The organism is Bacillus sp. VA15 (genome assembly GCF_055721145.1).
On the sequence record NZ_JBVQPQ010000005.1, the window covers coordinates 1 to 230,686 of the forward strand.

General features: G+C 45.4%; 208 protein-coding genes, 1 rRNA gene and 7 pseudogenes (1 of these 216 cut by a window edge). 60 read left to right on the plus strand and 156 right to left on the minus strand.

Translation table 11 applies throughout. The annotated features are described in order from the left end of the window. Both AC0DBE_RS13780 and AC0DBE_RS13785 read right to left on the minus strand, forming a co-directional pair. A 16S ribosomal RNA gene (locus tag AC0DBE_RS13780) occupies positions 1-124 on the minus strand; the annotation flags it as partial. 293 nt (positions 125-417) lie between these two features. Continuing rightward, positions 418-1,302: a nucleotidyltransferase-like protein gene (locus AC0DBE_RS13785; RefSeq protein WP_072182519.1), complete on the minus strand. Its 885-nt coding sequence runs from the start codon at positions 1,300-1,302 to the stop codon at positions 418-420. Between the two features lie 208 nt (positions 1,303-1,510). Between AC0DBE_RS13785 and AC0DBE_RS13790 the strand changes: the two genes are divergently transcribed. Continuing rightward, on the plus strand, positions 1,511-1,864 hold the full coding sequence (locus tag AC0DBE_RS13790; RefSeq protein WP_014113119.1) for a YgzB family protein: 354 nt from the start codon (positions 1,511-1,513) through the stop codon (positions 1,862-1,864). A 34-nt stretch (positions 1,865-1,898) separates the two neighbouring features. Here AC0DBE_RS13790 and perR read toward each other — a convergent pair whose 3' ends face one another. Further along, a complete protein-coding gene (gene perR / locus AC0DBE_RS13795; protein WP_003223285.1) occupies positions 1,899-2,336 on the minus strand; it encodes a peroxide-responsive transcriptional repressor PerR in 438 nt (145 codons plus the stop codon). 132 nt (positions 2,337-2,468) lie between these two features. Further along, on the minus strand, positions 2,469-2,942 hold the full coding sequence (gene bcp / locus AC0DBE_RS13800) for a thioredoxin-dependent thiol peroxidase (RefSeq protein ID WP_472962532.1): 474 nt from the start codon (positions 2,940-2,942) through the stop codon (positions 2,469-2,471). Positions 2,943-3,095: 153 nt separating this feature from the next. Here bcp and AC0DBE_RS13805 point away from each other — a divergent pair, with 153 nt between their 5' ends. Further along, a complete protein-coding gene (locus AC0DBE_RS13805; RefSeq protein WP_072182518.1) occupies positions 3,096-4,385 on the plus strand; it encodes a glutamate-1-semialdehyde 2,1-aminomutase in 1,290 nt (429 codons plus the stop codon). Positions 4,386-4,603: 218 nt separating this feature from the next. Next, positions 4,604-5,665, plus strand: a complete 1,062-nt coding sequence (locus AC0DBE_RS13810) for an aromatic acid exporter family protein (RefSeq protein WP_014113117.1) — start codon at positions 4,604-4,606, stop codon at positions 5,663-5,665. A 74-nt stretch (positions 5,666-5,739) separates the two neighbouring features. Here AC0DBE_RS13810 and AC0DBE_RS13815 read toward each other — a convergent pair whose 3' ends face one another. The 5 genes from AC0DBE_RS13815 to fabL all read right to left on the minus strand — a co-directional run bounded on the left by AC0DBE_RS13815 (position 5,740) and on the right by fabL (position 9,755). After that, positions 5,740-7,482 (minus strand): ABC transporter ATP-binding protein, encoded by a 1,743-nt coding sequence (locus AC0DBE_RS13815; protein WP_109491774.1) that lies wholly within the window; start codon positions 7,480-7,482, stop codon positions 5,740-5,742. 86 nt (positions 7,483-7,568) lie between these two features. Continuing rightward, a complete protein-coding gene (ntdP, locus tag AC0DBE_RS13820; protein WP_003223272.1) occupies positions 7,569-8,099 on the minus strand; it encodes a nucleoside tri-diphosphate phosphatase in 531 nt (176 codons plus the stop codon). 143 nt (positions 8,100-8,242) lie between these two features. Then, the gene (locus AC0DBE_RS13825) at positions 8,243-8,503 is read right to left on the minus strand and encodes a YgaB family protein (RefSeq protein ID WP_014113115.1); all 261 of its coding nucleotides are present in this window, start codon (positions 8,501-8,503) and stop codon (positions 8,243-8,245) included. Positions 8,504-8,676: 173 nt separating this feature from the next. Further along, the gene (sspE, locus tag AC0DBE_RS13830) at positions 8,677-8,934 is read right to left on the minus strand and encodes a gamma type acid-soluble spore protein SspE (RefSeq protein WP_014113114.1); all 258 of its coding nucleotides are present in this window, start codon (positions 8,932-8,934) and stop codon (positions 8,677-8,679) included. Between the two features lie 68 nt (positions 8,935-9,002). Continuing rightward, entirely contained in the window at positions 9,003-9,755 is a 753-nt protein-coding gene (fabL, locus tag AC0DBE_RS13835) for an enoyl-[acyl-carrier-protein] reductase FabL (protein WP_014113113.1), read from the minus strand. 81 nt (positions 9,756-9,836) lie between these two features. Here fabL and AC0DBE_RS13840 point away from each other — a divergent pair, with 81 nt between their 5' ends. Then, a complete protein-coding gene (locus AC0DBE_RS13840; protein ID WP_003223257.1) occupies positions 9,837-10,061 on the plus strand; it encodes a hypothetical protein in 225 nt (74 codons plus the stop codon). 7 nt (positions 10,062-10,068) lie between these two features. Here the strand turns inward: AC0DBE_RS13840 and mutY are convergent, their stop codons facing one another. Next, a complete protein-coding gene (mutY, locus tag AC0DBE_RS13845) occupies positions 10,069-11,178 on the minus strand; it encodes an A/G-specific adenine glycosylase (protein ID WP_041520895.1) in 1,110 nt (369 codons plus the stop codon). Between the two features lie 215 nt (positions 11,179-11,393). Between mutY and AC0DBE_RS13850 the strand changes: the two genes are divergently transcribed. Beyond that, positions 11,394-12,377: a metal-dependent hydrolase gene (locus AC0DBE_RS13850; protein ID WP_472962537.1), complete on the plus strand. Its 984-nt coding sequence runs from the start codon at positions 11,394-11,396 to the stop codon at positions 12,375-12,377. Here AC0DBE_RS13850 and AC0DBE_RS13855 read toward each other — a convergent pair. The 6 genes from AC0DBE_RS13855 to AC0DBE_RS13880 all read right to left on the minus strand — a co-directional run bounded on the left by AC0DBE_RS13855 (position 12,370) and on the right by AC0DBE_RS13880 (position 18,445). Continuing rightward, positions 12,370-14,955, minus strand: coding sequence for a YfhO family protein (locus AC0DBE_RS13855; protein WP_472962539.1), 2,586 nt, complete (start codon positions 14,953-14,955; stop codon positions 12,370-12,372). The genes AC0DBE_RS13850 and AC0DBE_RS13855 overlap by 8 nt on opposite strands. Before the next feature lie 71 nt (positions 14,956-15,026). Beyond that, positions 15,027-16,016 carry a glycosyltransferase family 2 protein gene (locus tag AC0DBE_RS13860; protein WP_472962542.1) on the minus strand — a complete coding sequence of 330 codons (990 nt, stop codon included), beginning with the start codon at positions 16,014-16,016 and terminating at the stop codon, positions 15,027-15,029. A gap of 224 nt (positions 16,017-16,240) precedes the next feature. Next, on the minus strand, positions 16,241-17,107 hold the full coding sequence (locus AC0DBE_RS13865; protein WP_472962544.1) for an alpha/beta fold hydrolase: 867 nt from the start codon (positions 17,105-17,107) through the stop codon (positions 16,241-16,243). Further along, on the minus strand, positions 17,094-17,426 hold the full coding sequence (locus AC0DBE_RS13870) for an SdpI family protein (protein WP_472962546.1): 333 nt from the start codon (positions 17,424-17,426) through the stop codon (positions 17,094-17,096). Before AC0DBE_RS13870 ends, AC0DBE_RS13865 begins: the two co-directional genes overlap by 14 nt. An 85-nt stretch (positions 17,427-17,511) precedes the next feature. Further along, positions 17,512-18,030, minus strand: coding sequence for an SH3 domain-containing protein (locus AC0DBE_RS13875; protein WP_326247546.1), 519 nt, complete (start codon positions 18,028-18,030; stop codon positions 17,512-17,514). Between the two features lie 145 nt (positions 18,031-18,175). Continuing rightward, complete coding sequence (locus AC0DBE_RS13880; protein WP_014113107.1) at positions 18,176-18,445, minus strand: YfhJ family protein; 270 nt, start codon at positions 18,443-18,445, stop codon at positions 18,176-18,178. Between the two features lie 124 nt (positions 18,446-18,569). On the opposite strand from AC0DBE_RS13880, the gene AC0DBE_RS13885 reads away from it, so the two are divergent. After that, positions 18,570-18,722 (plus strand): small, acid-soluble spore protein K, encoded by a 153-nt coding sequence (locus AC0DBE_RS13885; protein ID WP_003223241.1) that lies wholly within the window; start codon positions 18,570-18,572, stop codon positions 18,720-18,722. Positions 18,723-18,754: 32 nt separating this feature from the next. Here the strand turns inward: AC0DBE_RS13885 and AC0DBE_RS13890 are convergent, their stop codons facing one another. From AC0DBE_RS13890 to recX, 3 genes are all read right to left on the minus strand, one after another. After that, on the minus strand, positions 18,755-19,948 hold the full coding sequence (locus AC0DBE_RS13890; RefSeq protein WP_014113106.1) for an MFS transporter: 1,194 nt from the start codon (positions 19,946-19,948) through the stop codon (positions 18,755-18,757). 142 nt (positions 19,949-20,090) lie between these two features. Beyond that, positions 20,091-20,405, minus strand: coding sequence for a YfhH family protein (locus AC0DBE_RS13895; protein WP_072182506.1), 315 nt, complete (start codon positions 20,403-20,405; stop codon positions 20,091-20,093). Between the two features lie 9 nt (positions 20,406-20,414). Beyond that, complete coding sequence (gene recX, locus AC0DBE_RS13900; protein WP_472962549.1) at positions 20,415-21,206, minus strand: recombination regulator RecX; 792 nt, start codon at positions 21,204-21,206, stop codon at positions 20,415-20,417. Between the two features lie 88 nt (positions 21,207-21,294). On the opposite strand from recX, the gene AC0DBE_RS13905 reads away from it, so the two are divergent. The 3 genes from AC0DBE_RS13905 to AC0DBE_RS13915 all read left to right on the plus strand — a co-directional run bounded on the left by AC0DBE_RS13905 (position 21,295) and on the right by AC0DBE_RS13915 (position 22,630). After that, entirely contained in the window at positions 21,295-22,206 is a 912-nt protein-coding gene (locus AC0DBE_RS13905; protein ID WP_457895766.1) for a TIGR01777 family oxidoreductase, read from the plus strand. A 55-nt stretch (positions 22,207-22,261) separates the two neighbouring features. Then, positions 22,262-22,372, plus strand: a complete 111-nt coding sequence (locus tag AC0DBE_RS13910; RefSeq protein ID WP_003223230.1) for a YfhE family protein — start codon at positions 22,262-22,264, stop codon at positions 22,370-22,372. Between the two features lie 66 nt (positions 22,373-22,438). After that, entirely contained in the window at positions 22,439-22,630 is a 192-nt protein-coding gene (locus AC0DBE_RS13915; protein WP_014113102.1) for a YfhD family protein, read from the plus strand. A gap of 39 nt (positions 22,631-22,669) precedes the next feature. On the opposite strand, the gene AC0DBE_RS13920 is transcribed toward AC0DBE_RS13915, so the two are convergent. From AC0DBE_RS13920 to AC0DBE_RS13935, 4 genes are all read right to left on the minus strand, one after another. After that, entirely contained in the window at positions 22,670-23,254 is a 585-nt protein-coding gene (locus AC0DBE_RS13920; RefSeq protein WP_014113101.1) for a nitroreductase family protein, read from the minus strand. A gap of 86 nt (positions 23,255-23,340) precedes the next feature. Then, positions 23,341-24,222, minus strand: a complete 882-nt coding sequence (locus tag AC0DBE_RS13925) for a PhzF family phenazine biosynthesis isomerase (protein ID WP_472962552.1) — start codon at positions 24,220-24,222, stop codon at positions 23,341-23,343. Positions 24,223-24,334: 112 nt separating this feature from the next. Beyond that, positions 24,335-25,366 (minus strand): FecCD family ABC transporter permease, encoded by a 1,032-nt coding sequence (locus AC0DBE_RS13930; protein WP_061188212.1) that lies wholly within the window; start codon positions 25,364-25,366, stop codon positions 24,335-24,337. Next, positions 25,363-26,364 carry a FecCD family ABC transporter permease gene (locus AC0DBE_RS13935; protein ID WP_472962554.1) on the minus strand — a complete coding sequence of 334 codons (1,002 nt, stop codon included), beginning with the start codon at positions 26,362-26,364 and terminating at the stop codon, positions 25,363-25,365. Before AC0DBE_RS13935 ends, AC0DBE_RS13930 begins: the two co-directional genes overlap by 4 nt. Before the next feature lie 130 nt (positions 26,365-26,494). Between AC0DBE_RS13935 and AC0DBE_RS13940 the strand changes: the two genes are divergently transcribed. Further along, positions 26,495-27,472, plus strand: a complete 978-nt coding sequence (locus AC0DBE_RS13940; RefSeq protein WP_072182500.1) for an ABC transporter substrate-binding protein — start codon at positions 26,495-26,497, stop codon at positions 27,470-27,472. Positions 27,473-27,489: 17 nt separating this feature from the next. On the opposite strand, the gene mprF is transcribed toward AC0DBE_RS13940, so the two are convergent. Continuing rightward, positions 27,490-30,060 carry a bifunctional lysylphosphatidylglycerol flippase/synthetase MprF gene (gene mprF, locus AC0DBE_RS13945; RefSeq protein WP_472962556.1) on the minus strand — a complete coding sequence of 857 codons (2,571 nt, stop codon included), beginning with the start codon at positions 30,058-30,060 and terminating at the stop codon, positions 27,490-27,492. Positions 30,061-30,231: 171 nt separating this feature from the next. On the opposite strand from mprF, the gene AC0DBE_RS13950 reads away from it, so the two are divergent. Together AC0DBE_RS13950 and AC0DBE_RS13955 are read left to right on the plus strand one after the other, a co-directional pair. After that, positions 30,232-30,714 (plus strand): MarR family transcriptional regulator, encoded by a 483-nt coding sequence (locus AC0DBE_RS13950; RefSeq protein ID WP_014113095.1) that lies wholly within the window; start codon positions 30,232-30,234, stop codon positions 30,712-30,714. 112 nt (positions 30,715-30,826) lie between these two features. Beyond that, positions 30,827-32,383, plus strand: a complete 1,557-nt coding sequence (locus AC0DBE_RS13955; RefSeq protein ID WP_472962558.1) for an MFS transporter — start codon at positions 30,827-30,829, stop codon at positions 32,381-32,383. Here AC0DBE_RS13955 and bstA read toward each other — a convergent pair. The 3 genes from bstA to estB form a co-directional block, all read right to left on the minus strand. Beyond that, the gene (gene bstA / locus AC0DBE_RS13960) at positions 32,380-32,916 is read right to left on the minus strand and encodes a bacillithiol transferase BstA (protein ID WP_326200902.1); all 537 of its coding nucleotides are present in this window, start codon (positions 32,914-32,916) and stop codon (positions 32,380-32,382) included. The genes AC0DBE_RS13955 and bstA overlap by 4 nt on opposite strands. A 133-nt stretch (positions 32,917-33,049) precedes the next feature. Continuing rightward, on the minus strand, positions 33,050-34,138 hold the full coding sequence (locus AC0DBE_RS13965; RefSeq protein ID WP_472962560.1) for an acyltransferase family protein: 1,089 nt from the start codon (positions 34,136-34,138) through the stop codon (positions 33,050-33,052). Between the two features lie 218 nt (positions 34,139-34,356). Next, complete coding sequence (gene estB / locus AC0DBE_RS13970; RefSeq protein WP_472962562.1) at positions 34,357-34,989, minus strand: esterase EstB; 633 nt, start codon at positions 34,987-34,989, stop codon at positions 34,357-34,359. A gap of 272 nt (positions 34,990-35,261) precedes the next feature. Between estB and padR the strand changes: the two genes are divergently transcribed. Next, positions 35,262-35,810, plus strand: a complete 549-nt coding sequence (gene padR / locus AC0DBE_RS13975) for a transcriptional regulator PadR (RefSeq protein ID WP_242734675.1) — start codon at positions 35,262-35,264, stop codon at positions 35,808-35,810. Between the two features lie 50 nt (positions 35,811-35,860). Then, positions 35,861-36,460, plus strand: coding sequence for a GNAT family N-acetyltransferase (locus tag AC0DBE_RS13980; protein WP_079288902.1), 600 nt, complete (start codon positions 35,861-35,863; stop codon positions 36,458-36,460). Between the two features lie 35 nt (positions 36,461-36,495). Here the strand turns inward: AC0DBE_RS13980 and AC0DBE_RS13985 are convergent, their stop codons facing one another. The 12 genes from AC0DBE_RS13985 to glvA form a co-directional block, all read right to left on the minus strand. Further along, positions 36,496-37,647 carry an ABC transporter permease gene (locus AC0DBE_RS13985; RefSeq protein WP_472962564.1) on the minus strand — a complete coding sequence of 384 codons (1,152 nt, stop codon included), beginning with the start codon at positions 37,645-37,647 and terminating at the stop codon, positions 36,496-36,498. A 14-nt stretch (positions 37,648-37,661) separates the two neighbouring features. Further along, the gene (locus AC0DBE_RS13990; RefSeq protein ID WP_472962566.1) at positions 37,662-38,852 is read right to left on the minus strand and encodes an ABC transporter permease; all 1,191 of its coding nucleotides are present in this window, start codon (positions 38,850-38,852) and stop codon (positions 37,662-37,664) included. A 12-nt stretch (positions 38,853-38,864) separates the two neighbouring features. Continuing rightward, positions 38,865-39,800, minus strand: coding sequence for a linearmycin resistance ATP-binding protein LnrL (gene lnrL / locus AC0DBE_RS13995; RefSeq protein WP_061188202.1), 936 nt, complete (start codon positions 39,798-39,800; stop codon positions 38,865-38,867). Between the two features lie 143 nt (positions 39,801-39,943). Next, entirely contained in the window at positions 39,944-40,606 is a 663-nt protein-coding gene (lnrK, locus tag AC0DBE_RS14000; protein WP_014113083.1) for a two-component system response regulator LnrK, read from the minus strand. Continuing rightward, positions 40,603-41,805, minus strand: a complete 1,203-nt coding sequence (locus AC0DBE_RS14005; protein WP_072566820.1) for a sensor histidine kinase — start codon at positions 41,803-41,805, stop codon at positions 40,603-40,605. Before AC0DBE_RS14005 ends, lnrK begins: the two co-directional genes overlap by 4 nt. Positions 41,806-41,922: 117 nt before the next feature. Next, a complete protein-coding gene (catE, locus tag AC0DBE_RS14010; RefSeq protein WP_061188198.1) occupies positions 41,923-42,780 on the minus strand; it encodes a catechol 2,3-dioxygenase in 858 nt (285 codons plus the stop codon). A gap of 17 nt (positions 42,781-42,797) precedes the next feature. After that, positions 42,798-43,202, minus strand: coding sequence for a DoxX family oxidoreductase CatD (gene catD, locus AC0DBE_RS14015; RefSeq protein WP_003239773.1), 405 nt, complete (start codon positions 43,200-43,202; stop codon positions 42,798-42,800). A 153-nt stretch (positions 43,203-43,355) separates the two neighbouring features. Continuing rightward, positions 43,356-45,170: an ABC transporter ATP-binding protein gene (locus AC0DBE_RS14020; protein ID WP_472962569.1), complete on the minus strand. Its 1,815-nt coding sequence runs from the start codon at positions 45,168-45,170 to the stop codon at positions 43,356-43,358. After that, the gene (locus AC0DBE_RS14025; protein ID WP_072565958.1) at positions 45,164-46,885 is read right to left on the minus strand and encodes an ABC transporter ATP-binding protein; all 1,722 of its coding nucleotides are present in this window, start codon (positions 46,883-46,885) and stop codon (positions 45,164-45,166) included. The genes AC0DBE_RS14020 and AC0DBE_RS14025 overlap by 7 nt, the downstream gene beginning before the upstream one ends. Positions 46,886-46,990: 105 nt before the next feature. Beyond that, positions 46,991-48,574, minus strand: a complete 1,584-nt coding sequence (gene malP, locus AC0DBE_RS14030; protein ID WP_326229753.1) for a PTS maltose transporter subunit IIBC — start codon at positions 48,572-48,574, stop codon at positions 46,991-46,993. Positions 48,575-48,588: 14 nt separating this feature from the next. Continuing rightward, positions 48,589-49,353, minus strand: coding sequence for a MurR/RpiR family transcriptional regulator GlvR (glvR, locus tag AC0DBE_RS14035; protein WP_072182484.1), 765 nt, complete (start codon positions 49,351-49,353; stop codon positions 48,589-48,591). Positions 49,354-49,417: 64 nt separating this feature from the next. Further along, a complete protein-coding gene (gene glvA / locus AC0DBE_RS14040) occupies positions 49,418-50,767 on the minus strand; it encodes a maltose-6'-phosphate glucosidase (protein ID WP_472962572.1) in 1,350 nt (449 codons plus the stop codon). A gap of 335 nt (positions 50,768-51,102) precedes the next feature. Here glvA and AC0DBE_RS14045 point away from each other — a divergent pair, with 335 nt between their 5' ends. The 5 genes from AC0DBE_RS14045 to AC0DBE_RS14065 are packed head-to-tail and all read left to right on the plus strand — an operon-like array spanning position 51,103 to position 54,385. Beyond that, positions 51,103-51,417, plus strand: coding sequence for a WXG100 family type VII secretion target (locus AC0DBE_RS14045; RefSeq protein ID WP_061188192.1), 315 nt, complete (start codon positions 51,103-51,105; stop codon positions 51,415-51,417). A gap of 5 nt (positions 51,418-51,422) precedes the next feature. After that, on the plus strand, positions 51,423-52,646 hold the full coding sequence (locus AC0DBE_RS14050) for a hypothetical protein (protein WP_014113069.1): 1,224 nt from the start codon (positions 51,423-51,425) through the stop codon (positions 52,644-52,646). Between the two features lie 11 nt (positions 52,647-52,657). Next, positions 52,658-53,425 (plus strand): hypothetical protein, encoded by a 768-nt coding sequence (locus AC0DBE_RS14055; RefSeq protein ID WP_072182480.1) that lies wholly within the window; start codon positions 52,658-52,660, stop codon positions 53,423-53,425. A 23-nt stretch (positions 53,426-53,448) separates the two neighbouring features. After that, positions 53,449-54,006: a YfjD family protein gene (locus AC0DBE_RS14060; protein ID WP_161490084.1), complete on the plus strand. Its 558-nt coding sequence runs from the start codon at positions 53,449-53,451 to the stop codon at positions 54,004-54,006. 49 nt (positions 54,007-54,055) lie between these two features. Further along, positions 54,056-54,385 carry a YnfA family protein gene (locus tag AC0DBE_RS14065; RefSeq protein WP_072182479.1) on the plus strand — a complete coding sequence of 110 codons (330 nt, stop codon included), beginning with the start codon at positions 54,056-54,058 and terminating at the stop codon, positions 54,383-54,385. A gap of 35 nt (positions 54,386-54,420) precedes the next feature. On the opposite strand, the gene AC0DBE_RS14070 is transcribed toward AC0DBE_RS14065, so the two are convergent. The 15 genes from AC0DBE_RS14070 to AC0DBE_RS14140 all read right to left on the minus strand — a co-directional run bounded on the left by AC0DBE_RS14070 (position 54,421) and on the right by AC0DBE_RS14140 (position 70,433). Beyond that, positions 54,421-54,600: a small acid-soluble spore protein H gene (locus AC0DBE_RS14070; protein ID WP_003239795.1), complete on the minus strand. Its 180-nt coding sequence runs from the start codon at positions 54,598-54,600 to the stop codon at positions 54,421-54,423. A gap of 52 nt (positions 54,601-54,652) precedes the next feature. Then, on the minus strand, positions 54,653-56,470 hold the full coding sequence (locus AC0DBE_RS14075) for a sigma-54-dependent Fis family transcriptional regulator (RefSeq protein WP_072565955.1): 1,818 nt from the start codon (positions 56,468-56,470) through the stop codon (positions 54,653-54,655). Positions 56,471-56,587: 117 nt separating this feature from the next. Then, positions 56,588-57,964 carry an acetoin dehydrogenase complex dihydrolipoyl dehydrogenase gene (gene acoL, locus AC0DBE_RS14080; RefSeq protein ID WP_072565954.1) on the minus strand — a complete coding sequence of 459 codons (1,377 nt, stop codon included), beginning with the start codon at positions 57,962-57,964 and terminating at the stop codon, positions 56,588-56,590. A 20-nt stretch (positions 57,965-57,984) separates the two neighbouring features. Continuing rightward, complete coding sequence (gene acoC / locus AC0DBE_RS14085) at positions 57,985-59,181, minus strand: acetoin dehydrogenase complex dihydrolipoyllysine-residue acetyltransferase (RefSeq protein WP_072565953.1); 1,197 nt, start codon at positions 59,179-59,181, stop codon at positions 57,985-57,987. 13 nt (positions 59,182-59,194) lie between these two features. Further along, a complete protein-coding gene (acoB, locus tag AC0DBE_RS14090) occupies positions 59,195-60,223 on the minus strand; it encodes an acetoin:2,6-dichlorophenolindophenol oxidoreductase subunit beta (protein ID WP_087987735.1) in 1,029 nt (342 codons plus the stop codon). Position 60,224: 1 nt separating this feature from the next. Next, on the minus strand, positions 60,225-61,226 hold the full coding sequence (gene acoA / locus AC0DBE_RS14095; protein WP_461845952.1) for an acetoin:2,6-dichlorophenolindophenol oxidoreductase subunit alpha: 1,002 nt from the start codon (positions 61,224-61,226) through the stop codon (positions 60,225-60,227). 227 nt (positions 61,227-61,453) lie between these two features. Then, positions 61,454-62,143: a YfjL-like protein gene (locus tag AC0DBE_RS14100; protein ID WP_472962576.1), complete on the minus strand. Its 690-nt coding sequence runs from the start codon at positions 62,141-62,143 to the stop codon at positions 61,454-61,456. Positions 62,144-62,171: 28 nt separating this feature from the next. Next, on the minus strand, positions 62,172-62,624 hold the full coding sequence (locus tag AC0DBE_RS14105) for a DUF6884 domain-containing protein (protein WP_079288919.1): 453 nt from the start codon (positions 62,622-62,624) through the stop codon (positions 62,172-62,174). A gap of 146 nt (positions 62,625-62,770) precedes the next feature. Further along, a complete protein-coding gene (locus AC0DBE_RS14110) occupies positions 62,771-63,343 on the minus strand; it encodes a GNAT family N-acetyltransferase (protein WP_014113058.1) in 573 nt (190 codons plus the stop codon). A 129-nt stretch (positions 63,344-63,472) separates the two neighbouring features. After that, on the minus strand, positions 63,473-63,703 hold the full coding sequence (locus AC0DBE_RS14115) for a hypothetical protein (RefSeq protein ID WP_236827550.1): 231 nt from the start codon (positions 63,701-63,703) through the stop codon (positions 63,473-63,475). 7 nt (positions 63,704-63,710) lie between these two features. Continuing rightward, positions 63,711-63,884: a hypothetical protein gene (locus AC0DBE_RS14120; RefSeq protein ID WP_326200864.1), complete on the minus strand. Its 174-nt coding sequence runs from the start codon at positions 63,882-63,884 to the stop codon at positions 63,711-63,713. Positions 63,885-64,091: 207 nt separating this feature from the next. Then, complete coding sequence (locus tag AC0DBE_RS14125) at positions 64,092-65,870, minus strand: ABC transporter ATP-binding protein (RefSeq protein WP_461719790.1); 1,779 nt, start codon at positions 65,868-65,870, stop codon at positions 64,092-64,094. Between the two features lie 833 nt (positions 65,871-66,703). Further along, a complete protein-coding gene (locus tag AC0DBE_RS14130) occupies positions 66,704-67,681 on the minus strand; it encodes a tRNA dihydrouridine synthase (protein WP_326200928.1) in 978 nt (325 codons plus the stop codon). Positions 67,682-68,055: 374 nt separating this feature from the next. Further along, positions 68,056-69,456, minus strand: coding sequence for a 23S rRNA (uracil(1939)-C(5))-methyltransferase RlmD (rlmD, locus tag AC0DBE_RS14135; protein ID WP_472962578.1), 1,401 nt, complete (start codon positions 69,454-69,456; stop codon positions 68,056-68,058). A gap of 113 nt (positions 69,457-69,569) precedes the next feature. Next, positions 69,570-70,433 (minus strand): DNA-3-methyladenine glycosylase family protein, encoded by an 864-nt coding sequence (locus AC0DBE_RS14140; RefSeq protein ID WP_472962580.1) that lies wholly within the window; start codon positions 70,431-70,433, stop codon positions 69,570-69,572. Between the two features lie 116 nt (positions 70,434-70,549). Between AC0DBE_RS14140 and corA the strand changes: the two genes are divergently transcribed. After that, positions 70,550-71,509 carry a magnesium/cobalt transporter CorA gene (gene corA / locus AC0DBE_RS14145; RefSeq protein WP_014113054.1) on the plus strand — a complete coding sequence of 320 codons (960 nt, stop codon included), beginning with the start codon at positions 70,550-70,552 and terminating at the stop codon, positions 71,507-71,509. A 100-nt stretch (positions 71,510-71,609) separates the two neighbouring features. Then, positions 71,610-72,470 (plus strand): NAD(P)-dependent oxidoreductase, encoded by an 861-nt coding sequence (locus AC0DBE_RS14150; RefSeq protein ID WP_472962582.1) that lies wholly within the window; start codon positions 71,610-71,612, stop codon positions 72,468-72,470. Between the two features lie 36 nt (positions 72,471-72,506). Here AC0DBE_RS14150 and pdaA read toward each other — a convergent pair whose 3' ends face one another. Both pdaA and AC0DBE_RS14160 read right to left on the minus strand, forming a co-directional pair. Next, positions 72,507-73,298: a delta-lactam-biosynthetic de-N-acetylase gene (gene pdaA / locus AC0DBE_RS14155; RefSeq protein WP_003223134.1), complete on the minus strand. Its 792-nt coding sequence runs from the start codon at positions 73,296-73,298 to the stop codon at positions 72,507-72,509. A 100-nt stretch (positions 73,299-73,398) separates the two neighbouring features. After that, the gene (locus tag AC0DBE_RS14160) at positions 73,399-73,584 is read right to left on the minus strand and encodes an SE1561 family protein (RefSeq protein WP_003223132.1); all 186 of its coding nucleotides are present in this window, start codon (positions 73,582-73,584) and stop codon (positions 73,399-73,401) included. Positions 73,585-73,729: 145 nt separating this feature from the next. Here AC0DBE_RS14160 and yfkAB point away from each other — a divergent pair, with 145 nt between their 5' ends. Next, positions 73,730-74,851, plus strand: a complete 1,122-nt coding sequence (gene yfkAB, locus AC0DBE_RS14165; RefSeq protein ID WP_327816294.1) for a radical SAM/CxCxxxxC motif protein YfkAB — start codon at positions 73,730-73,732, stop codon at positions 74,849-74,851. Beyond that, positions 74,852-75,694, plus strand: coding sequence for a mechanosensitive ion channel protein MscC (gene mscC, locus AC0DBE_RS14170; protein WP_472962585.1), 843 nt, complete (start codon positions 74,852-74,854; stop codon positions 75,692-75,694). It abuts the gene before it with no gap. Positions 75,695-75,732: 38 nt separating this feature from the next. On the opposite strand, the gene AC0DBE_RS14175 is transcribed toward mscC, so the two are convergent. After that, positions 75,733-76,527, minus strand: a complete 795-nt coding sequence (locus tag AC0DBE_RS14175; protein WP_014113050.1) for a YfkD famly protein — start codon at positions 76,525-76,527, stop codon at positions 75,733-75,735. A gap of 70 nt (positions 76,528-76,597) precedes the next feature. After that, positions 76,598-77,653: a calcium/proton exchanger gene (cax, locus tag AC0DBE_RS14180; protein ID WP_014113049.1), complete on the minus strand. Its 1,056-nt coding sequence runs from the start codon at positions 77,651-77,653 to the stop codon at positions 76,598-76,600. Between the two features lie 168 nt (positions 77,654-77,821). Here cax and AC0DBE_RS14185 point away from each other — a divergent pair, with 168 nt between their 5' ends. Next, positions 77,822-78,997 (plus strand): MFS transporter, encoded by a 1,176-nt coding sequence (locus tag AC0DBE_RS14185; protein WP_072182795.1) that lies wholly within the window; start codon positions 77,822-77,824, stop codon positions 78,995-78,997. A gap of 199 nt (positions 78,998-79,196) precedes the next feature. Here AC0DBE_RS14185 and AC0DBE_RS14190 read toward each other — a convergent pair whose 3' ends face one another. The 3 genes from AC0DBE_RS14190 to yfkJ are packed head-to-tail and all read right to left on the minus strand — an operon-like array spanning position 79,197 to position 80,856. Further along, entirely contained in the window at positions 79,197-80,024 is an 828-nt protein-coding gene (locus AC0DBE_RS14190) for a YihY family inner membrane protein (RefSeq protein WP_014113047.1), read from the minus strand. A gap of 23 nt (positions 80,025-80,047) precedes the next feature. Further along, positions 80,048-80,368, minus strand: a complete 321-nt coding sequence (locus AC0DBE_RS14195; protein ID WP_061188176.1) for a hypothetical protein — start codon at positions 80,366-80,368, stop codon at positions 80,048-80,050. A 17-nt stretch (positions 80,369-80,385) separates the two neighbouring features. After that, positions 80,386-80,856, minus strand: a complete 471-nt coding sequence (gene yfkJ, locus AC0DBE_RS14200; RefSeq protein WP_072565942.1) for a protein-tyrosine-phosphatase — start codon at positions 80,854-80,856, stop codon at positions 80,386-80,388. 203 nt (positions 80,857-81,059) lie between these two features. On the opposite strand from yfkJ, the gene AC0DBE_RS14205 reads away from it, so the two are divergent. Further along, positions 81,060-81,275, plus strand: coding sequence for a DUF1128 domain-containing protein (locus tag AC0DBE_RS14205; protein WP_003223104.1), 216 nt, complete (start codon positions 81,060-81,062; stop codon positions 81,273-81,275). A 213-nt stretch (positions 81,276-81,488) separates the two neighbouring features. Beyond that, positions 81,489-82,676: an MFS transporter gene (locus tag AC0DBE_RS14210; protein WP_088679813.1), complete on the plus strand. Its 1,188-nt coding sequence runs from the start codon at positions 81,489-81,491 to the stop codon at positions 82,674-82,676. Between the two features lie 36 nt (positions 82,677-82,712). Here AC0DBE_RS14210 and yfkM read toward each other — a convergent pair whose 3' ends face one another. Continuing rightward, positions 82,713-83,237 carry a general stress protein 18 gene (yfkM, locus tag AC0DBE_RS14215; protein WP_472962588.1) on the minus strand — a complete coding sequence of 175 codons (525 nt, stop codon included), beginning with the start codon at positions 83,235-83,237 and terminating at the stop codon, positions 82,713-82,715. A gap of 243 nt (positions 83,238-83,480) precedes the next feature. Between yfkM and AC0DBE_RS14220 the strand changes: the two genes are divergently transcribed. Next, entirely contained in the window at positions 83,481-87,869 is a 4,389-nt protein-coding gene (locus AC0DBE_RS14220) for a multifunctional 2',3'-cyclic-nucleotide 2'-phosphodiesterase/3'-nucleotidase/5'-nucleotidase (RefSeq protein WP_472962590.1), read from the plus strand. Positions 87,870-87,906: 37 nt separating this feature from the next. Here the strand turns inward: AC0DBE_RS14220 and AC0DBE_RS14225 are convergent, their stop codons facing one another. The 4 genes from AC0DBE_RS14225 to treP all read right to left on the minus strand — a co-directional run bounded on the left by AC0DBE_RS14225 (position 87,907) and on the right by treP (position 92,624). Then, positions 87,907-88,572 carry an NAD(P)H-dependent oxidoreductase gene (locus tag AC0DBE_RS14225; protein WP_003223097.1) on the minus strand — a complete coding sequence of 222 codons (666 nt, stop codon included), beginning with the start codon at positions 88,570-88,572 and terminating at the stop codon, positions 87,907-87,909. 140 nt (positions 88,573-88,712) lie between these two features. After that, on the minus strand, positions 88,713-89,429 hold the full coding sequence (gene treR / locus AC0DBE_RS14230; protein ID WP_014113038.1) for a trehalose operon repressor: 717 nt from the start codon (positions 89,427-89,429) through the stop codon (positions 88,713-88,715). A 20-nt stretch (positions 89,430-89,449) separates the two neighbouring features. Next, the gene (gene treC, locus AC0DBE_RS14235; RefSeq protein ID WP_472962593.1) at positions 89,450-91,138 is read right to left on the minus strand and encodes an alpha,alpha-phosphotrehalase; all 1,689 of its coding nucleotides are present in this window, start codon (positions 91,136-91,138) and stop codon (positions 89,450-89,452) included. Positions 91,139-91,211: 73 nt separating this feature from the next. After that, entirely contained in the window at positions 91,212-92,624 is a 1,413-nt protein-coding gene (treP, locus tag AC0DBE_RS14240) for a PTS system trehalose-specific EIIBC component (protein WP_014113036.1), read from the minus strand. A gap of 175 nt (positions 92,625-92,799) precedes the next feature. Here treP and AC0DBE_RS14245 point away from each other — a divergent pair. Next, positions 92,800-93,497, plus strand: a pseudogene (locus AC0DBE_RS14245) (spore germination protein); the annotation flags it as partial. After that, positions 93,497-93,808, plus strand: a pseudogene (locus AC0DBE_RS14250) (endospore germination permease); the annotation flags it as partial. The pseudogenes AC0DBE_RS14245 and AC0DBE_RS14250, both read left to right, overlap by 1 nt. Here the strand turns inward: AC0DBE_RS14250 and AC0DBE_RS14255 are convergent. The 3 genes and pseudogenes from AC0DBE_RS14255 to AC0DBE_RS14265 all read right to left on the minus strand — a co-directional run bounded on the left by AC0DBE_RS14255 (position 93,805) and on the right by AC0DBE_RS14265 (position 95,886). Beyond that, positions 93,805-95,220: an alanine/glycine:cation symporter family protein gene (locus AC0DBE_RS14255; protein WP_014113032.1), complete on the minus strand. Its 1,416-nt coding sequence runs from the start codon at positions 95,218-95,220 to the stop codon at positions 93,805-93,807. The pseudogene AC0DBE_RS14250 and the gene AC0DBE_RS14255 sit on opposite strands and share 4 nt — an antisense overlap. A gap of 127 nt (positions 95,221-95,347) precedes the next feature. Further along, positions 95,348-95,740, minus strand: a complete 393-nt coding sequence (locus AC0DBE_RS14260; protein WP_061187068.1) for a DnaJ family domain-containing protein — start codon at positions 95,738-95,740, stop codon at positions 95,348-95,350. Positions 95,741-95,744: 4 nt separating this feature from the next. After that, a pseudogene (locus AC0DBE_RS14265) lies at positions 95,745-95,886 on the minus strand (hypothetical protein). Positions 95,887-95,999: 113 nt separating this feature from the next. Between AC0DBE_RS14265 and ltaS the strand changes: the two are divergent. Further along, the gene (ltaS, locus tag AC0DBE_RS14270; RefSeq protein ID WP_014113030.1) at positions 96,000-97,949 is read left to right on the plus strand and encodes a lipoteichoic acid synthase; all 1,950 of its coding nucleotides are present in this window, start codon (positions 96,000-96,002) and stop codon (positions 97,947-97,949) included. Positions 97,950-97,983: 34 nt separating this feature from the next. Here the strand turns inward: ltaS and nagE are convergent, their stop codons facing one another. Further along, positions 97,984-99,342: an N-acetylglucosamine-specific PTS transporter subunit IIBC gene (gene nagE, locus AC0DBE_RS14275; RefSeq protein ID WP_014113029.1), complete on the minus strand. Its 1,359-nt coding sequence runs from the start codon at positions 99,340-99,342 to the stop codon at positions 97,984-97,986. A gap of 170 nt (positions 99,343-99,512) precedes the next feature. On the opposite strand from nagE, the gene map reads away from it, so the two are divergent. From map to AC0DBE_RS14295, 4 genes are all read left to right on the plus strand, one after another. After that, entirely contained in the window at positions 99,513-100,262 is a 750-nt protein-coding gene (gene map / locus AC0DBE_RS14280; RefSeq protein ID WP_003223067.1) for a type I methionyl aminopeptidase, read from the plus strand. Between the two features lie 80 nt (positions 100,263-100,342). Beyond that, positions 100,343-100,657, plus strand: coding sequence for a DUF3243 domain-containing protein (locus tag AC0DBE_RS14285; RefSeq protein WP_014113028.1), 315 nt, complete (start codon positions 100,343-100,345; stop codon positions 100,655-100,657). A 109-nt stretch (positions 100,658-100,766) separates the two neighbouring features. Further along, on the plus strand, positions 100,767-100,922 hold the full coding sequence (locus AC0DBE_RS14290; protein ID WP_014113027.1) for a hypothetical protein: 156 nt from the start codon (positions 100,767-100,769) through the stop codon (positions 100,920-100,922). A gap of 172 nt (positions 100,923-101,094) precedes the next feature. Continuing rightward, a complete protein-coding gene (locus tag AC0DBE_RS14295; protein ID WP_014113026.1) occupies positions 101,095-101,226 on the plus strand; it encodes a YflJ family protein in 132 nt (43 codons plus the stop codon). Between the two features lie 47 nt (positions 101,227-101,273). Here the strand turns inward: AC0DBE_RS14295 and AC0DBE_RS14300 are convergent. After that, a pseudogene (locus AC0DBE_RS14300) lies at positions 101,274-101,939 on the minus strand (MOSC domain-containing protein). A gap of 67 nt (positions 101,940-102,006) precedes the next feature. On the opposite strand from AC0DBE_RS14300, the gene AC0DBE_RS14305 reads away from it, so the two are divergent. Further along, complete coding sequence (locus tag AC0DBE_RS14305; protein ID WP_013307940.1) at positions 102,007-102,282, plus strand: acylphosphatase; 276 nt, start codon at positions 102,007-102,009, stop codon at positions 102,280-102,282. Here AC0DBE_RS14305 and nosA read toward each other — a convergent pair. The 9 genes from nosA to AC0DBE_RS14350 all read right to left on the minus strand — a co-directional run bounded on the left by nosA (position 102,273) and on the right by AC0DBE_RS14350 (position 112,613). After that, positions 102,273-103,364 carry a nitric oxide synthase gene (nosA, locus tag AC0DBE_RS14310; RefSeq protein WP_472962597.1) on the minus strand — a complete coding sequence of 364 codons (1,092 nt, stop codon included), beginning with the start codon at positions 103,362-103,364 and terminating at the stop codon, positions 102,273-102,275. The genes AC0DBE_RS14305 and nosA overlap by 10 nt on opposite strands. Before the next feature lie 120 nt (positions 103,365-103,484). Then, complete coding sequence (locus AC0DBE_RS14315) at positions 103,485-104,279, minus strand: MBL fold metallo-hydrolase (protein ID WP_014113022.1); 795 nt, start codon at positions 104,277-104,279, stop codon at positions 103,485-103,487. A gap of 53 nt (positions 104,280-104,332) precedes the next feature. Then, positions 104,333-105,634, minus strand: a complete 1,302-nt coding sequence (gene citM / locus AC0DBE_RS14320) for a citrate transporter CitM (protein WP_003242978.1) — start codon at positions 105,632-105,634, stop codon at positions 104,333-104,335. A 189-nt stretch (positions 105,635-105,823) separates the two neighbouring features. Next, complete coding sequence (locus AC0DBE_RS14325) at positions 105,824-106,783, minus strand: tripartite tricarboxylate transporter substrate binding protein (RefSeq protein WP_072565933.1); 960 nt, start codon at positions 106,781-106,783, stop codon at positions 105,824-105,826. Between the two features lie 2 nt (positions 106,784-106,785). Then, the gene (locus tag AC0DBE_RS14330) at positions 106,786-107,466 is read right to left on the minus strand and encodes a response regulator (protein WP_014113019.1); all 681 of its coding nucleotides are present in this window, start codon (positions 107,464-107,466) and stop codon (positions 106,786-106,788) included. A gap of 13 nt (positions 107,467-107,479) precedes the next feature. Further along, positions 107,480-109,066 (minus strand): two-component sensor histidine kinase CitS, encoded by a 1,587-nt coding sequence (gene yflR, locus AC0DBE_RS14335; RefSeq protein ID WP_014113018.1) that lies wholly within the window; start codon positions 109,064-109,066, stop codon positions 107,480-107,482. 179 nt (positions 109,067-109,245) lie between these two features. After that, positions 109,246-110,682 carry an anion permease gene (locus AC0DBE_RS14340; RefSeq protein WP_014113016.1) on the minus strand — a complete coding sequence of 479 codons (1,437 nt, stop codon included), beginning with the start codon at positions 110,680-110,682 and terminating at the stop codon, positions 109,246-109,248. Between the two features lie 127 nt (positions 110,683-110,809). Beyond that, complete coding sequence (locus AC0DBE_RS14345; protein ID WP_014113015.1) at positions 110,810-112,072, minus strand: pectate lyase; 1,263 nt, start codon at positions 112,070-112,072, stop codon at positions 110,810-110,812. Positions 112,073-112,265: 193 nt separating this feature from the next. Continuing rightward, on the minus strand, positions 112,266-112,613 hold the full coding sequence (locus AC0DBE_RS14350; protein WP_003223026.1) for a YflT domain-containing protein: 348 nt from the start codon (positions 112,611-112,613) through the stop codon (positions 112,266-112,268). Between the two features lie 240 nt (positions 112,614-112,853). On the opposite strand from AC0DBE_RS14350, the gene AC0DBE_RS14355 reads away from it, so the two are divergent. The 6 genes from AC0DBE_RS14355 (at position 112,854) to AC0DBE_RS14380 (ending at position 118,287) form a co-directional block, all read left to right on the plus strand. Next, a complete protein-coding gene (locus AC0DBE_RS14355) occupies positions 112,854-113,222 on the plus strand; it encodes a YfmB family protein (RefSeq protein WP_014113014.1) in 369 nt (122 codons plus the stop codon). Between the two features lie 109 nt (positions 113,223-113,331). After that, positions 113,332-114,279: a Fe(3+)-citrate ABC transporter substrate-binding protein YfmC gene (gene yfmC, locus AC0DBE_RS14360; RefSeq protein ID WP_472962602.1), complete on the plus strand. Its 948-nt coding sequence runs from the start codon at positions 113,332-113,334 to the stop codon at positions 114,277-114,279. 72 nt (positions 114,280-114,351) lie between these two features. Then, a complete protein-coding gene (fecD, locus tag AC0DBE_RS14365; protein ID WP_472962604.1) occupies positions 114,352-115,353 on the plus strand; it encodes a Fe(3+) dicitrate ABC transporter permease FecD in 1,002 nt (333 codons plus the stop codon). Beyond that, positions 115,350-116,351 (plus strand): Fe(3+)-citrate ABC transporter permease YfmE, encoded by a 1,002-nt coding sequence (yfmE, locus tag AC0DBE_RS14370; RefSeq protein ID WP_014113011.1) that lies wholly within the window; start codon positions 115,350-115,352, stop codon positions 116,349-116,351. Before fecD ends, yfmE begins: the two co-directional genes overlap by 4 nt. A 12-nt stretch (positions 116,352-116,363) precedes the next feature. After that, a complete protein-coding gene (gene yfmF / locus AC0DBE_RS14375) occupies positions 116,364-117,164 on the plus strand; it encodes a Fe(3+)-citrate ABC transporter ATP-binding protein YfmF (protein ID WP_072182765.1) in 801 nt (266 codons plus the stop codon). 103 nt (positions 117,165-117,267) lie between these two features. Then, positions 117,268-118,287, plus strand: a complete 1,020-nt coding sequence (locus AC0DBE_RS14380) for an NADP-dependent oxidoreductase (RefSeq protein ID WP_072182915.1) — start codon at positions 117,268-117,270, stop codon at positions 118,285-118,287. A 52-nt stretch (positions 118,288-118,339) separates the two neighbouring features. On the opposite strand, the gene AC0DBE_RS14385 is transcribed toward AC0DBE_RS14380, so the two are convergent. Further along, the gene (locus AC0DBE_RS14385; protein WP_014113006.1) at positions 118,340-118,780 is read right to left on the minus strand and encodes a GNAT family N-acetyltransferase; all 441 of its coding nucleotides are present in this window, start codon (positions 118,778-118,780) and stop codon (positions 118,340-118,342) included. A 67-nt stretch (positions 118,781-118,847) separates the two neighbouring features. Then, the gene (locus AC0DBE_RS14390; RefSeq protein ID WP_472962607.1) at positions 118,848-119,978 is read right to left on the minus strand and encodes a DEAD/DEAH box helicase; all 1,131 of its coding nucleotides are present in this window, start codon (positions 119,976-119,978) and stop codon (positions 118,848-118,850) included. Between the two features lie 171 nt (positions 119,979-120,149). Between AC0DBE_RS14390 and AC0DBE_RS14395 the strand changes: the two genes are divergently transcribed. Beyond that, entirely contained in the window at positions 120,150-121,706 is a 1,557-nt protein-coding gene (locus tag AC0DBE_RS14395) for an ABC-F family ATP-binding cassette domain-containing protein (protein ID WP_472962609.1), read from the plus strand. Between the two features lie 111 nt (positions 121,707-121,817). Here AC0DBE_RS14395 and AC0DBE_RS14400 read toward each other — a convergent pair whose 3' ends face one another. Continuing rightward, a complete protein-coding gene (locus AC0DBE_RS14400) occupies positions 121,818-121,955 on the minus strand; it encodes a hypothetical protein (protein WP_014113002.1) in 138 nt (45 codons plus the stop codon). Positions 121,956-122,147: 192 nt separating this feature from the next. Here AC0DBE_RS14400 and AC0DBE_RS14405 point away from each other — a divergent pair, with 192 nt between their 5' ends. After that, the gene (locus tag AC0DBE_RS14405; RefSeq protein ID WP_072182913.1) at positions 122,148-122,693 is read left to right on the plus strand and encodes a GNAT family N-acetyltransferase; all 546 of its coding nucleotides are present in this window, start codon (positions 122,148-122,150) and stop codon (positions 122,691-122,693) included. Positions 122,694-122,727: 34 nt separating this feature from the next. Here the strand turns inward: AC0DBE_RS14405 and AC0DBE_RS14410 are convergent, their stop codons facing one another. From AC0DBE_RS14410 to yfmT, 6 genes are all read right to left on the minus strand, one after another. Beyond that, on the minus strand, positions 122,728-123,918 hold the full coding sequence (locus tag AC0DBE_RS14410) for an MFS transporter (RefSeq protein WP_014113000.1): 1,191 nt from the start codon (positions 123,916-123,918) through the stop codon (positions 122,728-122,730). A 64-nt stretch (positions 123,919-123,982) separates the two neighbouring features. Then, the gene (locus AC0DBE_RS14415; RefSeq protein ID WP_003223002.1) at positions 123,983-124,405 is read right to left on the minus strand and encodes a MerR family transcriptional regulator; all 423 of its coding nucleotides are present in this window, start codon (positions 124,403-124,405) and stop codon (positions 123,983-123,985) included. Between the two features lie 123 nt (positions 124,406-124,528). Beyond that, positions 124,529-124,975, minus strand: coding sequence for a YfmQ family protein (locus tag AC0DBE_RS14420; protein ID WP_072565922.1), 447 nt, complete (start codon positions 124,973-124,975; stop codon positions 124,529-124,531). A gap of 123 nt (positions 124,976-125,098) precedes the next feature. After that, complete coding sequence (locus AC0DBE_RS14425; RefSeq protein WP_472962611.1) at positions 125,099-126,988, minus strand: ABC-F family ATP-binding cassette domain-containing protein; 1,890 nt, start codon at positions 126,986-126,988, stop codon at positions 125,099-125,101. A 134-nt stretch (positions 126,989-127,122) separates the two neighbouring features. After that, a complete protein-coding gene (locus tag AC0DBE_RS14430; protein ID WP_072182910.1) occupies positions 127,123-127,983 on the minus strand; it encodes a methyl-accepting chemotaxis protein in 861 nt (286 codons plus the stop codon). A gap of 13 nt (positions 127,984-127,996) precedes the next feature. Then, on the minus strand, positions 127,997-129,454 hold the full coding sequence (yfmT, locus tag AC0DBE_RS14435; RefSeq protein WP_014112996.1) for a benzaldehyde dehydrogenase: 1,458 nt from the start codon (positions 129,452-129,454) through the stop codon (positions 127,997-127,999). Between the two features lie 248 nt (positions 129,455-129,702). Here yfmT and AC0DBE_RS14440 point away from each other — a divergent pair, with 248 nt between their 5' ends. The 3 genes from AC0DBE_RS14440 (at position 129,703) to AC0DBE_RS14450 (ending at position 133,229) form a co-directional block, all read left to right on the plus strand. After that, positions 129,703-131,088 (plus strand): amino acid permease, encoded by a 1,386-nt coding sequence (locus AC0DBE_RS14440; RefSeq protein ID WP_114150817.1) that lies wholly within the window; start codon positions 129,703-129,705, stop codon positions 131,086-131,088. 92 nt (positions 131,089-131,180) lie between these two features. Next, positions 131,181-131,888: a YjjG family noncanonical pyrimidine nucleotidase gene (locus tag AC0DBE_RS14445; protein ID WP_072565920.1), complete on the plus strand. Its 708-nt coding sequence runs from the start codon at positions 131,181-131,183 to the stop codon at positions 131,886-131,888. A gap of 111 nt (positions 131,889-131,999) precedes the next feature. Further along, a complete protein-coding gene (locus AC0DBE_RS14450; RefSeq protein ID WP_061187087.1) occupies positions 132,000-133,229 on the plus strand; it encodes an MFS transporter in 1,230 nt (409 codons plus the stop codon). Between the two features lie 30 nt (positions 133,230-133,259). On the opposite strand, the gene AC0DBE_RS14455 is transcribed toward AC0DBE_RS14450, so the two are convergent. The 7 genes from AC0DBE_RS14455 to cypD form a co-directional block, all read right to left on the minus strand. Further along, the gene (locus tag AC0DBE_RS14455) at positions 133,260-134,195 is read right to left on the minus strand and encodes a putative nucleotide-diphospho-sugar transferase (RefSeq protein WP_041520886.1); all 936 of its coding nucleotides are present in this window, start codon (positions 134,193-134,195) and stop codon (positions 133,260-133,262) included. A 14-nt stretch (positions 134,196-134,209) separates the two neighbouring features. Further along, positions 134,210-135,373 carry a glycosyltransferase family 2 protein gene (locus AC0DBE_RS14460; protein ID WP_041520885.1) on the minus strand — a complete coding sequence of 388 codons (1,164 nt, stop codon included), beginning with the start codon at positions 135,371-135,373 and terminating at the stop codon, positions 134,210-134,212. A 28-nt stretch (positions 135,374-135,401) separates the two neighbouring features. Continuing rightward, positions 135,402-136,313 (minus strand): putative nucleotide-diphospho-sugar transferase, encoded by a 912-nt coding sequence (locus AC0DBE_RS14465; RefSeq protein ID WP_041906756.1) that lies wholly within the window; start codon positions 136,311-136,313, stop codon positions 135,402-135,404. Positions 136,314-136,336: 23 nt separating this feature from the next. Next, the gene (locus AC0DBE_RS14470; protein WP_472962615.1) at positions 136,337-137,305 is read right to left on the minus strand and encodes a GDP-mannose 4,6-dehydratase; all 969 of its coding nucleotides are present in this window, start codon (positions 137,303-137,305) and stop codon (positions 136,337-136,339) included. Between the two features lie 6 nt (positions 137,306-137,311). Continuing rightward, on the minus strand, positions 137,312-138,076 hold the full coding sequence (locus tag AC0DBE_RS14475) for a glucose-1-phosphate cytidylyltransferase (RefSeq protein ID WP_472962617.1): 765 nt from the start codon (positions 138,074-138,076) through the stop codon (positions 137,312-137,314). A gap of 236 nt (positions 138,077-138,312) precedes the next feature. Further along, a complete protein-coding gene (gene ltaS1, locus AC0DBE_RS14480) occupies positions 138,313-140,232 on the minus strand; it encodes a lipoteichoic acid synthase LtaS1 (protein ID WP_472962619.1) in 1,920 nt (639 codons plus the stop codon). 435 nt (positions 140,233-140,667) lie between these two features. Continuing rightward, on the minus strand, positions 140,668-143,853 hold the full coding sequence (cypD, locus tag AC0DBE_RS14485; protein WP_472962621.1) for a bifunctional P-450/NADPH--P450 reductase: 3,186 nt from the start codon (positions 143,851-143,853) through the stop codon (positions 140,668-140,670). A 148-nt stretch (positions 143,854-144,001) separates the two neighbouring features. On the opposite strand from cypD, the gene AC0DBE_RS14490 reads away from it, so the two are divergent. After that, positions 144,002-145,072, plus strand: a complete 1,071-nt coding sequence (locus tag AC0DBE_RS14490) for a DUF3900 domain-containing protein (RefSeq protein ID WP_472962623.1) — start codon at positions 144,002-144,004, stop codon at positions 145,070-145,072. Positions 145,073-145,107: 35 nt separating this feature from the next. Here the strand turns inward: AC0DBE_RS14490 and AC0DBE_RS14495 are convergent, their stop codons facing one another. Further along, a complete protein-coding gene (locus AC0DBE_RS14495) occupies positions 145,108-146,217 on the minus strand; it encodes an FAD-dependent oxidoreductase (protein WP_472962625.1) in 1,110 nt (369 codons plus the stop codon). Positions 146,218-146,376: 159 nt separating this feature from the next. Here AC0DBE_RS14495 and yetL point away from each other — a divergent pair, with 159 nt between their 5' ends. Beyond that, positions 146,377-146,880 carry a transcriptional regulator YetL gene (yetL, locus tag AC0DBE_RS14500; protein ID WP_114150823.1) on the plus strand — a complete coding sequence of 168 codons (504 nt, stop codon included), beginning with the start codon at positions 146,377-146,379 and terminating at the stop codon, positions 146,878-146,880. Positions 146,881-146,903: 23 nt separating this feature from the next. Here the strand turns inward: yetL and AC0DBE_RS14505 are convergent, their stop codons facing one another. The 4 genes from AC0DBE_RS14505 to AC0DBE_RS14520 form a co-directional block, all read right to left on the minus strand. Beyond that, positions 146,904-147,896 carry a DMT family transporter gene (locus AC0DBE_RS14505; RefSeq protein WP_472962735.1) on the minus strand — a complete coding sequence of 331 codons (993 nt, stop codon included), beginning with the start codon at positions 147,894-147,896 and terminating at the stop codon, positions 146,904-146,906. Continuing rightward, positions 147,896-148,540 (minus strand): Bax inhibitor-1/YccA family protein, encoded by a 645-nt coding sequence (locus tag AC0DBE_RS14510; RefSeq protein WP_014112981.1) that lies wholly within the window; start codon positions 148,538-148,540, stop codon positions 147,896-147,898. Before AC0DBE_RS14510 ends, AC0DBE_RS14505 begins: the two co-directional genes overlap by 1 nt. A 108-nt stretch (positions 148,541-148,648) precedes the next feature. After that, positions 148,649-148,816 carry a YezD family protein gene (locus tag AC0DBE_RS14515; RefSeq protein ID WP_061187094.1) on the minus strand — a complete coding sequence of 56 codons (168 nt, stop codon included), beginning with the start codon at positions 148,814-148,816 and terminating at the stop codon, positions 148,649-148,651. A gap of 156 nt (positions 148,817-148,972) precedes the next feature. After that, positions 148,973-149,845, minus strand: coding sequence for an STAS domain-containing protein (locus tag AC0DBE_RS14520; RefSeq protein ID WP_014112979.1), 873 nt, complete (start codon positions 149,843-149,845; stop codon positions 148,973-148,975). A 196-nt stretch (positions 149,846-150,041) separates the two neighbouring features. Between AC0DBE_RS14520 and AC0DBE_RS14525 the strand changes: the two genes are divergently transcribed. The 3 genes from AC0DBE_RS14525 (at position 150,042) to hmoA (ending at position 151,502) form a co-directional block, all read left to right on the plus strand. Beyond that, the gene (locus AC0DBE_RS14525) at positions 150,042-150,620 is read left to right on the plus strand and encodes a hypothetical protein (RefSeq protein WP_114150824.1); all 579 of its coding nucleotides are present in this window, start codon (positions 150,042-150,044) and stop codon (positions 150,618-150,620) included. Between the two features lie 95 nt (positions 150,621-150,715). Further along, complete coding sequence (locus tag AC0DBE_RS14530; protein WP_014112977.1) at positions 150,716-151,078, plus strand: VOC family protein; 363 nt, start codon at positions 150,716-150,718, stop codon at positions 151,076-151,078. 100 nt (positions 151,079-151,178) lie between these two features. Continuing rightward, positions 151,179-151,502, plus strand: a complete 324-nt coding sequence (gene hmoA, locus AC0DBE_RS14535) for a heme-degrading oxygenase HmoA (protein ID WP_003239990.1) — start codon at positions 151,179-151,181, stop codon at positions 151,500-151,502. Between the two features lie 38 nt (positions 151,503-151,540). Here the strand turns inward: hmoA and AC0DBE_RS14540 are convergent, their stop codons facing one another. The 33 genes and pseudogenes from AC0DBE_RS14540 to AC0DBE_RS14700 form a co-directional block, all read right to left on the minus strand. Continuing rightward, the gene (locus AC0DBE_RS14540) at positions 151,541-152,236 is read right to left on the minus strand and encodes a DUF421 domain-containing protein (RefSeq protein WP_472962629.1); all 696 of its coding nucleotides are present in this window, start codon (positions 152,234-152,236) and stop codon (positions 151,541-151,543) included. A gap of 76 nt (positions 152,237-152,312) precedes the next feature. Continuing rightward, the gene (lplD, locus tag AC0DBE_RS14545; RefSeq protein WP_472962630.1) at positions 152,313-153,653 is read right to left on the minus strand and encodes an alpha-galacturonidase LplD; all 1,341 of its coding nucleotides are present in this window, start codon (positions 153,651-153,653) and stop codon (positions 152,313-152,315) included. Positions 153,654-153,661: 8 nt separating this feature from the next. Then, positions 153,662-154,549, minus strand: coding sequence for a carbohydrate ABC transporter permease (locus AC0DBE_RS14550; RefSeq protein ID WP_014112974.1), 888 nt, complete (start codon positions 154,547-154,549; stop codon positions 153,662-153,664). Between the two features lie 13 nt (positions 154,550-154,562). Beyond that, positions 154,563-155,519: an ABC transporter permease gene (locus tag AC0DBE_RS14555; protein ID WP_014112973.1), complete on the minus strand. Its 957-nt coding sequence runs from the start codon at positions 155,517-155,519 to the stop codon at positions 154,563-154,565. Positions 155,520-155,573: 54 nt separating this feature from the next. After that, positions 155,574-157,082 carry an extracellular solute-binding protein gene (locus AC0DBE_RS14560; RefSeq protein WP_242734615.1) on the minus strand — a complete coding sequence of 503 codons (1,509 nt, stop codon included), beginning with the start codon at positions 157,080-157,082 and terminating at the stop codon, positions 155,574-155,576. Between the two features lie 122 nt (positions 157,083-157,204). Beyond that, positions 157,205-159,778, minus strand: coding sequence for an exo-rhamnogalacturonan lyase family protein (locus tag AC0DBE_RS14565; RefSeq protein WP_087987761.1), 2,574 nt, complete (start codon positions 159,776-159,778; stop codon positions 157,205-157,207). Positions 159,779-159,822: 44 nt separating this feature from the next. Next, positions 159,823-161,817 (minus strand): beta-galactosidase, encoded by a 1,995-nt coding sequence (locus AC0DBE_RS14570; RefSeq protein WP_472962633.1) that lies wholly within the window; start codon positions 161,815-161,817, stop codon positions 159,823-159,825. 5 nt (positions 161,818-161,822) lie between these two features. Next, the gene (locus tag AC0DBE_RS14575) at positions 161,823-162,476 is read right to left on the minus strand and encodes a rhamnogalacturonan acetylesterase (protein ID WP_014112969.1); all 654 of its coding nucleotides are present in this window, start codon (positions 162,474-162,476) and stop codon (positions 161,823-161,825) included. Between the two features lie 154 nt (positions 162,477-162,630). Continuing rightward, positions 162,631-164,469: a rhamnogalacturonan exolyase gene (gene rhgX / locus AC0DBE_RS14580; protein WP_472962635.1), complete on the minus strand. Its 1,839-nt coding sequence runs from the start codon at positions 164,467-164,469 to the stop codon at positions 162,631-162,633. A 46-nt stretch (positions 164,470-164,515) separates the two neighbouring features. Beyond that, complete coding sequence (gene rhgW / locus AC0DBE_RS14585; protein WP_472962637.1) at positions 164,516-166,360, minus strand: rhamnogalacturonan lyase; 1,845 nt, start codon at positions 166,358-166,360, stop codon at positions 164,516-164,518. Between the two features lie 138 nt (positions 166,361-166,498). Next, positions 166,499-167,125: a YesL family protein gene (locus tag AC0DBE_RS14590; RefSeq protein ID WP_072182251.1), complete on the minus strand. Its 627-nt coding sequence runs from the start codon at positions 167,123-167,125 to the stop codon at positions 166,499-166,501. After that, positions 167,122-167,784 carry a YesU family protein gene (locus AC0DBE_RS14595; protein ID WP_472962639.1) on the minus strand — a complete coding sequence of 221 codons (663 nt, stop codon included), beginning with the start codon at positions 167,782-167,784 and terminating at the stop codon, positions 167,122-167,124. Before AC0DBE_RS14595 ends, AC0DBE_RS14590 begins: the two co-directional genes overlap by 4 nt. Next, entirely contained in the window at positions 167,777-168,475 is a 699-nt protein-coding gene (gene rhgT / locus AC0DBE_RS14600) for a rhamnogalacturonan acetylesterase (protein WP_472962640.1), read from the minus strand. The genes AC0DBE_RS14595 and rhgT overlap by 8 nt, the downstream gene beginning before the upstream one ends. Positions 168,476-168,488: 13 nt before the next feature. Continuing rightward, positions 168,489-170,774 carry a transcriptional regulator YesS gene (gene yesS, locus AC0DBE_RS14605; RefSeq protein WP_472962642.1) on the minus strand — a complete coding sequence of 762 codons (2,286 nt, stop codon included), beginning with the start codon at positions 170,772-170,774 and terminating at the stop codon, positions 168,489-168,491. Positions 170,775-170,796: 22 nt separating this feature from the next. Next, a complete protein-coding gene (gene yesR, locus AC0DBE_RS14610) occupies positions 170,797-171,831 on the minus strand; it encodes a rhamnogalacturonyl hydrolase YesR (protein ID WP_061186159.1) in 1,035 nt (344 codons plus the stop codon). 16 nt (positions 171,832-171,847) lie between these two features. Beyond that, entirely contained in the window at positions 171,848-172,738 is an 891-nt protein-coding gene (locus AC0DBE_RS14615) for a carbohydrate ABC transporter permease (protein ID WP_072565899.1), read from the minus strand. A gap of 3 nt (positions 172,739-172,741) precedes the next feature. Next, positions 172,742-173,671: a carbohydrate ABC transporter permease gene (locus tag AC0DBE_RS14620; RefSeq protein ID WP_088884194.1), complete on the minus strand. Its 930-nt coding sequence runs from the start codon at positions 173,669-173,671 to the stop codon at positions 172,742-172,744. Next, complete coding sequence (locus AC0DBE_RS14625) at positions 173,668-174,951, minus strand: ABC transporter substrate-binding protein (RefSeq protein ID WP_014112959.1); 1,284 nt, start codon at positions 174,949-174,951, stop codon at positions 173,668-173,670. The genes AC0DBE_RS14620 and AC0DBE_RS14625 overlap by 4 nt, the downstream gene beginning before the upstream one ends. A gap of 103 nt (positions 174,952-175,054) precedes the next feature. Then, positions 175,055-176,161: a two-component system response regulator YesN gene (gene yesN, locus AC0DBE_RS14630; protein ID WP_472962645.1), complete on the minus strand. Its 1,107-nt coding sequence runs from the start codon at positions 176,159-176,161 to the stop codon at positions 175,055-175,057. Continuing rightward, entirely contained in the window at positions 176,161-177,894 is a 1,734-nt protein-coding gene (gene yesM, locus AC0DBE_RS14635) for a two-component system sensor histidine kinase YesM (RefSeq protein ID WP_088679846.1), read from the minus strand. Before yesM ends, yesN begins: the two co-directional genes overlap by 1 nt. Further along, on the minus strand, positions 177,891-178,520 hold the full coding sequence (locus AC0DBE_RS14640) for a YesL family protein (protein WP_472962647.1): 630 nt from the start codon (positions 178,518-178,520) through the stop codon (positions 177,891-177,893). Before AC0DBE_RS14640 ends, yesM begins: the two co-directional genes overlap by 4 nt. 213 nt (positions 178,521-178,733) lie before the next feature. Continuing rightward, a complete protein-coding gene (locus tag AC0DBE_RS14645) occupies positions 178,734-179,276 on the minus strand; it encodes a GNAT family N-acetyltransferase (protein ID WP_472962649.1) in 543 nt (180 codons plus the stop codon). A gap of 124 nt (positions 179,277-179,400) precedes the next feature. Beyond that, entirely contained in the window at positions 179,401-179,970 is a 570-nt protein-coding gene (gene cotJC / locus AC0DBE_RS14650; protein WP_003219494.1) for a spore coat protein CotJC, read from the minus strand. 14 nt (positions 179,971-179,984) lie between these two features. Beyond that, positions 179,985-180,248 carry a spore coat protein CotJB gene (gene cotJB, locus AC0DBE_RS14655; protein WP_041520881.1) on the minus strand — a complete coding sequence of 88 codons (264 nt, stop codon included), beginning with the start codon at positions 180,246-180,248 and terminating at the stop codon, positions 179,985-179,987. Further along, complete coding sequence (gene cotJA, locus AC0DBE_RS14660) at positions 180,232-180,480, minus strand: spore coat-associated protein CotJA (protein WP_014112953.1); 249 nt, start codon at positions 180,478-180,480, stop codon at positions 180,232-180,234. The genes cotJB and cotJA overlap by 17 nt, the downstream gene beginning before the upstream one ends. Positions 180,481-180,618: 138 nt before the next feature. Continuing rightward, positions 180,619-181,487 (minus strand): annotated as a pseudogene (locus AC0DBE_RS14665) (NmrA family NAD(P)-binding protein). Then, positions 181,484-181,927, minus strand: a complete 444-nt coding sequence (locus AC0DBE_RS14670) for a nuclear transport factor 2 family protein (protein ID WP_014112951.1) — start codon at positions 181,925-181,927, stop codon at positions 181,484-181,486. The pseudogene AC0DBE_RS14665 and the gene AC0DBE_RS14670 overlap by 4 nt, the downstream one beginning before the upstream one ends. A 77-nt stretch (positions 181,928-182,004) precedes the next feature. Then, positions 182,005-182,589 carry a TetR/AcrR family transcriptional regulator gene (locus AC0DBE_RS14675; protein ID WP_472962652.1) on the minus strand — a complete coding sequence of 195 codons (585 nt, stop codon included), beginning with the start codon at positions 182,587-182,589 and terminating at the stop codon, positions 182,005-182,007. Between the two features lie 112 nt (positions 182,590-182,701). Then, on the minus strand, positions 182,702-183,121 hold the full coding sequence (locus AC0DBE_RS14680) for a spore coat protein (protein WP_472962654.1): 420 nt from the start codon (positions 183,119-183,121) through the stop codon (positions 182,702-182,704). A 135-nt stretch (positions 183,122-183,256) separates the two neighbouring features. Beyond that, positions 183,257-183,976, minus strand: coding sequence for a YebC/PmpR family DNA-binding transcriptional regulator (locus AC0DBE_RS14685; RefSeq protein ID WP_003219465.1), 720 nt, complete (start codon positions 183,974-183,976; stop codon positions 183,257-183,259). Positions 183,977-184,136: 160 nt separating this feature from the next. Next, positions 184,137-184,316 (minus strand): phosphatase RapH inhibitor PhrH, encoded by a 180-nt coding sequence (gene phrH / locus AC0DBE_RS14690; protein WP_472962656.1) that lies wholly within the window; start codon positions 184,314-184,316, stop codon positions 184,137-184,139. Then, positions 184,306-185,448, minus strand: a complete 1,143-nt coding sequence (gene rapH / locus AC0DBE_RS14695; RefSeq protein WP_472962658.1) for a response regulator aspartate phosphatase RapH — start codon at positions 185,446-185,448, stop codon at positions 184,306-184,308. The genes phrH and rapH overlap by 11 nt, the downstream gene beginning before the upstream one ends. Before the next feature lie 143 nt (positions 185,449-185,591). Next, a complete protein-coding gene (locus AC0DBE_RS14700) occupies positions 185,592-186,614 on the minus strand; it encodes a hypothetical protein (protein ID WP_472962660.1) in 1,023 nt (340 codons plus the stop codon). Between the two features lie 212 nt (positions 186,615-186,826). On the opposite strand from AC0DBE_RS14700, the gene AC0DBE_RS14705 reads away from it, so the two are divergent. The 3 genes and pseudogenes from AC0DBE_RS14705 to AC0DBE_RS14715 form a co-directional block, all read left to right on the plus strand. Continuing rightward, a complete protein-coding gene (locus tag AC0DBE_RS14705; RefSeq protein ID WP_472962662.1) occupies positions 186,827-188,836 on the plus strand; it encodes a T7SS effector LXG polymorphic toxin in 2,010 nt (669 codons plus the stop codon). Between the two features lie 4 nt (positions 188,837-188,840). Next, positions 188,841-189,320 (plus strand): antitoxin YezG family protein, encoded by a 480-nt coding sequence (locus tag AC0DBE_RS14710; protein ID WP_472962664.1) that lies wholly within the window; start codon positions 188,841-188,843, stop codon positions 189,318-189,320. A gap of 82 nt (positions 189,321-189,402) precedes the next feature. Next, positions 189,403-189,621 (plus strand): annotated as a pseudogene (locus AC0DBE_RS14715) (TIGR01741 family protein); the annotation flags it as partial. Between the two features lie 407 nt (positions 189,622-190,028). Here the strand turns inward: AC0DBE_RS14715 and brxL are convergent. The 7 genes from brxL to AC0DBE_RS14750 all read right to left on the minus strand — a co-directional run bounded on the left by brxL (position 190,029) and on the right by AC0DBE_RS14750 (position 203,280). Continuing rightward, positions 190,029-192,086 carry a protease Lon-related BREX system protein BrxL gene (gene brxL / locus AC0DBE_RS14720; protein ID WP_472962666.1) on the minus strand — a complete coding sequence of 686 codons (2,058 nt, stop codon included), beginning with the start codon at positions 192,084-192,086 and terminating at the stop codon, positions 190,029-190,031. A gap of 18 nt (positions 192,087-192,104) precedes the next feature. After that, positions 192,105-194,663, minus strand: a complete 2,559-nt coding sequence (pglZ, locus tag AC0DBE_RS14725; protein WP_472962668.1) for a BREX-1 system phosphatase PglZ type A — start codon at positions 194,661-194,663, stop codon at positions 192,105-192,107. 78 nt (positions 194,664-194,741) lie between these two features. Beyond that, positions 194,742-198,218 (minus strand): BREX-1 system adenine-specific DNA-methyltransferase PglX, encoded by a 3,477-nt coding sequence (gene pglX / locus AC0DBE_RS14730; RefSeq protein ID WP_472962670.1) that lies wholly within the window; start codon positions 198,216-198,218, stop codon positions 194,742-194,744. Between the two features lie 14 nt (positions 198,219-198,232). Next, a complete protein-coding gene (gene brxC / locus AC0DBE_RS14735; RefSeq protein WP_472962672.1) occupies positions 198,233-201,817 on the minus strand; it encodes a BREX system P-loop protein BrxC in 3,585 nt (1,194 codons plus the stop codon). Positions 201,818-201,837: 20 nt separating this feature from the next. Further along, positions 201,838-202,404, minus strand: a complete 567-nt coding sequence (locus tag AC0DBE_RS14740; protein WP_472962674.1) for a DUF1788 domain-containing protein — start codon at positions 202,402-202,404, stop codon at positions 201,838-201,840. Positions 202,405-202,415: 11 nt separating this feature from the next. Further along, positions 202,416-203,012 carry a DUF1819 family protein gene (locus tag AC0DBE_RS14745; protein ID WP_472962676.1) on the minus strand — a complete coding sequence of 199 codons (597 nt, stop codon included), beginning with the start codon at positions 203,010-203,012 and terminating at the stop codon, positions 202,416-202,418. 31 nt (positions 203,013-203,043) lie between these two features. After that, a complete protein-coding gene (locus AC0DBE_RS14750) occupies positions 203,044-203,280 on the minus strand; it encodes a TIGR04540 family protein (RefSeq protein WP_276736563.1) in 237 nt (78 codons plus the stop codon). Between the two features lie 235 nt (positions 203,281-203,515). Here AC0DBE_RS14750 and AC0DBE_RS14755 point away from each other — a divergent pair, with 235 nt between their 5' ends. Then, positions 203,516-203,596, plus strand: a complete 81-nt coding sequence (locus AC0DBE_RS14755; protein ID WP_472962738.1) for a hypothetical protein — start codon at positions 203,516-203,518, stop codon at positions 203,594-203,596. 776 nt (positions 203,597-204,372) lie between these two features. Here AC0DBE_RS14755 and rlmD (AC0DBE_RS14760) read toward each other — a convergent pair. The 3 genes from rlmD (AC0DBE_RS14760) to srfP form a co-directional block, all read right to left on the minus strand. Then, positions 204,373-205,752, minus strand: coding sequence for a 23S rRNA (uracil(1939)-C(5))-methyltransferase RlmD (gene rlmD, locus AC0DBE_RS14760; protein ID WP_472962678.1), 1,380 nt, complete (start codon positions 205,750-205,752; stop codon positions 204,373-204,375). Positions 205,753-206,008: 256 nt separating this feature from the next. Continuing rightward, positions 206,009-206,920 carry a diacylglycerol kinase gene (locus AC0DBE_RS14765; RefSeq protein WP_472962680.1) on the minus strand — a complete coding sequence of 304 codons (912 nt, stop codon included), beginning with the start codon at positions 206,918-206,920 and terminating at the stop codon, positions 206,009-206,011. 151 nt (positions 206,921-207,071) lie between these two features. Beyond that, entirely contained in the window at positions 207,072-210,212 is a 3,141-nt protein-coding gene (gene srfP, locus AC0DBE_RS14770; protein WP_472962682.1) for a surfactin resistance protein SrfP, read from the minus strand. Positions 210,213-210,343: 131 nt separating this feature from the next. Here srfP and AC0DBE_RS14775 point away from each other — a divergent pair. Then, a pseudogene (locus tag AC0DBE_RS14775) lies at positions 210,344-211,211 on the plus strand (TetR/AcrR family transcriptional regulator); the annotation flags it as partial. Positions 211,212-211,229: 18 nt separating this feature from the next. Here AC0DBE_RS14775 and gatB read toward each other — a convergent pair. The 3 genes from gatB to gatC are packed head-to-tail and all read right to left on the minus strand — an operon-like array spanning position 211,230 to position 214,437. Further along, complete coding sequence (gene gatB / locus AC0DBE_RS14780) at positions 211,230-212,660, minus strand: Asp-tRNA(Asn)/Glu-tRNA(Gln) amidotransferase subunit GatB (protein ID WP_003219444.1); 1,431 nt, start codon at positions 212,658-212,660, stop codon at positions 211,230-211,232. Between the two features lie 13 nt (positions 212,661-212,673). Then, the gene (gene gatA / locus AC0DBE_RS14785; RefSeq protein ID WP_003242878.1) at positions 212,674-214,131 is read right to left on the minus strand and encodes an Asp-tRNA(Asn)/Glu-tRNA(Gln) amidotransferase subunit GatA; all 1,458 of its coding nucleotides are present in this window, start codon (positions 214,129-214,131) and stop codon (positions 212,674-212,676) included. Between the two features lie 15 nt (positions 214,132-214,146). After that, positions 214,147-214,437, minus strand: coding sequence for an Asp-tRNA(Asn)/Glu-tRNA(Gln) amidotransferase subunit GatC (gene gatC, locus AC0DBE_RS14790; protein ID WP_003219442.1), 291 nt, complete (start codon positions 214,435-214,437; stop codon positions 214,147-214,149). Between the two features lie 414 nt (positions 214,438-214,851). Between gatC and putP the strand changes: the two genes are divergently transcribed. Beyond that, positions 214,852-216,330, plus strand: a complete 1,479-nt coding sequence (putP, locus tag AC0DBE_RS14795; protein ID WP_472962686.1) for a sodium/proline symporter PutP — start codon at positions 214,852-214,854, stop codon at positions 216,328-216,330. A gap of 105 nt (positions 216,331-216,435) precedes the next feature. Then, positions 216,436-217,134, plus strand: a complete 699-nt coding sequence (locus tag AC0DBE_RS14800) for an MgtC/SapB family protein (RefSeq protein WP_072181537.1) — start codon at positions 216,436-216,438, stop codon at positions 217,132-217,134. Between the two features lie 37 nt (positions 217,135-217,171). On the opposite strand, the gene AC0DBE_RS14805 is transcribed toward AC0DBE_RS14800, so the two are convergent. From AC0DBE_RS14805 to pcrB, 5 genes are all read right to left on the minus strand, one after another. Next, positions 217,172-218,173: a phosphotransferase enzyme family protein gene (locus AC0DBE_RS14805; RefSeq protein WP_472962688.1), complete on the minus strand. Its 1,002-nt coding sequence runs from the start codon at positions 218,171-218,173 to the stop codon at positions 217,172-217,174. Between the two features lie 184 nt (positions 218,174-218,357). Then, entirely contained in the window at positions 218,358-219,548 is a 1,191-nt protein-coding gene (locus AC0DBE_RS14810) for a CamS family sex pheromone protein (RefSeq protein ID WP_014112934.1), read from the minus strand. 15 nt (positions 219,549-219,563) lie between these two features. Further along, positions 219,564-221,570 carry an NAD-dependent DNA ligase LigA gene (gene ligA, locus AC0DBE_RS14815; RefSeq protein ID WP_461719730.1) on the minus strand — a complete coding sequence of 669 codons (2,007 nt, stop codon included), beginning with the start codon at positions 221,568-221,570 and terminating at the stop codon, positions 219,564-219,566. A gap of 23 nt (positions 221,571-221,593) precedes the next feature. Beyond that, entirely contained in the window at positions 221,594-223,813 is a 2,220-nt protein-coding gene (pcrA, locus tag AC0DBE_RS14820; protein ID WP_472962691.1) for a DNA helicase PcrA, read from the minus strand. A gap of 61 nt (positions 223,814-223,874) precedes the next feature. Beyond that, the gene (gene pcrB / locus AC0DBE_RS14825; protein WP_072565878.1) at positions 223,875-224,561 is read right to left on the minus strand and encodes a heptaprenylglyceryl phosphate synthase; all 687 of its coding nucleotides are present in this window, start codon (positions 224,559-224,561) and stop codon (positions 223,875-223,877) included. Positions 224,562-224,806: 245 nt separating this feature from the next. On the opposite strand from pcrB, the gene AC0DBE_RS14830 reads away from it, so the two are divergent. After that, on the plus strand, positions 224,807-226,384 hold the full coding sequence (locus AC0DBE_RS14830) for an FMN-binding glutamate synthase family protein (protein WP_461845904.1): 1,578 nt from the start codon (positions 224,807-224,809) through the stop codon (positions 226,382-226,384). A 37-nt stretch (positions 226,385-226,421) separates the two neighbouring features. Here the strand turns inward: AC0DBE_RS14830 and AC0DBE_RS14835 are convergent, their stop codons facing one another. Genes AC0DBE_RS14835 through AC0DBE_RS14845 form a run of 3 tightly spaced genes read right to left on the minus strand, consistent with a single transcriptional unit; the run spans position 226,422 to position 229,503 of the window. After that, on the minus strand, positions 226,422-226,736 hold the full coding sequence (locus tag AC0DBE_RS14835) for a YerC/YecD family TrpR-related protein (RefSeq protein WP_003219429.1): 315 nt from the start codon (positions 226,734-226,736) through the stop codon (positions 226,422-226,424). Between the two features lie 2 nt (positions 226,737-226,738). Continuing rightward, entirely contained in the window at positions 226,739-227,734 is a 996-nt protein-coding gene (locus AC0DBE_RS14840) for a DUF3048 domain-containing protein (RefSeq protein WP_014112928.1), read from the minus strand. A 26-nt stretch (positions 227,735-227,760) separates the two neighbouring features. After that, entirely contained in the window at positions 227,761-229,503 is a 1,743-nt protein-coding gene (locus tag AC0DBE_RS14845) for an adenine deaminase (protein ID WP_472962694.1), read from the minus strand. A 129-nt stretch (positions 229,504-229,632) separates the two neighbouring features. Here AC0DBE_RS14845 and AC0DBE_RS14850 point away from each other — a divergent pair, with 129 nt between their 5' ends. Then, complete coding sequence (locus AC0DBE_RS14850) at positions 229,633-229,866, plus strand: YgaP family membrane protein (protein ID WP_014112926.1); 234 nt, start codon at positions 229,633-229,635, stop codon at positions 229,864-229,866. Between the two features lie 14 nt (positions 229,867-229,880). On the opposite strand, the gene AC0DBE_RS14855 is transcribed toward AC0DBE_RS14850, so the two are convergent. Further along, positions 229,881-230,686, minus strand: partial view of an APC family permease gene (locus AC0DBE_RS14855; protein ID WP_472962695.1) — the 3' portion only. It continues 469 nt past the right edge of the window; the window shows 806 of its 1,275 coding nt (coding positions 470-1,275); the start codon falls outside the window, past its right edge; its stop codon occupies positions 229,881-229,883.

Sequence of the window (230,686 nt, forward strand, 5' to 3'; positions counted from 1 at the left end):
CCCACGTGTTACTCACCCGTCCGCCGCTAACATCAGGGAGCAAGCTCCCATCTGTCCGCTCGACTTGCATGTATTAGGCACGCCGCCAGCGTTCGTCCTGAGCCAGGATCAAACTCTCCGATAAAGTGGATCACAGGTTAAGTTCACCGCATCCTGCGGTGACACCTGTGTGACCTGCGTCGTGCAGGCCTTAGTTTGACTGACTACGCACATCGCTGTGCGATTTTATAAAAAATGAATTAACAGGTACGTTTTGTCTTGTTTAGTTTTCAAAGATCATTTTCACTTCTTGTCGAAGCGACTTTATTAATATAACATTTTGACTTTCTTATGTCAAATGTTTTTTTAATTTATTTCTCCGCCGCTGTGAGCTTGTTTTTCAGAAGCGCATCAGCGACGTTTAATAATATAACACGGTCAAGAATCAGAGTCAATATCTTTTTTAAAAGAATATCCTCGATGATAAACAGCCTGCCCTTTTGTTTCTATCTGGCAGACGTTGATAAGTCCCTTGTCCGTCAGGTAATCAAGCATAACGCCAAGGTCTTGGGTGAAGTGCTTTAAGTCAGGATGCTGAAGAAGCTCACCGAATTGCCAAATGTCTTTTTCATTCATTACTTCGAAAAGATGAGCCGAACCGATCTCAGCTTTGGAATGGATGAGAAAATCATTTGCTAAGAATAATAATTCGAGTCTTTTTTCCAAGCTCTCGTGGCTTTCGATCAACTCGGAATATAATTTATACACTTGAGGCTCCATCTGGCGCACTTGGCTCCATACCGTGGTTTCCGGATGGAATCCCCTGTCGATTACTTCAATACGCGCTAAATGGTGCAGCGCATGAACAACCGCGTTGTAGGCATCTAAAAATTGATTGGCTTCAAAAAAAGCTTTGCCTTCAACATATCTTCTGATTAATTTGCCGTATTCGAGCCCGATCTTCAGTTTGCGTTCGGCAAACGGAAATGTATTGAGCCTATCAATCAGCTCGACAATGTATTCGTTACGATCAAACAAGACTCTGCCATTGACAATCCAATCTATGATTCTTCTATTTGTCCCGAGCAAAATCCATTCTTGAATCTGAGAATCTGTTACGACATGCAAAGAAGCTGTTTTTTGATCAAATTCATAATGCTTTATAAAAACAGGCTCGTCAGCCTCCTTTACAATCACCAGCAAAGCAGCATCAAAGTTATCTGTTAAGGAAGATGTTTTGTTTCTTCTCTCAATCATAATGACAGCCAATGTATTGGGATGACTTGCTCTTTCTTGGTAAATTGGACGGAGAAGATTATCCATCACTATTCCTCCAATGCAATTGTTCAAAATTTTTTATTCTCTATTTGATTCAATTCTATGGTCAAAACGAAATCCCTCTTTTTCTAAACACATTGAACTATTATAAACAAATTCACAGTAAGTCTCCATATATAAATTCCAGTTCAACCGAAAACATGAAGAAAATCCCATTGGGTTTGTGCTATAGTTAAATCAGAGGGGGATGGACATGGCGAAATACTCCAGCAAAATTAATAAAATCAGAACATTTGCGTTAAGTTTGGTTTTCGTTGGGTTTATCATTATGTACATCGGTATCTTTTTCAAAGAGTCAGTTTTGCTATCTAGTTTGTTTATGATACTTGGGCTTTTATCCATCGGTCTCAGCACGGTTGTTTACTTTTGGATCGGAATGCTTTCGACCAAAGCGGTTCGCGTCATATGTCCGGGCTGTGAAAAAGAGACAAAGGTTTTGGGAAGAGTAGATATGTGCATGCATTGCAGAGAGCCGCTGACTTTAGATAAAGGCTTAGAAGGAAAAGAATTTGATGAATCTTATAATAAAAAGAAAATGTCCAAATAAAATAAGCTGACCGTTTCATGCGGTCAGCTTATTTTTAATGGTTTTCTTTTTTCGAACACTCTTGGCAGACGCCGTAAATTTCTAAACGATGGTGGCTTACTTTAAAGCCCGTGACATGGGCAGCGAGCTGCTCCACTTCGTCAAGGCCCGGGTAATGGAAGTCCACAATTTTACCGCAGTTTTCACAAATCGCGTGATAGTGATCGGATGTGACAAAATCGAATCTGCTGGAAGCATCACCGTATGTGAGCTCTTTTACCAAACCGGATTCCCGGAACACACGCAAATTGTTATATACCGTCGCTACGCTCATGTTAGGAAATTTCCCTTCCAGAGCTTTATATATATCGTCCGCTGTTGGATGAGCCATAGAGTTAACGAGATATTCCAGAATCGCATGACGTTGAGGAGTAATGCGAACTCCGGTTTCCTTCAACGTTTCTAAGGCTTCTTTTAGTTCATGTGCAGCCATCCGTCATGCACCTCTCTTCTAAAAAAAATTCTTACATTGTAATGTTTATAATTAGTGTAACTCTTTCTACGATAATTTGTCAATTGATATCAGGGTAAAAGTAAGCATATCATTTGAGGCTGATAGACGCATTTACTTTTCCGACATATCTTTGAGCGATTGAAGCGCTTCGGCTACATGGTCTTTCACTTTTACCTTTCTCCATTCTTTAACGAGCCGGCCTTCTTTATCAATTAAAAAAGTGGAGCGCTCAATCCCCATATATTCTTTCCCGAAGTTTTTCTTCAGCTTCCATACATCAAACGCTTCCGCCAGCTTATGTTCGTCATCAACAAGAAGCAGAAAAGGAAGGTTATGCTTCTCTTTAAATTTTCCGTGTTTTTCCTGGCTGTCGGGGCTGACGCCGATAATAACGGCATCCAGTTCAGCGAAGCTTTCATGGCTGTCCCGAAAATCGCATGCTTCAGTTGTGCATCCCGGTGTCATGTCTTTTGGATAAAAGTAAAGCACGATATACTTTCCTTTATAATCCGATAAAGTTACTGTTTCCCCATGATCGCCTTTTAACTCAAGATCAGGTGCTTTTTGTCCGATTTCTATAGTCATTACGTTACCTCCGGATGTTTTTTTATTAAGCGTATCCAATTCTTGTCCAGATTACAACCGTCGTCCCTTGCATCTTAAGACCGAATCCATTGTTCTTGTTCGGAAGCATGCTACAATAGAAAGGACGCATGGAGATATAGGAGGTTTTTATTCTTGCATACAAAATCAATTGAACTTCACAATGAGGCATTAGAACACATTGTCGGCGGTGTAAACAGCCCGTCTAGATCATATAAAGCAGTCGGCGGCGGTTCTCCCGTCGCAATGGAAAAAGCAAACGGCGCTTATTTTTGGGATGTGGACGGCAACAAATACATCGATTATTTAGCGGCTTACGGTCCGATCATTACCGGACATGCCCACCCGCATATTACAGAAGCGATTAAAAATGCAGCAGAGAACGGCGTATTGTATGGAACACCGACAAAACATGAGGTTACATTTGCAAAGATGCTTAAAGAAGCCATTCCTGCTATGGACAAAGTAAGATTCGTCAATTCGGGAACAGAAGCTGTTATGACGACTATCCGCGTGGCTCGCGCATATACAGGCCGGACAAAAATCATTAAATTTGCAGGCTGTTACCACGGACATTCGGATCTTGTGCTTGTCGCCGCCGGTTCCGGCCCATCTACTCTTGGCACACCAGACTCAGCCGGTGTACCAAAAAGCATTGCAAACGAAGTGATCACAGTTCCATTTAATGATATTGAAAGCTATAAAGCGGCCCTTGATAAATGGGGCAGTGAAATCGCGGCGGTTCTCGTCGAGCCGATTGTCGGCAACTTCGGAATTGTTGAGCCGAAAGAGGGCTTCTTGGAAAAAGTAAATGAACTGACACACGATGCGGGCGCTCTCGTTATTTACGATGAAGTCATTACGGCTTTCCGCTTTATGTATGGCGGCGCGCAGGATCTGTTACAGGTGAAACCGGATTTAACAGCACTCGGAAAAATTATCGGCGGCGGACTTCCGATTGGCGCCTATGGCGGCAAAAAAGAAATCATGGAGCAGGTAGCCCCGCTTGGACCGGCTTATCAGGCCGGAACAATGGCCGGGAACCCCGCTTCCATCCTATCAGGCATTGCTTGCCTGGAAGTGCTCAAAGAGGAAGGCGTGTATGAAAAGCTTGATCACCTTGGCGCTATGCTGGAGGAAGGCATTTTACAGCACGCAGAAACACACGGCATCACGATTACTGTCAACCGCTTAAAAGGCGCACTCACGGTTTATTTCTCTGATGAGAAAGTCGAAAATTACGAGCAGGCTGAACGCAGTGACGGAGAAACATTCGCTACGTTTTTCAAGTTGATGCTGGAACGCGGAATTAATTTAGCACCTTCTAAATATGAAGCCTGGTTTATTACAACAGCACATACAGAGCAAGATATTAAAGACACGCTTGCAGCGGTCGAGGATGCTTTTAAACATCTTAAAAACTAGAATTTGACACCTTGGACAGGAGCATTGAGCTCCTGTTTTTTTATGGATTCAAATAACGTGTAAGATTTTGGTCTTTTTCTAGAAAAATAGCTTGAATATTTGTATTGATCCCTGTATATTACTTAATTGTTTAGCAAATAAACTAACCGGGAATTTTAAGGATTAGCCATTTGCTATGTCACACAATTTACTATAGAAAGGAATGCACGCACAAACCAATGAAACTTGGTGCCCGCATTTTCAAAACCGGGATTGCGATTACACTTGCCCTTTATTTGGCTTCGTGGATCGGGCTTCCCGCGCCGATTTTCGCTGGAATTGCAGCGATATTTGCGATCCAGCCGTCGATTTACCGCTCTTTTCTCATTATTATTGACCAGGTTCAGGCAAATATCATCGGAGCTGTGATTGCCACAGTGTTCGGCCTTATTTTCGGACCCAGCCCGATTATGATCGGGTTAACAGCAGTTATTGTCATTACAATCATGCTGAAACTTAAAATTGAACATACAATTTCAATTGCTCTTGTAACAGTCATTGCGATATTAGAATCTGCCGGTGACGACTTTTTAATGTTCGCGCTGATCAGAACAAGCACAGTCATCTTAGGGGTGCTTTCTTCCTTTATCGTCAACCTTGTGTTTTTGCCTCCTAAGTACGAAACAAAGCTGATTCATAATACCGTCGAAAACACCGAAGAAATTATGAAGTGGATCAGATTGTCCATGCGGCAGTCAACAGAGCATTCGATTTTGAAAGAGGATATTGAAAAACTGAAAGAAAAAATGATCAAGCTTGATCAGACATATCTTCTATATAAAGAAGAAAGAAGTTACTTTAAGAAAACGACTTATGTGAAATCAAGAAAGCTTGTCCTGTTCAGACAGGCCATTATTACTGCAAATCGGGCGCTTGATACATTGAAGAAGCTGCATCGTCTGGAAAACGAGATCTATCATATGCCGGAAGAGTTTCAGGAAACACTGACTGAAGAGCTTGATTACCTGCTTTACTGGCATGAACTGATTTTGATGAGGTTTGTCGGCAAAATCAAGCCGCATGATGACGCGGATGAAGAAGGCATTCGATATAAGCAGCTTTTAACAAAGTCATTTTTAAAAAATCAGCAAAACACGGATGATGAGCTTATTGATTACAACATGCTCAATATTATGGCAAGTGCCGTAGAATACCGCGAGCAGCTCGAACATTTAGAAACACTCATCACAAGTTTTCAAACGTATCATCCGAAAGACTGCGAAATAGAAACAGAAGAGTAACCCGGTTAACCAGCCGGGTTTTTTATATACAAAAAAATCTTATATCCTTCGTTAAAAGGATATAAGATTGATGTTCAGCTCAAATTTTGAATGGTAAATAAGTGCTTGTATTGACTGTCATAGTCCATGAGTTCATCATGAGTTCCGATTTCGATGATTGTACCGTTTTCCATGACGACAATCTTATCCGCATGTGTGATCGTCGATAAACGGTGGGCGACAACAAAAGTTGTTCTGTCCTTCGCCAGTTTGTCCATCGCTTCTTGAATATAATGCTCACTTTCCAGATCAAGAGCTGATGTCGCTTCATCTAAAATAAGGAGCGGCGGATTTTTCAGAAATACCCGCGCGATTGAGATCCGCTGCTTTTGTCCGCCTGACAGCTTAACGCCTCTTTCTCCCACCCGGGTCTCATACCCTTCTGGAAAACTCATAATAAATTCATGGGCATTGGCAGCTTTGGCCGCTTTAATAATCTCTTCAAGGGTTGCATCAGGTTTGCCGATTGCGATATTTTCCCGAATCGTCTCACTGAATAAAAAGGTATCCTGAAGCACCATGCCAACCTGGTTGCGAAGGCTTCTCGCCTCATAATCGCGAATATCAGTTCCGTCAATCAGCAGTCTGCCGCTAGTCACATCATAAAATCTCGGGATCAGGCTGACGAGCGTTGATTTACCTCCTCCGCTCATGCCGACAAGAGCTACGGTTTCTCCTCTATTTACTTTTAAAGAGACATCATGGAGAATGTTTTCTTTTTCCTTTTCATATTGAAACGAAACGTTTTGAAATTCCACTCCTCCGCGGATCTGGTCAGCTTTAATGGCATTTGGTTTGTCAGTGAGTTCATATGGCTCGTCAATAAATTCAAACACCCTGTCCATTGATGCGATTGATTGTGTCAATGTTGTAGAGGAATTGATCAGCCTTCTCACAGGGTTGTACATTCTGTCAATATATCCGACAAACGCGACCATTGTTCCGACTGTCAGCGGTCCATTAATGACAAAATAGCCGGCACACGCAATGACGATGAGCGGCGCCAAATCTGTAATGGTATTAACGACCGCAAAGGTTTTGGCATTCCAATTCGTGTGGCTGATGGCTTTATCTAAGAAATGGCTGTTTTTCTCATTAAAATTAGCCTGTTCATGATCTTCTATCGCAAAGCTTCTGATGACCGGCATGCCTTGAATGCGCTCGTGCAAATGTCCCTGCACTTGAGCTAGCGCCTGCGATCGCTCCCTTGTCAGCTTTCTTAAACGGCCGTAAAAATACTTCACTGATATGCCGTATAATGGGAATAAAACGATAGAGATCAGCGTTAATTTAATGTCCAGTGTCAGCATGATAGAGATCACAATCAAAATCGTCAGCATATCAAGCCAAATATTCATCAGGCCTGTGATGACAAAATCCTTTGTTTGTTCCACATCATTGATCACTCGGGAAATGACTTCCCCTGTTCTTGTATTCGCATAAAAACGAAGGCTCAATTTCTGTATATGGTCAAACAGCTTGGCTCTTATATCGTAGAGTACCTTGCTGGCTGTCCACTGGGCAAAATATTGCCTATAGTATTCAACAGGCGGGCGTAAAATTAAAAATAAGGCGAACATAATCGCCATAATGGTGAACAATGACGTTGTTTTGTCACTGGCTGTGCCGCCTCCTTGAATAATGTCGTCCACTACGTACTTCAGAAGCAATGGGAGAGCAAGCGGAATGGAGAATTTTACGATCCCAATTAACACTGTAACGAAAATTTGCTTCTTATAAGGTTTGACGAATTGCATGTAGCGTTTCATAACCCCCACGTTGATTCCCCCTCTCTCTTTACCATGATGTGTGTGAGCCCATGTGAAAAACCTGTTGTACCCCGCAACAGGTTTTTACGTAACCATTATTTTGTATAGCGCAAATACCGTTCATACCACATATCGACAAACTCGGGCGCAAACGGTCCCTGACGCTGGTGAATCCAATGGAGCAGCGTGTTTAAGTAGTCTCTTAAAATACTGTCGATTTCTTTTGGATAATTCATGGCTTTCCGATGATCATCATATTCGTCTTCATCGAGAATATTGTAGGTCATGTCAGGAAAAACCTTAACATCTAGGTCATAATCAATATATTTAATTGCTTCGCCATCATAGGCAAACGGAGAACTGATGTTGCAATAGTAATGAACCCCGTCTTCCCTCAGCATCCCGATGACATTAAACCATTGTCTTGCGTGAAAATAACAGATTGCGGGCTCTCTGGTTATCCATGTCCGGCCGTCTGATTCGGTTACCATCGTCCGGTCATTGGCCCCGATGACACACATTTCTGTACTTTTTAAGATTGTTGTCTCATTCCAAATTCTATGAATCAGCCCGTTATGCTTATAGCTGTGAATTTGAATGGTTTCTCCTTCCTTGGGATAACCCATATTTCTCCCCTACTTTCTATAAAGCCCTACAGTTAGTATGTCCAAATTTGCTTACCGACAACGTCTTTTACCTATTATAACGTTACAAATTGAAAAATGAAAATAAAAGAGCCATTCCGGCCGGGGAATGGCACATTCCTGCTCTACACAAAGGAAGACGGCTTTTCTGAGCTGCGATAAGAACGAATCACCTGCTCTGTCTGCTTTTGAAACATATCCTGTATATCGGCAAGATGTTTCCGTTTTACCGCAATTTCATCCTGAATACCGCGCAGCCTTGCATCCCTTTCCAAATGCCGGAGTTCTGCTTCAATTTGTTTGCAGCGGTCGAGCTCTGATTGGAGATCGAGAAGCTTATCCATCGTTTTCATCTGTTCGCTTACCAGCTTTTCAAATTCCGTCATCGGTTCCTCCTTCAGCCTGGTGAAAGTATAAACGTTTCCTCCTTTTATCATTTCGATCCCAATACAGCAAACCCTTTGACTCATTCTGTAGACCTTTCACAAGTTTTGTCGTTTTACAAACAAAAAAAAAGCACTTCCACCCGAAGATGAAGTGCTTTTTTCTGTTTCAGTGATTAGCTGTTTTGTTGTTTGTTTTGTTCAGCAGATTGGTTTTGCTGTCTTACCTGCTGTGCGTCAGTTTCACTAGCGAATTCAGTGCCGAATTGACCTTGTTGGCCAGCAGCTGATTGCTGGTTTTGTTTTCTGACTTGCTGAGCGTTTGTTTCGCTAGCAAATTCAGTGCCGAATTGACCTTGACCAGCAGCTGATTGTTGGTTTTGTTTTCTAACTTGTTGTGCGTTTGTTTTGCTGAAATTGTTTGAGTTAGCCATTGTTATCACCTCCACGGTCATTAGAATGTGCAGGTGATCGTATAGCTATTCCTCTTTTTTAAAAATTTTTAAACGAGCAGTGAGCGTCCGCCGTCAACGATTATTGTCTGTCCGCGGATCATGTCAGCCTTGGAAGAGACTAGAAATTCAACAGTATCAACCATGTCTTTAATTTCGACCATGCGTCCTGCAGGCGTGTTTTGACGCGCATCCTCAAGCAGATCCTCTCTGTTCGGGAAGTGTTTGAGCGCATCTGTGTCAATCGCTCCGCCTGATACGGCATTGACGATAATTTGTTTTGATGAGAGCTCAACCGCAAGATAACGGGTTAAAGCCTCTAACGCCGCTTTTGATACACCAACCGTGGTGTAGTTTTCAAGGTAGCGGATCGAACCTAAAGAACTGATGCTGACGATATGCCCGCCTCCGTTCTTTTCCATTAGCTTGGCCGCTTCCTGAGCACAGAAAAGCAATGCTTTCGCATTAATGTTCATCGTCCAGTCCCAGTGAGTTTCTTCTAGTTCCATGACAGGTCTCAGAACGCCTGAAGCGGCATTATTAACAAAAACATCAAGTCTGCCGAACGTTTCATCAATTTGCTGAAACATTTCTTTGATTTTTGCCGGCTGTCCTACGTTTGCTTTTACAACAAGCACTTTGACGCCAAGCTTTTCGATTTCCTCCGCTGTTTCTAAAGCGGCTTTTTTGCTGCGTGCATAGTTAATAACAATGTTATAGCCGTTCTCCGCAAGTCTGATCGCGGCCGCTTTTCCGACACCGCGGCTGCTCCCTGTTACGAGTGCGCATTTATTTTGTTCCATTTTTCCTCATCTCCTTGTAGCGTATAGTTCTTTTATTTCCACAAACAATAATGGCAAGAACTTAAAAGGGGGTCTTCTGTTATGTATGTCGGACGTGATATGAGCGAATTAAACATGGTTTCCAAAGAAGATTGGAAAAACAGTGAACTCGCCTATTTTCATCATGCCTTTCAGCAAATTATGCCTTATTTGAACGAAGAAGGCCAATCAAAATACCGTGAATTAACGCAAGAAATTGAAGCGCGCGGCGGAATGAAGCGCAATGAAGCGGACTACAGCCACGGCACGCGCGTCTCCTACGATTAACAATTGTTTACGGAGCAGCCGAGTATGCGGCTGCTTCCACTGCCATCTTCCAGATTTTTTGATGTGATACCGGGAACGCAAATTGTTCGAGTTCTTCCTTCGTTACTTTTTTCAGCTCTGAGGTATCCGACACTTGTTTTACTTTACCGAAAAACACAGAAATATTCCATACCAGGTGGGTGAAAACGTGCTCAACTACACCTTGCAGATCACTGATATCAGCTTGTATCCCGCATTCGTTTTCTAAAAATGCAGTGAGCTGTTCACGCTCGGTTTTGATCCCTTTTTGTGTTTCAAGATTAGGGAATTCCCACAGGTTGGCGAGCAAACCTTTTGACGGCCGTTTGTGTATATACACTTGTCCATCTTCATCAGTCAGTACGATCGCGGCCATTGTTTTGATCCCGGGCTTTTTCTTTTTGCTTTTTACCGGAAGCTCCCGTTCAGTGCCTTCTTCAAATGCTGAGCAATGCTTCTGAACAGGGCATAGCAGGCATGAAGGTGATTTTGGCGTACAGATCAAGGCTCCAAGCTCCATCAGGCCTTGATTGAACTCTGAAGGTTTTTCTTTGGAAATAAATGCACGGACTGCGTCTTCAAAGATCGTTCTTGCTTTCGGTTTGGCGATATCATCCCAAATGGAAAGAATTCTGGACATGACACGCATTACATTTCCGTCAACCGCGGGAATCGGTTTATTATAGGCAATGCTCAGCACAGCTCCCTTTGTATAAGGGCCGACACCTTTTAAGCCGCCAAACTCTTTCTCTTCTGAAGGGACAATGCCGCCGTACTCCTGTTTCACTTCTTTTACCGCGCTTTGCAGGTTTCTGACTCGCGAATAATAGCCGAGCCCCTCCCATGCTTTCAGCACTTTTTCTTCATCAGCATCAGCGAGCGCTTCCACTGTCGGGAATTGTTCCACAAACCGCAGAAAGTAAGGAATCACTGTCTCTACTCTCGTTTGCTGCAGCATCACTTCCGATACCCACACTTTATATGGATCTTGGTCCTCTCTCCACGGCAGAACGCGCTGCTCCCGTTCGAACCATGAAATTAAATCATCGCGAAATCGCTGTATGTCTTTTTGTTTTAATTTGTCTTCAAGTACATTCATATGTGTTTCTCCCCAGTCTTTCGCGCCCCGCTTTTCTTTAGACTGTTTTTTGTTGTACACTAAGGGCACAGTACGATAATATGTTACATTAAATAGAAGTAAAGAAAAACGGAAACATATGAGAACGATTGAATCGGGTTAAAAATTGGGTATATGAAAATGGGGAATATCTTACAAAAGTGAATGTGCAGGACAATCCTGCAAGGAGGTCACCTATGGATACGGGCACACATGTCGTCATGGGCATCGCACTTGGCGGTATTGCGACGCTTGACCCTGTTGTCGGATCAGATCCGGCAATGGCTCACGCTGTTATGATCGCAACGCTTGCGGGCTCTCAGGCTCCGGATATTGATACTGTGTTAAAGCTTAAAAATAATGCTGTTTATATAAGAAATCACAGAGGATTTACCCATTCAATTCCCGCCGTTTTGTTTTGGTCTATCATCATTCCGGCGATTCTGTATTTATTTAATCCGCAGGCCGATTTTCTGCACCTGTGGCTGTGGACACTGCTGGCAGTCGTGCTGCATGTCTTTGTTGATATATTCAACGCGTACGGAACACAGGCCATACGTCCGTTTTCGAAAAAATGGGTTGCGCTCGGGCTGATTAATACGTTTGATCCGTTTATTTTCATCAGCCATCTGGCGGCTATCGCGATTTGGTATGCGGGCGGCAGTCCCGGCATCACGTTTCTTAGCTTATATATCATATTGGCAGGCTATTATTTGGTGCGCCTGATCATGCAGCTGAGAATTAAACGGAAGCTTCATGAGATGATTCATGATGAGATCGAAAGCATTATTATTTCTCCGACGATGAAATTCAGGCAATGGCGGATCGCAGTTACGACAGCCCATGCTTTCTATGTAGGAAGAAGCATGGAAGGGCATGTAGTGATTCTGGATACGTTTAATCGGGTGCCTGTTCCTGAAACCGAAGTGATGCATGCAGCAAAGCAGGATGATAACATCGCGGCGTTTTTGTCATTTTCTCCGGTTTACCGGTGGGAAGTCGATACGTTTAAAGATCATTATGAGGTGAGATTTATTGACCTGCGTTATCGGAGCAAAGGCCATTATCCGTTTGTGGCCATCGTTCATATCGGCCATGATCTCACGATTCGCTCGTCCTATACGGGATGGATATTCAGCGAAGAAAAGCTTCAGAAAAAATTAAAGCTCGGCTCTATTTAGAGCCGGGCTTTTTTCGTCTTATATATAAAACAGCAAGCAGCAGACTGATGAGAGATATGAGCGCCGATATTTTGAAGTATGGCGGATAGTAGGCCAGCTCAATGTGATTGTCTCCCTTTTGCGCCTTGAAGCCTATGAATGCATAATCCGCTTTTTCGATCGTCTGTGTTTTCCCGTTAATCTTCAACTCCCAGCCTTTTTCATAGGGGATCGGAAGCATGATGTATTGATTTTTTGGAAGACGATACGCGAACGTCAGCTTATTTTTATCCCATTTCAGATTGTCATCTTTGTCTGTTTTATTTTGCAGCACAGCGCTCTTCAGCGTTTGGTAATTTTCTTCATAGAGCGCTATATTTTTAAGCTCATACGTTCCTTTCGGAAGCTTGATTGAAATATGGTCTGATTTAGGCACTCTGACTGTGATATCATTTACTCCGGTTTTGTAAATCGATTGGTTCGATTTCCTTGTTGTGACATAATCATTGACTCTTAACGTAAATCCTTTGTCTTTTGCTTTGCTTTTCAAATAAAAGCTGACATAGTAGTCTCCAGGAGAGGATGACGCCTGTTTCGGAGTGATGATTAGTTCTCCTCCGTTTTCTCCAGTTACGGTAAGCAGTCCGTTTTCATACTGGGCATGTTTTGCGGTGATGTCGGACTTGGGAATCAGATTGGCCAGTTTTGGCGCCTTCTCCGTTTTCCCCGTTGGATCTGCTAGTACAATTCCTTTCAGCATTGCCTGTTCTTTCGCAAGAGCGGGCAATTTGTTCAGCTCGCTTTCGCTGTATATGGCATCGGCTGTTTTGACGAAAGGAAGCATGTATTGATTTTCATAAACCACGTAATGCTCTGATTCCAAATGCTTCTTGAAACCGTACGGGACGCTGGCTTCGTTTGTTTTTTCCGTCATATAATATTTGCCGTAAAGCAGGCTGTATAAATTCGCCCTGTCTCCCAATGACGCATAACGGCTGACGCTTTCTCTCCCCATATCGATGCTCAAATCATTCCAATAGAAAGTTAGCAGATGTTTGTTTAAAATGCTGGAATAAGCGCTGAATCCATTAAACCCGTAAATAATTGGCGTATTATTGCGAACCCCGTTCATCCAATCGATTCTCATGAGCGGATCATCGTCTTCCTTCTGCAAACGCCTGATGAGCTCAGATGATTCTTGCCCTTTGTATTCCTCACCCGTAAGATATGCTTTTGTCACACTGTCCAGCCCGCCGCCTTCTGAGAGTGCGTATTTTTGATAGGTGTTGGCAACAAACAGCGAAGAAAGAATAATCACACCGTACACAGCCACCTTTGCCCTTTTTTTCGCAAAAGCTGCAGCAAACAAGGCTGCGATTGTCAGGAATAAGAGCAATAGAATGCTTTCATTCGCAGGTTTCCATATATCCAGCTTATACCTTTGGATATGATACAAGTAAAGAATCAGGGCAACAGCTATGGCCGGGAGCAGTTCTTTCCATTTCAGTTCAGACAGCTGTGACAGGCCTGCCGCAGCTGTTCCCGCAATGGTAAAGGCCAGAACATATTCAAACCGGTTTTGCGGGGCGGAAAAACCGTTAAATACGCTTGCCGCATACGGGCTGAAATGAAAAAGAATAAACAGCAGGCTCAATCCGGCAAAGAGACGAAACACGCGGTTTTTGTAAAAAGAAACAATAAATAAAAACAACAGAAAGGCTGCCGGCACAATAATGATCCGGCTCGAAAATAAGATATTATCATCGAAATTAAGCCACTCTATTTTCTGACTGTATGGTGGGCGCAGGTTGTTTAAATAACCGTATACCACTGGCACAAACGCCGCCGCACTGATGCCAAAAGAAATGAGGCCTGAAATCAAAAACATTCTGCATTGAATCCATTTTTTCTCTTCATGCTTTTCCAGTCGGATCAGCCATCTGAACAGCACGTAGATCCCGATGAATATGAGGTTTATGTATGCAAAGTAAAAGTTGTTGATTAACGTCAGCGAGCACGCAATGATAAACCATGCCGGACGCCGCTCTCTGATGATGTTTTCTGCTCCGAGAACAAGCAGCGGAAGCCAAATCATTGTATCGGTAAAGAATTCCCAATACGCTTCGTGGCGGAAATAAATGATTGAGGCACCGTATAATACGGCCCCCGTAAACGACGCCGCTCTGTGTTTGAGAAGATAGTGAAAAACAGATGCGGCTGTAAAAATGATCAGACTCAGTTTGAAAATACTGATAAAAACAGCTGAATCCGCCCAAAAAAGCGTATCCGCTTCTCCGATCAGCTGGACGGCTTGAAGAAGCCAGACGGCGGCGGATACCACAAGAAAAAGAAAGGAAGCAGAAAAATAATAGCCGAGCTGACTGAACGTGCCGCCGCCGAGTCCGAATGAATAATTATAGAAAAAATTCCCGTGTGTATATTGGTCAAATAATAATTTTTTAAATACGATCATTTGCGCAAGTCCGTCACCCGGACCTGTCATATATCTGCCGTCTGTCCATTCTTTCACAAAAAAAGCGTGTGCCAGAACGGAAACCAGCAGACTGGCCGCATAGATCATGACATATTTTCTTTTCATATAATTTCTCCAGTCTTGCTTTTAAGATGGTAGACAAGCAAAAAAAGCACTGCCAATGGCGCTTGGTGATTTCAGTGCATTTTTGTCAGACGCCGCATGCTTTTCAATTCGTTCGTTTCAGGCAGGTCTTTGTTCGGGATATTCGCTTCTTTAATTAAATAATGCGGGCGTTTTTTTGTTTCATAATAGATTCGGCCGATATATTCGCCTATGATTCCGAGACTTAACAGCTGGACCCCGCCGAGAAATAACACTGCTGAAATAATTGTGAAATATCCGGGTACAGAAATGCCGTTAGTCAGAATTTTAACGAATGTGGCAATGATATAAATGATGGAAAGCATCAAGATGAAAATGCCGGTATAAAAGCATATTCTCAGCGGCTTATGGTTAAATGAAACGACGCCGTCCATTCCGTAGTTAAACAGACTGCTGAACGACCATTTGGATGTGCCGTTTTTTCGTTCGACATTTTCATAAAACACAATTTTCTGATCGAAGCCGATCCAGCAAAACAGACCTTTGGAGAAGCGGTTGCCTTCGCTCAGCTTCAAAAGAGCGTTCACAGCTTGGCGGCTTAACAGCCGAAAGTCTCCGACACCGTCACGCAAATCAACCTCCACCGCTTTATTGATGAACTTGTAATAAAGAGATGACAGGAGGGAGCGGACAGGGCTGTCTCCTTTTCTGTTCCTTTGGGCAATGACTTGATCATAGCCTTCTTCATAGCCTTTGATAAATTCCTTCAGCAAATAGGTCGGATGCTGCAGATCGGCGTCCATTACAATAACCGCCTCGCCTTGAACATGTTCAAAGCCCGCAAGAATTGCGGCTTCTTTTCCGAAGTTCCGAGAAAAAGATATGTATTTTACCCGGCTGCATACGGTTGCCAAGTCTTTGATCTGCTGAAGCGTGTCATCAACACTTCCGTCGTTTATGAAGAAAATTTCATAGTCATAATGAATGGTCTTGAATTCCTTTTTCAAAGATTCATGAATGAGTTTGACATTATACCCTTCATTGTAAGACGGGATAATAATCGAGATTAATCCTTGCTTCATTAAGGCACCTTCTTTTTTTATTCTATTTAAGTATTGCCTTAGGGGGAGTTGTAGACAAATCTTCAGTAAGGCTATTCCTTTTTTAAAAGTCGTTTAAACCTGTTTTTTGTTACATTTTATGGTGACATTCATCATTTTTATTTTGTCATGTTTAAAACGGACTATGAAAAAAACGCACAGAAAAAGTCTGCCATTATGACAGACGGATGAAGAGAAATTCTGACTTATTGTTTTTTAAGGTAAAGGTATTCCAGAATAAGCTGATTGACGATGGCCGGTTTTTCGTGGTTAATCCAATGGGAAGCTTCATCAACAAAAATGAGATGCCCATTCGGGCAATGCCTTTCCGTCTCTTTCGCAAGCTTTCTGCTTAAAAAGCGGTCTTCCATTCCCCAGATCATCCGGTAAGGTGCTGTTTCGTAAGCGGTTTTCTCTGAAAGGCTTCCTTTTCTGAGGGCTCTATACCAGTTCAGCATAGCTGTCAGCGCACCGGGCTGTTTCCACGCTTCTTTGTACTTGCTGACATCCTCTGACGTAAAAAGCTCAGGACGGGTCGATAATCCAATCGCTTTGTCTAATGTTTCGTAATCATTTTCCTTTAGTGATGCCTCCGGTATGTCGGGTAGCTGGAAGAAGGCGATATACGAGCTTTTCAGCCATTGCGGCGGATAAATCGGCGTTACGGTTTTCATGATGTGTGGGTGCGGGATATTGATGGCAATTAACTTTTCTAGATATTCCGGGCGCGTGGTAGCCAGATGCCATGCGACAGCTCCTCCCCAGTCATGCCCGATGACAATTGCTTTTTCATCTGTGAATTGGGAAATAAGCCCGATGATATCATCTCTTAATGTGTCAATCCGATATGAATCAATTCCGTCCGGTTTGTCACTGAGATTGTAGCCCCGCTGATCGGGAGCAATGACCCGGTAACCCGCATCGGCGAGCGGTTTGATTTGATTTTTCCAGCCGTACCAAAACTCTGGAAATCCATGGAGCAGGACAATTAACTGGCCGTCCTCCGGCCCTGCGGCCGCAACGTGGAGCGTAATTCCGTTTGTTTTGACAAACTGGCATTTAACTCCGTCCACTTATATCTCCTCCTTGACTGTACATCATGTTTTTCAGCCTTTTCTCCGTTAGCATAAACGTAATGACACAGGCGGCAAGCAGCAGGATAAGCTGAAGAATGATCAAGTTTGATCTCAGCAGCAACCCCATTCCCGCAATCACCAGGCCTGACAGGATCATCAATGATGCACTGTAACGGTTCGCTTCATCCCATAATCTTTGACCTGACATTGAACGTCTCGTTCTGTATCCGTACACACTGTTGATGGATTCGGGAGGAAACAGTTTGATCAGTATACCCGCAATGATCATAAGCCCTCCGCCGACTAAACCAGCCATATCATCATCTCCTTTCTCATTGTTACGTGCAGAAAGAAGAAATGTTTCATACATAGGCAAAAAGACAAGCCTCAGCCTGCCTTATTTATCGTATTTGTAAGTCCTTTGACTGAATATATCCCTTGACTCCGCCATAATCAACGAAAGCCCATGTGAAGTCAAATCCGCCGTTTTCACTGAATCCCCATCCAAGTAATGTCACCTCTGTTCCGGATGAGAGCTGTTTTGCTTTTCCGTTTTCGGGTGTCGGTGCATAGAAGGCTGTCTGTTTCGCTGTTTTCGTTTGGCTTGCGGTTTTCATTAAGAAGTGTGTTGAAATATATGCTTTTTTTCCTTTGAATTGAATTTGAGCCCAATCGGCATTTGCGAAACCATTGACTGTGACTTTTTGTTCTGATGATAAAGTGCCAAGAATTTTGCCTTTATGATTTGGCTCGGTCCGGACATTCAGCTTTCCTGCTTTTATGATGTAAGAATCGGATGATGGCATGCTGACAGATATGTCGTGAAGGGGCGCAGCTTGTGCTGCGGGAGCGGAATAAAGTGCTGTCAAACTCAGTCCTGCGGCAGCTGTTAAAGCGAGCATTACTTGTTTCTTTTTCATATAAAGCTCCTCCTCGCATTTGACAAGATATAAGTGGTATTCCCTGATTGACCGGCGGGCGAAACACGTTTTGTTTATTTTTTCTGCCTGTTAAGGTAATTTTAAGGAAATGAAAAAACCTGCCGGATGATAACGGCAGGTTTTTTTAATGCAAAAGGCCTCTGCTTTGGTTTAAGTAATCATTTACGTCGTCACGGGAGCTTTGGAAAAGGTGGAGCTGGCCGCCATAGTTTTCGATCCATTGTGTGACGATTTTCTCTGTCATTTTTTCACCCTGATAGGCGTGTCCGGCTTTTGCATAAGTTGCTTCGAAATCGCTCCATAACAATTCCACCCATGATTTTGCCTGTATATAGCTAATCATATCGTTCTTTTCCAGAAGCAGATTTGTCAGTTTCTCAATATACGTATCCATGTGTGCAGTCTCCTTTCTTCAGGAAATAAATGACGCTTTAAAACGTGCTGTTCTCCATATACTAACCTTACGTCTTCATTTGGAAAGACGCAACTTTTTGATCTCGAACCTAGGGGGAAATGACATGGTCCGGAATAAAGAAAAAGGATTTCCTTACGAAAACGAAAATAAATTTCAGGGTGAACCGAGAGCAAAGGATGACTATGCTTCAAAGCGTGCTGACGGATCAATCAATCAGCATCCTCAAGAAAGAATGAGAGCCTCCGGCAAACGGTAAAGAAGAACAGCTGCATGCGCTGCAGCTGTTTTTTACCCTTTATTGACTTGATACTCATAGACGCTCTTCTTTTCAGATAAATGTGCGAAGGTAGAAAGCACGAGCCCGCATGCCGTCATAAGCGCTCCTCCAGCGAACAGCCAGGAATAAGAGCCTGTTCCGCTTAAAATCATTCCGCCGATCCACGCACCTAGCGCATTAGCAAGGTTAAATGCTGATACGCTGACAGCGGCGGCAATAGTTGTGCCGCTCTCAGATGAGGAAATGACCTTCGTTTGCAGCAGAGGCGGTGTGCCAAATGCACATGCTCCAAATAAGAACGTTGCAACAATGGCTGCAGCCGGGTAAATGGAGATGTAAGGAAATACGGCCAGCACACCGATCAAACCGATCATCACGCCGATCATCGTTCGAGTCAGCAAAGGAAGCGGCACTTTTCCCGCAAAGAAATTCCCTGCAACGCCTCCCAATCCGTACGCAAAGAGAGCGCCTGTAATACCGACCGTGCCGAATCCGGCTGAATGTCTCAAAATCGGTTCGATAAAGGTGTAGGCGATAAAGACGCCGGAATAGCCTAAAATCGTAATCGCGAAGGAGTACAGCACTTGTTTGTGTTTAAATACCCCCCACTCATTCATAAGCTTTGGGATCACTTTTGGTTTTCTGTTCGGCACAGCAGCCATGAGGCCTAAGAATCCGATGACACCAAGGGCCGTAATGATGGAAAACACAGCTCTCCAATTCAGGACATCTCCTAGAAAAGAACCGAATGGAACACCAAGCATTAGAGCTACTGTCAGCCCGCCGTTCATAGACGCTGCCGCAGCCGCTCGTTTCTCTGGCGGAACCATTTCACTGGCAAATACCATGGCGATCGCAAAGAAAGCGCCGTGAATGGATGCAGATAAAATTCTTGAGACAGCCAATACTGCAAAATTCGGCGCCAGCGCGCTCATCAGGTTGGAAAGGATAAAAATCGCCATCAGCCCAAGCAGCACAGGCTTTCTCGGGAGCTTGACGGAAATGATGGTGACAATCGGGCCAGTCAAACAGACGCTTGCCGCATAGGCCGTGACAAGAAGCCCCGCAGATGAAACCTGTATATGAAAGTCATTGGCAATCGACGTCAAAATACCCATCACTGCGTATTCTGTGTATCCGATTGAAAATGTACAAATCATAAGAACAAATATAATAAATTTTACAGATGGGTTTTTGATACTCAACGTCATCGCCTCCTTCGATTTTAAAAAACAACGAGTTTCATCTTAAAAGATTTTTGGAGTGAATTCAATGATTTTTTCTTTAAGATTTCGTGTAAATGTGCTGCACATAAAAAGAGGCTGATATCCAGCCTCCTTGTTACGCTTATTTCTTTTCTTGCAATACTGAGATTGGCAGCGCTTCCTCTTGTTGTGGGGACGAAGTTCTGTATCCCCATGCGAAAACGCCATTTAAATAGCTGATGGTAAACTCGTCTTCAGAGTCTTCCACACGATACGTTTCTCCCGTTGTGAAATCTTCCGGGTTCAGCAAATATGCTTTTGCCATCGTAATTTTCCGTTCGAGCACTGCCAGTTCGTTTATGATTCCATGCTGTTCGGCTTTTCTTGCTTTTTCTGAAAGTGATGCGATTTCGGTATTGAGTTCGTGCGGTGTCATTTGACTGTATCGTTTCTCCATTTTTTTCAGCTACTCCTCTTCCTGCAGAAATTGCTCGATTAAATCGAGTGAGAATCCTTTACGGAATAAAAATTGTTTGACCTTCATGGCGCTTTCATATGAGCCGTCATAGCGGTATTTTCTAAACGCTTTTTCCGCGTGAAGGCGCAGCGCTTCTTTCTCTGTGTCTTCATCATTTTCATATTCAATCTGCTCCAGCGCCGCTCTGATGACATCAAATGAGAAGCCCTTGCGCTGTAGCTGCATTTGGGCGCGCTGTTTGAGTTCTTTTGTTGAAAGTTTTTTATCCTTTTTGAGAAGCTTTTCAACATGCTTGACCGCTTCTCTCGTCTGATCTTCAAAGGAAAAGGAACTCAGCGCCTCCTTAATTGTATCGTCGCCGATTCCCTTCGCTCTCAGCTCTCTGAACAAAACGTCAGGACCTTTTCCATTCGTTTTTTTGTGGGTGCTGACATAGGCTACGGCAAATTCCTGGTCGTTTAAGTATTTATAGTCGTTCAGCTTATGGATGACTTCCGCTATGACAGGGGCCGGGGTTTCTTTTTTCTTTAAATAGTCCTCTACCTCTTTCGTTGACCTCATTCGGTAGGATAAAAATTCAAGCGCACGGTTGAAGCCTTTTTTCACTTCATCACCGTATTGAATCTCAATGATGTCAAGGTCATCAAGTTCTTTTCCCTTTTTAAGCTCAAATTTCACGAGTACGTCCGCGTCTACACTGAAGGCGTATTTTTCATCGAGAAAGATATTGAAGCGTTCCGTATTCTTTTTTTGCGTTGAAATTTTTGTGATAAATGGCATCTTAATCTCCCTTCTCAGGCCTGAAACGCGTTTTCTTTTATTAAAATGAGGTACAGTATATTTATTAGAACGATGAGGAGAGATGTTCATGAATATAGCAATGACGGGCGGAACCGGTTTTCTCGGCCAGCATCTGACGGGCGTTCTTACCCGGCAGGGACACCATGTTTATATTTTATCAAGAAACGCAAGGGAAACTGAACAAAAAAATATCACATATGTCCAATGGCTGACAGAGGGAGCTGCGCCGGAGCAGGAACTTCCTCATATTGATGTCTGGGTAAATCTTGCAGGAAAATCGATTTTTGGCCGCTGGACAGAAAAAACGAAGCAGCACATTCTCTCCAGCCGTATCAATGCGACGCGTGAAGTCCAGCGGCTTATTGATAAACAGAAGGAAAAACCGAAGACGATGATCCAAGCCAGTGCCGTGGGCATTTACGGCACTAGTCTTGAGAAAACCTTCACAGAGGATTCTGCAACGTCAGATGAGGATTTTCTCAGCCATACTGCACATTTGTGGGAAAAGGAAGGACAGAAAATTGAGGCGATGGGCATCCGGACAGTTTATGCGAGATTTGGCGTGATGCTTGGAGAAAAAGGCGCTCTCCCGCTCATCGTTCTTCCCTATAAGCTTCTGGCCGGCGGAACGATCGGAACGGGCAGACAGTGGCTGTCATGGATTCACGTCGAGGACGCGGCCCAGCTGATCTTATATGCGATTGAAAACACCGGCATCTCAGGACCCATGAATGTCACTGCGCCCAACCCCGTGGAAATGAAACAATTCGGAAAAACGATTGCACGGGTGAAGCATCGCCCGCACTGGCTCCCTGTCCCGGAATTCTTTTTATCAAAAGCATTGGGTGAAATGAGTCTTCTGATTGTGAAAGGACAGCGCGCTCTGCCTAAAAAAGCGATGATCTCTGGATTTCGTTTTACATATTCGGACCTTGAATTTGCACTCTCACAGCTGATAACGGTCCGAAAGACTGTATAAAAACAGAAGGAAGCGTCAACCTTAAGAATAACATGGTTGAAGGAGGTCCTTTTTTATGGAAAAGAAGAGGGAGAAGCATCAGCAAGGCGCCAACCTGAAGAAAATGCAAGAAGTTCTTTATTCAGGCGAATTTAAAAAAGCGGAAAAAGCTGCTAAGCGGAAATAGGAATACATAGCCCCTTTATGCCAGATACTATGTTTGTTTGATATCACTTTTTAGGGGGAATTTGATATGGGCAGAAATCATATCCACAAAAACCGTGATAAAAACAAACAAAAACTTCCTCAAGTTCCCGACGCATTAAAAAGGGAAACTGACGGCGTTTACGAAGAATATTCAAGCGAGCTTGCTGATGCGGATGACCGCGAAGCGCAAGAGCGTGCAAAAGCAGCAGACAACAGAGCGAAAAAGAAAAATCGTTAATGAAAAACCCCCTTGTCTCCGTTTGAGACAGGGGGTTTTTTACATGTCGGTGAACCGTTCACGGATCGGCGTGCGTTTTTTCACTTCTGGTGCTTCGTCAGGATAGCCCGTTTGTATGATGGCGGCGAATCGTTCATTATCCTGTAAACCAAAGGCCTGATGCACTTCTTTGTCGTAAAGGATTTTTCCGCTTTTCCAAACCATGCCGATTCCTTTTTCCCAGGCAAGAAGCTGAAGATTTTGGATCAATGAGCTGGTTGCCGCAAAATCATCGTCTCGCGCTCTTTCGTTTTCATCTTCTTGAAACACGACGAGCAGAAATCCGGGGACGCGTCCAAGTGTGTTTTTGAAATTTTGAAGCTTTTCCTCTGTCATATCCGGCTTGGATTTCTTAGAGAATGCTGCAAATGTGTTGATCAGGTTTGTTTTTCCTGTTTCACTGGAAACGTAAATAAATCTCCATGGCTCTGTCACTCTGTGATTTGGCGCATATTTTGCCGTTTCAAGCATGTCAAGAATGACTGCTGAAGGCACGGGCTCTTGTTTAAATTTTCGAATCGATCTTCTGCTGCGTATGATGTCCCGCAGTGCTGAATGTTGATCTATCTGTTCGGATTGAGGCATACCATCTCACCTTCCTAAGCAATTGAAAATGATTATCATTCATAATGATAACGGAAAGTGTATCTTTTTGTAAACCATCATCTGTATTAGATTTTAAGAATACGGGTTTCTGAGTATACAGCCGTTCCTGTCATGTTCACTTTCACATGATCGCCTTCTTCGTTAATTTCGATTTCCACTTTTCCGTCTTTCCCGATTTCCTGCCCTTGTTCAATGATAAATTCACGCTGCTCGGTATTGCCGTACTGTTTCATATAAGCCCCCATCACACCGGATGCTGTGCCCGTCACAGGGTCTTCTATCGTTCCTGAATATGGGGATGAAAAGTGGCGCCCATGCAGGTCGCTGTCAGGATGAACGGTTTCAAAGGTAAACGGGTGGACTGAAGCCTTTGGCAGATCTACTAACACTTCCGGAAATTGTTTGTTATCGGGCACCATTTTTTTGGAGACCTCTAATGATGCAAGCGGAATGATGGCTGTCCATATGCCAGTGCTGCCAAATACAATCGGAAGGTCCTCATGAAAATCCTCTTCCGTGATTCCCAATGCGGCCGCAAGTTTTTTCCGATCGCCTGTAAATGGTTTGAATTGCGGTGAAGCCTGTTCAAGCGTGATATGAATGCGGCCGTCTTTTTCAGAAATCTTCACAGGCAGGATACCGGCTTTTGTCTGGATGCTGTACGTTTTATCGCTCTCCAGCATTCCTTTTTCACATAATGCGTAAAGAGAAGCAACTGTTGCATGACCGCACAAATTCATTTCGTGTCCAGGGGTAAAGTAACGGAGTTCAAGATCAGCCGACTCGCTTTTCCGGATAAAGGAGGTTTCTGAATATCCAGCACGCTCAGCTATGATCTGCATCTCTTCTTCAGTATAATCGTCTCCATGCAATACGACACCTGCGGGGTTTCCTTTGTCGGGACTGCTTGTAAATGCTTCATATTTTAATACCTCTATTTCTTTCACTTGTCTGCCGCCCTTTCTTTATCAATGTCTCTGTCAGTATAGCAAAAATGATTATGAATTTTCAGTTATTAACAAAAAACCCATTTTCTTTTTTAGAAAATGGGAGTAACAATTAAGAGTTTCTCGTTTTATAGAGCAAATAAATAAAATAAGGTGCGCCGATAGCTGCTGTAAAGACGCCAGCGGGCACTTCCACCGGAGCAAATAAGGTTCTGCCGACGATGTCAGCTGTTAAGACGAGCAATGCACCGATGAGCGCCGACGCTGGGAGCAGCGCTCCATAAGACGAGCCGACGAGGCGCCTTGCAATGTGGGGCGCCATCAGCCCGACAAAACCGATTGTGCCGGCAACCGAAACCGCACAGCCCGTAAGAGCCGTACTCAAAAGGAGCAAGAAAAAACGATTTCGCTGCACGGCACTTCCCGCCCCAGCCGCAATATCTTCGCCCAGTACCTGTATATTCATATTTTTTAGCGCGATAAAACAAGTAAATAAGAGAATGACAGATAAGATAATAGCTATTTTTACATGCTGCCAGTTTGACCCATAAACTGACCCTGTAATATACACATTGGCTTGTGACGCTCTGTAAATTGGGCCTTTAATCATCAGCAGGGTAGTCAGCGCCTGCGCCGACATTGAAAATCCGATCCCGATAAGCACCAGCCGAAATGTGGAGGCGCCATTTTTGTATGCCAGTAAATAGACGATGAGTCCAACAGCTGAGGCGCCGATAAATGCGGCCGCCGGAAGCCATGACAGGCTGATCGTAAGTGAACTGCTGCGGTCTGAGAAGAACATCATCAAAAGCACGACTGCTACCGCCGCTCCTCCCGTTATTCCGATAATATCCGGAGATGCGAGAGGGTTTCTGACGAGCCCCTGCAATATCGCGCCTGCCGCCGCCAAGCAGACGCCGGCGCATAAAGCGGTCAAAATCCTTGGCATACGGAATGACATGATCATCAGCTCATCCAGCTTTGAACCTGCACCAAAGAATGTTTTTGCTACATCCCAGGGAGGAATAAACCGTTGTCCGAGACCGGCGCTAATCACCAGTACGACCGCTGTTAATCCCAGTAAAACAAAAAAGACGATCCATGCTTTCTTTTCAGCAGCGGTAATGCTAAAACGAAGTTTCATAGTTTTGCCCCCCTTCTTGCGATGTACACAAACACAGGCATACCGATGATGGCTGTCATGACCCCGACAGGAACTTCCTGAGGCATAATGATATATCGCGCCCCGATATCCGCAACTACAAGCAAAATCGCACCCAAAACAGCGGAAAACGGCAGAACCCAACGATAATCATTACCGACGATAAATCGGGCAAAATGCGGAATAATGATGCCAATAAATGAAATCGGCCCGGCAATGGCGACAGCAGATCCGGCAAGCAAGACAACACAAAGCGCCATCACAAATTTCAGCAAGCCCGTTTTTTGGCCGAGTCCTTTTGCCACATCTTCTCCCATGACGAGGAGATTGATTTTTTGGCCAAGAAAGAAACTGACCAAAAGCGCTGCGGCTGCATATGGGAGCATTGTCACCAGCAGATCCAGACTCCTGCCCTGCACAGAGCCGGTCAGCCAAAAAAGCACTTGAGCAAGCTCGAGTTCATTGACAGAAAGCAAGCCTTGTGTCAGAGAAGAAAACATGGCCGCCATGGCAGCTCCCGCCAGCGTCAGTTTGATTGGCGTCAGCCCTTCCCTTCCCAGAGAGCCTGCGGCATAGACGATCGCGGCAGTAAATGTTGCCCCGAGAAACGAGCTCCATACCAGTGCCTGAGTTGATTGAATATGCAGAAAAAATGAGCCGGCAACAATAAAAAAGCCGGCACCGGCGTTAATACCGAAAATGCCTGGTGACGCAAGCGGATTTTTTGTGAGCGCCTGCATGAGAGCGCCCGCGGCTGCAAGCGAGGCGCCGACAACTGTGGCAACCAAAGCACGCGGAAACCTGACGTCTTTGATGATGACATGCTCATTTGTTCCGTTGAAGGAAGTAAACGCCTGATAGACCTGTCCCCATGACGTACCTGTATAGCCGTAAACGATGCTTGCGCAGACAGCCCCCAGTAAAATCAAAATCAGACATACTAACACAATCCATTTTGAAGATGCCTTTTTGCAGATCATGATCTAATTCTCCTAGTTATTTACTATGTAATCTTTGTTTTTGAGAATAATCCTTAATTAGGGATTGACACTCTTAACACTGCTTATTATGATCTAAATGATAATGAATTTCAATATCGGGAGGAAAAAGATGAAAAAGCATATCAGCATGCTATTCGTATTTTTAATGGCCGTTACGGTGCTTTCTGCCTGTAATAGTTCAGAAAGTTCAAGCAACAACGCGGGATCAAGCAGCAAAACCAGAACGGTTAAACATGCAATGGGGACATCAGACAACATTCCCGCCAATCCAAAACGGATTGTGGTTTTAACAAATGAAGGAACAGAGGCGCTCTTAGCGCTTGGCATTAAGCCGGTCGGAGCCGTAAAGTCATGGAAGGGCGACCCGTGGTATGACTATCTGAAAGATGACATGAAAGGTGTTAAAAACGTCGGTCTTGAAACGGAACCGAATGTGGAAGCTATCGCAGAACTAAAGCCTGACTTGATTATTGGCAACAAAGTACGCCAGGAAAAAATTTATGATCAGCTACATGCGATTGCGCCAACCGTTTTCGCTGAATCTTTGGCTGGGAACTGGAAAGATAATCTGACTCTATACGCCAACGCGGTAAATAAGGCGGACAAAGGCAAGGAAGTCATTGCTGATTTTGATAAACGCGTTTCTGATTTGAAAGGCAAGCTTGGCGACCAGACTAACAAAACAGTTTCTGTCGTACGCTTTTTATCCGGCGAGTCAAGAATCTATTATACCGATTCATTCTCGGGGATTATTTTAGACCAGCTTGGCTTCAAACGCCCTGAAAAACAAGTGGAGCTGTTCAAGAAACAGAAGGACCAATTTACGTTCTCAACTGACAGTAAAGAGTCCATTCCTGATATGGATGCCGATGTGCTTTTTTATTTCACGTATAAAGCCGATAATGCAAAAGAAAATGAAAAATGGGCCAATCAGTGGACAAGCAGTTCATTATGGAAAAACCTGAAGGCCGTGAAATCAGGTAACGCCCATGAAGTCGATGACGTCGTATGGACAACCGCAGGCGGAATTAAAGCCGCAAACTATCTGCTTGATGATATTGAAACCTATTTCTTAAAAACGAAATAAAAAAAGACTCCGTCTGGTTAGACGGAGTCTTTTTTGCTTTTACCGATCAGCCGCGTGACGAGGAACATGGTGACGGAAAGAGATCTGTTTTTCCGGTACGCCAAGTATTTTCCGCGCCATTCCGGTTTGTATTTTTCTTTAAAGGCCCTGAGCCCGCTGAAGCTGTACATGTATCTGACATTATTAAAAATGACAGCGGCAAATCGTTCTGACCAGAAGGATGTAAAGGCGGTGCCGACATTGGCCAAGGGCGCCATTCCCATGTTAAACGACGTGCAGCCTTCCTCCTTCGCCCATAAAAACATGCGGATGAATAATGCGTCCATAATGCCGTTCGGGGCGTCGTCGCGGTAGCGCATCAGATCGACCGATATCTCTCCTTCCTGATACATCGGCATGACATTTGCAAATGCAACGATCTCTCCTTCTGCATTTTTCATGTAGGCAATCGGCGCTTTCTGTAAATATGAGGGATCAAAAAATCCGAGCGAGAATCCCTTCTCCTTTTTCGAGCCGAGCCATTCATCTGAGATTTGTTTCAGTTCCTCCAAAAACGCATCAGAAAATGGGGGATGATCCACATGGAAGGTATATTCCTCCCGCTCAAATCGGTTATTGATTGCCCGAAGGCCGGCTTTTTTCTTCCCTGTCAGGGTAAACGTGTTTAAATCCACATAGGCTTCCTCGCCTAGCTTAAAGAAGTTATAGCCAAAATCGTGATACAGCGCCATGTCCTCTCGTTCAATTTGATAGAACAGAACACTGAATCCCTTCTGATGCGCTTCATTCAGAAATTCTTCCAGCACAAGCGGGAACGATTCTCTTTGGCCTGACGGATCGCCGAGCACAACCAGCCTTCTGGCGATTTTTCCAAACAGAAGAAGTGCATTCCCGTCACTTGAAAAATAAAACCGCTTATCTCCAAGATAGCCGAGATGGCTCAGCGCGTTGCCGCCTTTTTCATTTAAAAACGCAGCAAGGCGTTCGGGATCAGCTTTTTCCCCGATTGGTTTTGTCTTCTTATGATAAACCATTGTAAATATGAAGAAGAACAGCGGCACGATGATAATCGCCATGATCGTCGCATGCGTGATATGAGAATCGCTGTGGACGAAATATTCGTGGCGCAACACCTTCTTCATCCGGTCCCAAATAAAGCCCGCGATCAGATTGTAGTTAAAGAGTGCCACGGTAAACAGCGCCACAGCAAATATCAATTGGCCCAGCGTATAGGATGCCTGTTCTCGGACAAATTGTTTTTTCAAAAGCACTAGCAATACGATAATCATCGGCAGAACGAATATCGCACTGATGTTAAGTCCTTTTAAAAAGCTGAACACAAAGCCGCCAACAAGCGCTGTAATGGCCATCGTATAGGAGCGTTTTGTCCGTTTATAAAGCTCGATCGGCAAAATCAGCAGAATGAGCGCTGAGCTTAAGGACAGGCCGTTGAACAGCAAAAGCGCTGGGCGCGGAATGTGCGGTATGACGGTCAGCCTGTCAATCGGCAGGGATACTGAAGCCAGGACAACCAGGCCTGCAACGAACACAATAAGCGAAAGTGAACCTTGCAAAATTTTCACTAATATCGCCCGCTGTACGACAAGCAAAACGTTTGTCGTCTCAATTGCCGGTGCGATACGCGGGTTCGTTTCGAGCCGTTTCATTGTATTTTCGGTCAGATCGCCGGCAGCAAAGAACAGTCCCAAAACGAATGGGATAAATGAATAGACGAGCCTGTATAAAACAATAGAAGTAACAATAGCCTCCTGATGATAGCCAAGCTGCTCCATCCCGAGCAAAAACAAAAGGTCAAACGAGCCGAAGCCGCCCGGCACGAGGCTGATCATTCCTCCGATCGCCGCAATGACGAACACTCCGAACACATACCTGATATCAGCATGAATGCCCATAGCGAACAATGACAGATAGATGACGATTCCAGCCATAAGCCATTCGGCAACGGAAGCGCCGATATAAGCGAAGATCGGATTTTTCACTTTATCCGCATTCTCTTCGTCTCCGCCTTTGCGGCTTTTTATTTTGGCCACCGCCAAAGATACCGGCAAAATCAGTGCGAAACCGATAACGACTGCCCACAGCCAAGGCTTTTCATTAATCACTTCATCCACTGGCAGCACTCGTGCGGCGACGAAAATGCTGAAAACTGATAACCCGAGCAGCATAGATGATGTAAGCCAGGCGATTCCTTTGACGAGCGCCTTATGGTCTTTCGTATGCTCTTTATAAAACATCATTCTTAACCCGACTCCGGCTAATCCGCCGAATCCGAGGACGTTATTAAATGAATTGGCGATCCAGGAAACCCTGAATACCTTTCCGTTTGTGATCGATAGGCGCAGTGAGTATTTCAGGACGTAATCATACAGCGACATGGCCGCAACAGCCAGCAGGCCGATCAATACAAGGATGAATAAGTCCGTTCGCTCAAGCCCGTTGATGACCATGAGCGTGCGTTTGAATGACAGATTTGTCAGTTCTTTTTTCGATTGATAAATAACAAATAATAAAACAGCAATAGGAAAAACGATTTTTAAAATTGATATAGCATTCTTTTTAATCAGCAATGGTCTCTCCAATCATAATCTAGTTCGATCTTCTCCCCCAATAATCTCCAACTCATTATACACTACCGTTATTTTTCGGACAAAGTCCCGAATGCGGTTTCTGCTCACTTTCTTTCAGGAGTGAAAATCGAGTAATATGGTAAGAGGAGTGAATGATGAGGAAGTGATGAAATGGAATACAATCTACATGATACAACGGTATTAAACGAAGACATTCTTTCATCTGAGGAACGGGAAATATGGGTGCTCTATATGAAAGTACTAACCTCTGCCGGTCTCGGTGATGTGTCCGAGTGGATGAAGCTTGATATGAGCATGCCTCAAATGAAAGTGCTAATGCTATTAAACAACCATGGAACACTGAAGGTCAGCGACATTGCAGAAAAAATGGGGGCTTCCCTGTCCAATACAACAGGACTGCTTGACCGCCTTGAGAAATCAGGGTTTGTCAAACGCTCACATTCTGAAGAGGACCGCCGTTCAGTCGTTGTTCAGTTGACGGAGAATGCAAAAAATATTTTTCGGGGGCTTTATGAAAAGGGCCATCTGAAACTGAAGCGTTCATTGGAGCTGCTGTCCCCTGAAGAAAAGCAGGCTGTTTCCGAAGGGCTGTCTATCCTTTCAAGAGCATTAGAGAAAGCGAAAAATGAATAAAATCTGTAAGTCTGTCATCCGCAAAGCGCGGTGGCAGGCTTTTTTTATTTGACATTTAGTTCACTTAAAATGAATAATATATTTGAAGTGAACTAAAAAGGGGTTGATGAATATGTCTGAAGCATTGACAGAGCAGAAAAGCCAAAAGTGGGCGATCAGCCTGTTTACGATTGGTGTGTTTATGGCTGCGCTGGATAACGGAATTATTTCTGCTGCTTTAACAACGATAAACGAGTCGTTTGCCGTTTCTCCTTCCTGGGGATCATGGGGCATTACCCTTTATACGCTTGGCCTTAGCGTCAGTGTGCCGATCGTCGGAAAGCTTTCCGATCGCTACGGCAGAAAGAAACTTTTCCTGATTGAGGTTTGCCTGTTCGGACTTGGTTCTTTGCTTGTTGCTTTGAGCCAAAGCTTCCCGCTCTTTCTGATCTCACGGCTGATTCAGGCGCTTGGGGGCGGCGGGATTTTCATTATCGGCAGCTCTCACATTCTCGCTACCCTTCCAAAGGAAAAACAGGGAAAAGCACTCGGGCTGCTTGGCGCGATGAACGGGATGGCCGCTGTGCTCGGACCGAATATCGGAAGCTTTCTCCTTGATTGGACCGGTTCTTGGCATTGGCTGTTTTTAATTAATTTGCCGATTGCGGTATTATTGGTTGTTTTCGGTGCATGTTTTATTGCGGAAACAAAAGCGCCTGAGGCTAAGCGCCTCGATACGGCCGGAATCTTCCTTCTGTCCCTGTCGATTTTAGCTGTGATGTACGGCATGACGAATCTTGACGGGGCAAATCTTTTAAACAGCTTGGGAAATCCGGAGGTTTATGGGTGTATTGTTTTTGGCATTCTCTGTTTTGCAGCGCTTATCTCGTTTGAAAAGAGGGTTGAAATGCGCGGGGGCGATCCGATTTTGGCGTATTCTCTGCTGCGGAATCACATGTTTCAGCGCACGCTTATCATCGGTTTGTTATCCGGGGGACTCTTGGCGGCGGTCATTTTTATCCCGTCATATGTTGAGCAGTATTTGGATGTCCCTGCCGCAAAAGCAGGCTATTGGATGACACCGCTTGCGTTAGCTTCCGGCATCGGCGCTTGGCTTGGCGGAGCGCTCACCGACAAAAAAGGGCCGGTGAAAACGGTTGTTCTTTCGGGAATCATTTCATGTGCGGGATTTGCTTTATTTCCGCTCTGGGTGACGGAGAAATGGGAGTTTGTGATCGCAAGTGTGGTAGCTGGGATCGGTTTTGGCTTTCTGTTAGGCGCGCCGCTGAACGTCCTTGTATCAGAGGCGGCTAAAACCAATAAGGGCACAGCGCTCGGCACGCTTTCATTGGTAAGGCAAATTGGCCTGACCTTGGCGCCTACTCTTTATGCAGGCTTTATCACAGCCGGGTTTAATCAAATAGGTGATGAGATCAGCAGCCGCTTATCGGACAGCGGACATTCAGAAAAGGCGATGCAAATGATTCCGGAGATCGACAATTCTAATGTTTCTTCTTTACAAGAACAAATCGAACGCATTCCCGTGCCTGAAGTCAAAACCGCGATAAGCGATGCCATTCATGCGAGTATCGCCAGCGGCTATGATCATTTATATGCGGCCGCTGCTGTGATTTCACTGTTGGTGATTGCTGCTATCAGTCTTCCGGCTTTTCGTCGGCAAAAGCGTTAAGACCACCCCATCCGTTTGGAAAGCTCCGTAATATGAGCGATATGGTGATGTGAGTGCCAGACATACAGCCCTAGCGCGTTTTCTAGGGTCATGATCTCCTTTGTATCGGGATGGTAAAATCCGCGCTGAAATTGCTGATCCGTCAGAGTGCGGAGAAGAGCCGTCCATCGCCCATGAAGCTCCTGTAAAAGCGCGAGTGAACCGCTCGGCTCCGCTGTTTTGGAGTCTTCAAGCTCCGACCATGCTTTTTCATTATATGGACGGATGGCCGGTGTCTCTTCCGTCAAGCTCAATTTAAAACGGATATAGCTGTTCATATGACTGTCAGCCAGATGGTGAACAACTTGCCGAACGGTCCATCCCCCGTCTCGGTACGGTGTGTCCAGCTGGCTGTCCGTCATGCCTTCTACAGCTTTCATCAGTTTGGCAGGCACTTTTTCAAGCGCTTGAATCCATTCATCTTTTTGCTCTTTCGATATGGATTCCCTCGGCTTGTATTCTCCTATTGGGTAGCTTAGGTTGTCTGTTGCCATGCATGTTCCCCCTTCTTTTCAATCTTTTCCTTTATTTTACAAGAAAAAGATTGTGCGTGCTGTATGATTTAATCAGTTCTACAGTAAAAAACATACAACAAGCGGCAGGAGCCTCTCTCCTGCCGCTTGTTTTTCACCCTGCGTGATCACGCACTTCGACTGTTACCTTCTTCTGCTTTGGCTGATAGATCTTCCCTACAAATAAATAACCGTATTTGAACTTATTCAGCGCCCATGAGGTGAGGATCGGGCCGGCTGTACACACGGCAAACAACAGGAGAACAGCCGGTACGGCAGGTATTTCGGGCATATTTAAAAGCAGCACGTAGCCTATGATCATAAAATAAGCATGGAGCAGATAAATCGAAAAGGAATAGTTGCTGATAAACATCATGATTTTCGGCACTTGCTTTATTTTAGAAAACAAGTGAAAGCACAGGAAAATCATGCTTGTTGAATACAGCATGATATCAGGCCGTTTTGAGCTGATCATGCCGATTTCGCCGACATAAGAAACAGCGACAACGAGCGCACCAGAAGCAATTGCGGCGCCATATACCGCCCAGCGGTGTTGGTTCAGCAGCGATAAAAAGCGCTTGTACTCTTTTCCGCAATAGTAGGCAAGACAAAAGTAGAAAAGCCAGCCTGCGAACGGAACCCAGAAGAACGGAAACGACCCGCCCTCTTCAGAAGCAGGAGCCGGACTGACTGCTGAGAAATAGCTTAAATAAGCAGCTGTCACCACAAATGAGATGGACAGCACCCATTTGGGCGATGCTTTTTTTAGATACTCATGAAATATCATATGCAGAATGTAAAATTGAAAGATGACGAGAATGAAGTATCCGATAAAGTTTCCTAAGAATACGTTCGCCAGGTACTTTTGCACAAACGCAAGAAAGGTTATCTCTCCCCCCATCGCACTGGTCATCAGCAGCGCATCGATAGCCGCGATAAATAAAAAAGGAACGAAAATCACTTTCCCCCGCTTCTTCAAAAAACCGTCCGGCACCCCGTCAGGATAAGACCGGGCCAGTAAAAATTCAGAGATGAAAATAAAAGCGGGCGTGCTGAACATCAGGAGTGTGCGAAAAGAATCAACAGTGTGAGAAATATCTGCAAGAGCTTCTGCCTGAAGCATCAGGACCATTGAAATGATATGGAGCAAGACGACACTTAAGCACGAAATGCAGCGGATCATAAAAATTTCTTTAATTTGCATAACAGCGCTCCTTTTATTTCAAATTTTTAGAAATCGATGGTTGTACCTTAACATGTCTGCTTTATTTAAAAAAGTGCCTGATGTCATAAATTGGAGTATGTATTATTGACTAAGTCCATAAAAGCCTCTGGCTTTTTGGCGTATCTTTCTCAGACGAGATTGCTAGATAAATGCAAAAAACCTGCTGTAACAGAGACGGCAGGTTTTTTATGGAGATATTAATTTGTATTGAGGCCTCCACCATTCAGCCCTTCTTTGATATAGCCGTTCACTAGACTATTTGAAAGCAAGCCAATATGGCCGATGCCATAAAGCTGGATGTTACGCGCTCCTTGTAATCGAGACAAGCTATTGATTACAATTTCATCATTTAGGCTGTAAATAGATGTATAGAGGATCTTTTGAGTAGGATCCGTACCCGGCAGCGCCGTTGAAGATACTAAACCATTAGCCCCTCCAAGCGTTACGACATTTTGAATCTTATTGCCCCCGCCTAAATATTTAATATAGTACAGCGTGTTAGCGCCTCCCATACTATGAGCCACAATATCTACTTTTTTGGCTCCCGTTTCTTTTAAAACGCGGTCAACATATGAAGCAAGCTGCGGGCCGTTGTTTAGGTTGTTTCCTGTTTTATCATAAAAATCAATTGCATACAGTTTGTTGCTTTGCCAGCCTTGAGAAACTAAGTAGTTTTTAATAGCGAAAAAATTGTATGAGGCACCACTTATTCCATGAACAAGAACGACAGGATTATGTACTGATTCAGCTTTTGCGCTAGATGGCGAAGTGGCTAGAACAGATAGAATCAGCGATAAACAGATAGCGAATGTCATAAATATTTTTTTCACATTCATTCCCCCTTAAAATGTTTGCACCACCAATTTCCTATTATACATAAAACATCAATATAGTTAATAATTTTTCTGAAAATTAAATTTAAAAATCTTATCGATGAATCCGCCACCTTCGAAATCATTACATACCTTTTATCTTAATTTCACAGGTAGACCGGTTGTGTTCCCTTTCTCCCTTTTCTATAATAAGGGGAATAGGCAGTTAGGATCACAGATGGGCACTTGCTCATCTGTTTTGCGAAACAGCCATAGACACGGAGGATAGCATGAGAGTATTAAAATACGCTATATTAGGGCTTTTGCGAAAAGGCGAATTGAGCGGATATGATATTACAAGTTATTTTAAAGAGGAGCTCGGCCAATTTTGGAGTGCCAAGCACAGCCAGATTTATCCTGAGCTCAAAAAACTGACCGATGAAGGGTTTATCACGTTCCGGACAACAATTCAAGGCACAAAGCTGGAGAAAAAGATGTACACCCTGACAGACAGCGGAAAGCAGGAGCTGCATGACTGGCTGATCCGCCACCAGCCGATACCGGAGACGGTGAAGGATGAATTTATGCTGAAGGCTTATTTCATTTCTTGTCTATCGCGGCAGGAGGCTTCTGATTTGTTCACAGACCAACTGCTGAAACGCAAGGCCAAGCTGTCTGATCTGCAGGGAAGCTATGAAAAGCTTATGGCTTCAGCGGAGTCGATGTCGTTTTCTTCACCGGACTTCGGCCACTATCTCGTGCTGACGAAAGCGCTGGAGCGGGAGAAAAATTACGTTTCTTGGCTTGAATCGATTTTAACTATGATAGATAAGGGTTAACCTGGAGCGGCCTTCAGGCTGCTCCAATACTTAATGTGGGGGGACGAACGATGAATGTGACATTGCACGAATTAACAGGGGAACTGATTCGAGTGGTGCCGATGGACAAAAGCCATATTCAAGGTTTATATGAAGCTGCACATGATGAAAACATCTGGGCCCATTTACCGAAAACGATCACAACGCTGCATGGTATGGAGGCTTTTGTTGAGGAAGCGCTGCAAACGAAAGAGTCCGGAGCAGAATTTCCATTCGTGATTATTCAGCGTGAAACTGGCAAAATCGTCGGAACGACGCGATTTCTGTATATGTCGTCCGCTGCAAGGAGCCTTGAGATCGGCTGGACATGGTTTCACCCATCGGTGTGGGGCACCTCGGTCAACACTGAATGCAAATATTTGCTGTTACAATACTGCTTTGAACACCTGAACACGATTCGGGTGCAGTTCAAAACAGATGAGCGGAATATCAGATCGCAAAAGGCGATTGAACGGCTGGGAGCAGTTAAAGAAGGCATATTGAGAAACCAAATGATCAGAAAAGACGGAACATTTCGCAATTCAGTATTTTTCAGCATCATCGACAGCGACTGGCCTTCCGTGAAGCAGCATTTGGAACAGAGACTGAAGCTTGCAGAAAAAGCAAAATGATTGCAAAAAACATCTGCCCCGAAGGCAGATGTTTTTTAGGCGCGGAGCGCTTTCAGCCCCACTGTGAAGGTAATTGCTGCGAAAACAAGCAAGATGCCGCAGATCCCGAGAATATCTGTGACGTGGGCACCGTTAGCCATAATCTCAGTCAGCCCGCTCATCGCCCACTTTTGCGGAAGAAATTCAGCGATGGACTGCATAAATTTCGGTTCAATGTCTATCGGCCAATACATTCCGCTTACCATACACGTTGCGATGACGAACAAGTTGCCAAACGCAAGCTGCTGTTCCGGCGTTCTGACATTGGCCGCAATCACCAATCCAATGCCGACAACGGTCAGCAGAAAAAACGATACTAACACAATAACTGCAGCAGGGTTGCCCCAGTTGATGCCAAACAGCCAATGGGATGCAAGAAGCAAGATGCCAAATTGAATCCAGCCAATGACAAAGAAGGACAGCACATACCCTGCACCGATTTCCATTCGGCTGACAGAGGCTGTAAGCAATCTGGACCAGACGCCGTTTTTTCTTGCTTCTAAAATCGTTCCCGCTGCCCCCATCATTGTCAACATGACAAACAGGATGGAAAAGCCTGCTGCTCTTGAGGCTGTGTCACTTGCGCCTTCTTTTTTATCGCTGAGTGCCTTCTGTTTTACGGCTGGTGCTGCATCTTCATGATCTTTGGCAATAACTGTTTTATAAGCTGCCTTCCAGTTCTCCCCCGCTGCCTGAGCCGCCGTTTTCGCCGCGGAAACCTGAATATTGAGCTTTGCCAATGTGCTTTCCGCATACTGTTTGGCCATAGGCGCTTCCGACAGCTCCGGGCCGTGACGGAAGATCAGCTCAGGATTTTTTCCTTTTTCGAGCTGTGCCTGGAACGAGTGAGAAATGACGATGATCCCAGCTATTTTCTTTTGCTTCAGCTTTTCTGACGCTTTGCTTTCAGACATGTTTTCGAATGTGTACATACCATCGTGTGCCTTCAGCTGCCGAATATAATGCTGTGAGAGAATCGTGTCGTCCTGATCAACGATTGCAAGGCGCAGCTTGTCATCATTACTGCCGAGCATACTCCCAAATACAAAGGTCAGCAAAAGCGGGGCAGCAAACATCATCAAATAATTCTGCCGCTTCTTGAAAATGAGAGAAAGCTCAATGCCGCAAATGGCTATGATTTTTTTCACCTTGGTGTACCTCCTTATCTTGTATGAAGCCGTCTGATACCAAGCATGAGTGAACAAAGGCCGATCGCGGCAAAAAGAAGCACAGGCTTTTGAAGGTCAGCCCAGCCTCCCCCTTCCATTAAAGAAAGAAAGCCGTCAAGCGCCCATCGATTCGGCACCGCTTTGGATACAGACTGTAAGAAGTCCGGAAATTGGTACAGCGGCAGCATGGACCCGCCGAGAACCGCAAGCAATTGAATGCCGAAGCCGCCTATCGCATCTGCAGATTTCATATCGCTGATGCACGATGCAAGCAGCATTGAAATACCTGATACAGCTGCAGCGTAAGCAAGCCCGAGTACACTTACAAACAGCAGATTGCCGCCCCAGTCCACACCAAATACATTGATCGTGACAATCAGAAATATGAAAAATTGTATGATGGCAAACAGATAGGTTCCGAGCCATTTTCCGAAGAGAATGGCGTATTTTTGCGCAGGCGTCATCAGCATTCTGGCAAGCGTTTCCGTCTCCTTTTCCTGTAAAAATGATTTCGCCCCGACTGTCATATGAAACAGCATGAACATGCAAAGCATTGCTGCCGAATAGTATTGAAAGCTGGTAACAGCCTTGCTGCCGACTGATTTTTCCGTAATAGTAAGTTTGTCACCCGTTTCTTTTTCAAGTGTCTTTACCAGCTTTTCGGAAAAATGTGAAGGATCAAGTTTTCCTTGTTTTACAGCTGCCGTTTTGCTGATGTAGTCCATTGAGGCTGAAGCGGCTTCTTTTACCGCTTTATATTGGTCTATGAAAGATGCGGCGGCTGTTTCGATGATGGAGCTTTTTAATGTTTGATCAGGATCCGCATAAACAAAAGCTGAAGTTTTGCCGGCTTCCCATTGATTCGGAATGACGATACCGACATCAATTTTCTTTTCATCAAGCAGCTTCTTTATCTCGTCTTCGCTGCTGGCTTGTGTGACCTTTATCGACTTCATTTTTTTGAGCACATCTGTTTTAAACATGTTTGCTGCTTCTGACTGGTCTGATTGGACATAGCCGACTCTGATGTCATCAACCTGGCTGCCACCGTCAACAACCGATCCAAGGGCCGCCCCTAAAATACAGGTCAGGATCAGCGGCATTAAGATAAGCATCATAAACCCTTTTCTGTCCGTGATTCTGATTTTGACATCTTTCCATGCGATCCATATGCTTTTTTTCATAGCGATACCTCCTTAATCCCGCAAAGTGCGCCCGGTCAAATTCAGAAACAAGCGCTCCAAATTTGGTTCCTGCACCTGAAGAGACAGCAGGTTTGTATGATGGGCAGCGGCCTCCGCAAGCAAACTGGTAACGACTTTTTCATGATGAGCCGCAGAAATGTCAATTTTGAGTTCTGACTCATGTACTGTCACATCATTCACATGGGCCAGGGAACGGATTGCAAAAAGAAACGCTTCATCGATCCCGCTGACAGTGAGCTGAATGATGGTATCGCCTCCAAGGCGGCTGCACAAATCGGTTTTTGTGCCGATCGCAATCATTTCTCCCTGATCAATAATGCCAATCCGGTCGCATAAATACTCGACCTCTTCCATGTAATGACTCGTATAGATCACCGTCATGCCGGTTTCATTGAGCTGTTTCACCGTTTCTAAAATATGATTTCTCGATTGAGGATCAATACCGACAGTCGGTTCATCCATGATCAGAAGCTCAGGCTTGTGCATTAAGGCAGCACCGATGTTGATTCTCCGTTTCATTCCGCCTGAGAACGTTTCAATTTTATCTTTGGCCCGCTCAGTCAGGCCGACATATTCAAGGACCTCTGCCGATCTTTTTTTGGCATCGCCGTGCGTAAGTCCGTACATTTTCCCCCAAAACATAAGATTCTCATGAGCCGTCAGCGTCGGATATAAAGCAATTTCCTGTGGGACAACGCCGATTTTTTGTTTCGCTTTGGCCGTTTCTTTTCCGATGACATAGCCGCCCACTGTGATGTTCCCGCTGTCATGCGGCACGAGGCCGGAAATCATCGAGATGGTTGTGGACTTTCCCGCACCGTTTGGCCCAAGCAGCCCGAACGACTCCCCCTTTTGCAGGGAAAAAGAAATGCCTTTCACAATTGTTTTTTTCCCGTATGCCTTTTTGATGTTTTCTGCTTGCAGCACGTCGTTTCACTCCTTTTTTAATCCCATTGCCATTGTAGATAAAAGAAGGGCGTGCGGCATGTAGCGCCAGATAGAATGTAAGGCATGAAAAAAAGGCCTGTAAAAGGCCTTTTCAGAGAAACGCATATGCTGAATGTCATATGTCAAAAGTCAGATACACCATATCTGACCGAATAGATGGCGGCTTGGGTTCTGTCTCTAACAGACAGTTTGCTGATAATGTTAGAAACGTGATTTTTCACTGTGCCTTCTGTAATGAACAGCTTCTCAGCAATTTCTTTATTATTCAGCCCGTAGCCAAGCTCAGCGAGAACTTCCATTTCGCGTTCGGTCAGGTCGAGAAGCTCCTTAGGTTTTTCTTTCTCGTTTATTCCTTTCAGCTGTTTTTCACGCTTCCATTCATTCAGCATTTGAGCAGTCAGTTCCGGAGGAAGCACCATTCCGCCAGATTGTACAGTCATCACCGCTTTTACAATCGTATCGGCTGACATGTCCTTCAGCAGGTACCCGCTCGCTCCTTCTTCAAGCGCTTCTGCAATCAGCTCTGAATCCTTGAAGGTTGTCAGCATCAAAACCTTTACGCCGGGCAGCGAGCTTGTGATTAATTTTGTTCCCTCCACCCCGTTGGAAACCGGCATGCGGATGTCCATTAACACGATATCCGGTTCAAGCTCTTTCGCCTTTTCGAAGGCTTCCTGTCCGTTTCGCGCCGTGGCGATGACATCGAGCTCATCTCGGAGCTGGAGCAAGGACGCCAGCCCTTCTCTGACGATATCCTGATCGTCGGTAATGATGATCTTAATCATGATAAACTCTCCTTTTGCTGCGCGGGCCCGAAGCTCCATTTTTTATTGACCAGTGAAAATTCCGCGATTACTGTAAATCCTTGATCCCGTTCGCTCTCAAAGCGAATCATTCCGCCATGCTCTGCCGCCCGCTTTTTCATGTTCAAAAGGCCAAAGCCGAGTGCTGCCTCGGGATTTCCTTTTCCGTCATCCTTAATGACAAGGCTGATGCTGTCCGTTGTGCAGGCAAGCTGTACCGAACAAGCTGTGGCGCCGCCGTGCCGTTTGGCATTGGTCAATGCTTCCTGCACCGTTCTGACCAGAGTCGGATGAAGAGACAGCGGGATCATCGCCGGATCGCCGCTGACCGCAAATTCGGTTGTGACTCCTGCATTTTTATAGAAGTCTTCTGTCAGCTGTTTCAGTGAATCGATTAACGAATGATCGTTTTCCGTTTGCAGGGTGCGTACTGATAAGCGGACAGCATCAAGCGCTTCACGGGCAAGCGTTTCACATACCCCGACTGTCTTCTCCGCTTTTTGGCTGTCTCTTTTTTGCCATTCACGCAGAAGCTGCAGCTGGACGAGGAGCGCCGTCATTTTGTGTCCTACTGTATCATGGATTTCTCTTGCCATTCTGTTCCGCTCATGAATGGCAGTCAGCTCTTCAACCTGCTTCGCATATAAATGCAGCTCCTGGTGTGCAGCAGACAGCGCCAGATGGGACTCCGTCAGTTCCTGAAACTGCTGTTTTGCCGTTTCCTGCGCATCCAAAAGCTTGCGGATTAATTTGCCGACGACTCCGCAAAAGACAACGAATGTCATGCTGATACAATGATCCATAACATATTCATCGCCGAACATACGATATGTGCGGATTAGCACAATCAGCCACATCATAAAACAAAAACACAGGACAGACCATACTGTTTTTCGGTCAAATCCCTTCAGAAAAAAGGTAACTGCAACCGGGCTGAGCAATGTGATATATAAACCTGTACCCGGAAACATGAAACCGAACGAAAAGCCAACTGCAATATCAATTAGACAAAACAAAATGCCATATTTCTCTACTCTTAATAAGAGATGATTTGCTAAGAACACACCTGCACCACCAGCGATGAACAAATACTCAAACCAACGGTCATCTTTTACAAGAAAAAAGTAAACCGAACAGCTTACCATTAGGGTGAATATCCTAGTAAATATAAGAGCCTTCACACTCATCACTCCCGTTCCCCAATTCCCTTCTTATCATACCTGCCTCAGGTCATTTTTGACAGGAATTTCTGGAAAATAAAAAATCCCCCTGCCGTTTTTTCGGCAAAGGGATTACAGTCAAATCACAAATAGAATATGGACCCCAGAAACAGGATCTTTCACGCGGAAGCTGTTTTCCGTTTTTTCGATCGAATATCCGGCATGTTTGACTCGGTCTGCCACTCGATCGAGTTCCTCTCGATGAGGCAGGACAACAGTGTAATAGTCTAATCCGCTAGCATTTGTCGGTTTAGGCGGCGCATTTCTTCCAGCCCAAATGTTTAAGCCAATATGATGGTGGTAGCCTCCAGCTGAAACGAAGAGAGCGGACATACCTGCATAGTCTCCGACAATGTCAAAGCCCAGCACATCTGTATAAAACGCTTTTGCTTCGTTCAAATCACTGACATGCAAATGAATGTGTCCGATGATGGTACCGTTCGGAAGCGCTGTTTTCCGCTCATCTCCGGCTTTTTCCATAAGACCCTCAATGTCAACAGCGGTTGTCGTCATGACATAGTTTCCTTCTTGATCACGCTGCCACGTGCTGCGGGGGCGGTCAGCATACATTTCAATTCCGTTTCCATCAGGATCAGACAGGTAGAGTGCTTCGCTCACAGCATGATCCCCATGTCCGATCGCAATGCCGTGTTCAATCAGGCGAGCGAGCGCGATACCAAGTTCCTTCCGGTTCGGAAGAAGAATCGCAAAGTGATATAAACCCGTCACAGACCGTTCAGGCAAGACGACGGCGCTCGGATTTTCTTCAAGAATAAGCAGTACACGTTTCCCGTCAGCGGTTAATTCAGCTTGGCGATCCGTCTTTTGTAAGACTTGAAAGCCGATAACGTTACAGTAGAACTGAAGGGAACGCTCCAGGCTGCGGATTGTGAGTTTGACATAGCCAATATTTGTATCCTCATGAATGCTGGTCATGCTGTATGCCTCTTTTCTTATGCTGATACGTTTTCGCTCTTTTTTGCTTTAAACACAAGTGGATCCAGCGCCAAGAAACGGCTTCCAGAAAGAGCCAGATGGATTGATGTTAAAAGCAGAAGGTAATCAAATTCTGCATTGCCCATGAAAGGCGCTTTCAGCTTGACTGTAATGATGGCTCCGATCAGCGTGAGGGCAAACAGAACACCGACAATACGTGTAGCCAATCCGAAGAAGACAAGAACTCCGCCTACCAGTTCAATCGCTGCGATGACGTACGCCATAAAACTTGGAAGGCCTATGCTGCCAAAAAATTGGATGGTGCCCTCCATTCCCTGAAACTTTGATAAACCATGAACAAAAAAGATAATACCTGTAATAACTCTTAAAAGTAATGTGCCAATTTCAAATGATTTATTCATTTTATCCTCCTTGATAAATGTTATCACTTACTTAATGTAAGCTAGTATATATACATAACTTGTTTACGTCAAGTAATTTTGTTACATTTCACGAAAATGAAATAAAAGTACTATAAAACTGTAACAAAAAAGACCTTTGTGCAGGACAAAGGTCTATTTCTCAAATTGGCTTTCATATAAGTCACTGTAAAACCCTTTTTGCCGGATAAGCTCGCCATGGCTGCCTTTTTCAATCATTTTGCCGTTTTTTAGCACCACAATCTGGTCCGCTCTTTGAATGGTGTTCAGCCTGTGGGCAATGATGACGCTTGTTCTTCCCTCCATTAAACGGGCGAGCGCTTCTTGAATGTTGACTTCTGTTACGGTATCGATGTTGCTTGTCGCTTCATCCAAGATGAGAAGAACCGGATCGGCAAGCACCGCCCGCGCTATAGAAATCAACTGCTTCTGTCCTTGACTGATGCCCGAACCGTTTTGCGTCAGCACGGTATCATACCCTTTTGGCAGCCTTTCAATAAAACTATGGGCATTCGCTGTTTTTGCAGCGGCTTCGACTTCCTGATCAGAAGCATCGAGCCTGCCGTAGCGAATATTTTCTCTGATCGTACCCTGAAACAAAAACGAATCCTGAAGGACAAACCCCATGTTTTTCCTTAGGCTTGCTCTAGTGAGGGTTTTAATATCGGTACCGTCGATTAAAATCCTTCCGTCATCAGGTTCGTAAAAACGGGCGAGAAGATTTGTGACAGTTGTTTTCCCCGCTCCCGTCGGTCCGACAAACGCGATGGACTGTCCGGCGGGCACGGTAAACTGTAAATGCTTCAGTGTCTGCTGCCCCTCGTCGTAACCGAAGGACACATCCCGGAATTCAATACTGCCTGTTTTGATCGGCTGATGCACGGCGTCCTTTTCATCCTCGCGCTCCTCTTTTTCATCAAGCACGTCAAACACCCGTTCAGCTCCGGCAATCGCGGACAGCATTGTATTAAACTGGTTGGCCAGATCGTTTAAAGGGCGTGTGAATTGTCTTGAATACTCGGCAAAGACAACGATGGAGCCGATCGAGATCCAGCCTTTCAGCGCGAACAGACCGCCGATTGCCGCAATCATCGTAAAGCTTAAGTTATTCAGCGAGTTCATGACTTTCGGGATAAATCCAGAAATCGTCTGTGCCCAAAAGCCCGAAGTCTTGAGCGCAGCGTTTTTTTCGAGAAATTCGGCAGTAATCTGCTTCTCTCGCGAATAGGCTTTGATGACCTTTGCGCCGGAAACAGATTCCTCAATATATCCATTCAGCTCACCAAGGTTTTTCTGCTGTTCTTTAAACAGCTTTCCCGTCCGGTTGGTGATCCATTTCAGGCTTACTGCCATCACCGGAATGATCGTTAGCGTAATCACTGTAAGGAGCGGGCTCATGTACAGCATCACCGCAATCGTCCCGACAAAGGTGATGACGCTTGACAAAATTTGAATGACTGACGTGTTTAAGGTAGAACTTACATTTTCGATGTCATTCGTCACCCGGCTCATCAGCTCGCCGTGCCGCTGTTTATCAAAAAACGGAATCGGCAGCTCATGCAGATGGGTGAACAATTCGCTTCTCATTCTGAAAACCGTGCCCTGCGAGATCGTAATCATCCAATAGTTTTGAAACCAGAGCGACAGGGACTGAATTACGTAAATGACGAGCAGAAGGAGCAAAACGGGAATTAAGCCGCTGACCGTTTTCCCGACGATAAAATGGTCAATGGCCTTTCCGATCACAAAGGGGCCAAGGAGCCCGAATATCGCGCTGATGACAACCATCAGCATGACAAGGATGAGCAGTCCTTTTCGTTCAGCCAAGTAAGACCAGATTCGCTTCAGTGTGCCTTTTGCATCCTTTGCTTTCGCCCGCTTTTTCGCGCCTTCTTTTTTGTCGATTGGCAGTTTGGGATATTGGAAAGGCTTGCGGATGTCTTTTAGCATGACTCGCTCCCCTCCCTTCCGAATTGCGACTCGTAAATGCGCTTGTATAACTCAGATTCAGAAAGAAGTTCACTGTGCGTGCCTTTTTCTATCAGTTCGCCATCCTCAAGCAGCAAAATCTCATCAGCTTTCATCGCCGTGGTGATTTTTTGCGTAATGATCAAAGTTGTGCACTCATATGTGCTGATCGCCTCAAGCAGCTTTGCCTCCGTTTGCAGGTCAAGCGCGCTTGTGCTGTCATCTAAAAGAAGGATGGCCGGCTTTCGGATCAGCGCCCGCGCAATGGAAATCCGCTGCTTCTGGCCGCCGGACAGGTTGACGCCTCTTTGTCCCAACACGGTATCATACCCATTTGGGAGCTTCATAATCGTTTCATGAATTTGCGCATGTTTGGCCGCTTCCATTATTTCATCAAGTGAAGCATTTTCTTTGCCCCAAGCAATATTTTCTTTGATTGTGCCGGAAAACAGGAGCACTTCCTGCGGGACATATCCAATTTGCTTGCGAAGCCCTTCAGCCGGAAAATCATAAATTGGCTTTTCATCTATGTAAATGCTGCCCGAATCCGGCTGATAAAGCCGTGGAATGAGCTGAAAGAGGGTGGACTTGCCTGATCCCGTCGCACCGAGAATCGCGATCGTTTCCCTCGTTTTTGCGGAAAATGAGACATTCCGCAGCGCTTCTCTATCCATTTCCGGATAACGGAAGGATACATGCTGAAACTCAATCCTTCCCGACAAACGATCAGATATGATGCCTTCCTCCCGCTCATCGCCTTCCGTTTCAAGCACCTCGCCGATTCTATCCCCTGAAGCCTTCGCCCGGGTGAAAATCATAATCAAAAACGGAAACATCGAAAGCGCGCCCGTAATTCGTGTTGCGTAGTTAATAATCGCCACAACATCACCGACTTGAGTGTTTCCGTTCGTGATACTGAAGGCCCCTGCCCACAAAATCAAAAGGATGCAGAGGTTCATCAGCAGCATCAGCACAGGCATCGTGAATTCCACAAGCTGAAAAGCTGAAACTGTTTTTTCCATTAGCCTCGTGTTGGCTTTGATAAATCTTTTGACCTCGTGGCTGCCGCGAAGCAGCGCTTTGATCAGCTTAATCGCTGTTAAGTTTTCCTGCATGACGGTGTTCACCTGATCCAGCCGTTTCTGCACTGAGCGGAACAGTGCCCCGCCCTTCTTTAATACCCAAAGCAAAAACAAGATCAGGATCGGAATGGTCACAAGCAGAAAAAAACCGAGCTTCACATTAACGGCGAGCGACAGCACAATGCCGCCTACAATCATTAATGGAGCCCGCAGCATAAACCGCAAGCTCATAAAAATCATATTTTGAACCTGTGTGACATCGTTTGTCAGCCTTGTGATATAAGAAGAGGATGAAAACTGTCCAAATGTAGAATAAGAGAAGGACTGGATTTTTTGAAAAAGCCCTTTTCTCGTATCATAGGAAAAGCTTTGGCTGACATGGGCGGCATAAAAGGAATTCAGCATTCCCGCCGCAAATGATAACACGGTCAGTCCGACCATGACCGCGCCCCATGTCCACACATGCCGCAGATCTTGCTTTAAAATCCCATCGTCAATGATTTTTGCGATTAATAAAGGCTGCATCAGTTCAACCGCAAGCTCAGTCAACATGAGAATCAACGCAGTTCCTACCAGCAATGAGTATGGTTTTAAAAACGATAAAGCCTTTTGCATGTAAAAGCCTCCAAACCCCTTTTTACTCGATTGTCTCTTTCTTTACTTTACTATGGCGGTCTTTTTGACGGCAAACGAAAACCCTCCCGAATAGGAGGGCTGGCTTTATTGATTCAATATTTTTTCTACACGCTCCCGCATCTGCGGCACGCTCAATCCGATAATCACCTGAAACGCCTTCCCGTTCCTGACGACGCCGTGCGCGCCAAGCGCGCGGAATACGCTGTCGGGCTCAACCTTTGTTTCATCCTTGACGCTGACTCTGAGGCGGGTGGCGCAGTTTGTCACTTCAGTGATATTGTCTTTTCCACCCAGCGCTTCAATATAAAGAAAAGCGGTGTCATCTGCCGTTTCAGCAGCAGAAGCTGTTTCATCCTTGTTTTTTCTTTCTCTGTATTCCTTTTTCGAATACAGCTTTGTTTCCTGCTGATCGTCAATTTCCCGTCCCGGTGTGGCGATATTGAATTTGAGGATTAAAAATCGGAAGACGAAAAAATAAATAGCTGTAAAAGAAAGCCCGATCAAAATTTGATACACATACGTCATACCGTGGCTGCCAAAGAGCGGAATCCAGTTCAGGGTAACCGCCTCGATTAAACCACCCCCCATGTTTCCGACAACACCGGCCATATACATGACCGTTGACATTGTCGCAGCAAGCACGGCGTGAACCGCAAATAAGAAAGGAGAAATGAATAAGAAAGTGAACTCAATCGGCTCTGTAATGCCCGCGACAATCGCTGTCAGCGTGACAGGAATCAGCAGCCCTGCGACAAGTTTTTTCTTTTCCTTTTTGGCCGTGACGTAAAACGCCAGTGCGATCCCCGGAATGCCGAAGATTTTCGAGTTGCCGTGGAGCGCGAATCCGCCTTGCGGGAAGAGCTCCTTCAGCGGCTTGGCGCTTTGCGAATATTCGCCGAGGTGCTGTGCCCAATACGTGACGATCCCGCCTTCTGCTACAGCAGGCCCATAAATAAACGGTGTGTAAATAAAGTGATGAAGACCGGTCGGAATCAAAATCCGTTCCAAAAACGTGTATATCCAGACGCCCACCGCCCCAGAAGCAACCAGGAAGCTTTGAAGCGAGCCGATTCCCGTCTGAACCATCGGCCAAATGTAAGACACGGCCAAGGCGATCGGGATCATAATGAAGAAGGAAATCATCACGATATACGTTGAGCCTTGAAAGATGCCGAGAAAATCGGGCAGTTTTTTATCAAAATAGCGGTTATGCAAAAAGACGACAATCGAAGAAATAAAGATAGCTCCGATAATGTTGGTATCAAGCGTTTTGATGCCCGCGATCATCGTTAACCCGCTCGTTCCGCCGACCTCTTGGTTCATATCGACGCCAAATGCCCCTCCCCATACCGTCAAGATCGAGCTGACAAAGTAATTGAACGTCAAGTAAACCGTAAGCGCTTCCAAACAAGCACGCGCCTGAGCTTTCTTCGCCAAAGCAACCGGGATGCCGATGGCGAATAAGAGCGGCATTTGATTAAATACTGTCCAGCCGCCCTGCTCAATGATATACCAGCACTGATACCAAAACCCGTCAGGATCGGCAAGCGGGCCCATGAGGGTTTTATTTTTAAAAAGCGTACTGACACCGACGATAATGCCGGCGAACGCGAATAATAGAACAGGCACAAACATCGCGCTTCCAAAGCGCTGGATCTTTTGCATCATACCAGAACCCCCTGCTACTTCATGTTATTTTTTTCTGCCTCTTTGTAATCAACATATGCGCGGAACAATGCTTCGCCAACGAGAAAAAATGGTGCAAAAGCGACAATTTCCGTTTTATCGCTTAATGTCACAGGTTTGCTTGTCGCATAAAGATTATGCGGAGTCAGCTGGGCGAGGACATTGTTTTTTAAATTCGTAATGGAAATAAAGGGAATACCCTTTGCAGAAAGCATTCTTGCCTGAGGAATCAGCTCCGGTGTTTCGCCGGAAAGAGAAATGATGATAAACAGATCGTTTACTTTAAAATCATCGCGCATCAGATTAAATTCATTTCTGTCTTCAATCAAAATGAGATACCGATGGCGCGGAATAAACATCCTTTGAAGATCGCGGGCGCATATCTTTTGCGCATTTCCAGATCCGTACACGAAAATGCGGTCAGCTTCATCAATCAGCTGGCACATCTCCGTCATGTCCTTTGTCCTTAAAAATTTCAAATTTGATTCAATATCGTCAAGCAACTTTTGAAAACTCATACTCTCGCCTTCTTCCGGCTGATCTTCCCACTTTAAATAGACGCGAAATTCACTGTAGCCGCTGAAACCGAGCTTTTGGGCAAGCCGTAAAATTGAGGAACGCGATACGCTGCAAGCTTTGGCCAGCGCGTCGATTCCAAGGTGATAGCACGTGTGCTTGTGATTCAATATATATTTTAAAATATGAAAATCGTTGTCATTTAATTTGCTGTAGTGCTGATTAATCAGTTCTTCGAGCTGCATATCAGATCCCCCCATTTTCTTTCTATTATATACAATTACAGATTCGAAAATGGGGGAATTTCAGTTATGAAATGCGAGTTGGACTTTGATCAAGCTCTGGCCAATAGTCTTTGTTGGCCTCTATTAAATCCTCGAGAATGAGCCTTGCTACACGCGCGTTCGGCACTGTTTTTGACAGGATCAGCGCCTGCCACAGCTTTTGGAACGATTTCTCCTCCCATGCTTCAACAGTCAGTTTCTCAACGGATACCTGCTGCTCCATCAGCCCTTTTTGGAATTGCGGAATAGTGCCGACGGTGATCGGTTCAGGTCCGTTTGAGCCGACAATACATGGCACCTCGACCATTGCAGTCGGGTCAAAGTTTGCAATCGCGCCGTTATTTTCAACAATCAACAGCATTCTTTCACCTGTGTTGTAGGCAATCGCCCGGGCTAGATCAACGATATATGATGCGTGATCATCGATTTTAATTTCGCTGTTTTCCGAGGACTGCTCGCGTGTGATCATGTCACATTGGCTGAAAATAAAGGCTTCGCGCCCTTCCATCACTTCGTTTGCCCGCGTATGATTCGGATTTGATTTTTTCACCATATCATCCGGGAACAAATAATATTGCAAATACGTATTCGGCAGTGTGTCAGGATCTGCAGCCTGCACATCACGCGCTTTGGCGAACGTGTCATTCCAGCTCGCCTCCACAGCTTCAGCCTCCGTCTTCGGAATGTACCCGTATTGAGATACATGCTCCTTCAGCTTCGGCATTAAATCGTTGCCCTCTTGATCCTGAATCGATGTCCACCAGCCAAAATGATTTAATCCGTAATAACGGACCTTCATTTCTTTTCTTGAGGACAGGCCGAGAATTTGCGCCATCCGGTCTTCGATTCCAACCGGCATATCACAGATATTGAGAATTTTCGAATTCGGTCTGAGGCGTCTCGTTGCTTCGGCTACGATCGCCGCCGGGTTGGAATAATTGAGCATCCACGCATTAGGCGAATATTTTTCCATGTAATCTAATATTTCAAGCACGCCGCCAATTGAACGCATGCCGTATGCGATACCGCCCGGCCCGCACGTCTCCTGGCCGACAACTCCGTACTTCAGCGGAATTTGCTCATCCAGCGCACGCATTGCGTATTTCCCTACCCTGATGTGCGCCATGACAAAATCGACATCTGTAAAAGCTTCTTCCGGGTCAGTCGTCGCTGTAAATTCAATATCCGGTGCTTTTTCTCTGATAAAAACGTCACAGGCGCCTGCAATGCGATCCTGTCTCTCCTTATCATTATCATACAGCTTCAGCTTTCTGATCGGAAACTCCTCCAAATGGTTCAAGAGCATCAGAACGATCCCTGGAGTGAAAGTGCTCCCTCCGCCCGCTATTACGATTGAGAATGATTTTTTCTTCATATGACGACCTCCTTGATAACGTTTACAATTCCATTTATACCATGGAAGGGCCCGTCCCGTAACACGTTTGGCGCACTTAGGTCATTTGATCAACTTTAGTGTTTTTTCCCATAGAGTGGGAAATTTCTCACTTACCTTACGTCTGGGAGATTTGATTTTTTTACCTTTTTTGTAATCTTAAAGTCTCACCAACTGTGAAATTTGAGTGAATATACGCCCTTCCAGTTCTTATGAAAAGGTTCTTTTGTACGATTCGGATACATGCCGAATTATTTATAATCATTTATATAAAACATCCATTTGTGCGTGAATTTAGAAAAGGCAGGGGACAAAAGTTGGACTCATATAAAGTCATTGAGCTGGCAAACAAGTACAGTGCGGCCGCGGAACAGGTCAGAAGCTCTAAAATGCTGCTTGAATCCCGGTTATCTGCATTGGGGGATGCTTGGCAGGGAAAAGCAAGAGACTCGTTCGACCAGGATTTCGAGGAAACGAAAGCCTCCTACGACCAATTCGAACAGGAGCTGCTTGAAACAAGCCAGGAGCTGAAGGCAGCCGCCGTCAAAATAGAAGAACGAAAAGCTGAAATTGCCAGAATGGAAGAACTGGAACGTAAAGCAAGAGAGGAAAGACATAAACTCGGGGGGTGAACAGTGTGTCAGGAAACATTGCAGTTGATCCGGATAAGCTCGAACAGCTGGCAAATGATGTTGTCACTGAATTAACCGATATGGAAAACAAATATAAGGAACTGCATTTGGAGCTGGGGCAGATGATTTTGCAATGCGATCCCCGCTACAGCAGCTGTTTTTCCGGAGTCGGCGATGCGTGGAGCTCAGGGAAAGCGCTCGTCACCAAACTGAGTGACAATGAGATTTTCATCAGAAAAACGAGCGACAAGTTTGTTCAACAAGATGATATTTTGCGAAAGCTTTATAACGCTTACGACAAATACGGCACGATGACAAGCTTAACCGCCCTTATGCTGACTCAGGGAAAATACTACGGATTAGGGCTTACAAAGTTTGTGAAACAGCCAAGCGGCTTACATACCGCCCGGCACTCAAAGCTTCTGTTGGACATTTCCAGGGCCGTTGACAGCTCACATTATCAAAAAGCGGCCAGAGTGCTTTTGAATCCTAAATATTTGTTTAAAAAGACAAACCGGCCATTTTCAGATTTGGTACATAAAAAGTTTACAAAGTACTTCCCCCAGGATACGGTGGATTTTTCAAACAGCGTCAGAAGCTACACAAGAGGATTTCTTAATGAAGCCGGCGTACGCTCAACTTTGAAGGATGTCGGAAAAACGGGCTTGAAATTCGCAAAAGGAAATGCCATTACCGCCACACTGATCACCGGTGCGACTGAAACGTTCGGAGCGGGCTTGAAAATTGCTGAAAATTACGCAAAATACCAAGACAAACCGGAAGTTCTCAAGCGTGAAAACGCCAAGGCCGTCGGGAATGCTGTGAATAATACTATTTTCATCGCAGGAGGGGCAACGGCAGGCGCTGTCGTCGGCGGTGCCCTTGGAAGTGTGTTAGGCCCTGTTGGTACAGTAGTCGGAGGCACAATCGGATCAGCCGTAGGAGGTTTTGTGGGAGAAAAAATCGCAAAATTCACATCAGGCTTTGCTGAAAAAGCAGCTGTAAAGCTGAAAGAACCGATTCACGCTGTCGTTGATACTGCCAAGAAAGGATTGGAATCAGCCGGCAAAGTCGTCAAATCAGTAAATGATGGGATAGATGCGGCGAATCAAACGATACATAAAGGGATAGACAACGCGAAAAAAGGAATGGAAACAGCAAAGAAAACAGCGGACTCGCTTATACAAGGCGCAACCCATTTCCTTAAAGGGAAATTTTCATTTGGATAGGAGAATAATGAATGAAGCAGTTTACAATCAGCATAGAGGAACTCTTATTTTGTTTTTATAGCGAAGGGTTTTTTGAACAGGGAATGGCCTTGAAGCAGGCCTATTTTCCAGAGATAGAAGATGAACAGCTCGGCGCTTTGTTTGAAGCGGCGTGCCGCTCACTTTTAGCCAAGGATGCCGCGGAATTTCGGAATCATCAATATCGGTTAAAGGACGAGTACTGTCCGTTTATCCATGTATTAAACGACGCTGACTATACAGTGAAGCTTTCTAAATTTAACGGGCAAGGCGCCGAACAGAATGTGTCCTGCCACGTATCAAAATTCGGCACCTACTCTCACGAACTCCTTTTTGACGAGCAAGTCCACCGCATTACAAAACTAGAATCGAATGAAGGCCTGCTTACTAAGACAGATGAATTTTTACATATAGTAGAGGAAGAGAATAGCAGAGGTTTGCTTCTGAGATTGACATCAAATGAATTTGAGAAGCTCTTAGAGGGCGCTTCAGACAACCCCTCTTACCTAAAAGAATTCCTTGAAAAACATGACCATCAAGAGGACGTTACCCGATTTGTAAATGATCTGGCTTTGCGAAAAGGGAAAATGGATACACTGATGCGTCTTGTTTATGACAAAGACAATTCGCCGGAAGTGGCCGACATGGCTTTCGTCTTGCCTGGCAGCCGTCATACTTGGCTGGTAACAGGCATTACTCAAAATGAATTTTCTATCGTACCAGCAAATAAGGATGTTATAAAAGGTATACTTTTTTGCTAAAGAGCGATAAAGGAGAATAGCAATTGAAAAACAATGAAGTAATTAAGGTCAAAAGCAGAATGTTTTTTAGAATATGGCTGTTCCTCGCCACAGGGGGCGCTTTTATTGCAGGGGTGTGGCTGGTGTCTGAAGCTCTTACATTTGAATCTAAGTATTCCCTGCTTTATTTGGGCGGCGGATTAATGGCAATTGTTTATGGCTTGATCACATTTTTTATGGCTTTCCCGGCATTTACAAGCCGGGGAAATGTCATTTTCAGTGTAAAGACCGGGCCTGATGGCGAGATCTTCTCGAGAAAGCGCAGTGCGCGTTTTTCTGAGATCAAACGGATTTATATGGGACGGCATCATTACAGTCTGAAAGGGATCTTTTTTGAGGATATCATCATTGAGAAAACTGACGGAAAGGTCGTTCGCATCCCTACCTGGAATATTATCGCCAATCCGCTGTTTTTTGAAGCGGTGGAACGCTATATCCTCCCCCATCTGAGTGATGAGGCGAAAAACAATTGGATCGGCCAATTTACGGAGATTCAGCGAAAGGCGTATTTGAAGGAATTTGAGAATCATCCGAAGCTTTAACAGCACTCCTCCTTTATAATGAAAGATAAAAGCAAGTTGAGGAGTGCGCGTGATGCTGATTACCATTCTATTATTTCTCGCGGCGGGGCTTGCCGAAATTGGCGGCGGGTATTTAGTTTGGCTGTGGCTGAGAGAAGCAAAGCCAGTCGGCTATGGGATCGCCGGAGCGCTGATCCTGATTGTATATGGCATTCTTCCGACGTTTCAGTCCTTCCCTTCCTTCGGCCGTGTATACGCCGCATATGGCGGGGTATTCATCGCGCTTGCGGTTCTATGGGGATGGCTTGTCGACCGGAAAATACCTGATTTCTATGACTGGATCGGCGCATTCATTTGTCTCATCGGCGTCTGTGTGATTTTATTTGCGCCGCGCGGATAACAAAATGGCCTGCTTATGAAGCGGGCCATTTTAGTTTAGTCCTCTTTTAAGTTGGTCAGCTGTACTTCATGCTCCTGCTCAGGTTCATCAAGCGGATAAATTCTCGCTGTTCCGTTTTCTTCATTCACGTGCTGAATGTAAATAGGAACTCCGTTATATGTTACTTTCTTCATGTCGGGAGATTCTACAATTTCTTTCGCCCTTTGACTATTCATTCTAACACCCTCCTTCATACATAACGTTTCCATTTCTTGAAGGAAGTATGCTTTATGATTTAGCGAATAAATTGAATTTTTTCAGACGTTTGTAGAAAGTGCTCCGGGGTATCCCGCTGATTTTGGCAGCTTGAGAGACGTTTCCTTGTGCGGATTCAAGCGCTTTGATGATGATGTCTTTTTGGATTTGCTCACGAAGGGTCAGCGCGCCGGCAGCAGCCGGCTTTTTTTCTGCCGGGCTGATCAGCAGTCCTGCGGCTTCCAGTAAAGCCGTAAGCGGCTCATCCCTCAGCCGGCCGTCCGGAAACCTGATGGAAAGACGTTCAAACACATTGAACAGCTCGCGAATATTCCCCGGCCACCTCCATTGCTTCAGCACATCCAAAAAAGCAGGGGGAAGTTCGCCAGGCCAATGATTCTTCTGTTTGTAGTACTGAAAGAGGTCTGGAATATCCTCGGGGCGGTCGCGTAAAGGAGGAAGCTCGATCGGATAGACATGAAGGCGGTAAAACAAGTCCTCTCTGATTTTCCCGCTTTCGGCAAGCTCTCGTAAATCACAATGTGTGGCGGCAATGACTCTGATATCAACCGGAATTTCTTTCGTCCCGCCAACCGGTGTAATCTTGCGTTCCTGAAGCACCCGTAAAAGCGCAACCTGCATCGAGTGGGAGATTTCTCCGATCTCATCTAAAAATAAGGTGCCTTGATTCGCTTTTTGAAAGGCGCCTTTGTAGCCGTTTCGTTTCGCTCCCGTAAAAGCGCCCTCCGCATAGCCGAACAGCTCGCTTTCAATCAAATCAGACGGGATCGCTCCGCAATTGACAGCAACAAACGGGCCGTGCCGCCTCTCGCTGTTTTCATGAAGCGCGCGGGCTGCGACTTCCTTCCCCGTGCCAGTTTCCCCCGACAGACAGACCGTTGCATCCGCCGCAGCCGCTCGTTCAAGGTTCTTCAGCATTGTTTGCGATCGGCCGCTTTGCCCGATGACTCCATTGAATCGAAACGCCTTCTTTTTCTTTTGTTCCGACAGATAAAAACAAGTGCCGCCATCCCCTATGGTGACGGCTTTTTCGATTGAGAAGCCCCGTTCCTTCACCTCATACAGGTGCCGGCCCTGCCAATCCGGCATTGAGGTTCGAATCGGTATGCTCGCGCTGATGATATGCTGTTTGGTATTGCAGAGCACCATCGGCACACGGGATGCAGCCCTATCGCCAAAACAGCTGATCAGCTCTAGCTCTTTCTCACGGCTTTTAGCTGCCAGTTCCCGTTCCGCGGCATAGGCGATCGCCGTGGCAATACCGAGCATATGAGGATGCGCCCCTGCCGCCGGACACGATATGTCAATCACACCTGCAAGACTGCCATCCTCATGGTGAATCGGAGCGGCTGAACAGTTCCAGTGATGGGAAGCGATGGAGTAATGTTCTGATCCTTGTATTGCAACCGGCTCACTGATGTGGAGCGCCGTGCCAATCGCATTTGTTCCGACAGCCGTTTCCGTCCAGCACGCGCCTTCGACAAAGTTGATGCGTTTGGCTTCATAGAGCGCACGGGGATGGCCGTCCAATGCGAGAACAACACCGTCAGAATCAATTAACAGTGCCATCATTTCCATTTCTTTTATGGCAGGCAGCAGCTTTTCGAGGTAAAGCTGTGCGGTCGTCAGGAAGAATGAATGTTTTTTTGACTGCTGATCCAGCTCCGTTTGCTGTAAAACCTTCGGGCCTTTTTCTAAATAAGGATTGACCTCAGCTTTTTTGCAGCGATGCCATGACTCGGCGATCCGCTTTCTTAATCGGGCTTCGTCAAGCACACCGTCTTTCACAAAACGTTTCCAGGTTTGCAAATCGTTTGGGACCGAATTCATTTCCTTGATCGCTCCTCCCTTACACGCCGTTTTCATCTATTGTAGGGGAAAAATAAAGCGCTTTCAACAATAAAAAAAGCAGGCGCCTTGTACTCCCTGCGCCTGCTTTTTTTATTGTTACGCATGTACTGCAAGCCCGATCGTGCTTAACAGCGCCTCGTGCAATGTTTCTGACAGTGTCGGATGGGCGGCGATAAAATGCTCCGCCATATCAGCGGTCATCTCACCATTCATGATCGCAGCCGCTTGACCGATGAGCTCGGTCACATCAGGACCAATCATTGAGACACCGACGATTTCGCCGAATTCCGGTTCTGCCACGATTTTGACCTTTCCTTCCGCTTGCTGTTTAATGAGCGCCTTGCCGTTTGCGGAAAAAGGAAATTCGCCAATCTTCACATCCCCGTATATGCCTCTTGCTTGTTGTTCTGTCAATCCGATGCACGCGATTTCCGGTGATGTATAGATGCAACGGGGCACATGTTTCTCATTGATTTTGACATCCCTTCCGGAAGCATGAGAAGCAGCGATAATGCCCTCATGGAAAGCCGCATGGGCCAGCTGAATGCCTCCGATTGCGTCTCCGCACGCATAAATATGAGGCACGTTCGTCTGCATGTGACCGTTTACCTGAATACCTTTTGGAGAAAAATCAACTCCAGCCTGCTCCAGCTGTAATCCGTCAAGACGAGGTTTTCTGCCGATCGCCACGAGTACATAATCAGCCTTCGTTTTAAACTCCCGCTGCCCGCTTTTCCATATTGCTGTTTTGGCCGTTTGATCCACCCGCTCTAATCGGGATGAGGTATGCACTTCAACACCGTCTTCCTCAAGTTTCTCCTGAAACAGACGGGCAATATCTTCATCTTCAGCCGGGATCAGCTGGCCGGCTGTTTCAATGATGGTCACCTTCGATCCCAGTCTGGCAAACAGCCCGGCATACTCACAGCCGATAACACCGCCGCCGACAATGACAAGTGAAGACGGAATCTCAGAAAGAGAAAGCGCGTCCTTGCTGTCGATGATCCATTCGCCGTCATACGGCGCGAATGGCAGCTCGATCGGTTCTGATCCGGATGCAATCAATACTTGGTCCGCCTCTCTGATTTCTTTTCCGTTCACTCCTTCGATCAAGAGCTTTCTGTCTGAAAGAAAGGAGGCCTTCCCCTTCACAACCTGTATTTGATTTTTCTTCATTAAGTATTGAACACCTTGGACAAGCTGTCTAACAACCTGTTGTTTTCGGTTCTGCATTTTGCTCCAATCAACCGATATCTCACCTGCTGGAAGTTCAACTCCAAAGTGGTCGGCATGCTTGATTTTGTCAAGAACGTTTGCGCTTTCTAACAAAGACTTCGTCGGGATGCAGCCTTCATTCAGGCAGGTTCCCCCAAGCTGGCCTTTGTCAATGAGCAGCACGTTTCTGCCTTGCTGTGCCGCAGAGACCGCAGCCGCATAGCCTGCAGGTCCGCCGCCGATAATGGCTAGTGTCATGTCGTCTTCACCTGCTTTTCCTATAAAATTAATGCTGCGGGTTCTTCCAAATATGTTTTAATCGCCTTCAGGAATGCAGCGGCAGGGGCGCCGTCACACGCTCTGTGGTCAAATGTCAGGCTGAGCGGAAGAATCGTGCTTCTGACAATCTCCTCCCCTTGATACACCGGCGTGTCATAGCTTGCTCCGATGCCGAGAATGCCTGTTTCCGGCGGATTTAATATCGGCGTAAAATGCTCCACTCCAAAAGCGCCAAGGTTTGTAATGGAGAAGGTTGAGCCTTGCAGTTCTTCGCTTCCCGCCCGCCCCTCGCGTGCTTTTTTTGCATTTTCGGAGATGGATTGAGCCAGATCAATCAGCGATTTCTTATCAGCGTTGCGGATCACAGGCACAACTAATCCATTTTCCAAGGCCACAGCCATTCCGAGGTGCACATGAGGATGTGTGATGATGCGCTCATTTTGATAAAAACTGTTCAGCGCAGGATGAGCTTGCAGAGCGAGAACGGCGGCTCTTGAGACCAAATGAGTGATCGTCAGCTTTGTGCCGTACCGCTCTTCGGCTGTTGGAGAAAGCTGTTTTTGAAGGGCTGCCAGCTTGGTGATATCAGCCTTCATCGTAATCGTCAGCTGCGCGCTGTTTGCCAGGCTTTCCTGCATTCTGGCCGCGATAACTTTTCTCATGCCTGTCACCGGCGTTTCTTGCGCCTTCTGCTCAGAAACCGGCTCTGTCCGATCATTTTTCTGTTCAGCAAGCGCTTTTGTCACGTCGTCCTTTACGATTCGTCCGCCTGGTCCAGTACCTTTCAGCTGTTTCAGGTCTAATCCTGCCTTTTCTGCTATTTTCCTGGCAACTGGAGATATTTTGATTCGTTCTTTTTTGGAGGCTGCGGGTTTGCTTTCTTGTTTGACGGGCTGGACGGCTTGCGGCACACTGTCTTCAGCAGCAGGCGCGCTCGCCTCTTCCTGCACCGATTCATTGGCGTCCCCGATGTAGCAGATCGCTGTGCCGGGCGGGACCTCCTCCCCCTCTTTTACTTTGATATCGATCAGCGTTCCTTTTTCAGGCGCCTCGATGTCCATTTCAATTTTCTCCGATTGAATGCTGGCAATGCTTTCTCCCTTTTCAACCGGGTCGCCTACTTTTTTATTCCATATCGATACTTCCCCTTGTTTCATGGCCATTCCCAATTTTGGCATCACTACTTTTACCGCCATTTGTGTCCCCCCTTTAATTCATTGCCGGCTCGCCAAGCAATTCAAGCGTGACGCTGACAATTTGATCTGGTGTTGGCAAATATTGATCTTCAAGCACTGGTGAAAACGGCACTGGTGTATGCGGCGCTGTAATCCGTTTAATCGGCGCATCAAGCAAATCAAAGCCCTTGTCGGCGACAATCGCAGCAATATCCGTGGCAATGCTGCATCGCGGATTGGCTTCATCAATGATGATCAGCCTGTTTGTTTTTTCTAAAGATGTGAAAATCGCTTCCTCATCCAGAGGAGACAGACTGCGGGGATCCAGCACCTCGGCTTCGATGCCTTTCTCTGAAAGCTTCGCCGCCGCTTCAAGCGCGGTATTGACCTGCTTGCCGACTGCAAATAGCGTGACATCGCCGCCTTCGCGTTTGATGTCCGCCTTTCCAAGCGGAATTGTATAATAATCTTCCGGCACCTCGCCCTTCATGTTATAGGACGTTTTGTCTTCAAAGAAGAACACCGGATCATTGTCTTCGATTGCTGCAAGCAGCAGGCCTTTGGCATCATACGGATTAGAAGGAACAACCGTCTTCAGCCCCGGGATGCTGGTGAAAAGGCCATACAGCGCCTGTGAATGCTGGGCAGCTGCCCGGAACCCCGCTCCGTATGTGGTGCGGACGGTAATCGGCACTTGCGCTTTTCCTCCGAACATATAGCGGAATTTCGCCCCTTGGTTAATCACCTGGTCAAAGCACGTGCCGATAAAATCGTTAAACATCAGCTCGGCAATCGGTCTCAGCCCGGTTGATGCCGCAGCCATAGCTGCACCCATATAGCCTGCCTCAGAAATCGGTGTGTCCAGCACTCGGCTGCGCCCGAATTCCTGTACAAGCCCCTTTGTGACTCCTAACACGCCGCCCCATGCTTCATCATCCTGCAAATGATCGATTGCCGCTCCCCCGGCGACATCCTCACCGATCAAAAGCACATTTTCGTCTCTTCTCATCGCAAGCTTCATCGCTTCATTGATCGCGTCTGACATGCTTATGACTCTCGCCATCTCACATTCCCCCTTTTTCATATGACACGTAGACGTCTGTCAGCAACTCTGACTCTTTCGGATATGGGCTGTCTTCACTGAACGAGACGGCTTTTTCAATCGATTTGCTAACACGCTGTTCAATGTCTGACAGTTTATTGGCATCTGTTTCTTTTAAAAGATAGTTTTTAAAGCCTTGAATGGCATCCTTTTCTTCAAGGTGCTCAGCTCTTTCATCCTTCGTTTTATACGTTTGGGCATCCCCTTCGAAATGGCCGTAATTTCTGTAGGTCATACATTCGATCAAAGACGGGCCTCCGCCGTTTCTTGCTCTTTCAATCGCTTCCTCCGCTGCTTGGTAAACTGCTAAAATATCTTTTCCGTCCACCGTCACTCCCGGCATGTTATAGGCAGCCGCCCGATCGGCGATTGAATCACAGGCCGACGCGTACTCAAATGGGGTTGCTTCGCCGTAGCCGTTGTTTTCAGCAACAAATACGACAGGAAGGTTCCATACTGCCGCTAAGTTCAGCCCTTCATGGAAAGTACCTTGGTTATTTGCTCCATCCCCAAAAAAGCAAACGCTTACATTTTTAGTCTGTTTATATTTAGCGGTGAGCGCTGATCCGCATGCAAGCGTAAATCCGCCCCCTACAATTCCATTAGCCCCTAACATGCCTTTATCGAGATCGGCAATATGCATAGATCCGCCCTTGCCTTTGCACAATCCGGTCGCTTTCCCGAAAATTTCCGCCATCATGCCGTCCAGATCACAGCCTTTGGCGATACAATGGCCATGTCCCCTGTGCGTACTTGTAATGCTGTCGCCATCATGTAAATGAGCGCACACCCCTACAGCCACGGCTTCCTCACCGGCGTATAAATGAACGAATCCGGGAAGCACTCCCTGGGCGAACAGCTCATGCACTTTGTCTTCAAAGCCCCTGATCTCCAGCATCTTTTGGTACATCCACAGCGCTTTCTCCTCAGTTAATAACAAGCCTTCTCGTTTTAACAATTCCATTTTGTGCGCCTCCTTCTAATTAGGGTTCACGTTTATAAATGCAAGAAGCGTGCCAGTCTTTGGAGCCCGTAAAATCAGTCGTTTCATTTTTACACTGGAGACAGTTTGAGACAGGTGTCTCGTTTTGTCTCAAACTGATTCATTCGTCTCGTTTTACAGCATGCAAAAAAGACCGGGCATCACCCGGTCTTTGACAATGATCGACGTATTTATTTCCTCGGAAATCTTTAACTGCCTAATTCCTCTGCATCGTTTGGCTGAATAGCTGTTTCCGGAAGAAAATCAATTGAATATTTGACATACCCAATACCTCCGTCCCCGTCCTTCTGCATACAGTCTATGATGCCGTTTGCATATGTATATTCCGTTTCATTAAGCGTTTTTCTGACTGTTTCCGCCATCTTTGCGGCATCTGTTTTTGATACCCCCCTTGCATCTAACTGAATCGTCATGCTCATCGGTGCTTGTTCAGCGAGCTGTTTGTTCCATTTTGTATCTAACGTGAACTGGCCGTTTTCGATACTCAAAGCAGCATCAGCTTTTATGACTTGCGGAACCGCTTTTTTCAGGTCTGCTTCGATTGCCTTCGATGCTTCTTCATTTACATGTTTTGCTACTGATTCAGTATACGCTTCTTCAATTCCATCGCACGTTACTTTAGGATGGAGAAATCCCTTCGTACACATTGGGTAGCGATGAGATTGGGTGTTTGCTTGGAATACATATTCAGAGGTTTTAGCGTTATATACCCCATTCGTGATCTTAATTTCTTTTTTAGGATAGATTTGTTTCACATAAGAGACAAGCTTTTGCTCTGCGGCATTTTTCGTAAATGGGTTACCGAACCATACATGATAGATATATAGTCCGCATCCGAATACCACAATGGCAATCAAGCCAACCACAAGTTTTTTCATGTTCACACTCTTTCCTTGATATGTTGTGCTACAATTCTTGTTTTTCTTCAACAGCCCGGTTCAGTGCTTGAAGCATGTAGCCAATGCCTTTGTACGGTGACAGCGGCCAGTTGATATGCTGATGCTCGCCGATCACGGCGTTTAGGACGCTTCGATATTTTTTTCCGCCAAGCATGACAAGCTCTTCGATGTCGGAAAAGCCTTTTTCGCAAAATTGGCGGCGCAGCTCCTCTGTTGTCATAATCTCCGGATGAGCGGTGCCAAAAGTCACATCGTAATTTCCCGATACGATATCATCAGGGCGAAGAAAGCCGTGCTTCGCCGACAAAATCACCCACTCATCGAAAAATGCTTTCGCATACCGCTCGCACGCCTGATGAAACGGGCTGAGATAGGCGTCCTCCGCCCTTACCGGCCCTGTATCTGGATGGATGTCCCATATTTTTTTCTTTCCGCAGGGGATGATGCATAGTCGTTTCATTTTTCTCCCCCTATTTCTGTTTCATATAATAGCCAAAATAACAAGTGCCCTGTTTAATTTCTCCTTGGCATTTCGCAGGTAAAAAACCACCAAGAATGGGATCTGTTTTCCAGATCGCGGTTAGTTTCTCACAATAGAGAAATTAGTTAAAGTTCATATTTATCTTTTCCCAAACCAGTTTTTAAATCTTCTTTGATCATTGAATACATATATAAATCTTCAAATTTACCACAAGTAAATTCATAATGTCTCAGCAAGCCCTCTCTGCTAAAACCTTGTTTTTCTACTAGTTTTATCGATGGGATATTAGAAGGTTCAATAAGAGCTTCAATTCTTTCCAGCTGCAAGTGGTTATATCCATATTTGACGACAGCCTCTAATGCTTCACTGACTATTCCTTTTCTCCAGTGATCTTTGCTTAATTCATACCCAACTTCAGCTCGATAATGTTTTGCAAGTCTATTAAGAAATCCACAACTTCCTATTACTATGCCAGAATCTTTAAGTGTAATTCCCCATCTGATTCCTGTACCTTTTTCATATATGGATTTATACCACCTAATCTCTTTACAAACATCACTAGTTGTTTCAAAGGGTTCTAACCCCATTGGCTTAACAACATCTTGATCTGAAAGATATGTTAGCATATCTTTGGCATCTTCAAAGTCTACTTCTCTTAAACATAATCTTTTTGTTTCAATTATAGGAAATTCTTTCATCAAATTCCCCCTTCATTGTATCCGCACCATCTCCTATTATTACCATGTATTTTATCTTATCCTTTTAGATAAAAAAAGATAGCAAGGAAAATTGTCCCTGCTATCTTGACTCTTATATTTATAATCCCTCTATTTCAACAGCTTCATTGCCGCCCGCTCCAGCAGCTGGACACCTCGTGGCTGAATGTCTTCCTGGATCTCGAATTTTTCATAATGATGCGGGGCGGCGTTGTCGGTGCCGATAATCATATACGTTCCTTTTCCTCCCTGCTCGTTTACACTTTCGATCATGTAGCTTGGCTTGCGTCTTCCCTTCCCCGTGTCAACCTCTGTAGCCGCTTCAAGTACAGTTTTGACCACTTCCTCATCACATTTGATTGGATAGCTTGCCAATGATTTCAATGTTATATTCGAGTTCATGCATGGCTGCACTGTGGGCAATGATCCTTCGCACTCGTTCCTCAAGATCACGATTGACCTCTTCTGAATCAAGGCGTGTTTCAATAATCATTTTGGCTTGCTGAGGAATAATATTTGTCACCTTTCCGCCTTCAAGCAGTTTTCTTCTTTTTGAAAAGGCAGCTCTGGGTATTGAAAAAGATATGTACACCACACACCATTCAATTATTTTCTTGTATGTAAAATAATATTCATCCAATATTAATTTAGGGAAAAGAAAGAATGTATAAAAAAATTAGGCAACCATACACCAATAGAATTTGGTAGCATAGCAGCCTAATTGAGTATATCAACTTGACCCTATATTATTAGTTTGTTCGTCTAACTTACATAGTCCATCATTGCCACGATCCATTTGTTCTCTAATTACTCTTACATAATAATCATTTCTCTTAATTAATTCTTCGTGTGTTCCAATATCCTCTAACTGCCCATCTTTAATCACAGCAATTTTATCGGCACCTTTTACAGTGGAAAGTCTATGAGCTATGATAATAAACCCCATATCCCCTCTCATCTGAGAAACTGCTTTAATTAATTCCTGTTCAGTATCACTGTCAACATTAGAAGTATACTCATCTAACAAGACGAATGAACTTTTTCTTAAAAAAGCTCTAGCAATTGCTATTCTTTGTTTTTGCCCTCCAGATAGATAACTACCATAGTCACCAATATCCGAATCATATCCATCGTCTAATTTCATTATAAATTCGTGAGCACTCGCTTGTTTTGCTGCAAATATGACTTCTTCGTCTGTTGCATTTGGATTTGCATATTTGATATTATCCTTTATTGTTCCGTCAAACAACGATGTATCTTGCGAAACAAGGCTAAACCCTTTTCGCCAAATTTGGGGAGGAATATTCTTATAAGAAACGTTATCAATTAGCATGTTGCCTGAATCCGGTTCGTAGAATCTTTCAAGCAAATTGATAATCGTTGATTTCCCCGCGCCACTCTCGCCAATCAACGCCAGTACTTCCCCACGACAAACATTTAAAGATAGATTAGAGACAACATTCTCCTTCTTATTGTAAGAAAAATCAACATTTTCAAGTCGAATTTCATTAAAAGGAAATCTCATTTTGCTGCCATTCTCTATTTTGCTCTCTTCTTCTTTTTCCATCAATATTCCAAACACTTGTTTTAAGGAACCTTTCGCTTCATGATAGGAGCCAATGTTCATTCCAATCCCCGCCACATGAACAATAACCTGGAATAAGTATAATACAAAAGCAACCAACGTACCCATTGTAAGGTCTCCAGAACCTAAACGCCAGAAACCAAATCCAACAACTATAACGACAATCACAAAACCAATCACACTCAATAAAGGATAGATTACGGAATCTATAATCGCTTCTCTAATACTCAATTGATACATATTAGAAAAAAAGTTCTTTCCTTTAGCTTGTTCATCTGCTTCCCTACCATAAGCTTTCACAATTTTGAAATTCCTAAGTATTTGTGAAGAAAAGACGGTAACTTCTGATAATTTTTCTTGTCGACTATAATTAATATGCTCTATTCTTTTAAAAAGCGGTAAAACTAGAACAAAAGTAAGCGGAACAAGCACGATGACTAATATAGTTAACCAAAAATCAGTTAACATTAAAACTATAATGGCCCCAATCACAGAGATAATAGCCATCACAAAATCTATTAGATCTTTTGTTAAGATAGATGAAATTAACGTGGCATCTTCAGTTAGACGACTAACTAAAGACTCCGACTTATTTTTTTGGAAATATGAAACAGGTAGTTTTAATATTTTGCTCCATAAAATTTCCCTTAATAAATATACTACTTTTTCTTCTGTAAACTTTATTATAGAGGAAGCAACTGTAGAAGATACACTATCTGCTATTAACAATCCTACAACAAGGGCAACTAACGTCCAATCTATAACTTGGTTTGAAAATTGATCAACAAACTCCTTTACAATCATCGGAGAAACCAAACCAATAGCAGCACTTAGCAATGATAAAATGAACGCTATCATCAAAGCGATTCTGCTTTTCACTGGTAAAGTATATTTTATAACTTCTACTATTGTTTTTTTAGACATATGATGTATTCCCCCATGCAGGTTAGTCATAGATATAGTATAGATTTTTTATTTAATTATATCAAATACAGAAATAATATTTTATGTAATTACTTTTTCTTCTTTTTCTTTTTCTTCTTGTCAGGAACTTTTTTTGTTACTTTTCTCTCAACCTTAAGGAAACCTAAACTAACTTTAATAACCGTTTCTACTACCTTTGCCATAAAACTATCCTTCCCCTTTTATACTTCTACACTATAATCTATGACCAACACCTAGTAAATGTTAGCATAATATATTAAAAATGTAAATATTATTCCCTTTTCTGATACTTTCTCTCTAAAAAAGATTTTATTCCTTATTAAGAGATTATTTTACTTTAAATCAAAGTAACTAAATATATTTGTCTTTAATGTTTCTTTTATGGAACTCAAACATTTTGTCAATAAGTAAAAAAAATGGTGTAATTCATACTTGCAGATCTAAAGGCCAGTAACAAAGAAGTCTTTTATATAAAAAAGTTCCACTACTAAATGCTCACTATTCCAACTCACTTACACGTTAGAATAGTATTTTTCTATATCTTCATTTTTACACTATTATAGTTCAAATTGACCGTCATCGGCTTAATTTATTCCACCTTTCCCTCGATTTAAAATATAGATCTCGAAAATAAGAAAAAGAATACCAAAAGACCAGACAGAGCAAGGACTGCGCACGAAAAAAACCCGGAAATCGGAATTGTTTATTTTACCGAAATCCAGGTCTATTTTTACTGGAGTGTATTTATTTTAGTCAAGAACTGGGTTCAAACCTCTTTATTTTATTAGCCTTTTTTGAATCAAGCACTGCTGTTACTCTATCCCCTCAAGATACTTTCTCTCAAAGTCATCGAGCAATGCACGCACTTCATCTGTTGACTTTGTGTTCATGCATTGATTTCTTAATTCACTTGCCCCGCGGAATCCACGGAGATAAATTTTGAAAAAGCGAGGAAGAGGCTTGTACGGACGGGCTTCTAATGCTGAATATTGATCATGGAGATCCAGATGCAGCCTTAAGAGATCAAGCAATTCCTTACTGCTATGCTCTTTCGGCTCCTTTTCAAAGGCAAATGGATTTGTAAAAATACCACGCCCAATCATAATCCCATCAACACCGTATTGTTCCGCAAGTTTCAAGCCAGTTTGACGGTCAGGAATATCCCCGTTGATTGTCAAAAGTGTATCTGGTGCCACCTCGTCACGAAGTTTCTTAATCTCCGGGATGAGTTCCCAATGCGCATCCACTTTACTCATTTCCGCTCTTGTACGCAGATGAATGGAAAGATTCGCAATGTCTTGTTTCAATACGTGTGTCAGCCAGTCGCGCCATTCGTCTACATCTGTGTAACCAAGCCTTGTCTTCACACTTACAGGCAATCCCCCTGCTTTTGCAGCTTGTATTAATTCTGCCGCAACTTCAGGACGACAAATAAGGCCGCTTCCCTTCCCATTGCCCGCTACATTAGGTACAGGACAGCCCATATTGATATCTAGACCCTTAAATCCTAATTCCGCCATACCAATACTCATTTGGCGGAAGTTTTCAGGCTTATCCCCCCATATGTGGGCTACCATTGGTTGTTCATCTTCCGTGAAAGTCAAACGGCCGCGTACACTATCCTTTCCATCTGGATGACAGTAACTTTCTGAGTTTGTAAACTCCGTAAAGAACACATCGGGTCTGCCAGCTTCACTCACGACATGACGGAACACGACATCCGTCACATCTTCCATTGGTGCCAGCACAAAAAATGGTCGTGGTAAATCACGCCAGAAATTATCTATCATAACAAATTCAAATCCTTTCATAATGGGATACGGCCAAACTTTTATCCCAAAATTAAAAAGCTGATCATGCTTCTTTTACACTTATAGCATGCTTAAGCACTTCTTATCAAACTATAGTAAATTTTGAACATTTAAACCCTTTACTACATAAAAAGCGACAAAGTAAACTGACTAAGAAAAGGCAGTTTGAGTCATAGGGTTAGGTACTTTACCCAGTTTTCTACTGTTGTTCTTGAAAACTTCTTACAATAGCTAGGAAGCTCATCACATACTTAGTTCGTCCCTACCTAAATAAATAGGCTGCGCGTGAAAAGACCCAGAAATCGGAATTGTTTATTTTACCGAAATCCAGGTCTGATTACGAATTGTTTATTTTAGTTAGACGATTTTAATACAAGTCTCGCCACTGCTTCAACATGAGCCGTTTGCGGAAACATATCCACAGGCTGAATATACTCCACGCGATAATCCTTCGACAGCGCCTGCAAATCCTTCGCAAGCGTGGATGGGTTGCAGGAAACGTAGACAAAGCGTTTCGGTTTAACTTTTTTGATCGTGTCTAGGAACGTGTTGTCACAGCCGGTTCTTGGCGGGTCAACGATGACGACGTCCGGGCGGAAACCTTCTTTCGTCCATTTCGGGAGCCAGTGCTCGGCTGTTCCTGTGACATATGTGGCATTTGTCATGCCGTGTTTTTTGGCGTTTTTCTTGGCATCATCAATTGATTCCTTGATGACGTCCATGCCGCGGACTTCCTTCGCTCCGTCCGCTACCCACATGCCGATGGTGCCGACGCCGCAATACGCGTCAACGACTTTTTCTTTTCCGGTCAGCTGCGCCGCTTTTTTTACTTCATCATACAGCTTGACGGTTTGTTCCGGGTTGAGCTGGAAGAAGGCGCGGGCGCTCAGTTCAAATGAAACGTCGCCAAGCACTTCTTGAATCACTGTTTTTCCGGCGAGCGGTTTTGTTTTCTCACCGAAAATCACTGAGGTTTTCGCTCCGTTTACATTCTGGATAATAGATTTGACCTCTGGCAGGCGCTTTTGGATCGCTTTGACGATTTCTTCCTTGTGCGGAAGCGTTTCTTTTGCCGTTACAAGCACGACCTGCACTTCGCCTGTTTCAAAGCCGACTCTTGTCACAATGGTGCGAACGTCGCCTTTTCGTTTCCGTTCATTATAAACAGACACATTGAAGTCCTCTAAAATGCGGCGGACGATGCCTGTTGTTTTGTTGGTTGCCGGATGCTGAACGACACAGTCTTTAATCGGCACAATGTCATGAGAATCAAGGCCGTATAAGCCGGCGATGATGCTGCCGCTTTGCGAGCGCCCGATCTGGAATTGGCTTTTGTTGCGGTAATTCCACGGGTTGTCCATGCCGATCGTTTCTTTGATTTCCATGTTTTCTATTTTAAACTTCGTATGGCGTTCAAGCGACTGAATGACGATGTCGCGTTTTTCCCGAAGCTGCTGGCTGTATGCAAGGTGCTGAAGCTGACAGCCGCCGCACTGTTCGTATACAGGACAAGGCGGTGTCACGCGGTGCTCTGACGCCTTGCGGATCTTCTTAATGCGGCCCTCCGAAAACTTCGGCTGAACCTTTGTCGCCTGCACGACAACCTCTTCGCCAGGAAGCGCGCCGGGCACAAAGACGACTTTTTTCTTAAAATAGCCGACACCTTCTCCGTTAATGCCGAGACGCTTAATCGTCAGGGGAAAGGTTTGTCCGACTTTCAGTTCGACGGGCGCCTGTTTTTTTTGTTGGTTCACGTTGTTCTCTCCGTTTCTATATGAAGCTTTCTGTAGATGGCAGAAAGTGAAATGTTTTTTTCACATCTTTCTAGTATAACACGCTTGCAGGATTTCCTTCATTGTCAGACGAATTATTCTATACTCCTCCACAAATACAAAGACGCATAGCTTAAATAAGGCTCCCACTCTTTGCTCATCGCAAGCATGACATCCTTTGCCGGCTTATCGTCCAGCTGAAAATGGCGTTTGATCGCATTCTGGAGTCCGATATCGGCAAGCGGAAATAAATTAGGGCGTCCAAGGCCGAACATGAGGACGTTTTGTACTGTCCACGGGCCGATGCCTCTGATTTTGATTAGTTTCTTCATAATGTCCTCATCCGTCATATTCGGAAGCTCTGACAAGTCGAGTGTGCCTTCTGCGATCATCCTTGACGTATCAATGGTGTATTCCGCTTTTCTCATGCTGAATTGCAGATCGCGCAGATCCTGATAATCGAGTTCCGCAATCGTTTCCGGCTTTGGATAGCACCACACGCCGCCCTTCTGTTCGCCAAACGCATGGACAAACCGTTCTGTTAGCGTGTAAGCGAAGGAAAGATTGAGCTGCTGGTGGATGATGCATTTCATGATGCAATTGTACACGCTGTAGTCCAGTACAAGTGGCGTGCCTGCATGTGCTTCAAAGATGGCGGACAGACTCGTTTTCGAAAAATGATCGAGAACGTGCTGCAGATCATTTTCCCATTGAAAAATCCGCTTGATTTCCTTCATCATCTCATCCTGATCCGTTTCTCCGCTGACGAGAAACTCAGGCTCATCCGCATGGCCTAACGCCTGTACCTTCACAATGCACACGTCTCCCGCTTGGTTTCTGATCGGCACGCATATTTCCCGCATTTCTTTATCTGCCGCATTGAGAGGGTCTAAAGACAGTCTGTCCAACACGCGGTCAAAATGGTACGGAGGCGTGACAGATACTTTTTCCTTCCACATGCAATCCACCCTTTTTCCGTTTTTTGTCCAGTATAACACGCCGCTGGAAATAGGCAGAACACCGTATACTTTTCTCCTAAAGGCCGCATGATATAATGGCAGGTGGAGGGTTGTTTATGATCAACATTACGGCAATTACAACAGAGCATCAGCTGCTGAAAAATATACCGATCGAACGAGTGGAACAGCCTGATATTGCGTGGTACTGGGTTGATTTATATGGCCCGGAGGATACGGAAACGGCATTATTGAGAGATTTTTTTCATTTTCATCCGCTTGCCATTGAGGATTGCTTCCAGCATATGCAGCGGCCGAAGCTTGACCATTATGACGGTTATCGCTTTTACGTGATTCATGCGCTGAATAAGGAAACGCTTGAGACGGAGGAAGTTGATATTTTTCAAGGCGAACGATTTGTCGTCACCTTTCATTTACACGAAACACCCGGAATCGCCAAAGTCCGGGAGCGTTTGTATGCTTCACCGGACATATTGAAAAAAGGGCCTGGGCATATCTCTTACATGATTATGGATCAGCTTGTTGATGAATATTTTCCTCTCGTGTACAAAATTGAAGACCGGCTGAACGAAATTGAAGAGAGCCGGCCCCACAAAACGTACGGAACACTGATGAACGAGGTGTTTGATCTCAGGACAGACCTTTTGCATCTAAGACGGACCATTATTCCGATGCGTGATTTGCTCTATCGGATTTTAAGCCTTGACCATGTGAAAGAGCAGCGAGAAACGAAAGCCTACTTCAGCGACATATACGATCATTTGTTAAAATTGTCTGAGATTGTCGAATCCAATCGTGACATGACGTCCGACTTGCGCGACAGCTACGTGACATTGAATTCAAACCGGATGAACGCGATTATGATGACACTGACGATCGTATCGACCATTTTTATCCCGCTCACCTTTATTGCCGGCGTATACGGCATGAACTTTGACAACATGCCGGAGCTGCATTGGAAATACGGATATTTTGCTGTACTTGGCCTGATGGCCGCGCTTGTGATCGGGATGTTGATATGGTTTTTACATAAAGGATGGTTCAAAATTTTTAAATGAGGACAGCATGAAGCTGTTCTTTTTATGTTGGCAAGCAGATTTCCATGCATATGATGTTCATTTTGTTTATAATGGAAAAAATGTTCTGGGAGTGATCAGATTGAAAATTGCTGCGATCGGACTCGGCAATATGGGACAGCCCATTGCCCGAAACGTGCTTCAGGCAGGCTATGAATTGACTGTTTATAATCGAACAAAACAAAAGACGGAAGAATTTGTAACAGAAGGCGCACAAGCAGCTGATACGCCGCGACAGGCGGCAGAGTCCGCTGATATTGTCATAACGATGCTTTCAGATGACGATTCTGTCCGCGCTGTGACATTCGGAGAAGACGGGCTGATTGAAGGATTAGCCAAGAACGGCATTCACATCTCGATGAGCACCATCAGTGTTGAGTTATCAGAAAAGCTCGCAGCGGCTCATGCGGAGAAAGAACAATCCTTCCTCGCCGCTCCTGTGCTCGGAAGACCGGATGCCGCCGCCAAAGCCGCGCTCCGCATCATAACAGCCGGACCGGCGGAAGCGAAGCAAACCGCCAAGCCACTGCTTGACAGCCTGAGCCAGCAGGTATTTGACGTCGGCGAAGAAAGCAAGACGGCAAACGCGGCCAAAATCAGCATCAATTTCTTGCTCGTGTCCATGCTGGAGGCATTATCTGAATCATTCTTAATGATGGAAAAATACGGCTTAGAACAAAAACAATTTTTAGAAATCGCCAGCGCGCTCTTTGGCTCTCCTGTCTATCAAAATTACGGAACCATCATGGCCGAGCAGAAATTTGAGCCGGCCGGTTTCAAAATGTCTTTAGGGCTGAAGGATACCAATCTGGCACTCGCCGCCGCAGAACAGGTCTCTGCAAACCTCCCTCTTGCCGAGCTGGCCAAGAGCCATTTTGAAAGCGGAGTTGAAAAAGGCTTCGGAGACTTGGATTGGGCCGCACTTATCAAATGTATAAAATAATAAGAGAGCCTCTCCTTAAAGGAGAGGCTCTTCTCGTTACAAAGACGGCAGCTTCATTTCTTTCTCAAACATTAAATCATCAAGGCTTTTAAATGTGTAGCCTTGTTTTTTCAGATCTGTGATTGCATCATCCAGTGCTTCGGCATTGTCCCTTGATACGGTGTGAAGCAGGTAAATGGCTCCTGGATGCGCCTGTTTGATCATATGATCATAGGCATATTTCTTCCCCTTTTGGTTGTTGATTTTCCAATCAACAAAAGCGACCGACCAGAAAACGGTTTGATAGCCTAAGCGTTTCGTTTCTTTCAGCACGTATTCACTGAACACGCCGCGGGGCGGGCGCAGATACAGGTTGTCCTGCTTTCCCGTAATTTTATAGACCTCTTCGTTGACTGAATCAAGTTCGTCCTGAATTTGATCAGCCGTTTTTGTGGTTAAATCCGGATGGTGAAAGGAATGGTTGCCAATAATATGGCCTTCATCTGACATTCGTTTAATCAGCTCAGGCTGATCCTTTACGAAATGCCCTGTGACAAAAAATGTGCCTGTTACGCGGTGTTTTTTTAAGACATCAAGCACTTTTGGCGTATAGCCATTTTCATAGCCGTTATCAAACGTCAAGTAAATCGTTTTTTCCTTTGTATTGCCTAAATAAAACGCGTCATATTTTTCAATTAAACTGTTCAGCTGCTTCCCGGCATCAGGCGGCTGATGGTTGACACTTCGTTTAAAGCCCCAATTGATCGGCTCATTCGGCACCGCTTCCGCCTGTGCTGCGCCCCCAGCAAGCAAGACGGCGGCACAGCATATTGAACACATCCATTTCATGGCCAGCGCTCCTTCTGCATTTTTTCTTATTTTACAGAAAGGCGCTTCGTTTTATACTGACGCTTTATGCCAAACAAAAAACCGCGGCGTGCGCGCGGTTTTATTCCCAGTCTTTTTTAAAGCGTTCGTATTTGGCTTCCAGATCATCAAGCATGCTAATGAGCCTGTCTATATCTTCAACGTCGGTTGCTTCAGGGTCTAATGAATCGATGACGTTCATAAACATGTCAAGTCTGTTCTTTAAATAATCAATCTGCTGATCCTTATTGTTTACGGCGTTCCCCATTCTGTTCCTCCATTCATTTTTTATTATGGTAGCTCATTTTTTGCCGTTTTTCAATCGCTGCGCTACTTGCGATCTTGACAAATCAGGTCTAAAATTAACTGTTGGCAGCGTTAGTATGCCCCATTTATAAAGGAGTTAGATAGTCATGACACAAAACACGAAGCTGCGTCCGATCACACCTGAGTTTGACCCTTGGGAAGCCTATATGGATGTTGACCAATACGGAGACATGCAGCTGACAAACGTTGAATTCACAACGACGACACTGTGCAATATGAGATGCGAGCATTGTGCTGTAGGCTATACATTGCAGCCTAAAGACCCCAATGCCCTGCCAATAGATCTTCTGTTAAAACGACTAGAGGAAATCCCGCGCCTGAGATCCATCAGTATTACAGGCGGAGAGCCGATGCTTTCGTTAAAATCAGTAAAAGAATATGTCGTTCCGTTATTGAAATACGCCCACGAACGGGGCGTGCGGACGCAGATCAATTCCAACCTGACGCTTAATATTGATCGATACGAATGGATTATTCCGTATCTTGATGTGCTGCATATTTCTCATAACTGGGGTACAGTTGAGGATTTTGCCGAGATCGGTTTTGCCATGATGGACAGAAAACCGACCTTCGAACAGCGCGCGCGCTATTTTGAAAAAATGATCGAAAACAGCCGCACGTTAGTCGATGCCGGGGTGATGGTATCTGCGGAAACAATGCTAAATAAACGCACACTTCCGCATATCGAGCATATTCACCGCCAAATCACAGAAGATATGAAATGTCAGCGACACGAAGTCCATCCGATGTATCCAAGCGATTTCGCAAGCGCTCTTGAATCTCTGAGTCTGAAAGAGATGAGACAGGCCATTCACCGCTTGCTGGATATCCGTGATGAAAATACGTGGATGCTGTTCGGGACACTGCCGTTTTATGCCTGCAGTCAGAACGAAGATGATCAAAAGCTGCTTCGCCGGCTTCGCACGGCGAAAAACGTCACGGTGAGAAATGACCCTGACGGCCGTTCCCGCCTGAATGTGAACATTTTCGACGGAAACATTATCGTGACCGATTTCGGCGATACACCGCCGCTTGGCAATATTCAGACGGACAGCCTCCCTTCCGCCTATGAAAAATGGAGAGAGACCAAGCTTGCGAAAGAGCTGAATTGCCACTGTCCGAATGTCCGATGCCTCGGGCCGAATGTTCTCGTCAAAAACAGTTATTATCAAGATACAGATTTCTCAAAACGTCAAGCCAGGAGTTAGATGTGGATGGAAGAAACACTCACGGAAATTTTTCAGAATAAAATCGTCGATATTCTCCTCGTTGCTGTTATCCTTTGGATCGGCGTCTTTATCATCAACCGGCTGGTACAGCTATTCTTTAAACGGACGGACTTTATTGAAGAAAGAAAAGAAAAAACGATTGAAAGCCTTGTCCGTTCTATCACCCAGTATACGGCGACGATTGGTTTTATCTTTTACGTCATTTCTTTATTTGTGCATGATTTCGGCAAAATATTAGCCGGGGCTGGCGTAGCCGGTATCGTCATCGGTTTTGGCGCCCAATCGCTGATCAAGGATGTGCTGGCGGGTGTGTTCTTAATTTATGAACGACAGCTGCACAAAGGCGATTATGTCACCGTCAACAATTTGTTTAACGGGACTGTGGAGGAAATCGGCCTTCGCTCGCTGCAAATCCGGGAATGGAGCGGGAAGCTGCTCACCATCAGCAACGGCGAGGTCAGACAGATAGAGAACTATAATATCGATTTTATGAGGATTACCGAATCCTTTCTCATCAGCTTTAAAGAAGATCCGGACCGCGTGTACAACGTATTGGAAAAAGCATGTGACATGCTGAATGAAGAGCTTCAGGATTCATTGAAGCGGGATGAATTCGGCAATCCAACAGAACCGTTTCAAATCCACGGGATCACCGCATTGAATAAAATCAATCGCGGCGTCGAATTTACGGTAAAAGGCATGGTGAAAGATGATGATTATTTCAGCGCCAGCCTTGCAGTAAGACGGGTTCTCGTTCGCCAACTGTACCAAAACAATGTGCAAATGCTTGAGGAAACGGTCAGAATTGAGAGAACGCAATAAATAAAAAAACTGATTCCGAGTTGGAATCAGTTTTTTGTTTATCTTGGCTGCGAGGAAAGCTGAAAGCTAAACGTGAGGTGGTCTTGAACCGGAATCCAAGCGCCGATGCCCTGTGAGGTGACATTTTTGACGACAAGTTTTCGTTTATTCCCTTTCAGCACTAAGTATACTTCTCCGTAAGTCACTTTTCCTTTTTCATTCACAGCCGGTGCATATGCATTTAGATAACCGAGTTTTTTAGGAGCGACTTTATAAATTTGATCCCGCTTTGTACCCGCACCGACAACCGTATCAAATGCAAGTGGAAGGTTCGTTTTCTTCATCGCTTTCAGCATCATCATGCTTTTGACATCTTCAGCATTTGGAACCTTAGCTGTCAAGCCGCCCTTCACTTTGTATTGCTGTTCCTGTGCATAATGCATCTCAGCCGTTTCTTTTCCGCCGCGGTTATCTGCACGGTTTGTGTTGATTTTTTTATATTCCCAGTTCGCGACTGTTTCATTTGATTCATAGCCGAGCGCCCATTTCCCGAGAAATATTGTCGCCCGGTAGCCGACTGCAAGCGGTGTACCGGATATGTTGGACTCATTCAGCATTTTGATAAGGTGCGGGTTTTCAATCTTCACCTCAGAATGATCGAGCAATTCCTTTGCCAGCTTGCTCGGCTGAAGCATCGGCTGATCCTGTGAAGCATTCGGATATGTGTTTTCCTTCGAAATGCTTGCGACAGAATTAGGAACCTTAAACTGCTTTTTCGCGTGGATGGGCTGAACGCCGAAAAAACTAAAGAATAACAACACAATAAGTGTGGAATGAAATAGCTTTTTCATCATATCACTCTTTCTATGGCATTTTCCCTTAGTCTTTTCATCCCTGTTTATTGTTATCCATCATTTTTTCAGGTTATAGAAGGAAAAAGCCGATCGCCATAATGACATAGGCGGCAAGCAGTGTCGCCCCTTCAAACCAGTTGGAATCCCCGTCATTCGAAATCGCGATCATCAAGAGAACCGATGATACCATCGCAACAAGCTCCGGCAGTGTAAAGACTAGCGGCATGCTTACCGGGAAAAAGATGGAACAGATCACAAGAACCGGTGCGACAAACATAGCAATCTGCAGCGTCGAGCCGACTGCGATTTCAACTGCAATATCCATTTTATTTTTATAGGCCATAATGATGGCTGACGCGTGCTCCGCGGCATTACCGACAATCGCCACGATGATGACCCCGATAAACAGCTCGCTCCAGCCGAACTGTTCGGCCACCGAGTGGAATGTGTGCACCAGGTTTTCGGATATATATGCCACGGCAATCGTTGCTGCAAACAAGACAATCGTAGCCACCTTGCCTGACCATTCCGGTTCCTCTTCTTCCACATGCTGGGCGGCATTGTTCGGCTGATAAACACCGCGGTGCGTAACGAGTTTAAAGTACAGAGCAGCCACATATAACAGAATCAAAATGATGCTGATGCCGATGCTTAAATTAAGCTTGCTCACGTCGCCCATACCAACGGAGAATACCTCCGGAATCACGAAAGCGACAATGATGGCAAAAATCAAAAGACCGGAATTATGGCGGGCATCATGGATATTAAATTCCTGCCGCTTATATTTTAAACCGCCGACAAAAAACGATAAGCCCGCTACCAGCAACAGGTTCCCCAGCACTGAACCGGTTAAAGAGGCAAGCACGATTCCTGTCAGGCCTTCCTTTAGTGCAAATAAAGAGATGATTAACTCAACCGCATTCCCGAAGGTGGCGTTCAGCAAACCGCCGATCCGCGGTCCTGCGATAATGGACAGCGATTCTGTCGCCCTCCCCATATAGCTTGCAAGTGCGATAATTGTTATGCAATATACTGCAAAGAGAATGGCAGAAGGCCAATGCATGAAACTGCCGATCACAGAAAGCGGAATCCCCGCCGCCACTAAAATAAAAAAGATACGATTCATGGTGAGTTGGCTCCTTTTATATGACTTGTTTTATTTTTATTCTTCACAAAAATCATCATGATTACACGAGTTCAATTGTTTACTTGTGATATAAGCTTTTTTTCATGTTGCCTGCTTTTGGAAATCATTGTACGATCAACATAGATTCCACATAAGGAGAAAAACACGATGTCACGATTTCATTTCTTTATCCTTGTTTTGCTCGTTTCCATTTCCGGGTTTTCACAAGGCATGCTGCTGCCTGTCATCTCGATTATTTTTGAAACAAATGGGGAATCGGCCGCCATCAATGGCCTGCACGCGACCGGATTGTATATCGGCGTGCTTTTGGCTTCGCCGTTTATGGAAGCGCCGCTCAGAAAGCTCGGATTCAAGCCGCTGATCGTCATTGGCGGAAGCATTGTCATTTTAAGCTTGTTCGGATTTATTTGGCTTCATTCGGTTTGGATCTGGTTCCTGCTTCGCCTGTTTATCGGAATCGGCGACCACATGCTTCACTTTTCTACGCAAACGTGGGTGACCTCCATGTCATCGAAACAAAATCGCGGAAGAAATCTGTCTATTTACGGGCTTTCTTTCGGCCTTGGCTTTGCCGCGGGCCCGTTCATGGTTCCGCTTGTCAAGCTGAGCCCGTCGCTGCCTTTTATCGTGTCCGGCTGCTTCAGTCTGTTTGCGTGGCTTTTTGTTTTCTTTCTACAAAATGCATACCCGGAAACCAGTCCTCACGAAACCAAATCAGACAATAGTTTCAGGCGGTTTTATCAAGCCATGCTGTTTGGATGGGTTGCCTTTATGCCTACATTTGGCTACGGCTTTCTGGAGACGGCGCTAAACGGAAGCTTTCCGGTGTATGCGCTCCGTTTGGGGATATCTGTAGACGCAGTGGCACTGATCCTTCCCGCATTTGCGATTGGGAGCATAATCTTTCAGTTTCCGCTCGGTATCCTCAGCGATAAATACGGGCGACGGAATGTGCTGCTTGTGATTTTGCTGACAGGGGCACTCTGCTTTTTCATCGCCGGCGTGTTTCCTTTGCCTTATATAATCGGCTGCTGCTTTTTTATTGCAGGAATGGCAGTAGGATCCACCTTTACCCTTGGCATCAGCTATATGACAGATCTGCTTCCGCCCCACCTGCTGCCGGCGGGGAACCTGCTTTGCGGCATTACATTCAGTCTCGGCAGCATCCTCGGTCCGATTGCCGGCGGCTGGTATATGCAGACATTTGAAAGCGCAAACTTGTTTTATTTCATTACCCTTACGCTTAGCGCTGTATGGCTTGCCCTTGTGCTGGGCAAACCGAAAAGCTGGTCACCGGCTGAAACCTATTCTTCATCTTCTTAATCGAAAAGCCTCCTGACATCATGTCAGGAGGCTTTTATGCTAATGATAGCCGTTTTGTCCGTTGGCGCTTCCGCTTGTTTTATTGCTCGATTTGCTTTTCGAATTTTGTTTGTTATGGCTTCCGCCTTTTTTTGTATGCTTGGTCATCACGATAGCCCCCCGACTTCTTTTTTGAACCGAAGTTCATTTATAGGGTGCGCTAATGATAGGGATTTTCATCAGGAAGCTTTTTACGTTTATGTAAAAGAGCGTTGATTTCTCCCCCCAAAATAATTAAAATGCCGCTCAGGTAAAACCAAATCATCAGGACGATGATTCCCCCGATGCTTCCATATGTGGCGCTATAGTTGGCAAACGTGCTGACGTAAAACGAAAACAGAGTGCTGACAACGATCCAGCCGATGGTCGCAAACACCGCACCCGGCATGACAAACCGAAGGGACAGTTTTTTGTTCGGCGCAATCACATACAGGGCGGAAAAAACGATTAGCAGTACAAGCGGGCTGACACCCCAGCGAATTGCGGCCCATATAGATAAAAACAGATCCGAAGCGCCGACAAAATCTGAAGCGAGCCTTCCAATCTCCCGGCCGAATACCGGCAGCAGCAGGGCCACTAAAATCGTAAATACCATGGCGATTGTCAGAAAAATTGAGGTTAGACGAACAATGATAAAAGAGCGGTTTTCCTCCACTTCATACGCGTGGTTTAATGATCGGACGATGGCGTTCATTCCATTAGACGCAGACCATAAAGCCGCGATAATCCCGAATGACAGCAAGCCGCCATTTCGATTATTTAAGGTTTGTTGGGTAATGGATTCAACGAGGGACATCGCACTGTCGGGAGCATATTGTTTTACAACTCCCAGGACATCATTGGTAGAAATAGGCAGATATGCAGTGAGGGTCAGCATAAAAATCAAAAACGGAAACAACGACAATAGAAAGAAATACGCCAGCTCCGCTGATTTGCTTTGCCCTTCATGAAGGGTGTATCTACTGAAAAGCTCTTTCAAAAAATTCATGTCGTCTCACCTCGCATGTTTGATCACTTTTTTGAAAAATGCTCTTTCGTTTCTTGTACAAGCTCCATCACTTGCGGTGTTGTTTTCTTCAGCTCTTTCACCTGCTGATTTACAAAGCCGACTTCATTTGACAGCGTCTGGGCCAGCTTCTTGGCCTCATCCACTTTTGTGATGACGGTGTTTTTCAACAGCTCCGGATTGCTTTTGTACAGTGAAAGTTTATGCTTGCATGTCAGCCATCTCATGCCGCATGCCTGTCTTGTCGGCTTATGGAGCAGCGATAACGCCGCACCTGCCGCAGCTCCGAGAAATATACCTTTCAGCATTAAACGTTCGTTGTTCATGCAAATTCTCCTTTCACTCACAATTGGTTTTCTTTTTGAATGGATGCAAGCAGATGCTCACAGCCCGATTTGATTAATTGGCAGACCTCTTCAAAGTTCCCTGTGTAGTAAGGATCGGGAACGTCAGCCAAATCTGAATCTTCAACATAGTCCAGCAGCCTTTTGATATGCGGCGTGTTCTTAAAGCCCGCCATGCTTCTGAGGCTCCCAATATTTTCTGCATCCATCGCAATGATGTAATCAAAATCGGCCAGATCCTGTTCGCTGACTTGACGCGCCAGCATGCCCTCAAAGCTGATTCCTTCTCTGCGCAATATCTCCTGCGTTCCTTCATGCGGCGGATTGCCGATGTGCCAGCCGCCGATGCCGGCTGAGTCCGTCTTGATTTTCCCCTCTAATCCTTTTTTGGCTGCCAAGTCCCGAAAAATCGCTTCCGCCATCGGAGACCGGCAAATGTTTCCTAAACAAACGAATAACACGCTTATCATCTTGTGCAACCTCCCTATTCTTTGCCCATATTTCTCTAAAAAGAAACCTTCATCAATATCTTAGTAGGATGTTCATTTCCTTTTCAACTGATGTCTCCACTTTTTTGAAATCAACAGCAAGCTCTTAGAATAGGGTTTTTTTCTGATCGAATTCTGTTAGAATAAAACATACCGAATATCGCGCAAAGAAAGGATGGAACCATTTGTCCAGCCCAAATACAGAAACGTTAACTCAAATGATTGAAGAGATTTCCCAAAAACTGAACATGCTGAACGTCGGCGTGATTAAAGCGGAGGATTTCAGTGATGAAAAGATCGAAGACCTCACGTACCTTCACAGCATGGTGATGAAAAAACAATCATTCAGCCCTAGTGAAATGCAGGCGATTGCTCAAGAACTAGCCTCACTTCGTAAATAAATGAGACTGGCCGGAAACTCGGCGAGTCTTTTTTATCATTGCCACAAAACCAGTTTTCCTTAAAACAGGCGTCATGAACTTTATTTTTACAACCGGAAGAAACAGGCGGCCAAACATGATACTGTGGCAGAACGTTTTCGCTTTCTGCTATTTGACCGGTAAAGAAATGCCTGTTGATGACAATGTTCGAATAAGATTTGAAGGAGTACAAGCATGAAAACGACAGCTATTAAAACAGCATCCGGAATGTATATCAACTACTTCTTTCTGGGGATGGTCAACATCATTCTGGCATCCAATATGTCCTCTTTAACGAAACAGTGGAATACCGACCCGACCGGCATCAGTTATGTCATTGCCGCTATCGGCTTCGGCAAGCTGCTGACATACGGAATTTCCGGCGTTTTATCAGATAAAATTGGCAGAAAGCCGCTTGTTATCGCTTCTGCGGGAATTATGGCCGTCTTTTTAGTCGGTATTCCTTTGTCACCGAGCTATGAACTGGCGTTTGTGTTCGCCTTATTAGCCGGAGTCGCAAATTCAGCGATGGACGCTGGAACATATCCGGCCCTAACCGAGCTCTTCCCGGCTGCTTCCGGCTCGGCGAATGTCCTGGTCAAAGCCTTTATGTCTGTTGGGGCCGCTCTTTTGCCGCTTTTGATCACATTTTTGTCAGACCACAGCCTGTTTTACGGATTTGCTTTTTATCTGCCGGCAGCGGTCTATGCGCTGAATATCGTTTATCTATCAACGCTTTCGTTTCCTAAGAAACAGAAACCAACTAACAGCGGTCAACAGGAATCTCCCGCTTTCTTGTCTGAACCCGTTTTTCAGAAAGAAGGCACCGCACTGATCATTATCGGTTTTACATCAACGGCTTTATTTACTGTTTCTCAAATCTGGCTTCCGAGCTATGCGCAAAAGGCTGCCGGTTTAGCTGAATCAGCATCCGTGCAATTGCTGAGTTATTACAGCATAGGATCTCTGACATCTGTATTATTACTAGCCGTTTTGCTGAACAGATGGATAAAGCCGGTCATGATTACGCTCTTATATCCTGTTATTACTTTATGTACACTCGCAGTCATGCTGACGGTTCATGTCCCGGTTGTGCTGGACATCACCGCCTTTTTCTTAGGCTTTTCTACCGCGGGTGTGTTTCAAATTACCATTACATTAATGACAGAGCTTTTCTGGAAGCGAAAAGGGACCGTTACCGGAATTGTAGCCACCGCTTCAAGCATCGCGTCGATTCTGCTGCCGATTGCCACGGGGCTCATCGCAAAATCGGGAGGCATCGCCCATATCTTTATGTTCGACTTCGGCATAGCAGTCATCGGAACAGCTGCAGCCGCCTTCTTATATTACAGGTACAAGAAACTGACAGGTGCTCAAGCCTAAGCAACAAAAAACGGACGCCCGGGAGCGTCCGTTTTTTTATTTCTCAAGCAATGCTAACGATTCACGATTAAACGCCGGAATATCATCCGGTGTGCGGCTTGTGACCAATTGATCTTGGCAAACGACCACTTCCTGATCCACAACGTCAGCACCCGCGTTTTCCATGTCAACACGAATGGACGTATAGCCTGTCGCTTTTCGGCCATCGAGCGCTTTCGCATTGATTAAAAGCTGCGGGCCGTGGCAAATCGCAAATACCGGTTTTTTGTCAGTCATAAACGCTTTTGCAAATTGGACGAAACGGTCATCCGCGCGAAGCTGGTCTGGCGAAAATCCTCCGGGAATCAAAAGCGCATCAAAGTCTGAAGGGTTTACGTCGTCAATGGACGCGTCAACCGTCACTTCCGCGTTCCCGTTCCCCTGCTTGCCTTTTACTGTTTTTCCTTTTTCATTTTCAATGACAGTCAGTTCATGTCCCGCTTCTTTAAAGGCTTTCGCAGGTTCAGTGTACTCGCTGTCCTCAAAATAATCTGTCAAAACAACTGCAATTTTTTTCCCCATGAATCATTACCTCCCGCTTTAATATGCCTACATAAAACACTCTACCCCAGCCACACTAAAATAAACATTCCGCGAATCTGACAAACGATAAGCATAAATACCCAGCATTTGTCGTTTGATGCTGCTACATAATACTCATTTTTCTCCCTTTTACAATAATCATAAAGAAACACCTACAAATAGTTACAAAATATTCTTACAATAGGAGCTGTAACACAAATTTCGTTGAAAGGTGGAGAACCGGTGAGAATACAGAAAAGACGAACACACGTCGGTAACATTCTCCGTATTCTTTTGCCCCCAATTATGATACTTAGCCTAATCCTCCCAACACCACCCATTCATGCAGAAGAAAGCGCGGCTCCTCAGGTACAACTGAGTATTTTGGCCACGACTGATATTCATGCCAACATGATGGATTACGATTACTACAGCGACAAAGAAACGACGGATTTCGGGCTGGCAAGAACGGCACAGCTGATCCAAAAGCACCGCGAGCAAAACCCAAACACCCTGCTCGTCGATAACGGCGACTTGATTCAAGGGAATCCGCTGGGCGAATACGCGGTGAAATATGAAAAAGACGACATTATCTCCGGCGCGAAAACCCATCCGATCATCAGTGTCATGAATGCGCTGAAATACGACGCCGGCACATTGGGGAATCATGAATTCAATTACGGGCTCGACTTTCTCGACGGCACGATCAAAGGAGCCGATTTCCCGATTGTAAATGCCAACGTCAAAACAACAAACGGTGAAAACCGTTATACGCCGTATGTCATTAAAGAAAAAGCCGTCACTGACGAAAACGGCAATGAGCAGAAAGTAAAAGTCGGCTACATAGGCTTTGTCCCGCCGCAAATTATGACGTGGGACAAAAAGCATCTCGAAGGTCAGGTGCAAGTGCAGGATATCGTAGAATCCGCCAATGAAACGATCCCTAAAATGAAGGCGAAAGGCGCAGATGTCATTATCGCCCTCGCCCACAGCGGTATTGAAAAGCAAGCGCAATCGCCAGGCGCGGAAAACGCTGTATTTGACCTAGCCACCAAAACGAAAGGCATTGACGCGATTATCTCGGGCCATCAGCACGGACTTTTCCCTTCCGCAGAGTATGCGGGTGTTTCTCAATTCGATGTTGAAAACGGAACGATTAACGGCATTCCTGTCGTCATGCCAAGCAGCTGGGGCAAATACTTAGGCGTGATTGATCTCAAACTCGAAGAGACGGACGGCTCATGGAAGGTGGCAGATTCCAAAGGCAGTATTGAATCCATTGCCGGCAGTGTCACTTCCCGAAATGAAACGGTCACAAACACCATTCAGCAAACACACCAAAACACACTGGAATATGTCAGAAAACCAGTCGGCAAAACAGAAGCAGATATTAACAGCTTCTTTGCACAGGTCAAAGATGACCCTTCCATTCAGGTTGTGACCGACGCGCAAAAATGGTATGCCGAAAAGGAAATGAAGGATACCGAGTACAAGGACCTGCCGATTTTATCCGCTGGAGCGCCGTTTAAAGCAGGCGGCAGAAACGGAGCCAATTACTATACGAATATTCCGGCTGGAGATCTTGCCATTAAAAACGTCGGTGACTTGTATCTGTACGATAATACCGTTCAGATCGTCAAGCTGACAGGCAGCGAAGTCAAGGACTGGCTGGAGATGTCAGCAGGCCAATTCAATCAAATTGACCCGTCAAAAGGCGGCGATCAAGCCTTGCTGAATGACAATTTCCGCTCCTATAATTTTGATGTGATTGACGGTGTCACATATCAGGTCGATGTCACAAAACCGGCGAAGTACGATGAGAACGGAAAAGTGATCAACGCGGACTCATCCCGGATCATCAACCTTTCCTATGAAGGCAAAGCAATCAGCCCGAATCAGGAATTTCTCGTTGTCACAAATAATTATCGCGCGTCCGGAGGCGGCGGTTTCCCTCACCTGACGAGCGATAAGATTGTCCACGGCTCCGCAGTTGAAAACAGACAGGTGCTGATGGATTACATTATCGAACAAAAAACAGTCAATCCAAAAGCGGACAACAACTGGTCAATCGCGCCTGTTTCCGGAACGAATGTGACGTTTGAATCCTCGCTTTTGGCTAAGCCGTTTGCCGATAAAGCGGACGATGTGGCTTATGTAGGCGAGTCTGCGAATGAAGGCTATGGTGTGTATAAGCTGCAATTCGATGATGATTCAAATCCTGATCCTCCAAAAGACGGACTGTGGGATCTGACTGTGATGCACACCAATGATACGCACGCTCACCTCGATGACGCGGCGAGACGAATGACGAAAATCAACGAAGTGCGAAGCGAAACAGACCACAACATTCTCCTTGATGCGGGAGATGTATTTTCCGGCGACTTGTATTTCACAAAATGGAACGGTTTAGCTGATTTGAAATTGATGAACATGATGGGCTATGACGCCATGACCTTCGGAAACCACGAGTTTGATAAAGGACCGACAGTGCTTTCTGATTTTCTCAGCGGAAACAGCACAACCGTCGACCCGGCGAACCGCTATCACTTTGAAGCACCTGAATTTCCGTTCGTCAGCGCAAACGTAGATGTGTCAAATGAGCCTAAGCTGACATCATATGTCAAAAAGCCGCAAACCTTTACGGCAGGTGAAAAGAAAGAGCCCGGCATCCACCCTTACATTCTGTTAGATGTTGACGGTGAGAAAGTCGCCGTATTCGGACTGACAACGGAAGATACAGCCACCACATCAAGCCCGGGCAAAAGCATCGTTTTCAATGATGCCTTTGAAACAGCACAAAACACCGTCAAAGCGATTCAGGAAGAAGAAAAAGTAAACAAAATCATTGCTTTAACCCATATCGGGCATAACCGTGATCTGGAGCTGGCCAAAAAAGTGAAGGGCATTGACTTGATCATCGGCGGACACACCCACACCCTCGTTGACAAAATGGAGGTCGTGGACAACGAAGAGCCGACGATTGTGGCGCAGGCCAAAGAATATGGCCAATACTTGGGACGTGTTGATGTCACGTTTGATGAAAACGGCGTGGTGCAAACAGACAAATCAAATCTGAGCGTGCTGCCGATTGATGAACATACAGAAGAAAACGCAGAAGCCAAAAAAGAGCTCGATCAGTTCAAAAGTGAATTAGAGGACGTGAAAAATGAAAAAGTCGGCTACACGGATGTAGCGCTTGACGGCCAGCGCGAGCATGTGCGCACGAAGGAAACCAATCTCGGAAACTTCATTGCGGACGGCATGCTGGCAAAAGCGAAAGAAGCAGCCGGCGCCAGAATAGCGATAACAAATGGCGGCGGCATCAGAGCCGGCATTGACAAAGGCGACATCACACTCGGCGAGGTGCTGAACGTGATGCCGTTCGGCAACACGCTTTACGTGGCCGATTTGACCGGAAAACAAATTAAAGAAGCCCTTGAACAAGGCTTAAGCAATGTGGAAAACGGAGGCGGCGCCTTCCCTCAGGTGGCCGGAATCCAGTATACGTTTACATTAAACAAGGAACCTGGACACCGTGTTCTTGAAGTCAAATTGGAATCGCGTGACGGAAAAACAGTTAATCTTGATCCTGACAATACCTACCGCGTGGCAACGAATAATTTTGTTGGCGCCGGAGGAGACGGATATTCTGTCTTTACGGAAGCATCCCATGGTGAAGACCTTGGCTACGTGGATTACGAGATTTTCACCGAACAGCTGAAAAAACTAGGAAACAAGGTGTCTCCTAAAATCGAAGGACGCATCAAAGAAGTATTCCTGCCGACAAAGCAGAAGGATGGCAGCTGGGCTCTCGATGAAGACAAATTTGCGATTTATGCTAAAAATGCCAACACGCCGTTTGTCTATTATGAAACATATGAAGGATCTCAAGAGAAGCCTATCAATCTTAAAGTAAAAGAAGATCAGGTCAAACTTTTGAAAGAAAGAGAGTCAGATCCTTCATTGACGGTGTTCAACTACTGGTACAGCATGAAGCTTCCAATGGCGAACATCAAAACAGCGGACACTGTAATTGGAATCAAATCTACCGGTGAATTGGACGTGTCTATCGGAGATGTATATGATTTTACAGTGAAGCAAAAAGGAAAAGAAGTGAAATCATTCAAGGAGCCCGTACAGCTTTCGCTTCGCATGTTTGATATTGAAGAAGCTCATAATCCTGCCATTTACCACGTCGACCGGAAAAAGAAAGCTTTCACAAAGACAGAAAACGGATCAGTTGACGATGATATCGTGACAGGATATACAAACCACTTCAGCGAATACACGATCTTAAATTCCGGTGAGAACAACAAACCGCCGGCATTCCCGTCTGATCAGCCGACCGGCGGTGATGACGGCAGCAATGGCGGAGGCTCCGATAAACCAGGCGGAAAACAGCCGACTGACGGGAACGGAGGACATGATACACCTCCCGGCACTGAACCGACAAATGGCTCTGGAGGAAACGGGTCAGGCGGATCAGGAACGGACAGTCCCGCTGGCGGCCTGCTTCCGGACACAGCTACATCTATGTACTCGATCCTCTTGGCCGGATTTCTGATCAGCGCGCTCGGAACGGCAATGTACTTGCATCAGAGAAGAAAACAGAATAGAGCGAATCAGGCATAAAAAAAGAGCTGCTCGTTAAGCGAGCAGCTTTCTTTATTTAGACCCACTTCACAACATCTTCAACAGCAGATCTTGTTTTCGGACGAGGATCTCGTACACGGTAGCCGAATGCCACCATCACAGAAATGTCGAAGCTTCCATTTTCCAGAAGGCCTTCTTCTTCAAGAATGCGGTGAATGTGATCATACTGGAAGCCTTCTACAGGGCAGGAATCAACGCCGATTTGCGCAGCGGCAGTCATCATGTTGCCAAGTGCAATATAGGTTTGTTTTGATGCCCAGTCAAACAATGTTCTGTCACTTTCAAGCAAATGCAAATCGTTTTTCTGGAACTCTTCCGTTTTGCTGAGGTAGCCTTCGTACACGTCCTGAGGCATTTGTTTCACTTCTTTTAAATGACGTTTGATATAGTCCGCATCGTATTTGATATCCTTCGCTGTACGTGCAAGAATCAGAACGAAATGGCTTGCTGTTGGCAGCTGTTTTTGCGCGCCCCATGTGTATTCGCGAAGTTTCTCGCGAAATTCCGGATTTTGGACGACAACAAATTTCCAAGGCTCAAGGCCGAGGGAACTCGGAGACAGTCTTCCTGTCTCTAAAATAAATTCAAAATCGCTGTCTGATACTTTTTTATTCGGGTCAAATTCCTTTGTCGCATGTCTGAAATTGTATGCATCGAGAATTTGTTTCTTTACATCTGCCATGTTAAACACCTCTCCTTATGGTTACTCTCATCTCTATTGTAGCCATTATCATAAAAAGTAAAAGTACGCACATTTTTGTTGGATAGTATCAATTTTGATACCAACAAAAAAAAGCGCGCTGCCGCAGGCAGGCGCCTTTCTCATTTTCCCCGCCGCGCAAAATCAACAAATCGGAATTTGTCGAGACGGTGTCTGCTTTCCGTATATTGAAACAGACTCGTATCCTCCAAAAAGACGTAGTTTCTCACCACGACCATATGGTCATAGCCGCGTAAATCGAGCAACTCCCTGTCCTCATCCGTACATGGCTCGGCAACAATTTCTTTTTGGGCATAACTGATCGAAAGACCCAGCTCTCCTTCAATATATTCATATATGGAGTTTTCACAAATTTCTTTCGTCAGGTGAGGCACATGCTTTCTGAAAAAGTAATCCTTGTCCAAAATTACATGTTCCCCGTCAATCTTTCTAGACCTGATGACTTCCCAAATGTCGTCATCCGGATTGGCCCGGAGCTGTTTTTGAATCAGCTCTGACGGAGGCTCCAGCCCGAATTTGTGTACAGTTGTTTTCGTTTCTTTGCCAAGCGTTTGTGCGAGCTCCTTGAAACTGACAAGGCCTGAGACGGGAAACTGCATTTTTTCACGGTTGAGAACGATAGAGCCCTTCCCTCTGATTTTCTGAATATAGCCGTTTTGCGCAAGCATGTGAAGCGCCTTTCGGACCGTTTCTCTTGATGTATCATACTGTGCGGTCAACTCATGTTCAGACGGGAGAATCTCTTCCGCTTTCCATCGGCCGCCCTCAATTTGCTGCGCGATGTCTTTATAGATTGTGATGAATTTATTCACCTTCATTATGGACCACCCAGCTTAGTTTAACACGGTTTCGTTAAACGATAAACAATGGACTCATACGGACGGAGCGTCATGTTCTGCAGCTCTTCCCTCACATCATCGTTCGTCAGCAGCACCTCTGCCTTCCACTCGTCAGGCGCTATAGAATCCGGCAGTGTAAAGGCTGCCTCTGTCCCATAGAAATTATTGATCACGAGCAGCTTTTCATTGCTGCCGTGTCTGAGATACGCAAAAACGTTCGGATCATCCTTTGCAATTAACTCATACGTCCCCTCTGTCACAATGTCATATGTTTTTCGAATCTGAATCATTTTTTGATAATGGTAAAACACCGAGTTCTGATCCTGCAACGCCGCTTCAGCATTGATTTCCCGATAGTTGCCGGCGACCGGTATCCATGGCGTGCCCGTTGTAAAACCGCCATTCTCCGTATCATCCCACTGGACAGGCGTTCTGGAGTTGTCGCGGGATTTCGCCTGTAAAATTGCTGTGATCTCTTGGTCGGGCATTCCTTTTTCCTTAAAAGCGTGATACATGTTCAGTGATTCGACATCCCGATACGAGCTGATATCAGCAAACTTCGGATTCGTCATTCCCAGCTCCTCGCCCTGATAAATATAAGGCGTGCCCTGCATCATATGAATGGCGGTAGCGAGCATTTTCGCCGATTTCACCCTGTACGCGCCGTCATCTCCATATCTAGATACAACGCGCGGCTGATCGTGATTGCACCAGAACAGAGCGTTCCATCCCCCTCCAGCGTGCATCCCCGTCTGCCACTCGGATAAGATCTTCTTCAGCTTCAAAAAGTCAAACGGCGCCAAAGCCCATTTTTCACCGTTTGGATAATCAACCTTGAGATGATGGAAGCTGAACGTCATATCAAGTTCTTTATTTTTGGGATTTGTATACCGGATGCAATGATCTACAGTTGTTGAAGACATCTCACCGACCGTCATACTGTCATAATGTGAAAACACCTTTTCGTTCATTTCATGCAGAAATTCATGCACCCGCGGCCCGTCAGTGTAAAAGGAACGGCCGTCACCGCCGTCTTCCGCATTCGGAAAGCGCTGGTCTTTAGAAATCAGGTTAATGACATCAAGCCTGAAGCCGTCTATTCCCTTTTCAAACCAAAAATGCATCATCTCATAGACATGCTTTCTGACCTCATCATTTTCCCAATTCAAATCAGCCTGCGTCACATCAAACAGATGCAAATAGTATTGGCCCGATGCTTCGTCAAGCTCCCATGCCGAGCCGCCGAATTTCGATTCCCAGTTCGTCGGAAGAGAACCGTTTTCCTGCGGGTTTTTCCATATATAAAAATCACGGTACGGGCTGTCTTTTGACGAAATCGCCTCTTGAAACCATTTGTGCTCTGTTGACGTATGATTGACGACAAGATCCATGACGACTTTCAGGCCTCTTTTATGGGCTTCGGACAGTAACCGCTCAAAATCCTCCATCGTCCCGTATTCAGGATAAATCGAGTAATAATCACGAATGTCATACCCATTATCCTGCTGCGGAGAGTCATAAATCGGTGTCAGCCAAAGCACATCCACCTGAAGTGTTTTTAAGTAATCAAGCTTTTCAATAATGCCGTTCAGATCGCCGACACCGTTTCCTGTCGTATCGTTAAAGCTTTTCGGATAAATTTGATAGACCACAGCTTTTTTCCACCATGGCGTTTGTTCTGTTTTCATCTGTCTCCACCACCGATTTTTCAGAATAAAAACGGGAAAAGGGAACGCTAAAACACGTCCCGCTCCCCATTGGTTATTTATGTTTGAATCTTGCATACGCGTATGTTCCGGCAAACGGCACGATCAATACAATAGCCATCCCGATTGCAAACGCGCCCCAGTACTGGCTCATGATTGAGAAAATACCCGGCACGCCGCCGACACCGACGGAGCTTGCCAGCACACCTTGAGAAGAAATATACATTCCGGCCAGCCCGGAGCTGACCATCGCAATGATAAACGGGAATCTGTATCGCAGATTCACTCCGAAGATGGCAGGCTCTGTAATACCGAGATAAGCAGAAATCCCTGATGTGAGGGAAAGGCCTTTTTGTTTCTCATCTTTCACGATAAACATCATGGCCAGCGCAGCCGAACCTTGTGCGATATTAGAAAGCGCCAGCATCGGCCATAAAAATGTGCCGCCAAGCTTTGAGCCGATGAGCTGCAGGTCGACTGCAAGAAACGTGTGATGCATGCCGGTAATGACGAGCGCTGAGTAGAAACCGCCATATAACAAACCGCCCAGTGCGGCAAAAGAGCCAAACACCGAGATAAGCCCTGAAGTCAGCACGTTTCCGATCGCAAATGTAACCGGGCCGATAATGATAAAAGAAGCAAAACCTGTTACGAGAAGCGTAATCGGCGCAACAACGAGCAGCTGTATGCCCTCAGGTGTACGCTTTGTTAAAAACACCTCAATCTTCGCCAGCACATAGGATGCCAGCAAAATCGGGAGCACCTGTCCCTGATAGCCGACTTTCTGCACCTCAAGGCCGAACAAATTCCATACCGGGATCTTTCCGCTTTGTTCTGCGGCGCCATATCCCCACGCATTCAGCAAATCAGGATGCACGAGCATAACGCCAAGCACAATGCCTAGGAGCGGATTGCCGCCGAACCGTTTGACCGCAGACCAGCCGATTAACGCAGGCAGAAACGTAAAGGCCGTGCCTGCAATCAGGTTAATCATATTAGCGAGATCCGCCCACTGCGGATAGACCTGCACAATCGACTTTGTACTGAAGAAAATGCCCTGCGCCGTTAAAATGTTATTGATCCCCATCAAGAGACCCGCCGTGACAATCGCAGGCAATATCGGAATAAAAATATCTGCAAGCGTTTTCACAGCACGCTGCAAAGGATTCATATTTTTTTCTGAAGCCTTCTTCACTTCATCCTTTGTTGACTCGCCAATCCCCGTTTCCTTGACCAGTTCAGCGTACACTTTGTTGACCGTTCCCTGGCCGATCACGACCTGAAACTGTCCGTTTGTCGAAAACGACCCCTTTACAACGTCAATCTGATCAAGTTCCTCTTGATCAACCTTGCTTTCATCTATTAATGCAAAACGCAAACGTGTAACACAATGAGTTGCCGCTGCAATATTTTCAGCACCGCCGACTGCTTCGACAATCTGCCGTGCCGATTTGTTCAGTTCCCCCATGCCAACCCCTCCGTATCCGTTTTTATAACTTGTATATACAACTTATGACTATATTGTATTCCTGTATATACATGTAGTCAACAACTTTTTATAGCGCTTTCATCCTAGTCCGGGAATATCTGAAACAGACAGACAAGGTTACCCTAAAAGTCACAAGCACTTATTGAATAAGACATTGAAAAAGCAGGATAAACGCGATAAAGCGCTTAAGCTCATCAAAGAGATTGAAGAACATCAGGACAGACCGATCTCTCCCGATTTAAAGGAAAACCTCGATACTCTGACCTTATTAACAGAAGGCTGCTTAAACATCGTATTTAGACAATTTGATTTTGGAAACGGGCTGTGCGGATTTATTTATATCGAAGGAATTGTAAAATCTGAACATATTCAGGATCACGCCCTCCGTCCTTTCTTGAGGCATCTGACGGATCAGATAGATGAACATGAAGAGTCGCTGCAAAACACATTATCGATTTCAAGCGTTGCGTCAGAAACTAGTGTAAGCAAAGTGGCTGCATCCATCATTGAGGGGAACGCGGGTTTATTTGCAGACGGGCATTCAAAATGCCTGATTTTAAAAATAAAAGGCGGTCAAAGAAGAAGCATTGAATAACCGATAACAGAATCAACCATTAGAGGATCAAGAGAGGGCTTCACTGAAAGCCTCAGGGTATAATGTTCAGCACGGCTGATTCCTTTCCCCGCCATCATAGAAGCATTGATTATGGAAATTTCTTTTGAGGCTCTCCGTGAAGAGGGATGCGCCTGCCGAAAACCGTTGGCCAGACGGTCAGCATTCTCGGCGCTCTTGTCATTGTGACAGCCGCTGAAGCGGAGATTGCGACTGCCCCCATGGTGATTGTCGTAACCTGGATCGTTCAGACCTGATCATCGCACCCTTATGGATTCCGATCATTATGGTGAAGATAGCCGGTTCGCTTTATATTGTGGTATATGGGCTTTCCTTCTTACACTCAAAAATCGACCTGAAAGCCATGTATACACCAACCGGCATGTTTTCGCTTGTATGCAGCTTTTGGTTCTTCCTGAATACAAATCAGCTGATCGACTTTAATAGAATCAAGCCGATCATTAATAAGGTGATTTCTTTTTTGCTGCCTTTATTCATCTATTTGATCATCAAAAGCAAAGCGATGTTCGGCGCCAAAGCAAAACGCTAAGAATTTTTGGCTTCTTTTGTTTGATAAACAGGGTCCTGTTTCGTTTTCCCTCTATCTTTCAGGTAATACTGTTCAGATGTAAAAAATTCGGTATATAGCGCTTTTACCTTTCTGCTCAATAACAGCAGCGCAATCACATTCGGGACAACAATAAAAACTAATGCTAAGTCCAATATGCCCCAGATGGCTTTTGCTCCGCCTGCGGCACCTATGATAATAGCCGCTAAATAAACGAATTTGATCACGTGTCCTGCCAGCCGCCCGAACAGAAATTCAGCTTGCTTTACGCCGTAAAAAATGACAACCATAATGGTCGATACAACAAAGAAAACGAGAGAAACCGAAACGAAATACCCTCCGCCAGAACCAAAATAGTGCTGAAATGCAGCCGTCGTCAGTGCTGCCGGGTCATTTGAGGCATTCTTCCCTGTCCAGACACCGGATGAAAGGACGATAAAAGCCGTGGTGGTGCAGATGATTAAAGTGTCAATGACAATTCCGATCACAGACCAGAACCCTTGCCTTACAGGGTGATCAGTCTTTGCCGCCGCATGTGCAATCGGGGCTGTTCCCATTCCGGCTTCATTAGAATACAGACCGCGGGCAAATCCCCAGCGAACGGTTTCAGCCAGGGCAGCACCAGCGAATCCTCCAACTGCTGAAGAAGAGGTAAACGCATTCGAAAAGATAAGAGAGAAAAACGCCGGCACTGATGAAAGATTCATCAGAACAATCAGGAGACCGGCTCCCACGTATGCCCCTGCCATAAGAGGCACGACAAACTCTGTTACTTTTCCAATCCGCTTTACCCCTCCTATTACCACTAACCCGATCAAAAACGCAATGCCGATTCCCGCATATATTTTATTGAAAGAAAATGTTTCGGCAAGAGAGACTGAAACCGAATTCCCCTGAACCATAATGCTCGGAATCAGCTCCACGATCAGCGCAACAGAGAAAAATACGCCGAGCCATTTCATGTGCAGCCCTTTTGTTATGTAATACATCGGTCCCCCGACAAATTCCCCCTGCTCATTTTTTTCTCTGTAATGAACAGCAAGCACACTTTCAGAAAACTTAATCGCCATGGCAAATAAGGCTATAAGCCACATCCAAAAAACCGCTCCGGGTCCGCCAAACATAATAGCGGCAGGCACCCCGACAATGTTCGCCGCACCGATCGTTGAGCTGAGGGCTGACGTCAATGCCTGGAGCGGAGTGACTGTGCCCTCTCCTTTCGGCTTTTTTCCTACACTGCCGATCGTCTGCTTCAAAATGTATAAGGGGTAGCGAAATTGAAAACATTTCAGCAAAATGGTGAAGTACAATCCCGTCCCCGTCAGCAAGATGATTAGCGGCGGACCCCACAGCCAATCAGATATACGCTCTATCCATTCCAATAGTTGTTCCATCCCATCACCCTTTTTTCGTTTATGAGTCATTTCCCCACAGACGGTTAAACATAAACCTTTTAGACAGAGACCACTGGAACACAAAGAGGATGGCTTGTATCAATCGCCATCCTTCAGACAAGACAAATCAGCTGGAAGAAGGTCTGTTTCGTCCAAGCCGGTCATATACTTTATTCTTATAAAAAGCGGACGCTGGCTTTGAAAACATGCCTTTTTTTTCAACAAGCTTATCAAGCAGCATCTGCTTTTCGTTTTTTTTTCTGATTAATAGCTCACGTTCTTTTTCGTCATAGCATTTTGCGATTAAATGGTCGATGGTCATGAGCTCTTTTTTGAGCGCGCCCTCGTCCTCTGCCATTCCCGCATTTTTTAACATACGGTAGCTCATGCGAAGCGATTCCGGCAAGTGTGCCGCGTCATCCTTTGGCAGCGGTTTTCCCATTCCCGGAAGGTTTTCAAATTCTCCGTCTTTGATGGCACGCTTAATTTTATCTTCAGACACAATATGGGAAAAATCCATCAATTCACCTCTTTTCATTTATTTCCTTATATTTTATCATACACCTCCCTAAGTACCATTTTATTCCTGGATTTCTAGAAAGAAACCTTATTTTACATTTGGCAATATGTCAAGCGAAACGTTGATTCGACGGCGTTTTTCGCCACTTTCTCAACCCGACGATTTTCACTTTTCTAATCTGCTGATTCGTGTTATATTGGATACGTTCGTTTTTTCTATCGTTTCGCTCGAACTGTGATCGGAAAAAAGGAGTGTAACAATGAAAACATTTATAAAAGAAAGAGGACTGGCCTTCTTCTTAATTGCGGTCGTCCTGTTGTGGATCAAAACGTATGTCGGTTATGTCCTGAACTTCAACTTAGGAATAGACAACACGATACAAAAAATATTGCTTTTTGTGAATCCTTTAAGCTCAAGCTTGTTCTTTCTTGGCTTTGGACTCTTGTTCAAGAAAAAATTACAGCAGACAGCCATTATAGTGATTCATTTTTTAATGTCTTTTTTACTGTACGCAAACATTGTGTACTACAGATTTTTCAATGATTTTATTACAATTCCGGTCATTATGCAGGCTAAAACAAACGGCGGCCAACTCGGTGACAGCGCATTTTCGCTGATGAGACCGACTGACGCCTTTTACTTTATCGATACGATCATTCTGATCATCTTGGCGATCAAAGTGAACAAGCCTGCCGAAACGTCCAGCAAAAAATCGTTCCGAATCGTTCTTGCATCTTCGATTCTTGTGTTCTTAATCAACCTGGCAGTTGCGGAATCAGACAGACCTGAATTGCTGACAAGATCATTCGACCGAAACTATCTTGTGAAATACTTGGGCACGTACAATTTTACGATTTATGACGCTGTGCAGAATATCAAATCCAACAGCCAGCGCGCGCTTGCCGATTCCAGCGACGTGACGGAAGTGGAAAACTACATGAAAGCCAATTACGACGTGCCGAATAACGTGTATTTCGGCAAAGCGGAAGGAAAAAACGTCATTTACGTTTCACTTGAATCTCTGCAGTCATTTATCATCGACTATAAAATTGACGGCAAAGAAGTCACACCATTCTTAAATAAACTGGCACACGATAACGAAACGTTCTACTTTGATAACTTTTTCCACCAAACGGGACAAGGTAAAACATCTGATGCGGAATTTATGATGGAAAACTCTCTGTACCCGCTGGCTCAAGGTTCAGTTTTCGTAAACAAAGCGCAAAACACGCTTCAATCCGTTCCAGCGATTCTGAAGTCTAAGGATTACACATCTGCTGCGTTCCACGGAAACACGCAGACGTTCTGGAACCGTAACGAAATGTACAAAGCGGAAGGCATCGATAAGTTCTTCGATTCTGCCTACTATGACATGAACGAAGAAAACACGAAAAACTACGGCATGAAAGACAAACCGTTCTTTAAAGAATCAATGCCGCTGTTAGAAAGCCTGCCGCAGCCGTTCTATACGAAGTTCATTACCCTATCTAACCACTTCCCATTCGGAATGGATGAGGGTGATACAGACTTCCCGGCTGGAGACTTTGGTGACTCTGTCGTCAACAACTACTTCCAGTCAGCCCATTACCTTGATCAGTCCATTGAACAATTCTTCAATGACCTGAAAAAAGACGGATTATATGATAAATCGGTTATTGTGATGTACGGAGACCATTACGGCATCTCTGAAAACCACAATAAAGCGATGGCTAAAGTTCTTGGCAAAGATGAAATCACTGATTATGACAACGCCCAGCTTCAACGGGTGCCGCTCTTTATCCACGCTGCCGGCGTGAAGGGCCAGCAAGTTCATAAATATGCCGGAGACGTCGATGTGGCTCCTACCATTCTGCATTTGCTCGGAGTGGACACGAAAGACTACCTGATGTCCGGTTCTGATATTTTATCTAAAGAACACCGTGAAGTGATTCCGTTCCGTAACGGAGACTTTATTTCACCGAAGTACACGAAAGTATCCGGCAAGTATTACGATACGAAAACCGGAAAAGAGCTTGATGAAGCTGAAATCGACAAGTCAGAAGACTCACTCGTCAAGAAGGAACTTGAAATGTCCGATAAAATCATAAACGGAGACCTGCTGCGGTTCTATGAGCCGAAAGGTTTTACGAAGGTGAACCCTTCCGATTATGATTACACAAAACATGACGAAGATTCTTCCGAAACGTCAACGGATGATGAAGATAAATAAGAAAAAGCAGAGAGGCTAGCCTCTCTGCTTTTTCTTATTTCACCGCAGCTCTCAATTCCTCCGCTGCAAATTCGACATTCGGGCCAATGATCACTTGAACCGATTGCCCGCCTGATTTGACGACCCCTTTTGCGCCTGCTTTCTTTAGCAGCGTTTCATCCACTAAAGCGGTATCCTTCACAGTCAGCCGCAGTCTTGTGGCGCAATGATCAATGGTTTGAAGGTTTTCTTTTCCGCCGAGCCCTTTCAGCATGATGTTTTCATTGACATCCTGAACAGTATTTTCATCCAGCACTTCATCCACATCATCATCTTCGCGTCCCGGCGTTTTTAAATTCAATGCCTTAATCAGTACATAAAACACGATAAAATAGACAGCCGCATAGCATATACCTACCAGAAGCAGCAGCAGCGGTTTTTCTGCAATTCCGTAGCTGAGCACATAATCAATGGCTCCGGCTGAAAAAGAGAAGCCTGAGCGGATGCCGAGCCAGTTGACGATAAATAAAGACAGCCCGGTTAAGACCGCATGAACAGCGTATAATAGCGGAGATAAAAACATAAATGCAAACTCAATCGGCTCCGTAATCCCTGTGATAAACGCAGTCAAGGCAAACCCGATCATCATTCCCGCAGTTGCTTTCCGTTTTGACGGCTTTGCAGTCGCAACCATAGCTAGACACGCCGCCGGAAGACCGAACATCATGATTGGGAAGAATCCGGTCATATATGTCCCTGCTGTCGGATCTTTCGCGAAAAAGCGCGCCAGATCTCCTGTCACTCCGTTATATTCTCCGAATTGGAACCAGAAAATATTGTTCAGCACGTGGTGAAGGCCAAGCGGGATTAACAGCCTGTTGAACAGGCCGAATATGCCAGCCCCGATGCCGCCGAGCCCAAGCATCCATTCTCCAAACTCGTTAATGCCCGATTGAATCGGCGGCCAGACAACTCCGAATATGCCTGCTAAAATGATCGTAATAATGGCTGTTACAATCGGCACAAGCCGTCTGCCGCTGAAGAATCCAAGATATTCAGGCAGCTTTGTATCCTTAAAGCGATTATAGGTGTAGCCGGCAATTAAACCAGCAATGATTCCCCCAAATACCGCCATGTTGTTTGTTTTATCAATTGTCTTTGTCGCCGCGTCAAGCATCAGATATGATATTGCTCCTGACAACCCCGCGGCCCCATTGCTGTCCTTTGAAATGCCAATGGCAATTCCGATCGCGAAAATAAGCGGCAGATGATCAAACACCGCCGTCCCCGCTTGATAGACAAACGGGATATTAAATAAATCCTCTCTGCCAAGCGCAAGGATAATCCCGACTGCAGGCAGAACCGCAATCGGGAGCATAAATGACTTCCCGAGTTTTTGTAAAAATGAAAGCATACCCATCCCCCTCATACCCCTTTTTTTCAAATATACCATATAGGATATCTAGTGATCTATACCAATTTTCCCAAGGTATTTCTTTTTTCCCAGGTCCGTGTGTTTCCTATTTTTAAGACAGTTGTGGTAAGCTTAAACTAGATTATTTAAAAAGAAAGCGGGAATGACAGATGATTGTAACAAACGATCAAGAATTAGAAGGCCTGAAAAAAATCGGAAGAATCGTCGCGCTGGCGCGTGAAGAAATGAAACGGAAGGCAGAGCCCGGCATGAGCACAAAAGACCTTGACCTTATCGGAAAAGCGGTGCTTGATGAACATGGCGCCGTTTCAGCACCTGAGAAAGAATACGACTTTCCGGGTGTGACATGCATCAGCGTAAATGATGAAGTGGCCCACGGCATACCAAGCACTTCCAAAATTTTAAAAGCGGGAGATCTTGTGAACATTGACATCTCCGCTGAATTTGGCGGCTTCTATTCCGACACAGGCATCTCATTTGTGCTCGGTGAAGGAGAAGAACGCCTTCATAAGCTTTGCCAATGCGCGGAAGACGCTTTTCAGAAAGGGCTGCAGCAGGCAAAAGCAGGAAAGCGCCAAAACCAAATCGGAAGAGCCGTTTATCATGAAGCACGCTCTCAAGGCTTTACCGTCATCAAAACCCTGACCGGCCACGGAATCGGCAGAAGCCTGCATGAAGCGCCGAACCACATCATGAACTATTATGATCCGTTTGATAACGCGCTTTTCAAAAACGGCACAGTCATCGCCCTTGAACCGTTTATTTCAACGAAAGCGGAAACGATTGTTGAAGCTGGAGACGGCTGGACGTTCAAGACACCGGATAAAAGCATGGTTGCCCAAGTTGAACACACCATCGTCATCACAAAAGATGAACCAATTATCCTGACAAAACTGTAAAACACATTCCGGGCTGCCGGATGGTTTAACCTCCTCCAATTGCAGGTAAAACATCACTATTCGCAGGAGGAGGTATGGCAATGAACAGAGATCAAGAAAAAATCCAAATTGAAAACGAAATGAATGCAATGCATGGCGCAACAAAAGAAGAAATTTTAAAAGACTTTGAGGAATTTAAAGACTACTTGAGTAAACAAGTGAACAGAGGCAAAAAGCTGGGATTGGATGACGGCAAGCTTGTGAAAAGCGCCGCGATCCTGGGAGACTACCTCGCTAAGCATGAAGAGCCGCACAACAGTGAAGAAATGCTGCTACAAGAGCTTTGGGGTGTTGCGGATGAAGATGAGAAAAAACATTTGGCACAGCTGCTGGTCAAATTGGTTGATAAGCAATAAAAATATGAGCCGGGCGCATATGCTGCCCGGCTTTCTTGATATTGTCACAGCCCGGCTCTTCCAGATATGCTACACTACTATTATGTCTGTGAAAGGAGCCTTTATCTGCATGTGGTTTATTATTTTTGGCATCATTTTTTTCATTGAAGGCATCATGATGACCGTTTACGGCGTGAAGAAAAAAAACGGGATGCTCACATATATCGGCATTGTTTTCAGCATTATGACATTCGGCGTTGTCATGATCAAACTAACCGGCCATTAAATCATATTCAGCTTTTACTCGGCATATACATACAGAAGAACATTCGTACAGCTAGTGCGAAAGGCTCAGTTTTTCCCGCATCTCTTTTCAGCATCTTTCCATAGATGTTACAATGCCAATCGCTTGGTAAAACCCTCTCCATTGGGAGAGATAGGGAAAGGAGTTTTCTGACATGCATTACGGCAGTAAAGGCTGGTATGTTGAAGAATTAAAAAAGCAGGGGATCACGCACCATGAAGGAAGAAAGCTTCAAAGCTATAAAACCTATTTTCTTGCCAACCTGCTTGAAACAAAGAAAAAATGATCATAAGAATGGTAAAGCCGCGCTCGTTGATATGCGCGGCTTTTTTTCTATTCAACAGGCAGCAGCCTGTCCCTGTTTTTCATAAAGGACGCTCTCCAGCTTTCCGACAATGTGTCTTCACTTAAAATCGTTCAATGGCGGCGAGATTTTTTGCATCATGGTAGTTGATGCGATTTGCGAATTGGACTGATATGTCTTTCTCACCCTTGGACAGCAATTCCAGTTTGGCGCCGGGAGCCACCCTGCCCTCTTCCAGCACGCGAAAATAAAAGCCGGTATAGCCGGTTTGCTGAACCTTGAGCACCATTTCCTTTACGCCCAACTTTTTCGCCAGCTTTACACACGGCTGGCGCGGCTGGCTGACCTGAACAACAGCTTCATCAAGCTTGAACACATCCCCGATGCAAACGTTCTCCTCGGTCAGGCCCGCGACCGTCAGATTTTCACCAAATGCGGCGCTTGGCAACGGTCTTGAGAGAAGCTCTTCCCAAAACGGATAATGTTCGGCCGGGTGGACACAGACAGCCTTATCAGGTCCGCCGTGATTCACGAGATCCGCCTGTCCGTCACCTTCAAAGTTTTCCCGATACAGCATAACAGCGGAATCAGCGGGCTGCTTCATAATGCCGGTTTCGATTTTTTTTGCCGTCATACTCAAGCGTCTGCGGCTTTCCGAGATTAAGAGAAAGAACTGGATAGTGCAGTGACTTCATACGAAGCACATCCCCTTTACAGGTTGTAAAATGATTGATTATCATAAAAAGAAAAGGTGGTTTTTACATGCTTCAATACCGAATCGTTGCAGGCGGCCGGGTTCAAGGTGTGGGCTTTCGCTATTTTGTTCAAATGGAAGCCGATAAGCGAAAACTGGCCGGCTGGGTCAAAAACCGTGATGACGGACGTGTCGAGATTTTGGCAGAAGGCCCGGAAAACGCCTTACAATCATTTCTTGAGGCTGTAAAGAAAGGCAGCCCTTTCTCTAAGGTTACCGACGTCTCTGTCACAGAATCCCGCAGCCTTGAAGGCCATCATCGATTTTCCGTTGTTTACTCGTAAGGCTTATCCTGATAAAAGTAATTCGGCTTAACAATTGAGTTGTCATAGGAACGGTGGAAGATATGCGTGGCAGCGGGTGAAATCGGCGGAATCAGCCACGTCCAGTCCCCCGTCAGCTTTCTGCCCGCTTCTTCCTCCTGTTCTTCAAACCGTTTAAACTGGCTTGCGGCCGTATGATGGTCAACGATGCTGACACCTTGCTTTTTATACGAGTGCAGTACAGCTTTATTCAATTCAACAAGCGCTTGATCCTTCCATAAATCCGTATTGTAATCAGTAGAAATGCCGATAACGGACGCCACTTTTTTGAGCTTGTCATACCGCTTTTCATCTGCCAGATTTCTTGCTCCGATCTCCGTGCCCATATACCAGCCATTAAACGGCGCAGCATTATAATGAATGCCCCCGACCTCAAGCTTCATATCAGAAATAATCGGCACGCCGTACCATTTCAGCTCCAGATCAGAAAACGCTTCGATTTCAGGATGTGTGATTGGAACCTCGATCACAAGTGAACGCGGCAGCTCATACCAGACCGGCTGTTCGTCGCCTTTCATGCGAAAAATGAGCGGCAGCAGGTCAAAATCGGATCGCTCTCCGCGCCAGCCAAGCTGCTCGCAGGCTGCGGTCAGGGAACGGGAAGCCGGGTCACCGATTCTTTCCCCGTCTGATTCATATCCAGCGTACCGGATCAGCTGATGATTCCAGATTTCGACTTGCTTTTCACCCTTCTCTTCCGGAGGGAAAATCGTAATGCTCGGCCTGATTTTCCCGTTATTGGTGGCGGTTTCTATGTGATGAAAGAGGGCGTCCCGCACATCCTCCTTCGTCCGGACGTCACGTCTGTCGATGACAGTCAGCGAATTCCAGAACAATCTGCCGATGCAGCGGTTGCTGTTTCTCCAAGCCATTTTCGCCCCGTGCTCGATTTCTTCCTTCGTATGTACATAGCTTCCGGTCCGGTCAATTTCATTTTTAATGCTATCGAGACGGTCTTTCACTTCCTCCTCCTTTCCCAATTCCTGATAGCATGCGGCAATAAACGCTTTCGCTTCGTTCCAGAGTATTTCTTTTTCTTCCAACAAACTCTCCCCTTCAAATCACATTCATGCTTTTCATTGTATCGTTTTTAAGCCGGAAGACAAATGATTTTTCTGTATCTTCTTGGAAAACAATAAAAAACACCCGTGTGTCCGCGGGTGTCAAAGAGACGATAAACGATTTGCCAATTCAATTAAGTCACTGCGAAAGTTTTTGCCGGTCATCGGTATGCCATGCCCCGTCAGCAGTGCTTCCGGTTCAAGGCCGGCAAGCTTCTGAATGGATTCGGCAGCAGTCCCTGTGTCAGGCGTGAAATAAGCCGGCGGCCCATGAAGCTCCTGTTTTTGAATCAAGACGTCTGCCATTTTCTCCTGTTCCACTGTAATGACTGCATCACCTGCCACAAGCACGCGCCCGTCCTCGCGGAATAACGAAATATGGCCGGGTGTGTGTCCGGGAGTCGCAATCCACATCCACTCGTCAAGAAACGGTACAGAGCCGTCTTCCGGCAGTGCCTGCACATGTGAGGAAATATCGATGGAGTGCCGCGGAAACAGCGGTGACAGTTTGGCGACCAGCCCGCTCTTACTGTCAGGACGAGCCGGAGGATAATCCTCTTTACCTGTTACATAAGGCATTTCCCGAGAATGGACATAAACAGGAACATCCCAATGCTCAAGGATTTCTTCTATCGCCCCGATATGATCAAAGTGCCCGTGTGTGAGGATAATCGCCTTCAGCTGAAAATCATCGCCGAATCTTTGTTTGGCTTCATTTACAATCATGCCGGCTGATTGAGGCATGCCGGCATCAATTAAAACAAATGAGCGAGGTTCAGAAGGCAGCTGAATAAAATAGACATTCGCAATTTGCACGGTCAGGCCGTGCACTCCTTTTGCCGCTTCGAACCCCGTTCCGCTTCTGACTGAAGTCATCGGCATATAAGGATCACTCATGATGACACCTCCGGTATGTTGTATGCCGTTAGTGTGTCATTACGCCTGAATTATCATACGGAAATAGAGATCGCACCGATCAATAGAGCGATAGCCGTCATGACGATCACTGCGAGAACCGCCCATTTCAAGGCGAATTTTTGATGGTCGTCAATAGAAACTCCGACAAGTCCGACAAGCAAATGAGTGGACGGCACAAGCGGGCTCAGCATATGAATCGGCTGGCCGATAATAGAGGCTCTGGCAATTTCCACTTTATCCACACCGTATGCGACAGCCGTTTCTGATAAAATCGGCAGCACCCCGTAGAAATACGCGTCATTCGGCATCAGGAATGTGAAAATGCCGCTTGTTAAGGCCACAATCGCCGGGATCAACCCGCCCATTTGTTCAGGAATCATAGATACGAGCGAAATCGCCATTTCATCAACCATTTTGGTGCCTGTCAAAATCCCCGTAAACACCCCCGCAGCAAAAATCATGGAGCCGATGGCCAGCACGTTGCTGGAGTGTGCTGCGATGCGCTGTCTCTGATGCTCAAGGTTTGGATAATTCACAATCAGTGCAATACAAAACGCAATGACAAACAGTACGGTTAAACTGACTTTACCCGATACCAAACATCCTATTAAAGAAAGCGTTAACAATAAATTAAACCACCAAAGCTTCGGCCGCTTCCACTCATCTTCAACCGCAGCCGCCGGTTCATTGGCATTGGCCGGCTGTTTCAGTTCAATTACACCAAGGCGCTTTCGTTCCGCTTTTCCAAGCACATACGCAACCGCCACCATACAAAGCATTCCGCTTGCAATGACAGGAATCATCGGCCCTGTAAGCTCAGCTGGATCAACCCCCAGCGCGCTCGCCGCCCGCGGCGTCGCGCCACCCCATGGAATCGTGTTCATAATTCCCATGCCGACTCCCGCGATTCCCGCCAGGATAATCGGCCGGATGCCAAGCAGCAGATAGAGCGGAAGCATTGCGCTTGTCGTAATCATATAAGTAGTCGAACCGTCTCCGTCCAAGGCGACGAGCATCGTAAGAACCGCTGTCCCGACCACAATTTTTAAAGGGTCGCCTTTGACCATGCTTAAAATTTTGCCAACCATCGGATCAAACAGCCCTGTATCAATCATAATTCCAAAATATAAGATCGCAAACATAATCATGACCGCAGTCGGCGCGACTTGCTGAATCCCCGAAATCATCATGTCCCCAACTTCAGTAAATCCAAATCCGGCGATAAGTGCAAACACAATCGGCGTCAAAACTAATGCTGTCAAAACAGAAAGCCGTTTTGTCATGATCAATGCCATAAACACGAGCATCATGAGAAAGCCTAAAATTGCTAACACATCCATTCCCCCTTAAATGAATCCGCTTACATTTTTTCTCCCTTACTTCCCCTTGCCTTTTTGCCATCGTATGGGAAAACCACTCGCAAGTAAATAATTTGGTTTTTATGTATTTTTAATTTTTTATAACCGTTTTGTTCTTTTTGATCATTTTTGGGCACATCAAAAAGATCCCGGAATGCCGGGATCTTAATTCCCTGTCATAATGCTTTGGTAAAAAGCGGATTGCTGGTCAAGAAACCGTTTCGTTTCCCTGCTGTTCAAATAAAAGCTTTCCCAGTCCAGTTCATTTATTTTCCGCTTCCATTCAGGCGAGGATGTGACCTTCTTTAGCGCTTGATCCCAGAAAGAAATCTCTTCCTCCGACATGTTTTTCGGACCCAAAACCCCTCTCCAATGTGAAAAAACAAACGGAATCCCCTGCTCTTTCCACGTTGGTACATCAGGAAAACCGGGAAGTCTTTTATCAGACGTTACAGCAGCTAACGTGATATCGCCGTGCCGCTCATATGGTTTCGCTTCAGAAAGTGTCATTGAAGCCGCTTCTATCTCATGTCTGATCAGCGCCTGAATGAGCTGTTCACTGCTGTCATACTGCAAAAATTGAATGTCAAAAGAGTCAATGCCGTACATATCTGCCGCTCTGACGAACGAGAGCTGATCATCATTGCCGAGGCCCGGGGCAAAGCCGATTTTCACCTTGCCGGGATGCATCTTAATTTCATTCAGCAAATCCTTGCCGTTAGTTAACGCCGATCCTTTTGGCAATGCAACCGTCTGCCATTCCTTGGAGAGAATGGCGAGCGGAGTAAAATCGTCAATTTTTAATTTGCTTTGCCCAAGAAGATCATTGCTCAGTATTAAACTGGACGTCATGCTGATGGTCTGTTTGCTGCTTTCGTTGACATATTTCCAGCCTTTATCTCCCCCGCCGCCGGGTTTATAGACGATATGAACCTCATCCTTCACGATCTGCTTCTTCCTCAAAACGGCTTGGATCGCCTGCGCTGTGACATCCCAGCCGCCAGAAGGTTCAGCGGGGACGACAATTTCAATCGGCCCGTCAGGCAGGCGCGGCGCAGCCGCCTGCCTGATGTCCCCCTGCATAAAGACCAATAAAGCAATCAATAGAATCATACATTTTTTCATATCTAGTCCGCCGCCAAATAATATTTTCTCTCCGGCCTGCCGATAATCCCGTATTCAAGCTCGGCTCTTGCTTCATCCTTTGCCACAAGGTACTCGGCATAGCGGCGGGCAGTCGTTCGTGACGCTCCCATTTTTTCTCCAAGCTCTTCCGCTGTCAATCCTTCTGACGCAGTTCGAAGCGCTTCCTTAATTTTTCGCAGTGTAATCGAATTAATGCCTGTCGGCAAATCCTCTGCCGGCAAAGATGTCTTCACACTGTTCCCGAAAATATGATCAATCATGGATTGGCTGACCTCTGGCTGAGACAAAAGCAGCTTCCTTTTTTCTTTATACTGAAGCAGCACCTGTCTGAACTTGTCAGCCGTTACGGGTTTGATCAAATAGTGGGCAATCCCTGCCCTGAGCGCTTCCTGCAAATGACGGGTTTCTGTAGCCGCTGTGATAATCATAATATCCACTTCAGGAAATCGGCTTCGTAGCTCAGGAATCAATGTGGTCCCAAGCTCGTCCGGCATATAAATATCCAGCAAAAGCAAATCAGCCTTTTGTTTCTCCAAAAGCGCCATTGTTTCTTTGGCATTGGCCGCCTTGCCGATAATCTTGAATCCATCAAGCTGTTCAATCAATCTCTCATGGATTTGCGCAACCCGAAAATCATCCTCCGCAATCGCGATGTGAATCAAATGGATTCCCCCTTTATTCCTCCTTCGGTATAAACACAGTGAATACCGCACCGCCAGTTTTTTGATTCGCCAGTTCGATCCAGCCGCCCAGTTCACGCACTGAGTCTTTCACATTGGCCAGACCGTAGCCTCTCTTCATCCCCTTTGAGGAATAACCTCTTTCAAACACAGCTTCTGTCTTATCAAGCGGTACACCAGGCCCTGTGTCTGATACTTCGATGACAATATCACGGCCCATATCCGTGATGAAAAACAATACCTCCCTCACGCTTTGATCCGCTACAGCTTCGAAAGCGTTATCAATTAAGTTGCCGATAATCGTAATGAGATGAGACAAGCCGATATGTGCAGGAAGAGGCGCGAGCGAGCTGTTCTCATCAATAGAAAGCTTGACCTTCTTTTCCGATGCTTTGCTTATTTTTCCTAACAAAATCGCCTGCACCTGCTGCGAATGGATGTTATGGAATAAAATATCATGCTGCTCATTTTGTATCGCGTATTCCTCTTTAATCAGATCAATGGCTTCATCATACTCACCAAGCTCAAGCAGCCCTAAGATCGCGTAAAGCTTATTTGAAAATTCATGGGTCTGCGCCCTAAGATCCTCTGAATATTTGCGAACCTCTGTCAGTTTATCGATCAGCTTTTTCAGCTCTGTTTTCTCCCGAAAGCTTACGACAATCCCATACGCCTGCCCGCCTTGAGTCATCACTTTCGTATTGATAATAAAAGTTTGATCATTGACGTTTACCTCTTGGTTCGGCAGCATTTCTCCTTGCTCAAGCACACTCTTCAGCTTGGCTCCCGGCATAACGTCATCAATAGGGAGATTGATCACAGGCTCGGGAAGCTTTAGCATCTCGGCCGCCGATACATTCATCATGGTGACGACGCCTTCACGATTGGTGGCAATGATCCCTTCTCGAATTGCGAAAAGCATTGCATTCCTCTCCCGATAAAGAGCCGCGATCTCATGCGGCTCAAGGCCAAGCGTATCCTTCCTGATGCTTTTCGCCAGTGCGGCGGCACCGGCAAATCCAAGCAGCAGCACAAGCACAGCGATCACACTCAAGTTTCTCAGATGCTTTTTGATGCTTTGTTCTGTCTCGGTTTGCAGAAAATCAACAGACACGCTGCCGATCACTTGGCTGTATCCGTTCTGCTCTTTAATAATCGGCGCGCTCCCCCTAATGACTCTTCGTCCATCCGCTTTTGTTTCAGAAACATGCGAGCCGCCAAACAAAATTTCTCTGCTGCGCTCCAGTTTCTTTTGGCCGCTTTTACCCGAGGCGCTCCGAATGTCTCCTTTTTCGTCCAACACATAAATGGCATACGCGCCAGTCTGTTCTTTCATTCGTTCAATGACCTCTTGCTTCTCAGCCGCATGTCCGCCTTTTCTCTCAATGAGCTCTTTAGCCGGCGGCATATAAGATATGGTTCTCGCAGTCTGAACCGCCAGCTGCTCTGCCTGTCTCCGTTGTTCCTGTGTATGCTGAACGGCTAACGTAATAGTCAGCACACCAATGACAAAAACCAGCAGAGCCGCAATCAGCCCCATTATTTTTGTTTGCAGGGAAAAATGGAACCGCTTTTTCACCACAGCACCAGCCGTCCTTTCTACCTAGATCATACCATTTTTCATAGGGAATTTTCTCATTTTTCAAAATCCATATCTTTGAAGGTAAACAATAGGAGGAAATATGTTTTGCAGATTAGTTGAATGAAGATAAGGGAATTGCTTTAAAATAAAAAAGGCAGACCGTGTCTGCCTTTTTCTTTCTACCATATTCCTAGTACTTTCCACCATAATCCGCCGATGACAAGCCATACGACAATATGGACGATCGACAGGATAAATCCGATGGACCACCATTTGCTTTGCGGAACGTAGCCTGCTCCGAAGAAGACTGGAGCCGCTCCAGCACCGTAGTGAGTCGTTGACCCGAACAGGTTGCTGAAGAATGCGAGGCTCAGTGCTGCTAAAAGCGGCGGTGCGCCCGCTGCCACGATCACAGCCAAAAATGCTGAATACATCGCGCTGATGTGGGCTGTCGCGCTTGCAAAGAAGTAGTGTGAATAGAAATACACAACAATTAAGATTAAGAATGCCACGATCCAAGAGAATCCTGATACAGAAGATTTCATGGCATTACTGAACCAAGACACCATGCCTAGCTCATTCAGGAAGTTGGCCAGCATGACAAGCGCCGCAAACCAAGTGAGCGTATCCCAAGCGCCCTGTTCTTTCTTAATATCATCCCAAGTCAGAACCTGTGATAATAATAGAACCGCCAAACCGATCAATGCGGTTGTGGTTGCGTCGATGTTGAAGCTGCCGCCAAAAATCCACAGCACAAGCACCAAAAGAAAAACGATAACCATGGAAAGCTCTGATTTTTTGAACGGTCCCATTTCTTTCAGTTTTTCTGTTGCGATTTTCGCCGCATCCGGTGTTTCTTTAATTTCCGGCGGATACAGCTTGTAAATCACAAGCGGTGTGATGATTAAGCTTACAAGTCCCGGTACAATCGCGGCAATTGCCCAGCTTGTCCATGTTAAGTCCACCCCTGCGACATCATGGGCCAGCTTGGCAATCAGCGGGTTCGCCGCCATCGCCGTTAAGAACATAGCAGATGTAATCAGATTCCCCTGAAAACCGGTTTTTAATAAGAATGCGCCGATTTTTCTCTCTGTTCCATTTGCCGGGCTTGATCCGAATGTTTCGGATAATGATCTGATGATAGGAAATATAATGCCTCCTGCACGCGCCGTATTACTTGGAATGGCAGGTGAAAGTATTAAATCACTGAACAGCAGTGAATAAGAAAGTCCAAGGGTTTTTTTCCCGAATTTCTGAACGAATACATACGAAATTCTCGCACCGAGCCCGGTTTTGATAAATCCCCGGGAAATAAAGAATGCGATAACGATAAGCCAGATGGTCTTATTCCCGAATCCGCTTAATGTATCCTCAATTGAAAGTGTTCCAGTTAGTGCAGTAACCGCCAATGCAAAAATTGCAATTGCACCCATTGGCAAGGGCTTGGAGATAAAGCCGATAATTGTCGCGACAAAGATCGCAAACAAATGCCAAGCTTTAGGTTCAAGTCCGGACGGAGCGGGAATAAACCAAATGATTAGTCCCACAGCGACAGTAATTAGCAATGGAACAAGCTTTACTGCTGACTGTTTTCCTGCGTCTTTTTCTGAAGCCATAAATAGGTCTCCTCCTATATACTTGTTTTCCGATCCCCTTTCCCATTCTACTCCTTAACTAAGTTAATAAACATTTTAATTAATTAAAAAACACAAAGGTGAGCAGCCCTTTGTGTTTTTACATTTCTTAATTTAGTTTACCCGCACCCGCTTGAGATATAACATTCGATTTTACATTCGCGGAAGCATCGATTGTGCCGTGCAGTGACGGTGTCCAGCCGACAGAAGAACTCAGCCCGTTTGCAGCCGATGCGCTGATCTGCGTGCCATTTAGAAGTGTACCTGAGTCATATAAAGCCGTTCCCCCGCTGAATACGCTGATCGTTTTAGCAGCTGGCAGTCCCGGTACGTCAATGACATTGTTTTGAGCGTAGATTTTAGATGATTTTCCGATTCCCCACGCATAGCTGAAGGCATAATCTGAGGAGCTTGTGCTGCCTTCATAATAGTTATTGTATACGTGAACCTGTCCGAAGCGGACTCTCGGTGCGCGCTGGACGATATTTTTGTAGTGGTTATGGTGAAGCGTAATTTTTAATTTGCCATCATCAGATGTTTTGCTGTCGCTTGATCCGAAAATGGAGCTTTTATCATGATCGTGATAATAGTTGTAAGACATCGTGATATAGTTAGCGCCGTTAGAGGCATCGGTTTGGCCGTCATGGTGCTGATATTTTCTGCCGAAATACTTTGGCGATGTGCTGTCCGGACGTGAGCCGTCATTAAATGTACAGTGGTCAATCCATATATGCGTGCCGCCGTTTATCGTGATGTTGTCGTATTGTGAGTTCCAGTTTCCTGAGCTGCCGTCAGTCGGATCCCATTGCGGAAAATAATCATAAGCATCCTGGAATTCGATGTTGCGGATGATGACATTATCACTCTTGATCTGGAAGTTTCCGCCCACGATTTTGGCATTTGTCCCAGAACCGACGATCGTCGTGTTTGCAGGAATATCCACCATGACTCGTGCTTTTTGATTTTTCTGAGAGCGTGCTCTCGCCTCTTCTAGTGTCCCCGACGGCTCCTTTTTGCCCCATGTGCTAGGATCATAGGCTTTCAAATATTTGTCCAAATCGTACTCTGGATCTTTATAATCATTTAAACCAAGCGGCTTCAGATTGTCATCGACGTTCATGTCAACCGTTCCCTTAATATAAATAATTTTTGGCGTTGTGTTGGTGTCCTTGCCTAATGCCGAGACAAGCTGGTTTCTGTTGCTGACGGTATACACATTCGAGGACGACGCTTTTGATCCGCCTGTTGTACCAGTCGAGTACGCGCCCCAGCCATCATTTGATCCTAATGTCTGATGGCCTAAATCCGCCGCGTTCGCGCCAGCTGGAGTCAACCCTAACAGCAGAGCCGTGGCTAACATCACTTTTTTCATTCACTATGAACCCCCATTTTCTATTTTGTGAGATTATATTCCAATTTCTCACAAAGCTATGATAGCAAATTGAGGGACATCCAGAACCGAAAATGTTCCGCTATCTTATTGCGGCATTCTGCAAAACATACACCGCAAAGACCGCAAAAAAACCCAAAAAGCCGAAGTTGGCCTTTTGGGTTTTTTCCCTGCATTACGCCCAGGATTTCACTTTTTCATTATCGGTCACAAAGAGAAGCACTTTCCCTTCATCTAAACGTTTTTCGAATTGAGCGGCTTCATCCTCAGAAAAACCGATTTCATGAATTTTATTGCGGAGCTCGTCCCCTTTTTTATTAAACACGTTTCCTACCGCATGCTTAATACCCGTTTCTTTGGCTCCGATCGTGTTGGCGTTCGTGTTGTCTGCCAGCCGTTCCGTTCTGTCATCGTCGTGAGCTAAGACGTATACATCTTCTTTCGCAACACCCATTTGCTGTAATTCTTCTACATCCTTCATGAGCTGTTCGTCGTTTGTATACTCTTTTACAACTGGTTTCATTCCGACATTCCTCCTTCATGATTACTATATTTCTTTCATACCCGATCACCTATGGACGAAACAGATTCCAGAACATTGAATAGAAAAACAGGAAGAATGGTAGTAGCCATTTATTTTCGGCCCATGGTAAAGTGGTAGGAACGAAACTATTTTCAGAAAAGTCAAAATCAAAGAGAAACCGCTGCGCGGAGCAAACGATCATGAATTGCACTTTATCCGTACAAGCAGGAGGTATGTCTAATGCAATATTTTTCACCAGAACAGCAATATAATGCATGGGTTGTGAGTGATTTAGTCAAACAGATTTTTCATCAGCGATCCGGCTGTTCACCCGGAATTCACGAGCTTGCGGTCTTTGCTGAGGAACATTTTCATATCGATATCGACTTTGTTTTCTCGATTATTATGAATATCGGCGACATTGAATTCGCACTCGCAGAAGAAATAGAAAAGAAATTGTCCGGCTATCTCGGCGCTCTCCTTCCATATGTCAACGCTGAAATGCTCGAAACCTCTAAAACCAATGCCAATGCGTTTTTATCCCGCAGACACGGCAATGCTGTATACCATTTATTTGTGTCTGATGATGCTTTCATGAGAAAGCAGTAAAACCGAAGCTTTCTTTACTAAAAAAATATTGACATGATGAGCCATGCTATTATAGTGTTTACATGTGATAATGATTCTCATTACTAAATCTAAAAAAAGGAAGAATGACATGCGCACCTATTCTAACAAGTTGATTGCCATCATGAGTGTTTTATTAATCGCCTGCTTCATTGTATCCGGCTGTTCATCCAGCCAGAATAACAGCGGGAGCAGCGAAAGCAAGTCTAAGGATTCCAGAGTGATCCATGACGAAGAAGGAAAAACGACAGTAAGCGGCACACCTAAGCGGGTGATAGTGCTTGAGCTTTCATTCTTGGATGCCGTTCACAATCTTGGCATTACGCCGGTGGGCATCGCCGATGACAACAAAAAAGATATGATTAAAAAGCTTGTCGGCAGCTCCATTGATTATACATCTGTAGGCACACGCAGCGAACCAAATCTTGAGGTCATCAGTTCCTTGAAGCCTGATTTAATTATCGCTGACGCTGAGCGCCATAAAAACATTTATAAACAGCTGAAACAAATCGCCCCGACGATAGAATTAAAGAGCCGGGAAGCGACATATGACGAAACGATCGACAGCTTTACAACCATTGCTAAAGCATTAAATAAAGAAGATGAAGGTAAAGAAAAGCTTGCCGAGCACAAAAAAGTCATCAACGATCTAAAAGCGGAACTCCCGAAAGACGAAAACCGCAACATCGTTCTCGGAGTTGCAAGAGCAGATTCCTTCCAGCTTCATACGTCATCATCTTATGACGGAGAAATCTTTAAAATGCTTGGCTTTACACACGCTGTGAAGTCAGATAACGCCTATCAAGAGGTCAGCCTCGAGCAATTGAGCAAAATCGATCCTGATATTTTGTTCATCTCAGCCAACGAAGGCAAGACAATTGTAGATGAGTGGAAAAAGAACCCGCTCTGGAAAAATCTCAAAGCGGTGAAAAACGGACAAGTCTATAATGCGGACCGTGACACTTGGACAAGATTCAGAGGCATCAAGTCTAGTGAAACAAGCGCCAAAGACGTGCTTAAAAAAGTGTATAATAAATAGGACAAATGAGAAGCGAGGGGAAATCCTTGCTTCTTCGTTTTTGCAACCAGACGCAGTAAGGAAGTGAGACTGTTGTATCATTCACCCAAACGGCGCTCATCATCAAGACTGATGATGTTCATCATCGCACTGATCATTTTGATATTCGGGCTTGGGCTGAATCTTTCAGTAGGAGCCTCAGACATCGGCATCATAGATTCATTGAAATATCTTTTTGTATGGGATGGTTCAAAGGAACAGCTCATCATCTCTACTCTTCGCCTTCCCCGCACATTGATCGGCGTTTTCGTCGGCGCCAGCCTGGCCGTAGCAGGGGCGCTGATGCAGGCCATGACCAGAAACCCTCTGGCTTCACCTCAAATTTTCGGTGTGAATGCGGGTGCATCGCTTTTTGTCGTTGCTTCTCTCGTCATTCTGCCGGCATCGCCCTATTCTTCCGTTGTATTCGCTTTTGCGGGTGCGGCTGCAGGCGGCGCGATTGTGTATATGATTGCCTCATCCGGCGGAATGACACCTGTCAAGCTGGCATTGTCGGGAATGGCGGTGCATCTGTTCCTCTCCTCCATGACACAGGCCATCATTATTTTAAATGAGTCGGGAGAGGATGTTCTGTACTGGATGACAGGCGCGATTGACGGAAGCAATTGGCAGGACGTCATGACCATCGCTCCGTTTACTGTCATCGGCATCGGGCTTGCCCTCGTGTTTTCCGGTTCTGTTTCTGTACTTGGTCTCGGAGACGAAACAGCAAAAGGGCTTGGGCAAAATATGAACGGCATCCGGATTCTGATCAGCTTTATCATTTTAATTCTATCCGGTGCTTCCGTAGCTGTCGCCGGGCCGATCGGCTTTGTTGGACTGCTCGTTCCACATATTGTCCGCAAGCTGATCGGAGAACATTATCAATACGTGCTTCCGTTTTCGGCGCTGCTCGGTGCCATATTGCTGGTGTACGCAGATGTTCTGGCCAGGTGGATTGCATTTCCTTATGAATCACCGGTCGGCATCGTCACCGCGATTATCGGAACACCGTTCTTCTTATATTTGGCAAGGAAAGGGCGAAATCTGAAATGAAGAAAACAACCAGAAAACAAAAACGCCCCTTGCTGGCGATACTCATATTGGCCGTGATTCTGATCGTTCTGTCCGTCATCAGCATCGGCTTCGGTGCATTATACATTTCACCGGATGCGGTAGTGACGAACTTGTTGGGACTGGATCATTCCTTTGAATTCATCATCCAGCAATACCGCCTGCCACGGATTATATTAGCGATTTTGGCCGGTGCCGGGCTTGCCGCGGCCGGAGCGATTTTGCAGGGTGTCATCCGCAACCCGCTCGCTTCCCCGGACGTTGTCGGCATTTCAAAAGGGTCCGGACTTGCGGCGATGGCTGTCATTCTGATCTTTCCTGAATCGCCGGTGTACGTGCTTCCGTTCTCTGCATTTGCCGGAGCAGCCATTATTGCTGTACTATTATTAATGATAGCCCGCAAAAAAAGCATTCAGCCCTCTTCATTGGCTTTATCAGGCATTGCCTTAGGCGCGGTTTGCCACGCCGGGATGCAATATATGATGGTCAAGTTTCCGGGCGACGTGAATGCTGCACTCATTTGGCTGACAGGGAGCCTATGGGGAAGAAACTGGGAAGAAGTCAAGCTGCTTGCACCATGGCTTTTGGTTCTTTTTCCGATCGTCTGTATTCTCATACCGAAGCTGGATCTTATGTCACTCGGTGATGAGCTTGCGCAGGGTCTCGGCGAAAACGCAAACCGGCTGAGATTCATCCTGATTTTCACCGCGGTTGCACTGGCGGGAAGCTGTGTAGCCGTCGTCGGCTCAATCGGTTTTATTGGCTTGCTTGCTCCGCATATCGCCAGACGGCTTACCGGAGAAAAAGCTAAATATTTACTGCCTGCATCAGCATTGATTGGTGCTATTATATTATTAATTGCAGATACGTTAGGGCGCGGCATCATGCCTCCGGTTGAAATACCGGCCGGAATATTGACAGCCGTGATCGGCGCGCCTTATTTTTTATATTTATTGAAATTCGAAGCGAGGAAACAGTAGGGAGAGGATACCATGGGAAAACTGGCTGCAGACCAGCTCACTCTTTCATATGACAGCACAGTGATTATTGACGGAGTCGATTTAAAGATAGAAGAAGGAAAAATCACTGCGCTCATCGGCGCCAATGGCTGCGGGAAATCAACAATCCTCAAATCGCTCGCCAGGCTGATGGCTCCAAAAAGCGGTACGGTCCTATTGGAAGGAAAAGATATACACCGCCAGCCGTCAAAAGAAGTCGCAAAAAAACTGGCCATTCTTCCTCAATCTCCTCAGGCTCCTGAAGGATTGACGGTAGAGGAATTATGCTATTTCGGCAGACATCCTCACAAAAAGCTGTTATCCAAGCATACCCAAGAGGATCACGACATGGTAGAGTGGGCGCTGGACGCAACGGGCATGATTGAGCTGAAAGAACGGACACTGGATGCCCTGTCAGGCGGCCAAAGACAAAGAGCATGGATTTCCATGGCGCTTGCGCAAGGCACTGATTTGCTTTTGCTTGATGAACCGACCACGTATTTAGACATTTCACACCAGATTGAAGTGCTCGAGCTGCTGAAAAAGCTAAACCGCGATCATGGCCGCACCGTTGTGATGGTGCTCCATGATTTAAACCAGGCCGCTCAATATGCTGACTATCTGATCAGTGTGCTGGACGGAAAAATATACAATGCCGGAACACCGGAAGATGTGTTTACCCAGCCGTTTTTCCGTGAAGTCTTCGGCTTGGAATGCTGCATCATGAGAAGCCCGATCGACCAGAAGCCCATGTGCCTGCCGACGGGCCTGTGCCCGAAATTACGGGCGACATAAAAAGGAGAGGAAACCCTCTCCTTTTTTCTATGCCTGCGTACCTTTTGTATTTCATCACTAGTCCGTGTTACATTGGTGTCAATCAAGTAATAGGAGGATGAATATGACAAAAACTCAGCAGCAGATTCAATTAGCCAGACGTCCGCAAGGGGTTCCCGTTCATGAAGACTTCCGCTTTGAAACGATCCCCGTCCCTGAACCCCAGCAGTGTGAAGTGCTTGTCAAAACGCTTTATGTATCGGTTGACCCTTATATGCGCGGCCGTATGCAGGATACGAAGTCATATGTTGAACCGTTCGGCTTGGATGAAGCACTCTCTGGCGGGGTTATCGCTGAAGTCGTGTCAGACGGTGAGCATCTGAAAAAAGGCGATATCGTCATCGGAAACCTCAGCTGGCAGGAATTTTCGGCTGTCAGCGAGTCTGCCTTGCGAAAAATTGATACAAGCCTCGCTCCCGCTTCGGCCTATCTCGGCATTTTGGGAATGACCGGCTTGACGGCATATTTCGGACTGCTGGACATCGGGCGCCCGAAGGAAGGTGAAACCGTGGTCGTCTCCGGAGCTGCGGGAGCCGTCGGTTCAGCGGTCGGGCAAATTGCCAAAATCAAAGGCGCGCGAGTCGTCGGCATCGCAGGCTCTGATGAAAAAATAGCGTATTTAAAACAGGAGCTGCAATTTGACGAAGCCATCAATTACAAAACAGCAGAAGATATCCAGAAAGCGCTTGAAGACGCTTGTCCTGACGGTATCGATGTGTATTTTGACAATGTCGGCGGGCCGATTTCAGATGCGGTCATGAACCTGCTCAATGAATTTGCCCGCATTCCGGTGTGCGGCGCCATTTCTTCCTACAACGCGGAAAGTGAAGCAGATGACATAGGACCTCGCGTCCAATCGAAGCTGATCAAAACGAAGTCGCTGATGCAAGGGTTTATTGTAGGCGACTACTCCGATCGCTTTTCTGAGGGAGCAAAACAGCTGGCCGAATGGCTGAAGGACGGAAAGCTCCATTACGAGGAAACCATCACAGAAGGCTTCGAAAACATTCCTGACGCGTTTCTCGGCTTATTTAAAGGCGAAAATAAAGGAAAACAGCTGATCAAAGTCAGTGATCCGAGCTGACATGATAATGAAAACAAGGAGGGCTTTTTGCCCTCCTTGTTTTTGTGTATGGTCAGGTCCGAAGAATCAAAGTGAGAAAGCCATCTTCATCAGGTTCTTCCATAGTAAATCCAGCTGCTTGAAAGCAAGCCAAACTGATTCGATTGTCTTCTTCAATGCATGCAGCCCATTCCCGCACTCTAGTAAAATCAGGGTCATTCAGCAGTTTTTTTAATATCTGTTTTCCGTACCCTTGAAGCCGGCACAAAGGATTTACGATCAATCCAATATACGCCCGCTCCCCCACGAACTCCATAACAACCATCCCTGCCGGCAGCTGCCCGTCATATGCCATGATGACAGTATTGTCTTCATCTTTATTCACTCGTGCATACCACACATCTAATGGCAGCATCCCATCCATTCTTCGCATGGTATCCTCATTTTCAAACCATTGTTCAAGAATTTTCAGCTCAGGCTCCTTCAATATTTGAAATCTGTCTATTGAAGCCATCTCCTCACCCCGCACGAACCTTTTTCTATTATTTTACAACAAAAAGAAGGGCTTTCCGCCCTCCTTTTTATTTCGTCTTCAATTTTCCGCCTGCATAAACAGCTTCACTCAGCTCCACGCCAAGCTTCTTCGCCATTTTTTTCAGCTTTGATTCTTCCAGTTTCGTTACGAGGCTCAGCACGTTGCCTTCTTTCCCAGCCCGTCCTGTTCGGCCTGATCTGTGAACATAGCCGTCTTCGTCAGGAATATCAGCATGAATCACGTACGGCAGGTTTTCGATATCCAAGCCGCGCGCGGCAATGTCAGTCGCCAGCAGCAGCGGAAACTCGCCCTGTTCAAACGCTTTAATGATCTTCGCCCGCTCCATCTTTTTCGCCTCACTGTGAAGAATGCCAAGATCGACATGATGGTACGCCAGTTTTTCCGCGTATACGCTCAGGTTGCCGATGTCTCTCACAAACACAAGCGCCTGCATGCCTTCAAGTCTTGAAAGCTTTTGCAGCAGCTTTACTTTGTCACGCTGGTCACAAATGAGGTATTGGTGCTTCACTTTGCCTGCTTCCGCTTTGCTTCTAGCCACATTCAGATTCTCAGGCTCGTGCGTCAATTCACGGAGCACGTCTTCTGTTTCCTTTTTAAGAGTGGCAGAAAAACATAGAAGCTGCCGGTCTCTTAATGTCGTTTTAATGATCTGCTTGATCGTTTCGCGATGCTCCGGCAGGACAAGCTGATCCGTTTCATCCAGTACAATCGTTTTCACTTCATGCATTTTGAGTTTCTTCGTTTTAATCAGTTCAAACACCCTGCCCGGCGTACCAACAATGATATGCGGATGTTTTTTCAGCTTTTCAACCTGCTTTTTCACATTCGCCCCGCCGATTAAGGAAGCTGCGCGCAGCTCTGAGCCCGCTTTCCAATCCTGAATCACCTGAAAAATCTGCATCACCAGCTCACGCGAAGGCGCTAAAATCACCGTCTGCGGATGCTTCTGATCTGGTTTGATCCGTTCCAAGACCGGCAGTGCGTATGCAAGTGTTTTACCTGTGCCTGTCGGAGATTCCGCGATGACATCCTTTCCGTCCATGATCAGCTGTGCTGCCTGCTCCTGAACAGGGGTTGGCTTTTGAAAGCCGGAAGCATTCCAATTCTCTTGTATAAATGATTGTGCATTATGTAAAAATGGCCAAGTTTGCGTCATTTTTGTTCTCCTCAATTCCTGAAATCTATTCCATAGTATCTCAAAACCTCGCCCGGAACGCAATTTTTCTTTTTCTTTCCTATACCTTTCAACATTCCGATTCCTCCTTTATAATCAAAAGGGTGAATATTTCACGCCGATTGTGCGTGTTCAAACGATAGAGGTGTAAACATGAGTATTTTATCTGTAAAGGATTTAAGCCACGGCTTCGGTGACCGGGCCATTTTTAATAACGTCTCCTTCCGCCTGTTAAAAGGCGAGCACGTCGGGCTGATCGGCGCAAATGGTGAAGGAAAATCAACCTTTATGAATATTATTACCGGAAAGCTTGAACCTGATGAGGGAAAAGTCGAATGGTCAAAAAATGTCCGTGTCGGCTATCTGGATCAGCATACCGTGCTGGAAAAAGGAAAATCCATCCGTGACGTCCTGAAAAACGCATTCCATTATTTATTTGCGATGGAAGAAGAAATGAACGAGATTTACAACAAAATGGGCGAAGCTGATCCCGACGAGCTCGAAAAGCTGCTTGAAGAAGTCGGCGTAATTCAAGACGCGCTGACGAACAATGATTTTTATATCATTGATTCCAAGGTGGAAGAAATCGCCCGCGGCCTCGGCTTGAGCGATATCGGATTAGAGCGCGATGTCACCGATCTGAGCGGCGGACAGCGCACCAAGGTTCTTCTCGCCAAGCTTCTCCTTGAAAAGCCGGAAATTCTGCTTCTCGATGAGCCGACCAACTATCTTGATGAGCAGCATATTGAATGGCTGAAACGCTATCTGCAGGAATACGAGAACGCGTTCATCCTGATTTCCCATGATATTCCGTTCTTAAACAGCGTCATCAACCTGATTTATCATGTTGAAAATCAAGAACTGACACGCTATGTCGGCGACTACCATCAGTTTATGGAAGTCTACGAGGTAAAGAAACAGCAACTTGAAGCCGCCTACAAAAAGCAACAGCAGGAAGTCGCAGAGCTGAAGGATTTCGTTGCCCGCAACAAAGCCCGTGTCAGCACGAGAAACATGGCGATGTCCCGCCAAAAGAAACTCGATAAGATGGATATGATCGAGCTGGCGGCAGAAAAGCCAAAACCGGAATTCCACTTCAAGCCGGCGAGAACGTCAGGCAAGCTGATTTTTGAAACGAAGGATCTGGTGATCGGTTACGATTCCCCGCTATCACGTCCGCTCAACCTCCGCATGGAGCGCGGCCAAAAAATCGCTCTTTACGGCGCAAACGGGATCGGAAAAACGACCTTGCTGAAAAGCCTGCTTGGCGAAATCCAGCCGCTTGAAGGCTCTGTAGAACGCGGCGAGCATCTCTTTACCGGCTATTTCGAGCAAGAGGTCAAGGAGACAAACAACAATACGTGCATCGAAGAGGTATGGAGCGAATTCCCTTCTTACACGCAGTATGAAATCCGTGCCGCTCTGGCAAAATGCGGACTGACAACAAAGCATATCGAAAGCCGCGTTTCCGTATTAAGCGGAGGCGAAAAAGCAAAAGTCAGATTATGCAAGCTGATCAATTCGGAAACAAACCTGCTGGTGCTCGATGAGCCGACAAACCACTTGGATGTCGACGCAAAGGAAGAGCTCAAGCGCGCCCTCAAAGAATATAAAGGCTCGATTCTGCTCATTTCCCACGAGCCAGAGTTTTATATGGATATCGCGACAGAAACATGGAACTGCGAGTCTTGGACGACAAAAGTGCTTTAAATCGAAGAAAACCCGCCTGCTGAAGGGCGGGTTTTTTACTGCAATTTTTTCTGAACGATTCTCAGGAGCTCTCTGTCTTTTAAAATGAGCTGCAATGGCGATGTGAATTCATCAAGTGTCAGCTCTCTTTTCATCAGCCCATGCGGTGAACCATTCAACCGAAAAGCTGTTTTTCATGACGCTGTGTATGTAATGATAGAGCACCTGTAAACACTTCTGATCATATTCGTCAGGCTTTGCCTTATCCATGGCAAACGTCCCCTCTTCAGCATGAACCATCACCTGATATGGCAATCGTAAATGAACGGATACATCCTAAGTTTCTTCAAGATAAATGCCCGCCGCTTCGATGCCTGACCGAAGCGGATGTCCTTTCCTGCACCAATTCGATTATAATGCCATTATAACGAATAATACTTACTGATAGTGAAGGGGTATAACATGATCATCGGCAAAAAAGAATTCAATGTAAATGAACTTCAATACACCATTCGATCAGCTTGTGCAGAGGATGCACAGAAGCTGTCTGCATTAAGGCTGAAAATTGATGGAGAAACGGAATACATGGACCGCGAGAAGGGTGAGGATTTCATAGATGCATCGAGTTTTGAACAACGGATAAAGGAAGATACTGAGAAAGAGAGAAACTTATTTTTAGTTGCTGAAGTGCAGGACAGGCTCGCGGGGTTTTCCAGATGTGAGGGAACTGATTTAAAGCGATCCTCGCATAAAGCGGAGTTCGGTGTATGCGTGTTAAAAGAATTTTGGGGTTATGGCATCGGGAAGCATCTTTTACAGCAATCTCTCTCTTGGGCGGATACCAACGGAATTAAAAAAATCTCACTGAATGTCCTGGAAACAAACGAAAGAGCCATTTCACTATATAAGACATACGGATTTGAAGCAGAAGGAATCTTAAAAAAGGAGAAATTGCTTTCTGACGGAAACTACTACAATACGGTTGTAATGGGAAGGTTCCATGATTAAAAAAGACACTGCATATGCGCAGTGTCTTTCGTTATTAATGACCCGCCTTAACTCCGGCAAGATGTTTACGTCCCATGAGAAGGACAAGCATGCCGACAAAAACGACGATTCCGCCTACTGTATATGGTGTGCTTGCGGTGAAGTGTTCTGACAGCATTCCCGCAATCCACGGAGCGAGTGCGCCGCCGATGAAGCGGACTGAGCTGTAGGCTGAAGACGCGATTGATCGTTCAACAGGCGCAGCCCCCATCACAGCTGTCGTCATGATGGTGTTGACCATACCGAGGACAGCACCGGCGACAACGATACATGTAATAATCAGTGTCTGATGGTCTGTCCAGATCCCCATGATCATGAGAATGGCCGCAAAGGCGATAAAGAGAACGACGAGTGAACGCACTGTGCCTAGCGCTTTGTGTACGAGCGGCGCCGTAAAGACTGACGTAATCGCCAGCAGAAGGCCCCAGCCGAAGAAGACATATCCGAGACCGTGTTCATCTAAATCCAGTACGAATGGAGAATAAGCAAGCAAAATAAAAAATCCAAAGTTGTATAAGAACGCAGATACCGCCATCGTCAATAGCCCTTTATATTTGAGCGCCTTCATGGCATCAAACACACCGACGCGTTTTGCCGGTTTTGGCAATTTCGGCAGCATGAAAGAAATCGCAATTAACGCTATAAACATCAGGACAGATACCCCGAAGAACGGTGCGCGCCATGACATGCTTCCAAGCTCTCCGCCTGCAAGCGGCCCGACAGAAATCCCGAGACCGAGCGCAGCCTCATACAAAATAATTGCTTGGGCGCTGCCCCCGACTGACACGCCGACGATAACCGCAAGCGCTGTTGAAATAAACAAAGCATTACCTAATCCCCAGCCGCCGCGATAGCCGACTAGCTGAGCAATTGAACTTGAGCTGCCGCCAAGCGCCGCAAACACAATAATAAAAATAAGTCCGAGAATTAATGTCCATTTCGCGCCGATGCGGCTGGAAATGGCTCCTGAGAAAAACATCATAAATCCGGTAACAAGCAAATAACTTGTAAACAAGAGTGATACTTCACTAGGTGAAGCATGTAATTGTGCGGCAATTGCCGGAAGAATTGGATCGACCAGCCCGATTCCCATAAAGGAAATCACACAGGCAAAAGCGACAGCCCATACAGCTTTCGGCTGACTGAGCAAGCCCGTTTTCTGATTCACTTGTTTTGTCTTATCCATTTGACCTGACCTCCATCTTTATTCCATTAAAAGAAACGCTACAAAAATAGCGTTTGGCAAACTTTCATTCGATTGATTGAATGGCACGTTCCGCTTTACCTTTCATGCCTTGCAGGCGTTCTTTAAAGCTTTCGAATGTGCGGATTTTCTCATCAATCAAATCCAACTGGTGATTCAGGGTTTCCTGAATTTCCTCCAGTTTTTCTTTCCGTTCCTTAGGATCCAGTGACAACAAATACCCCTCTTTGTTTAACTCTAGCTGGCGGCTGGTTTCCATGAAATGCTGAAGCTCCTGAAGGGAAAAACCGAGCACCTCTTTTGTGCTGATGACTTTCTCAAGCTCCTCCATATCATCCTCTGAATAAAGCCTTACGCCGCCGTCTGTCCGTTTCGGCGCTGGAATCAAGCCGATTTCTTCATAAAACCGGATGGTCCGCTTAGTCAGCCCGCTTCTTTTGGCTACTTGATCTATCTTCATCCATTCCAAGGTAAATCCCCCTTCGCCGTTTCTGTTCCCATTATACACCTTTTGAACCTTAACGTAAACGTTAAGTTTTAAAAATCAATAAAAAAGACGAGTGCATCAATCACCCGTCTTTCACTATCCTGTTTAAGCCAAACTTCCTGTCACTGACAGAGGCTGCTTTTGAAGGCTTTCAGAAAGCAATTGATACGCAATGACTTTCTTCTTGTACTGCTTCACGACGTCGATATGGTCGTCATAGCTGTATACAAACAGCTTCACATCTTTTTTGCCTTTTTTCGTATCTATCACCAGCGGCGTGCCGCCGTTTTCCGGATGTAAAAAACGCTCTTCGTCACCTGGGTATATATAATACTTTTCCAGGAAGACAGCTTCGTTAAAATGGTCAATCACTTTCTGTTTCTCTTCACCCTCGAGACGTTTTCCATCTAGGGAGAGAACAGCATTTTCGTCACTCAGCTTGGCGTGCACTGCGAATTTGCTGAGCAGCCATTCCATGACGCCTGTTGGAAGACAGGTTAATACGATTTTCACCAGACTCATGAGGATTAACATCACGATCGTCCATGTCATACTTCATCATCTCCGTTAGTTTTCCATGTGCCGCTGACACACAATTCCATCCTATCATAAGCTGGCCGGTTCGTTTTTGTACATTATGTGAAAAAAGCGCGGCCTGCTGCGGGCCGCGCTTTTTTAGCTTTCCAGCTCTTCTATCATGAGAGACAATTCTGTCCAACGGTCCATAGCAGCCTCAAGCTCTTCCGCTGTTTTGGCCTGCTCGGCCATCAGCTCTTGGATTTTTCCGAAATCGCTGCCTGCTGCGGCGATATCAGCTTCGAGCTGCTCATGCTTCTCTTCTAGCTGGGCAATTTTATCTTCGATGCCGTCCCATTCAAGCTGATCTTTGTAAGAAAGCTTTTTTCGTTTTTTCTTTGGCTCGGCTTCAGCCGGTTTGACTTCAGCCGCCGGTTTTTCAGCGGTTTTCTTCGCTTTTGACTCCCCCATATAGTCGCTGTAGGAGCCTTGGAAGCGGGAAATGACGCCATTTCCTTCAAACACAATCAAACGGTCGACGACACGGTCAAGGAAGTAGCGGTCATGGGATACGGTGATGACGACGCCAGGGAATTGATCGATATAATCCTCTAGGACACTTAATGTTTCAGTATCCAAATCGTTCGTCGGCTCATCGAGAAACAGGACATTCGGCTCCTGCATGAGAACCTGAAGCAAGTATAAACGGCGTTTTTCCCCTCCGGACAGCTTGCGGATATACGTCTGCTGCATCGAACGCGGGAAGAGGAAACGCTCCAGCATTTGTTCAGCTGTAATGATATCGCCATCCGCTGTTTTTACGACCTCCGCCGTTTCTTTTATATATTCAATGACCTTTACCTCGCCATTCATTTCACTGTGATCCTGAGTATAGTAGCCGATTCTGACCGTCTGTCCGATCGTAATATGGCCGCCGTCTGGAGTATGACGGCCGGCAAGGGTGTTTAACAGCGTTGTTTTTCCGATGCCGTTCGGTCCAATAATCCCGATCCGTTCACCCGGTATGACCAATTCATTAAAGCGGTCGACGAGCACGCGGCCGTCATAAGCGATCATCACGTTCTCCGCTTCAATGACCTGTTTGCCAAGACGGTGGGAGCCAATCGCAAAGTCAAGTGAGCCCGATGACTGGGGGCCTTTCTGCTCCTTAAGCGTCTCCACTCGGTCAATTCTCGCCTTTTGTTTTGTGGAACGGGCTTTCGCTCCCCGTCTGAGCCAGGCCAGTTCGCGGCGCAGCAGGTTTTGCCGCTTCGTTTCCTTTTGCTCAGCCTGCGCTTCCCGTTCCGCTCGTTTTTCTAAAAACACTTCATAGTTGCCTTTGTACGTGTAGAGGCTGCCTCGTTCTAACTCATAAATGCGGTTCGTGACACGGTTTAAGAAATACCTGTCGTGCGTCACCAGCATAACGGAGCCGGGATATTGACTTAAATATCCTTCAAGCCACTCAATCGTTTCATTATCCAAATGGTTCGTCGGCTCGTCTAAAATGAGCAGATCAGCTGGCTGTATTAAGTTTTTGGCAATGGCCACCCGTTTTTTCTGGCCGCCTGAGAGCTCGTTGACTGGCTTTGTTACGTCGTTGACGCCCAGCTTAGACAATACGGTTTTCGCCAGGGTGTTCGCATCCCACGCGTTGTTCGCATCCATTTTCGCCTGCGCCGCCAGCAGGTGCTTCTGGCGCTGTTCATTTTCGGGATCTTCCCCCAGTTCATACAGCGCTTTTTCATATTCACGCAAGGTTTTCATCACAGCCGATTCACCGGAATAGATATGCTCCAGCACAGTTTGCCCCGCAGGCAGCTTCGGGTCTTGATGAAGAAATTCGACGTGCACACTGCCGGATTTCGTAATTTCTCCCTCTTCAATAGATTCCAAGCCGGCGATCACTTTCAGCAGCGTTGATTTTCCTGTTCCATTCGGTCCGATTAATCCGATTCTCTCATTCTCTTCAATATGAAAGGAGATATGGTCAAATAATGTTTTATCTCCGTATGTTTTGTAAAGATTTTCCGCTTTTAATATACTCATGATTCCTATCAATCCTCACGTAAGTTCATGTGTACATTTTAAATCAGCCGCTGGAATAAAACTAGTCAAACGTCAGACAAATTTCATGGAAATACAGGATAGAAAAAAGACCGGGAACATTTGTCCCCGGTCTCTTATTCTTCTTCTAGCGCTTTTTCGGCCATTTTTGCGAGATGCTGTGCACTTCCTGAAATCTCCTGCATCGTGGCGGAAATTTGTTCAACGGCAGCGGCTTGACCGTCTGTATGCTGATTAATCGACTCAATTGATTCCTCCAACCCTTTCAGCAGGCTGTGGATTTTTTTCGTGATCTGGTCAATCTGGCCGACATTTTCTTTTGAATGCGTCGCTAGCTTTCTGATCTCATCTGCGACGACAGAGAAGCCTTTTCCGGACTCTCCTGCTCTCGCCGCTTCGATTGCGGCGTTCAAGCCGAGCAGGTTGCTTTGGTCAGAGATGCCTTTCACGGTTACTGAAATATCGGCGATTTCACCGGCGCTTTCGCTTACCTTTTTCGCCTGAGAGGAAATGCCCGACATTTGAGTTGAAAACCCGTTGATTGATTCAGAAATATCGGAAATGGCTGCGGCCGTTTGTTCAACGACAGCTGATAAGCTTTCCGCCACATCATGCAGCTTTGATGACTCCTCAAGGCTCGTTCCGAGGCCGACGCCCCCTATCACTCTTCCATTCTCGTCGTGGAGCGGGATGGCACGTGCAATCAATGGGAAGCCGAACAATTCTTTCGGAACCATGCTCGTCTTCTTCTGATTGGTGCGGATGGCATCTGTGATAATATCCCCTTCCTGCAACGGATCACCGGCTTTTACGTTTAGCGAAAAGGTTTTGGCCGGTATATTCACAAGTAATTTTTCCGTATCGTAAATGCCGATTGTAATATCATCTTGGACCAGGCTGTTTAGATAAGGGGCTACTTTGATAAACGCGTCCAGAAGATCTGCGGTTTCTTTTTCCGTTCTTATGCTCAATTCCATTCACTCCTATTCATTAATAAGGGAAGCTGCGTTTTTCGTGCTGGACCGAGATCCATTTCAGTGTCGTAAATTCTTCAAGGCTCCACTCGCCGTTCAATCGGCCGAGACCGGATTGCTTTTCACCGCCAAAGGCCACGTTCGGTTCATCATTGATTGTCGTGTCATTGACATGAATCATGCCTGTTTCAATGCGCTTCGCAAAAGCCACGCCGCGTTCAAGATTTGACGTATGTACGGCACCGCTCAAGCCAAACGGCGTTTCGTTTGCGATATCCACCGCTTCGTCTTCTGAATCAAACTTCATAAAGGAAACGACAGGTCCGAACAGCTCTTCCTTGGCAATGCTCATGAACGGTTTCACATCTTTTAATATCGTCGGTTCCACGATCGTCCCGTTAAATCCGCCAAGCTTGACTGGAACAGCACCTTCTTCAATCGCTTTCTCAACAGATTTCATCAACCCGTCCGTCTGTCTGCTGTTGATTAATGGCCCAATAATCGTATCAGGGTCCATCGGGTCGCCGACTTTCAGTGATTCCACTTTTGCCTGATACATTTCAAGGAACTTATCATAAATTGATGAGTGAACAAGTACGCGGTTGGCTGACATACAGATCTGCCCTTGATGGGTAAATCTGCTGAACACTGCCGCATTGACCGCATATTCGATATCCGCATCCTCAAGCACGATAAAGGCGCTGTTGCCGCCGAGTTCAAGAAGCGGCTTTTTAAAATGCTTCATCGCAAGCTGGCCGATGTAGCTGCCGACTTTCGTAGAACCTGTAAATGAGATGATCCGCGGTACCGGGTGTTCCACAAAGCTGTCTCCAATTTCTGCAATGTCTGTGACAACGACATTCAGCAGCCCCTCTGGGATTCCCGCGTTCTCAAAAATTTTCGCAATCAGCGTACCGCCGCAAATCGGCGTTTCTTCATGCGGCTTTAAAACAACGCCATTGCCTGCGCCAAGCGCGGGCGCCACTGATTTCATAGATAAAAAGAATGGGAAGTTAAATGGACTGATGACACCGACAACGCCTGCCGGCACGCGATATAATCTGTTTTCCTTGCCGTCTATTGTTGACGGAAGAATTTTTCCTTCCATGCGGACAGGGAACGTCGCCGCTTCTTTCATGATGTTTTTGACAAGCCCGATTTCAAAGGCCGCTTTGAGCCTTGTCCCGCCAAGCTCCTCCATAATCAAATAAATGATGGCTTCTTCGTTCTCTTCAATATACGTGACGGCTTTTTCTAAAATGGTTCTTTTTGCAAACGGATTGACCGCATCCCATTTTTTCTTCGCCAGCGCCGCTGCCCGGTACGCTTCATCTACATCGTCAACAGTCGCTTTTTGGAAGGTTGTGAATGTTTTTTGAGTATAAGGATTTTTGTTTTCCAATACATTTGGGCTGCTGCCCTCCTGCCATTTCCCGCCGATAAATTGTTTATTCAACTCTTCATATTGAAACATGGTCAGCATCTCCTTTTTAACCGCAAGTCAAAATTGGGCGAATCTATTTTTTCTATCGGTTCGCCCTGCATAAAATTGAATATGTTATTAGTAATAAATTACTATCCTATCTTACGACAACGCTGTTTCGCTTCTATCATTTAAAGCAGAAAAATATATGATTGACTGCGCCAAATTTCGACAATATAATACAACAAGAACTGTATATAATGATTAGAATATTTTGAATTTTCCGGGAGGAACTTTTGATGAGTTCATTATTCAGAAAAAAACCGCTTGAAACATTGAGTGCGCAGAGCAAGTCAAAAAGCCTTGCCCGCACGTTAAGCGCATTTGATTTAACCTTGCTTGGTATCGGTTGTGTGATCGGTACAGGGATTTTTGTCATTACAGGAACAGTGGCCGCAACCGGTGCAGGTCCCGCCCTCATCATATCGTTTATTTTAGCCGGGCTCGCCTGTGCGCTTGCTGCCTTCTGCTATGCTGAGTTTTCGTCTTCGATTCCGATTTCGGGAAGCGTGTACTCATACTCCTATGTGACACTTGGAGAGATGCTCGCCTTTTTGATTGGATGGGATCTCATGCTTGAATATGTCATTGCATTATCAGCGGTTGCCACCGGCTGGTCATCATACTTTCAATCACTGCTTGCCGGCTTCAACCTTCATATTCCTGCTGCACTGTCAGGAGCGCCAGGAAGCACGCCGGGCGCCGTGTTTAATCTTCCGGCTGCAGTGATCATTCTCATCATCACTGCGATTGTCAGCAGAGGCGTCAAGGAAAGCACACGTTTTAACAACGTCATCGTACTGATGAAAATTGGGATCATTTTATTGTTCATTATTGTCGGCCTCGGCTATGTCAAACCGGATAACTGGTCTCCTTTTATGCCGTTCGGGATGAAAGGCGTCATTGTCAGCGCGGCAACTGTGTTCTTCGCGTACCTCGGGTTTGACGCGGTGTCTAACGCTTCAGAGGAAGTGAAAAATCCGCAAAAAAACATGCCCGTCGGCATTATTTCAGCTCTTGCCGTTTGTACCGTTCTGTACATCACGGTATCGCTTGTGCTGACAGGCATGATGCCTTATACGAAATTGAATGTCGGAGATCCGGTGTCCTTTGCGCTGAAATTCGTCGGCCAGGACGCTGTTGCCGGAATTATTTCTGTCGGTGCGATTATCGGGATTACGACGGTTATGCTCGCTTTGCTGTACGCTCAGGTCCGTTTGACATTTGCCATGAGCAGAGACGGCCTTCTGCCTGGATTGTTCGCAAAGGTTCATCCGTCATTTAAAACCCCGTTCCGCAATACATGGCTGACTGGTATCGTTGCAGCGGGAATCGCCGGGTTTATTAACCTTGGAACTCTGGCCCACCTGGTGAACATGGGAACGCTGGCGGCGTTTACGGTCATTTCAATTGCTGTCATTGTGTTAAGAAAGAAATACCCGGAAATCAAAGCGTCCTTCAGAGTGCCGTTTGTTCCGGTTGTGCCGATTATCAGTGCAGGTATCTGTCTATGGTTCATGTACAGCCTTCCCGGCGTCACATGGCTTTCATTTGTCATCTGGATCGCTGTCGGAACGCTGGTTTATTTCCTGTATGCAAGAAAACACAGCTTATTAAACAAATAATCTCTTTTCAGCCGGCGGTGCCTCACCCGCCGGCTTTTTCCTTTTTTTATGTGCTATACTTTTGAGTACATATGAGAAAGGGAGACAAACCGATGAAACAATACCGCACTTTATTATTTGATGTAGATGATACCATCCTTGATTTTAAAGCGGCAGAAGCATTAGCGCTGCGTTTGCTGTTTGAAGATCAGACTATTCCTTTAACAGCTGAAATGAAGACGCAGTATAAAACAATCAATCAAGGTTTGTGGAGAGCCTTTGAAGAAGGAAAAATGACACGGGATGAAGTCCTGAACACCCGTTTTTCTGCTTTGTTTAAGGAATATGGTTATGAGGCGGATGGTGCCTTGCTTGAACAAAAATACCGCAGCTTTCTTGAAGAAGAGCATCAGCTTATTGACGGCGCCTTCGATCTCATCTCAAGTCTGCAGCATCAGTTTGATTTGTATATCGTGTCAAACGGCGTGTCTAAGACACAGTACAAGCGCCTCCGTGATTCAGGATTATTTCCGTTCTTCAAGGATATTTTCGTTTCTGAAGATACAGGCTTTCAAAAACCGATGAAGGAATACTTCGATTACGTATTTGAACGGATTCCCCAATTTTCGGCAGAGCATACATTAATCATCGGCGATTCACTCACTGCTGATATCAAAGGCGGACAGCTCGCCGGGCTTGATACTTGCTGGGTTAACCCTGACATGAAGATAAATGAGTCAGAGATCATGCCAACTTATGAGATTCACAAGCTTGAAAAGCTGTATCACATTTTGAATATCGAACATACCGTCAGCTGCTAATCATGCTGGCGGCGTTTCTTTTAGAAGAGTCTTTTTTCCTCTTGATAAATTCTTCACCTTATGAATAATATGGTGGTATGCTTTGGCTATATATGTAAGGAGGAGACTCATTTGGCTATCGCCGCCCCGCTAAAAGAAAAAACAGTTCAAAAACCCGGCACCACGGTGTATCCGATTTTGATTATCATCGGAATCTGCCATATGCTCAACGATTCGCTGCAAGCCGTGATTCCGGCCATGTTCCCTATTTTGGAACGCTCCATGAGCCTGACGTTTACACAGCTCGGCATCATCGCTTTCACATTAAACATGGTGTCATCTGTGATGCAGCCTGTCGTCGGCTGGTATACCGATAAACGGCCGCGGCCGTACGCGTTGCCAATCGGTTTGACCGCCAGCATGCTCGGCATTTTGGGCCTTGCATTTGCCCCTTCATTCATAACGATCTTATGCTGTGTGTTTTTTATCGGATTAGGCTCCGCCATTTTCCATCCGGAAGGCTCCCGTGTGGCGTATATGGCCGCCGGCACAAAACGCGGGCTCGCCCAGTCGATCTATCAGGTGGGCGGAAACTCAGGCCAGGCGATGGCGCCTCTGATTACCGCGCTGATTCTTGTGCCGCTCGGACAATTCGGCGCCGTTTGGTTCACGCTTGTCGCCGCGCTCGCGGTTATGTTTCTGCTGTATATTGCGAGATGGTATGCCGCACGTATCGGAAGCCTTGCCCAGAAGTCAGGCAAACAAAAGAAAACAGCTGAAAACACGGCCATCACCAAGTCTGTTGTATCTGCTCTTATCATTATTATATTTCTCATTTTTGCACGTTCTTGGTATACGAGTGCGATCGGCAACTTTTACACGTTTTACGCGATGGATACATATCACGTAAGCATTCAGCAAGCACAAAGCTATATTTTTGTCTTTTTGCTGTTCGGCGCTGTCGGCACGTTTCTCGGCGGCCCGCTTGCAGACCGTTTCGGAAAACGCTTCGTGATCCTCGGTTCGCTGCTCTGCTCGGCGCCGCTGGCGATTGTGCTTCCATTTGCCGGCCCGGTGCTCGCCTATGGCGTGCTTGCATTGATCGGTTTGGTTCTGATGTCGAGCTTTTCCGTAACGGTTGTCTACGCACAGGAGCTTGTCCCTGGAAAAATCGGCACAATGTCAGGTTTGACCGTCGGGCTCGCCTTCGGGATGGGCGCGATCGGCGCTGTGGCGCTGGGCGCTCTGATTGACGCCGCAGGACTGACCCCGACGATGATTGCCATTGCCTTTCTCCCTGTCCTCGGCATCCTAGCCTTCCTATTGCCGAGCGATCAGAAGCTGAGAGAATGGCATAGCTGAAAAACCCCTGCCACATCCGGCAGGGGTTTCTTAATCCAGCTGTATAAAATGAGTGTCAGGCACTGCGTGCTTCGGGATAAAGCCGTCCGCAAAGTCCGGAAACGCTGACTGAATTTCGTCAATCCATTTTTTCAGGTTTAATACATACGGCATATAAATCATTTCAACTGTCGCTTCATCTTCAATTCGGTAATACCAGCAAAGATTAAACTCTTTTTCCGTAACGAGTGTAAACCCGGAGAAATGATAGAATATCAGCGGCGTTTCATCTACATACACGCGGCCGTCCTTATGCCCGACCTTATAGTTTTCGATATTCCAAAGCGCTGTATTGGCTCCGATTGACTTGACAACATGCACACCCTTATACTGCGCTGGCCATTTCTCCACATATCTTTGATCGCCGTACGTCTTTCGTTCCGTATCCATTTCTACCGTGCAAAATGCAATGCACTCCTGTCTCCACTGCCACACCGCTTCATATGCTTCCTTCGTATTCCCGGCACCGACAAAGCCTGTGTTAAAGCGGCCGGTCCGCTCATAGTAGGTTATGAACCGCGGCGAGTTGCGGTGATCGGTCAAATACAGAGAAGCCGTTGGGTTTTCCGTAAAAATACGTGCCGGATCAGAAAAGAAAAACAGATCGGTATCCATATGAGCAAAGTATTCTGCGTCATCCCACTTGCTCATGACATGGAACAGAAAGGCCGGCTTCAATGTCCAGCAATATTCATGAAACGTTCGATTGCTTTTCGCTTGCAGCAGCTCCGGGTCTTCCATTTCATGCAGCTGCACAAAGGTCACATGCTCCCATGGTACGTGCTGAAGCAATTCATACGCTTTCTGATCGACACACAGCACATACAAATGAAAATCATCGCAATGCTCATGGAGAGAATGAATCATGGGCATCAGCTTAAAGATATGCGTCCTTGACACTATCGTTGAAAAATGAAATGTACTCACTATACCACATCCAATTATCTAAGATCCACGTGCAGCAAATCGTTGACAAGCGCATACAGTGCGTTGGCAAAATCGTTCACGCCAAGCTTTTTCTTCGCTTTTGGCAGAAGCTTACGGACAGTTTGCAAATCAAAGCTTTTCGCCGTCACCCTTGGGGCTTTCTTTCGCCAATCCGGGTCAATGTTGCGCTCTTTAACAACATGGAGCAGCTCAAGAAACACATTCAGCAGCAAGTCGTATTTCTGAGATTCCAAAAGCTTATGAATATCAGCCATGATGCCGTTCGTCATGTCAGGAGGGAACGGCCCATTAAAAGCGAGATGAACGTCTAAGGAGCGAATATTGTTGTATTTATCGCACATATAGGCAATGTTTGCCCGAATATCGTCTACAGACTTACAATTGCTCGGGTGCTCCTGATGAACACTGACAATGTCGCGATGCAGCCTGAACGTCAGTCCGGCCTGATGAAGTCTGATCCCGAGGTCATAATCCTCAAACCCGTACCGCACAATGCCTTCATCAAATAAACCGAGGTCAACCACATGCTTGCGTTTAACAGAAGAGTTATTCGTGATAAAAAAGCGCCATGGCATATGATAGCCTTTCAGGTCATCGCCGTACTCCTCTAAAATCCGCTTGAGCACGTCAATAAAATCGGTATCGAGGTCAAAGCTTTTATCCAGAAAGCTTCCGTTTTTGATGTCCGCTTCCTGCAGCAGCTTTTGTTTGTCTTTTTCCGGCATTTCGTCTACGAGCTTTGCGAGCTGTTCCTTATGTTCATCTTCAAAGCGTTCATAATAAAAACTGTAGATCCGTTTCCAAAACAAACCGCACACGACGAGATTCTCTTCGTTCTCATGGGCTTTAATATGCTTTGCCACAAGGTCCTTTGCCGCAAGCATATCGCTATCATGGAAAATCAAGATATCTCCTCTGGCATTGCGAACTGCCTGATTTCGTCCGTACGCAATGCCCCTGTTTTCCTTAATCCGTGTAAAGATCAGCGGAAAGTCTGCTTGAAATGTCTCAAGCATTGAGAGCGTCCCGTCTTCAGAGCCATTGTCTGCTACAATGACTTCAAATTCTTCATCGCACTCCTGCTGGTTTAATGACAGAAGGCTGTTATACAGGCGCTCCTTTGAATTATATGCAGGAATAATAACGCTTGCTTTCACTTCATTTTCACTTCCTGTATTTAATCATTTATTTGTTGTCATCTTTTGAAGCAAAACCGTTAAATTCAGGGTCTAACGTTTTGATGTGCTGAATGATATGCGGCAGCGTCTCTTGGTACAGTTCATGCATAAACGGCAGATCGGTGCGGGTTGTTTCATGAATCTGTTTGATTTGATTGATGCTGACGATTCGGTATCCGCTGAAATGGTAAAAGATCAGCGGGCTGCCATCCTCCAGCACAATCCGGCCATCCTCCCAGGAAAACGTATGCTGTCCGTAGTTCCAGTGGCCGATGTTCACACCGGGTGTCGTAATGTCACACACATTCGGAAACAGCTCAGACATATAATCCAAATAGCCCTGATCACCGAATTTCCCTTCACCCGGGGCATTTTTGCATTCCTCAAGACAGCGTTCCTTCCACCACTCCAGGCAGTCCGTGCCGGCATCATCATGCTTGAAGCTAATAAAGCCTGAGTTATATCTGCCTAAAAGACGCTGCAGCATGTCAATCTGCTCTTTCTCAAAAGAAGGGATTACGATATCCCCCCGTGAAAGCAGCACCGAACAGTCCGGCTGGTTTTCAAAAATCGGCGACGGATCAGCGTAGAAAAAGAGATCCCCGTCAATATACGTTACACGCTCCAGCTCGGGATTGCTGTTTAGCACAGCTTGCAGAAAGATCGGCTTCATCGTCCAGCAGTACTCGCTTTGATCTCTAGTTTCCTTCAGCTTCAGAAGCATTTCATTTTCGAGCGCGGCCACCGGCACAAGATTCAGCTGCTTCATCTTCAGTTTCTGTAAGACGCGGTGCGTATCTTCATCCATGCATAGCGTAAAAATGGGACTGTCTTGGTCAACTTGCTCTAAAGACTTAAATAAGGCGACTGCCTGATATAATCTCCCTTTTGATAAAACGGTGCAATACGCGCTGGTCACAGTCATGTTCACCTCGTTTCACATTACTTTTTGAAGAATTCCGTATACCACTCAATCGTTTTTTCAAGTCCTTCATCAATGGTGTAGGCCGGTGTCCAATTCAGCAGCTTTCTTGCTTTTTCCGCGGATAAATATTGATGTTTGATTTCATTGCTTCCCTGGTTCAGCACTTTCGGCTTCAGATCACTGTTCATCTTCTTCAAGATTTTTTCTACCAGTTCAAGTACAGTCAGCTGGATCTCATTGCTGAAGTTAAAGGCCTCTCCGGCAAGATTGTTTTCTTCCATTTTTTCTGCAAGAAGCATATAAGCCTGAACAGCATCTTCAATATAGAAGTAGTCGCGGACAAAGGTCCCGTCGCTGCGGATTTCCGGCGCTTCCCCGTTCAGCACAAGCTGAATCGTCTGCGGAATGATGCGGTTGAAGTTCAAATCCCCGCCGCCGTACAGGTTCCCGCAACGCGTGATGCAGACCGGAAGCCCGTACGTATGAAAATACGTGTGGCTGATCAGATCTGCGCAGCTTTTTGAGACGTCGTACGGATGCTTGCCTTGCAGCGGCATATTTTCATCGTACGGAAGTTTTTCTTGATCGCCGTAAGCTTTATCACTTGAAGCGACAATCACCCGCTTTATTAACGGATGCTTGCGGCAGGCTTCGAGAATATTCCATGTGCCGAGGATATTCGCTTCAAAGGTAGAAATCGGGTTGCGGTTGGCCACGCCGACAATTGCTTGTGCAGCGAGGTGAAAGACTGTGTCAATTTCATACTCGCCAAGCGCGCGTTCAATCACAGGCAAGTCTTCAAGAGAGCCCTGCACGATGTTCATTTTCTTGATATGTTCTCCCTGATAAAGGTTGGATTGAGGCACATGATCCCTGACAAGCCCCGTAACGATTGCGCCCTGTTCGATCAGCTCTTTCACCAAATAGCTTCCTAAAAGACCTGTACACCCCGTAACAAATACGTTTTTATTTTTCCAGAAACTCAAATCAGTTCACCATACCTTCCATACTTGTTGTCCTTGATCCCACATTTTGTTGACTTCTAAGAGATTTTTATACGTATCGATGGCCGTCCAAAATCCATAATGGCGGTACACGGCAAGCTCCCCGTCTTTGGCAATGTTCTTCAGCGGTTCATCTTCGAACATCATGTTCCCGTCCTTCGGCAAATAATCGAAAACCTTGGGACTGAGAACGAAGAATCCGCCGTTGATGATTCCGTCACTTGATGTCTTCTCAGAAAATGTTTTCGCCATGCCGTCCTCAACCGTCAAGGTGCCGAACTGCGAGACTTTGTCAATGCCGGTGACAGTCGCGGCAGCCCCTTTTGTCTGATGATAGCTGATGAGATGGAAAAGATTGATATTGGCCAGCCCGTCCCCATAGGTGAGCAGAAACGTTTCATCGCCGATATAGTCTTTTGCCTGCAAGATTCTTCCGGCTGTCAGTGTGTCTTCCCCTGTCTCCAAAAACGTAATTTTCCACGTTTCAGGCTGCCCCAGCATCTGTACCTCTCCCGTAGAGCTGTCGAGAGTCAGGCTGTTGTGCTTCCATTCATAGTCGAGAAAGTATTCTTTGATTTTTTCTCCTTTATAGCCCAAAAGCAGAATAAACTCGTTTACTCCGTAGTACTGATAGATTTTCATAATATGCCATAGAATCGGTTTGCCGCCTATCATGGCGAGCGGTTTAGGAATGTCATTCGTGACTTCACTCATTCTCGTTCCTTTTCCGCCGCAGAGAATGACCGCTTTCATCTCTACCCCTCATCTCTATGAATATTGAGTTCGAAACCTGGTACATCTTTACAATCTATCAAGGCGTTTCCCCGATAATTTGTCCACTTCAATACCGGTTTCAAAATCTACTGTAATGATATGAGAGAAAGGCGGCCTTGGTGACCAAATGGAATCTATTTTTTCAAGTTGGTTATGTAACCAAAAAAAAGAGCCTTGAGCGAAGGCAATGCGCCCGCTCAAGGCTCTTTCTCGTCTTATTTGATTTCTTTTTCCTTGCCGTAATGATAGTCAGACGGATCAACGGCTGTGAAATCGCTGAGTTTGTGGAACCTCAGCAAGTCTTTGTACAAGACACTGTCTGACAGACTCAGCTGCTGGTTCACTCTTGTTTTCAGATTCTTCGTTTCTTCATTCGCTTTCAGTTTTTCACCAGTCTTCGTATCGTAAATGACATTGTCGACAGATGTGTACTTCGGCGTCACGAAGTCTCCGTTTCTGAACGCCACTGTATCGTCGTGGTCTATAGAGAATAAATCAGTACCAAAGTTGATATATTTCTGCGAATCAATTCCTTGTAAGTGCAGAAGTGTCGGCATGACATCAATTTCGCCGCCATACGTATGGTTCACTCCGCCTTTTTTGCCAGGAACACGGATCATCAGCGGCACACGCTGGTTTTGCGCGTTTTGATAATCTGTGATCTCTTTTCCAAGAATTTCTTTCATCGCACGGTTATGATTTTCAGAAATACCGTTATGGTCACCGTAAATCACGATGACTGAGTCGTCATACAGACCGGCTTCCTTCAGCTCCTTGAAGAATTGCTCAAGCGCCTCGTCAAGATAACGGGCTGTCTGGAAGTAATTATCAACTGTTTTATCACCGGTTGTCGCTTTCTTAATGGACGCATCTTCTTCATCCAGGTTAAATGGATAATGGTTTGTCAACGTAATTAAATGGGCGTAAAACGGCTGTTTAAGAGATTCAAGTTTTGGAATCGATTCAGTAAAGAACGGCTTATCCTTGAGTCCCATATTCACGATGTTTTCATCTGACATATCATAACTGCTTGCGTCGAAGAACTTATCATATCCAATATGTTTGTAAATCTGGTCACGGTTCCAGAACGATTTGTAGTCACCATGCAGGACGGCGCTTGTGTAGCCTTCCTTTTGATCCAAAATTGCAGGAAGTGACTGATATGTGTTTTCGCCTTTTGTCACAAACGCGGAGCCTTCAGGAAGACCGAAGATGGAGTTATCCATTGTCAGCTCGGCATCAGATGTTTTTCCCTGGCCTGTCTGATGGAAAAAGTTATCAAAATACGTCACATCTTCCCCGCCGTGTGCAAGTTTATTCAAGAACGGCGTCACCTCTTCACCGTTCAGCTTGTAGTCAATCAGGAATGACTGGAAGCTTTCCAGGTGAATCTTAATGATGTTTTTGCCTTTGGCAGAGCCGAAGTACTCGGCATTCGGTTTCGCATAGTGAGACGTCGTGTAATTCTCGACGCTTGTTAAATCATCGCTGCTCGCGTAGGCTCTTTGCGTTTCCGTTTGAGCCGTCTGAACACCGTCATAAATGGTGTAATTGTAAAGACCTAAATATTTCACGATATAATTGCGGTCAAACGTTCTTGTCAGCAGCTGCGGACGGTCTTTTTCCGCATAGTGCAGGTTGATGAAAAACAGTGCGACCCCGGAAAGGATCACTAAAGATGCAAAGCGTTTTTTCATTTTGTATTGTTTTAATTCAGGTCTCCAGATCAATACCGCAATCAAAATAATGATATCTAAGAAATAGAAAATATCATGAGCGGCCATGATACTGAAAATCCCGTCTCCCATGTTTCCGACATTTCCGGACTGTTTAATGTTCGGGAATGTCAAGAAATCGTCAAAGAAACGATAGAATAAAATATTTGCGTATAACACAAATGTCATTACGAAATCGATAATCAGCATGATAATGGCTGATTTACGCCCTTTCGCAAGCAAAGCCAGTCCTAAAAAGAAGACCGCGCTTGAGAACGGGTTAAATACCAGGAGGATCTCCTGGGTTGTGCCTTTTACCCCAAGATTAAACTCAGTCTTGTAGGATAAATACGTTTTTGCCCAAAACAGTATAACAGCCAGCACAAAAAAGCTAAGTTTGTAAGAAAAAAGTTTCTTCATGGCAACCTCTACTTTCTTAAACACTTTAAGTCTTCATTCATATTTACCTGCTCTTTATCCTGCCTTTCAATTCCTTCTTTCCAAACAAAATCAAGGCATCACACAACAAATAAATACACCGCGGTAAGCCGGAATATTTATGCTTCGCACCATACCAATTTTATTGCAACCATTTCGACCAAACACTGGACGAAAGAAGCCTTCATTTCGTTTCACATTTTTTCTCGGAAATAAAAAAAGGGTTTCTTTTGTCATGTGTGCCTTTGAAAAAAGAAATAGATACCGAGTATAAGAATAACATAAACTAGCAAAAACGAAAAATAGGTTTTGCAGAAAGCCCGCCCTCTGGCGGACTGTGGCTATTGTATGCACTCATGTTTAGCGTGATCACAATTTTTTCGAAAGAGCAAAAAAAAGACTGGATATCTCCAGTCTTTAAATCCCCGACCAAACATCTTTTGCATATATACCGGTATCCTGCAGATGTTTCAGCCAGTTTTGTGCTTCTTGTTCACCGGTGCCATGAACAGACTGATACGCTTTTTGCAGCCCGGCCTCCACATCTGGGGCCATTTTGCTGCCATCACCGCATACATAGAGCCTGCCTCCGCGATCAAGAATCGAAATCAATGTTTCTGCATGGTCAGCCATGAGATGCTGGACATACGTTTTCGGCATGCCTTCTTTTCGGGAAAAGGCTGTGTGGACAGTGACGATTCCATCTTTTTCAAACTGCTCAAGCTCGTCACGGTAAATAAAATCATGATCGTTCCTGCATCCAAAATAGAGATGAGCTTCGCCGAGCGCTTTTCCCTCCCGCTTTAAAGCTGCGCGTGCTTGGAGGAAACCGCGGAATGGCGCTACTCCTGTGCCCGGCCCGACCATAATGATTGGGGTTTCAGGGTCTTCCGGAAGCTGAAACCGGGATTCCGGTGTGCGGACAAACATCACAACATCATCACCCGCTTGACGCTCAGCTAAGTAATTTGAAGATACGCCCCTGTATTCGCCGCGGCCGCTCCACGCAGGGCCGTGCACGACACCAACTGTAATTGATGCTTGCTCAGGATTTACCCTTGGAGAGCTTGAAATCGAATAATATCTCGGTTTTAACGGCCGTAAAAGCTCTAGAAATCGTTCAAACGGCATATCACACGCTTCATATTGTTCAAGCAGATCCAGCATAGAAATCCGTTTTTTCAATATTTGTTCCTGATAGATACCCTCTGTCGCCAGATCTTCTAATTCGCGTTTATGTGGCGGACAGACTGTAAATGCCGCCAGCTCCCGTATTTGCGCCCTTGAGGCGGCTTCTTGCACCTCGACGCTGTAGCTGAGAAGATCATGCAGGCTGACAGGACGCCCTAATGGCAGATGCCCCGCACTGCGCCCGCTTGCCGACAATGTCACTTGGTCGGTTCCCTTCAGGCCGAATCTGTGAAGAATCCGGCTGACATTGGTTTGGCTGTTCCTCGGCAATACGCCAAGGTGATCGCCCTCCCGATATTCAACATCCGGCGGCAATGTGATTTCGATATGGCGGGTGCTGCGATCACTGTCTGCGGACTGGAGTTCACGATTTTCGGCAATGGATGCGTGAGAGGCTTCGTACGATCTAGCCAGCGGAGACTCGCCCAGCCCTCTGACAAACTGAAGGCTTAGTGTGCTTCGTTCCTTATCGGCGTTTTCATTAAGCTCAAGTCCGAATGCTTTGATGGCGTCTGTCCACATGCTTTTTTTCCACTCGTCAAGCTGCCCTTCAAAATCACCGCTAACATCCCCCTCTCCGCGCGCAGAAAACCGAGTCGCGCCTTTCTCCGCAAGCTGCTCATCAATGAATCTCGGCACGTACTGGTACGTGCTCGCCCAGTTGTGGTCACCGCAGCCAAATACCGCGTAATGGACGCCTTCAAGCTCACCCGGTTTGATTTCTTGAAGCCACTGCACGAACTGTCCGGCATTGCTTGGCGGTTTTCCGTTATAAGACGAGGTCACAATGACAACCGCTCCCTCTTTCGGCAGCTTTCCAATACGGTCGTTCAGAGGTGCCACTTCAGTCCTTACGCCATGAAGACTGGCTGTATCGGCAAGCTCGCGAGCTACGCCTTCTGCGGTGCCGGTATCAGATCCGTACAGCACGAGAAGCGGGCGGTTGTTAAGACCGATAACCGATGCGCCCTTTGTTTCCGTTTTCTCTTTTTGCTCATCAGGCGCCGCTTTTTCAGCTGCCGGAACGTCCGCATGAATGGCTTCCTGATGCCGTGTTTGAACCCTGATACGAAAATCGCCCGGCTTGAGTGTTAAGGTTTGTTTGATATCAAGCTCATAATTCTCATGATCAATTAACGTGAAATATTTTAAAACCATGCCCAGCACAAGTGTAGCTTCATGAAGGGCAAACTGCATGCCGATACAGGCCCGCTGTCCATTTCCGAACGGTTTGTACGCATGATGAGGCACTTGGTCCTGATATTCAAACCGTTCTGGACGGAATTCTTCAGCGTCCTCTCCCCAAGCGTCTTGATCACGATGAAGCTGCGGAATCAGTACAGAAATTCTATCTTTGGTTGTAATCGGATACTTTCCGCCAATGACTGTGTCTTCTTTTGGATAAAGGCTGAAAGCCGGAGCCGTCGGCCATAAGCGCAGTGATTCATTTAAAATCATCCGTATGTATTTCAGCTCGAGCACTTGTTTATAGGTCGGCGCTGCACCCGTCAGCACCCGGTCGACCTCTTCATACGCTTTCTCCAGTTTGTCAGGATGCTTCAATAAAAAGTAGATCGCAAAGGAAAGCAGTCCGCTCGTTGTTTCATGCCCGGCAATCAAAAACGTAATGATTTGAAAGCGGATATTTTCATCGTCGAGCTTTTCACCTGTTTCCGGATCTTCCACATTCAGCATGCGGGCAAGCAAATCTTTTTCATCCTGATCTCCATTCGATCTCCGCTCCGCAATAATGCTGTCGACTAATGAAAACATTGTTTGAATATCATGATGAAATTGGCGCTTTGTTCTGACCATAAGCTTATCTTGAAAATCAAGCCGCTGCATCTGGTGCATCGCTTCATCCAGCGCCCGCACCATGCCGTTGATAAACGGGTGGGGCGTTTCTCTGTAGTAGCTGTTAAAGCGATAGTCAAACCCGCACAGCCCAATTGTGTCGAGCGTCAGCCGGGTCATATCCCCTGGGACATCGACTGCTTCATTCGGGTTAAGCCTGGCCCATTTTTGAATGAGCTGAACGGCGATATCGACCATTTTCTCATGGTAGTCCTTCATGGCCCGCTGGCTGAACGTCGGCATCAGAATGTTGTGTGCTTTTCTCCAATTAGGCTCATGCGTCCAGCTTGTAAACAATCCATCACCGGAAAACGCGCGAACCTTCTCCAAGGCGCCTTCAATGCTTTTGTCGAATCGCTCTTCATCACAAACTTCTTTCACCAGTTCGTGTCCGGACACTACAATCGTCGTGCCCGCAGGTGTATGGATTTGAAAAATCGGGCCCTGCTCTTCTGCCAATTTGATCAGCGACAGTGTCGGTTTGTCTTTATCAATTAAAGGCAGATTGCCGAGCGGACCATAGGTCTTAGGCTGAGGAATCGGGCTTGTTTCCTTCATCGAACCATCCTTTCCGTATGAAATGCCTTCTATCTGACTACATTTCCCTTTCATGGCCATGATTATTCCATTCTCCCAATTGACGCATGATCGCTGTTTTTTCTATACTTGAGAAGCTGTACAATACGCGAATAAGGTGAGTTCATATATGGATTTTGAAATTCGATTTTTATCCTTTTATGTCATACAGGTGGAAGGCAAGGATGAGCAGGCGAACAAGCAGTTCAAGCACTTCCAAACCCTTGATACGGGTGAATTTGAAGAAAGCGAGCTGAAGGACTTTCTCGACGGGGAGCTGAAAAAAATCGTCAAACGGAAAGCCGACCGCCATCCGCAGTCCGAACAGGTGCCGACGAAAATCGGCCATTTTATCGTCGAGCCAGGCCACGAGCTCGATTCCAACCCGAATTACAACATGTTCAACCAGGCGCGACTGGCGGAAACAAAAGAAGACTTTAACGAGCTGAGCGAGCAGTTCGTCCGCACGTACCTCGACACGAGCGCAGTCCGCGGCGGCGTGTTCCTCGTCGCTTCAGCCGTGCCGAGAAAATACTTCGACGAGTCATTTGTCTTCATAATGAAATGTGATTTTGAGCCGAAGGTCGCCCGCATCTCAGACGCATCTTCTCTCATTAAAAAAGTCGAAATGGCGATCACGACAAAAAACATGAAAAGCATCCAATACCCGTACATGCCCGAAGAGGGAATGGTCGAGGAAGGCGAGCTGAAAATCCACCAAGCCTCGCACGCCCGCTATTTTGAGGACTTTCTGAAATTCGTCGAGTACGGAGAATCGATGCCGGAAATCATGAAAAATCAGGTCATGAACATGGTGCAGGAGCACGTCTACGAGACATTTGAAGACAACAGCGAAGAGCTCAAGCAATTTGAACAAGACATCGAAATTTGGGAAGCGAGCGAAAAACGGGAAATCCAAGAGCGTCTCGACACCCATCAAGTGATCGAAGCCTCCGCCCAAATCATCGAGCACACACCAGAGGCCCAACTGAAAATGAAAGTCGGAGAAACCGAGATTAAGGGATTGCTAGCGGATTTTGGCGATTCGATTCATCTCGCAAAAGTGAACGGGCGCTATGTCGCGCTGATTGAAGCCGAGACGATTTCGTTTGAGAAGGGGAGTTCGCCGGTGGAGTTTTACAAGCCTGAGGGATTGCATGAGGTGATTGAGCGGATACGCCACAAAACAGAGCAAGAATAAAAAAGTCCAGAAATCACTTTCTGGACTTTTCCTATTTAATACCCTTCCCTCAACACCGCATAGCACTCCCCAATCAACTCTTCCGCTCCCGGCTCTCCTTTCAGCCCGCGGCGGACGATTTCTGAGGAGAGGTTCTGGACTTTGAGCGCTCTTGGGGCTCTTCTTTCGTAATACGCATGAAATGCGGTTTTGATGTCGTCGTGATTTTTGAGTTCTTCGGCGAGGACGATAGCATCCTCGACGGCCATCGCCGCTCCTTGTGCCAAGGTCGGCGCTCCGGCATGGGCGGCGTCTCCTCCGATGACGACGCGGCCTTTGTGCCATGGCTCGTGCACTGCGACCTGTTCCAGTTTGTTAAACATGACAGGATGCTCTTTTGACATATGCTTTGTGACAAAATCCAGCCCCGAAAAGCCAGAGAGAATCTCTTTTACTCTATCAAACCGGGTATCTTCCTCATCCCAATAATCGCTCGTGCAAGGCTGGAGGACGAAGACATAGCCGGCGTGTTCTGCCAATGGCACGACGCCAATTTGTGTGTCTCCGCTTTTATACATCAATGTCGCGTCCTCAAATGTAAAATCAGGAAACTCGATATAAAAGCGCCACGCCCCCATGCCGAGATGCTCTTTTTCCGTCTCCTTTTGCAGCATTATATCGCGAACAGCGGAGTGAATGCCGTCAAAGCCTGCCAGAATGTCAGCCTTCATCTTTTCTCCGTCTTCACATACGGCAGTGACCGATTCAGCCGTTTCTTCATAGGCGACAACCTTCCTCCCCCACTTGATGTTTACACCCGCTGCCTTGGCATGCTTCATGAGAATGTCATTTAACGTTTTTCGAAGGATATTATTGCGTCCCGGAAGCGTGTCATCTAAAAAGGATTCACTGACTTGAAACAGCAAATTCCCCTGTTCATCAAACGTTTTAAACCATTCTGTTTGAAAGCCATGCTTACAGCACTCTTCGAATACGCCCAATTCTTTCAAGACAGCCAGTGCATTTTGCGGCTGAAGAATTCCTGCACCTGTTTTGCGGTTTTCTGAAGCCGCTTCACACAAGGTGACAGAAAACCCTGCCTTACTAAGAGAAATGGCCGCTGACAATCCGCCGATTCCGCCTCCTGCTATTAAAATATGTTTCATATCAATAACCACCTTTTCAGCTCAATACATAGTTAGGCACCTAACTATATTACTTTACTATGTCTCGCAAAAAGCTGTCAATCATCTCCAATCCAAGTTGCGTTATGGTTTTCGCTCCTTTATAATCGTGTCACAACGAACGTACGGGAGCTTATTATCATGGAATTAAAACATTTACCGAAATATAATCATATAACAGAGCACGCCGAGACGTATGCCAATATAGACGCTGGTTCTCTTGAATTGTTTTTATCTCTATTTGATATCTCTAAAAAAATGAATCATGTGATGGAGCATTACTTTGCAGGCAGCGGGCTGTCAGAAGGAAAATTCAAAATCTTGATGCTGCTCTTTGATGCCAAGGATCAGACATTAAGTCCGACAGAGCTTGCCAAGCAATCAAACGTCACGAAAGCAACAATTACAGGACTGCTGGACGGGCTGGCGAGGGACGGTTTTGTCAGCCGCAGGCATCACACAGAGGATAAACGAAGAATCAGCATTGAACTCACAAAGGAGGGCAAAGAACGGCTTGAGCAATTTCTGCCCGGCCATTTCAGCAAAATCTCCGCGGTCATGGAAAACTACAGCGACGAGGAAAAAGACATGTTCGTGAAGATGCTTGGTGATCTTTTTGAAAGGCTAAGCGTGTTTAAAGACTAAAAAACCCGTCCGATCAGGACAGGCTACAGCGTCTTCTCTTCTGAAGCCGGATACGTATCCGGCTGTTTTTTCTTTATAACCGTAACAAATACGCCGCTGATGACACATGCGATACCAATCAAATGCACAAGCTCAAACGGCTCCTTCAATATCACACCTGACAAAATGACAGCGGAGACCGGAAGAACGGATGTGAAAATGCCCGACACCCCCGCTGGCACCTTCCTCACCCCGCTATACCATAAGTAAAACGCCAAAACGGTGACAAAAAGCGCGTAATACAACACATACGACCAATCCAAAACTGTCGGCACGCTAAAATCAAATGAAGAGGCCTCAAACAAAGCAAACGGTAGAAAAAACAGAAAACCGAAGAGCGATACGAAGGTCGAAATCGCCAATGCCGAAATATGCGGAGATAACAGCTTGGCCAGCAATGTAAACAACGCTTCGCCAATGACTGCAGCTATGATTAGCATGTTGCCAAATAAGGCATGTGGCGTCCCGTCTTGGCTCCCCGCTCCAAATAGATTAATCGCCATCACGCCGCAAACCGCCAGCATAATGCCGATCAGCTTCTTTTTCTCTATTTTTTCTCTCAGCAGGAAAAAGGATAAAATACCGATTACCATCGGGGTTGTGCTTGTCAAAATGCCGCTTTCCGTTCCAGTCGTATATTGAACACCATACAGCAGGCAAATACTGAACAAAAACACGCCTGTGAATGATTGTACCAGCAATACAAACACATCTTTTTTTGTCAAAGCCGGAAACCCTTTTTCAATGTAAAACAGCAGCGTCAGCAATACAATAGCAGGCAGCAAAAAACGCAGTCCCGAGGATAGAAAGACCGGAATGCGCTCGACCATCAGCTTGCCGACGACGACCGAGCTGCCGACGATCGCCATGGCTGTTGCCAAGGAAACATAAGCGCCCAGTTGTTTTTGCATCATAACTCCACCCACCCTTTTTATGTATGGCAAAAAGCGCCTATCCAATGACAGGCGCTCTCTGATTAATCATCACTGCTCAAAATGCCGAAGAAGCGAAGCAGATTGATGAACAAGTTGATAAAGTCAAGGTACAGCGATAATGCCATAACCGGAATTAAGTCTTCCGTAATATGGCGGTGTTTGATTTGGTTTAGATCATACAAAATGTAAAGGGAAAAGACGATGGTTCCGATAACGGAATACGCCATCATAGCCGCTGAGTTTAATGGACTGAAAATGTTGAAAATGCCAACCACCGCCAGCGCGAGAACCGCTACCAGCAGAAATGACCACAGGAAGGATAAATCCTTCTTCATTTTTGCGCCGATTGTACCCAGAACGGCAAAAATGACAAATGTAGAGCCAAAGGCTTCAAGCACGACATAGGCGCCGGCGATGGAAGCGTAGTGGCTGACGATCGGAAATAAGGTAATGCCGGAAACAAACGCGAATGTATATACAAACGCATATCCGACCGCTTTTCTTCTGCGCATCCAGAAGGCCAGAATAATCATCCCCACTTCTAGAATAGAAAGCGGCAGCATCAAAGCGACAGGAACAAATTGGCCGATAAATAGACCGACAGTCGCGATTAGCAGTGTGAAGACAAAGACTGTCAAAATGCGCTGCATGATCGATTGCTTACTCTCGTAAACCGTAGCTTGCATGTCAAAAATCCTCCTAAAAAATGATCTTAAAGGTCTATTATATAAAAATTGGATGAAATATGTATATGTTTTAAGGAGAATTTAATGAAAACAAACGCCCTTATACGATCACTTTGGTTCTTTCCTTTTCAGCGAAAAACGGTGCTTTTCTATTTTCTCAATCTGGGTAACTTGAGAATCATGAACCGTAATCTGAACGGTGCCGAAATCGAGTGTTTCCAGCGAGCTGATTATTTTTTCAATCACTTCCGGATCAATCGTTGATTTTGAAACCAAAAGACCTTCCCCCCTGTTGAACTTATTTCAATTCACAGTATTCTTATAAGAATTATAATATTATGTTTTTTTCGATAAATCAATGGTGTTCTCTGACCAATTCAAAAAGGCATATGATCACCCGATGGCGGACAATCATATGCCTGGTCAAACGTCCTATTTGTTTTCTTCCAATTCCTCAACAATGCAGCGAACACCCATGTTTTCTAATGCCTGCTTCAGCGTGCCGTACGTTTCATATTCACTGAAATCAAGCCCCAATTGAATCGATGTCTGGGCCACATCTGGGCGAATCCCTGAAAATACGGCTTTGACGCCTAATAAGAAAAGCGTTTTTGACAGGTTGTACAGTTGCTGCGCCACCATGGTATCCACAATCGGAACACCCGAAAGGTCAACGACAAGGCTTGTGATTTTTCTCTCGATACAGCGGACCGGCACTGTTTCTAAAATGACCTGTGCCCGTTTCGTATCAATGGAGCCGATTAGCGGCAATATCCCGATTCCATCCGCAATGGAAATCACCGGGCAGCCCAGCTCAGATATCAGTTCCTGCTGAGATGTGAGCCTCATCAGCATAAATTTTTGGTACTGCTCAGAAAATTCAATGATCAGCTTATCGAACGCCTGATTCACTATGCGGTTCCATCGGTCGGCATCCTCATCTGTGACGATATCCCGATTCTCTTTAATAAAAGCAACGACAGCATCCCAGAATGAGATTCTTGAGTTTGATATGGCCTCCACAACCTCATGCACCTGAACATCTTGCTCAACCCTGTTTTTCGCAACGGTTTGCGCCCATTTTGTCATATGTTCTTGAAACTCAGTTTGATCCTCAAGGAATGCGCTTGCGATCGTTATATTGGTAAACGTATGCTGCTTGGTTAAGAGCTTTTTCGTTTCTTCACTTAAATTGTCGGCGGAATATAGCTCTCCTTTCAGCTGACATCGCAAACTGAACCATTTCTCCGTAATATCCGCCGTGTGGTCTATGATATATTGATATAATAATTGATCGATATTCACGGTCTGTCTCCTTTTTCATAATAGAAGCTCTTTCATTATAAAATGATACATCGGAATTGTGAATGGGACTAGGGAAAAATCAAATGATTCTGCATCCTGAGCGCATTCCAATTTCATTCATAGGCGAATGCACCAATAAACGTCCGCTCGCATAAATTGCAAATGTACAGTTTACAATGAGAAAGGACGTTATCACATGTATTATGTTGATCCTTATATGTTTGCCGGGCATTTTTATGAGCCATGGCCTGCTTTTGATTACGAATATCGTTATCCAGATGGTTACCCATGGTCTGGCATTGGCGGCGGCTCCGGCCCTGGCATTGGTAGCGGGGCTGTACCTGGCTTCGGCGGCGGCTCCGGCCCTGGCATTGGCGGCGGGGCTGTGCCTGGCTTCGGCGGCGGCTCCGGCCCTGGCATTGGCGGCGGGGCTGTGCCTGGCTTCGGCGGCGGCTCCGGCCCTGGCATTGGCAGCGGTGCTACGCCTGGCTTCGGCGGTGCGCCGCAGGGACCCCCGCCTTCAAAAAAGCCGGCGAAACCGAAAAAGCCGCAGAGCCCTCAGGGAGTTGCTTATTTAGTTGAACCCGTTGCCATTCAGCCTTGCCTCTTCCGGTTTACCTATGTTTGGTTAACCAACGGCAGCTCATTTTGGTTCTACCCGATCATTCTTGGCAGAAGATCCGTCGGAGGCTTTTACTGGGATTCTTCACGGCGCCGCTGGGTTTATTTCGCCTTAGACACAAATCTGATAGATGTTGTGAGCTGCTCATATTAATCGATAATCAGCCGGTTTTTCCGGCTGATTTTTTTATGTTACTTCGCCCGTAAACAGGTTATAGTATAATTATCTTTCAACTTGGAGGTTTCCCTATGATCAAACAAATTGCAACTGTTGCTGTATATGTTGAAGACCAGCAGAAAGCGAAGCAATTTTGGGCGGAGAAGGTTGGCTTTGATATTGCGGCGGACCACCCGATGGGACCTGACGCAAGCTGGCTGGAGGTTGCGCCACAAGGAGCCCAGACCCGTTTAGTTATTTATCCGAAAGCCATGATGAAAGGCTCTGAACAAATGAAAGCTTCTATCGTGTTTGAATGTGAAGACATCTTTGGTACATACGAGAAAATGAAAGCAAACGGTGTAGAATTTCTTGGTGAGCCCAATCAAATGGAGTGGGGCACCTTCGTTCAATTTAAGGACGAAGATGGCAATGTATTTTTATTGAAAGAATAACGATGCGACGGCGGTTCTATTCCGCCATGCGCTTTCTTTGACATTGAGAATGAATTTCATTTACAATCATTCATATATGAGAATGATTGGAGAGAGACAGATGTTTGTTCAGTTGAGAAAAATGACGGTAAAAGAAGGCCATGCAGATAAAGTCATAGAACGTTTCAGCGCTGAAGGAATCATTGAAAAACAAGAAGGTTTAATTGATGTAACAGTGCTTGAAAAAAACGTCCGCCGCGGTGATGAGGAAGTTGTTGTCATGATTCGTTGGGAATCCGAGGATCACTGGAAGCAATGGGAAAAAAGCGATGCACATATCGCCGGCCATAAAGCGAACAAAGGCAAACCAAAGCCTGACTATCTGATCAGCACTGAAGTGAGCATGTATCATGTAAGAGCTGTTAAACAAGGGACTCATGAATAATGAAAAGAGCTTGCACCAGCTGCAAGCTCTTTTTACGGTCATGATGAACTGCCTTCTTCATATGTGATGACATAAAGAGGTTGGTTGGCATGCCATTCCGCGTATAAGACGTCCTCAGTCTTTTCAACTCCATGCTTTTGCAGCGATTGCTTCAGCCATTGTTCATCCACACCCGCTTCCACCAGGTTATCAAACACAATCTCCCCATCAAGAATTAACGTAATCGGCAAAGATACATCCTTTGTCGGAAGGTTCATATCTTTTCTGGTCGGTTTATCGAAATCGGCTTTCGGGAGCACACTGATCATCCCGTTTGTTTCCAGAATTGCATATTCCACTTCCTGAATCGAAAAGCAGCCTTTTTGCCTCAGGAGGCTTTGCAGCTGATTAATATCGAGCTTGTTTTTCTTCAGCATCTTGTATTTCAGCTTTCCTTTATGAATCAAAATATTTGGTTCGCCTTCTAGAAACTTTCTGGTTCCTTTTAGTTTTTGTGTAATCAATTCAATCAAAAATATAAGCAAGCCCCATAGGAGTGAAGCAAAAATAATTTCTTTAATCTTGATTTCATGATCATAGACGGCATTTCCGACCAGTTCCCCTAAAATTAAGGCAGAAATAAAGTCAAACGGGGTGAGTTGAGAGAATTGGGTTTTCCCAAGAAACTTCAAAATGACAAATAAAATACCGAGACCGCAAACTAATTCTATTGCTACATTCAGATAATCTCCCACGTTGATAGCACCTACTTCTTAAGAGCTACTACCATTATGGTCAACTGCACTTTTTCTAAACCAGAACTGCAGATTTTCACATCAGTTGGTGCTTTGCCAGCATGTGATCGAAAAGCTGCTCTGCATCACTGCGGTCAATCGTGACAAGCGGATCATTGAGAAACGCCTGAAATGCGAGGACGCGATCTTTTGTTAAACCAGATTCCGCCACTGCCTCCTGATTGGATACGTGCCTCGTCGCAATCATTTCCACACCCTTTGGCAGCGCTCCAGAGAAAATCGGCTGGACGCTGTTGCGGGTAATCAAGGCGTTCGTTTCGACAATCGCTTGTAAAGGAAGATTGGAAACTTGGCCTTGATTCGGCACATTTACATTCGTGACGATTTCACCCAATCCGAGGAGAGCCGCTATGATGTTCACGCCTTCTTCTCCCGAGGCTTTCCCGGCAACGCCCCGTTTTTGAACGATTAATCGTTCTGTTTCTTTTCGTTTTTCGTCTCTGTCTTGTTTTCTGAATGATACAGATGTGAGATGAAATTTCCATAACTCAGGCTGTTTGAGGTAAGGGCCGGGAAGAAACTCTGCCAGATGCCTGTCACCCGCAGCGGGGATGGCGCCATACATTTCAAATAAATCAAACGCAACACGGTGTGCCGAACGAAAGACGCTGTCCCTCCAGCTTTCCCCCTCTAGCTCATATCCTGATTCTCCATAATGCGCGCTGAATTCATGGAATATAGGCAGCAGATCAATATGGCGGTAAGAGGCTTCCGTGATCCATGTGAAATGGTTAATGCCGAGTACATTGACGCGGATATCTTCGCGCCGCAGCACCTCTACTCCGAGCCTTTCTGTGACCATTTCCGCCAGCAGCTTTTGCGTGCCGAATACCTCGTGGCAGCAGCCAATCGCTTTGATGCCCGGAAACACTTTATACAGCACTCTTGTACAGACAGACATCGGGTTTGTATAATTTATGACCCATGATTCTGGTGCGTAGTCTCTTATGGCCCGGGCAATTTCGGCAAACATCGGAACAGCCCGCAAGCCTCTGATGATCCCGCCCGGCCCGACAGTATCACCCACAGACTGATAAATGCCGCAGCGCTCAGGGAAGTGGACATCGATTTCCATATCTTCCAGTGAACCCGGAAAAATGGAAATAATGACGATATCCGCGCCCGATAACGCCTTTTTCAAAGTAGAAACCGCTTCATACCTCCATCTGCCGTCTCCGCTGTGATTGCCGATCACTTCATTTTTCTGAGCGGCTTCAAAATCAAGATCATAGAGCGCCACTGTGCCTGACATCCGTTCATCAATCGACAGATCACTCATCAGGCTTCTGGCCCAGCCTTGAGACCCCCCGCCGATATAGGCGATTTTAATTTGATCTAACGTACTGATATGACACACTCCCTTTCTCAGCCTTTCACCGAACCGATCAGCATTCCTTTTGCAAAGTGTTTTTGCAGGAATGGATAGACCGCCAAAATCGGTAGCGTCGCAATGACAATGACGGCGAGTTTTATTCCCTGCTCCGGCGGAACGGTATTTTGCATCGTATCGCCATTGGTCGCCGTTAAATCCGATAAGATTGTGACTTGGCGGAGCACCATTTGCAGTGGCCATTTTGCACTGTCATTGATATATAAGAGAGCGTGGAAGAAATCATTCCAAATCCCGACCGCATAAAACAGCGCAAAGGTCGCAATAACCGGCTTTGACAGGGGCAAGGCGATCCGCCAGAAGACGCCGATTTCGGAACAGCCGTCAATTTTTGCCGATTCCTCCAGCTCGCGGGGCAGCTGCTGAAAGAAGTTTTTGATAATAATAAGGTTGAACGGATTAATCGCCATCGGCAGAATCAATGCCCAATACGTATCCAAAAGGCCAAGTGATTTCACGACAAGGTACGTCGGGATCATGCCGCCGGAAAATAGCATAGAGAAGATCACCAGGTTCAACAGCAGATTCCGCCCCTTCACATGCCGCTTCGCCAACGGATACGCCATCGTAAAGGTGAAAAACAGCTGCACAGCCGTCCCGACCACGGTAATGAAGATGGATACGCCCATGCTTCGGATGAACGTCGGTGTCGAAAACACATACTTGTAAGCATCAAGTGTAAAGGTTTTCGGGAATATAAAGAAGCTGCGCTGGGCGAGTTCCGCTTCTGTCGCAAAGGAACCGGCGATAATGTACAAAAACGGCAAAATGGTAATCGCGCCGACACCGCCGAGAAACAGAATGTTGCAGACGTCAAACACCCGTCCGGCTTTTGTGTTATGCATCGTGTGAATTTCAGCCATACCTCTCCCTCCTCTAAAACAATCCTTCCTGATCAAACTTTTTCGCAATGTAATTGGCGCCGAAAATCAAGATAATCCCGACAACCGATTTAAACAAACCGACCGCTGTGCTGTAGCTGTACGCGCCTTGGGTAATCCCCATCATGTATACATACGTGTCAAAAATGTCAGCCACGCTGCGGTTGAGCGAGTTCGTCATCAAATACACCTGTTCAAAGCCGAGATTCAAAAAGCTGCCGATTCTTAAAATCAACAAAACGATAATGGTGCTTCTGATTGCCGGCAGCGTAATATGCCACATTCTCCTGAACCGGCCCGCTCCGTCCATAATGGCGGCTTCATACTGCTCCTGATCAACCGTCGCCAGCGCAGCCAGAAATAAAATCGTTCCCCAGCCTGTCTCCTTCCAGATGCTTTGCATCACAATCATCGGCCGGAACCAGTCCGCGTCCGATAAGAAAGAAATCTGCTCACCTGTCAGGTTCATAATCAATTTGTTGATCACACCTGTATCGACAGTAAAGAAAACAAAGGTGATGCTGACCACGATTGTCCATGAAACAAAATGGGGCACGTAAATAAAGGTTTGGATGCATCTTTTATACACGGCCTTTCTCACCTCATTCAAAAGCAAGGCCAAAATGAGAGGCGCTGGAAAGGCAAATAAAAGGTCCAGGCTCGCCAGCATGAGGGTGTTGCGCAGCAGCCGGAAAAAATCCGGGTTCATAAAAAAGTCTTTGAAATAATCAAAGCCGACCCATTCGCTTTTCCAGAAGCCGAGATATGGCGAATAGTCTTTAAAAGCGATCAGCACGCCCCACATCGGCAAGTATTTGAAAATCAAAAAATAAAGCAGACCGGGAATAAGAAGAAGATAAAGCCATTTGTCCCGTTTGAGTGCAGCCATCCAGCTGATGCCTTTTCCAGCAGTGAGAACAGGTGAATCTCCCTTCTTCGGCACTGTTTCCATATCTGTTCTCCTTTCGTGGTACCGGTGCGCCCGCCGAACGGCAGGCGCATCGGTTTATTTTGACGATTGATACAATTTGTTCAAGTCCTTCATCAGGTCATTGCCGCCGCTTTTTTTCCAAAGCTCCACCGCATCCTCGAACCCTTTTTCATCAATTTCTCCAATGATAAATTGTGTTCTCGCGTCGAGAATAATGTTGTCAAGCTGGGCACCTTTTTGGGTATAGACATCAGATACAAGCGACTCAGCCGGGTTAAAGACGGCTATTTTTTCTCCTTCAGTTATGATGTCTTTACGATGCTGAAAGAGCTTTGTTTTCTGGTCTTCGATGTAATACTCGCTTTTCGGAATCGACATGCTAAACTGCGCCAAGCCTTCATGCTCATACAGGAGAGACTTGTTGTTTTTTTCAAGCGAAGTGAATACGTCGTCCTTGAGCTCGTAATTGCGGCCCTCCACTCCGTTGTTCGTGAGAATCTGCGCTTCCTTATCATTCATCTTATCGAGGAAGGACAGCACCTCTTTCAGCTCTTTTTCGGTTTTGACGCTTGATTTTGGTATCGCGATCATGCCTGAATAACCGGATGTCGGGAAGGTGCGCTTGCCATTCGGCCCCTCAAGCGAGCCGACGATATCAATCACATCCTTGTTCGACTCATCCGCCTCCTCCATCGCGCTTTGGATTTGAGACGCTCTGGAGCCGGTATCAACGATGACCCCCGCTTTTCCTTTCACAACCGGATCATTCCACTTCGCTGAATCCATGACCGCAAAGTCCTTATTGATCAAGCCCTCATCATAAAGCTTTTTAAAAAACTTGAGCGCATCCATGTATTCCTTCGTTGTGAAATCAGGAATCAGCTTTCCGTTTTCAACGCCGTAGCGGTTCGGAGCGCCGAACCAGATTTGCAGAACATCCCACGGGCTTCCGTTGCCAAGCCCCATCCATTTCGGCACGACCATGCCGTACGTATCATCCTTGCCGTTTCCGTCAGGATCTTTTTCCTTAAAGGCTTTCAGCACTTCATAGAAATCATCAATCGTTTCCGGCATATCTAGACCGACGTTTTTAAGCCAGTCGGTTCTGATGATCATACACGCTCTGATCAGGTCCCTCGTTCTGTAGATTCCGTACACCTCGCCGTTCACCGAGCTGTTCTTCAAAATCTTTTCATCTGCCTGGCTTAAATTCTTGTAGTCTTTTAAATAAGGAGACAGCTCCCAAAATGCCCCTGCTTTGACAGACTTGATAAAGCCGGCTGATTTATCTTTAATCACAATCGCATGAGGCATCTCTCCGGAAGCCATGACGATGTTGAATTTGTCGTTGTAGGATGAATCAGGCACCCATGTGACCTTAATCTCTTTGCCTGTGTATTTTTCGAGCGCTTTTAATGAAGGGCTCTTTTCACTCGGGCTTTCCGGCGATAAGAGCGGCGCCATAATTTTAATCGTGTCTTTCGAACCGCCTGCTGAACTGGATGTTTCCGAATGGCTGCATCCGGCGATCATCATGGCAGCGAGCGGCAAGGCCAGCCATTTTTTTCGCATTCTATTTTTCATGATGCGTAAGTCCCCCTTTTTTTTAATTTGCATTTCCCCTTTGCCTCTCCTAATATAAAGCGCTTACATAAATTCTTGCAATCTTCATTTTTTGCACCATTTCTCCTATGAAATTCCGTCTGTTATCCTTTTTTGCCGGATGTATCTTTTTTTGCCGGAAGGGAATCTCCAATCAGTTCCAGCGCTGCTATGACGTTCAAACACCATTGAGAGACGGTGTTCGTTGTCACCCACGGGAGCTCCTCCAGCTGCGTCCATGTCTCAATGCGCTCTGGTTTGATCGGTAGCGGCGTATGGCTCAGCTTATCGTCGAGCAAAAGATTCCACGCTTTGGCGGCGAGCTTCTGGTCTTGTTTTTTTCTTGCGGCGTAGGCGGTCATGGCAGCGGCAAACATCGGCCAGTGAAAATGCCTGTCATGAAGAGCGCCTCCGCTTTTTTTCCGTTTTTCTTCATCACTGAGTGTGTAAAATTCGCCGAATTCACTCAGCATTTCCTCCCATTCCCGGTCATCAAGAAGCTCAGCCAGCTCCATCCACACTTGCGGCGCGCCGAAGGCAATGATCATATGATATCCGCCCGCTATGCCATCTCCCATGTGATGAAGCATCGAGGTCTCCGGGTCATATTCAAATGTCGGACCGGATAATAAGCGGAGCGGCAGCTGCTTCAGACAGCTGATGCCCGTTTCGATTTTTTTGAGATATGCCGGATTTTCGGTCCGCTCCCATTCCGCCAGCCAGTTCGAGCAAAACGCCGCCCAGTCCGGTCCCGTTCTGGCGTGGGTCGGGTGCTCGCCTTTCTCATAAAAAGCGCGCATCGGATCGGTTTTGACGAGGGCGTAATCGGCGTCCTTCACTTCTGTCAAAAGATCTCCCGTCCGCTCATCTCCCGTCAGATAATAATAGAATTTATAAAGCCCGGCCATGCTGATCCTCGCTTCCTTGCAGCCGCATCCCCAATGAACAACATTATGCCGTGAGCCAAGCCCTGCGTATTCCCCGAGGTGAAAGCTGTCCGTTTCGCTCGTGTGGCGGGTCATGGCTTCTGCCATGCGGAAGATATCCCCTCTGCCAGAGCGGAAAAACGCCTGCCACAGCCATAAGGTCGGAACGAGCTCATTATTTTGCCATGCATACCCGCCGAGATCATACCGCCACATATGCCGGATCGGGTCATACGTATGCATGACATCGCCATAATGCCAAAACCCGTACCATCTGCGCTGCTCTACTTCCTTTTTGTAAAATAGAAATGCGGCGTCGAGCTGTTCTTCCAGCTCTTTTTTGAGCGGATGAGATGTGTCAATGACACTCCAAACCCCGAGCGCCTTTGATTCGTAATAGACGTCCGGCTCACAAACAAGCAGCGGCGGCGCCTGCCATTTGTCAGCGAGCGTATGAAGGACATCATCAGATGGCATATGCGAAAAGCACGACAGGCTGATTTCATTTGTGTTGGCAATGCCGGTCGGATCAGAACGCATTTCATCAAAACCCTCATACGCGCTGGCCACATGGGTGTTTCCTGTATAATGCCGCAAATCCATCGCCCCTCCATCCGGAGGCCAAAACCAGACGGTCATTTTTGGGTGGCTGCCGGCAAGGCCTGTGATTTCCAGTGCTGACGGGTATTTCTCAAAAAAGTACCGCAGACCGAGGGCTATGCCGCCATTTTCGCCGCCCGCATAGCAAAGCCCCTTCGCCCGGCTGCCATGCAGCATGCCTACCCACGCATAATCTTTTCCGGTCCGTTTTGACAGGCTGTAATGATCACTGGAATCCTGCACGAGCTTGACATCATTCCAAACCGCGTTCTGTGTGCCGTGCGCAAACCATTCCTTGTGCTCTTCACTTGGAAACAGCGTTTCACCATTGATTTGTTTTTGATAAAGAGGATACCGTTCATTGAATTTACGTGTGCCAAACAGCTGGGCGGGTTCTTTGTACATCCCTTTCTCTCCCGCAAAACGGAAATGGCGGTTGTACGGCTCCCCTTCCAAAAAAAGGTCAAATTCGATACCGAGCCCCTTAATGAATTCTTGTTTACCGTTCCTGTCAATCAGCTGCGTATGTACGATGCCGATTTCAGACAGCCCGGCATAAAATATCAATCTGACCACAAACGGCAGCCATTCTTCATTTGTTTTTTTGAGGATATGCACGCCCTCTATTTTGATCACTGTTTTGACAGGTCCTTGCATCTCAAGCGCCGCACGTTTGATGAGGCTGACAGACGTTTCACGAAAAAGAACCGTTTCCGCCGCCGTCTCTTTTCTCGTTTCTCTTATGGCAACGAGCCTCCCGCCTGCGGCGATCGGCTCTCCGTTAATCTGCAATGATTGAATAAGATCGGAGCCTGTTTTATGGATGGCACAGACGAGCGTTCCTGTATCCACTTGGATGTCATGCTTTGACTCTTTGATGCTGAGCGTTTCACCTGGCTTCAGGGCTTCTCCTTTTTGCACTGCAAAGCTTTGATGGTCCTGTCCGCTGAACACTGCCGCGTGCTTCGTCCACTTGATGCTCCCGTCCGGCCAATAGGCCGACGGTTCGCTTTGCACAAATTGGCTTTCCGCGTTTTCATTCACAAGCGCCAGACGGTCACCCTTTTTCAATTCTCCTTTTTTCCATGGCACGCCCCACGTCACACCGCTTGTCACCTTTGGCTGTTCTGATAACCATTTCATCTTTTTCATCAGTTCTCTCCCTCCATAGAAAAAAGCTGATTCGATGCAAAGAATCAGCTGTGATTGTCAAACTGAATCACACGGTATTCATGCGGTCCGACCGCCAGCCTCCCCGCTTTTTCCGAACGGTTCGTCAACAAATCCGTTCCCGCTTCCGGCAATGTTACGCTTCCGCCTTTTCCATCCATATTCACGATGACCCACACAAGGCCGTTATCGCCTTTGCGAGGGGCAACGATCGTGCCGGGTGTTACATCCGACCGAACGGAAATGGCTGCTTCAGCGGCATAATGCCTGACGAGCGCTTCCAGCATCGCATCCCCTTTTTTCCCGGATGGAAGCGAGCCGAGCATGACGATTTTTCCCTTGCCGTGCTTCCGTTCTGTCAGAAAAGCATGGCCTGCTGCCGGTCCTGACTCAACCGTGCCTAGGGTGTTTCCGTTCTCTGTATCAAACACCGCGCTCCACAGCCCCAGTGGCGCCGTGATGCCAAACGCTTTCCCTGTATTCGCATCCTCGTTCATTGGAAAGGTAAACAGCGTTTTGATCCCGGCTGTTTTCTCAAGTTCGCCAAGCCCGCAATCGGTATGAATTGTATGCTCGCTTGAGCGTCCCCCTGTCAGCGGTCCAACAATCCAGATGCCTCCAGCTTCAGCGAATGCCGAAGCTTTTTGGATAAAATCCGAAGACAGATACGGCACAAATGGCGTAAACAGCAAGCGGTAGCCGTCCAGTGGAACGCCTTCCGGAATGAGGTCACGGTGTATCCCCGTGTTAAGAATACGCTCATAAAAATGGGTCACAAGCGTACGGTGCTGGAGTCCCCGGTGAGGCTCCGTTTTGATAAATGCTTTTGCTCTGTCGGAGTACGTCATCGCTGCCTCGGCTTGAACGGGCACAGTCGATAAAATCACCTGTTCGATGTCCTTTCTTGCCCGCTCGACTGCCAGCACGTTCTGATAGCCCACGGTCGGCTCGCCCCAGGCACTGAGAACCGAACCGTGTGAAATCTCGCTGCCCGAACGCTGCTGGCGCCACAGCCAATAGCAAAAACCCTCGCTTCCTAAGGCGTAGGAAGATACGGCTTCGGCCTGTAAATACCCATCGGCATGCGGAAACGCGGAGCTTTCGAGCGAGGCGGCATACGACGGACTCGTTTCCAAAATCCAAAACGGGCGCCCGTGTTTCAAGTTCCTCCACAAATCACAGTTCAATAAAAAAGCAGAAGCGTTTTCCTGCGAAGCGTACGTATCATAGGAGGCAAAATCGAGATTCCGAAACATCCGCTCATTGTCCACGCTGAACATGACAGAGCCGTTATGCGTGATCGGCGCATCCGAATAGCAGCGGATGATTTTGGCCTGTTCATCCGCAAATGAAGCGATCCTCTCCATCGAAAACAGCTGATACATGGTGCTTAGAGAGGCGTGATGCAGAAACGGGGCTGGCCCCGGCTGCGGCACTTGCTCAAACGTCTGGTAGGTTTCGCTCCACACATTGGTTCCCCATGCCTCGTTTAACCGCTCAATCACGCCATAGCGGTTTCTGAGCCAGTCATGCCATAAGTGCAAGCACGTCTCACACATGCATTCTGCAACATGGCATTTAAACTCATTGTCTAGCTGCCAGCCGATCAGTCCCGGGAGCTGGCCAAGCTCCTTGGCGATGCTTGTGGTAATGATGGCGGCTTTTTTTCGGAAATACGGGTTGTTCGTACAAGCATGCTGACGGGAGCCATGCCCCATGACCTCTCTTTTTTCGTTTACATGCATACGCTCCGGCCGGCCGTGCGACAGCCAAATCGGCGGTGTAGGCGTCGGCGTGCACATGATCGTTTCGATGCCGTTATCATACAGCCGGGTGATGATCTCTTTGAAAAAACTGACGTCAATTTTTCCTTCTTCCGGTTCCATGACAGACCAGGCAAATTCGCCGATCCGCACAACATTCACGCCAACTTCACGCATGATGTCAATGTCCTGCTGAATCGTCTCTTCATCCCATAGTTCTGGATAATAGCAAGCACCGTGATACAGTTTTCTCCTCACATTTTTCACCCTTCTTTGATGATCGATTCTGTCAATGGCAGGCCGAGCTCCTTTATGCCTTTTGCCACAAGTTTCGCCATTTCATTTGCGCCTTTTTTTGTAAAGTGCGTGTAATCGTTCATTCCTTCTGACACCATAAAATAGGTGTACACTTTTTCCTCGCCCTTCTCGGTAAAGAAAGCAAGGCTTTTCTCCATCAGATCAATGAGCTGGACATTCTCCTCAGCAGCCGTCTGCTTCATGGCAATGCAATAATCAGGAAAGTCGTTCAAAAACACGCCGTTTTCATAATGAAAGCGGGCTACAGGGGTAATGAGAAGCGGATGGGCGCCTTTTTCCCGCGCGCCTGCGATATATTGCTTTAAATATTGTTTATAGGTGGTATAGGGCTCGGTGTAGCGCTCCGGCTTATTTTTCGACGCGTCATTATGGCCCATCTGCACAAACAGCCAGTCACCCGGCTCAATCACATCAAGAATCGCCTGAAGCCTGCCCTCTTCCACAAATGTTTTCGAGCTTCTTCCCCCGATTGCTCTGTTGATCACCTGGATATGCTCCGGCAGATGCGAGCCGAGAAACTGCCCCCAGCCCCCTTGATTTGTGCTGTCTCCATACGTTTGAACAGTCGAATCGCCAGCAAGATAAATGTGATTTGCCATATCTCATTCCCCCTCGTTTTTTCGTTTCATATGGCATCAATCATGGACAGCTCTTCCCTTGAAAAACAGGTGAGTTTAGCGCCTGAACATTGGTCGTCCTGGCTTTGATTAAGTCATCTTGTCGTACTGTTCAGCCTTTGCTTCGTAGTTCCTCCTATAGCGGCGCCTCCGCTTTGCTGCCCGCTATGTACAGGGCGGGCTTCGGCGGTTTTTTCATTCCCGTTCCGAGGTAAAAGCCCGTGTGCGGCGGCTGGTTGTAGGCGGTGTTCTGCCAGGCGATGCCGAGCCTGTAAACCGGATCGTGCATAAGCGTATAAAAGCGATGGCGGGTGAGATGTATCGTTGTATAGATACGGAGCGCGCTGCTGTCTTCCGTTCTCCATATCACTTCTTCCCGCCAGTCTCCGAACAGGTTGGCCTGAAGAACAGGATTTCCTTTTGTGCCGTTGTTGGACAGCACGCCGTCCGGCTGAAAAATCGTCTTCAGACAGTGGTTTTCAGCATCCCACTTTTCAATCTTCGGCCGGCCGGCCGTTCCGTCCCAGTCATGATCAAGCAGCTCCCTGACCAAGTCGCCGTCCCACCAGATGGCGAAATTGGCTGAGATGGGCGCTTTGTCACTGATTTTTTCTCCTTTACTGGTAAAAAGGCCGTATGACATTCCGTCATTGCTCGGCGGATCGATTCCCCAGACGAGCGATCCTTTGTAGTTTGGGTCTATATGAGCCGCCATGCCCCTGCCGACGTCAGTTCCGGCATGAACGCCCCACAAAATCTCGCCGGTTCCGGCATCACGCAGCGACAGTCCGTACGGTTTCGAGGCATCCTCATGCACCTGAAACACTTCAAGCCCTTTTCGGGACGGATCCAGATCCCCTACATGCATCGCGTCTCCGTGTCCGAGCCCCGTTGTGTACAAGCCTGTGCCGTCATGATCAATCGCCATGGCGCCGTAAATGATTTCATCCTTCCCGTCTCCGTCAACATCTGCCACACTCAAGCTGTGGTTGCCCTGCCCTGCATACGCTTCATGGCCCGGCTGATTGGAATCAAATATCCAGCGTTTTTTGAGCCTTCCGTTTCTGAAATCGTATGCCACGAGTACAGCTCTCGTATAGTAGCCGCGCGCCATCACGAGGCTCGGCCGCTCCCCATCCAAATAAGCGATCCCGGCGAGAAAACGGTCCATGCGGTTTCCGTAGCCATCTCCCCAATCTTCCAGCTTGCCGCGGGGCGGTTCATATTCCACGGTCGTGAGCGCTTCACCGGTTTCTCCTTTAAACACAGTCAAATATTCTGGACCGGACAGGATTCTGCCCTGTTCGTTCCTAAAATCGGCATGCTCATCGCCAATGATGTGTCCTTTCCCGTCTGTTGTGCCGTCGGCTGTTTTCATGGCGATTTCTGCTTTTCCGTCACCGTCCAGGTCATAGACCATAAACTGGGTATAATGCGCGCCTGCTCTGATGTTTTTGCCGAGGTTGATGCGCCACAAAAAGGTGCCGTCCAGTTTATAGGCATCTATGAGAACCTCCCCGGTATATCCGTCATGGGCGTTGTCTTTTGAATTGGACGGGTCCCACTTCAGGATGATTTCATATTCCCCATCCCCATCCACATCCCCGACACTGGCATCATTGGCGCTGTAGGTGTACGGCTTTCCGTCCGGCGTGATACCGCCCTCCGGTTTGTTAAGCGGAACCTCTAGGGCATTTTCCCGCCAGACGGGAGCTTCTTTGGACAGCTTTTCTTCCCGTCCCTTATTGACGGCCGCCACCTGGTAAACAGAGTCCGCCGTTCCGTTTTGATCGAGAAAATTGGTGCTGTCCGCGATAGGCTCGCGGGTGATCCGCCTTCCATCCCGATAAAGGTGAAAAGCCGTCGTCTCATGATCCGTTCCGAGAAAACGCCAGCTGACAAACACGCCCTGCTCCGTCTTGACCGCAATTAAGCCTCTGGTCAAGTATTCCATCTGCCTCTTTTTTGGCTTCATTTTAATGGGAACGGGCTGCGTGCAGCCCGTTCCTTCCCCCTTTCTATTAAGGCGTATACATATTCGGTTTTGGCTGTTCCGCCATGCCCTCTCCTAAAAAGAAGCTTGTGTGCGGCGGCTGGTTATACGCGACATTTTGCCAGGCGATGCCAAGCCGGTACACAGGATCGTGCATCAGCGTGTACAGCCTATGCTCAGTCGGAATGGTTGTCGTGTAAATGCGGAGCGCACTGCTGTCCTCCGTTCTCCACACGACTTCCTCTCGCCAGTCCCCAAGCAGATCAGCCTGAAGCGTCGGCGTTGCTTTTGTGCCGTTGTTGGCGGCCGCGCCTGATGCAGTCAGCATATTTTTCGATACGCCGTTTTGATAATCCCACTTATCGATTCGGTTGCTGTCCAGCTGTTCCCGCAGCAAGTCGCCGTCCCACCAGATGCCGAAGTTGGTCGATGACGGAACACTGCTTCCGATTTTGACGCCTTTCGCTGTGTAAAGAGAACCGTTTGCCCACACTTCCTGTCCCGGATAACGCGGGTCAATATCAGCAGCCATCCCCCGGCCTACATCCTTGCCTGCATGAACGCCCCAAAGGATTTTTCCGGTTGCCGCATCACGGAAGGATAAGCCGTATTTTGCATTTTTGTCCTCATGAACTTGAAACACCTCAAGACCCGGCCGGCTCGGATCAAGATCCCCGGTATGGAGGGCATCCCCGTGGCCTAAGCCAGTTGAATACATGCCTTTTCCATCATGATCAACAGCCATTGAGCCGAAAATGATCTCATCCTTTCCGTCCCCGTCAACATCAGCGATGCTCAGGCTGTGATTCCCCTGTCCGGCAAACGCCTCATTTCCAGACTTCGAAGAATCGAACGTCCAAAGCTTTGACAGCTTTCCGTCTCTGAAGTTATAGGCGACAAGCGCGGTTTTGGCATAATACCCTCTGGTCATGATCAGGCTCGGCCGCTGTCCGTCGAGGTAGGCAATGCCGGCGAGAAAACGGTCAACCCGGTTGCCGTAGCTGTCTCCCCAATCTGACACATTGCCGCGGGCCGGTTCAAAGTTTGTTGTGACAAGCTCTTTCCCGGTTGCACCTTGAAACACAGTAAGGTATTCCGGCCCTGAAAGCACACGCCCCTGTTCATTTCTGTAATCAGCATTGGCATTTCCAATCACTTTGCCTGTGCCGTCTTTTGTCCCGTCTGCCGTTTTCATCGCCACTTCCGCTTTTCCGTCACCATCAAGGTCATACACCATAAACTGGGTGTAGTGCGCTCCCGCTCTGATGTTTTTGCCGAGATTGATCCGCCATAGCTTCGTTCCGTCAAGTTTATAGGCGTCAATCAGTACGTCACCCGTATAGCCATCCTGTGAGTTGTCCTTTGAATTAGACGGGTCCCATTTCAGGATCAGCTCGTATTGCCCGTCACCATCCACATCGCCAACACTTGCGTCATTGGCGCTGTAGGTGTAAGCTTCACCCTTTGGCGTCGTGCCGCCAGCCGGTTTATCCAGCGGGACGGAATGATACGGCTGCGCCCATACGGAGGCTTTTTCAGAAGCCGCCTGTTCGGTACCGTTTACGACAGCCCGAACCGTATACGTTGAGCCAGCCGATCCGTTTTTATCCACATAGTTCGTGGTTTTGACAGGCGCAGTATTCAGCTTTTGTCCGTCTCTGTACACATTGAACGAAACAGATGCGTTTTCAGTGCCAAGAAACCGCCAGCTGACAAAAATGCCGCCGTCCGTCTTGACCGCCACAAGCCCCCGGTTCAGCGCTTCCATCTGCCGCGCTGCTCCTTCAGCTTTCACAGGACATACAGTGGTTCCCATCACCAACAAGACCAGCAACGTAACAGCGGTAAACAAGCGTTTCCTTCGTTTAATCATCAGACAGCTCCTTCTCATTTTTCTGTAAGCGCTTACTTAAATTGGATTTTATGCGCTTTGTGATCTGTCTTCAATTACACTTTTTTGCATCTGCCTTTTTCGGACACTGCACTTTTTTGCGCGATTGTCATTTTTTTGTTATCCGGCTTGGTGGTGCTGGGCCTCCGTCTTTTGAAATCCTCTGAGAGCAAAAAACATCGACACTAGCCCAAATAAACATGGGCCGTAAAATGGGATCAAGCCCGGGAGCGTATACAGCAGGTAAAGGACAAATCCGCACCCGATCAGCATACATCCGGTCGTCAGCGGCCGCATGGCGCCAAACAGCAGCGCTTGCGGAATATATTTGCGAAGCGGGAGCTGGTAATGCACATAAAGGGGAAATACATACATCAGCGCAATGATATACAAAAGCCCCGCAAGCAACGTGCAGCTTGTTACGGTAAAGGACAGCCAATCCGTACTTGCAGAAAAATAATGATAATTCGCGGACAATATGAGCAAAAGAGCCGCAAACGCCAGTCCAATTGCATTGACCTTGAGAAACTCTTTTTTGTAGGTATCGAGAAATAACGGAAACACCGGGATATCCTTTTGCCCCATCAGCCATTTCCGTATGACGGCACACATCGCGGCAGTGCTCGGCGCCCATCCGAAAAGAACGCCGCCCAAAAGCGTAAACAACAGCCACAGCCCGTTGAGCCACGCAATTTTCACCACCGCTTCACAGCCTGCATAAAGCGCATCCGTTACCGTCGTCCTCATCTTCTCACCGCTTGATGCACAGCAAAATCTCGATAAGCGGCTTTCATGGGCGCCATCTGCCGGAACCCGATTTTCCCTTTTGTTAACACAGACCCGTAGGTGCTGCCGTCGTCCATCCATTCAAGAATGGGCAAATCATTGATTGAAAAGTGCACATAGCCTTTGTCTTTAATGAGCTTCATATGATACGGGGAATCAGCGTCGTCTGGAGATGGGAGCGGATCGGCTCCCATCGTGGCGAGATGGAAACCGCGGCTTTTTCTTAAATTGCAGGTGCGGAACGCTCTTTCCTCCGCGTATTTTCTGCGGAAATACGACAGGTGGAGCGCATTGATATCCCCCGAATGATATTCAGGGTATTTTCCCGTTCTTTTCTTGAGACTTGGATCAAACAAATCTTCGCCTCCAATCCCCGCAGCGGCAAAAAACAGCATACACAACCCAGGCTGCTCAATCGGAGAGAAGTCCCACGTCACAATGATGCCATCCGGAAACGTTTCCGGGCACCAATAGACAAAGTGTGCTTCGTCCTGAACATGCGACAGATGCAAGCGGTGATCGTCAAATGTGATCTGTCCGCCTCCCTCCATCCGCCAGTCCTTCACATCGCTTGCTGACTGGAGCGGATTGCGGTACAGGCACGCGCCTTCCTTATACATATTCTTTTCCCTCCCGGCTCACGAGATGATCCTTCAGCGGAAGACCGAGTTCTTCAATGCCTTCTGCCACAAGCTTCGCAACCTCCATTGCCCCTTTTTCTGAAAAATGCGTATTGTCCTCAATGCCGTCCGGATAATTCGGATGTTCATTCGGCTGAAACCAAACGAACAATCTTTTCGACTCCTCCGGTCCGTATGCTTCATAGAGCTCTTTTGTTTTTGCCAACAGATCAATCACAGGCACATCAAGCTCCTTCGCCAGTGCTTTCATCGCATCAGGGTACTCGCCAAGTGTATGCTCGATCCGTCCGTTTTCATCAAAACGGCGGCGCTGCACCGATGTGACAAAGACAGGATGCGCTCCCTTTTCGCGTGCCGTATCTGCAAACAGGGTGAGAAATTGCTGAAACGTAGAGTACGGCTTCGTCCCGCGCGGTTTCTGGTCATTGTGGCCGAATTGAATAAACAAATAATCGCCCTGTCTGATGCGCTCGGCAATCGCCTGAAGCCTTCCTTCCTCCACAAAAGAATTGGTGCTTGCCCCTCCTTTGGCGTGATTGTGCACCTTCACATCTTCAGAAAACAATTGCCCGAATACCTGCCCCCACCCCGCCATCGGCGCTTCATGAGGCGGGCAGTCACTCACGGTGGAATCCCCCGCTAAAAACACTTGAATCGGTTCCTCCATCACATGTTCTCTCCTTTCACGGCGTTTCCTGATACATTTGCCTGAAGACACCAGGCGGCATGCCGACCTGTTTTTTAAAAATCCGATTGAAGTAATTGTGGCGGTAGCCGACTTCTTCCGACACGTCATGAATTTTTTTATTCGTATTCACCAGCAGCTCTTTCGCCTTTTCGATTCTGATTTGGGTCACATAATCTATAAAATTAATGCCGGTCACTTGCTTAAATGCCTTGCTTAACGTATATGAATTCATGCCGAGCGCATCGGCACAGCTTTCCAGGGAAATATCCGCCATATACTGTTCGTGAATCATGGCGATGACACGATCCGCCAGCTGCTTTTGCTGTCTGTTTTTTCTGCCCTCAAGCTTGGAAAGGTAAGGCGTCACCACAGCATCCATCAGCCAGGCCGTTGCTTCATTAGGTTCGCGCAATTCTGAAATGTCAAGAAGCAGCTCCCGATGCTGAAATAGGTCACTCGGATTGAGCCCGGAATGCAAAATATCCTCCTGAATGCGGGAAAACAGCTGAATCAGGGCGGAGTGCACATGCCTGTCTATGACCGCCTTTTCCGCCAGGTCCTCCATGCATACATGTATCAATTCCTCGGCCTCCTGTTTTCTTTCCAGCCGGATGGCCTGAACAATTTGTTTTTCCAGTTCAAAAGGATAATAAGGGGCGGATTGCTCACCCTGAGGGAAGTCGGCCTGCAAATCAATCACCTGATGCCGATTGGCAAACTGCCTGCGGGATTTGCCGCTTTTTACATCCTGAAATAAAGCAGGGATCTCCGTGACACGCTCCGTCTTCCTGCTCATCGTTCCGGACAGGCTTAATCCGGTAACATCGTCAAATTGGCGTGCCAGCTCCGTTACATACGCCTTCAGATCAGAGCTGTTTGTTTTCATCACAAGCAAGGTGACGGAAAGCCGGCCGATATCAAGAACAGAGGTCTGAAAACAGCGTTTTGCCGCAAGCTCCTCGGCCAGATTTGTCAGCGTAAATACAGCAAGCTGTTCATCACCGGCACGAAAGATGCTTTTTTCACAGCGGAGGCCTGTTACCTGAAGATCAAGCACCTGAAACACTTTTTCTCCGATGCTCCATCCAGCCTCCTCCATCCGCGATCTGAGGCTTTTCTCGTTGTCATAGTAAAAATCGCCCTGCAAGAGGTGCTGAAAGAAACTCTTTTTCATATGGGGTGTCTGCCGCAGGAGCTGCTTTTGAAGTTTCTGGCTTTCAAGGGATAGATCATGCCATCGCTTTTCAATCCACTTGAATTCATCCTGCCCGGACGCCTGCCATGTTTTCTTCTCTCCCCCGGTAAACAAGCCAAGCAAATGCTGAATGGGGCGATAGATTTTTTTTGATGCATACCACGTCATGCACACCGCCAAGCAGATGCAAATGACAAGCATCACGATGATCACTTTTGATAAAAACACCATCGGCGCTGTAATGGCTGAAAGAGGCGCCGCTGACACAAAGGTCCACTGCTGATGCATGCGGTTCATTTCTCCAAATGAGACGGAATACACCTTGCCGTCCCATTCCATCTGAAAATGGCCTTTCTCTTTCGGCTGTTTCTTTACCTCTTGAAGTAAAGTCTTTTCAAAATCTATTTCTCCCTCGTGAAAAAGCACCTCCTGATTTTGATCCAGAAGCAGCGCACTGCCATCAGGATAAGGGGACAAGCTTTGCAGGATGGACTCCATTTCTTTCGGATCAACCGCCAGCATGATCGCGCCGAACGGTTTCTCCGCTGCGCCCGGAATGAGCTGGATCAGCATCGCTTGATTTCCGGATCGGTTCCAATAAATACTGTTGTCTGAGGCAAGCAGCGAGCGATACTTGCGAAGCGCCTCCTGTTCTGTCAAAGCGCTGTATTCAGGGCTCAGTACAAGAGGCCGGGGGCTGTTCAGAAAGATGGAAGCCTGCTCGATCAGCGGCTGCTGGTCCCGTAAAAGAAACAGTTTTTTCGTTAATTGATAGGAGAACGTAAAGTCTTTCTCCAAATCCCTCTCGGCCAATCCGTTCATCAGCGAAGAATCATATGCCATCTGGGTGAGAGTCAGCTCCAGCACTCCCAGTTTCTCATCCATTCGGCTGACTTCACGCGCCACCTGTGTTTCATGTGATCTCTGCAGCTCTTTCTCTACCTTATCGATCGAAAAAAAGTAGATAGCGCCGCCAGTCAGCAATCCGGGAATACAGGCAATCAGCAAAATGAAGACAAAGTTTCTTTTGAAATACGTTCCCTTCCAGCGTGAAACCCGTTCCTTCTGTTGAGGCTGTTTTTTCATCCCTTTCCCCCCGCCGCCATCTTTACTGATACACGCGTTTTTTCGTTCTCAACACATCAGCAAGAAACGTCAGCGCAAGTCCCTGTCCCCATCCTTGTATTCGTTTGTAAGGCACCTGTTTGTATCCTTCTGCATTTTTCATGACGGCTGTTCCGGCCGATACCTTGCTGACCCGTCCGTCCTCTTCTACCGCATCCAAAATGGCGGCAAGCGATTTCTGCACATATTTCGTATACAGCTTTCCGTTCGACAGCAGAGCAGAGGCAATCCCAGCCGATGCCGAAACTTCGAGATATGAATCCGGGTCATCCAAAATGGTATGCCACAGCCCTGTATCGTCCTGAAGCCGGACGAGCGCGCTTAGCTGATCTCTGAGCGATCCGTCGATGATCATAAAGGAAGGATGCGTCACCTCAATGAGCGGGAGCGCCTTCGCCATCGTAAGTGCCGCCCAGCCGTTCGCCCTGCCCCAATAAATCCCCGACAGATGATTTTGCGCTTTATTGTCCCAGGCGTGGTAGTACAAATTCGTGACAGGGTCCTGAAGCACGTCTTCATGTCCGTGAAACTGGCGCAGGCCGTCTTCAAAATAATCCTCACGCTCCATCACCCGCCCGATTCTCAGCATAAACAGTCCCGCCATCATCAGCGTATCCGCCCATGCCTGTTCAGGAAACACGTACTCTGTCGAATTAACCGTATGCTGAAGAATCCCCTCGCCAAAGCGCGGCGCTTTATGCAGCACATACTCCGCCATCTCGCCCGCTGTTTCCAAATATACGTGATCACCCGTCACCTTGTGGAGGAACAAAAGCGTATGTCCGATGGAAACCCCGTTGATCGAAAGCGGCGGCAGCCCATCCTCCAGCTGCTCATCCACCCACGTTTTTAACAGATTGATATATTCCTCGTTTTCCGTCGCTTCATAAGCCTCCGCCACGCCGTAAAACGCGACGCCGCCCGGCCAATCCCACGCAAAATCCATCTGAAATGTCCGTTTCACGATCCGGTCAATGACGGACGTCACCTTTTCTTCGTCAAAGATAAGCTGTGCCATCTGCAACACTCCTTTTTTATTTTAATCCGGTCGTACTGATGCCCTGAACGATATATTTCTGAAACAAAAAGAATACAAGAATCACAGGCAATAACGAGACGGCCGACATAGCAAACATCGCGCCCCAGTTCGAAGCCGATTCCGTATCGAGGAAAAGCTTCAGCGCAAGCGAAACTGGATAAAGCTCCGGCTTATTCAAATACAGGAGCGGCTGAATCAGCTCCTCCCACTTCCAATAGAAGGAGAAAATCGCAGACGTCGCAAGCGCTGGGGCAATCAGCGGAAGAATGATCCGCCAAAAGCAGGCAAAGCGCCCGCAGCCATCGATTCGAGCGGCTTCATCCAGCTCCTCGGGAATCGTCCGGATAAACTGGATCATCAGAAAAATAAAAAACGCATGCCCGAAAAATTGCGGAACGACAATCGGTTTAAAAGAATTCAGCCAGTCTAATTTCGCAAACAAAATGTACTGCGGAATCATCAGCACTTCATGCGGCAGCATTAACGTCCCCATCATGCAGGCGAACCAAAACGCTTTCCCCTTAAACGGGATGCGCGCAAATCCGTACGCAATGACAGCCGATGACAGGACGGCGCCGATTGTTGACAGGCCGACAATGATCGCCGAGTTTTTAATAAAGGTCAGAAACGGCTGCCCCGCAATGCCCTTCCATCCTTCAGCATAGTTGCTGAGAATAAAAGGATCGGGAATGAGAGAATGAGAGGTTGTAAAAATACTGGAGCTTTCCTTAAACGAGCTGACAAACAGCCAAATGACCGGGTACAGCAATAACACTGCCAGCGATGCCGTAAAAACATGGAACAGTATGCGTTTGGGCCTGACGCGCCCGGCTTTTTTTCTCTCAAAAACCGGGGCTTCTCTGACAGGCTGGTTGACCGGCTCCATCCGTCATTCCTCCTTTGACTCGTAATGAACCCAATATGACGATGTTTTAAACAAAATCAGCGTAATCAGCCCGACAATGATGAGCATGATCCACGCCATCGCCGATGCGTAGCCCATTTGAAAATAGTTGAACGCCCGCTGGAACAAATAGAGCGAATACAAAAGCGTCCCGTCAAGCGGCCCGCCCTCGCCCTTCGAGATGATATAGGCAGGTGTAAATGTCATAAAAGCAGAAATCGTCTGCATCACAAGATTAAAGAAAATAATCGGCGTGAGGATCGGAAGCGTAATTTTAAAGAAACGCTGCACCCGATTTGCCCCATCCACGCTTGCCGCTTCCAAATACGAAGACGGAATGTTTTTCAGCCCGGCCAGAAAAATCAGCATCGATGACCCGAACTGCCAGACGGACAGCAGAATCAATGTCCACAACGCGCTAGCCGGGTCCTGGTACCAAAGAATTTTTTGATCAATCCCGACAAAAAACAGCAGCGCATTGATGACCCCGTCATTGCCAAAAATATTGCGCCACATAATCGCCACGGCCACGCTCCCGCCGATGATCGAAGGCAGATAAAAGAGCGTTCTGTAAATGGCCGTTCCTTTTGATGCATTGTTTAAAATGACAGCGATAAAAAGCGCGAAGCCGAGGCGGAGCGGAACCCCGGCAAGCACATACGTAAACGTCACCTTCAGTGACTGCCAATACTTTTCGTCACCCGTAAACATTTCCTTGTAGTTATCGAGCCCGATCCATTTCGGCGCCGTAAACAAGTCATAGCTTGTGAAGGACAGAAACAAGGACGCCCCCATCGGAATCACCGTAAAACATAGGAATCCGATAATAAACGGAGAAATAAAAGCATATCCCGCCAGATTGTCTTTTCTCATACTCCGGCTTTTTTTCATTGCATCAGCCCCATTTCCCGTCAGTTATTCCTCTCTAATATCTCATTGGCCTGCTTCCGGAACGTTTTGGCGGCTTTTTCCGGCGATACCTTCTGATACAGAATCTGATCAGACGTATCCTTCAGCAGCTTGATGACCTCCGCGCTTCCCACAGGCTCCGGCGGATCGGCTTTGCTGATGTTTTTTGATGCAGTTTCTACATATTCGATGATGTTGGCTTCTTCCTCATTCAGCTTCGGTTTAATCGCGTCCGCCACCTTGTCAGAAACCGGAACACCCCGTTCGCCTTTGATCAGCATGTTGGCTTCTTTATTGTTGACGAAGAAATCGATAAACTTTGCGGCCTCTTTTTTATGCTCAGAGCTTTTCGGGATCGAAAACAGCATACTCGGCTTCAGCGTCAGCGCTTTTTCCTTCATTTGCTCCGGCGGCAGATAAAGAGACAGCGGCGAGTCTGTCAATCGGGCAAAGCCCAAATATTGATTGGAGTAGTTCCATGTAATTGCTGACTTGCCTTTGACGATAAAGTCGTCCTCCATCCCTTTAATCTGTGCGCTTTCATCAGGTGTTGGGGATGTTTTCGCTTTCACCAGCCTCAGCTGCCGTTCAAAATAATCGACAAACAGCTGATCATCCTGATACGCGAGGCCTGTGCCGTCTTCTTTATAAAAACGCTCACCCTTCGTGCGCAAATAATAAGGGAAGAAAATATCAGGCGGATGCATTCCATTGGAGCCGTAGACGCCGGCTTTTTCCTGAAGGTCATACGCCAGCTTCTCGTAATCCTCCCACGCCCAGTTTTCCTGATTGATGGACACACCGGCTTTCTTCAGTAAATCATCATTCGCAATCGCAGACAGCACGTTGACGCCCAGCGTAAACCCATAGAGCTTATTGTCAATTTTTCCGCCCGACAGCATATTCTCGTCGATTGAACTGACATCAATCGTTCCATCCTTTGTATACGGCGTTAAATCTTCCAGCTGGTTCTTCTTTCCGTACTGTGCCAAATAAGCGGTATCCATTTGAATGACATCAGGAAGCTGGCCGGCGGCAGACATCGGCGCGAGCTTTTTCCAGTAGTCATCCCAGTTAGCAAATTCCGCATCAATATTGACGTGCGGATTCTTTTTCTCATATAGTTCAATCACCTTCGTTGTATAATCATGCCTTGGCTGCCCGCCCCACCATGCGATTCTGAGCGTAATGTCTTCTTTTTTCCCCGATGCCTCTTCGCCTGAAGAACATCCGCTGAAAAAAAAGACGCAGACAAGTGTTAACAGCACGTAACAAATCTTCTTCAAACCAATCCCCCCTTTAATGTAAGTGCTTACATTTTATTTTAAAGTGTTCGGATGGGGCGAAACACTCAAAAAACAGTGGCGAAAGTAAAAAAAACAGAGATGGCTATCCTGCGGAAGCGCCTCCCTGTTTTCTTCTGAAATCTGACGGTGTCAGACCGGTATATTTTTTAAAGACGAGACTGAAATACTTCGGATTATCGCCAAACCCAATTTCTTCTGCAATTTCTGATACACTCGCGTCCCGCCTTATTTTCATCTGCTTCATCGCATGCTCAAGACGTACTCGTGTAACGTATTGGGAAAATTTCTCTCCTGTTTCCTGTTTAAATAATTTCCCGAGATAATCAGGATTCATAAACAGCATATCCTTCGCCGCCCATTTTAAGGAGAGATTCGGATTTCCGAGTTCGTCGGCAACAAGCCTGATCATTTTCGAAATCACTGCGCTTCCGTGCAGGTCACCAGATTCTTCGGCTGTGTCGCGAAACAGCTGCCCAGCGTGCCGGAGTTCTCCCGCCTGACTGATTGCCATCTGGCGGTCCGCGAAAACGTCCGCCGCCTTTTCAGCGGCATTTTCCTCCACGGCGAGCACGGTCCATTCTCCGCTGCTGCAAACCGCTGTCAGCGCCGAACCGAGCGCTTCTCTAGCCGCGGCATCAAAAGATTGTTCCCCTTTTAAAATCAAGAGGCGGACCTTTTTTTCGGCAAGTGAAGGCGGCGGAGACAACTGGGCCACACCGGCGATCACCCCCTCCAAGTACTGATCGGCAGCAAAAGAACGAATATGATCGAGCTCATGTTTCAGATGAGCGGTTTTCTTTTTCCGCACCTCATGCTGCTTCAGTTCGGCAATGATTTCCTCCAGTGAACTGATAATCTGCTGTTCATTGCAGGGCTTCAGCAAATAATGCTTGACTCCGTATTTCATTGCTTCCTTCGCGTACTCAAACTCCCCAAACCCGGACAGGACGATAAATTGAACCGACGGACTCACGGCTGACACCTTTTTGATCAGCTCAAGCCCGTCCATGCCGGGCATTTTGATATCTGTAATGACAATATGCGGCTGCCTATGTAAGATCTTCTCGTACGCTTCATTCCCGTTCTGCGCCTTGCCAATTAATGAAGTTCCAAGCGCCTCCCACTCAATGATTCCTGCCATTCCGTCAAGAATAATCCTCTCATCATCAGCTAGCAATATCTTATACATCACGCCACCTCATTTCGGCACGGTATAGTGATCACAATCCTCGTTCCCTTTCCTTGCTCACTCTGAATACGCAAGCCGTACGGCTCTCCGAATGTCAGCCGGATGCGTTCACGAATATTCCAAAGTCCGATTCCTCTACCGCCCGATGTTTCAAGCATCCGTTCATCCATGCCGGGCCCGTTATCTTCGACCGTAATACAGACACAGTCCTTCATCTTTTTCGCCTGAAGGCGGATGGCGCACGGCCTTGTGAAGGGCTCAAGCGCGTATTGAATCGCATTTTCCGCCAGCGGCTGGAGCGTCAGTTTCGGAATGAGGCAATGCTTCACTTCTTCGTCGATATCCAAAGTGAAGTTCAGGCGCTCTTCAAATCGAAACCGCTGAATGGTCATATAGTGAAGAACGATATCCGCCTCCTCCTGAATGGTCACTATATCTTTCTTCATATGAATACTGTTTCGTAGAAGAAAACCGAGCGATTCCACCATTTTTGAGATTTGCTTTTGCTGATTCGCCTTTGCCAGCCAATTGATGGATTCGAGCGTGTTATATAAAAAATGCGGGTTGATCTGGGCTTGCAGTGCCTTCAATTCGGTTTCTTTAATGATGAGCTGTTTTTCCACATTTTCTTCCATAAGCTCGTTAATCCGTTTCATCATGACAGTAAAATGGCGGTTCAGCATGCCAGCCTCATCCTGTGTATGTTCCGGCAGAGAAAGCGATACGCCCGCCTCAATGCCGCCGTCCTGCACCGATTTCATCGCGGACACAAGCTGCTCGATCGGCTCCGTGATACTGTTGGCGATTTTCCTTCCGAAAAGCAAAACCACACAGAAAAACAGAAGAAAACACGTGCCGATCACCGTTTTCATAAAGGAAATTTTTTCGAACATCTGATCAAAGGGGATGACGTTATAGTAGCTCCAATTTTGATAGGATGATTGAAGGAAAGAAATAAAGTAACGTTTGCCATTCTTTTTTATCAAGTCATAACCGGGGTGCTTTAGCGTCTCATTTGCCGCCTCAGGAACAAGCACTGATGCATCTGCCGAATACACCAAATTCCCGCCTTGGTCGGCAATCATGATGTCTCCGACCGAATCGCCCCAATCCTTCGGCACATCACGAATCATCTGTTTCACATTGACTTGGATCAGCACCATGCCCAAGCCGTTCAAGCTCAGCTGGTGATAGGATCTGATCTGCCGCGCTGAAATCAGGACAGGATCGGAACCGCCGAGCGTCATCCAAAGATTTCTTCCATTTTTCGCTTTGGCCCGTTTAAACACCTCTTCCTGCTCCTGCTTCAAAAGATCTGAAGAACTGCTTCCCGCTGAATACTCTGAGCCGCGGGCATCAATCAAATGAATGGAATCGATGTACTTTTCATCACCGGCATATTCCGCCAGCTGATCCCACAGCTCCTGCTTCATTTGATACTGATCGTATGTATCATCACGGTTTTGCATGCTCAGAATGCGCTGAATCTGTTCGTCTGTAATGATTTCATATGACACCTCCTCTATCTTCTTCAGCTCGTCTTCGATCCTTTCAGAAGACATCCGCAGTACCTCCGAGGATTTGCGGTAAATTTGCTCATCATACACATGAAAGGCGTACTGCACCCCGCTGTATACAAACAAAAAGGAAACAGCCATAATCAGTGAAAGGAACACAAACAGCTTATCCCTAATCTTCATCCGCCTGTACCAGCCAGCAGCTCTTTTTTTCATGCCGCCTTTTCTTTCTCCTGACGCTGATCCATTGACCGAAACGCTTTAAAGGATAGCTTCGTTAAGATCAGGCTCAGTAAACTCCCGCTGAAAAACAGCAGAAACGTGACGTGAAACAACACGAGAAACAGCGCACCGACAGCGCCCGCCGCCATCATGAGCGTCACCGCCGGACGGCTGAAGGCGATCAAAAAGCTGATGCTCAGCACTTCTCTGATTTTCACGTCAAAATGAGAAAACACCGGAAACACATACAGCACAACAAATGCGAAAATCAAGCTGATGCTCAGGAACACATTGACGAGCACAGGCTGATTCATCTGAGCCGCAATCCGCATATCCGCAAACAAAAACAGGCCGGCCGTCACAAGAATGAGCCCGAGGATCTGTGCTGCCCGCCATTCCCTTTTAAACGCCCGAAAAAAGACAGAAAACACTGGGGCATCCGTGTTCCCCTTCGCCCATTCTCTCGTCACTGAAAACATCGCGGCAGTAGCAGGCATCACCCCAAACACAACCAGACCTGCAAGAGAAAACAAAATCCAAAGCACATTCAAATAGGCCAGTCTCATCACCCACGTACAAAAGCGATTCATCCCATTCGTCACACTGTGTATCATCAACATCACCTTCCCGCTTCGGAAAACGCTTTCATTTAGAGTAATAAGTATTTCTCCTTTCGAAAGAAAATTCCTGCCGTCCTATGTAAATTTCGACATGATTAGAGGCAGCAGACGTCCTTAACTTTTTCTGTAACGTATCCGGCCTATTACATAAAAAATGACCACAGCTCTATCCTCCTTTTTGTACAAGACAAAAAAGCCTCCTGCAAAGGACGCTTATTCTGCCGAAATCTCTTTCTCAAACAAATGATACCCGGATGCATCTGCACCCATGAATTCATATCCCATACGCCGATAAAAGGAATGCAAGGCATCGTTATCAGCGACACAATCAAGCCGGATCCGTGTTTTTCCCCGAAAGTATATGCCCGTCTCCGCCCAATGAAGGACGCGTGCTCCAAGCCCCTGTCCCGCAAACCGGCGGCTTACTGCGAGGCGGTGCAAATAAATGGACTCCTCATGCCCATCGTCTCCCCAAAGCGTCCGGTCCCACTCGCTCGGTTCAGGCAGCAACATCACGACAGCCGCAAGCTCTTCGTCTTTTTTAAACACAAACACATGTCCATTTTCAATGGAACCTGTGATATCATGTGTATCTTGCCCTTCCAACAGTCCGCTCCATTGGTTAGAACCCCGATCCCGGAGCCATTCAGCTGTTCGGACGAGCAATCCAGTAATCGATTCTGCATCCTCATAGACAGCCGGACACGCGTAAAATCCATCTGCAATCGTTTCGTTCTTAATCTTAAAAGCTGACATAAAGGCCTCCCAATCAAAAAGTAAGCTTGCACACACACCTTGATTATAATGCAGACCAAACAGCAAAAACAGACCATTTTCTCTGTATGTAAAAGGGTGTATGAAAGAGAGGCCAATCTGCCCATTAGAAAATCTTCTTTTTATCCCGCTCTTCTTTTAAAATTTCAACCGCTTCCCTGAAGCGCATGGAGTGTACAATTTCACGTTCACGCAAAAAACGCAGGGAATCGTTTAAATCAGGATCATCCGAAATATCAATCAGCCATTGATACGTCGCCCGCGCCTTTTCTTCTGCAGCAATGTCTTCGTATAAATCGGCAATCGGGTCACCCTTCGCCTGGATATAGCTCGCAGTAAACGGAACGCCCGCCGCGTTGTGATAAAAAAGCGCGCCATCGTGATTGGCGTAATGATCTCCAAGCCCCGCTTCACGAAGCTGCTCCGGTGTGGCGTCTTTTGTCAGCTTATAGACCATGGTCGCAATCATTTCCAAATGGGCAAACTCCTCCGTGCCGATGTCTGTTAAAAGGCCGATGACCTTATCAGGAATCGTATAACGCTGGTTTAAATACCGGAGAGCTGCGGCCAGCTCGCCGTCCGCTCCGCCATACTGCTCAATCAAATACTTCGCCAGCGTCGGGTTGCACGTACTGACCTTGACAGGGTATTGCAGCTTCTTTTCATACACCCACATTCAAGCATTCCTCCTTATACTTGCCACGGCCATGGCCCTTTTCCCCAATCCCAATCCTCACCCGCGGGGCTGTTGCCGTACTGCAAAAGCGGTCCGTAAGAGGATTCGAATTGCCTTTTTAAGTGCCTTGAATAGCCGGAATATTGATTGAATTGCTTCAGCGCGTCTTCATCATGAGGATGTGTATTTAAATAAAGGCTCAACTCAACAAGCACAAAATCCGCGGCCTGAATTTGCTCAAGCTGACGGTAGTATTCGGCATCAATCTTTTTTGCCATGTACGTCTCCCCCTCGATAAGGGTTTTCATAAAAATCATAGAGATCCTTCCAAAGGGTGCCTTTCCTCAAAGCCTCCATTGGCGAAAACTGCTCCATATGCTCAGGCTGAAAGGTCATATAAAGGTTAGGGGGCGTTCTGTAATATTTCTTCCCTATGGGCGGACAGGGATCAAAACGGCTGTGAAAGGGCGTATATGATTTGACAGGCGTAAACGGCTGCATATCCTTCATTCAGGCTCCTCCTTTCTCAAAAACAATGACCTTAATAGGTATGAGGCAGGAGGCGTGATTATGACTGAAAATGCGCTAAACTTTTTCAATTCAATCGATAAAAAGAAGACCTTCGGCAGAGCCGAAGGTCTTTCTAGATCAATCAGTCCAAAATGAGATCAATGTTTCCAGTATGCAGCATGAGCAGCCGCAAACTCAGTCAGCGAACGGGGTTCTTTTCCCGTCACACGCTTCACTGTATCCGTTACCCGATGTTCCGCACCATGGCGGATCGCTTCATCCAGCCCCGCCATAAAACGGGCATAATCCGCCGGCAAACCAGCTGCCTCCATCCGATTATGCAGCTCGGAACGAGAAATGCTGACATGCTCCACCCGCCGTCCCGCCGCAGCTCCGATGATCTCCGCCGCTTCGGCATAGCTCAACGCCTCAGGTCCTGTCAGAATATGATGTGTTTGATGAGGAACATCATCTATCAAAGCACGCACGGCCGTTTCTGCGATGTCATTAGCGTCGATGAACCCTAGCTTTCCCTCACCCGAAGCCGTGATGATGTTCCCCTCAGTTTGAATAGACATTCGATGCTGGACATTGATGAAATTTTGCATAAAGTATGAAGGCCGCAGCACCGCCCATTCAGGAAAATCGCGCACAGCCTGATGAAGCGCACCAAACACAGGGCCATCTTCAGGGACAACCGACGCACTAAGCATCACCACACGCTCCGCACCGAGCCGCTTTGCCTCCTGTAGAAACGGGAGCACATAAGGCGCCGGGTCAAACACACCGACCGGAGCAACAAGATAGATCTGTTTTACCTGTTCCAGAGCAGACGTAAAACTGGAGGCATCCTTCCAATCAAAATACACATACTCAGCATCAGCAAGCTCGCCCTTTTTCCGGCTGGCAATCCGCACCCTGTACCCGAGCTCTATTAAACGGCTGGCGATTCGGCTCCCCGTTGTGCCGGTCCCGCCCGTGATTAAAATCGGCTGCTGTTTCATCATCTTCCACTCTCCTCTGTTTGCAAAAATGATCCTCCAAACGCCTCTTTTACAACCAGCGGATTCCAGTAATCCTTATAATGCACAATGCGGCCGTCTCTCGTTTCGATGACACTGATATAGCTTTGACGATAAGGCAGCCCAGTCTTAATCACATGGCCGTCACATTGAAACTCCGCAATCATCGTATTCGTATCTGCTGAGCGGTACACTGTCGGAGCCGTAAACGAAGAAAGATAAATCTGCTTAGGATAATCTTTAATATAATCGTAAATGGCCGCCTTTCCTTCTATTCTTTTTGGTGACCCCTCTGGCGCATAAGGAAACTCAAACACGGCATTCTCATCCCAAAGCTCCGTCCAGCTCTTCATGTCCTTCTCTAGCATATACGCCATAAACTTTCTCAATGTTTCACATGCCTTTTCAAATTCATTCATCAGCATTCATTATCACCTCATTTTCATTATAGACCATTCAGTCCGAAAAGGGCATACATGGGCAAAGAATCCTTTACCACATGTTAATCAAGTACCGATAAACTTACGTCAACATGGTCCTGAAGCCGGTCCATATCAGCCGTCACTTTAGCGACAAACGTCAGAGACAGCCTGCTCTGATTCAAGTATCGGGCAAGCGCCGATATATCAGTATCTTCGCCAGTCAATTCTCCTTGATCCTTCGCTCTTAAAAGCGCCTGATAAAAAGCGTCCTCAAGCTGCTTTGATTGTCCCTCAAAATACGAGGCAAGCTCAGGATCATGCGGGATCTGCTCAATCGCGCTGTTTATGATGTAACACGCCTTCGCACGTTCCGGATCTTTGAGGGCATTGACACCTTCCTGAAAAATATCACGAATGGCTTCCTTTACAGATCCAGGCGCCTCAAGTCTTTCGATAACCGCAGCGTTTTTCCCCTCAAGATATGTCTTCACAGCTGACAGAAACAAATCTCGCTTTGTTCCATACGTATCATACAAACTTTGGCGCGCAATGCCTAAATGAGAGAGCAGCTCCTGAAGAGAAGTGCCTTCGTAGCCATACTCTCCGAAAACCTCTATCGCTCTATGCAGGACAAGTGCAGTATCGAATTCTTTATTCCTTCCCAAACGAATATCACCTCCTACAAGAAGATATTACCTTTTCCAGACTGAACAGTCAAGAAAAAGGAAGAAGAAAAAACACCCTTGATCAGCAAGAGTGCCCGTTCTTCCACGCCTTTTATTTATGGCCGTCTTTTCCCCAGTGCCCCATTTGGTGGTGATGGTGCCCGTAGTTTCCATCATGGTGGTGATGATGATGCCCATAATTTCCATCATGATGGTGGTGATCATGGTGTCCGCCATTTTCATCATGATAGTGATGGTGATGGCTATCATTAACGTGGTGCATTCCGTAGCTTGGATAACTCATTGAGCTCGGATAGCCTCCATAGCCGCCTGGGAAGCCGCCGCCGAATCCACCAGACATGCCATATCCAGGATAGCCTGAACCTCCATAACCTGGATAGCCCATCCCTGTGTACATGCCATGGCCCGGATAGCCTGCGCCTCCGTACATGCCGAATCCCGAACTGCCTGCACCATAGCCTGGGTAAGCGCCAAAACCAGGTCCGCAGCAGATGTGTCTTGAATCAGTCATTCCAATCTCTCCTTCACATAGGTTACAGTCCAGCGTATGAGAAGGCCTCACAGATCGTATAGACATCCGCCTAAACACAGATAAAACAATTTCATGGATAATAAAAAAAGCAGACCATGACAGTCTGCTCCTTTTTTATTCACCAAGATCTACGTTATGGTACACCTGCTGAACATCTTCTAAATCCTCTAACGCATCAATCAATTTTTCAAACTGTTCCTTCGCATCATCCGGAAGCGTCACTTCACTTTGTGCAAGCATGGTCAGCTCGGCTACTGTAAATTCCTCAACGCCCGCGTTTTTAAATGCCTCCTGCACCGCATGGAATTGATCCGGCTCGGCATATACGATCACACTGTCATCCTCTTCTAAAATGTCACGAACATCGACATCCGCTTCCATCAGGATTTCAAGCGCTTCGTCAGCAGTTTTGCCATCAACACCGATAACAGCTGTCGCATCAAACATGTAAGCAACAGATCCGCTCACACCCATGTTTCCGCCGTTTTTCCCAAACGCCGCACGCACTTCCGGCGCCGTACGGTTTACATTATTCGTCAGCGCATCAACGATGATCATTGATCCGTTCGGACCGAAGCCCTCATAGCGAAGCTCATCGTAGTTCTCTTCTGCTCCGCCCTTCGCCTTCTCAATCGCACGTTCAATGATGTTTTTCGGCACGCTGTAAGTCTTCGCACGCTCAAGCACAACCTTCAGCGCCTGGTTGGATTCCGGATCAGGCTCGCCCTGCTTCGCCGCCACATAAATCTCACGGCCAAACTTCGCATAAATCCGACTCGTATTTGCGTCTTTAGACGCCTTCTTCTCTTTAATATTGTTCCACTTACGGCCCATGATGCTCCACTCTCTTTCATATATATCAATCTGTATATTGTTATTCACTTTATCCATTATACCTCAAATGGTTTGGTTGTTTCGAGTGTCTTGCGTTAGAAATAGAAGGAATGCCGAGGTATTAAAGGCCAACCGTTTTCCGTAAAACAAGAAAAAAGCCCTAGCTAAGGGCTTTCTTCTCCTGATCACTCATGAGATGATGAGGGGAATGATCAATATTCGTTGTATTTCGATCTGTTGATTCCTTAAATCCGCCAGACTGTGTCAAGAAAGGAAACGAAATGCTACCGAAAACTAGAGTAACAGCAAGGCACATCATCACTTTTTTCTTAATAAGCATATAAACACTCTCCTTTTTGAATATCTTCTTGCGCTTTCAGCACTTTCCGATAAAACGCAGCAGCATGTTCAAAATGACAGCGGTTTTCAAAAACAGCCGCAGCACTTCGGGCACATGCTTCAATGTAAGCGTGCAGGTTCTTTTTTTCGAAATAGCTTAAAAGATCATGAATTTTGCGTTCGTCAACAACCTCTTTGTAAACTGCCTGCAAGAACAGATACAATTCTTTATAAAATTTGTGGGGCCCCGCTTTTGGATAGGTTGTAATACGTTCTAATCCTTCCTCTATGAACTGAAACGCCTTCTGTGTTTGGCCTGCTTTACATAATGTCCAGCTTAATCCAAACAAGACTTTCGGAAGCAAATCAGGGACTTTCTCTCTGCTTACTTTCGCCGCTTTTTGGAAATGTTCTACAGCCATCTGATCGTCTCCTGATCTGTCATAGCTGTTCGCGATGTTCAATAGAGAAATAGCGATAAATCGGTCGTTTTGAATATCCATTGCCAACTCCAGCGCCGTTTCTAAATGCGGGAGGGCTCTATCATAATGCTTGAAATCATCATAGTTGCCGGCGATCACAAACAAGCTTTGGATTGTTCTAACGCTGTATAGGGGATGCCTATGATAAATGTCTAAGGCCTGAAGGATATGATGCATCGACACATGGGTTTGCTTCATATGGTAATACGCCTCTGCCACTTTAAAATGGAATTCCGCTTTCTCAATTTCATCTGACAGAAACGGCAGTTCTTTCTCCGCCTCGCGATAAAACCCGATTGCTTCCACATATTCTTTCTGATCAAATTCATACATGCCGCGGAAAAACAAAGAGTAGTATTTCAAAAGGCCTGTGAGTTTTTTCTGAGGAGTTTCAATTGTTTCCAAAAGCTCTGTCACTGTAGGGCGATTTCCGTATGTTTGTCCCGGCTCCAAATAATCCAGCATCAGCTGGTGCCGAAAACACATGAGAGAATAATAGATCAGTAAATCCTGGTCTTCTTCCATCTGCTGAATGTCCTGCTCCACCTCCGCTTTCAAAACCTCAGCATCCGGAACACTGAACTGGCGAATCATCTTGTACCATTCATTAATCTTAACACCAACACGCGAAGACGGTATGGCTTGACTCAACGGCTTCCCTCCCTCTCTATAAGATATGTCATATTCTATCAATCCCAAATTTTGAAAACAACACAGAAGGAAGAAATTGTTTTTTCATCCTGTCAATTTGTTTTTCTCGGCAAAAAAGGACCTTTTATGCAAGGGGCCATATCTCACTTAATGTCAACCACAACAAAATCCTGAACCTTCACTTGTTCCTCAGGCAAATCAAACTGATAAAGCATCTCCTTAGAATGGATATCAAACACACCCACGTACCCGCCGATGCCCTTTTTATGCTCTTCCTGAGCAACAACATAAAGTTGATTCCCCTTAAACTTTGCCTCCATATAAGGGAATTTCAAGCCGTATGTATGAAAAGAAAAATCCTTCCCATATTCCAGCAAGTTCGCTTCACCCTCTTTGTCTTCATACGTAACGTAAAAACTGCCGCTTTCTTTGTCATAGTACACGGTATCAGCGTATTCAAGATCATCAGGATACGGAATATATGTCGTTTTCCATGTCCCTTTTTCAATCACAGTCAGTTCGTGCTGCGAGCTCGCGACAATAAAATCGGCTGAGTCTGTGAATTTATCCCCATACGAGGCTAAACTTAGTGTCTCAATGATTTCCTCTGTGTTTCTGTCGATCACGTAAATAGCCATGCCTTGAATGACATAAATATAATTCGCGTCACTCGACCCCATCGTGACAAGCGAAGGCAAGGTGAACCGATATTTCTTTTTTGTTTTTCTGTCATTTATGTGTATGTCATTCCCCGTCGTATCAACGTTATATGCCTTAACAGAGACATCCTTCCCCTCATACCAAAACGCAAATGGATCTGACAGCGGATGCTCTTTGATCACATCCTTCTCCAGCGTGTAATAAAAAGGCTCATGCTCCGCTAATAATACAATGTCAGTTGCTGTGTAAGATTTCGTTTGAATGTAAGGCACATCCGCCACCTTGAAGGTGCGCCTGTTAAATCTTTCGCCTGTTGAGGTCGAAAGCAGCGTGCTTTCTTTTATGAAAGGATTGGAGTAGATAAAAAAGATGCGGTCTTCTTCGGGGACGATGGCGGAAGTTCTGACAGGGATATTGTCTTTATTGTGTATCTGACAATACAGAGCAAACAGTATGATGCATACCATTAACCCTAATAAACCAAATGTAATCCGTTTTTTCTTCATAAACATGCTCCTTAAAAAACAATATAGAATACGAACTTCCAAAAAATGTTTATCAGTTAATATCATTTCGACCATGTTTCTACCAATCCCTCCATGAATAAAGACACATGCCAAATGACTCATTTTTCCATCGAAACACGTTCTCACCCCCATCCTGATCCCGCCCCGTGGTAAAATTTTGATATTGAGCGAACAAAAGAAGGGAAATGGTCATGAAAGTATTTGAAGCGAAAACACTGCTTTCTGAAGCGACAGACCGCTCGAAAGAGTATAAAGAACTAAGAACGCAAATGGTCAATTTAAGAAAAGCCTTAAAAAGCGTCGCTGATCTCAGTGACAGCGAATTCTCAGGAAAAGGCGCCAGCAACATCAAAGCCTTCTATCACGACCACGTCGGCGTCACCGACCAATGGATCGACTATATTGACATGAAAATCGCATTTTTCAACAGCATCGCCGGAGCCGCCGAAGACAAAGGCCTCTCAGACGCATACATCGAAGAATCCTTCCTGGAGCACGAACTGGCAAACGCCCATAAAAAATCGAAGTCCATCATGTCCGAACAGAAAAAAGCGATGAAAGACATCCTGCACGATATCAACGACATCCTCCCGCTCGACCTGTTTTCAACAGAAACCTTCAAAGACGAGCTGGCCGATGCCAACGACAAACGCAAAAAAACACTGGAAAAATTGGACGCTCTGGACGAAGACCTGAAGACAGAATATGCCCTGTCAGAACCAAACGAACAATTCATCAAGTCCGACTTCCAAAAGCTCCAAGAAGCAACAGGCAAAGGCAAAAACGCCACACCCATCCACTACAACGCCAAGGCGTACCGTGAGAGTGACATACATAAGAAAAAAGGCAAAATTGAAAAGCGGACGGATGCTTACTTAAAGATTAAGAAAGAGGAAGCGAAGGAACGTGAGATTGAAAAACTGAAAGAAAGACTGAAAAACTACGATTATGCGGATGCCGATGAATTTTACTCAATGGCAAAAACGATCGGCTATGAAAATCTGACAGCAGAACAACAGAGATACTTCACCCAAATTGAAAACACGCGTGAGCTTGAAGCAGGCTTCAAAGGGGTTGCCGTCGGCCTTTATGATTCCGGGAAAGACGCGGTAGTAGGCCTGTGGGATATGGTCACAGATCCGGGCGGAACCGTTGAAGCGATTACAGGAGCGGTGGCTCACCCGATCAAAACGTATGAAGCCATTTCAGCGGCAATCGAAGAATCATACGAAAAAGACATGGTGAATGGTGACACCTACTCAAGAGCAAGATGGGTCTCATATGCAGTGGGCACTGTTGTCACATCAGTTGTCGGCACAAAAGGCGTAGGAGCCGTCTCAAAAACTGGCACAGCCGCCAAAGTGACAACCAAAGTCAAAACAGCAGCAAGCAAATCAGCAAAAGTTCAAAAAGCCATCACGGTCTCAAAACAAACCGTTGATCACATCAAACAAAAAATAAACACAGGCATAGAAGTATCAAAAAAACACGTCAAAACCAAATTAAATCAAATCGGAGATCTCACACTTGCGGATATTCTCCCCTATCATCCCCGTCACGATGTGGTGCCGGCAGGCGTTCCTTACAACGCAGTCAACGGTGTCACACTTAAAGAGGGACTGCAAAAATTCGCCAAGGTCATCCTTCCGAAACCATACGGAACGTCATCAAGCGGAAGACGAACTCCAGCGCCAGTTGTACCGCCGGTAACCGTCAAATACGGCGAACACTACGCAAGATGGAGCAGAAAGAAAGTGCTGAAGCCAAATGTCGTTTATAAAACAAAAGAAGGCTACACGTACACGACTGACAATTATGGTAGAATTACAAGTGTCAAAGCAGACTTGCAGCTAGGAGAAGCCAAACGAAACCAATATGCACAGTCGAATGCTGGAAAGCCCCAAGACCGAAAGCCTGACGATGACGGAGGCCATTTAATCGCCACCCAATTCAAAGGCTCAGGCCAGTTCGACAATATCGTGCCGATGAATTCTCAGATTAATAGGAGCGGTGGGAAATGGTATGAAATGGAGCAAGAATGGGCAAAGGCACTTAAAGAAGAACCTCCCGAAACAGTTAGTGTGCAAATAGAAAATGTTTATCAAGGCGATTCAATGAGACCAACTTTATTTAAAGTAAAGTATAAAGTTGGTGATGGCAGATATAAAAATATGACAATAAGAAACCAAGCAGGAGGTTGATATTATGGAGACAGAAAAAATGGGCCAATTATATCAAAAAATAGCAGAACAAATTAATGAAATGATTCCAGCAGAATGGAATAAAGTTGCTCTATACGCAGAGATTTTAGACGATTCTAGAGAAGTATACTTTTTCTTTAATACAAAAAATAGTGAAGAGTTCATTTATTCGCATGACATTCCGGAACATTATCAAGTAAGTGAACAAATTTATGATGACTTGTTAATCGAACTACAAGATTTATTTGATGAACTAAGGGATGAATGGAAAGCGAATAACTCAGGTGTGTGGACTAACCTTACACTCAAGCTAGAGCATACCGGAAAGTTTTCAATTGACTATGATTATGATGATGTTATTGCATCAGAACTAAACGGTACTCAACGTCAAGTTGTTTGGGAATATAACAATTTAGGTTTGGTTCCTACAGGTAAGAAAAACAGGGAGTTCTTGGAACGCTATCTCAATTCGGAAGAAGAATAAGCAATGATCAAAAATAATTCAGCTCTTCACTGCTGGGCTATTTTTTATAACTAGGATTTCTTCGACGACTGAGGTGAAAAGATTGGAAACTAAAAAATTGCAAGATTTGTACCAGATTATTAGTGAGAAATTAAATGACATCATACCTTGTGAATGGACAATAATTTATCTTTATGCAGAAGTATTAGATGACTCTACCATGGGCCTCTTTCACTTCAAGACACCAGAAAAACATCAACTTATTTATTCACAAGATATACCTGCCCAATACAACGTAAGTAAAGATATCTTCAAAACTTTAAGGGAGATCCTTAATGTAAACCTGATCATTATTATTTTTATGTTGACTCTATCCTCAAAAAGTTCAAATAATTGCTTTGAATTCCTATAAAAAGCGTCTAGAATAAAAATTTTTTATACATTTAAGTATTGAATACGCCAAAAAAAATTGATTATAGTCCTTATCGCCAACCCTATCTCCTAATGTTTGAAGCACCTTGCTGCAGCTAGGTCTATGGATCTTACTATAGAAGAGCAGAAATATTTGATAGAGTTGGCGGTTTTGTCAAAGTTAATATCTATTTCCTTTGTGCCCAGCTTCTTTACAGAAGAAACGAAATTGAATGTTTTCCAAATATTTAAATATTACCCAATATTAAAACAAGGAACTCCAAACAGAATTCCTTGTTTTTATGTTATTTCTTTAATCTAGCTTACACCTAAAGCCTTAAATACCGCATCTATCGGATCAGAATAAAAAACTGGCTGCACTTTTACCAATAAATCTGGTGGAACTGTCTGCAAGTCCATAACCGATGCTGCAGGTATTAACACTTTCTTGGCCCCAGCATCTACACATACTTGTAAAGTATTTGCAAATCCCTCAACTTTGGAAATAGTGCCCCCGACTGTCATATTACCAATAACGACTAAACTCTCCTGCGTTGGCTTTCCCAACGCTCCTGAGCAAAGACCAATTAATTCAGCAATCGCTAACTCATTCGTTAGGCCAATTCCTTGCAGATCACTTATGTGCATGAGATAGTCTTTTGTTTTGGTACTAATCGTATTACTAATACTTTTATTATTAGCCGTAAAGAAACGAAATGCTGTATCAAGGCTTTCCTTTGCATCACGGTTTGAACCAACACCTGATTTATCAAATTTACCGGTTCCACTAACAACTTGATTTTCGAGCTTATAAATGCCAATCATTCCAGAATGGCTATGTCCAGCAACGTAAACATGTCCTGGTTTGCCTATACCTTCTGGAATCAGTTTGCCTCCACCTTGTTCTGGGACTGATACGTAATGTTCCTCTAACGTTTCCTTATCAATATAAGAGAACATCACATCATAAAACTCCATTCCACCAATTTTCTTTAACTGTTCCTTAACACGTCGACGGCCCTCAAGTGCATACTCCAGTACCTCACTTAATTCTTCTTTTGTAAAATCTCCATGTGGATAAAGGAGCTTCAACATTCCAGAAACAGTTCTCTTTACCGCATTCGTATCACGCTGGTTCAAATTATTACCTAGCTTGAAATAGCGATTAATTGCATCACTTAATGTACGTTTACGCATTTCACGAAAAAATTCTGCAAGATAATCAACAATAAATCCATATTTTTCAGTGATAATGTCAGGTCGCATTTTCGGAATCTCCCAACCAGGAAGGTAATAGTGCATCCGATCAAAGAATGCCGAATCATTTGCCATTTCTTCAGGGAATGGTGCAAACAAGTGTGATGTTTTAATTAGTGTGTCCACACTTTGATTTATATTGCCGACAAATACCATGGAAGCAGAAGCATTCTTTTCTTCTTTACCTCTAGCAAAAGAACCTGATGCCATGTAATCCTTCATAATTTGAATGCCGTCTTTATCTTTAAAACGGATACCCGCAACCTCATCAAAAGTAACACAATCCCACATCCCGACAAGACCTACTTTTCTTGTAGACATATTATAAAATAGATTTGCTACGGTTGTTTGTCCACCCGAGACGAGAATCGAATTCGGTGATAACTCCTTATACACATGAGATTTTCCTGTACCACGAGGCCCCAGTTCACACATATTGTAATTATTTTCTACAAGGGGAACCAACCGCAGTAACAAATGCCACTTTACCCGCTCTTCTAGTTGCGTTGGTTCCATTCCTACTGAACGAATTAAGACATCAATCCATTCATCTTTTGTGAAGCTCTTTCTCCCATCAAATACCTCTTGAATGTCCATATTTGGCATTTGAATTGGTTGTAAGCTACTAACATTAAAGGGATTTGAGTTTCGAACCTCTTCATCATAAAAATAATCAACTTTGACCATACACCATATGCCACCGACAAGGAGCTTATCAAACTCTTTCACATACATGGATGAAATGGGAACACCTTTTAAACCAAGGTTTGAAAACTCCGCTTCATAGGTATCAATTTTGGGATTTAATGCAACTGTTACCTTGTCAATAACGGAGTATTGGCCATATTCCCGAATGCGTGATTTTATCTTTTCCGCCTCATCAGGACGAACAAAGTTTTCAGATAGAATTTTCTTCACCCGTTCAAGGCCTTCACGAATACTGTCCTCATCGTCAGTCGCAGCATACATCCCTAGTAAATACTCGAGCACGTATACTGGAACGTTCGCTCCCTCTTTAATAAGGGTCGTTAAATCTTTACGTACAACTCTTCCAGCAAAAACGTCATTCAACTTTTTATCTAAATCAACAGTTATTCCTTTATTCGCTCTTTCTTTCACTCACGGTCCACCTCCCTATTAAAAATCGAAGTCGCTAATAATACCCAAGTTGATGTTAAATGGTATTTTTTCCACTAGAACACCTGTCTCAGTATCCTTTATGGATAAATAATATGTTTTATTTCGATCATAAGGAATGCTCTTTAATACAAACCTTATTTTGAAAGTTCGATCAGCAGGATTATCAAAGGGGCGATCTCCTATAATCGTTTCCTCGTTAGATATTACAATTCCCTCCTCATCAGCCATATAGATGACAACTGTTCGAGGGGTTGTCTTGTCTTCCACCTTTTCGGTTTGGAAAAATTCAAGATTAAAAATGCTATTTGTTATCTTACGGGTTGTATTTGTAAGTTTAATATCAACTTTTTTAATTACCTTGGCACCTTTTTGTCCAGTCCGTTTGTTTTTAAACAATAAGAGTGGGACGACAATCTCTTGCAGACTTGCACCACCATGAACAAAATTAATACCTGAACCTTGCATTTTGTATCTGAGTGTTGCCTTTGGCAAATATGCTGTTAATTGCTGCTCATTTTTTATTATGGATGACAGGTTGATAGCTAATTGTCCTGATACTTCACGCTGATCCTTTGAAAGTATATAGCGACGTTTAACTTCAATACTATCAATTGAATCTTGTCCAATCTTATCACTTTCTTCTAATTCATCCCTTTGGTAAAGGAAACCATGATCGGCAGTAATAAACACATTTGTTCCACTCAAATCATCCCGAATAATTTTAACTATGTTATACAATTGGTTTAATGAAGTTTCAACAGCATTAAATGTATAAACTTCTGTTGAAGCCTTATCTCCCATTGCATCAATCGTATCGTGATAGATGTATATGAGTTTTTTACCCTTAAAGGTTTCTCTTCTTCCTGCTTTATTCATTGCTAGTACATCTTGAAAATGAACAGCAATGCTTTCAGCCACCTTTAATTCAATAATCTTTTTCCGATTTTCCAAACCAGAGGAATCTTTTCCATCAACAAATACCCTAGCATTTGTATCTATGTCAATTTCATTGTGTGGTAGGAGTGATGACATTCCAATTTTTGTAACTGAAGGCACAACACCGAGTAATGTTTCCACATCACAAACTCCCATTGTCTCGGTATTAAGACGATCAGCCAACTCAACACCTATTTCATAACGCATCGCATCCGACACAATAACAAAAACTCGTTCCCCTTTTCTAACTTTAGAATCAATGAATGAAGAGTAAAAGTCTTGCTGATTTTTTATTCCGGGCAATGACCAGTCCTGTGTCATTTCAGACTCAATCGCTTGGGACCAATGAGAACTCAACTCACCCATGTACCAGTTTGTATATAGATTTTCTACCAGCATTTTTAATTTTTTCAATAGATCATGATTACTTTCCTCATCATAAGCCACATAAAACTTACGGTAATATGTATCCATTAAATGATATTCATTTACATATGCTTGATACAAATCAATTGCCCGTCCCTGTGGGATACCTTGACGATGTTCCTTATAAAACTCATGAATCTTAACAGTATAGTAAAGTGCCTCATATATGGAAGCAAATCTATCATAGTAATGCTTAGATCTTCTCAATTTAATGAGTTTTGTGTATTCTTCATAATCCTCAAGTTGTGTAACCAATCCATTAGCTACGTAAATAATGATTGCTCGATCGAGATATGGGAAAGTATCCGCCTGTTTAAAAGTCTCAACAGGTAGATGATTAATAATGTTTGAAAGTTGAATTTCCTGCTCAGCCATTTCCGCATATTCATCAAATACCACATAGTCAGTCTTATGGTGCATCCAATGGTCAATAAACACAACAGCATTTGTTTTATTTCGATTGGAAATGAAGTTTTCAAGTTCTTTAATGTTTTCCTCTCCAACCGATTGACTGAATGCCGTTACTACTAGATGGATAAATAATGTTTTTAAACTCTTCTTCTCCCGTTCATAACCATAGTGATTAGAAACATAATTCCAAAACACTTCAATATCAAAAAACTTCTCCAGAAGGGAAAGGTATTTATTCTCATTGTCATCCAGAGTATCCATTAATACAGCTTTTAAAACTTCTTCAAAATCGGGTGTTCTAACGTTACATAAAACACTCATAACAGAAAGTTCAATGATTTGCTCTGAATAGGTTTCTATATTTAATGCTGAAAATTTTCTAAAACGCTCCTTATTATTAAAGAAACGTTCATACTTTTTAATTACCGCTCGAAGTGATGGGTCTATATTCAACTCACTTAGAATAAGTGATATTCGATCAGCATAGAATGTTTTTGAATAAAAAACTGTATCTGCTAACCAGTTGTCTTCCACACCCAATTCCATATTTGTATAAATCAAGTAAGAAGATGCAGGATCTTCTTCTTCAAGTAGATACTTCGTTTGAAACTGGTTACGGTCCGTAAGTGTATGAACCTTTACTTTATCAACGGTAAGATGTCCAATATCCTCAGTGAACTCATTATCTTTATCCACCCAGAACACAATCTTTCGTTGTTCCCCATCTTTTAATGGCTCATTGAATATATCTGATAACGCAGCCTCAATTTGATTTATATTCATTTCCTTCACCTACCTTCTATTATCATTATAGTGCAAAGATACATCAGCAAAACACTGATGTATCTCCGTTAGAGTTAATTAAATTTTTGCTACGAGTCCTTTAAATTTTTCATAATTCACTTTAACTCCATCATCTAAATCTATTTCAATTTGCATATCTGCCATATGGTGTAATAATTCATCGTATGCTTTCAGCTCTTCAATTTTCTTATCAAGGGATTTCAGTTCTTTTTTTGCATTGCTTATCTCTTTTGCAGTGGAATCTCCATCAATGATATTAAGCAAGTCTTTCTTTTCAGCCTCCAACCGAATTTGATATTCATGTAAATAATCTGTTCGGATACGAGATAAAGTCGTTTTATCATAACGGTGCATATAGATAAGACAATTAAACGCCTTCTCCTTACCCGAAGTAAACAACCAATAGATAGGTCGCTTACTATAAGTCTTTAAATGATCTTTGTAAAAATCATTTAAGAAGTAACGGCGAAGCGTTTCTTTTGCAGTTTCACCTTTCTTTCTACCAAGTACATCTGCTATAAAGTCTAGGTTTTCGGAAAGTGTTTCTTCCCCGAATGTTACTTGAACAAAGTCAATGAACCTTGAAACAATATCATCTTCAAAATATGCTTCTCGAAGAATTGGAAGTATATTATCTTTATCTGCTAAAAATGTTTGATACTGTACAGAATCAAATTTACCACCGGCATAAATAAGACCATCTTCATCAAGCGAATAACGACCAAATGAGCATCCGATTGCATAGGAGATGAAGCTCTTTATATCTCTTTCCAAATCAGACTTTCGGATTGCTATATCTTTATTTTCCAATTTGTGTGATAACATGCCCTGCAATCCGTATAGCTCAATAAAAATGTGATTTATTTTTTCCTCGTTGTCTTTAATTTTATTGAACTGCTTTTCTGTAAAACACTCCCATTTCTTAAAAGAGGACTTAATTGTTTTAGATTTGAATTTCATTAACGGATGTTTATCAAAATCCCAAGATAATTCAAATGAATCCCATTCAACTTTAGAAATTTTTATATTACTATCGACTAAATGTTCTATTTCAGATCGAATCTCTTCTTTAAACACAACCGGGATTTTAGAAATATTTCCAACTTCGAAATTAAGGGTTGGACTTAATATTTTCATTATTTCCCTTACAACTGAGGCATTTAAAAGTGCAAGTATATATTTTAAAGTTGACTCATCCTCAGTATAGAAGAATGGACTAGCATCCCCTTGAACTATACCTTGCCTTTGATATCGTACTGAAAACTTCCCTGATGATATTTTATTCCAACTAATACAAGCCTTAAAGTACTTATCTTCTGAGGGAATAATTGCTTTACCAGTTGACTTAATATTCTTGCCATCATTTTCCCAATCAACTACATCAACAATATTGCCATACCATTTTCTATAATTCCCACCACTATTAAATAGAAACCATTTATAATCCTTTGACAGTTGTTGGTTATAAGACAAATTATCTAAAAACAATTTTGTTTTACTGACTTCAAACCAACCTCTTACAAAACGAGATGAATTACCAGTTTGTAATCCTCGTCGTGCAATTCCAAAATGTGAAAGTTCATCTGCCTCTGAAAATATAGAAATCAAATCAGGTGTTGACCAATAAGCAAAAGGACTCCCGCTAATCTTTGAAAAGTTGACTTGATTAGGATAATACCTATTTTTTAATTCAAAGTACTCACTCTCTTTTTTATCCTTCTTACTATAGTTATAATCAGTCAGTCTAATAGCCACCATCTTACTTTTTGGTGTAGAATTTTTATTAACCCAAGATACAATAGGATTATGACCGACCTTACCATCAAATAGTTCTGTACCAAAATCAACTAGCGAACTAAATTCTACTGTTGCTAACAACCTTTTCCTCAATTGCTCAAAACTTTTTAAAAACATCCACGAAGTCGTAGTAATGTAAGAGATGAATCCACCTTTAACAGAATAGCTGTCAATGGCCTTTTGATACATTACCATCGACAAATCAGTTTTTGTATATGGAAAATGTTTTTTTACATAGTCATTTAATAAGGGACTCATTCTTGAACTGTTCAAATAAGGTGGGTTTGTAATAACAATGTCATATTGTTGTGTCATAATGCGAGCTTGCTTTAGTAACTTGGGCATTTGTTCACTAATTTCATTTAATATATGACTTTGAAACAAATCCTCGGCAATACCATTTTTGGTTATTTCACTCAATGAATTTAATAATGAATCATAATCTTTGACCTCCACATTGAGAATTGATCCATACTCTTTAGCATTTTGAAAAACATTAATCAAGTAATTAACAGTTTCAGTATCCTCATGCTTCAGATGATTTTTAAAATAGGTCAAATCTAATTTTGCAATCTGATTACTCTCTTCAATTGAGCATAAATTTAGTCGAATACCTTCAGTTAAGATGCGTCTATTATATTTTCTTGCTTTCATGACCACTGCAAAACACGCCAGTTGATATGCTCTATAGTCAATATCTATTCCATACAGATTTTTTTCCAAAATCAATCTTGCTGCATCACGTTTCACATAGCCACATGACTCGTAAATTTGCATTAATACCTCAAAAGCATAAACTAGGATATGACCACTACCCATACAAGGATCAAAAACCTTAATATCTTCAGGGGATAATCGCTGTTTCTTTTCCTTTGGAGTTGCTTCAGGTCTCTCAAGATAGTATTTCCACGTCCCCATTAAGTTATTGTCTGGATGCCTTTCCAACCATAGGCTTCCAAGGGAATTTTCAACCATATATTTAACAGCCCAATCGGGAGTAAATAATTGCGTTGCAGCAGGTAATAGATCTTTAGGTACCCTACTCTTGGACATGCTTCCATCATAGACAATTTCATTCATTTCTGTGTTGTAATATTGATACAACCAACCAATTATTTCGATTTCTTCCCAATCACTTTCAAGAATAAATTCTATATTTGTCATTTGACGGATAAAAGAATCGGTAGAAAGCAAACCTTCTGGAAAAAGAATTTCAGTATAATCATCAATCGTTTCAAACATGAATGGCATATAACGGTTTAGGTCATTACAATGCTTGATAATTAGATATTTGAACAATTCCTCTGAGTTATTGTTCATTTTTAGCTCATAGATATATTCCTTGTCCAAATCCAAATCTAAGAAAAGAGCTTCTTTCATCATGTCTGGTTCTGTACTTCCGGTGTTAGTAGAAGAAAGTACCCTTACTTTGGTTGGTAAGTAGTCATTTACCTCCATAAAGCGTAAGGCAGTGAAACGGTTGAACCAAGTATAAGCAACTTCCTCCATTACTTGCTTGAATCCTATTTGTATAATACGATCAATCAATCTATCTCTTTGAACCTTCTCTTCCTTTGAAAGCTGTCTGCCATCAATAAAGATGGCATCTGAGCTTTCGATATCCGCTTTTTTTATGTTATCTTCTGTAATTCCTATCTTCATTGCTTTTGCTTCGACTTTCTTCAACAGCTCTCTGCGTGCATTCGTTGCAAAACTCTTGAGTGCTGATTTATTCATACATTTCACCCCGCTTACTCAACAAACTCAATTTGTTTATTTTCTTTAATAATCTGTTTTAACTTACCAGATAAAGCATTGATGTACTTATCGACATCATCTTCTGTAGTTAATGTTTTTACATTGACTAATTTTGTTACTTTTACTGGTTGCTTTTGAATAGTTGGACCAACAGGCGATACAGGAGGTTCAACTACTTCACCACCTGAGCGTTTTCTTTCTTCTTCTTCCTTCTTACGTTTCCATTCAGCAATTTCTCGCTTGATAGACCCTTCCATTTTTTCCTTGAAGCTGGTGCTTTGAGAAACTGTTGCGTCAACTTTATAAATATCTGTAAAATTATCTACATTAACATTAAGTTCTTGATAGTAACGATTTACTCTTTCTTTAGTTTCATTTGATACACCATATTGTGATGTCAATAAGGATAAGTAATCACTATCATCTTTTAACTTTTTATGAGCATTTTCTTTCTTCTCATTAAGGACATTATTTATTTGTTCATCCATTGCATGAATAAGCTCTGGAATATCTTTTATCTTTTTATAAGGATTTGGATCTTGAAGTATGGACTGGAGCTTTTCAATAGCTTGCTCTATCTCTGCACCTATTAAATAAGATTTATTTTCATCATACTTTCTTATAGCTGCTAATCCATCATCAAAAATCTGTTTCTGATCAGTACCGAAGAAACTTTTGACATAGACAATATCCTCTTCCCAATCAAGTAAATCACCTTCTACTTCCTTTAACTTGTTGAAATAAGATACATTGTCTAAGCCACTATGGAACTGTTCAAAGTATTCCAATCCTTTATTAAGTAGGCTCAAACCAGGATACGTTCTTCCTTCATAACGGGCTTTATATCCCTTGATTTCGACTATTTGTTTTTCTACAAGTAGTCGAATGTCCTTCAGCAGTCCATCTTCATCATCAGCCAAATCTGTTTTATTGAAAACATCTTTACAAATACTTTTAGCTGTTTTAATTAATTTTTCGTCAACTTTTACTCTCTTTAACACAATCGCTTTGTCGGCTTCCTGTGTCTTGGTAAAAATCGTTACAAGTATATTAACATTATTTTCAGGTTCCAAGTATTCTGCATTATAACGAATTCGAATACGTTGTTCTTTTAATAAATATGCAATTATTCCTGCTATATCGAGTGTCTTCCAACCATATGGTTTATCTCCAAAACGATCAAATAGGACTTTTACACGCACTTGCTTTTTCAGATCGTCTTGTAAACTGATAAAATCAGACACTTCCCGCTTAGCCAACTCATTTGGATTTACTTTCAAAGTTTCTTCAAAAGACAATTGTTCATCGTTTGAAGCAAGGATTGAAATTAAGGCCCTTTCATTATCTAAGTGTTCCTTTACATAACTGAGTTTTGTATAGACATTATCGACTAGCATTGTGAAGGCAGCATTCACTTTCTCACGAACAGTTGAGCCTTTTATTTCGACTTTGTCGCCATTGATAAAGAATGCACTGTCCTTAATCGCTTCCTCCAAAAGCTCACGAACCCTTCTTCGACGTTCACGAACTTCTGCTTGTTTATTATTTAAGATATTCTGAATGTTTTCAGGAAGTTGCGTAATATTCGTTTTCTTTCGGAACTCCTCAATACGCAATGCTTCTCCAATTTCCTCAATATAGGCCTCATTACCACCAAGTTTAATAATCATTTCCCCGTTACCCGAAGTCATCATCATTAATTCTTGCTCGGACTTATGGTAATGGTCTGATAATGGAGAAAGAATTTGCATCCCTATATTAGAGGTCTGATTCCCATAATTTTTCTCATCCATTTTTTGATTATAGGTAAATGAGTATTCACTGTTGTAACGGAAACGCTTTTCATCATATAGGTCTTGGAAGATGTAGTTTGCTAACTCCCGTTTAACGATGTCTTCATCAATATTTAGGGATTTGATTTCCCTATTGATATCTTGTTCGTCATCTGTTAAAAAGATATAATTATCACCATTTTTCTGAACCAATGTTTGGGAAATTAGCTTTCGTAAAGAAACTTTAATTTTCTCTTTAAGCTGTAACTTATCCTCATCAATATGTGTAACCATTAATGAAGCAATATTATCGAAATTTGCTGGAAGTTCTTTTACATATTTAATCAAGAACAGGACCTTTAATAGATCTATGTTAAAATCATCATCTTTTAGGGCTGGATTTTCATAGGCACCTTCGATAACTCTTGAAATGGATGGATTCAAAAATTCCTTTATCGTGTCATAGAAGGCATAAAAAGGTATAAGTGTACCTTCTTCAGCATTCTTATATTGAAGACCAGCTTCTTTAAATGCTGATAACATGGAGCGTTCCCCTTCGGATAAATGCTTACCAGAAGAGCCATGTTTTCTTACTTGCTCAAAAACATTTTGTAACAACTTGAATTGATAAGGCATGAAAGGATACACATCTGCAAATTCCTGTTCATTGTCAAACCCACGTAAATCCGCTGTGCTTTCTCGGAAACTAATTAGGTTCTTTAAAATAGCACTTTTTTCAGGATAAAGTACTTTCAATTTGTCATTAGCAAAGTCCTTTTTCAATAGGATACGCTTTTTGATAACTTCATCAACCGAGATGGATGATAGGGATAGCCTTGTATCGAATCGTCCTTGAATACGTGAGAAGTCGTCCCCTTTAACTTTGATAATGCTATCAATACTCTCTTGGGAAGTAACCATAATCCACACCTTACCTTTACAATGGGTTCCAAGATCTTCAGCCACTGTCTGCAAGTTCAACATCAAACTACGGTTATCACCGATGTATTGGCCGATCTCATCCACGAGGAAGATAAGGTGGAAGTTTTTCCCCTTACTATTGATGTATTCATTTACGTCTTTAGCAAACTTTTCAATACTGATTTCAAAATTATTTACACCGTTCTCAAACCAATTTCGAGCAGACTCTTCCGTCATATCAGTTACTTTCGTTAAAGCATCGATGACAAAATCCGCATCAAAGTAAAAACTATTACGACGTTCTTCCCATGATTCACCAGCTAATGAGTTAAATTCTGCTTTAAACGCCTCATAGACTCCCTGTTTATCCAGGTACTTCTCCATTTCAGCAACACCAGGTATATCTCCATAGTAGCCACGATGCTCATAAAAAACCTTCATGAAGACACGGAGAATTGCATCTTCTTTTGATTTATTATCGAGTGAACCTTTTGAATCTATGTTGAACAAAATGACTTCTGTCTCCACATCAGCCGTTCTTTGCATATTCGCATATACAAGAGGGTCTTCTACTTTTTCTTGAAAGAAATCAATTGCTTGTTTACCTTTTACCTTCTTGTTTTCAAGCAAGTAAGCAAGTATCTTCAGAAAGTGTGATTTACCGGAACCAAAGAATCCAGAAATCCAAACACCCATCTTATCCGTTACACCATTAATCCCTTTTTGATAATTTTCATAAAACTTAGAAAGGTGTTTTTGCAGCTCACGGGTAACAACATACTCGTCCAACTCCTGATAAATATTATCTTCATCTTGTTGAGCGACTTTAATGACTCCACGAATATCACGTTCAATGTCTTTTTGAAACATATCTTTAATAATCATCTAAATTCCCCCTATCCCTTTTAATCGACTAATCGGAAAGCCCTGTAATAATTATCATCCTTAAATTTTCCAAACAATTGTAATGATTGCCCATCATATTTACCTGGAAAAAACATGATTACAGGTATATTGTCCAAAACTTCTTGCAAATTATTTAAGATACTGTGAGACCGAACAAATGGGTAAACCTTCCCTATTCCTGTGATAAAAATCACATTATAGTCATCCACTTGTTCCTTAATTTTATTTAGAAACACCTCAGGCTTAGCAAATGTTGTCATCGCTTTAAACAATGCTTCTCTGCCTTGACGTTCTTCCATTAAAAAAATGCGATCAAAAATTCTTTTTTCCTTTGTAATATCAATGAGCATCTTGTACAAATCAAACTCGATTACTCTTCGATTTGATCCTTCATAGTTCAATTGTCTTTTGATCCGTTTAACGTAATCTCTGATATAAAGCTCCTGATTCGGTTCGTAGTCAAACACATAAAAACTAATTTCGTTGCCCAAACCACGACCTTCGATAAATTTATCTTCTTTAATTTTATCAATAATTTTATCAGCCCTAGCTTTCAAGTTACTCATTCTGTCACCTCCTACTCACCCATAGCATGTACATAACGAGAATCGCCAATTTGAGTAAGATAATTTTTTATCGGTTCATCAATAATTAGCTTATTTAGTTCTTTACTCTTCCTGTTTCTTAAAATACCGCCTTCATACAATACTTGGATGTAGGCACGTTTTAACTTTTCAACATTAATATCACTCCAACTAGCTACCTTCTCACTTTGCTCTGCTTTAGAAGAAAAGAAGAGATTAAGGTCCTTCTTCTCTATGAGGTAATCATTATTATGTAGCTTTTCCCCTATTACCTCATCCATGAACTCGAAGAACAGTAAATCAGTCTTCATAATGGCATATAGATTAAGGGTTTTCCCAGTTTCAATAGACCCTTCCAACAATAAAGCAGCAAGCGTTTCATCAATAACTTCTGCCCTTTTCATAACGGATGGCAGTGCTCTATTGATTCTTCCTTGGTTATTAAATTGAAACAGATTTTCTTCTTTTACTTTTTTTCTTATTTCATCTTTGGCTAAGCCCCGTTGTTTCAACTTTACAACCTGTTTTAACTCAAAAAGTAAAAAGGACGCCCCATTCAAGCTTGAAGAATATTCCAAATCCATTGTCATGCAATCAAACCTTTCGGACAAGACTTATTTCCTACTTAATATCCAATACTTTTCCTACCACAGCCAAGCGTCTTTTCCCACATTGCTGTTGGACTACTTTTGTAAACTGATTGTCCTTAATTAATTTTTCCCGATTATTTTCATATAAGTTCTTAATTCCATCTATTAGCTCATTTTCTTTTATCTCTTCCCGCCAATAGGAATCAATTATCTTGTTTAAATCAACAGCTAAATCTCTCTGCGTACGGTAGAATAACTTCAATTCCACAGATTTCACCTCTAAGATAAATCTTACTTAATTCTTATTTTATTCTTATTCTATTTGGAACTCAACGAAAAAGTAGGCTTGTTTCACTATTTAAATTTTAACATGTTCCCTTCAACTAATAGGGAAAATATCCTTTTCGTTAGTACTAAACAGTAGATCATTAAAACCTGAATGAGCTAAGACAGAAAAGCGTCCACAGTTACAACAATTAATAGCCGATGCACGAGCTAAGAAATTGGATGTGATACTAGCTAAAGAACTTTCATGTTTGGCACGTAATGGTCGCCTATCCTATGAGATTCGTGATCTTGTTTAACAAAGCAAGATCCATATCATTACCTTAGATAATGCCATAAACACATTAGAAGGTAATAGGCAAATGTTGGGTATTTATGCCTGGATGTATGAACAGGAATCACAAAGTAAAAGTGAGCGAGTCGGAGCAACCTGAAGGAGCAGTGCACAAAAGGGGCTATTCAAAGATCCAATCCTCCTTATGATTACATTTAGATCTGTTTACAAATACATCCTACTGTGAATATTGTGGGCGTAGAATGCACTATAAATAGAACAGTAGGTGCCTATCCACAATAAACATGGTGTAAAGGCATGTGGGATCATTTAATTAGAGAAGCTGACTTAAAATTAGCCATTCTCAATGACTTAAAACATCTAGCATCGATTTGGATAATCAGGAAATTTGGCATATCCTTGAAAACAATCTAATCAACAGAAAAAGAAGTCAGAAAAGCAAATTAGAAAATTTGAGAAGGAATTAGATCGCTCAAACAAAAGAAAAAGAAATCACTCAGTTTGTTTATTGACGAAAAAATATCCAAAGCAGATTATGATGGAGTGTCAGCGATATCAATGACCAGACGGACATTATCAATTCTAAAACCGAGCAATTGAAGTCTTCTCTTGAAACCAATATCGATGAACTAGCATTCGATGAAATTAAACAACAGTTAGATGTTTTTATGGAATTTCAAGAATTAGCTCAAGAAATACTTCATCGCTTTCTTGAGACAATTGAAATAAAAGCAGATGAAGTCCGAGAATTTTTTATCGATTCTCGAACCCACCTGCTTCTTATTTAATTAATTTTAGCAACGCCACACACTCCACATGATTCGTATGCGGAAACATATCCACAGGCTGCACCTCACGCGTCGCATACCCGCCATCCTCAAGCACCCGCAGGTCTCTCGCAAGCGTACCAGGATTACAGGACACGTACACCACCCGCTTCGGTTTCATCTCCACAATCGTCCGCAGGAGGGCTTCGTCGCAGCCTTTTCTTGGCGGGTCGACGACTAGCGTATCGGCCGTGATGCCTTCTTCATACCACTTTGGAATCACGGTTTCCGCTTCACCGACCGCGAACTCAGCGTTTGTGATGCCGTTTAATTCGGCATTTCGTTTGGCGTCTTCAATCGCTTCCGGCACAATTTCTACACCGTACACTTTTTTCGCTTGCTTCGCCAGAAATAGAGAAATCGTTCCGATGCCGCAGTAGGCGTCGATGACGGTTTCTTCTCCTTTCAGTTCCGCGTACTCAAGCGCTTTGTCGTAGAGCACTTTTGTTTGCTCGGGGTTGACTTGGTAAAACGATCTGGCGGAGATGGCGAATTTGACATCTCCAATGAGGTCGTAGATGTATTCTTCGCCCCAGATGACGTTTGTTTCGTTTCCGAAAATCACGTTTGTTTTGTTTGGGTTGATGTTTTGCACGATGGATTTGACGTGCGGGAACGCTGCTGTGATGTCTTCGATGATCTTCGCTTTGTGCGGAAAGTCACTTGTTCTTGTGATGAAGACGATCATCATTTCACCCGTAACGACGCCGTATCTGACCATGATGTGGCGGAGCCAGCCTTTGTGGCGTTCTTCGTTGTAGGCTTTGACACCGTAGTTTGCGCAAATGTCTTTGACGGCTTGGACGGCTTCGTCGTTTTTGGATTGCTGGATCAGGCAGGCGCTCATGTCGATGATGTCATGGCTTCTTTGCTGATAGAATCCCGCGACGAGTCCTCCTTCCCGTTCTCCTACCGGCACCTGCGCTTTGTTTCTGTAGTTCCATGGGTCTTGCATGCCGAGTGTCGGGTGCATGGTGACGTTGGACAGGTCCAGCTTGCCGATCCGTTCTAAGACGTCTTTGACTTGTTTCTGTTTAAACAAGAGCTGGCCTTCGTAGGTCATGTGCTGAAGCTGGCAGCCTCCGCATTGCTTGTAGATCGGACATGGGGCGTCAGTTCTGTGCGAGCTTTCTTCCTTCAGTTCGATCAGGCGGCCGAAAGCGAACCCTTTTTTGACTCGGGTGACTTTGATTTGTGCTTTTTCTTCCGGAAGGGCGTTCGGCACGAAGATTGGGAAGCCTTGGACCTTTGCGACGCCCGCTCCTTCGTGGGTCAAATCCTCAAATGTCACGTCGTAGTATTCGTTTTTTTCTACTGGGGGTTTCATTTTCATCTATAATCACCTCTTGTTTTAAGCGAAAGAAAAACTTGGCCTATTAAAGCCAAGTTTCAGCGTGTAGGCAAACCTTCGCATTCGTTGTCAGGCCTGTGCTTCGGTGCTCACGAATTCAACATTCGCTGCGCTCCGATGCTCGCCCTTCCTAGACTTCAAAGGTTTTCAATCACGCTGAAAAGATGACAAAATCCTAAAACGAAAACTGTTTTAGGATTTTGTCAACATTCTGAGCTTGGCTTACAAAGCCAAGTTTTTAGTCATCCAGCTGTTCCGCTTTCTCCTTCGGCATGACGACGTGAATGTGTCGGTACAGATTCACGAATTCGCCCGGCAGCATGCCGCCGTACTCGCCGTCCAGGTTCAGCTGCATCTTTTCTGATACATTGACTTTCACGCGGTTCGCTTTTGTATAAATAATGTGCTGGTCGTTGATGTGTTCTCCGCGGAGCGCCATCGTTGCGACTCTGATAAATTCAGCAAGGTTTGCTTTCTTTAATATCATCAAATCAAACATGCCGTCATTCAGGCTGGAGTCCGGCGCGAGTTTTTCGAACCCGCCAACGGAATTTGTCAGCGTGACCAAAAACAGCATGATTTCACCTTGAAACAGCTTGCCGTCATATTCAATCTCGACTTCTGTCGGACGAAGTGAAGGCAGCATTTCCATTCCTTTTAAGTAATAAGCAAGCTGGCCGAGCATCGTCTTGAGTTTGCTTGGCACGTCGTACGTCAGCTCTGTCAGGCGGCCTCCTCCGGCGATATTGATAAAATACTGGCCGTTCACCTGTCCGATATCAATCGGGCGGGCAACACCGTTAATGACTGTATCTGCCGCTTTTAAAATATCCTCGCGTGGAATATTGAGCGCTCTGGCGAAGTCGTTCGTTGTGCCGACAGGAATCACACCGAGTGTCGGACGGTTGTCTAAAGGCGCAAGCCCGTTGACGACCTCGTTAATCGTTCCGTCTCCGCCTGCTGCAACGATTAAGTCAAAATCACGCAATGCCGCTTCCTTGGCAGCGTGTGTAGCGTCTCCTGCGCATGTCGTCGCATGGGTGGAGGTTTCATAGCCGGCTTGTTCAAATTTTTGCAGGACCTGGGCAAGATGCTTTTTAAAGATCTCCCGTCCTGAAGTCGGATTGTATATTATGCGTGCACGTTTCATTATCTCATCATCCTACTTAAGAGTATCCGATCCATTTTTACACTAACAACCTTTAATTATACTATGAGTTAAAAAAATCGCAACAAAATGTACATAATCTTACAGGTGAAAACGCACAAAAGCCTCAGCAGAGCTGAGGCTTTTTGTTTTTTTACTCTTCTTCCGTTCCCGGTTTTTTCTTGCGGAACTTCGCCAATACTTCGTATACGATTGGCACGATCAAGAGCGTCAGAAGCGTTGAACTGATCAAACCGCCGATAACCGTGACGCCGAGTCCTTTTGAAATGACCTGGCTTCCGCCTTCGAAACCTAGCGCTAACGGAATCAAGGCGCCGATTGTCGCGATGGCTGTCATCAGGATCGGACGGAGTCGTGTAGAGCCGGCTTCTAGGAGCGCTTCTCTCGTAGACAGTCCTTCCGCTTCCTTATGAATCACGCGGTCAATTAAGACAATGGCATTTGTAACAACGATACCAATCAGCATGAGCATACCGATCATTGCGTTCAGACTGATCGTTTCACCTGATACATAAAGTCCGACCAGGGCACCGATGACGGTGAACGGCAATGAGAACAGAATCGCAAATGGCGCTAGTGCCCCGCCGAAGGTAATCACGAGCACAAGGTAAACGATCGCTATTGCTGCCAGCATCGCTAAACCGAGCTTCGTAAAGGAATCAGCGATATCTGCGGAAACACCGCCTGTATCGATCGTTACGTTATCAGGCATGTCAAGCTTATCAATTTTCTTCTGGACATCAGCTGATACAGCTGTAACGTTGTCAGATGTAACCTCACCTGTGACATCTGCATAGACTTTTCCGTCACGTTTTGACACAGTATCAGATGTTGATCCTTCTTTCACTTTTGCGACATCGCCGATTTTGACTTCTTTGCCAGTCGCAGAAGTGATCTTTTTATTCTCTAAATCTTTCACACTCTTATACTCGTCTTTTTCTGTCTTAATGTTCACATCAAGCTCTTTGCCGTCTTTTTTCACGGTTGTGAGCGGTTCTTGTGATGTTTGTGTCATTAAGGCCTGAGAAATTTGAGACGCAGTTAAACCGAGTTTGCTTAATTTTTCTTGGTCAGCGACAAATGTGTACTCATCATATGTGCTGGAAAGGCCTGAGTTTACATTTTTCAGATCCTTTTCATCTTTCATGACTTTTTCAATGTCTTTGACCGTGTCTTTAATGTCGCTTTCTGAATCGCCATACACATAGTATGTTAATTCATTGTTGTTGCCTGAAGAACTGAAGTCCTGTGACTTCCATTCTCCGCGGTCAGATTGCTTTTGGATTTCCTTCAGCACGTTGTCTTTTTCTTTATCAAAATCAGGCGTGTCGCTTTCATATTTAATATAGAATAACGCACCGTTTGAATCTCCCCCGGCAAGCGGGCTGCCAGAGCCTAATGAATACTGAACCGTATCCACATGCTTGCGGTCAAGCAGGATTTTTTCCGCTTTTTCAGCTTCAGCTTCGGCTTCTTTTTTCGTTTCACCCGGTTCTGGGCTGTATGTGAGCTGCATCGTTTTTTCTTCCTCGGACGGCAGGTAGCTGGCACCGATTAACGGCACGAGGAACAAGCTTCCAAGGAGCATCAGAACGGCGATGATAGACGTGATCCATTTGTGGCTCAGCGCCCAGTTCAATACTTTTTTATAGATGTTTGCAAGTCTGCCAGGTTTATGTTCTTTCGCTTTGACCTGCCCGCCCGTTAATGATTTTTTGAACAGGCTGTGCGCGAGCATCGGCACAAGCGTGATCGAAATCACCAGGGATGCGGCAAGCGCAAATACAATCGTTAAGGCAAATGGAATAAACAATTCACCGATTTGTCCGCCTACAAGTGCGAGCGGCAGGAATACCGCGATTGTCACGATCGTCGATGACATGATCGGTTTAAACATTTCCTTCGTCGCTTCTCGAACCAAGGCTTTTCCGCGGAGCGGCTCATCTTTGAGTCTCATGCGGCGGTAAATGTTCTCAATCACAACGATAGAGTCATCAACCACACGTCCAATGGCCACGGTCATTGCACCGAGCGTCATGATATTCAGTGTGATATCAAGCTGCTGCAGCACAAGAAGTGCGATCAGCAATGATAATGGAATAGAAATAATCGAAATTAATGTTGATTTGATATCTCTTAAGAATAAGAGAATAATCACAATCGCAAAAATAGCACCGAAAATGGCTTTGCTTAACATCGTTTCAACTGACTGTGTAATCGGCTCTGCCATATCGAGTGTTGCGCTGTAGTCGAAGCCTTTATGGTCTTCTTTGAACTGCTTCAGCTCATCTTTGACATTGTCGGCAACCTCTACTGTATTCGCATCGTTTGCTTTAACAATGTTGATGCCGATGCTGTCTTTTCCATTTGTGCGTGAAACAGATTCGGCTTTTTTCACATCTTTCATTGTCGCAATGTCAGAAAGCTTAACCGTCGGCACATCTGTGCTTGCGCTTTGCTGCGCCTGTGCTGCGGCTTGTGCGCTCTGCGCCGCCGCTTGAGATGCTGCGCCGCTGCCTGCACTTGAAGCAGATGCCATCGGGATTCTCATATTCTTCAAATCTTTTATTGTTTCAATATCGCCGCTTACAACGACAGATTTTTCTTTATTTCCGAATGTGTACAATCCAAGCGGAGTTGTCACATCTGAACCTTGAATCACTTGTTTGACTGTATCTTCATCAAGGCCGTATTCTTTCAGTTTGTCTTCTTTGAAAGAGAATTCAACCTCTTCCACCTGCTGGCCCGATACTTGGACGGAAGCAACGCCTTCTATGCCTTCAAGCTTAGGAACGAGGCTGTCCTCCACTTTTTTCGTCAGCTCTTGCAGATTGTCTTTATCACTGGACACGCTCAGCGTCAGAATCGGGAAGGAGTTCAAGCTGTAGCGTGAAATTTCCGGATCCTTCGCGTCATCAGGCAGGCTGACGTTTTCTAATGCTTCAGCCGCTTCTGTTTTCGCTTTGTCCATATCTTTCTCATAATCATATTCAATCATGACAGACGATGCGTTTTCATAGGACGTCGAAGTCACGACACTGACCCCGTCCAAATTCTGCACCGCTTGTTCAACCGGTTTGGTCACCTCATCAGCCACTTGGCTAGGCGTCGCGCCCGGATATGTCGTGCTGATCGTCAAGTAAGGCATGTTCACGTCAGGAATGGATTCTTGCTTCATATTCATACCCGCATACAAGCCGGCTGCTGTTACAATAATCGTCATCAGCCATACGGCGAATTTGTTTTTCAGAACGAAATTAATAACGTGATTCATCATATCCTCCATTACATTTTTTATTGACTGACTGGTCATTCTATATAATACTAAACGTTATAACGCAACAACGTCAACTCATATACCAGAAAATTTTACTAAATTTTTCAAGGATTAAGGGGAAGCACGTCATGAATGAAAAAAAAGAGAGAATCATAAAAACCAGCATTCATTTATTTGCGAAAAAAGGATTTGCAGCTACGACGATCCAGGAAATCGCCAGTGAATGCGGTATCTCGAAGGGCGCTTTTTATTTACACTTTAAATCGAAAGAAGCGCTGCTGTTATCTGCCTGTGAATATTACATCGGTATGTCTATGAAAAAAATGAAAAATATAGAAGAGGATCTCGCCGGAAAACCGCCTAAGGAAGTGCTAAAAAAACAAATTGGCGCTCAGTTTGAAGATTTTCGCGATCATAAAGATTTTATCGTTCTTTTGCTTAATGAAAATATCATTCCGGAGAATCAAGAAATCAAGCAATACTTTTACAACATAACCGCGGAAACGGATAAACTGTACCGGAACGCCTTGCTGACGTCTTATGGCGAAGGAATCGAGCGGTACGTAGCGGACCTCTCCATCATGGCAAGAGGTATTGTGCATTCCTATATGAATGTGATGGTATTTAACGGAGAGCTCAATATCGATGCAGAAGAAATCTCAGCCTTTATCATCGAGAGACTGGATGACCTCGTACAGGGACTGAGCCGTTCAGCCCTCAATCCAATTGTGCCAAAAGACATTTTCAGACCGATGCCGGCGGGGAAAGACCAGCTCCTTGAGGACATTCAGAAAGTGAAAGAAAACAGCACGCTTCCCGAGGATATCACTGTATCGCTGGAGGTCATCGAGGAAGAACTGTCTCAGGATAAACCGCGCAAGCCGATTATTAAAGGCATGCTGTCCAATTTAACCGGAACCACCGACAAAGAAATTGAAAAGCTTCGGACTCTGATCTCTGTTTTCATCTCGATTTGACCATAAAAAAAGCAGCCTCTGCGGGCTGCTTTTTTTATTAGCGTTTTTTAATTTCTTCAAGCAGGATTTTGTTAACCATCGGCGGGTTGGCTTGTCCTTTGGACGCTTTCATAATCTGTCCAACAAGGAATCCGATCGCACGGTCTTTCCCGTTTTTAAAGTCTTCGATTGATTGAGGATTGTTGTCAAGCGCCTCTGTGACAAGCTTCAGAAGCACGCCTTCGTCAGAAATCTGAACGAGGCCTTTCTCTTTCACAATCTTCTCAGCGTCGCCGCCTTTTTCAATCAATTCCTTAAACACTTTCTTCGCGATCTTAGAAGAAATGGTTCCTTTTTCAATCAATTTGATCATGCCGGCAAGGCCTTCAGGTGTCAGCGCAACGTCAGCAAGCTCTTTTTGCTCAGCATTCAGATAAGCTGACACTTCACCCATCAGCCAGTTGGACGCTTGTTTGGCTTCAGCGCCTTTTTGAACGGTTTCTTCGAAGAAATCAGCCATTTCTTTTGTCAGCGTCAGAACCATCGCGTCATATGCAGGCAATCCAAGCTCTTCGATATAACGCTTGCGGCGCTCATCTGGAAGCTCAGGAATACTTGCTTTTACGCGTTCCTTCCATTCGTCATCAATGTAGAGCTCGACAAGGTCTGGCTCTGGGAAGTAACGATAGTCGTCAGATCCCTCTTTGACACGCATGAGAATGGTTTTCTTCGTTGCTTCGTCGTAACGGCGTGTTTCCTGCTGGATGACGCCGCCGGAGAGAAGAACCTGCTCCTGGCGTTTTTCTTCGTGTTCAAGACCTTTTTGAACAAACGCAAAGGAGTTCAAGTTTTTCAATTCTGTTTTTGTGCCGAATTCCTCTTGGCCGATCGGACGAAGAGAGATATTGGCGTCACAGCGAAGTGAGCCTTCTTCCATTTTACAGTCAGAAACGCCAGTATATTGGATGATGGACTTCAGCTTTTCAAGATACGCGTACGCTTCTTCCGGCGTGCGGATATCCGGCTCTGATACGATCTCAACAAGCGGCGTTCCCTGGCGGTTGAAGTCAACAAGAGAATAGCCATCGCCTGTATGCGTCAGTTTTCCGGCATCTTCTTCAAGGTGAAGGCGTGTGATGCCGATGCGTTTTGTTTTTCCGCCGACTTCAATTTCGATCCAGCCGTTTTCGCCGATTGGCTTATCAAATTGAGAAATCTGATACGCTTTCGGGTTGTCCGGATAGAAATAGTTTTTGCGGTCAAACTTCGTATCCGTTGCGATCTCACAGTTGAGTGCCATAGCGGCTTTCATTGCGAATTCAACGGCTTCTTTGTTCAGAACAGGCAGGACGCCCGGGTATCCGAGGTCAATGACGCTTGTCTGCGTATTCGCCTCCGCGCCGAATGGCGTTGGAGAGCTTGAGAAAATTTTTGATTTTGTTTTTAACTCGACGTGGACTTCAAGTCCAATTACCGTTTCAAAGTTCAATTTTTTTCACCCCTTACAGTTCAGGTTTTGCTTTATGATGGTCTGTCGCTTGTTCAAAAGCATGAGCAACACGGTATACAGTGCTTTCATCAAAGTGTTTTCCGATGATTTGCAGGCCGAGCGGAAGTCCGTCTGCTAATCCGCATGGCACACTGATTCCCGGTACGCCGGCAAGGTTGACCGGAATCGTTAAGATATCGTTTGCGTACATTGTAAGCGGATCTTTCGTATTTTCACCGATTTTAAATGCTGGTGTCGGTGTCGTCGGTCCGACAATAACATCATATTTCTCAAATACGTCTTCGAAGTCTTTCTTAATCAAGGTACGCACTTTTTGCGCTTTTTTGTAGTACGCATCGTAGTAGCCTGAGCTTAAAGCGAACGTTCCGAGCATGATGCGGCGTTTGACTTCATTTCCGAAACCTTCAGCGCGCGTTTGCTTGTAAAGGTCGATCAGGTTGTCCGCGTTGTCTGTACGGTAGCCGTAGCGGATGCCGTCAAAGCGTGCAAGGTTGGCTGACGCTTCAGAAGATGACAGCAGGTAATATGTCGCAAGCGCGTATTTGCTGTGCGGAAGAGACACTTCTTCCCATGTAGCGCCGAGGCCTTCAAGAACTTTCAACGCGGCAAGTACAGATTCTCTCGCTTCTTTGCCGACACCTTCACCAAGGTATTCTTTCGGAACGGCGATTTTCAGTCCTTTGATATCGCCAGTTAATGAAGAAAGAAAATCAGGCACGTCCACATTTGCACTCGTGGAGTCCATTTTATCTACGCCGGAAATCGCTTGAAGCAAGAATGCGTTGTCCTCAACCGTACGAGTAATCGGCCCGATTTGGTCTAATGAAGACGCAAATGCGACGAGCCCGTAACGGGATACACGTCCGTATGTAGGCTTTAATCCGACTACGCCGCAGAAAGATGCAGGCTGACGGATGGAACCGCCTGTGTCAGATCCAAGAGAAAACGGAACTTCTCCCGCAGCAACCGCAGCCGCTGAACCGCCGCTTGAACCGCCGGGAACTGTATCTAAGTTCCAAGGGTTTTTCGTCAGCTTGTAAGCTGAGTTTTCGGTAGATGACCCCATGGCGAATTCGTCCATGTTCAATTTCCCAATTGTTACAGCTTCAGCGTCTTGAAGGCGCTGAACAACAGTAGCATCGTAGATCGGATCGAAGTTTTCGAGAATTTTGCTGGAGCATGTTGTGCGCAGCCCTTTTGTTACGATATTATCTTTTACGCCGATCGGCATACCAAAAAGAAGACCGTGCTCAGAACGGCCGTCAACCGCCTCATCAAGCTCCTTCGCGTACGCGCGCGCTCTTTCTTCATCTAATGCCAAAAAGGCTTGTACCTTATCATCAACCGCTTGGATGCGTTTATAAGATTCGTCAACCAGATCAGAAATCTTAATCTCTTTTTTATGTATGAGCTGTTTTAATTCTGTGATTTTATGATCAAATAATGACATTCTTGTGTCCCTCCTTTAGTCCAAAATTGATGGCACACGAATATAGCCGTCTTTATGGTCAGGCGCATTTTTCATAACGTCCTCAACCGGAAGACCTTTACCCGCTTCATCTTCTCTCATGACATTTTTCATTTTCAGCACGTGAGTTGTAGGCTCCACATTGTCTGTGTTGACCTCATTAAGCTCCTCGGCAAATGAAATGATGCTGTCAAGCTGTTCAGTGAACATTTTTGCTTCTTCTTCAGTAATCGCAAGTCTTGCAAGGTGCGCAACGTGCTTTACTTCTTCTATTGAAATTCGTGACATATGATCCACCTCCACATATTTCTCCGTTAAGTCATATAATACTGATCATATCAAAAACAAGCCCTCTAAAGCAACAAAACACCTTGGGACAGGCCTGTGTTTTCGAGACAATACCCTATATATTTTATACTAAAAAGAGGCAAAGGAGAAACGAAATACTTTTCTGAATATTTTTACTTTTATTATTTTTTGAAAACGCTTCATTCTTTATTCCCTTCTAGGTTTGCAATAGTATTTTCAGCTGGTGATCCAGGTTTCATCGCTTGAATGGCCGGGAATACTTTGTTAGGTTAAGTTAACAAGTGCACCTGCAAATGAATGACTTTAGGGTTTGCACTTGCGCCAGGCTGCTTAACTGGCACCATCAATTTGAGAGGTGATGCAACATTATTAGAAATGAAGAGAGGGTAAAATGTGAGTATTGAAATTATTATATCGTTAGGAATTTATTTTACTGCCATGCTGTTAATCGGCTGGTACTCGTTTAAGAAAACAACTGATATCAACGATTACATGCTTGGAGGAAGAGGTCTCGGACCGTTTGTCACAGCTTTGTCTGCCGGAGCGGCGGATATGAGCGGATGGATGCTGATGGGAATTCCAGGAGCAATGTTTGCGACAGGCTTGTCGACACTATGGCTTGCACTCGGTTTGACAATCGGCGCGTATTCGAACTATCTTCTTTTGGCTCCGCGTCTTAGAGCGTATACGGAAGCGGCGGATGACGCGATTACGATTCCCGATTTCTTTGATAAACGATTCCAGCATTCTTCGTCAGTGCTGAAAATTGTATCAGCTTTAATCATTATGATCTTTTTCACACTGTATACTTCTTCAGGTATGGTATCAGGCGGAAGATTATTTGAATCTGCTTTTGGAGCCGATTATACACTTGGACTCCTGCTGACTGCAGGCGTTGTCGTGTTATATACACTGTTTGGCGGTTTCCTTGCTGTCAGTCTGACTGACTTTGTACAGGGTGCGATCATGTTTGCAGCACTAGTGCTTGTGCCGATCGTTGCTTTTACCCAGCTGGGCGGCGTTTCTCCTGCTTTACATGAGATTACAGCTGTAGACCCAAAGCTATTGGATATTTTTAAAGGCGCGAGCGTCATTAGCATTATTTCTTATTTGGCCTGGGGCTTAGGCTACTATGGCCAGCCTCATATCATCGTCCGTTTTATGGCGATTAAGCATATCAAGGATTTAAAACCTGCGCGCAGAATCGGTATGAGCTGGATGATTATCTCCATTCTTGGTTCAACCATAACGGGTTTAGTCGGTGTGGCTTACGCACATAAATTCGGAGTTGCTGTAAGTGATCCTGAAACGATTTTCATTATTTTTTCTAAAATATTGTTCCATCCATTAATTACGGGATTTTTGCTGTCTGCTATTTTAGCAGCGATTATGAGTTCGATCTCTTCTCAGCTTCTGGTAACAGCGAGCGCAATGACAGAAGATTTATACCGGACATTTTTCAGACGTGAAGCATCAGATAAAGAATTGGTCATGACCGGCCGGCTGTCAGTATTGATTATCGCGGTCATTGCGATTCTCATGTCCTTGAATCCAAGCAGCACGATTCTTGATTTGGTTGGTTATGCGTGGGCCGGATTCGGTTCTGCTTTTGGGCCTGCCATTTTACTGAGCCTGTATTGGAAACGGATGACTGAATGGGGCGCCCTTTCAGCCATGGTTGTGGGAGCTGCGACAGTATTAATTTGGATTACAACTGGTTTAGCTGACTCTACAGGCATCTATGAAATGATTCCAGGATTTTTCCTGAGTATGATTGCGGGTATTATCGGAAGCTTGATCACAAAACGTCCTGCAAAAGCCTCTTACCGTTTATTCGGTGTCATGGAAAAGCTGTTAAAACGCAAAAAGTAAGCAATAAGCCATCAAGCACTGCTTGGTGGCTTTTGTGCTCTTGTTTTGCTATAAATACTGTGAGAAAATCATATTTATTTAAAAACACCTTAGAGAAGGGGGAAGTTGCTGTTGAGCTGGTATATTGATCCTGATATATTATTAAAACTGGGCATTGCCACTTTGATAGGCATGGTCATCGGGCTTGAGCGCGAATTAAAAAATAAGCCGCTCGGATTAAAAACCTGTATCGTTATCGCCGTCAGCTCATGCATGCTGACGATCGTCAGTATTAATGCGGCATATCATTTCCCTAAATACTACCGCATCATGATGGATCCGCTGCGTCTGCCGGCACAAATCATCTCCGGCGTCGGGTTTATCGGAGCTGGTGTCATCTTGCGGAAAAGCAACGATGTCATTTCCGGCCTGACGACATCAGCTATGATCTGGGGGGCAGCAGGGCTCGGGCTGGCAACGGGAGCCGGATTTTATAAAGAAGCGTTTGCCAGTCTTCTGTTCATCCTGATCAGCGTGGAATTTCTCCCATGGGTGGTCAGAAAAATCGGTCCAGACCGCCTTCAGGAAAAAGACATCCGTATCAGAATGTCGCTTTCTGATAAAGACAAAATGACAGAGATTTTAAAAGAAATGAAAAGAAGAGATATCAAAACACACTCCGTCCGGATCGACGATCTGGGCGAAAAGGAATTTCCGATTATGGAAGTGAAAGTCCGCGTCCATAAAAACAGGTACACGACCGATGTCTACTATGACATTAAAGACATTGAAGGCGTAGTCGGCGTAAAGTGTGATACATTATAAAAGCCAATGGGACAGAATCCCATTGGCTTTTTTCTATCTACATCAGTGCGGAAAAATCAAATGCTGTGATCGGTGTGCCATTCTCTATATCTCTTCTGAAGCCGGCGAGCATTTCTTTTTCCTCTTCTCCTATTGCGTTAAGGTCAAACATCTGATGTAGCAGTCCATAAATCAGCATATGGCGGAGGCGGAGGAAATCAGGTATCCTTTTAAGCCATGCAGGATCAAGTTCATTTTTCTCCCAGTACCCTTTCATGAAATGCGTCATAAATTCTTCTGTAAACGCAGCTTTATCTTCATATGGCACAACCGGGTACCACAGCACATTGTAGAGGAGAATGCTGATATCGTTAATGAACCAATTATAGCCGATATCATCAAAATCAAATGCTGTGATTTTGCCATGATCCCAATGAAAATTGCCATGATGCAGATCCGCGTGCACCAAACCGTAGCTGTCCCGGCTTTTCGGCAGCCGCAGCAGTTCATTCATCAGAGAATCGGCTTGCTGAAACACTTTTGTCTGTTCTCCAGGCACATACTTTCTCAGCTTTAATTGCTCCTCTTCATCCCATTCCTGCCTTTTAAAAGCGGAATTGCTCAGTTTATAGCTTTTTGTCAGGCTGTGCATCTCGCCTGTGTATCTGCCAAGCTCATAAAATAGCGTTTCATTCCAGTCCGATTCATCTACTTTTTGCCCCGGCGCTTTCTCATACACTCTTAGTAAAAATGAACCGCCGTTTCCGTCCGGCACTTCTTCAACGTCTTTTCCGCCCAGCGACGGCAGCGGTTTGGCAACTGATAGCCCGCCTTCCGCAAGGTGACGAAGCCATTCCATTTCTCCCATAATATAATCAGAAGATCTCCGAATCGTATGGGTGATCTTTAAAATATAAGATTGATTGTCTTTCATAAATTCATATACATAGTTTTCCGCATCAGCCAGAAAACGTACCTGACTGTTTGAGAAACCGTATTTCATCGCAGCCTCTGCCAAAACCTGATCTTCATGAAATATGTTTTTGATTTCTTTATGCACGTCTAACTCCCTTTCTTTGCTATTGATTTGATATTGATTGTTTTCACACGAGTTCCAGCATCAACATACCTCCCCCTAATTTGTGTTTCGGCAGTAGCGAAAATGCATCTTTTTTCCTTTTCCTGCTAATTGTAACATAAAAAAACCCTTGCGCCATATTGGCACAAGGGTTCTGCTTTGTTTATCAGTCATAAATGTGAACAGTCGGCTCTTTATCTCCGGCATTGCGGATAATGACCGCTTCCTGTCCGTCTGAGGATGTGATATTGACTTCGACATCAACTGAGCTCTTGGAGTAGTAATCCATCACTTCACCCGTTAAAAACTGGGTAAACGCGACAACTTCACTTTTTCCGTAGAATTGCATTGGAATGTCAATCTTCATTTTCGACATTTCATCATTTTCATATAACGCTGTACCTACAACGCCTGTGTAGTTCGGGAAATATTCTTCAATTGCGTTTTTGAACCGCTTAAAGACCTCGGTGTCATCCGGGTATTTTTCTGCTGTCGTTGTATCCGCCGGATAAAATACATATTTTTCGTTTATGTCATCCCAGTTTGAGATATCCGTGGAGCCAGCTTTGACTTCTGTTTTGGCGATGAAGTTCCCCGGCACAATCGATGTTTTTGAAGCCTGCTTATAGAGCGCGACTGTGATCGGCACATTCTTCAGGTTATCTTTTTTACGGAGGCGGTTAATGACCTCTTGTGCGATTTTTTCTCCCTGCTCGCGAAGCGTGCTGTCCTTAATCTCCACTTCTTTTTGAGGGTCGCCTGTTTTTTCACGATAGTAATACACGGAGTTTAATGCCAGCCCGATCATCACGCCGCCAAGCTGGATGGAATTCTTGTCTTTTCTGACTAAATAATCGTGCTCCAGCATGGACGCTAAATAAACCGGGCTGTTTTCGTTCTTTTCTTCTGTTGAACCGGAGTTCGGAAGCGCTGGGTTCAAGCCTTCATTTTTGAAGTTTTTATCTTCTTTTTGGGCTTTTTTCAGATCAGAGCCTGTTTTTTTCCGTGCCAGCCAGCTTAATACTGTATCTTCATCTAAATATTGTCCTTCTTGGAACAGATAATCGTCAGTCGAGAAAGAATCTTGGGCAAGACGCATCAGCCCTGTTTCAAACTCATCAATGTCCAGTCTTGTATTCAGCTGTTCCGTAGTTAAGCCGCGCGCTTTTCCTGCCTTAAACGGCAGCACCATTTTGTAATAGGAGTCAGAGATGTTATATTTCGGGACAATCGCTTTTTCTGACGATTTCGCCGTCTTTTGCGTGATCTCTTCCTCCTTATCCCCCCCAAAACCTGACGAACAGGCAGACAGCATTAACACTGCCGCCGTTGCCGCCATTGCCAACGTCTTTTTCAATAGAAAACACTCCTCTTATTTCTTTAGCTCTCCCATTAACTGTTCTTCATTCCACACTTCAATGTTCAGCTCTTGTGCTTTTGTCAGCTTGCTTCCCGCCGCTTCTCCGGCGATGACCAAGTCTGTGTTTTTGCTGACGCTTCCAGTCAGCTTGCCGCCTAGCGCTTCGATTTGCGCTTTGGCATCGTTTCTTGACAGTTCTTCCAGCTTTCCTGTCAGAACAATTGTTTTACCGGCAAAGTAAGAATCGCTGTCCTCTGCTTTTACTTTTTTCGGGCCTTTGTAAAGTGTGTTTACGCCCAGCTCCTGAAGTTCATTCAAGAGATCAAGCATTTCTTCTTTATGAAAATAAGTGATGACCGCATCAGCCATTTTTTCACCGATTTCATCGATTGCGAGAAGCTCCTCTTTTGAAGCTTTTTTCAGGTTCTCCAAGCTTTCAAAATGCATGGCAAGCGTCTTTGCGGCCTTTGAACCGATAAAGCGGATGCCGAGTCCGAATAGCAAGCGCTCTAACGAGTTCTCTTTTGATTTTTGGATGGAGCTAATCAGGTTTTCAGTGGATTTTTCGCCCATGCGTTCGAGCTGGATGACCTGTTCCTTCGTCAGCTTATACAAATCCGCCACATTATGGACAAGGTTCTCATCAAACAGCTGTGTGATAACTCGTTCGCCAAGCCCGTCAATGTTCATGGCATTGCGGGAAACGAAATGGATCAGCCCTTCCCGGATTTGTGCCGGACATTCAGGATTAATGCAGCGAAGCGCCACTTCTCCTTCGATGCGGACGAGTTCGCTCCCGCATTCAGGACATTCCGTCGGCATGCTGAATTCCTTTTCTTCTCCTGTGCGCTGTTCAACAAGGACGTTCACGACTTCCGGAATGATATCGCCCGCTTTTTTAATGACGACCTTATCTAATATCCGAATATCCTTCTCTTTAATTAAATCTTCGTTATGAAGGGATGCTCTTGAGACCGTTGTGCCGGCAACTTTTACCGGCTCAAGAATGGCGGTCGGCGTAATTACACCCGTTCTGCCGACATTTAATTCGATGTCGAGAAGCTTTGTCACGACCTCTTCAGCAGGAAATTTATAGGCGATGGCCCAGCGCGGGCTTTTCGCCGTAAAACCGAGCTCCTCCTGCTGATCAAGAGAATCAACTTTAATCACGATGCCGTCAATTTCATACGGGAGGTCAGCGCGCTTAGCCTGAAACTCATCGATCAGTGCAATAACTTCTTCTATGCTGTCGCATTTTTTTCGTTCCTGGTTTGTTTTAAATCCGATTTCGTCGAGAAAATCAAGCCCCTGGCTTTGCGTCTCCACACCCATCTCGTCAAGCTCCGCTATACTGTAGACGAAGATATCGAGGTTTCGTTTCGCTGCAATTTTCGGATCGAGCTGTCTGAGTGATCCCGCGGCGGCATTTCGCGGATTGGCGAACGGTTCTTCTTCGTTTTTGATCCGTTCCTCATTGAGCGCTTCAAACGAACGCTTCGGCATATACGCCTCGCCGCGCACTTCGATCGACAGATCACGTTTCATTTTGAGCGGAATATTGCGGATCGTCTTCAGATTCTCCGTAATATCCTCTCCCGTCGTTCCGTCACCTCTTGTGGCTCCTCTGACAAAATAGCCGTCTTCATAACGGAGAGAAACAGCAAGACCGTCTATTTTCAGCTCCACATTATACGCCACATCGTCGCCGACGGCCTGGCGCACCCGGCGGTCGAAATCACGAAGATCATCGGCATTAAAGGCGTTGCCCAGACTGAGCATCGGCGTGCCGTGGGTGACTTTCTGAAACGCTTCAAGCACGGCTCCGCCGACACGCTGCGTAGGAGAGTCAGGTGTTCTGAGGTCTGGATGCTCCTCCTCGATCGCAATCAGCTCCTGCATCAATCTGTCGTATTCAGCATCAGGGACGCTCGGTTCATCTAAGGTGTAATATTCATAGCTATACTTGTTGATGGTGCGGCGCAGTTCGTCTGCCCGCTGCTTCGCTGTTTCTTTGTCCATCTGCTTCTTCCTTTCCTCTTCAATTACTGCTTTTCAATAGGAGCAAATGCTGCTAACAGGCGTTTCACGCCGACTGGGCTTGGGAAGGCAATATCGAGCTCCGTCCCTTCTCCTTCGCCTTTCACGCTGACGACAGTTCCTGTTCCCCATTTTTTATGGCCGGCCTTATCTCCCACTGCCCAGTTTAAGGTGTCGCCGCCTGTTTTGCTGGCGTAGGATACCGGACGTGAAACAGGGCCGCGTCTCGGCTGCATTTTTCTCGCAGACAGCGCTCTCGTTTCTTTTTTCTCATTTAGGTTTTCCAATAAATCATCCGGTATTTCAGCAATAAAGCGAGATTCCGGGTTCATATTTGTTCGGCCAAACAAGGTGCGCATTTTGGCATTGGTCAGATAAAGCTCCTGCTCCGCCCTTGTAATCCCAACGTAAGCAAGGCGGCGTTCTTCTTCCATTTCCGCTTCCTCCATTAATGAACGGCTATGCGGGAAGACGCCTTCTTCAAGCCCCATCAAGAAAACAACCGGAAACTCCAATCCTTTTGCGGCGTGCAGTGTCATCAGGGTGATTGCATCCTTGCCGCCTGACTCTTCCTCTTTCTGGTCGAGCTGATCAATATCTGCAATCAGCGCCAAGTCTGTCAGAAACGCAACAAGTGTCTTATCTTCACTTTTCTGTTCAAAGTTTTTCGTAACAGACAGGAACTCGTCGATGTTTTCTAAACGGCTTTGGGCTTCGATTGATTTCTCAGCCTTCAGCATTTCTCTGTATTCCGTCTTATCAAGAATTTCTTCTGTCAGCTCTGTAATGGATAAGTAATCCTGCATATTGGTCAGGTTTTCAATCATCTGCCTGAAGCTGTCAAGCGCGTTGGCTGCCTTGGCGCTGACGCCGATAAAATCAACCTGCTGAATGGCTTGGAAGAATGATAAGCCGTTCATCGCCGCATACGAAGCGATTTTTTCAAGTGATGTCGCACCGACTCCGCGTTTCGGCACATTGACAATGCGCGTGAAACTGATATCGTCATCTGGATTGGATACGAGGCGCAGGTACGCGAGAATGTCTTTAATTTCTTTTCTGTCATAGAACTTTGTGCCGCCGACAATGTTATAGTTCAAGCCTGCTTTGAGAAGCGTTTCCTCAATCACACGGGACTGCGCGTTTGTCCGGTACAAAATGGCGATATCCGACAGCTTCCGCTTGCCTGAGCTGTGAAGCTGATGAATCTTACCGGCCACAAACTGTCCTTCGCCGAACTCATTATCTCCGCGGTAATAAGAAATTTTGATGCCTTCATCGTTTTCCGTCCACAAATTTTTCGGTTTGCGGTTTGAGTTGTTTTTGATGACCTCGTTAGCCGCACGCAAGATCCGTTTCGTTGAACGGTAATTTTGTTCAAGCAAAATCACGCTGGCGTTCGGGTAATCCTTTTCAAAAGAAAGGATGTTGGCGATATCCGCGCCGCGCCATCTGTAGATCGACTGATCAGAGTCCCCGACAACGCAAAGGTTCTGGAAACGCTCTGCAAGCTGCTTAACAAGCATGTATTGGGCTCTGTTCGTATCTTGATACTCATCGACGTGGATGTACTGGAATTTGCGCTGATAAAATTCAAGCACTTCCGGTACACGGTCAAACAATTTAATGGTCGTCATAATCAAGTCGTCGAAATCAAGCGATTGATTTTTCAGCAGTTTCTTCTGATAATCAGTGTATACATCGCTGACAACCTGATCATAGTAGCCGCCTGCAACTTTAGAGAATTCTTCCGGTTCGGTCAATTCGTTTTTCGCACTGCTGATTGTGCCGAGAATGCTTCTTGGGTCAAACTTCTTCGGATCAAGATTGCGCTCCTTCAAAATCCCCTTGATGACTGAAAGCTGGTCTGCCGTATCGAGGATGGAGAAATTGCGGTTGATCCCGATCCGGTCGATATCTCTGCGCAAGATCCGCACGCACATGCTGTGGAATGTGGAAATCCAGATATCGTCCGCGCCCGGTCCGAGTATGCTTTCCACACGTTCTTTCATTTCGCGTGCTGCTTTATTTGTAAATGTGATCGCCAGAATGTTCCACGGCGCCACATGCTTTTCCGCCATTAAATAAGCGATTCTGTGTGTCAGGACACGCGTCTTTCCGCTTCCCGCTCCCGCCATCAGCAAGAGAGGCCCGTCCGTTGTTTTGACAGCTTCCTGCTGAACGGGGTTTAATCCGCTTAATAATTGATTGCTAATATAATTCAAAATTTGTTCACCCGCCTATACAAAACATATGTTCTATCATAAACCAAATCCGTACAATTTACTACTCGCCTTTCACAGCAGCTACTGTTTTCAAAGCACGGTCAAAATCTTCATACACCGCATTGCCCACTACAATCACGTCAGCATGCTCAGCATACTGCTTTGCCGTTTCCGCATCCTTGATGCCGCCGCCGTAAAACAAGGTGGACGTTTCCAATACAGCCTTCGTTTTCTTCACGGCTTCTATGTCTCCAAGCACGCCGCTGTATTCCAAATAAAAAATTGGAAGATGCAGCAGTTCAGACACACGCGCATAGGCGACAATATCGTCAATACTGAGATCAGCATCCGCTTCAGTCAGTGCCGCCGCTTTGCAATCAGGATTAGCGATGCAGTAGCCTTCCGCCACGATTTCTTCCATAGACATCAGTTCTCCGTATTCCTTCATGGCTTTCTGGTGCATTCCGACAATCCAGTCTGTGTTTTTGCTGTTTAATACGCTCGGAATAAAATATAAGTCAAAGCCGGGAACGATTGCTTCTATCGCTGACACCTCAAGGACACACGGCACCAAAAACCGTCTCACCTTAGACATCATCCGCAGGACATTGTCCTCTGTCACACCATCGCTTCCTCCGATAATGACCGCATCCGTTCCTGATTCACAAAGAATCTCCAGCTGTTCATCAGGCAAATCTTTATTTGGATCGAGTTTAAAGACATGCTTCCACTCCGTTACATCGTACACGTCATACGTTCCTCCATTCGTTTGTTACCATTTAAACATTATAACAAATTCACCTAGCGCGGAAAAACGGAAAAAGCCGTTAATCTCGTTATTCACTGAAAAAGGTATTTTGATTCTTTTTCCATAAAAAAGAGAGCTCCAGAAAGCCTTCAATAGCTTCAAGGTCTGGGCAAAAGATTCCCTTTTGTTATTGTTTGGAAAGTGTTCAACTGTGGAAATGGATACATAAAAAGGGAGGCTGACAGATGGAATCCATCATTATTGCACTCATCGCATTTATTATCGGGATTATTGCCATCCCCATCGTTTTGTTTGTATGGATCTACATAAAGGATGAAAAACAGGAGGAGCATTCGATTCTCCGCAACTATCCCGTCATCGGAAGGTTTCGATATATCTTTGAAAAAATCGGGCCGGAGCTCAGGCAGTATTTATACAGCAATGACAATGAGGAGCAGCCCTTTTCCCGAAAGGAATATGAACAAACCGTCATCTCGGGCAAATACAAAAGCAGAATGATGGGCTTTGGATCTGTAAGAGATTTTGATAAACCGGGTTTTTATATCCGTAACGCTCTTTTTCCGAAACAAAAAGAAGAAATGCATGTAAACCAAACGCCTAAAATCGAAACCCAAATCTATAAAATCGATGCTGACAATCTATTCAAACGCAAGGAACACCCCGAACATATTAAGGCTGATCCGTATTTTCTCCACCCTGATGATGTGCAGGTGATCGGTGAGCATACATGCGAGAAGCCTTTTTATATGAAGGGATTAGTCGGCCAGTCTGCCATGAGCTACGGTTCCCTTGGAGAACGGGCGATTACGGCGCTCTCGAAAGGGCTTCATCAGGCAGGCGGCACATGGATGAATACCGGTGAAGGAGGATTATCTGAGTATCACTTAAAGGGCAATGCCGATATCATTTGCCAAATCGGGCCGGGGCTTTTTGGCGTGCGCAAAAGAAACGGAGAATTTTCATGGGAGGAGTTTAAAAGAAAAAGCAGGCTTGACCAAATTAAAGCCTTTGAACTGAAGCTGGCGCAAGGAGCGAAAACCCGCGGCGGCCATGTGGATGGCGCCAAGGTATCAGAAGAAGTGGCAGACATTCGGAATGTCGAACCGGGGAAATCGATTGACAGCCCGAACCGCTTTTATGAATTTTCAAGCGCTCCCGAAATGCTCGACTTTATTGAGAAACTTAGAGATGTCGGGCAAAAGCCAGTCGGAATCAAAATTGTTGCAGGCCATCCTGACGAATTGCACGAGCTTTTCTCCCATATGCAGAAAAGCGGACAGCATCCAGACTTTATCACGATCGACGGGAGCGAAGGCGGTACCGGCGCTTCCTTTTATGAGCTCGCTGACACAGTCGGCCTACCGATTATGACAGCGCTGCCTATTGTTGATACGCTCCTTAGACAATATGGCTTGCGCGGCCAGCTGAAAATCTTTGCTTCCGGGAAACTCCTGACTCCTGACAAAATCGCGGTCGCTTTAGCCCTCGGCGCTGACTTTGTCAACATTGCACGGGGCATGATGTTTTCAGTCGGCTGCATCCGCGCTCTCGTCTGCCACACCAACACTTGTCCGGCAGGTGTGGCGACAACAGATCCAAAACTGCAAAAAGCACTGAGCGTTGAGGAAAAACAGCATCGTGTCTGCAATTACGTCATTTCGCTGCGCGAGGGGCTGTTTAACCTTGCAGCCGCAGCGGGCATCAATTCGCCGGTCCGCTTCTCCAAGGAGCATGTTGTCTATCGAAAAGAGGATGGCAGCATCGTCGACATCGACAAACTGATCCACCAATTTGTTTCATAAAGAAACCGCCCATGCCGAACGGCAGGGCGGTTCTCTGTCATTTAGAAGAAGACTCAGTTTCAGTTTCCTTCACACGGTCAAGCGCCATTTCATAAGCGTCATTTCCGTAATTTAAGCAGCGTTTCACACGGGAAATCGTAGCCGTGGAAGCACCTGTTTCTGTTTCAATCTTATGATACGTGTTTCCTTCGCGAAGCATGCGCGCCACTTCAAGACGCTGAGCCAGCGATTGAATTTCGTTAATTGTGCAAAGATCATCGAAGAACCGGTAACATTCCTCCAGGTCTTTCAGCGATAAGATCGAGTTGAATAACTGGTCCAGCTCTTTGCCGCGTAATTTATCGATTTGCATCGTTACACACCTTCTCCTTTACTAATGGAAGCCGCATCGAGATCAGGCACGATATTAATCCAAGTCTTTCCTGGCACAAACGGCAGCCATTTGCCGTCTTTTACCGGCACAATTCTACCGTTTACTTGTTTCCAGTCTGTTTCAATAACGTTTCCGTGCTGAAACAACAGACCTTTGCCCCCTGATTCCAGGTCGATGTCCCGCCTTCCATCTTGATCAATAGTATGATGGCTGGCTTCAACAATGAAAATATTTTGCATTGCAACCGGCTTTCCGGTTTCCCGGTCTGTCGTTATGACACCATCAGAGCTTCTTGTATAAGCTTCAGCTTTTTTATCATATTTGTATTCGACAAGATTTGTAACGTTCTTTGTTCCATAATCTACCCGAACATTGTAAGATTCATTTGCAGGTTTTGCTTCTGATGTTTGAAACAGTAGCGGATCTGTTTCCCGCTTCAGCTCATATCCCTTTTGTTCCGCCGCCTTTTTTATGTAATCATAAGACGTGTAGGAATTGTGGGGCGGTTTGCTAAAATCAGCTCTCCAAAATAAGCTTCCGTCAAAATCCAATCCGTTAATATAATCGGCAGCTCCGGATTCCAGCTGCTCTTTGGCGCCGGGACTCCAGCCGTGATGAACAAATATGCTGTCAAAGCCATTGCTGAGAGTGACGAAATATTCCCGCGCGCTTCGCACAGGTCCGACAGTTTCAGGCATCTGGCTTTGGAAAATGGCCAGAAATCTTGTAATTTGCCCTTCGGCCAGTGCTTCTATGACAATGTCGGCTTTAGACAGTCCTGATTGCGGCCTCGCCTTCGGGTGATTGTTCACCACAACAGCAACAGGCCGGCGTTCAGTCACCTTCTGTTCAGTCTCCAGTCCCGTCAAAGGAGCTTTCAGCTTCTTTTCAGCATCCGGGACAGCATCCTTCTGCTGGCAGGATACCAGCAGAAAAAACACGAAACACAGTACGCAACCTGTCATCCATTTTTTCATATGTCGGCTCCCCGCTCTTTTATATTTTAACGCATTATCGATGGAAAGAGTACAGTTTTTTTCATGACGTCGAAGATTCCTCTCGGCGTAATGCGTATATACGGAAGGTGCGTACTTTGCAAAAAGAGCAGCGTATAGACGGGATCACAATACTCGTAGCCTCTTTCAGTCAAAAGATCTCTCAGCTTTTGTTCCTTCTCCAGCACGTCTTCATACGCTTCCGAAGAGGCGCAGCCGCACAGCGCAAGCGGAATTTCATGCAGAATGTTCCCTTTTTCCGCAAGGACGATTCCTCCCCCGATCTCTTTCATGCGGGCGAAAGCGAGCAGCATATCCGCTTTATTTTTTCCGATCGCGACAATATCGCCTGTCGTCGTAAAGGAGCTCACAAATCCCTGCACGCTTGAGGCAAAGCCTTTTATCATCGTATTGACGCGCCATTTCCCATGTCTGTCAAGCATCGTCAAATAACTTTCATCATGGTCAAATGAGAGCTGCTCCATCGAATTGTCGATCTCAATCATATACGGCTCCATAATGACCGCATTCCGCATTTTCACGCCCATCGGCATGGAAAACTGCAAATCATCCATCGTCATATCATATGAAAGCTCAAGCGGGACAAGACCGCCTTTGCTCCAACCCGTCTTTGTAAACGCCTTCAAATCACAGCCGTCTTCACGAAGGATGGTCCCTTTTGACAGAACGGTCACGGGATTCGGGTTTAACGGATCTTCAAGTATATTTAGCGATGCCAGTCTTCCCGGTCCGACCACTCCTAAATAATCATCCATTTGGTAATACTTTGCGATATTAAATGATGCCATATTGTAGGCATCGATTGCCGGAACTCCTTCTTCTAACGCGATGCGGATCAGCTCGTTTGTCATGCCGCCTTTATAGAAATTCGGCGTCGCGCCATCTGTCGTGTAAAAGAAATGGTCATAATAGCGGAAACCCTTCTCATGCAGCTCCTGCAAGATTTTTCTTACATCAGGGCGAATGGAAGAGTTCCGAAGAGAAACATAGTAGCCTAGTTCCAGCCTTCTCATCACTTCATCACCTGTCATCGCTTCATGATCACAATCCGCTCCGAACAGCTTCATTTTCGTAAGCGTTTTATCTGAAGCGCCGGGAAAATGCCCTTCAATGCGTTTCCTCTGCTTCTTTGTAGCTTGCATGCAGTGAAGCATTAAATCATCACCATCTACCAAACGAGGCCACCCGGTCATTTCTCCGCCTTGAATCACATCCGGATGTTCAATCCACTGCTTTCTGACATCAAACGGAAGAACGTGATCCTCATTCAGAACCTCGGTCTGGAGGTCATAGCGTGACCACCAAAAATATTGAACAGGCTGCTTTTTGAGTTCATTTAAAATGGTAAGCGCTTTCTTTTTTCCGCTTTGTAAAAGCAAAAATAAGTTATCATTCACAAATGTCGTTGTTCCGTATTGAGACACATATTCCGCCAGCGTTTGGGGATTATATATTTGAAAAGGATGTGCGTGCGGTTCGATATACCCTGGCACAATGTATTTTCCTTCACAATCAATCGTATGAATTTCTTCGGCTCTATTCGGAAGTTCATGACCCACATAAACAATGCGGTCCTGATAAATCCAAATGTTTTTTTTCAGCCATTGTTTTACATATGGATTTAAGACGAGAGCATTCCGTAAAAGGAGCGTTGGAAGCAGCTTTGAGTCTACAACATCAACCTGTGCCCTGATGTCTTTGTTTTTCCAGTTAAAGGTGCGTTCGGACATTCACATACTCTCCTTTACATGTATTAGACTCATGTTATCACATCCTTCCTCATCACGCACGGTTAAAACGTTACAAATTTTTGAAGGTTCAATTAAAAAATTTTTTTAAGTGAAAAGGAGCGGATTTCCATGAAACCAAACATCAGTCTCGTTAATGCCGTCTTCAGAATCGCCTGCGGACTGACGATTATGTCAGCCGCCAGCGCAAAGTTTACAAAAAAGCCTTGGTGCAGAATGCACCTCTTTTACATCTTTATGGGGGCCTTGAAAGCAGGTTCGGGAATTTTGCGCTTCTGCCCTGTGACCTACATGGTTCAAAACAGCGCTTCCGGCAATAACGAACAGGAGCATCAAAACAGATAAACAAAAAAGCTTGCTCACGAAACGTGATCAAGCTTTTTCTCACGGCATTCCTTTGTCTTCATATAGAGGTAGCCTGCAGCTGCCAGTGCTGCCGGATAAAGGAGTGCCCAGCCGCTGAAAGAGTAAATCACTGCGCACGCCGCAAACGCCCCGAATGCCATCCACCAGCCTGAATCTCGCCAGCTCAGCAGCTTCATGGCTGCCGCCATTGTACATATGTAAGATGCGATGAATGCCGCACTCGGCCCTTTTAACAGAGTTGTCAAATCGATTTGAAACAAGCCATATGCCCCAAGCACTAAGCCAAACACTGCGGCAAGCGCTGTTAATACACGGATAGGCGTATGTTTTGCCTCACTGAGTTTCCCGAAATATACAGGAATGTGCCCCTCTCTCGCCAAGGCGTACACCATTCTGGAAAAACCCGCAATATTGGCATGAATGGTGGAGAATGTGATAAACAGTGCTAAGCATACCGTTACATATACTCCGCTTTCCCCGGCTCCTTTTGAGATGAGCATGGCCAGCGATGCGATTTCTCCATTCTCTCCATATGAATGAGTCCCCACCGTCACAAATGACAGCATGATATACAGCCCTGCCACACAAGCCGCTCCCAAGAACAAGCTGATTGGAACATCTTTTTCAGGATGATGAAATTCCTCAGCCAATGGGGTAATCATTTCCCAGCCTACAAAAGAGAAAAAAATCATAACTGAAACAGATCCCGCGGCAGACCAGCCATGCGGAAGAAACGGTTCGAATTCTGCTGATTTAACGTGAGGCAGTGACACGGCAACAGAAGTGACAAGCAGAAACA

Coding starts and splice junctions, on each gene's coding strand:
- AC0DBE_RS13785 (WP_072182519.1), bottom strand. CDS start 1,302: ATGGATAATCTTCTCCGTCCAATTTACCAAGAAAGAGCAAGTCATCCC.
- AC0DBE_RS13790 (WP_014113119.1), top strand. CDS start 1,511: ATGGCGAAATACTCCAGCAAAATTAATAAAATCAGAACATTTGCGTTA.
- perR (WP_003223285.1), bottom strand. CDS start 2,336: ATGGCTGCACATGAACTAAAAGAAGCCTTAGAAACGTTGAAGGAAACC.
- bcp (WP_472962532.1), bottom strand. CDS start 2,942: ATGACTATAGAAATCGGACAAAAAGCACCTGATCTTGAGTTAAAAGGC.
- AC0DBE_RS13810 (WP_014113117.1), top strand. CDS start 4,604: ATGAAACTTGGTGCCCGCATTTTCAAAACCGGGATTGCGATTACACTT.
- ntdP (WP_003223272.1), bottom strand. CDS start 8,099: ATGGGTTATCCCAAGGAAGGAGAAACCATTCAAATTCACAGCTATAAG.
- AC0DBE_RS13825 (WP_014113115.1), bottom strand. CDS start 8,503: ATGACGGAATTTGAAAAGCTGGTAAGCGAACAGATGAAAACGATGGAT.
- sspE (WP_014113114.1), bottom strand. CDS start 8,934: ATGGCTAACTCAAACAATTTCAGCAAAACAAACGCACAACAAGTTAGA.
- fabL (WP_014113113.1), bottom strand. CDS start 9,755: ATGGAACAAAATAAATGCGCACTCGTAACAGGGAGCAGCCGCGGTGTC.
- AC0DBE_RS13840 (WP_003223257.1), top strand. CDS start 9,837: ATGTATGTCGGACGTGATATGAGCGAATTAAACATGGTTTCCAAAGAA.
- mutY (WP_041520895.1), bottom strand. CDS start 11,178: ATGAATGTACTTGAAGACAAATTAAAACAAAAAGACATACAGCGATTT.
- AC0DBE_RS13850 (WP_472962537.1), top strand. CDS start 11,394: ATGGATACGGGCACACATGTCGTCATGGGCATCGCACTTGGCGGTATT.
- AC0DBE_RS13855 (WP_472962539.1), bottom strand. CDS start 14,955: ATGAAAAGAAAATATGTCATGATCTATGCGGCCAGTCTGCTGGTTTCC.
- AC0DBE_RS13860 (WP_472962542.1), bottom strand. CDS start 16,016: ATGAAGCAAGGATTAATCTCGATTATTATCCCGTCTTACAATGAAGGG.
- AC0DBE_RS13870 (WP_472962546.1), bottom strand. CDS start 17,426: ATGGCTGGTTTAGTCGGCGGAGGGCTTATGATCATTGCGGGTATACTG.
- AC0DBE_RS13875 (WP_326247546.1), bottom strand. CDS start 18,030: ATGAAAAAGAAACAAGTAATGCTCGCTTTAACAGCTGCCGCAGGACTG.
- AC0DBE_RS13880 (WP_014113107.1), bottom strand. CDS start 18,445: ATGGATACGTATATTGAGAAACTGACAAATCTGCTTCTGGAAAAGAAC.
- AC0DBE_RS13885 (WP_003223241.1), top strand. CDS start 18,570: ATGGTCCGGAATAAAGAAAAAGGATTTCCTTACGAAAACGAAAATAAA.
- AC0DBE_RS13895 (WP_072182506.1), bottom strand. CDS start 20,405: ATGGAGAAACGATACAGTCAAATGACACCGCACGAACTCAATACCGAA.
- recX (WP_472962549.1), bottom strand. CDS start 21,206: ATGCCATTTATCACAAAAATTTCAACGCAAAAAAAGAATACGGAACGC.
- AC0DBE_RS13905 (WP_457895766.1), top strand. CDS start 21,295: ATGAATATAGCAATGACGGGCGGAACCGGTTTTCTCGGCCAGCATCTG.
- AC0DBE_RS13910 (WP_003223230.1), top strand. CDS start 22,262: ATGGAAAAGAAGAGGGAGAAGCATCAGCAAGGCGCCAACCTGAAGAAA.
- AC0DBE_RS13915 (WP_014113102.1), top strand. CDS start 22,439: ATGGGCAGAAATCATATCCACAAAAACCGTGATAAAAACAAACAAAAA.
- AC0DBE_RS13920 (WP_014113101.1), bottom strand. CDS start 23,254: ATGCCTCAATCCGAACAGATAGATCAACATTCAGCACTGCGGGACATC.
- AC0DBE_RS13930 (WP_061188212.1), bottom strand. CDS start 25,366: ATGAAACTTCGTTTTAGCATTACCGCTGCTGAAAAGAAAGCATGGATC.
- AC0DBE_RS13935 (WP_472962554.1), bottom strand. CDS start 26,364: ATGATCTGCAAAAAGGCATCTTCAAAATGGATTGTGTTAGTATGTCTG.
- AC0DBE_RS13940 (WP_072182500.1), top strand. CDS start 26,495: ATGAAAAAGCATATCAGCATGCTATTCGTATTTTTAATGGCCGTTACG.
- AC0DBE_RS13950 (WP_014113095.1), top strand. CDS start 30,232: ATGGAATACAATCTACATGATACAACGGTATTAAACGAAGACATTCTT.
- AC0DBE_RS13955 (WP_472962558.1), top strand. CDS start 30,827: ATGTCTGAAGCATTGACAGAGCAGAAAAGCCAAAAGTGGGCGATCAGC.
- bstA (WP_326200902.1), bottom strand. CDS start 32,916: ATGGCAACAGACAACCTAAGCTACCCAATAGGAGAATACAAGCCGAGG.
- AC0DBE_RS13965 (WP_472962560.1), bottom strand. CDS start 34,138: ATGCAAATTAAAGAAATTTTTATGATCCGCTGCATTTCGTGCTTAAGT.
- padR (WP_242734675.1), top strand. CDS start 35,262: ATGAGAGTATTAAAATACGCTATATTAGGGCTTTTGCGAAAAGGCGAA.
- AC0DBE_RS13980 (WP_079288902.1), top strand. CDS start 35,861: ATGAATGTGACATTGCACGAATTAACAGGGGAACTGATTCGAGTGGTG.
- AC0DBE_RS13990 (WP_472962566.1), bottom strand. CDS start 38,852: ATGAAAAAAAGCATATGGATCGCATGGAAAGATGTCAAAATCAGAATC.
- lnrK (WP_014113083.1), bottom strand. CDS start 40,606: ATGATTAAGATCATCATTACCGACGATCAGGATATCGTCAGAGAAGGG.
- catE (WP_061188198.1), bottom strand. CDS start 42,780: ATGACCAGCATTCATGAGGATACAAATATTGGCTATGTCAAACTCACA.
- catD (WP_003239773.1), bottom strand. CDS start 43,202: ATGAATAAATCATTTGAAATTGGCACATTACTTTTAAGAGTTATTACA.
- AC0DBE_RS14020 (WP_472962569.1), bottom strand. CDS start 45,170: ATGCTAAAAGACATCCGCAAGCCTTTCCAATATCCCAAACTGCCAATC.
- AC0DBE_RS14025 (WP_072565958.1), bottom strand. CDS start 46,885: ATGCAAAAGGCTTTATCGTTTTTAAAACCATACTCATTGCTGGTAGGA.
- malP (WP_326229753.1), bottom strand. CDS start 48,574: ATGATGCAAAAGATCCAGCGCTTTGGAAGCGCGATGTTTGTGCCTGTT.
- glvR (WP_072182484.1), bottom strand. CDS start 49,353: ATGCAGCTCGAAGAACTGATTAATCAGCACTACAGCAAATTAAATGAC.
- glvA (WP_472962572.1), bottom strand. CDS start 50,767: ATGAAGAAAAAATCATTCTCAATCGTAATAGCGGGCGGAGGGAGCACT.
- AC0DBE_RS14055 (WP_072182480.1), top strand. CDS start 52,658: ATGAAGCAGTTTACAATCAGCATAGAGGAACTCTTATTTTGTTTTTAT.
- AC0DBE_RS14070 (WP_003239795.1), bottom strand. CDS start 54,600: ATGAATAGTCAAAGGGCGAAAGAAATTGTAGAATCTCCCGACATGAAG.
- AC0DBE_RS14075 (WP_072565955.1), bottom strand. CDS start 56,470: ATGAATTCGGTCCCAAACGATTTGCAAACCTGGAAACGTTTTGTGAAA.
- acoL (WP_072565954.1), bottom strand. CDS start 57,964: ATGACACTAGCCATTATCGGCGGCGGACCTGCAGGCTATGCGGCTGCG.
- acoC (WP_072565953.1), bottom strand. CDS start 59,181: ATGGCGGTAAAAGTAGTGATGCCAAAATTGGGAATGGCCATGAAACAA.
- acoB (WP_087987735.1), bottom strand. CDS start 60,223: ATGGCGAGAGTCATAAGCATGTCAGACGCGATCAATGAAGCGATGAAG.
- acoA (WP_461845952.1), bottom strand. CDS start 61,226: ATGGAATTGTTAAAACGAGAAGGCTTGTTATTAACTGAGGAGAAAGCG.
- AC0DBE_RS14100 (WP_472962576.1), bottom strand. CDS start 62,143: ATGAAAAAACTTGTGGTTGGCTTGATTGCCATTGTGGTATTCGGATGC.
- AC0DBE_RS14105 (WP_079288919.1), bottom strand. CDS start 62,624: ATGAAACGACTATGCATCATCCCCTGCGGAAAGAAAAAAATATGGGAC.
- AC0DBE_RS14110 (WP_014113058.1), bottom strand. CDS start 63,343: ATGAAAGAATTTCCTATAATTGAAACAAAAAGATTATGTTTAAGAGAA.
- AC0DBE_RS14125 (WP_461719790.1), bottom strand. CDS start 65,870: ATGTCTAAAAAAACAATAGTAGAAGTTATAAAATATACTTTACCAGTG.
- AC0DBE_RS14130 (WP_326200928.1), bottom strand. CDS start 67,681: ATGATAGATAATTTCTGGCGTGATTTACCACGACCATTTTTTGTGCTG.
- AC0DBE_RS14140 (WP_472962580.1), bottom strand. CDS start 70,433: ATGTGGAAGGAAAAAGTATCTGTCACGCCTCCGTACCATTTTGACCGC.
- corA (WP_014113054.1), top strand. CDS start 70,550: ATGATCAACATTACGGCAATTACAACAGAGCATCAGCTGCTGAAAAAT.
- pdaA (WP_003223134.1), bottom strand. CDS start 73,298: ATGAAATGGATGTGTTCAATATGCTGTGCCGCCGTCTTGCTTGCTGGG.
- AC0DBE_RS14160 (WP_003223132.1), bottom strand. CDS start 73,584: ATGGGGAACGCCGTAAACAATAAGGATCAGCAGATTGATTATTTAAAG.
- yfkAB (WP_327816294.1), top strand. CDS start 73,730: ATGACACAAAACACGAAGCTGCGTCCGATCACACCTGAGTTTGACCCT.
- mscC (WP_472962585.1), top strand. CDS start 74,852: ATGTGGATGGAAGAAACACTCACGGAAATTTTTCAGAATAAAATCGTC.
- AC0DBE_RS14175 (WP_014113050.1), bottom strand. CDS start 76,527: ATGATGAAAAAGCTATTTCATTCCACACTTATTGTGTTGTTATTCTTT.
- cax (WP_014113049.1), bottom strand. CDS start 77,653: ATGAATCGTATCTTTTTTATTTTAGTGGCGGCGGGGATTCCGCTTTCT.
- AC0DBE_RS14185 (WP_072182795.1), top strand. CDS start 77,822: ATGTCACGATTTCATTTCTTTATCCTTGTTTTGCTCGTTTCCATTTCC.
- AC0DBE_RS14190 (WP_014113047.1), bottom strand. CDS start 80,024: ATGAATTTTTTGAAAGAGCTTTTCAGTAGATACACCCTTCATGAAGGG.
- AC0DBE_RS14195 (WP_061188176.1), bottom strand. CDS start 80,368: ATGAACAACGAACGTTTAATGCTGAAAGGTATATTTCTCGGAGCTGCG.
- yfkJ (WP_072565942.1), bottom strand. CDS start 80,856: ATGATAAGCGTGTTATTCGTTTGTTTAGGAAACATTTGCCGGTCTCCG.
- AC0DBE_RS14210 (WP_088679813.1), top strand. CDS start 81,489: ATGAAAACGACAGCTATTAAAACAGCATCCGGAATGTATATCAACTAC.
- yfkM (WP_472962588.1), bottom strand. CDS start 83,237: ATGGGGAAAAAAATTGCAGTTGTTTTGACAGATTATTTTGAGGACAGC.
- AC0DBE_RS14225 (WP_003223097.1), bottom strand. CDS start 88,572: ATGGCAGATGTAAAGAAACAAATTCTCGATGCATACAATTTCAGACAT.
- treR (WP_014113038.1), bottom strand. CDS start 89,429: ATGAAGGTGAATAAATTCATCACAATCTATAAAGACATCGCGCAGCAA.
- treC (WP_472962593.1), bottom strand. CDS start 91,138: ATGAAAACAGAACAAACGCCATGGTGGAAAAAAGCTGTGGTCTATCAA.
- treP (WP_014113036.1), bottom strand. CDS start 92,624: ATGGGGGAACTGAACAAATCGGCACGGCAGATTGTCGAAGCAGTCGGC.
- AC0DBE_RS14255 (WP_014113032.1), bottom strand. CDS start 95,220: ATGGAACAACTATTGGAATGGATAGAGCGTATATCTGATTGGCTGTGG.
- AC0DBE_RS14260 (WP_061187068.1), bottom strand. CDS start 95,740: ATGGATTTTTCCCATATTGTGTCTGAAGATAAAATTAAGCGTGCCATC.
- ltaS (WP_014113030.1), top strand. CDS start 96,000: ATGAAAACATTTATAAAAGAAAGAGGACTGGCCTTCTTCTTAATTGCG.
- nagE (WP_014113029.1), bottom strand. CDS start 99,342: ATGCTTTCATTTTTACAAAAACTCGGGAAGTCATTTATGCTCCCGATT.
- map (WP_003223067.1), top strand. CDS start 99,513: ATGATTGTAACAAACGATCAAGAATTAGAAGGCCTGAAAAAAATCGGA.
- AC0DBE_RS14285 (WP_014113028.1), top strand. CDS start 100,343: ATGAACAGAGATCAAGAAAAAATCCAAATTGAAAACGAAATGAATGCA.
- AC0DBE_RS14290 (WP_014113027.1), top strand. CDS start 100,767: ATGTGGTTTATTATTTTTGGCATCATTTTTTTCATTGAAGGCATCATG.
- AC0DBE_RS14295 (WP_014113026.1), top strand. CDS start 101,095: ATGCATTACGGCAGTAAAGGCTGGTATGTTGAAGAATTAAAAAAGCAG.
- AC0DBE_RS14305 (WP_013307940.1), top strand. CDS start 102,007: ATGCTTCAATACCGAATCGTTGCAGGCGGCCGGGTTCAAGGTGTGGGC.
- AC0DBE_RS14315 (WP_014113022.1), bottom strand. CDS start 104,279: ATGAGTGATCCTTATATGCCGATGACTTCAGTCAGAAGCGGAACGGGG.
- AC0DBE_RS14325 (WP_072565933.1), bottom strand. CDS start 106,783: ATGAAAAAATGTATGATTCTATTGATTGCTTTATTGGTCTTTATGCAG.
- AC0DBE_RS14340 (WP_014113016.1), bottom strand. CDS start 110,682: ATGGCTTCAGAAAAAGACGCAGGAAAACAGTCAGCAGTAAAGCTTGTT.
- AC0DBE_RS14345 (WP_014113015.1), bottom strand. CDS start 112,072: ATGAAAAAAGTGATGTTAGCCACGGCTCTGCTGTTAGGGTTGACTCCA.
- AC0DBE_RS14350 (WP_003223026.1), bottom strand. CDS start 112,613: ATGAAACCAGTTGTAAAAGAGTATACAAACGACGAACAGCTCATGAAG.
- AC0DBE_RS14355 (WP_014113014.1), top strand. CDS start 112,854: ATGCAATATTTTTCACCAGAACAGCAATATAATGCATGGGTTGTGAGT.
- yfmC (WP_472962602.1), top strand. CDS start 113,332: ATGCGCACCTATTCTAACAAGTTGATTGCCATCATGAGTGTTTTATTA.
- yfmE (WP_014113011.1), top strand. CDS start 115,350: ATGAAGAAAACAACCAGAAAACAAAAACGCCCCTTGCTGGCGATACTC.
- yfmF (WP_072182765.1), top strand. CDS start 116,364: ATGGGAAAACTGGCTGCAGACCAGCTCACTCTTTCATATGACAGCACA.
- AC0DBE_RS14380 (WP_072182915.1), top strand. CDS start 117,268: ATGACAAAAACTCAGCAGCAGATTCAATTAGCCAGACGTCCGCAAGGG.
- AC0DBE_RS14385 (WP_014113006.1), bottom strand. CDS start 118,780: ATGGCTTCAATAGACAGATTTCAAATATTGAAGGAGCCTGAGCTGAAA.
- AC0DBE_RS14390 (WP_472962607.1), bottom strand. CDS start 119,978: ATGACGCAAACTTGGCCATTTTTACATAATGCACAATCATTTATACAA.
- AC0DBE_RS14395 (WP_472962609.1), top strand. CDS start 120,150: ATGAGTATTTTATCTGTAAAGGATTTAAGCCACGGCTTCGGTGACCGG.
- AC0DBE_RS14400 (WP_014113002.1), bottom strand. CDS start 121,955: ATGGATAAGGCAAAGCCTGACGAATATGATCAGAAGTGTTTACAGGTG.
- AC0DBE_RS14405 (WP_072182913.1), top strand. CDS start 122,148: ATGATCATCGGCAAAAAAGAATTCAATGTAAATGAACTTCAATACACC.
- AC0DBE_RS14410 (WP_014113000.1), bottom strand. CDS start 123,918: ATGGATAAGACAAAACAAGTGAATCAGAAAACGGGCTTGCTCAGTCAG.
- AC0DBE_RS14420 (WP_072565922.1), bottom strand. CDS start 124,975: ATGACATGGACGATCGTGATGTTAATCCTCATGAGTCTGGTGAAAATC.
- AC0DBE_RS14425 (WP_472962611.1), bottom strand. CDS start 126,988: ATGAGTATATTAAAAGCGGAAAATCTTTACAAAACATACGGAGATAAA.
- AC0DBE_RS14430 (WP_072182910.1), bottom strand. CDS start 127,983: ATGGAATTGAGCATAAGAACGGAAAAAGAAACCGCAGATCTTCTGGAC.
- yfmT (WP_014112996.1), bottom strand. CDS start 129,454: ATGTTTCAATATGAAGAGTTGAATAAACAATTTATCGGCGGGAAATGG.
- AC0DBE_RS14440 (WP_114150817.1), top strand. CDS start 129,703: ATGAGTTCATTATTCAGAAAAAAACCGCTTGAAACATTGAGTGCGCAG.
- AC0DBE_RS14445 (WP_072565920.1), top strand. CDS start 131,181: ATGAAACAATACCGCACTTTATTATTTGATGTAGATGATACCATCCTT.
- AC0DBE_RS14475 (WP_472962617.1), bottom strand. CDS start 138,076: ATGAAAGCGGTCATTCTCTGCGGCGGAAAAGGAACGAGAATGAGTGAA.
- ltaS1 (WP_472962619.1), bottom strand. CDS start 140,232: ATGAAGAAACTTTTTTCTTACAAACTTAGCTTTTTTGTGCTGGCTGTT.
- cypD (WP_472962621.1), bottom strand. CDS start 143,853: ATGAAGGAAACAAGCCCGATTCCTCAGCCTAAGACCTATGGTCCGCTC.
- AC0DBE_RS14490 (WP_472962623.1), top strand. CDS start 144,002: ATGGATTTTGAAATTCGATTTTTATCCTTTTATGTCATACAGGTGGAA.
- AC0DBE_RS14495 (WP_472962625.1), bottom strand. CDS start 146,217: ATGAAACATATTTTAATAGCAGGAGGCGGAATCGGCGGATTGTCAGCG.
- yetL (WP_114150823.1), top strand. CDS start 146,377: ATGGAATTAAAACATTTACCGAAATATAATCATATAACAGAGCACGCC.
- AC0DBE_RS14510 (WP_014112981.1), bottom strand. CDS start 148,540: ATGCAAGCTACGGTTTACGAGAGTAAGCAATCGATCATGCAGCGCATT.
- AC0DBE_RS14525 (WP_114150824.1), top strand. CDS start 150,042: ATGTATTATGTTGATCCTTATATGTTTGCCGGGCATTTTTATGAGCCA.
- AC0DBE_RS14530 (WP_014112977.1), top strand. CDS start 150,716: ATGATCAAACAAATTGCAACTGTTGCTGTATATGTTGAAGACCAGCAG.
- hmoA (WP_003239990.1), top strand. CDS start 151,179: ATGTTTGTTCAGTTGAGAAAAATGACGGTAAAAGAAGGCCATGCAGAT.
- AC0DBE_RS14550 (WP_014112974.1), bottom strand. CDS start 154,549: ATGGCTGAAATTCACACGATGCATAACACAAAAGCCGGACGGGTGTTT.
- AC0DBE_RS14555 (WP_014112973.1), bottom strand. CDS start 155,519: ATGGAAACAGTGCCGAAGAAGGGAGATTCACCTGTTCTCACTGCTGGA.
- AC0DBE_RS14560 (WP_242734615.1), bottom strand. CDS start 157,082: ATGAAAAATAGAATGCGAAAAAAATGGCTGGCCTTGCCGCTCGCTGCC.
- AC0DBE_RS14565 (WP_087987761.1), bottom strand. CDS start 159,778: ATGAAAAAGATGAAATGGTTATCAGAACAGCCAAAGGTGACAAGCGGT.
- AC0DBE_RS14575 (WP_014112969.1), bottom strand. CDS start 162,476: ATGGCAAATCACATTTATCTTGCTGGCGATTCGACTGTTCAAACGTAT.
- rhgX (WP_472962635.1), bottom strand. CDS start 164,469: ATGAAGCCAAAAAAGAGGCAGATGGAATACTTGACCAGAGGCTTAATT.
- rhgW (WP_472962637.1), bottom strand. CDS start 166,360: ATGATTAAACGAAGGAAACGCTTGTTTACCGCTGTTACGTTGCTGGTC.
- AC0DBE_RS14590 (WP_072182251.1), bottom strand. CDS start 167,125: ATGAGGACGACGGTAACGGATGCGCTTTATGCAGGCTGTGAAGCGGTG.
- AC0DBE_RS14595 (WP_472962639.1), bottom strand. CDS start 167,784: ATGTATAAGGAAGGCGCGTGCCTGTACCGCAATCCGCTCCAGTCAGCA.
- yesS (WP_472962642.1), bottom strand. CDS start 170,774: ATGAAAAAACAGCCTCAACAGAAGGAACGGGTTTCACGCTGGAAGGGA.
- yesR (WP_061186159.1), bottom strand. CDS start 171,831: ATGGCACAGCTTATCTTTGACGAAGAAAAGGTGACGTCCGTCATTGAC.
- AC0DBE_RS14615 (WP_072565899.1), bottom strand. CDS start 172,738: ATGGAGCCGGTCAACCAGCCTGTCAGAGAAGCCCCGGTTTTTGAGAGA.
- yesN (WP_472962645.1), bottom strand. CDS start 176,161: ATGTATAAGATATTGCTAGCTGATGATGAGAGGATTATTCTTGACGGA.
- yesM (WP_088679846.1), bottom strand. CDS start 177,894: ATGAAAAAAAGAGCTGCTGGCTGGTACAGGCGGATGAAGATTAGGGAT.
- AC0DBE_RS14640 (WP_472962647.1), bottom strand. CDS start 178,520: ATGTTGATGATACACAGTGTGACGAATGGGATGAATCGCTTTTGTACG.
- AC0DBE_RS14645 (WP_472962649.1), bottom strand. CDS start 179,276: ATGTCAGCTTTTAAGATTAAGAACGAAACGATTGCAGATGGATTTTAC.
- cotJC (WP_003219494.1), bottom strand. CDS start 179,970: ATGTGGGTGTATGAAAAGAAGCTGCAATACCCTGTCAAGGTCAGTACG.
- cotJB (WP_041520881.1), bottom strand. CDS start 180,248: ATGGCAAAAAAGATTGATGCCGAATACTACCGTCAGCTTGAGCAAATT.
- cotJA (WP_014112953.1), bottom strand. CDS start 180,480: ATGAAGGATATGCAGCCGTTTACGCCTGTCAAATCATATACGCCCTTT.
- AC0DBE_RS14670 (WP_014112951.1), bottom strand. CDS start 181,927: ATGCTGATGAATGAATTTGAAAAGGCATGTGAAACATTGAGAAAGTTT.
- AC0DBE_RS14680 (WP_472962654.1), bottom strand. CDS start 183,121: ATGACTGATTCAAGACACATCTGCTGCGGACCTGGTTTTGGCGCTTAC.
- AC0DBE_RS14685 (WP_003219465.1), bottom strand. CDS start 183,976: ATGGGCCGTAAGTGGAACAATATTAAAGAGAAGAAGGCGTCTAAAGAC.
- phrH (WP_472962656.1), bottom strand. CDS start 184,316: ATGCTTATTAAGAAAAAAGTGATGATGTGCCTTGCTGTTACTCTAGTT.
- AC0DBE_RS14700 (WP_472962660.1), bottom strand. CDS start 186,614: ATGAAGAAAAAACGGATTACATTTGGTTTATTAGGGTTAATGGTATGC.
- AC0DBE_RS14705 (WP_472962662.1), top strand. CDS start 186,827: ATGAAAGTATTTGAAGCGAAAACACTGCTTTCTGAAGCGACAGACCGC.
- AC0DBE_RS14710 (WP_472962664.1), top strand. CDS start 188,841: ATGGAGACAGAAAAAATGGGCCAATTATATCAAAAAATAGCAGAACAA.
- pglZ (WP_472962668.1), bottom strand. CDS start 194,663: ATGAATATAAATCAAATTGAGGCTGCGTTATCAGATATATTCAATGAG.
- pglX (WP_472962670.1), bottom strand. CDS start 198,218: ATGAATAAATCAGCACTCAAGAGTTTTGCAACGAATGCACGCAGAGAG.
- brxC (WP_472962672.1), bottom strand. CDS start 201,817: ATGATTATTAAAGATATGTTTCAAAAAGACATTGAACGTGATATTCGT.
- AC0DBE_RS14740 (WP_472962674.1), bottom strand. CDS start 202,404: ATGAGTAACTTGAAAGCTAGGGCTGATAAAATTATTGATAAAATTAAA.
- AC0DBE_RS14745 (WP_472962676.1), bottom strand. CDS start 203,012: ATGACAATGGATTTGGAATATTCTTCAAGCTTGAATGGGGCGTCCTTT.
- rlmD (WP_472962678.1), bottom strand. CDS start 205,752: ATGAAAATGAAACCCCCAGTAGAAAAAAACGAATACTACGACGTGACA.
- AC0DBE_RS14765 (WP_472962680.1), bottom strand. CDS start 206,920: ATGAAACGTGCACGCATAATATACAATCCGACTTCAGGACGGGAGATC.
- srfP (WP_472962682.1), bottom strand. CDS start 210,212: ATGAATCACGTTATTAATTTCGTTCTGAAAAACAAATTCGCCGTATGG.
- gatA (WP_003242878.1), bottom strand. CDS start 214,131: ATGTCATTATTTGATCATAAAATCACAGAATTAAAACAGCTCATACAT.
- gatC (WP_003219442.1), bottom strand. CDS start 214,437: ATGTCACGAATTTCAATAGAAGAAGTAAAGCACGTTGCGCACCTTGCA.
- ligA (WP_461719730.1), bottom strand. CDS start 221,570: ATGGACAAAGAAACAGCGAAGCAGCGGGCAGACGAACTGCGCCGCACC.
- AC0DBE_RS14830 (WP_461845904.1), top strand. CDS start 224,807: ATGGAATCCATCATTATTGCACTCATCGCATTTATTATCGGGATTATT.
- AC0DBE_RS14835 (WP_003219429.1), bottom strand. CDS start 226,736: ATGCAAATCGATAAATTACGCGGCAAAGAGCTGGACCAGTTATTCAAC.
- AC0DBE_RS14840 (WP_014112928.1), bottom strand. CDS start 227,734: ATGAAAAAATGGATGACAGGTTGCGTACTGTGTTTCGTGTTTTTTCTG.
- AC0DBE_RS14845 (WP_472962694.1), bottom strand. CDS start 229,503: ATGTCCGAACGCACCTTTAACTGGAAAAACAAAGACATCAGGGCACAG.
- AC0DBE_RS14850 (WP_014112926.1), top strand. CDS start 229,633: ATGAAACCAAACATCAGTCTCGTTAATGCCGTCTTCAGAATCGCCTGC.